Origin of the sequence: Maribacter sp. PR66 (genome assembly GCF_028464205.1) — a bacterium.
Lineage (GTDB): Bacteria > Bacteroidota > Bacteroidia > Flavobacteriales > Flavobacteriaceae > Maribacter > Maribacter flavus.
In genome coordinates, this window is record NZ_JAQPCH010000008.1 from 1 (window position 1) to 194,350 (window position 194,350).

Genomic DNA, 194,350 nt, shown 5'->3' on the forward strand with positions numbered 1-194,350 from the left:
TATACCAAGTGGGAGAGTAGGTAGCCGCCTTCCTCAAAGCCCCCTTACATAACGTAAGGGGCTTTTTTTATGTCTGTAAATGATAGTATGATTTTCTTCTAATCTAAAGAAGTCATACTTATAAAATGAATATCGGTTTGGAAAGTATCTTTCAATTCATCAATCCTTAAATAGAACTTCGTTATAATTGGATGTTACCAAGTATTCATTTTTCAGCAAGACTAAATATTCAATAATTTCCTTCCTATAGTCAAATTCGGCTGACAGACAATCCTTATAATTTTGGTCGTATACTTAAATAGCGATATACCAATTTCCTTTTCTTGTTTCATAGAGGTTGCCCATAACCGGATCCAATTCGGCAGTATGCAAAACCCCATCAATAGAAAGGGGTACCAAATTGACCGTTTTTGTTGGTATTTCTACTTCATAAAATGAAAATAGAAAGTCCTTGTCTTCAATGGTAAAGGGAACATCGAGCCAGACATCTACATCGTTTAAAGAATATTTTATATTGATATAATTGTAAAATTCATTCGCTTGCTTAGGGTCTTCAAAAATATACATTTGTCGTTTTGGAAGTTGTCTTTTAAACTTTTTACCTTTTGAAATCGTGTAATCCTCTATAGATGGAGCGATTCTTATTGGGATACACGAGTTGATTAAAGGCAAGGACATCACCACTAAATATTTTGACATATGCTCTTTTTGAGGGTATTTAGTCCAGTGGCGATTTTATAAAGGCCGTTAGACCTATCTTTTTTGAATCAAAAATTGAGCCAAGTACAGCAAAAAAAACCGCCTCATTTCAAGAACGAGACGGTTCCCTATACTGTTAGGATTTCTAAAACCCAAAATGAGCAATAAAAAATCCCCGCCTGAACGGACGAGTAGGTATTACGGCTTCAAACTACTTCAAACACACGATGTTTTAGCTGTTTTTTAATTTAACCATAGCCATGCTATGCTAACATCAAGAAAACACCTGTTTTTATTGAATTTGAACCCTCATGACGAAGTCCAGATGCATAATATTTGGGTTAAACCCTTGGCAAATCACCATCGCCCTTTAATGGCAATGCCGATTCCCCCATCAAATATTTGTCGACATGGTGCGCCGCTTGTCTACCTTCTGAAATTGCCCAAACGATGAGGGACTGACCCCTTCGCTGGTCTCCTGCAACAAATATTCCAGGGACATTTGTTTTATAATCGATTTCAGAGGCTTTAATATTGGTTCTGTTGTCCATCTCCAAACCTAGTTGCTCGGCAATCGTGTTCTCAGAACCTGTAAAACCAAGTGCTAGCAATGCCAATTCACATTTCCATTCCTTTTCTGTGCCCTCAACCTCTTTTAATTGCGGTCTTTGTCCGGGTACGGTGACCCATTCTACTTCAGAAGTTATCAACCCTTTTAGGTTGCCTTTTTCATCGCCTATAAACTTTTTGGTCGATATACTAAAAAAACGCTCGGCCCCTTCCTTATGGGAGGAACTGGTCCTCAATCGCATCGGCCAGAATGGCCAAGGTTGGTCCTTGGGTCTATCGGGTGTGCCCATGGGCATAATCTCGAAATTGGAAACCGATTTGGCCCCCTGCCTAAACGAGGTCCCAATACAGTCGGAACCAGTGTCCCCACCACCAATAACGACGACATCCTTATCCGTTGCCAAAATCTCTTCACCCAAATCCTTGATGCCATCAACACGTCTGTTGTTTTGTCCCAAGAAGTCCATGGCCTGCACTACACCTTTTAAATCGGCTCCTTCAATGGGCAACTTTCTTCTTACGGTTGCGCCACCTGTTAGCACAATAGCGTCAAAATCATTTTTTAGGGCATCGGCCTTAATATCCTTACCAACATGCACACCACATTTGAATTCGATTCCCTCTTCTTTCAATACCTCCAATCTTCGGTCTATTACATGCTTTTCCATTTTGAAATCTGGGATGCCATATCTCAGCAAACCACCCGGTTTTTCATCCCTTTCAAAAACAGTTACCTGATGACCTGCCCTGTTCAATTGCTGTGCAGCAGCCAAACCTGCGGGTCCGGAACCTACAACGGCCACTTTTTTACCTGTTCGCTCCAAAGGAGGCTTTGCTGTAATCCATCCTTTTTTAAATGCGGTCTCAGCAATGTTTTTTTCAATATTTTCAATGGTTACCGGATCTTCATTGATACCCAAAACGCATGCTTCTTCACAAGGTGCCGGGCACAATCTACCGGTAAACTCTGGGAAATTATTGGTGGAGTGTAGTATTTCACTCGCCTTTTCCCACTTACCACGATAAACTGCATCATTAAAATCTGGTATCAAATTTCCCAAAGGGCAACCGCTATGGCAAAACGGGATTCCACAATCCATACATCTGGCACCTTGGTCCTTAACATCTTTTTCCTCCATAGGCAGCGTAAACTCCCTAAAGTTTTTTATACGCTCCTCCACAGGAGCATATGATTCTACCTTTCTATCGATTTCCAAAAATCCTGTTATCTTCCCCATTTCCCGATTTTATATTGTTTGTAAATTTTCTTTCTCCAAGCGTATCAATGCCTGTCTATATTCCTCTGGGAACACCTTGATGAATTTAGGTAGATAAGCTTCCCAATTTTCCAAAATACGTTGGGCCAATGGACTCATTGTGGAATTGTAATGGCTTGTAATCAAATCCTTCAATTGTTTGATGTCCTGATCTTCTTCCACTTTCAAAAGATTGAGACCTTCCCCGCTACATCTGTTTCTAAATGTCTTTTTCTCATCGAGTACGTAGGCGATACCCCCACTCATACCGGCACCAAAGTTTCTTCCAACTTCACCCAAAATAACGGCAACCCCCCCGGTCATGTACTCACAACCATGGTCTCCAATACCTTCCACAACAGCCTTTGCGCCGGAATTTCTAACGCAGAAACGCTCACCCGCCTTACCATTTATATAGGCCCTACCGGCAGTGGCGCCATAAAGCGTTACGTTCCCTGTGATTACATTTTCTTCCGGAACGATGGTGGAGCCTTCAGGAACCCGCACAACCAACTTTGCCCCTGAAAGTCCTTTTCCTAGATAATCGTTGGTATTGCCATTAACGATCATGGTCAAGCCTCTGGTAGCAAAGGCGCCAAAACTTTGACCTGCAGATCCTGTGAAGTTAAGCTTCAAGGTGTTGATCGGCAAACCTTCCGCACCATAAGTTTTGGATATTTCATTGCTAATAATTGCACCTACGGCCCTGTCCGTATTGCTAATAGGGTAATCCAAGGTCAATTTTTCCTTTCGGAACAAGGACGGATTTGCTTTTTCTATGATATCGAATTCGATGGAATCGAATACATCGTGCTTTTGTTTTTCCGTATTATAGAATTTGGTTCCTTTTGGCACATCGACCTGATGCAAAATAGGGGTCAGATCGATGCCATTGGCCTTGTAATGATCTATGGCCTTTTTTCGGTCTAGCTTATGCACCTGCCCTACCATTTCGTTAATGGTCCTAAAGCCAAGCTGAGCCATAATTTCCCTCAATTCTTGAGCTATGAAATACATGTAGTTGACCACGTGTTCCGGTTTTCCTTCGAACTTTTTACGCAGTTCTGGATTCTGTGTTGCGATACCAACCGGGCAGGTATTCAAATGGCAAACGCGCATCATGATACAACCCGATGCGACCAAAGGCGCGGTGGCAAAGCCAAATTCCTCCGCACCTAACAAACAGGCTACAGCAACGTCTCGGCCCGTTTTCAATTGGCCGTCACATTCCAAAACGATTCTATTACGCAAATCGTTGAGTACCAATGTCTGTTGTGCCTCGGCAATCCCAAGCTCCCACGGCAACCCGGCATGTTTCAAGGAGGTGAGGGGAGAGGCTCCCGTACCACCATCGAAACCGGATACCAAAATCACATCGGCTTTGGCTTTTGCAACCCCGGCTGCGACCGTTCCAACACCTACTTCCGATACAAGTTTTACGTTGATCCTGGCCTTCCTGTTGGCCGATTTCAAATCATATATCAGCTGCGATAAATCCTCAATGGAGTAAATGTCGTGGTGCGGTGGTGGCGAGATCAGCCCTACATACGGTGTGGAATTTCGAGTTTTGGCAATGGCGGGATTTACTTTGGGTCCCGGCAATTGTCCGCCTTCCCCTGGTTTGGCCCCCTGGGCCATTTTAATCTGGATTTCCTTGGCGTTGGTGAGATAGTTGGATGTTACCCCAAATCTTCCCGAAGCAACCTGCTTTATGGCACTGTTACGCCAATCCCCGGTGGCATTTTTGTAAAATCGCTCCTCATCTTCACCTCCTTCACCGGAGTTACTTTTACCTCCAATTCGGTTCATCGCAATGGCCAAATTCTCATGGGCTTCCTTGCTTATGGAGCCGTAGGACATCGCCCCGGTCTTAAATCTTTTTACGATTTCCGTCCATGGTTCAACCTCGTCCAAAGGAATTGGGTCATAGTTTGAAAACTCGAAAAGTCCCCTGATGGTCATCAAGTTTTTGGCCTGCTCGTTCACCATTTGTGAGAACTCCTTATACGTTTCAGGTTCGTTGTTTCTTACGGATTTTTGGAGTTTGGCGATTGTCAAAGGATTGAACATGTGTTTTTCGCCATTTCTTCTCCATCTGTATTCGCCTCCAATTTCCAGGTCCAAATTGGCATCGACCTCCTTGGTGGAGAATGCCTTCTGATGGCGTTTTGCTACCTCTTTCTCTATTTGGTAAAGGCCGATTCCCTGAATCCTTGTAGGCGTATTGGGGAAATATTTATCGACCACTTTTGTATTGATACCTATACACTCGAACAGTTGGGAACCACGGTAGGAGTTCAAGGTAGAGATGCCTATTTTGTTCATGACCTTTAAGATACCTTTCCCAATGGCCTTATTGTAATTCTTAATGGCCTCTTCAAAGGTAAATTCATGGATATCCTGTTCCTCGATTTGTTCCCCGATGATTTCGTTTACCAAGTATGGATTGATGGCACTTGCCCCAAACCCGAACAACAAAGCAAAGTGATGTACTTCCCTTGGTTCCGCTGATTCTATTATGATGCTAAGTTTTGAACGTTTGCCCAGTTTTTGTAGTCCGCTATTTATATAGGAACAAGCTAATAACGCCGGTATGGGTGCGTTCTCCTTGTTCACATTTCTATCGGATAAAATAATAATATTCGCCCCCTCGTCCGCAGCTTGCGAGGCTTGCGTCAATATGGACTGTAAGGCATCTTCCAAGCCATTATGTCCCTTTTCCACTGGATATAGCATGGAAATGGAAACCACCTTGTAATCCGGACTGGCGTCATAATTCTTGATCTTGTCCAAATCCTCTTTGGAAATTACCGGGTTCTGGATCTTTAACTTCCTGCAATGCAGTTCCGAAAATTCAAAGATATTATGGTCACTGCCTAAGGTTAGACTTATATCAGTAATCAGCTCTTCACGAATACCATCCAAAGGCGGGTTGGTTACCTGTGCAAATAGCTGCTGAAAGTAATTGTAGATAAGTTGTGGCCTTTCTGACAGAACGGCAATGGGCGTATCTGAACCCATGGACCCAATAGGCTCCTTACCTGTTTTTCCCATGGGAAGTATAATGGTGTTGATATCTTCCAAGGTATAACCAAAAACCGACTTACGCTTTTCTAGGGAAGCTTCTCCCAAGAACAGTGGACAGTCGTTATAAGGTATATCCTTTAAGTGGACCAAGTTGTTGTCCAACCATTTTTTGTACGGATGTTTTTTGGCTATCTCCTCTTTGATTTCCTCATCGTTTACGATACGACCTTCCTCCATGTTCACCAAGAACATTTTTCCGGGTTCCAAACGGCCGTGGAATTCCACGTTTTCAGGGGCGATTTCAACGACGCCCGTTTCGGAAGACATAACCACGTAATCGTCCTTGGTAACGGAGTATCTGGACGGTCTAAGCCCGTTTCTGTCAAGCAATGCACCAATGTAGTTTCCATCCGTGAAGGGAATGGAGGCAGGGCCGTCCCATGGTTCCATCATACAGGAATGGTATTCGTAGAAGGCCTTTTTCGCTTCGGACATTTCCGTATTTTTTTCCCAAGCTTCGGGAACCAAAATCATCATGACCTCTGGTAATGAGCGTCCTGTCATGAGCAATAACTCAACGACCATATCCATAGTGGCGGAGTCCGATTTGCCCGGTAAAACGATAGGAAGTATGTTTTTAATTTCATCGCCAAACATTTCACTTTCCAGTAGCTCTTGTCTGGAGAACATCCTTGAAACGTTTCCTCTCAAGGTGTTTATCTCTCCATTGTGGCACATATACCTAAATGGTTGTGCCAAATCCCATGTTGGGAATGTGTTGGTAGAAAAGCGTTGGTGTACCAAGGCCAATCTTGTCACGACCCTTGGGTCCATGAGATCGGAATAATAAAGACTGATGTCCATGGGCATCAGAAGCCCCTTAAATATTATAATCTTGGTAGATAGGCTGGGTACGTAGAAAAACTTACTTTCGGAAAGTTTTGATTTTATAATGGCGTGTTCAGTGACCTTTCTGGCTATGAACAATTTCAAATTGAAATTGAAGTAGGATTGTTCCTTGTTCTCCTTTGCTATGAAAACTTGTTTTACAAAAGGTTCGGTTTCGGCAGCAATTCTTCCGGGTACGGAACGGTTTACCGGAACGTTTCTCCAGCCTAGTAATTTAAGCCCTTGTTTCTTTATGTTTTCCTCGAATACTTTAATGCAATACTCCCGTTGATTCTGTTTTTGTGGGAAAAACACGTTGCCAACAGCATACTCACCTTGTTCTGGAAGTTCAAAAGTGCAAACCTCCTTGAAGAAGACATGGGGTATATCTATCAATATACCTGCACCATCCCCTGTTTTGCCATCTGCACTTACAGCACCTCTATGCTCCAGCCGTTCCAGAATTTCAAGTGCCTTATGAATAATATCATTGGATTTTTTTCCTTTAAGGCTACAAATAAAACCGGCACCACAGTTATCGTGCTCAAATTCTGGTAGATAAAGTCCTTGCTTCTTCAATCTCATAATTTATCGTATTTCTTCAAAAATATTATTTTATTTAAATTATAATCAGTGATTAAAGGGTAATCAAGTAAAATATTTAACGTTTTTAAATAAAGCTTAAAATATCTTTAAATCATAATTTTTGAGTAGGTCAAATTATCATATTGATAAATGTATGATAATATTAAGTAAGCCCATTGACTATATTGGGGGTCGTGGTATTGAAATGAAGGTATATCACAATTTAACCCCTACTTATGTTATGGGTAACAGGTATGGGATTTGTTTTTTATTGCTTGCACCCTAATTTCTATAGGGTGTTACTAACTTAAAAAAGGTTTATTTTAAGATGGACCGTGAAATAACGATTTTTTGGATCTCAGATGTGCCCTCATAAATTTGTGTAATTTTGGCGTCACGCATTAGTCTCTCCACATGATAATCCTTAACAAATCCATTTCCTCCGTGAATCTGTACGGCTTCAACGGTGGTCTCCATGGCTACCTGTGAGGCATATAATTTGGCCATGGCACCCGAAAGGTCATAGTTCGCTCCATTGTCTTTTTCCTTTGCTGCTTGATAAACCAACAATCTTGCCGCTTGTATTTGGGTATGCATATCCGCAAGTTTAAAGGCTATGGCCTGATGATTGCTGATCTCTGTTCCAAACGCCTTTCTTTCCTGTGAATATTTCAAGGCTAATTCATACGCACCTGCGGCAATGCCCAAAGCTTGGGCGGCAATTCCTATTCTTCCTCCTGCTAAGGTTTTCATGGCGAATTTAAATCCAAATCCGTCCTCACCGATCCTGTTTTCCTTTGGCACCTTTACATCATTAAATAGTAAGGAATGGGTATCGCTACCACGGATACCCAATTTGTTTTCCTTGGGGCCAATTTCAAAACCTTCCATTCCCTTTTCTACAATGAGCGCATTGATTCCCCGATGCTTTTTATCCTTATCCGTTTGGGCGATGACCAAATATACGCCTGCCGTTCCACCGTTGGTGATCCAATTCTTGGTACCGTTCAAAAGATAATGGTCTCCTTTGTCAATCGCAGTGGTTTTCTGGGATGTGGCGTCACTGCCCGCCTCGGGTTCGGATAAACAGAACGCCCCAATGATTTCCCCCGTTGCCAGTTTATGCAGATATTTTTCCTTTTGTTCCTCGGTCCCATAGGTTTCAAGACCCCAACAGACCAATGAATTGTTTACAGATACGATTACAGAGGAGGAGGCGTCTACTTTGGATAGTTCCTCCATCACCAGTACATAAGAGAGGGTATCCAATCCGCTCCCACCGTATTTTGGATCCACCATCATTCCCAAAAAACCCAGTTCCCCCATTTTTCTTACTTCCTCTTTTGGAAACTTCTGCTGCTCATCCCTTTCAATTACTCCCTGGAGCAATTCGTTTTGTGCAAAATCGCGTGCCGCTTGTTTGATCAGTTCCTGTTCTTCGGTAAGTTTAAAATCCATCGTGCTTTTTTAAAAAGGTATATCAACAAATATAAGCCTATACCATTTAATTATTTAATCTGATATTGAATCAGTTCAATTCTATGTTACGATATCTACCGACTTAATTCTACCGAGAGACATAATTTTGTTAAAAAATGCGATGTAATGGATTGACTTTCAAACGCCTTTAGGATAATCTATTTTTGGCTATGGTAGGATTGACAATTTTGGATATCTTTAGGGAATTTCAAAATTTATAATTCAGACTTATATTTGATACCTTACATAGGAGGAAACTAAAAACCAACAGCGCATGGAAACCATTATTATCATTGTTTTTTTAGCGGGATATCTCGCGATTACCCTGGAACATAATTTAAAAATCGATAAGCTGATTCCAGCTTTGGCCATGATGGCCATATTGTGGGCGCTCATCGCCTTGAACCATATGCCCGTTTTTGAAGTGAATGCGGAGCTAAGGGAATTGGAGCCGACACACTTGGATGAGATTTTGCTCCACCATTTAGGCAAGACGGCGGAAATTTTAGTTTTTCTTTTAGGAGCCATGACCATTGTTGAGATTATCGATTATTTTGACGGTTTTGCCACCATCAAAGGATACATTAGGACTAGGAGCAAAAGAAGGTTATTATGGTTGTTTTCTATTTTGGCCTTTATTCTATCTGCCATCATTGATAACCTTACCGCAACGATTGTACTGATTACCATTTTGCAAAAGGTCATCAACGATAGGAATACCAGACTTTGGTTTGCGGGTATGATAATCATCGCCGCCAATGCAGGGGGTGCGTGGTCCCCAATAGGTGATGTAACAACCACAATGTTATGGATAGCCAACAAGGTATCTGCTGGGCAGTTGGTAATACATGTATTGATTCCTTCAATAATTTGTATGGTAGTCCCCACACTTATCGCGGGAACAAATAGTGCTTTTAAAGGAAATATAGAAGGTAGTTTTGAAGAAGAGACGCCAAAATCCAAGTATGGTTCTACAATGTTGTATTTAGGTCTTGGAGCCATAGTTTTTGTACCCTTTTTCAAGACTATTACACATCTACCGCCATACGTTGGTATGATGCTTTCCTTGGCCGTGGTTGCGACGTTCGCAGAGATTTATAGTAACAAAAAGTTTAGTATTACTTCTTTAGATGGGGAACACAGCGATACACAAGGACACCATAGCCCCGTGCATCACTCCTTATCAAAAATAGAATTGCCCAGTATTTTATTCTTCTTGGGAATCCTTTTGGCCGTTGCCGCCTTGGAATCCCTGGGAATGCTTTTCCATTATGCCGAAAGTTTGAATCAGGCGATTCCCAATACGGATATCGTGGTGATGTTGTTTGGTGTAGGATCTGCAGTAATTGATAATGTGCCTTTGGTTGCCGCTAGTATGGGAATGTTCGGGGAATCTATGGATAATCCTCTTTGGCATTTTATCGCATATTCTGCCGGTACAGGCGGAAGTATGTTAATAATTGGTTCTGCGGCAGGGGTTGTTGCTATGGGCATGGAAAAAATCGACTTTTTCTGGTATTTGAAAAAAATAGCATGGCTTGCTTTTGTTGGATTTATCGCAGGTGCCGGAGTGTTCATTTTATTAAGAGATTTTGTCCTGCACGGATAATTTAATCTGCAATTCACCGTTATAATGGCAAATTTCATTTATAGAATACTATGTTGTTAATACAAGATTTGTCACAAGATCCGGATATGGGCGAAGTGATTTCCGAAGAGAAAACACTTTCCGTAATGGACTTGGTTTTTAATGGCGGTACGGGTAGCGTCGTTATCATTACCGTATTGTTTTTGATGTTGGGCATAGCCCTTTACATTTACTTTGAACGGCTTTTGGCCGTCAATGCCGCTTCCAAAATCGATAAGAATTTCATGAACCAAATACGGGATCATGTCACTTCCGGAAAATTGGAGGCTGCCAAAATTCTATGCGCCCAAACAGATTCTCCTGTGGCTAGATTGACCGAAAAAGGTATTTCCAGAATTGGAAAACCATTGGACGATATCAACACCGCAATTGAAAATGCGGGGACCCTTGAAGTTTATAAACTGGAAAAGAACGTGAGCGTTCTTGCTACCGTTGCCGGGGCGGCACCCATGATCGGATTCTTGGGAACTGTAATCGGTATGATCTTGGCTTTCCATGAAATGGCCAGTAGTGGTGGTCAAGCGGAAATGGGCTCTTTGGCTTCCGGTATCTACACCGCAATGACTACAACGGTTGCGGGTCTAATCGTGGGTATCATCGCCTATATGGGGTATAACCATTTGGTGAACAGAACGGATAAGGTTGTCCATAAAATGGAGGCCAATGCCGTAGAGTTTCTGGATCTTTTGAACGAACCACTTTAATATTTCAATATGAAATTAAAAGGAAGGAATAAAGTTAGTCCAGACTTTAGCATGTCGTCCATGACGGACATCGTATTTTTATTATTGATTTTCTTCATGTTAACGGCCAATTCACCAAATGCACTGGATTTATTGTTGCCAAAGGCAAAAGGAAAGTCCACCAATACACAAAATGTATCCGTGAGTATTGATAAGAACTTACAGTACTTTGTGAACAACCAGAGAATTAACGGAGAGTACATTGAAATTGAATTAAAAAAAGCACTGGAAGGCCAAGAAAAGCCTACGATTATCCTAAGGGCAGAAGAGAGCGTTGCCATAAAAGAGGCGGTAAACGTAATGGATATTGCCAATAGGAATAATTACAAGGTCATTTTGGCGGTGCGGCCTAACTAATGGCATTTTTAGACACGAGACACAAGAAAAAATCCCTAACACTAACGACCTTGCTTTTGAGCATTCTGTTGTTGGTGCTCTTCTATATTGGTCTGACCTATATGGATCCACCGATTGAAAACGGAATATCTGTGAATTTTGGTACGACCGATTTTGGTAGCGGAAGGGTACAACCTAAGGAGCGCGTACGTTCGGAACCTTTGGAAACTCCTCCGGTAGAACCTACAAAACAAGAAGTATCGGAAGCTATTGAAAAGGTTCCGGAAAAAGTGCAGGAAGAACAGGTCAAGGAGGCACCATCAGAAAAAGTGCTTACCCAAGAGGATGAGGAATCTATCAGGATAAAGCAGGCCCAAGAGGCCAAGAGAAAGGCAGATGCCGCTGCAGCGGAACAAAAACGAAAGGCCGAGGCCGCCGAACAAAAAGCAAAGGCCGAAGCGGAACGAATTGCACAACAAAAACGGGAAGCCGAAGAACAAGCCAGGCAGGAACAGGAGGCCAAAAAACGTAAGTTGGACGAACTTATGGGCGGACTAAATAAATCTGACGGAACGGCTTCCGGGAGTGAGGGCGATGACAACAGGGCCGGTGATAAAGGAAGTCCAGATGGAGACCCTTATGCAACTAGTTACTATGGGAGTCCGGGTTCCGGTAGTGGAACCGGAGGTTATGGCCTTAATGGACGCTCTTTGGTGGATAAGGGAAAAGTACCACAAGAATGCAACGAATCCGGACGGGTTGTGGTCAAAATTGTGGTTGATAGGAGCGGTAAGGTAATATCCGCTACGCCGGGTGTACGAGGTACCACCAACAATAACCCATGTCTGTTGGAACCCGCCAGAAAAACAGCCTTTATGCACAAATGGAACCTTGATTCCAATGCACCAAGTCAACAGATCGGATTTGTAGTAGTGAACTTTAAACTAGGGGAGTGACCTATCAGCAGACCTTGGATTGGATGTTCGCACAACTTCCAATGTACCAGCAGAAGGGTAAGATCGCGTTTAACACTAAATTGGATGGAATTCTAGAATTTTCAGAATATCTAGGAAATCCACACAAAACCTTTAAAAGTATCCACGTAGCGGGAACCAATGGTAAAGGGTCCAGCAGCCATATGCTCGCATCCATACTACAGGAAGCAGGATACAAGGTGGGTCTTTATACATCGCCCCATCTTAAGGATTTCAGGGAACGTATCAGGATCAATGGAAAACCGGTCACAAAAGGCTTCGTAACAAAATTTATTTCCGAAAACCGGGATTTTTTTGATAACCGACACCTATCCTTTTTTGAGATGACCGTAGGTATGGCATTTCGGTATTTTTCGGAACAACAGGTGGATATTGCCGTGGTTGAAGTAGGACTGGGAGGAAGATTGGACTCTACAAATATCATCACACCTGAAATTTCCTTGATAACGAATATTGGCTTTGACCATATGGAAATGCTAGGGGATACCCTTCCTAAAATCGCTTTTGAGAAAGCAGGAATCATCAAGACAAATGTTCCTGTGGTCGTTAGTGAATATCACGATGAAACCGCACCTGTGTTTATGGAAATAGCTAAAGAAAGGAATGCTAAATTGATATTTGCGGAAAAGGAAATTTCTGAAACGTACCAGACATCGTTAAAAGGAAAATATCAAACTAAGAACATCAAAGGTGTTTTGGCGGTCATTGCGACGTTGCCAAGTTTTAACGTTCAAAATGAAAATATTGCGAAAGGATTACACAAGGTTATCGAAAATACGGGCCTGATGGGTCGCTGGCAACAATTGGGACAAGCGCCAAAGATTATATGTGATACGGCACATAACAAGGAAGGATTGCAGTTGGTATTGGATCAGCTAATGGAAGAGGTTTATGATACATTGCACATAGTCCTAGGTTTTGTAAAAGAAAAGGATTTAAATTCGATACTGCCCATGTTCCCAGTCCATGCCGTCTATTACTTTTGCCAGCCGAATATTTCTCGTGGTCTCCCTGCCAATTTACTAAAGGAAATGGCCGAAGATTATAATTTACATGGGACTGTTTTTGATACCGTTTCAAAAGCCTATGCTGCTGCAAAACAAGCTGCTACAAAATCCGACTTTATTTTTGTAGGAGGTAGTACTTTTGTAGTGGCAGAAGTTGTTTAAATTTTTTATTTTTTTCTTTTGGTGTAAATAAAACTATTCTATATTTGCACTCCTTTTAGGGCTCTTAGCTCAGTTGGTTCAGAGCACCTGCCTTACAAGCAGGGGGTCACTGGTTCGAATCCAGTAGGGCCCACGAATTAAAAAAACCCGTACTTAACATAGTACGGGTTTTTTGTTTCTGCTTGGACAAAGAGTTACTTTTTCCTGATTTTACTAGAAAATTATTTCCATTTGGGGGTTTTTCACTTTGAATTCCTGAACTATGTTTTTGTCTGTCGATGTATTCCAAAGATAAATGCGTCTTAGGCTTGCAATTTTGGACAGGTCCTCCAAACATTTTTCCGAAACATTGGTCTCATATAGATTGATACTCTCCAAGTGCTTAAGTGTCGAAAGCTGTTTTATTCCTGTATCGGTGAGGGGGGTCTTTTCCAACTGAAGCCGGGTAAGATTGGGGAATTTTGATATATAATTGAGCTGGCTATCGGAAATATTACTTTTGGCGAACGATAGCCATGTAATATGATCGGACACTTCTAACAAGGATTTTAATTTTTCTTCTGTTAGTTCTTGGTCGTTGTATTTGATATCCAATAGGTAATTTTCTTGTCCCAATTTTTTGACCGAAAAACCTTGATCAATGAGTTTATCAATTACAAGGGAATCCACAGGTTCTATTTTTACCGTTTCGTACCAAGGTTTTGGGGTGGTATCGATTCCATAATTTTTAGACAATATCGATTTTATGGGACCTATGGCGTTTCCTTCCTCAACTTTCATTGTCAAATCGGCACCATTGGTAATCCACCAATCCAATAATTGAATTTCGGCGTAAGTAAGGGGCTCCCCTACGGGCGGCATATATTTTTGACTTTTTGGGGATAGGGTAACCCTTTTAAAAAGTTCACTTTCGGTAGCGTTACCAGCTATTAGAGTTGGACCGCTTTCACCGCCCTTGAGCAGCGAATCCGAGTGTTCCATATTTAATTGTCCCCTTTGGATCTTGGTATTGTGGCATGCCCAACATTTTTCCTGGAAAATAGGAGCTATCAAATCTTCATAGGCCAATATGGAATCCCGGTTTGAAAAATCGGTTTTACCAAATTCCTTTTCCGCAAACTTGTTTTTGATAAAGGCGGGGGCATATTCCAAAAGGTAGTCCGGTCCGTGGGTCAACGTTCCCCCCAAGTGTCCCTCTATAAAAATTACCAATAGGACAAGGATATTTATGGTGTTCTGAATTCCAAGGGGACAGCGTTTCCAATTTTTTTTTAGCCACCAGCCTATAAAGCCCATAATCACCAAGGAGACTCCAAGCCAGCGATGAAAAAACAAATCGTCCTCCAGATATAATCCCGTATCGCCCAACCACCATCCAGAAATGATGGATGCCAAGCCGCCAAGGCTGCCCAATAACCAAGCATAGCCTATTAATTGACCAATTTTTCTTCCTTTGATACGTTGATACCATTCCAGCAAGATAGCCAGCAAAAGAAACCCGATCGGCAAGTGTACCAAAACAGGATGAAACCGACCCAGAAAATAGGTAAAGTCTGTAAACAGGAACAAGGTCATTTTAACGGTTTGGATTTAAACCCGATGGAGTTTAATGGGATACGTCTTTCCCGAAGCCCACTGCGGAACATAAAGGTTACCATCCGCATCGACCAAGACGTCATGGGGGTTTCTAAAAGTGCTACCGTCGTACTGAGGTTCTACCAGAATGTTGTTTACATATTCTGGAGCGCTTCCGCCAGGTAGGGAAACTACTTTATTGTTTGCATCCAGTACGGCCAGCATACCATCCCAAGAATCCCAAGTTTTAGTGACAATCACCGCGAAATAAATAGTATCGCCATGAATGACAGGTCTACAAATGGAGCATCCTGGCAACTTAATGGTTTCTAAATGTTTTCCATCCAGAGAAAACCTTTTGAATTCCTGACTCGCCCTGGACGTAATCAAAAGCGTTGGGTTGGAGGCGTCCCTTGTATCAAGGGTAATTCCGTGGCAACAGTTAAATTCGCCCGGCCCGTTACCGCTTCCCCCAAAATGGTTTAAATACTCGCCTTTCTCGTTGTAATGGATGATATAGTTTTCCCCATAGCCATCGGCCACATAGAAATCCCCATTGGGTAAAATGGCCGTTTCGGTAGGTTTGAACTGTTCATCACTTTGATACCCTAAAACTTCCTTAGGTCGCTCCAGAGTCAATATAATCCTGCCATCCAAGGTTGTTTTATGGACTTTATGGGTTTCCGGATCTGTAATGAGTAGAAATTGGTCGCTTCCCTCCCCCATGATGGAAAGTCCGTGTGCCCCGGGAAATTCCCTGCCCCAAGATGTTAATACCTTACCGGCCGTGTCATAAACGATGATGTTATCATTGTTTGCACCGGTAGTCGTCATCAATATTCTTCCTTGGCTGTCCATTACCATTTCATGGCAATCATTTACGGGTACTTTGGAAGGATCTTGTACTCCCCATTCCTTATCCACTTGATATGTAAAATCACCATGTCCAACAATACCCTCCATATATTTTTTGGATTTTAGAATACCGAAAGTTTCCTTTGGTACGATCATGCTTGCCGTAGTAGCGGCAAGCGTATTTTTTATAAATATTCGTCTCTTATTTTTCATATACCGATATATTTTAGGCCAAAATTTCCTTTACAACCTCTCCATGTACATCCGTAAGGCGATATCTTCTTCCTTGGAATTTAAACGTTAGGCGTTCATGATCTATACCCAGTAAATGCATTACTGTAGCTTGGAAGTCATGGATGTGAACGGGCCGTTGTGTAATATTGAACCCAAATTCGTCCGTGGCACCTAGGGTCATTCCTCCCTTTATTCCAGCACCTGCCATAAAAATCGTAAAGCATTTACCATGATGGTCCCTGCCAAAATTCGTCGCCGTTAATTGGCCTTGGGAGTAATTGGTCCGGCCAAATTCACCACCCCATATGACCAATGTGTCTTCAAGCATCCCCCTTTGTTTAAGGTCTGTTATAAGGGCGGCCGTTGCTTGGTCGGTATCCTTGCACTGTCTTTTTAGTGCACTGGGCAAATTTCCGTGTTGGTCCCATCCTTGATGATATAATTGAATAAACTTGACATCCCTTTCTGCTAACCTTCTTGCCAATAAGGCGTTAGCTGCAAAAGTTCCTGGAACTTTACTGTCCTCGCCGTACATGTCATAAATATATTCAGGCTCGTATGAAGTATCCATAATTTCAGGTACGGAGGTTTGCATTCTAAAGGCCATTTCATATTGTGCCATACGTGCCATTATTTCCGGGTCCCCAATATCCTTTTGGTTCAATTGTTCCAACTTTTGTAGGTAATCCAATTGCTCCCTTCTTCCTTGGGAATCCACACCTGGTGGATTAGTTAAGTAAAGCACTGGATCTTTTCCTGCCCTAAATTGTACACCCTGGTGCTGTGAAGGCAGGAATCCATTGCCCCATAATCTGGAATATAACGGTTGTCCCCCCGTTTTTCCTTTGGTCACGAGTACTACAAATTCTGGAAGGTTTTTATTGTCGGTACCAAGTCCATAACTAAGCCATGAACCCATGGAGGGCCTACCTGGTAATTGGGAACCTGTTTGCATAAAGGTAATGGCCGGATCGTGATTGATGGCTTCCGTATACATGGATTTGATAAAGCATAAATCATCCACTATCTTGGAAGTATGCGGCATTAAATCCGTCATCCAGGCCCCACTGTCCCCAAATTGATTGAAAGTAGATAAGGTACCCGCCAAAGGCAGGGAGGCCTGGCCAGAGGTCATCCCCGTTAATCGCTGTCCGCCATGCACGCTTTCAGGTAAATCCTGACCTTGCATCTTGTTCAACAGGGGTTTGTAATCAAACAGGTCCAATTGGGACGGGGCACCACTCTGAAAAAGGTAAATGATTCTCTTGGCCTTTGGTGCAAAATGTGGTTGACCCAAAATCCCTCCGCCATTTGCGAAATCTTTTTGGACTGTTTTTGGGGTATTTCCAAAAAGCAATGAGGAGTCCATTAGGGAACCAAGGCTAAGTGCTCCCATGCCCAAAGATGTCTTGGTCAAAAAATCCCTTCGTGTATAATTTTTATTATGGTTGTTGCACATAACTATTTGGATTATCTTTTGGTATATGCCTCATCATGGTTCAATAAAGTATTGGTTACCATGGTGAGGGCGGCGGTTTTTGTCATGTCCAGTGAATTATCGACAATTTTTTCCCCAACGGACAAAAGTTTGGTGGCTTCGGACGGATTTTTTTGAAATCTCTTTTTTTGCTGGTCGTAAAACTCGATTAACAATTGCAATTCTTCTTTTTTGGGCCTTCGGCTTGTCGCAAGTCTAAAAGCATGGGTTATTTGTTTATCCAAAGTGTCTCCCGCTTCCTTTTGAATCCTTTCTGCCAAGATCCTGGATGCTTCAACAAACTGTTTGTCGTTTAATAGGACCAATGCCTGTAATGGTGTGTTGGTATTTTCCCTGGATATGGTGCATACCTCTCTGGATGGGGCATCAAAAGCTATCATGGCCGGATGGGGCTGTGTTCGTCGAACAAACGTGTAGAGACTCCTCCGGTACAGGCTATCGCCTTTGGTTTCTTTGTATCGCATCAATTCATGCGAAAAGCTTGTTTTTTCAATCCAGAGATCCGCGGGTTGATACGGTTTTACGCTTTTACCGCCAACCGTTGGTACCAAAAGACCACTGGCTGCCAATGCATTGTCGCGTATAAGCTCCGCAGGTAACCTGTAGGTATTGCTTCTTGCCAGGTATATGTTTTCAGGGTCATTTTGCCACAATTCCTCAGATACCTTGGAAGATTGCCTATAGGTATGTGACATCACCATTTTTTTTAGTAATGCCCTTACATCCCAATCACTGTCCATAAACGAAATGGCCAACCAATCCAATAGTTCCGGATGACTGGGTAGCGATCCCTGTACACCAAAATCCGTAGGCGTGTCCACCAATCCTTTCCCAAAAAGTAGTTGCCAGTATCTATTGACCGTTACCCTGGCGGTCAAAGGGTGTTCTTTTGAAAATAGCCATTTTGAGAGGCCCAATCTATTTTTTGGCAAATCATCCGAAAATTCTGGTAAAATGGATAAGGTATTCGCTTCGACCTCCTGGGTGGGTTGGTCATAGTTTCCACGGTCATACAAATAGGCTTTCCTTTTTGTGGGCATTTCTTCCATAACCATTACCTCCATGATAGGTTCCATGGTTGTTAACCAATCTGCCCGTAACGTTCTTAATTCCTTTTCCAGGTTTTGAACTGCATCGGATTGCTGTATCCAATATTTCTTGTCTACTGTAGGTGTGTTGGTTTCGTTTTGTAACGAGGCCAATCTTTTTATTTCAATAGGGGATAGGCCTCTATTAAATAATAGGATTTCATCAATTTTACCTAGAAAAATCCCATTTTCGCCAGTAAAACCTCTGTAACTCTTTGCCACCCTTACTGGAGCATGGTAAGCGGAATGATCACCGCTTCGGATTGTCTTTATGCTTTTATACAAATTATCGAAAACTATTTCTGAATCTGCCTCTTCGCCATTGATAAACAGGTTCAGGTCTTTTGCTTTTGAAGATCCTGTATAGGTGAAGGCCACATGATTCCATTCGTTAGTTTTGATGGAATCCTTGGACCTAACATGAATATAATTATGGGGTAGGGAGTGTATGAGTCTTGCGTTGAGCCGATTGGACCCGTCCAAGTAGAAATCCCAACCGCGCCAAAAGTTGTTTTTGTCCCCGGACGTACCCATGATGGTCTGGGTTTTGGCCGAATCTCTTTTTGAGGTTTGGATCCATATGCTTCCCGAAAAGGAATCCATCCATTCAAAATTTGGAATATTGTGAAGATATAATTCGTCATATTCCCCATTGAAAAGAAAGGCATTGCCTTTTATGCCCTCAACTACTTTTGGTGCTTCCTTGGTAGTAGCATCCTTATTTTGGTCGGCAATATGACCTTTATTGGATTTGGAGAGCTTGTCCAAAGGATAGTAATTCAATTTTCCGGTTTCAATAAAGGAATCAGGTAAGGTTTTGATATATTCCTCAAGTTGGGCGAGTTCATTTTTTGTCAGCACGAGCTCCTTTTCTTTTTCGGTAATTTCATTTTGAAGGTCGTTCAACTTGGCCTCGGTACTTTTGTTAGGAAGGGGGAGCATAGGCCCATAATTACCATCGTCACCTGTCATTCCCAATTCCTTTACATTATTAAAGAACGCCGACATTTGGAAGTAGTCCTTCTGGCTTATAGGGTCGAACTTATGATCATGGCATCTTGCACAGGCTACTGTAAGTCCCATAAAAGCGGTAGAAACGGTTTCCGTGCGGTCAAAGACATAGTTCAATCTAAATTCTTCCTCAATAGCTCCACCCTCAGCTGTCATTGGGTGATTTCTATTGAACGCCGTGGCCAGTTTTTGCTCTCTTGTTGGATTGGGGAAAAGGTCTCCCGCCAATTGCCAAGTAACAAATTGGTCGTAGGGCATATTATCCTTGAAGGCTTTTATGACCCAATCCCGCCATGGCCACATCAAACGTGCACCATCGGCGTGTAGTCCATGGGAATCGGCATATCTGGCAAGGTCCATCCAGTCCAAGGCTAACCGTTCTGCATGTGCATCGGTTTTAAGCAACCTATCCACTACCTTTTCATAGGCATCAATACTTGGGTCCTTTAAAAATGCATCGATTTCCCCAATGGTAGGAGGAAGTCCCGTTAAATCCATGGTTACCCTTCGAATCAATTTTTCCTTTTCGGTCTCTGGTGAGGGGACAAATTTTTTAGTTATCAATTTTGCCTGTACAAAACCGTCTATTTCATTTTGGTATGGCCAATCCTCGTTTATTCGTGAAGGAACGGCTTGTTTCATTGGTTTGAGAAACGCCCAGTGATTCTTCCATTGGGCTCCTTGTTCTACCCATTTGATCAATAGGGCCTTCTCCCTTTTTGTAAGTGATAGATTCGATTCGGGAGGAGGCATTTGAAGTTCCGGATCGTCACTTAGGATTCGTTGAATACATTCGCTATCGCCAGGATTTCCCTTAACGAATGCTCTATTCCCAGATTGAAGTATCTGAAATGCTGATTCCTCAATATCCAATCGCAATCCTCCTTTGCGCGTATTTTCATCCGGACCGTGACAGGCATAGCACCGGTCTGACAAAATTGGTTTTACATGGTAATTGAAGTCGATTTTTTCAGGTAGGTCCGTATATGCAATCTCCAATTCTTCCGGGAGATTGTACTTGCAGCCACTAAGCAACAAGGCAAGAACGAAGTATCCGAAATACTTGAAATCCATCTAAATAGAAATCGAGGTTATTCCTTTAAATGTACACTTTTTTTTGAAAAAAGCGCAGAAAGGAGATTGGTTTGAATTCCAAAGTTTGGACTAAATGGATTTTTAAATTTTATCCAAATTGGATTTTATTCCTTTATCGAACTAAAATTTAGTAGTACCTTAGCCCTCCAAAATGGGATATTAGCTCAGTTGGTTTAGAGCGCTGCCTTGACAGGGCAGAGGTCACTGGTTCGAATCCAGTATATCCCACTCTCTTTTTGTATTTGGTTTGATATCCAGAACTAATTTAGAGAAGGTCCAGAATTCTTTCCATGGCCATTCCCCTGGAACCTTTTATAAACAATAGGGCATTTTGAATCTTATCGGTTTGAAGGTGTTGTTTCAGTTGGTCGAACGATTTCATTTTTTTGAATTCACTCGTTACTTTGTAGAAATTTTCACCGATCAGAAAAATGTTTTCGAAACCTAGTTCCTTGGTCAAATCCGCTATTTTCTGATGTTCTTCATGGGCGCTTTCCCCAAGCTCGAACATATCGCCCAAAAACAGGACTTTAGTATTTCCTGCCATTTTTGCAAAATTTTCTATAGCGGCAGACATGCTTGAAGGGTTTGCATTATAGGCATCCAGGACAATCTTAAGACTATTTTTTTCAATGATTTGGGATCTATTGTTCGATGGAATATAGCCTTCAAGCCCTTCTTTAATTTTCTCCAATGGTACATTGAAGTATTTTCCCATGATAATCGCGGCGCAACAGTTCGAGAAATTATATGCCCCAATAAGTTGGGTCCTGATAATGCTTTTCTCAACATTTACGACTACAAATGGATTCGATTCTACTAGTGAAATCGGATAGAATTTGGAGTCGAAGGTGCTAAACCCGTATTTTTTGATGTAGTATTTGAGCTTATCTTTTTGAATAGGGTCATCGGCATTCATGAAGATCCCCTTGTTATTGGCCATCAAGAAATCGTATAGTTCGCTTTTCCCTTTAATAACCCCTTCCACGCCGCCAAAACCTTCTAAATGCGCCTTGCCAAAGTTCGTTATATAGCCAAAATCCGGTGCCGCAATGGAACTTAGAAAAGCGATTTCTTTTTGATGGTTGGCACCCATCTCCACAATAGCAATCTCCGTGTCCTCTTTAATGGAGAGCAAGGTCAATGGCACTCCTATATGATTGTTGAGGTTGCCGGAAGTTGCAATGGTCCTGTATTTCTGGGAAAGCACGGAATTGATAAGTTCCTTTGTAGTGGTCTTGCCATTACTTCCAGTAAGGGCAATTACTGTTGCCTTGGAAAATTTTCTATGAAAGGTACCTAGGTCCTGGAGTGTTTTTAGCACATCTGCAACTAAGATTCTTTGCTTACCTGAAAATTTCTCTTCATCGATAATGGCATAGGCCGCCCCTTTTTTTAAAGCTTCCCCTGCATATTCGTTCCCGTTGAAATTATCGCCCTTCAGTGCAAAAAATAGATCTCCTGGTTTGATTTTTCGGGTATCCGTACAAACACTAGGGTAATTTAAAAAAAGGTTGTGCAGTTCGTTTATTTTCATGAAATCGAAGATAAAAAAAAAGCCCTTTTTTCAAAGGGCTCTATCTTATTTGGATACCAAAAATTATTTGGCTTTTTGTCCTCTAACAGTTTTGTTCTTTGTCTTTGATTTAGAACCTACTCTGGACATGGCACATCTAAATCCTATATAATCCGTTGCCATATACTGTGGTAGGTACCTTCTCTGTGCAGGATCTAACCAGTATGCCCTGTCTCTCCATGAACCACCTTTGTATACACGAACTTCATCGTTTATCAAAGACGTCCTATCATTTGACTGATCGTACTGTCTGATAAGGTTACCGGCTGAATCTCTCTCAACTTTATGTTTTGGAGAGTTGTACATGGATAGTTCTTCAGATTCCTCTTCGTCGCTAAATCTGTCAAAAAATCTTGAAGATCCAGGGTCACCGTCCCTATAACCTCTATTGTCACTGGAAGAGAAGTTTGTCCTCAAATAGGTCTCTTCTTCATCAACAGGAACCATTTTAATCTCACCAGGTAGGTTAACGGCAACTACTTTTCCATTTGGCAACGTGTCGTAAACAATCGAATCCTGTAGGATATTTACTTTTCCATCTTCGCCAATGGCTGTTTTCATGTAGATATTTCCTCTGTAGTAATTGAAGTCGCTTATTTCATCGTCGACTATGGGTCGGTAAACATCGGCTACCCATTCAGCTACGTTACCGGCCATATCGTAAAGACCAAGGTCGTTAGGCTTGTAGGACATAACCTCTGCGGTAATATCGGCACCGTCATCGGACCATCCGGCGATTCCGCCATAATCTCCTTTTCCTTGCTTGAAGTTGGCCAATTGATCGCCACGTCCAACTCTTTGTCCGTTTCTGGTATAGTCACCCTCCCAAGGATATTTTTTTCTACCTCTGTAGTTGTTGTACTCCCTTTGTCCTACTTGTGCCTGTGCGGCATATTCCCACTCAGTTTCCGTAGGGAGCCTATATTCTGGCATAATAATACCGCTACTTCTTTTTGCATAGGCAGGGACACTATCCTTTTTCATCTTCCCTTGTAGGGAGTCGATCTGACCATTGTAAACGGATTCCGGTCTGTTTAAATAAGCCTCCGTACTAAAAGTTCCGGCAACTTCGCCATTCAGAGCTTGATATTTTGCGTCTTTTGCCAAATAACCTTCCCTTTCAAGCATTATTTCGTTTACTCTGTCCGTTCTCCATTCCGCAAATTGGGTCGCTTGGATCCAGTTTACTCCAACTACCGGATACTCTGCATAGGCAGGGTGTCTTAAATAGTTGTTGGTCATGGTTTCGTTAAAACCTAATCTGTTTCTCCAAACCAAGGTGTCAGGTAAGGCACCTTTGTAAATGTTAGCGTATTTGGGATTTTCAGGAGGATAAACGCTTTTTAGATAATCCAAATATTCCAGATACATGACATTCGTGACCTCTGTCTCATCCATATAAAAGGATTGAACATGTTGTGAAGTAGGGGTATTGTTCCAATCATGCATTACGTCATCCTGTACTTTTCCCTTCGTAAAAGTTCCACCTTCAACAAACACTAGTCCAGGAGCGGTCTCTTGCTCTTTGAAGTCAGTATTGTATTGAAAACCACCTTCCTTTTCATTTATCTTCCAACCTGTAGCTCTGGACACATTTTTGGAGGATGTAGATTTGGAACAGCTGGTAACTGTAAAACCTCCCGCAATCACGGTGCATGAGAGTACAACTTTAATAAACTGTTTTTTCATAATTAGGACTTGAGTTCAATCTGTTTAAACTAATAGTTCGCTAGTCTAATTTGATTTGGATTTTAATTTAATTTTATCGCTTTTGCTGGTTAAAACGATGTTTTGATTATTATATTTTATCGTTTAAAATATTTTTGGTAAATCCAGCCTTAAAATATTTTTGATAGCAATTTTGTTCTATGAGGAATAACGCAGCAAAAAAGGATATAGTATATTCGAGGCTTAACTAAAAAGGGAGAATGCCTTGGCTTTAGCAAGAGTATTAAAAAAAACCAAAAATATATACTTAATGGTGCAAGATAACGTTGAAAACAGCGTTTACATATAAAATTATGTGGACCAAAGTCATCGAAACACTAAATTGGTCCACTTTATATCAACTATTGAATTAATGAAAAAACTTACATTTATTTTAATGCTTGCCTTATTTGTGAAGGCCAATGCCCAAGACGATAATAGGGTTATAACTACGGCGGTCCCATTTTTGACAATTGCTGCCGATGCTCGTTCCGCGGGTATGGGTGATATGGGGGTCGCAACTTCTACCGATGCTTTTTCACAACAATGGAACCCTGCAAAATTTGCATTTGCGGAGCGCAAAATGGGAATAGGGCTTAGCTATACACCATATCTAGAAAGTATCATTACAGACATTTCTTTATTGAACGGTAGTTACTATAATAAAATTAATGAGCAGAGCGCTTTTGCCGTTAGTTTGAGATACTTTACATTAGGGGAAATAGAATTGCGCCAATTTGCTAATGACCCTGGTACTTTGGCAAAACCTAATGAACTGGCTTTGGATGGTTCCTACTCTCTAAAACTAAGCCCAACTTTTTCCATGGCGGTTGCTGGTAGGTACATTCGTTCCAACCTACGTTTGCCGCAACAGAGCGGTTCCGTAGATTCCCAAGCGGCGAGTTCTTTTGCAGTGGATGTGGCCGGATTCTATCGTTCCCGGGAAATTGCCTACAATAATTTTGATGGGCGTTGGAGGGCAGGTTTCAATATTTCCAATATTGGAGGTAAGATACAATATGATGAGGGTGGTCAGGAAAACTTTTTGCCCAGCAACCTAAAATTTGGGGTTGGATTTGATTTTATTTTAGATCAGGACAACGTTATTGGAATTACTTCAGAATTTAACAAATTGTTGGTTCCAACACCGCAAGATCAAAATGGTGATGGGGTAATAGATTCTGCGGATAACGATATCTACCAAAACGAAAGTGGTTTTGGTGGAATATTCAGCTCCTTTGGGGATGCCCCAGATGGTTTTAGTGAGGAACTACAAGAGATGACTTGGGCCTTAGGCGCTGAATACGTATACCAAGATTCCTTCATGGTAAGAACAGGGTACTTTAACGAAAGCGAGGTAAAGGGCTCTAGAAAGTTTTTTACATTGGGAGCGGGATTCAAGTTTAAGTCGGCACAAATCGACCTATCCTATTTGTTCTCTACTTCCCAAGTTAGAAACCCTTTGGAAAACACGCTACGCTTTGGGTTGACCTTTAGTTTGGGCGAGGAGTTTTATAACGATTAATTTCCGAAAAAAATAAATAGAAACCCGCATTTTGCGGGTTTTTTTGTTTTGTATCTTCACTTCTCAAACACAAGAAATGGCAATAAAGAAGAAAATAGGTTTTGACATAGTGATTTATGATTCCTTTGAAGAAATGCAGGAAGGGGATAGAATGTTATTGAAAAAATCGGTTGAGGCGAGAAACAATGCCTATGCCCCATATTCCAAATTTCAGGTAGGTGCCGCCTTGAAACTGGAAAATGGTGAAATTGTCATTGGAAATAATCAGGAAAATGCATCCTATCCCTCTGGACTCTGTGCGGAGCGAGTGGCCGTTTTTTATGCCGGGGCGAAGTTTCCCAATGTAGCGATCAAAACATTGGCCATTTCCGTACAATCAAAAAACAGTGAGGTGTTGGAACCGGCCGCTCCGTGCGGTAATTGCAGGCAGTCCTTATTCGAATATGAACACCGACAAAAATCGCCCATACGGATTTTGATGATGGGAGCCCAAGGAAAGGTCGTAGAATGTCCATCGGTTGCCGCTATTTTACCCTTGGGCTTTGATAAAACCTATCTATGATTAGATAGGTTTTAAGAAGACCTTTTAAACACGTAAATTCCTTTTTTTGTTAAGGGTGTAATTTCTTCTCGCTTTTATTTCTATTATTTTTATCCATTCATTTATATGTGTATTTTTGTTCTCTTGTGATGTGCTTCTTGAACATTGCTACGGAGTCCGATTAATTTGTAATAAATTTAGAATCGATGGAAAAAATCACCAAGGAAACTTATTTGAAATGGTACGAGGACATGTCGTTTTGGCGCAAGTTCGAGGACAAACTTGCTGCCGTGTACATTCAGCAAAAGGTAAGAGGTTTTCTTCACTTGTATAACGGTCAGGAGGCAGTATTGGCGGGAGCCTTGCATGCCATGGATTTGACAAAGGACCGAATGATTACGGCGTATAGGAACCATGTTCAGCCCATTGGGATGGGAGTGGACCCACGAAAGGTGATGGCCGAATTATATGGGAAGGTGACCGGAACCTCCAAAGGTATGGGTGGATCCATGCACATATTTTCAAAGGAGCATCGTTTTCACGGAGGCCATGGCATCGTTGGCGGACAAATTCCACTAGGGGCAGGAATGGCGTTTGGTGATAAATACCACGGTAGTGATGCCGTAACCCTATGTTACATGGGAGATGGTGCCGTAAGGCAGGGGTCGCTTCACGAGACTTTCAACTTGGCCATGCTTTGGCAATTGCCCGTGGTTTTCGTTTGTGAGAATAATGGGTACGCCATGGGAACATCCGTGGCCAGAACCTCCTTTTCCACCGATATTTGGAAATTGGGATTGGGTTATGAAATGCCCTGCGGTCCGGTTGACGGAATGAATCCGGTAACCGTTGCCCAAGAGATGAGCAAGGCCATTGAACGGGCTCGTTCTGGAGGTGGTCCAACTTTCCTAGAAATGAAAACGTATAGATATAGGGGTCACTCTATGTCAGACGCCCAACATTATAGAACCAAGGAGGAGGTAGAGGAATACAAGAAAATTGATCCGATCACCCAGGTCTTGGATATTATCAAGGAAAATAAATACGCAACAGACGAGGAAATCAAGAAGATCGACAAAAGGGTCAAGGATTTGGTTAAGGAATGCGAAGAGTTTGCGGAGAAATCAGAGTATCCGCCCGTACAACAATTGTACGATATGGTATACGAGCAAGAAGATTTTCCATTCGTTCAACATAAATTGTAATTAAATGGCAGAAGTAATTAATATGCCGCGATTAAGCGATACCATGGAAGAAGGTACCGTTGCAAAGTGGTTGAAAAACGTAGGGGATAAGGTAGAAGAAGGCGATATTTTGGCTGAAATCGAAACGGATAAGGCCACTATGGAGTTTGAATCATTTTACCAGGGTACATTGCTTCATATTGGTATTGAGGAAGGTGATGGGGCTCCTGTAGATACATTGTTGGCGATTATCGGTGAAGAAGGAGAGGACATTTCCGGACTTTTGAACGGTGGGGGAAGTCAAAAGAAAGAAGAAAATGCTTCGGAAGACAAAGCCGAAGAAAAGAGCGCTGAAACTTCGGATGATTCGGAGGATGAAGAAGGCGACACATCGGCCACTGAAATTCCTGAAGGAGTTGAAATCGTGAAGATGCCGCGCCTTAGCGATACCATGGAAGAAGGAACCGTCGCCAGTTGGTTGAAACAAGTGGGAGACGAGGTTGAGGAAGGTGATATCTTGGCCGAAATCGAGACGGACAAGGCAACCATGGAATTCGAGTCTTTCTATTCCGGAAAGTTACTTCATATTGGAATCCAGGAAGGGGAATCCGCGCCCGTTGATGCTGTTTTAGCCGTCATAGGACCCGATGGTACCGATGTTGATGCGGTTTTGAACGCAAAGTCGGGCTCCAAAAAAAGTACAAAGACAGAAGCAAAAAAAGAAGAAGCATCAAAGGCTTCCGAAACAGAAGATACATCGAGTAAGGAATCTACTTCCGCAACTTCGGATGGCAATAGAATCTTTGCATCGCCCTTGGCAAAGAAAATAGCAGAGGATAAGGGAATCGACCTTTCTAAAGTGTCCGGTACGGGCGATAATGGGAGAATAATTAAAAAGGATATAGAAAACTACAAACCTGCGGAAGCACCAAAAGCTGCACCGGAAGTTTCAAAATCGGAAAAGGTCAGTGTGCCTGCTGTTTCCATGGCAATTCCTGCTGGTGAGGAAGGTGTGGAGGAAAGCAAGAATTCCAATATGCGAAAGGCCATCGCCAAGGCATTGGGGAATTCCAAGTTTACCGCACCCCATTTCTATTTGACCATTGAGGTGGATATGGATAACGCCATCGCTTCAAGGGCCCAGATAAATAGCCTGCCAGATACCAAGGTGTCTTTCAATGACATGGTACTAAAGGCCTGTGCCATGGCATTACGAAAACATCCTCAGGTTAATACAACATGGAACGGTGATACCACTAAGCAGTACAAACATATCCATATGGGTGTTGCCGTAGCTGTGGACGAAGGTTTGGTTGTGCCGGTAATTAAGCATGCGGACTTACTGGGTCTTACGCAGATTGGTGCAGCAGTAAAGGAGTTGGCCGGTAAGGCAAGAAACAAGAAAATCGCTCCTTCTGAAATGGAAGGAAGTACCTTTACCGTTTCCAACTTGGGAATGTTCGGGATACAGGAATTCACATCGATTATAAATCAACCCAATTCCGCCATACTTTCCGTTGGGGCCATCGTTGAAAAACCAGTGGTCAAAAATGGGGAAATCGTGATAGGGAATACCATGAAATTGACCTTGGCCTGCGACCATAGAACTGTTGATGGTGCCGTGGGAGCGCAATTTTTACAGACGCTTAGGTACTATGTGGAAAACCCTGTGACCATGTTGGCCTAATCGGCTCAGAACAATATAGTCTAAAAGCATCTCTTAACGGAGATGCTTTTTTTTATCTTTATCACTCAAACACATTTATATGATACGAACGCTGACAAGTTTTCTTTCCGTCCTGATTTTGGTTTCCTGTGGGTCCAAAAAGATAAACAATGAAACGGTATTGAACCCAGATGGTCCTGAGGGACTTAAAGGAAGAATGGTTTCGGAGGAAATTAAGACTTCCATGAACGATTCGGGAAAATTCAGTGGCAAGGAGGTTGTTTTTTCAACTTCGGAGGATATCGCCGTACTTATGGATTATTTGGCATCCGATGCATTAGAGGGAAGAGGATCCGGTACCAAAGGCATCGAAATGGCGGCCGACTTTATAGAAGACCGATTTTCATCCAGTGGCATCGCACCTTATTTTACGACCTATAAGGATACCTTGGAAAACTTTGAAGGAGTAGCGTTCAACGTTGTAGGGGTTTTGGAGGGTACCGACCCAGCTCTGAAGAACGAATATGTGATGCTGGGCGCACATTATGATCATCTTGGGATTGTAAGTCCTGAGAATGGGGACGATATTGCAAACGGCGCCAATGACAATGCATCCGGAACCGCAACGGTCATGGAACTCGCCCGATATTTTGGCAAGGAAAAATCGAATAAAAGAAGTCTTATTTTTGCATTGTTCAGTGCGGAAGAAAAAGGACTTTTAGGTTCAAGGCATTTGGCCAAAAAGCTGAAAGATCAAGGATTGGATATGTATGCCATGTTGAATTATGAAATGGTGGGGGTACCCATGGTGGACAAGGACCATTTGGTGTATCTCACGGGGTATGAATTATCGAACATGGCCGAGGTTAGTAACGCCTACGCCGGGGAAAAGGTAGTTGGGTTCTTGCCCCAAGCCAAGGAATTCAATCTCTTTAAAAGATCGGATAATTATGCATTCCATCAAGAGTTCAATATTCCCTCCCAAACGTACAGTACGTTTGACTTTACGAACTTTCCCTACTATCACAAAGTGGACGACGAAACCTCCGAAATGGATTATGGACATATGGCCATTATCGTCAACAAAATGATACCCATTGTGGAAGGGATCGCCAATTCGCCGGTTAAGGAAATAAAATATAAGTAATGGCCAACGTCATCATAACAGGATCAAGCAGGGGTATAGGCTTTGAAATGGCCCAATTGTTTGCCAATGAAGGACATTCCGTTTTGGCGCTTTCCAGAAATGAGGAGCCCATACAAAGCCTTGAAAATAAAAACATTACCGCGTTTTCGTTCGATTTGTCCCTTGCTTCGGATTTTGTAAGAGTTGAAGAATTTCTAAAAAAAGAATGGCAGATAGTGGATATCCTGATCAACAATGCAGGTGCCCTTTTGAACAAGCCTTTTGCCGAGACTTCTTTGGATGAATTTAAAAAGGTATATGATGTAAATGTCTTTGGGGTTGCGGCAATGACAAAATTGGTAGTACCCTATATGTCAAAAACGGGACATGTGATTACGGTCAGTTCCATGGGAGGAGTGCAGGGAAGTATGAAGTTTCCAGGCTTATCGGCCTATAGTTCGAGTAAGGGTGCAGTTATTACACTTACGGAATTGCTGGCGGAGGAATACAAGGAAACAGGTCCCTCGTTCAATGTATTGGCCTTGGGCGCTGTCCAGACCGAAATGCTGGAGGAAGCTTTTCCGGGGTACAAAGCCCCGGTAACAGCATTGGAAATGGCAACATATATCAAGGAATTTGCGCTTGGCGGTCACACCCTCTTCAATGGGAAGTTACTTCAGGTTTCAAATTCTACCCCCTAAATAGTGATGGCTTTTATGCTATAACCACAGGTGTTTTGTTAATTAAAATCAATTTCGCTCAATTCTTATTTTTTCGGGTATTTTTGTTTTAATGGAAGCTATTTTGGGTAAATATTTGCCGGAAAGATCTGTAAATCCCTGTCTGCAACTCATTAAGGATAATGGTGTGCATCTTAAAATTGTAAACGAAAGGGTTACCAGACATGGCGATTATAGAAGGCTTCCCGATGGTAAGCACGTTATAACCGTAAACGCTACCCTCAATAAATATCGGTTTTTAATTACCTTGGTTCATGAAATTGCGCATTTGGTCGCTTTTGAAAAATACGGACGCAGGATTAAACCGCACGGGTTGGAGTGGAAAAGAACGTTTCAGTATTTAATGTTACCTTTTTTACGACCGGAAATTTTCCCGTCCAAATTACTGCCCTTGTTGGCTATGCATTTTAAAAACCCCAAGGCAAGCAGTAGTACGGATGCGCGATTGTCCATTGCCTTACAGCAATTTGATGCGCAAGAAAACGATAAAACATACGTTTTTCAATTACCTTTTGGAAGTGTTTTTAGGATATATAATGGAAAGCTTTTCAAAAAAGGCAATAAAAGAGTAAAAAGATTTGAATGCGTTGAGGTCAAAACAGGAAGGGTGTACCTTTTTCAGCCCAATGCAGAGGTGGAACTTATAACTAGTTGACATGAACAAAAATTATTATGCCGTTTTAATGGCAGGTGGAGTGGGCTCAAGGTTCTGGCCCATAAGTACAACAGAATACCCAAAACAGTTCCATGATATGTTGGGTACGGGCGATACGCTTATTCAAAAGACCTTTCAAAGACTGAATAAGTTCGTTCCAACCGAGAATATACTTATTCTAACCAATGAACGGTACAATGATTTAGTTTTAGAACAGTTGCCCATGGTATCCCAAGAGCAGGTGGTTTTGGAACCTGCCATGCGAAATACCGCGCCGTGTATTTTATATGCCGCATTAAAGATTCAGAAAATGAATCCGGATGGGGTAATGATCGTGGCACCAAGTGATCATTGGATCGAGGACGAGGAGGCCTTTGCCACGGACGTTACGTCTTGTTTCGATAAATGTGAAAAGGAAAACGTACTTTGTACATTGGGTATCAAACCCACATTTCCCAATACCGGTTTTGGATATATTGAGTTTGATAAATCCGATGAAAACCAGATCAAAAAGGTAAATCAATTCAGGGAAAAGCCCGATTATGCAACGGCCAAGGAATTTTTAGTTCAGGGGAATTTTTTGTGGAACGCCGGAATTTTCATGTGGAGCGTAAGAACGATCGTAGATGCCTTTAAGGAATACCAGTCAACCCAATTCCATTTATTCCATGATGGGATTTCCTGTTTGAATACATCCGAAGAAAAAGATTTTATCGCCGAAAATTATCCGAAAGCTGAAAATATTTCCATCGACTATGCTATTTTGGAAAAGTCCGATGCCATTTTTGTTCTGGAAGCCACATTTGATTGGAACGACCTTGGCACGTGGGGTTCCTTGTTCGATAAATTGAACAAGGAGAACATGGGCAACGCAGTCGTCAACGCCCAACTTTTGGCCGAGGATGCCACAGGGAATATGATCCGCACCCCTAAAGACAAGATAGTAGTTGTTGACGGGCTGAAGGATTATATTATAGTGGACAAGGAAGAAGTATTGTTAATTTATCCAAAAGCCAAGGAGCAGGATATTAAAAAGGTACTAAATTCGGTCAAGGAAAATTTTGGTGATAAGTACGCGTAACTATGCAGGATAAATTCGGTCAGGACAACGTTACTCCAACGGACAATACCCCGGATAGCGGGGACGAGGTAAAAAGGGACTTTCAGGGACTTTTGGGCAGTATAAAAAAGTTTCTTCTGGAATTGCTGGACATAAGGACCAACACGGACCAGGACGCCACTAGGGAAGCGATCATTGCAGATATTCCCTTTAAGGGACATACCTCATGGATCCTTGTTTGCTCCATCTTTATTGCCTCCATCGGGTTGAACGCAAACTCTACTGCGGTAGTTATTGGCGCTATGTTAATTTCTCCCCTAATGGGCCCAATTTTAGGTATTGGGCTTTCCGTAGGTATCAATGATATCGATACCCTAAAAAGGTCTTTAAAGAATTTTGGGGTGATGGTGGTTTTAAGCGTGCTGACCGCTTTTCTTTTTTTCAGGTTCTTTCCGCTGCGGGACGAGTCTTCTGAACTTTTGGCAAGAACGGCCCCGGATATACGCGATGTGTTGATCGCATTTTTTGGTGGATTGGCCTTGGTAATCGCAAGGGCGAAAAAAGGAACCATCGCAAGTGTCATCTTTGGTGTGGCCATCGCGACAGCCTTGATGCCTCCATTATGCACCGTTGGCTTTGGATTGGCAATAGGTAATTGGGACTATGCCAGTGGGGCCATGTACCTATTCACCATAAACACCATCTTCATTGCACTGGCCACCTTTCTGGTGATTAAGTTGTTGCGTTTTCCAATGGTACGCTATGTCAACTCAAAACGAAGAAAATTCATCGCAAGGCTGGCCTCAGCTGTGGCCATTGCGGTCATGATTCCCGCGAGCATCACGTTTTGGAACGCGTTACAGGAATCTTTGTTCAGGAAACAAGCCACTATTTTTATCGATGAGAATGTGGTGCCCTATCAATTTTCAGGTCAGGGAAGGTTTTTGGAGAATTTCACGGATTTGGAATATAACAACGGGGAGAATTCTACAATAGAATTGGTTTTTATGGGCAATGAGGTCATTCCCGATAATATAATTGCTACCTGGCGTGCCCAATTAGCGGATAACCCCCGACTGAAGGACACCGATCTGCAGATTATACAAGGTGGGCAAAGCGAGGAGGTAAACCAGCTCAAATACATTAATGAACTGTACGAGACCCAGAAGAACCAGCTGAGCAGCAAGGACGAAAAAATTGCCTTTTTGGAAAGTGAATTGTCAAGATTAAGCAAAGGGGCAGTAGGTCAGATTCCGTTTAAAGAAATAAGTATGGAAGCCAAAACAAATTATGAGAATTTGGAACGCCTGGGATATTCTTATTTAATAGCAACGGATTTCCAAAAGACGGATACCATACCGGTTTTCGAAATTACTTGGAAAAAGGAAGCCAGGAGAAACCAAACGGTCAAGGATACCCAAAAGTTATTGAATTGGCTCAAGCTTCGTTTGAACAATGACAATATTCAGGTAAAGGAAGTAATGGAGGATTAATTTCGTTCCTCAATGTACATCTGCCGTACTTTTTTAAAAAGATCGGAAGAATAGACAAAATTGGTGACCGCCTCGTTCTCGGTCTTGAATATTTCGTTCTTTGTGCCTTCCCATTCCTTAAGACCATCTTTTAAGAATAGAATTTTTTCTCCAATCTGCATTACGGAATTCATGTCATGGGTATTGATTATCGTAGTAATGTTATATTCTTCCGTAATCTCCTTGATAAGATCATCGATGAGGATAGCCGTCTTTGGATCTAATCCAGAATTGGGTTCGTCACAAAATAGGTACTTGGGGTTCATAACGATGGCCCTGGCAATAGCAACACGTTTCTGCATTCCTCCGGAAATTTCTGCCGGATACTTATGATGTGCATCCACTAAGTTTACCCGTTTCAAAACGGTATTCACACGGTCGTCCATTTCAGATGCCGATTGTTTTGTGAACATTTCCAAAGGAAATTTCACATTGCCGGCTACAGTCATACTATCGAACAGGGCACTTCCCTGGAAGACCATGCCCATTTCCTGCCTTAAATCGCGTTTCTCGTTTTCGGTGAGGTCTGAATATTTTTTTCCGTCATACACGATACTTCCTTTTTCCGGAGAAAACAACCCCAAAAGGCATTTGAGGAATACCGTTTTTCCGGAGCCACTCTGACCTATAATCAAATTGGTCTTGCCATTTTCAAAGGTGGTGGAGATACCTTTTAAAATATGTGCGTCACCAAAGGATTTATGTATGTTGTTCACCTCGATCATTAGCCTAAAAGTAGTTGGGTTAGCAAATAGTTCAAAATGATTATGACCACGCTGGTCCAGACAAAGGACGTGGTACTGGCCTTTCCTACTTCCAGGGCCCCGCCTTTCATATAGTATCCATGAAAGGAAGGTATGGTGGCTATGATGAATGCAAAGATCAGTGTCTTAATGAAGGCGTAGGCAATATGAAAGGGAATAAAATCGGTCTGAAGCCCGGTCACAAAGTCGGTACTCGTTAAAAATCCGCCAAACACCCCAGCGAGCCAACCTCCAAAAATTCCAACATACATGGAAATGGCAATCGCAAAAGGGTAAAAGAGCATCGCAATGATTTTTGGGAATACCAAATAGTTCAAGGAATTTACGCCCATGACTTCCAAGGCATCGATTTGTTCCGTGACCCGCATGGTTCCAATACTCGAAGTAATGTAAGAACCCACTTTTCCCGCCATGATTATGGATACGAACGTAGGTGCAAATTCCAATATAACGGACTGCCTTGTGGCAAATCCAATGAGACTTCTTGGAATGATGGGATTCGTGAGATTCAGTGCGGTCTGTATGGCAACAACGGCGCCAATAAAAAAGGAAATGAAGATAATGATGCCAAGTGATCCGTACACTAGTTCATCTACTTCTTTTAAAATCAGGGATTTCATTATGCGCCATTTGGTGGGCTTCTTAAAAACCTCTACGACCATCATGGAATAGCTGCCAATCGACGCTAAATAATTCATCCCTTTAAAATAGATTTGTTACGGTAAAAATAACAATAATGGATTTGATTTAACTTCCAATTAATTTTTTCAGGGCTATTTTCTTTATTTTTACGCCTTAATATTTTAGGCATGACCTTTCGTTTCACAACTGTATTACCCAGTATTTTTACCATCCTATTGATTTGTTTCCAAGGCTATTCCCAACGTAAGAACAAGGTTGAGGAGCCTGATGCATTGAGAACCAAGCCTAAATTGGTCGTTGGGATTATTGTGGACCAGATGCGGTACGACTATCTGACCCGCTTTTATGATCAATATGAAGAAGGGGGATTTAAAAGAATGGTGGAAGAGGGTTTCAACTGTAAGAACAACCATTTTAACTATGCCCCAACCAGTACGGGACCTGGGCATACATCGGTTTATACTGGGACCACACCTGCTACGCATGGTATTATTGGCAATGAATGGTACGACAAGGAAAATGATGTGGATGTGTATTGTGCATCGGACGATAGGTATGCATCCGTGGGTACCACTTCAGATGCCGGCCAAATGTCCCCGCATAGAATGACCGTTACGACCATAACGGATGAACTCAGATTACATACGCAAATGAGGGGAAAGACCATCGCCATCGCCCTTAAGGATAGAGGAGCCGTACTCCCTGGCGGACATACCGCCAATGCCGCGTATTGGTTTCATGGCAAAAATGAGGGTAAGTGGATTACGAGCAGCTACTACATGGATGCCCTTCCAAAATGGGTGGAAGACTTTAATAGTTCTGGAGTGGCCCAATCCTATAAAAAAGGATGGAACACCTTGAAGGATATAAGTACCTATGTAGAAAGTGGCGTGGACGACAATGCTTTTGAAGGACTATTTGATGGTGAAACCTCGTCGTCATTCCCTCACAACCCTCAAGACCTGTTGGACAAAAACAATAATTTTGAAATCATAAAGGCAACTCCCTACGGCAATAGCATCACGACCGATTTTGCCATTGAGGCCCTAGTACGTGAACAATTGGGTCAGGACGAGATTACTGATTTTTTGGCGGTCAGCTATTCAAGCACGGATTATGTCGGACACATGTTTGGGGTGAACTCCAAGGAAGTGGAGGATACCTATATCCGTTTGGATTTGGATTTGGCCAGACTTTTCAAGGCTTTGGATAAAAATGTGGGCGAAGGGGAGTACACCGTCTTTTTGACGGCAGACCACGCTGCAATCGACGTGCCATCATATCTAATATCGACAAGAATTCCCGCCGGTTATGTGGACAATAGCACTACAAAGGAAAAGTTTACGGAGTTTTTAAGATATACCTATGGAACCGAGGAAATCGTAAAGAATTTTTCAAATTATCAAATTTTTCTGGATCATAAGATTGTAAAAAATCTGGATTTGGAAATCAAGGATGTGCAGGAAGCTATAGCCAAGGAGTTTTTAAGCTATGATTACGTGGATCGCGTGTATACCGGCTATCAAATGTGGCAAAATAATTATTCCTCCGGTATTCCCTATATTCTGCAAAATGGGTACAACCAAAAAAGATCAGGGGATGTACTTCTTGTCCTAAAACCGGGAACCATTACCTATCCTCAAACGGGTTCCACCCATGGATCGCCCCAAATTTATGATACCCACGTACCTTTACTGTTCTTTGGAAAGGGGATACAAAAGGGAAGTACTGTGGAGCGAACCGAAATTCCAGATATCGCCCCTACAATTTCATCTTTGTTGGGAATCGCTTTTCCCAGTGGAACAACAGGAAAGCCCCTTTCAGAGGTATTGGAATAAATAAGGTCATGAACGATAATCCCATAGGTATTTTTGACTCCGGTATTGGGGGTACTTCCATTTGGAAGGAAATACAAACCCTTATGCCTTATGAACATTGTATCTATTTGGCAGATAGTAAAAACGCTCCTTACGGTGAAAAATCGAACGAGGAAATCCTACAACTGAGTATTAAGAATACCGAGTATTTGATTCAACGGGGATGCAAGTTGATCGTTGTCGCCTGTAATACCGCTACAACAAACGCCATAGATTATCTCAGGAACTCGTACGATATTCCATTTATAGGCATTGAACCGGCCATCAAACCTGCGGCCTTAAACTCCAAGTCCAAGAAAGTTGGAATTTTGGCCACTAAGGGAACCTTGTCCAGTACCTTGTTCCATAGCACAAGCCAAAATCATGCAGCTGGGATCGAGGTTATTGAAAGACAAGGAAAGGGATTGGTAGAATTGATCGAAAAAGGTGATATGGAAAGTGATTCCTTAAAACAGCTTTTATATCAGTTTGTACAACCTATGTTGGAAAAGGGCATTGATTACCTGGTACTTGGCTGTACCCATTATCCTTATTTGATACCGATTTTAAGGGAGATATTGCCCGCTGACGTACAGATAATCGATTCTGGCGAGGCCGTGGCAAGGCAGACCAAAGCGATCCTAGCCAAACAACACCTCCAAAATAGTTTCGATGCTACCGGAAGGCACCAATTTTATACGAACGGGAATTTGGAAGTGCTGGAAAGGTTTGTCTTAAACGCTGCTAAAAACGTAACGGCCCAATACTTGGATTTTTAATCTTTGAGATGCGCTAAACTATTTTATTTTTTGTTTTTTCTAGTATAGGTACGATAGGTAAAATCGTATTGGTGTTTGTCATCTTTTGGATGGTATTCCTCGGCCACCAACTCCCAAACCGTAGCGTCGATAGGCGGGAAGAAGGTATCCGCGTTAAAAGTGCCGTGAACCCTAGTGAGTTCGATACCATCGGCATATTTTTCTCCAAGTTTGTATATTTCTCCGCCACCAATTATATAGGCTTTTTCTTCGTTGACTAGGTCCAGGGCTTCTTCCAGGGAATGCACAATGATGCTATCTGGGAAAGACACTTTGTAGTTTTCGTCTCGGGTAATGATAATATGCAACCGATTGGGCAAGGGCTTCGGAAAGCTTTCAAATGTTTTTCTACCCATGATGATCTTATGTCCCGAGGTCAATCTTTTGAACCTCTTGAAATCATCAGGTAGATGCCATAGCAAATCATTATCCCTTCCAAGGGAATCATCCTCACCTGCCGCAGCAATCATTGTTATATTTTTTTCGGCCTTCATATAGCTATGCTTGAACAAAAAACGAGCCATATAAATTGCTATGGCTATCTTTATAATTCAAAGTTACGGATTTGTACAGATAGATAGCTGCTGTTTTGAAAAGCGAACAAATGCGTTCCAAAAAAGAAACGATTAATGGATAAAATAAAAAAGGAGTTTCCCCTGCTAAGAAAGTGTACCTATTTAAATACGGCCGTTTTTGGGCCATTGTATGATTCCTTGATCGATTGGAGACAGGAACATGATTTGGATGCTTTATTACATGGTAGTGAACTATGGGAACAGACACTTAAAACCTTGTCCGATACACGTGAAAAAATTGGGCAATTTTTTAATTGCGACCGGGAAAGGGTCGCTTTGGTATATAATTATTCCTTGGGAATGAACCTATTATTGGAGGGGTTACAGGCGAAAAGGAATGTTCTGCTTTTGGAGAACGACTATCCTTCCGTGAACTGGCCCTTTGAGAGTAGGGAGTTTGCTATTACAACCTTGGGAATTACCTCCGATCTTGAGGAAAGAATAGTAGAGGCTGTCAAAAAAAACAATATCGATGTATTCGCCTTTAGCATTGTGCAGTGGCTGGACGGATTTTTAATCGATTTGGAGTTCATCAAAAAACTAAAACGTGACAACCCAAAACTTTTGATTATTGCCGATGGTACACAGTTTTGTGGAGCCATGTCCTTTGATTTTAAAGCTTCGGGAATCGATGTTTTGGGGGTTAGCGGCTATAAATGGCTCCTGTCCGGTTATGGAAATGGGTTTATGCTCTTTGCCGACAATCTGGAGAACGAGCTCAAGGTACCTACTACAGGTTTCAATGCAGCGCATGGAAATTTCGACAATAAGGAAACCATAGCCCTCGCAAAAAAGTTGGAACCTGGTCACTTGTCCAGTTTGAACTTTGGAAGTCTAAAATTCTCCTTGGATTTTTTGGACTCCATTGGAAAGGAACAGATTACTCAGCATAATCAAAATATGTCCAAAAAAATAAAGGAAGCTTTAAATGGCATGGGCTTATTACAGAAACATATAGTCGACAGGGAAGCCCATAGTACCATATTTAATATAAAGGCAGGTCAAAAAGTGTTTAAGACCTTGTCTGACAATGACATATTGTGCGCTATGCGGGGAGACGGAATTAGGGTGGGCTTTAACTTCTATAATGGAATGGATGACTTTGAACATCTTATAAAAGTCTTAAAAACATCCTATTGATAATTACCTACTTGCAACATTTGAAAGACATTATTTTTGGACAGTCGTTAATTTCAGCTAAATTTTTGCCAATTTCATAAAAATGACATTAACCGTTGACAATGAGGAGTTTAATGCCGTAGCTTTGCCCTAAATTTAAAAACTAAAATCATGGCAATCGCAAAACAATATCTAAAGACAAAACCGGTTTGTAAGGTAACTTTTACAGTTCCTGCAGAGGATGCTAAGAAAGTGGCCGTAGTAGGTGACTTTAACGATTGGAGCCCTAAGGGAAGCACATTGAAAAAATTAAAAAACGGAACTTTTAAGGGAACTTTTGACCTTCCAAAGGAAAGTACGTTCGAATTTAAATACTTGGTAGACGGCACTTATGTAAACGAAACTGAGGCGGACCGTTACCAGTGGAACGATTATGCCGGTTCTGAAAATGCGGTATTGGAGTTGTAAATAATTTTAAACTAGATAAAAAAGGGGACTTCAGAGAGTTCCCTTTTTTATTGTTATCTTTTTTTATTACTAAACTGCAACAACCCCTTTAATATGTGGATGCGGATCATAATCCAATAATGTGAAATCCTCGAACTTAAAACCGAAGATATCTTTTACATTGGGGTTTAGGACCATTTTTGGCAAAGGCCGAGGTTCCCTACTCAATTGTAATTCCACTTGTTCCATATGATTATTGTAAATATGCGCATCACCAAACGTATGAATGAATTCCCCGGGGTCATAACCGCATACCTGCGCAATCATCATGGTGAAAAGGGCATAGGAAGCAATGTTGAAGGGCACGCCTAAAAAGATATCTGCGCTGCGTTGGTAAAGCTGGCAGGATAATTTTCCGTCCGCCACATAAAACTGAAAAAACGCGTGACAAGGAGGAAGGGCCGCTTTGCCATTGGCAACGTTTTCTGAAAACGATTTGGAGGTATCTGGCAAGACACTTGGATTCCATGCGGATACCAACATACGTCGGCTATTTGGATTGTTTTTTAAGGTTTCCACGACCTCCTTTATCTGGTCGATTTCGTCGCCGTTCCAGTTTCGCCACTGATGTCCGTAAACCGGACCTAAGTCCCCATTTTCATCGGCCCATTCGTTCCAAATACGCACCCCGTTTTCCTGCAAATAGGCTATATTGGTGTCACCGTTTAAAAACCATAATAGCTCATAAATGATGGACTTTAGATGTAATTTCTTGGTAGTGACCATAGGGAATCCCTCACTCAGGTCAAACCGCATCTGATAGCCAAAAACACTTAAAGTTCCCGTACCGGTACGATCACCTTTTTGGTTCCCTTCGTTCAAAACATGCTTTAGTAAGTCGTGGTATTGTTTCATAAGCCCCCTAACCCCCAAAGGGGGAATTCCCTTTGGTTTATTTTTGTAAAAATAAGGAATGCCTATTGGTCTTTATCCAAATAATTCTAGGCTTTTATTAAAATTTATTAACGGCAAATTGTGGTTCCCCCTTTGGGGGCTTGAGGGCGTTACCCCAATATCATTCCGGCAATAGTGGCCGATAGAAGGGAAGCTAAAGATCCTCCCAATACTGCCTTCATTCCAAACTCCGACAAGGTTTTTCTTTGTGCCGGGGCTAAGGAGCCAATTCCCCCAATTTGAATGCCGATGGAAGCAAAGTTCGCAAAGCCACAAAGCATATAGGTAGCCATGATAATCGATTTTTGGTAGGACAGGCTTGGGGTAATGGCTACATTTTTTAACTCGGCCAATTGGGTATAGGCCACAAATTCGCTGGAAGCCAGTTTAATCCCCAACAGTTGGCCCATCAATGCGATGTCCTCATTCGCCACGCCAATCAACCACATCAATGGTGCGAAAATGGTTCCAAGAATGGCTTCCAATGAAAGTTTTTCAAATGACGAATGCTCCGCTACAAATTGATTTATATTGGTTAAATCGCCAACATACCCAAAAATACCATTCAACATGGCAATAAAGGCTACAAAGACCAAAAGCATGGCACCTACGTTCACTGCCAATTTTAGTCCTTCTGTAGTACCGTTGGCTATGGCATCGAGCAAATTGGTCCCAATTTTCTCTGTAGAAACCTTTATGTTCGTATCCACCTCCTCGGTTTGTGGGCAAAGTATTTTTGAAACGACGATGGCCCCTGGTGCCGCCATAACGGATGCAGCGATCAGATGCCGGGCAAATTCCAATCGGAGGGCTTCGTCATTTCCTCCCAAAAATCCTATGTATGCCGCAAGGACGCCCCCGGCAACGGTCGCCATACCGCCGATCATTACCAATAGGATTTCAGATTTGGTCATGCGCTCCAAATACGCTTTTATCATCAATGGTGCTTCGGTCTGACCTAAAAATATATTCCCTGCTACAGAAAGGCTTTCGGGACCTGAGATTCCTAGAGATTTTGTCAACAGCCACGCCAAGCCCTTCACGATTTTCTGAATGATTCCCAAGTAAAAAAGTACGGATGTCAAAGCTGAAAAAAAGATGATCGTTGGTAGAATCTGAAAGGCGAATACGTATCCGATATTAGGGTTGTCAAGATTCATGAGGTTCCCCAATAAAAACCGACTTCCGGCAACGGTAAAGTTTAGGATTTCGTTGAATATTTTCCCTAGCACCGTAAAAATGGCTCGGATGAACGGAACTTTCAATATTCCAATGGCCAACGCCAATTGTATGGCAAGTCCTATTCCCACGGTCTTCCAATTGATGGCTTTTCGGTTGGAACTGAACAAAAACGCCAGACCGATCAATACCAGCATGCCCAGGATGCCCCGCCACAAACTATAGAAAGAAAAACCCTCATTGGGGATGGAGGAGGTCAATTGATTATCGGCTATAACATTTAGGATGGTACTATCAACGGAATTTAGTATCGTCTCCGATGCATCCGGGGTTTGGGAAAACAATAGTACTGGAAAAAGGAAAAATAAGAGAAGTTGAAGGCAGGGATTTTTTTTCATGCGCTAGGGCTTGTCCAATCAATTTCTTTTGGATATTTCATCCCGTAACTTTGCCGCTTTCTCGTAATCTTCGTTGGCCACGGCCTTTTTGAGTTCTTGTTCGAGTTCGTCTATGGTCAATTCCGTATAGCCATCCGTAGCACCCGAATCTATTTCCACGGTTTCGCCCTCCTGAAGTATCTCATCTACAACAATGCTGTCGTCGCTCTCCTTTTTTTCGGTCTCTTTGGAGGAAAACTTCAAGAAGATACCCGCCTTGTCCAAAATGGTCTTGTACGTGAAAATGGGTGCATTGAAGCGAAGTGCCAATGCGATAGCATCACTAGTCCTGGCATCTATAATCTCCTCAATGCCATCACGCTCACAGATAATACTGGAATAGAAAACCCCGTCCACCAGTTTATGGATGATTACCTGTTTGATGACGATGTCAAAACGGTCCGCAAAATTTTTGAAAAGGTCATGTGTCAAGGGCCTTGGGGGCTTTATTTCCTTTTCTAGGGCAATGGCTATGGACTGCGCTTCAAAAGCTCCGATGACAATGGGCAATTTACGGTCTCCCTCTACTTCGTTCAATATAAGGGCATAAGCGCCATTCTGCGTTTGGCTGTAAGAAATCCCCTTTATTTTCAATCGTACTAAACTCATAAATCGTATAAACTAAAAAAGCTGTTCAAACACTTGGGACCCCAACTATTCGAACAGCCCTTTGTGGGGCACAAATTAACAAAAATTAGCTGTTTTGAGCTTTAAATTCCTTTAATTTTTCGATTAACTCAGGTACCACTTCAAACGCATCGCCCACGATTCCGTAATCCGCGGCCTTGAAAAATGGTGCCTCTGGATCGTTGTTGATGACCACTTTTGTTTTTGAGGCACTTACGCCCGCCAAGTGCTGTATGGCACCTGAAATTCCTATCGCAATGTACAGATTGCTCGCAACAGGTTTACCTGTTTGACCTACATGCTCGCCATGCGGTCTCCATCCAAGGTCCGATACCGGTTTGGAACACGCTGTGGCAGCACCTAAAACATCGGCCAATTCCTCGATCATTCCCCAGTTTTCTGGTCCTTTTAGCCCCCTTCCTGCGGATACGACGATATCCGCATCGGCGATGGTCGCCTTCCCTACCACCTTATCGATGTTCGTGGACTTGGTATTAAATTCCGAATCCAAGGATACATTAAAATCTTCCACCGATGCATCGGTAGGGATCTCCACCGTTCCAAAGGCATTGTTGGACACCCCAACGATTTTTATATCGGTATCGATAACCGTGTGCGCAAATCCCTTGTTGCTAAAAGCCGTTCTCTTCACCTGAAACGGGGAGAGGCTTTCAGGAGCCGCTACCACATTTGGGGCATACCCTGCTTTGAGTGTGGCCGCCAAAAGCGGGGCCATATATTTTGCATCTGAACTGGAGCTTACAATGAGCACCGTAGCGTTCTCAGCTTCAATAGCTTTGGAAACTACTTCTGCCGCGGCCTTTGCATTGAAAGGTTTTAGGGCTTCGTTCTGAACGTTTAACACCTTGGAAATACCATAGGTTCCCAAACTCTCATTTTCCGTACAATTGATGGAAACCGCCGTAGTCGTGGTACCCATTTGTTTGGCCACTTCCGCAGCATAGGAAGCGACTTCAAAAGCGTTCTTTTTAAATTTTCCGTTCTCTGATTCTGTATATACTATAACTGACATTTCTTTTATTTTTTGGTTTACCGCTTAGAAAAGCATTTAAATTACCTTGGCTTCGTTGTGAAGTAGATTAACAAGCTCATCAACGGTTTCGGCGAGTTTTATTTCGCCTTTTGGTGCCGGTTTATCAAATTTTACATCTTGGGTGGCCTTGATACCATCAATAGGTTCTACGACGTTCAATTTCTTTTGTCTTGCCATCATGATGCCACGCATGTTGGGTATTTTAAGATCACTTTCCTCTACCAGGCCTTTTTGTCCGCCCACAACTAAGGGTAGCGAAGTACTCAAGGTTTCCTTTCCTCCATCGATCTCGCGGATTGCCGTTACGTTGTCGCCATCGATATCAAGTTTGATGCAGGTATTGACAAAATTCATGTCCAGTAGGGAAGCAAGTATTCCAGGTACCATTCCTCCATTATAATCGATGGATTCCCTTCCACCGATTACCAAATCATATCCGCCATTTTTAACGACTTCGGCGAGTTGCTGGGCCACAAAAAAACCGTCAGTGGGCGTTGCGTTTACCCGTATGGCCTCATCGGCGCCAATGGCAAGGGCTTTTCGCATGGTAGGTTCAACACTTGCGTCCCCAACGGTGGACACATGTACTGTAGCACCTTGTTGTTCCTTGAACCACATGGCCCTGGTAAGTCCAAACTCATCGTTTGGATTGATAACGAACTGCACCCCGTTGGTGTCAAATTTGGTGTCGCCATCCGTAAAGTTTATCTTGGAAGTAGTATCCGGTACATTACTTATACAAACTAGTACTTTCATTGAATAAATTCTTTTTTGTGTTGGAGACGAAGATAACCAATATTTTCCAAATTTACTATGCATGCATAGTAAATTTTATCACTTTTTTTAAAACGGCCATCCCATTAATTGATATATAATTTCCTATTTTTGCTTGCTTTCAATTGAAAGGTTAAAGACTATTATTTCTTATTGACATGAAAACATTACAGTTTAGAGAAGCTATTGCGGAGGCGATGTCCGAGGAGATGCGTAGGGATGAGTCCATTTATCTAATGGGCGAGGAGGTAGCCGAGTATAACGGGGCCTACAAAGCTTCCAAAGGTATGTTGGACGAATTTGGACCCAAAAGGGTTATAGATACGCCTATTGCGGAATTGGGCTTTGCCGGGGTGGCAGTAGGTTCCACCATGACTGGCAACAGGCCCATCGTGGAATTCATGACCTTTAACTTTTCATTGGTTGGAATCGACCAAATCATAAACAACGCTGCCAAAATTAGGCAAATGTCCGGCGGACAGTTTCCTTGTCCAATCGTGTTTAGGGGACCTACTGCCTCTGCAGGTCAATTGGCGGCAACGCATTCCCAGGCCTTTGAGAGTTGGTACGCCAACTGTCCCGGGTTAAAAGTGATAGTTCCTTCAAATCCGGCTGATGCAAAAGGATTATTGAAATCTGCTATCAGGGACGACGACCCCGTCATTTTTATGGAATCCGAGCAGATGTATGGCGACAAGGGCGAAGTGCCCGAGGGCGAATACACCATTCCTATTGGCGTAGCGGATATCAAAAGAGAAGGTAGCGACGTCACAATCGTTTCCTTTGGAAAAATTATTAAGGAGGCCTACAAAGCGGCCGATGAACTTGAAAAAGAGGGCATCAGCTGCGAAATAATCGACCTAAGGACCGTAAAGCCTTTGGATTACGATGCGGTGGTTAAATCTGTAAAGAAAACGAACCGTTTGGTCGTCTTGGAGGAAGCTTGGCCTTTTGGTAATGTAGCCACGGAAATCACCTATCATATTCAGGCAAATGCCTTTGATTATTTGGATGCCCCCATCATAAAAATCAATACGGCGGATACACCTGCACCTTACTCTCCAGTTTTATTGGAGGAATGGCTGCCCAACCACGAAGATGTTATCAAGGCAGTTAAAAAAGTGTTATATAAATAATTGGAAATTTTTGTAAAGTATCTTAGCTTCTTCGACCTATGTCGAAGAAGCTTTTTTATTGGTACGCTATTTGTACAGGGGCCTAATGGTACATCATATACATGAATAGATTCTTTTTCCATTTTTTTCTTCTTTTTACCTTAGGTGTTCTAGGCCAGACAAAGGTTGGAGGTATCGTTTCTGATGAAAGCGGTCAGCCTGTGGCCTTCGCGAATGTACTGTTCCAAGGTTCTACGGAAGGTACCATAACCAATGATAATGGTCGGTTCTATTTGGAATCGGACAATACGTATGATGTGTTGGTGGTTTCGTTCATCGGGTATGAGAACAAGGAGATTTCGCTCACTTCCAAGATAAACTTCAACATGGAAATTGTCCTTTCCGAAGCTGCTGAGCAACTCAACGAGGTAGTTTTGATATCGGGAAAGCAATCCAAAAAAAATAATCCCGCCGTGGATATCCTACGAAAGATTTGGGCCAAAAAGCGGGAAAACGGTATTCGCAAATTCGACCAGTATGCCTTTGATAAATACGAAAAGGTGGAGTTCGATTTGAACACCATTGATAGTGCCTTGATGAAAAGGAAGATTTTCAAGGGGCTGGAATTCGTGTTTCAGGATCTGGATACCTCCCGCATCACGGGTAAAACCTATCTTCCCATCTTTTTGAACGAAACGTTTTCAAAGGTGTATGGCGATAATATCATCAACGAAGAAAAAGAGGACGTGTTGGGCAATAAAAATTCCGGCTTTGAGAATAATCAAGCTATCATTGCCTTTGTTCAGGACCTTTACCAGAGCTATGATATCTATGATAACTATCTCAAGTTTTTTGACAAGAGTTTTACGAGTCCGCTGTCAAGAACGGGAATAGACACCTATAACTACGCGTTGCGCGATAGTGCCTTTATCGATACTAAATGGTGCTACAATATAGTGTACTATCCCAGACGTAAAAACGAGCTAACGTTTAAGGGCGATTTTTGGGTGAACGACTCTACCTGGGCTATCAAGAACATTAATCTGGAAGTTACCAAAAGTGCCAACATCAACTGGGTCAAGGAAATATATATTGAGCAGGATTTTGAGGTGGTCAACGATTCCCTTTTTCTTTTGAAGCGAGATTATATGCTGAGCGATTTCAGCTTTCAAAAAAAGGAGGAATCTAGAGGTGTTTATGGCAAACGGACCACGGTCTATGACAATTACGTGTTCAACGACAAAAAGCCGAAGGATTTTTACCGAAAGGACCAAAATCCTTTGGATATCAACTTGATCGTTAGGGACGATGAATTCTGGCAGAAAAACCGATTGGAATCCCTAAATAAGGATGAAGCGGGAATCTACACCCTGCTGGATACCCTAAAAACGGTTCCAAAATTCAAATCCTACTATAATTTGGTGAGCATACTTGGGTCCGGATATGTGGAGATCGATACATGGGACTTGGATATTGGTAATGTGTACGATGTGTTTGGGTTCAATCCGGCGGAAGGACCAAGGTTGAGGTTGGGAGCAAGGACCTATAGGGGCCAGAACGACCTATGGCGCTTGGAGGGCTACATGGCTTATGGATTTACGGACCAAAAGGTGAAACATGGATTGAGCGGTAAGTTTCTGATCGACCCAAAGACCCGGTTGATAATTTCTGGTGGAAACAGGCGCGATATTGAGCAATTGGGTGTTAGCCTCACGGCGACCCGTGATGTGCTTGGCCGTAGCATCGCTTCTTCTTCGTTGTTGACGGTGGGGGCAAATAACAGACTGACGAATATTAATTTGAGCGCCCTTAATTTTGAAATGGAACCCATTACCAATTTTAGGATCTCCTTGGGCGGAACCTTCAGGACCCTGAGCTCTGCCCTGCCCAACGATTTTAGTCTGGATTATATAGACCCAGATGCCCCCAGTGGTGTATCATCCGAAATACGGCAGTTCGACTTCAATACCCTGTTGATCTATACACCCGGGAAAAAAACGATAGGCTATGGCGTGGAAAGGCGGGATGTAAACGATACCTATAGTACGCTATTGCTCAATTATACAAAAGGAACGGAGGGTGTCCTGGGCAGTGATTTTAACTATCAGAAATTACAATTTTCCTATAGCCAACCTTGGCAATTGGGTGGTTTTGGAAGATTGATGAGCACTGTGGAATTGGGCAAGACCTTTGGGGAAGTTCCTTTAGGCTTGTTGAGCGTGGTACCCGGAAACCAGACCTTTTTCTCAAATTATGGAACTTTCCCCAATCTCGATTTTTATGAATTTGTTACCGATACCTATGCATCGGTGCATTTGGAACACAATTTTAACGGGAGACTCTTCTCCAGGATACCATTTTTGCGTAAATTGAACCTGAGGGAGATTGTGGGACTCAGGGGTGTTTGGGGAAGCCTATCGGAGGAAAATATAGCTCTAAGTGCTCCGGCGAACGTGAATACGCCGCTAAGGGCGCCTTCGGAGAAAATATATTATGAATACTCCTTGGGAATAGGGAATATCTTTCGGATTTTCAGGGTCGACTTTAATTTTAGGGGCAACTACTTGGACAATCCCGATGCCAGACCCTTTGGTATTACCGGAAGCTTTGGATTTAGTTTTTGATTTTCAGGGCAATTAACGGAAGTAGGCTTCGTTACTAAAACAAACAGTATTTACTTTATACACGAACATGGCCAAAAAAAAAGACGTAACATTTGATGTTTTGATAGAGATTCCCAAAGGGAGCAGGAACAAATATGAGTATGATTTTACCTTACACAAAATACGGTTCGATAGGACCTTGTTTTCTTCCATGATGTATCCAGGAGATTACGGGTTTGTACCGGAGACCCTTGCATTGGACAGGGACCCACTGGATGTTTTGGTTTTGGGCACTGAACCAACGTTCCCTATGGTGGTCATGGAGGTTAAGCCCATAGGTGTATTTCACATGACCGATGAAAAAGGACCGGACGAGAAAATCATCTGTGTTCCCGTGTCTGATCCTATTTGGAGCAAGAGGGATGACATTAGCGATTTGAATCCGCATAGGCTCAAGGAAATAGAACACTTCTTTCAGGTGTACAAGGATCTGGAAAAAAAGAAGGTGGACACTGGTGGCTGGGGCAATCATGAAGAGGCCATTAAAATCTATCATGAGTGTGTTACAAGGTATCAGGAGAGCGAGCATAAGGATAAGCGCACCTTTATGATATAGCTATTTTAAGGAATGTAAAGCCCCCTTTATTATTATAAAAGGGGGCTTTTTTTATTATATTCTATTTTACTACTTTAGCAGCCACAAAAAAATAACTAATCAAATGGATTTAATCGTAAAGTTTTTACCTGCTTTTGGCCTCTTGGCGCTGGCATATGTTTTTATTAAGAGCTCCTGGGTTTCCAAGCAAGATGTAGGTAGTGAAAAGATGGCGAGAATAGCCAAAAACATTGCGGACGGAGCAATGTCCTTCTTAAAGGCCGAATACAAAATCTTGGCCGTTTTTGTAGCTGCCGTGGCCGTTTTATTGTATTTTAAGGGTACCAATGAAGTAGGCTCCAACGGTATGGTGGCCGTATCCTTTATTGTAGGTGCTATATGCTCCGCCTTGGCCGGATTCATTGGAATGAAGGTCGCTACCAAGGCCAATGTTAGGACTACGCAGGCCGCTAGGACTTCTTTAGGAAAGGCCTTGGAGGTTGCTTTTGCAGGCGGTGCCGTTATGGGGCTTGGTGTTGTAGGATTGGGAGTATTAGGTTTGAGCGGTCTTTTTATGATATATAGTGGTCAAGGTTGGTCCTTGGGTGAAGTTTTGAACGTATTGTCAGGTTTCTCCTTGGGAGCATCTTCCATTGCGCTTTTTGCTCGTGTTGGTGGCGGTATCTATACCAAGGCAGCGGACGTTGGTGCGGATTTGGTTGGTAAGGTAGAAGCGGGTATTCCAGAGGATCACCCTTTGAATCCTGCTACCATTGCTGATAACGTTGGTGATAACGTTGGGGACGTTGCCGGTATGGGCGCGGATTTGTTCGAGTCCTATGTGGGTTCTATCATCGGTACCATGGTATTGGGAGCCGCTTTTGTTCAGATTCCCGCTTTTGCAGGTTCATTCGATGGTCTTGGTGCTGTGTACCTTCCATTGGTACTGGCAGCTGTCGGTATCATTATGTCCATCATTGGAACCTTCTTCGTTAAGGTAAAGGATGGCGGAAATCCACAGACCGCATTGAACATTGGGGAATTTGGATCCGCTGGTCTGATGTTGGTCGCCTGTTATTTTATAATTACCAATATGTTACCGGAAAGCTGGACTTTTGGGGGTGTAGAGTATGGTTCAATAGGTGTTTTTATAGCTGTATTGGCCGGACTCGTGGCCGGACTTGCCGTAGGTAAGGTTACCGAATATTACACGGGAACAGGTACAAAACCTGTTAATAGCATTGTAAGACAGTCCGAAACTGGAGCTGCTACGAACATTATCTCTGGATTAGGTGTGGGTATGATGTCCACTATGTTCCCTATTCTTTTGATTGCCGCTGCGATTTTGGTTTCCTATCATTTTGCGGGATTATACGGTATTGCGATTGCTGCCGTAGGGATGTTGGCCAATACGGGAATCCAATTGGCCGTGGATGCCTACGGACCCATTTCCGATAACGCAGGTGGTATTGCCGAAATGGCCGAATTGCCTAGCGAGGTTAGGGAACGTACTGATAAATTGGATGCGGTAGGAAACACTACGGCAGCTATTGGAAAGGGATTCGCAATTGCTTCTGCAGCCTTGACTGCCTTGGCCCTTTTTGCTGCTTTTATGCAAACGGCTAATGTAACGGCAATCGATGTTTCAAAACCGACTGTAATGGCCGGTCTACTGGTTGGTGGTATGTTACCATTCGTATTTTCTGCATTATCGATGAATGCGGTGGGCCGTGCGGCTATGGCCATGATCGAGGAGGTTCGTAGACAGTTTAGGGATATCCCCCAATTAAAGGCTGCCTTGGAGGTTATGAGAGCGGTGGATTCCGATATGTCCAAAGCCACCGAAGCCCAAAGAGCTACTTTTGATGCAGCCGATGGTGTTGCCGAATATGATAAATGTGTAGCTATTTCTACACAGGCTTCCATTAAAGAAATGGTATTGCCTGGTCTTTTGGCCATTGCAGTTCCTGTTGCCGTTGGTTTTATAGGTGGTGCCGAAATGTTGGGCGGACTTTTGGCAGGTGTAACTACTTGTGGGGTTTTGATGGCCATCTTCCAGTCCAATGCCGGTGGTGCTTGGGATAACGCTAAAAAGACCATAGAAAGTGACGGACGTAAAGGTACGGACGCCCATAAAGCGGCGGTTGTAGGTGATACGGTAGGAGATCCTTTCAAGGATACTTCAGGTCCTTCCTTGAATATTCTTTTAAAGTTAATGTCCGTTGTGGCTTTGGTAATTGCGCCAAGTATTGCAATGAGCGGCGATAGCATGACGGCTTATAACGAAGAGAAAATCGCTACCGAAGTTGTTGCAAAGCAAGTTGAAAAACAAGTTGAGGTAAAAATGGAAAAAACTGGAGATACCATGGTAAAGGCTACTGTGGTGACTACTTTAACCGAAAATGGTCAAAAGTCCATAAGCGAGCAAGTTTTTGAAGGAACTGAGGAGGAAGTGAAAGCCAAAATCGAGGCCTTCAACAAATCTAGTGAAGGTGTTAAAGTCCAAATCGAAAAAGTAGTCGAAGAGGTTAAGGAAGAAGTTCAGTAAGACCTTTTTATTTAATTATTTCTAAAATAGTAACGGTCCTGCCATTATTGGCGGGACCGTTTTATTTTTTGTATGCCGAAGTATTACTGAAGTTTAAAATGAATGGGAATACTAAAAGAGACCTTTACAGGAGTTCCTCTTTGTTTTCCTGGGGTCATTTTAGGAAGTTTTGAAAGAATGCGAATAGCTTCTTCCTCCAAAATTTTGTGGGGTCCTCTTTTTTGTATGGTTCCAATAGATCCATCGCTTTTGATTTCAAACTGGGTACTGACCCTACCCTGAATCCCCATTTCTTGGGCCATTTCTGGATAACGGAAGTTTTTTTGGATATGCTTTTGCATCATTTCGTTAAAACATTCCCGTTTGTCCTTGGCATTTTCGCAACCTGGGAAAACGGGCACATCTTCTATCGTTATCCAGTTTACATTGACCTCTTCCTCTATTTCTTCAACCACTAAATCTTCAGGTTCAATTATTTCGGTTTCGGTATCAGCTTCTGTAGATAATATTTCAGTTTCATCAATTTCAACATCGTTGTCTTCCACTTTTATTTCAGGGGGAAGCACTTGTTTAATTTTGGGTCTTTCAATCTTAAATATTTCTAGCGGTTCTTCATCTATTTCAATTGGAGCAACATTCATGCTTACATCATAGATGGAGTTAGGTTCATACGTTTTCCATTCCAAGGCAACAAATGCCAGCCCTAGTACGAGCATGAGTCCTAAAACAAAGAAAAGGCCACTTTTTTTGTTGAGGTCTTTTTTCGGGTTCTTTTTTGGTTTCATCTTTTAAAAAATTGTGGCTTCCATGGTGCAAGCCTGATTATACATGCGTTTTGTTATGAACTAAAGCTATACTAAAGGACTCGGTCTTAAAATGGCCAATGAGTGAAGGGTCTGTTTGAATGAGTGAAAATCTACTAGCGGTATTTTTACGGTAAAATTTTTCATGCCCAATGGAAAATGAATGTATTTTTGAGCATATGGGATTTCTTAAAAAGGATAAACTTCAGATTATCGCATTTAATGGATATGGGACTTCTCATAGATTCTATGTCCGTGGTAGAGCGCTGGAAGATGAGAATATCGACCTTGGGCATAAAGGCGCTTTTAAGTTATTGATCAATACCTGGAAGCGGTTCGAGACCGACGAGATTAAAAAGACGCCAATTCGAATCGCCATTGATGAGACCATTATCCTTCAAGGAAAGACGGACCATGAAGGATATTATCTTGTGAACGAGCAAGTGGAGAATCTGTCCGAATATATGAACGGGGAAGGGTGGGTGAACTTTGAAATCTCTTTTCAGGACACCAAACTAAAAAGGGAAATAATAAACCAAAACCGCTTCCCTGGGGAAATGTTGATTCCCAGTGCTAAGGCCAAATTTGGGGTCATTAGCGATATTGATGATACCATCCTGCATACGGGCGTGGTCTCTTCCTTGAAGTGGAAAGTGATAATCAATACCATGTTTAAAAGGGCGACAAGCAGAAAGCCCTTGGAAGGGGCGGCGGAATTTTATCATCTGCTACATCAAGGTAAAGCTGGGGAAGAGGCGAACCCTATTTTCTATGTAAGCCATAGTCCGTGGAACCTATACCGATATTTGGAACTTTTTCTTACGATTAACAAATTCCCAAAAGGTCCCATTTTACTGCGAAGTATGTCCAGTTTTACCCGAAGAAAACGTAGTGAGAAACCCCAAAAGCAAAAGGAAATCACTGGAATCTTAAATACTTATCCGCAGCTTTCCTTCATTCTAATTGGAGATAGTGGTGAAAAGGACGCGGATATTTATATTGAAATTGCAAAGTTGTTTCCCAACCGGGTAAAGGCCATTTACTTGAGGAGTGTATCGGACGGACGAAGAATGGCAAGGGTATCCAATTTGTTCTCGGCCCACAAGAACATTCCCTTTTTAATGGTCAACAAAACGGAAGAAGCCATTGCCCATGCAAAAGAACAAGGTTTTATTTAATTGGCACCGCCAAAGGGTTTTATTTACCGAGGCCTGACCCGAAATTAGAAGGTCGCTTACTACGAATGCCTTGTGGCCTAGCCCTAGGTAGTCTACTTGAGAGGGTTTAAAATAACCCGTTTATTTCCGCATCGATTTTGTTAATTACTTTACCAAGATCCTCGGGTTTGTCCACGAAGTCAATTTCGTCCACATCAATGATCAACAATTTACCTTTATCATAACCGTGGACCCACGCTTCATAGCGTTCGTTCAATCGGCTTAAATAATCAATCGAAATACTGTTTTCATAATCCCTGCCTCGTTTGTGTATCTGTTTTACCAAATTGGGTATGGAACTTCTAAGGTAAATAAGCAGTTCAGGGGGTTCCACCAAAGATTCCATCAATTCAAACAGGCTGGAATAATTTTTAAAGTCCCTATTGGTCATAAGGCCCATGGCATGAAGGTTGGGTGCAAAAATATGGGCATCCTCATAAATGGTACGGTCCTGTATGACGTCCTTACCGGTTTCCCGGATCTGGACAATTTGTCTATACCTGCTGTTTAGGAAATAGATTTGGAGGTTAAAGCTCCAACGTTCCATTTGGGTGTAAAAATCATCGAGGTAGGGGTTGTCCACAACGTCCTCAAAATGCGCTTCCCACTTATAATGTTTGGCCAGTAATCTTGTTAACGTAGTTTTACCTGCTCCAATGTTTCCTGCTACGGCAATGTGCATTTTGGTGTTATTTAACGGTTAGTTGTTCTGAAAAAGTTGTAGCGTACAATATACGAAGTATATTAACTTTCAAAAAAAATAGTAGTTGAAATGCCTACAATATTTTTGGAGTTTTCCATGCCAGGAATTGGAATCATAAAAAGTATTTAAATCATTTTAAAAAGAAACTATTTTTATACTTTTGCCCGGAACTAAGAGGAAGGATTTGACTGATTGCAACCTCGTTAAAAATGCTAAAGCAGTTTTGTGTCGGGAACGTTTCCGGCGCTCTCCTGAGAAACAATACCTCCTTTAGTCGGGCAACTTCCAAATCCTTTTTAAAAGAAAAAGAAATGGCGTATTTATTTACATCGGAATCCGTTAGTGAAGGACATCCGGATAAAGTGGCAGATCAAATCAGTGATGCCCTGTTGGATCATTTTTTGGCTTTTGACCCAGAAAGTAAAGTGGCCTGTGAAACCTTGGTCACTACGGGTCAGGTAGTATTGGCTGGAGAAGTGAAAAGTCATACCTATTTGGACGTGCAGAATATTGCAAGGGAGGTCATCAATAAAATAGGATATACAAAAGGCGAGTACCAATTTAGTGGCGATTCCTGTGGCGTGATTTCCTTGATTCACGAACAATCCCAAGACATCAATCAAGGTGTGGACAGAGGTTCCAAAGAGGAACAGGGAGCCGGGGATCAGGGGATGATGTTCGGTTATGCCACAAAGGAAACGAATAATTACATGCCTTTGGCCTTGGACATTTCCCATAAAATATTGCACATCTTGGCAGAACTTCGTAGGGAAGGGAAGGAAATAAAATACTTAAGACCGGACGCCAAGGCACAGGTAACCATCGAGTACTCGGATGATAATGTACCGCAACGTATCGATACCATTGTGGTGTCCACCCAGCACGATGCCTTTGATTCCAACGATGAGGCTATGTTGGCGAAGATTAAATCGGACATCATATCCATCCTTATGCCTAAAGTGAAATCCCAATTGCCAGAGGAAATTCAGCAGTTGTTCGATGACCAGATTACCTATCATATCAATCCCACAGGAAAATTTGTTATCGGTGGACCTCATGGGGATACCGGTTTGACCGGAAGAAAGATTATTGTGGATACCTATGGAGGCAAGGGAGCCCATGGTGGCGGAGCCTTTAGCGGTAAGGACCCCAGCAAGGTAGACCGCAGCGCGGCTTATGCGGCCCGTCATATAGCTAAAAATTTGGTTGCTGCTGGCGTCGCCGATGAAATTTTGGTTCAGGTAAGTTATGCCATTGGGGTAGTGGAACCTACGTCTATTTTTGTGGAAACGTATGGAACGTCCAATGTCAATTTGAGCGACGGTGAAATTGCTAGAAAAGTAAGGCAATTGTTCGATTTAAGACCTTTTGCGGTCGAGGAACGCCTAAAGCTTAGAAACCCCATTTATTTGGAAACCGCTGCCTACGGTCACATGGGCAAGGAATCCAAAAAAGTGGTCAAAGTTTTCGAATCCCCGTATAATGGTCGGGTTGAAATGGAAGTAGAATTGTTTACCTGGGAGAAATTGGATATGGTGCAGGAGGTTAAAGTCGCCTTTGGGCTATAACAAATTTTCAATACTATTTACATAAAGGAGCTATATATAGCTCCTTTTTATTTTCAGGAATAACCATTCTTTCCTAGCTTTAAGGACAATTAATTCAACCATAATGAAATCTACCTTAAAGTATCTACTGACATTGTTCATTATTACTTCCTTTGCGTATTCCTGCAAAAGAACGAACCAAACTACGGAAACCGTTGAGGTTTCGGATACCTATGTAGCCGACAATTACACCAAAAAGGAGGTGGATATTGAAATGCGTGACGGTATAAAGTTGCACACCACCATTTATTCCCCAAAGGATACTTCCATAGAATATCCCATCATTATGCAACGCACCCCCTATAGTTCCAGACCCTATGGTGAAGGTCAGTTCAAGGAAGCTATCGCACCCAATAAGCATATGATGAAGGAAGGGTATATCGTGGTATATCAAGACGTGCGGGGCAGGTGGTTGAGCGAGGGCCATTATGAAAATATGCGGGCCTATATTCCCAATAAAAAATCGGATCAAGACATCGATGAAAGTTCAGACACCTACGATACCATAGAATGGTTGGTGAACAACGTGGAAAACAACAATGGCCGGGTAGGAATTTGGGGCATTTCCTATCCCGGGTTTTATTCCACCTATGCCACGGTGGATGCGCACCCGGCTTTAAAGGCGGCCTCGCCCCAGGCGTGTATTGGCGATTTCTTTTTTGACGATTTCCACCACAACGGTGCCTATTTGTTGAGTTATTTTAGGGCGACGAGCGTTTTCGGGACGCCTAGGCCCAACGGGGATCAGCCCATTGATACAGCTTGGTATGACCTTCCGGACCTGGGTACGGAAGACCAGTATCAGTTTTTCCTGGATGCAGGGCCCTTAAAAAATTTAGATCGATTTTTTGAGTACGAAACCGGAGATACCCCAAGGATGGCCATGGACGGCCAGACGGACGATTTCTTTTGGAACGAGTTAAAGGAGCATCCCAATTACGATGAACTTTGGCAAAGCCGTGGACTTATCCAACACCTGAAGGACGTAAAAAGCCATGTAGCGACCATGATTGTTGGGGGTTGGTTCGATGCAGAGGATTTGTACGGTCCCTTGGAAACATATAAAAACATTGAAAAATATAATAAGGACAACTATAACACTATGGTATTTGGTCCTTGGGACCATGGTGGATGGGCCCGAAGCAGGGGTAAGAACATCGTTGGGAATTATTATTTTGGTGATGGTATTTCGGAATTTTTTCAGGAAAACATTGAGACAAAGTTTTTCCAACATTTTCTTAAAGGCGATGGAAGCAAGAACAGTGGACTCCCCGAAGCCTATGTATTCGATTCCGGTAGGAAGGAGTGGAAACAATACGACACCTGGCCACCTGCAGGGGCCCAGAAGCAGGAAATGTACCTGAGCGAAAACCAGGAATTAACCACGGAGAAGCAGGGTGAATCAGGCATAGAGTTCGTCAGTGATATTAAGAAACCGGTACCCTATTCTGAGGATATTAAATCGGTTTTCACTCCTAGAAAATATATGACGGACGATCAGAGATTCGCCGCAAGAAGGTCGGACGTATTGGTTTTTGAGACCGATGTTTTAACAGAGGACCTTACCTTGGCAGGAGACATTATGGCGAATTTGAACGTGGCCACCACAGGAACGGCTGCGGATTGGATTGTCAAGGTTATCGATGTGCACCCTGCCGATGCCGAAAATCATGAGGAGATGCAGGACCATCTTAAAATGAGCAACTACCATTTGATGGTGCGTAGTGAGGTATTAAGGGGAAGGTTTCGGAACAGTTTCTCAGACCCGGAACCCTTTGTGCCCAATGAAAAAACGGCTGTAAATATTAAGCTTCAGGATGTATTCCATACAATCAAAAAGGGACACAAATTGCAGATTCAGGTGCAGAGTACCTGGTTTCCTTTGATAGATTTAAACCCCCAAACGTATGTGGAAAATATTTTTAAGGCGGATGAAACCGACTTTAAGACCCAGACCCATACAGTTTTCACTGATTCCAAGATTGAGTTTACGGTATTACCGTAAGTATTTCAATCACTCCGACCCGATACTTCGTATCGCGCTACCTCCCTTTTCTAAAGGGAGGAGCTTTTTAAGTTTTGCCGTAAAAGGGAAAGAGGTTTAAACCTATCGTTTCACTAGGGTTTTGTTAAATTTTTAGGTTTGATTAGGATTTTAAAAGTTCCTGCCCTTATATTTGCCCCGTTAAGTTCAAACACGTATTGAATAGTTATCAAGAAAGGTGGAGGGATTGGACCCTTTGAAGCCTTAGCAACCCTTGTTCACCCGATTTTCGGAAACAAGAAGGTGCTACATTCTACCCCGTTTGGGGAAGGATAACAGTCATCGAAATTTCTTCGATTCACTTTCTTATAACTTTTTGATTTTATCGAACCGTATTGTCGGCAGGTTCGGGTTTGGCTTTTTTAATCAATTTATGATGTCCGCGATCAATCAAGGACTTAACTATTAAAAAACAAAAATCATGAGCAATCAAAAATTAGCAACGAATGCACTTCATGCCGGGCATGACACTACACAATCCGCAGGTACTAGGGCCGTACCAATTTATCAAACGTCATCCTACGTATTCAATAATACGGAGCATGCCGCGAATCTATTTTCCTTGGCCGAACTGGGTTTTATCTATACCCGATTGAACAACCCGACCAACCAGATTCTTCAGGACCGTTTGGCCGCTGTGGAAGGTGGAGTTGGTGCGGTGGTATTCGCATCTGGAACGGCCGCCATTTCTACGGGGTTGTTGACACTGTTAAAGGCCGGGGACCATATTGTAGCCTCCAGCAGTTTATATGGGGGTACGTTCAACCTGTTGAATGTGACGCTCCCAAGAATGGGAATCCATACTACCTTTGTAGATGCGTCAAAACCGGAAAATTTTGGGAAGGCCGTAAAGGAAAATACCAGGGCTATCTTTGTGGAGTCTCTCGGAAATCCTAAACTGGACGTCCTGGATTTAAAGGCCATATCCAAAGAAGCCAAAGCAGCGGGCGTTCCGTTCATTGTGGATAATACGGTAGCTACTCCGGCATTATTGAACCCTATTGAACATGGCGCCAATTTGGTTATCCATTCTTTGACAAAATATATTGGGGGTCAGGGTACGTCTTTGGGCGGTGCCATTATAGACGCGGGTACTTTCGACTGGGCCAATGGAAAATTCCCGGAATTTACCGAACCTTCCGCAGGGTATCACGGTTTGGTATATCATGAAGCCTTGGGAGCTGCAGCCTTTACCTTTAAACTGATTTTGGAAGGTCTTAGGGATTTTGGCGGTGCTTTGAGTCCGTTCAATGCCTTTCAAATTATACAGGGATTGGAAACCTTACCCGTGCGTATCAAGCAACATAGTGCGAATGCCTTGGAGCTTGCGGAATGGTTGCAAAGCAGGGACGAGGTCGCTTGGGTAAAATATCCCGGATTAAAGGGCGACGATTATTATGATTTGGCACAGGAATACCTGCCCAAAGGGCAAAGCGGCTTGGTAACCTTTGGGGTTAAAGGAGGATTTGAAGCGGCCAAAAACGTGACCGATGCCACCAAAATATTTTCGCTTTTGGCAAATATTGGCGATACAAAATCCCTTATCATCCATCCGGCGAGTACCACACATCAGCAGTTGACGCAAGAACAGCAACTGGGTGCGGGCGTGAGTCAGGATTTGATCCGACTTTCCGTTGGCCTAGAGGATATAGATGATTTAAAGGCCGATTTGGAACAGGCCTTTGCCGCAGCGAATATCTAGCGGTAAAAGAAACGAGTCAATACACGGCAAAACGCTGATAAATAGATAATTTTGGCATCCTATGCTACATCATTTACATATAAAGGAATATACCACGCTTTCTGCAGTGACCCAGGATATAGAACTGTCCTATGAACTGTTTGGGGCCAAGCTCCATACGGCTCCCATAATTTTGGTGAACCATGCCCTCACGGGGAATTCCAACGTTACGGGAGAAAATGGGTGGTGGTCCGCGTTGATTGGGGAAGGAAAATGCATCGATACGAAAAAGTATACCATTCTTTGTTTTAACATCCCCGGAAACGGATACGATAAGTTTGTCATTGAAAATTATAAGGATTTTGTGGCCGGGGATATGGCCCGCATTTTCTTATTGGGGCTGGAAAAACTGAACATTAAAAAGCTTTTTGCCATCATCGGGGGTTCTTTGGGAGGTGGTATCGCTTGGGAAATGGCGGCCATTAATTCGAATTTGACGGAGCACCTGGTTCCAGTGGCGTCCGACTGGAAATCGACCGATTGGCTCATCGCCAATTGTCAGATCCAGGAACAGTTTCTGGTAAATTCCAAACAGCCCGTACACGACGCCCGCATGCACGCCATGTTGTGCTATCGTACCCCCGAGTCCTTCAAGGAGCGGTTTAAACGTAGTACGAACGAGGAGCTTCAGGTGTTCAATGTGGAAAGCTGGCTGATGCACCACGGGGAAAAGTTACAGGAACGCTTTCAATTATCGGCCTATAAGCTGATGAACCAATTGTTGAAGACCATCGATGTGACCCGAAACGGGGAGGAGAACTTCATCAAACTTCAAAATAGTGCTACCAACATCCATATCATTGGAGTGGATTCCGACCTGTTTTTTACGGCGAAGGAGAACAAGGATACCTTTAAACAGTTGGCCCAGGCCAATAGTAACGTAACCTATGGAGAGGTACAATCGCTCCATGGTCATGATGCCTTTCTGATCGAGTTCGAGCAAATGGAAAAACTGCTCAGTTCCATTTTCAATACCAACGGAAAATCGGGAAAGGTAAAAGTCTTGAAATTTGGGGGCAAGTCCTTGAGCAACGGAGAGGGATTGGAACGCGTGTTGGACGTCATCGTTTCCAAAGTGAAGTCAGGCGAGAATATTGCCGTGGTGTTATCCGCACGTGAAAAGGCGACCGATCAATTGGAAAGTCTGTTGGATAAGGCCGCCAAGGGAAAACCGTACAAGGAAGATTTCGAGGCACTGGAAAATTACCAACAGCATACGTATGGCAATGTAAACCTTTCCAAGGAGTTCAAGAGCTTGGCCAAGTTGTTCGAAGGGGTTTCCTTATTGGGCGATTATAGTGCCAAAATCAAGGATGAGGTTTTGGCGCATGGGGAGTTGATTTCGGCTAAATTGGTGACCAAACTGTTGATTGGTAAAGGCATCAATGCCCGATTTTTGGATTCACGGGAACTCATTACCACCGATGCCACTTTTGGGGATGCCAAGGTGCTGGAGCATGTTTCCAAGGAAAAGGTGTTGTTGAAGTTTGCGGAATTGCCCCACGATGCCGTTCCCATCATTACGGGGTTTATTGCCGCTACCGAGGACGGGGAAACCACTACTTTGGGAAGGAACGGCAGTAATTATAGTGCCGCACTTTTGGCCAATTTCTTGGATGCCGAAGAGTTGCAAAATTATACGCATGTCGATGGAATTTTTACCGCCAATCCGGATTATGTGAAGGAGGCCAAGCGAATCAGCAACTTGAGTTATGCAGAGGCGAACGAGATGGCCAACTTTGGAGCCACGATTTTGCATGCCAAGACGATTATTCCGTTGATTGAAAAGAACATTCCGTTGCGGATCCTAAATACCTATAACGACGATAACGAAGGCACTTTGATCAGTGCCAAGGCCAGCAAGGAAGGTATCCGCTCCATTTCGGTCATTGAGGATGTGGCCTTGATCAACCTGGAAGGGCGCGGTTTGTTGGGGAAAGTGGGTATCGATGCCCGTATCTTCAAGACTTTGGAGGCCATCAACATCAGTGTAAGCATTATTTCCCAGGGTTCTTCGGAGCGGGGAATCGGTTTGGTGGTGAAGCGCGACAAGGCGGAACGCGCCAAGCGAGCCTTGGAGAACGAGTTTTCGAGCGATTTCCAGAGTCAGGACATCAATATGATCAAGGTGGTAGCCGACGTATCGGTCATTTCCGTGGTAGGTCAGGATTTGAGCACCTTCCACAAACCTTTCAATGCCCTTATCAAAAACCAGATCGTACCGCTGTTGTTCAACAATACGGTATCGGGCAAAAACGTGAGTTTGGTGGTGCGGAAATCGGACTTGACCAAGGCAGTAAACGTGATGCACGGGCAGATTTTCGGGGTGAGCAAAAAGGTAAATCTGGCGGTTTTCGGTCACGGAAACGTTGGAGGAACACTGATCGACCAGATCTTGAAATCGGCCAAAAATATCGAGGCCCGAAAAGGTATCGATTTGAGAGTCTTCGCCATTGCCAATTCAAGAAAGGTATTGTTGGACGCTAACGGGGTAACAGGTCGATGGAAGACCAACATCCAAAGCAAGGGAAAATCCTATGAGGTCAAGGATGTCATCGAGTTTGCCAAAAGCAATCATCTGGAAAACCTGATCGTCATCGACAACACCGCTAGTCGGGATTTTGTGGCCCATTATTTCGATTTTGTGGAGAACGGCTTCGATGTTGTTTCCTCCAATAAAATTGCCAATACCCTTGGATTCGATTACTATCAATTATTACGTGAAGAGCTGGACAAACACCAAAAGCAATACCTGTACGAGACCAATGTAGGTGCTGGCTTGCCGCTGATTGACACCATAAAATTATTGCATTTGTCGGGCGAAAATATCACCCGTATCAAAGGCGTATTTTCAGGGTCCTTGAGTTATATTTTCAATACCTTTTCCGAGGTGGATGCCCCATTTTCCTCCATTATAAAGGATGCCAAACTAAAAGGCTTTACGGAACCTGACCCTCGGGAAGACCTTTCCGGGAACGATGTGGGCCGAAAGCTGTTGATTCTGGCAAGGGAACTGGATCTGAGCAACGAATTTACTGATATCAACATCGAAAATCTGATTCCCTCCACCTTGGAAAAAGGAGAAGTGGATTTCTTTATGGAACATATGGAGGTGTTGGACGATACCTTCAACGAAATCAAGAGGAACCAAAAACCGAACCATGTATTGCGCTATGTGGGCGACCTGCATGGGGACTTGCAAAAGGAAAAAGGTATATTGGATGTGAAACTGGTTTCCGTACCCAAAGAAAGTGCCTTGGGGCAGGTAAAAGGGTCTGACTCCATCATCGAAATTTATACCGAGTCTTACGGTGAAAACCCTTTGGTCATCCAAGGTGCCGGTGCGGGTGCCGCGGTGACCGCCCGTGGGGTATTTGGGGATATATTAAGGATTGCGGAGAAAAGTTGACTGTTAAGAAGAAAAGAGAAAAGAAAAAAGAGAAAAGTGTTTTTTTGCTAATTGCTAATTGCTAAAAGCCAACAACCAATGAACAAAAAATTCGAAACGAACGCCATACGGAATCAGTTGAAACGCACGGAAAACCTGGAGCATTCCGTACCTATGTACTTAACGTCCAGTTTTGTCTTTGAGGATGCAGAGGACATGCGCGCCTCGTTTGCGGAGGAGAAGGAGCGTAACATCTATTCCCGCTATTCCAATCCCAATACCAATGAGTTTGTGGATAAGGTTTGTCAAATGGAAGGGGCGGAGCAGGGCTTTGCCTTTGCCTCGGGTATGGCGGCCGTATTCTCGACTTTGGCGGCCTTGTTGGAGAGTGGCGACCATGTGGTTTCGGCAGCCAGTATTTTTGGGTCTACACATTCCCTGTTCAACAACTTTTTTCCGAAGTGGAATATTTCCCACAGTTATTTTGATGTACATGATTTGGACTCCATAGAAGGACTTATCCAACCGAATACCAAATTGATCTATGCCGAAACTCCCACGAATCCAGGTGTGGATGTGCTGGAGTTGGAAGTGTTGGGCCAGATTGCGAAAAAACATAACGTTTTGTTGGTAATCGATAACTGTTTTGCCTCGCCCTATTTGCAGCAACCTATTAAGTTTGGCGCGGATTTGGTCATTCATTCCGGTACCAAACTAATGGATGGTCAGGGACGCGTCTTGGCAGGTATTACCGTGGGTAAGGCGGAACTGATGGACAAGGTCTACCGCTTCTCCCGTATTACGGGTCCTGCCCTTTCCCCGTTTAACGCTTGGGTATTGAGCAAGAGCTTGGAGACCCTAGCAGTAAGGGTAGATCGGCATTGTGCCAATGCCCTTAAATTGGCCGAATTTTTGGAAACGCACGACCGGGTAAACTGGGTAAAATATCCCTTCTTAAAGTCGCACCCAAAATACGATGTCGCAAAAAAGCAGATGAAGGCCGGTGGCTGTGTGGTCGCCTTTGAGGTAAAGGGCGGACTGGAAGCTGGCCGAAAATTCTTCGATTCCATAAAACTGTTGTCCCTCTCCGCCAATTTGGGGGATTCCCGTAGTATCGTGACCCATCCGGCCTCGACTACCCACAGCAAGCTGTCCGTGGCCGAGCGTGCCGCCAGTGGTATTACCGAAGGTATGGTCCGTATTTCTGTAGGTCTGGAGCATATTGATGATATAATTGCCGATATTTCCCAGGCGTTGGGGTAATTACAAATTCTTCAAAATTGTCAGTTCGATTGATTTTCACTAGAAAATAGTATCGAGAACATTTTGATTTAAACGTGTCCTTCTCGATACAAAATTACAATGCGATTTCACTCGTAGTGATAAAAGTGTCTTGCCATTCATTTTGAGGGGCCGGGAATGGTGAGGAAAGTGCGTCTGGAAATCACCAAAGGCCTGAACCACAGCCTATAGTTTTCTTTTTTTTACGGTAAATAGTTACTTTTTTTGACAAAAAACCTATATTCAATGACTTCCCCTATTATTTTTTATGAACCCATAAAACGCAGACTACGTTTAAGGACGGGCATAACTTGATCGTTTACCCGTTCGGAAAGTTTTTGAAAGTTGCAGTAACCGTTTATAAAAATACCATCTTAATTATGAAAAATCAATGCGTGCACTCAATAATTGTTTTATTTGTAATTTCCCTATGCTGGAGTTGTAAGGAATCCCAAGAAATGGAAATGCAATCTGGAAAAGAATATTCGGAGGAAATCAAGGAAATCATCATGGCGAAGAACGCCGAAATAGAAAAGTTGTATGCGGAGGGAATGATCGACTCGGCGGCGACCCATTTTGCCGAGGATTGTATCCAGTTACCGCCCAACCAACCGGCTATCATTGGGAATGAAAATTATAAAGCGGCTTGGAAGCAGAACATGCAATTCGGTACTTGGGAATTTGACCTGAACACCGAAAAGGTAAAAGCCAGTGGTGATTTAGCTACGGAATACGGCTCCTATTCCCTGACCTTTAGTCCTAACGAGAATTCTCCCTTTCCGGCCATGGAGGACATGGGGAATTATGTGGTGCTTTGGGAAAAAATCGATGATGATTGGAAGGTTCTGTGGGATGCCCCGGTAAGTTCCGTACCCATGCCCATGCAGGCAACGGATTCTATCCTCAGCCAATAGCTCTCGCTCCCTCACGATTCCAATCGTATGGTCTTAAAAGAGACCATTAATAAAGAAACAAGGTAACTACTGGTTCGTAGGCCATGGTTTTGAATTATGGAAATAATTGTTCCACGGGTATTTTCAATTTTTTTAGGCAGACTAAAATCTCAAATTCCGAGTCGCTTTGGGGAACTGCGGATCGTTTTGTAGTTTGTCGGCTAAAATCATCCTAACATGACCACGTTTGCGGAGAAAGTAATCTCCTTTCATAAATATCTATGCTTTGACGCGCCCCTGGGGGAAAACATCCAGGTGATGAACCCCTTTTCGGAAAATGAAGCGGTACTCCACATATTGGAGCAATTCTATACCCAATTTTTTAGGGATACTCTGTCTCGACGTATCGTCTTGGGAATCAACCCGGGTAGGCTGGGAGCCGGGGCCACGGGCATTCCCTTTACGGACACCAAACGCCTGGCGGAGGATTGTGGCATAGAAACGGAAGCCATCCAGACGCATGAGCCGTCTTCGGTCTTTGTCTACGATATGATCAGGGCCTATGGCGGTAGTGAAAAATTTTATAGCCACTATTACATCAATTCCATCTGCCCGTTGGGATTCATTGAAAAGAACAAAAAAGGGAATTGGGTCAATTGCAATTATTACGATTACCCGGAACTGTTTGAAGCCACCAAGGATTTTATCATCACCACCCTAAAGGAACAGATCGCCTTTGGTATCGATACCTCGGTTTGCTACATTCTGGGAAAGAAGAATGCCGAATTTTTCAAGAAGATCAATGATGAGGCCAAGCTGTTCGATTCTTTTGTGGTCTTTGACCATCCAAGGTACATCGTTCAGTATAAACTCAAACAAAAGGAGGCCTATATTGAGCAGTATTTGAGGGGATTAGGGGCCTAGTTCCTTATTTTTTAGCATTAATTGTGTTAATTTTATTCCCAACAGATTCGGCGCAGAAGATGGCAACGGTGCTAATTTTGGCCTCTTTCCAAACCAGAACTGGTATAACCTTTCTGCTTACGTATTTTATTCATTTATAGTGGTGGTCACTGCATGTTTATCTGCTTTGGAAGACGTATCTTGATCTTAGAATGCGAAATTCAATCCATAGAAAACTATGACCGAAATCAAGAACTTTTTCACCATTTATAAGGATGCCGTTTGGCAGAAGGACGCCAAGGCATTGATAAACCTATATAGCCCAGAAATAGTGGCCTTTGATATGTGGGACCAAGGTTTTTATGGTTCATTGACGGATTGGATTCCAGAAATGGAGCATTGGTTGGGTTCTCTTGGTGAGGAAAGGGTTCAAGTGGATTTTGACCGTATCAGGCTTCATGAATCGGACACCCTTGGATTTGCCAGTGGGTACATTTCCTTCAAGGCTATTGCACCGGATGGAAGGGTCTTGCGGGAAATGATCAATAGGATTTCGGTCGGTTTTACCACGGAAAATGGCGGTTGGAAGGTAGTCCACCAACATATTTCGGCCCCGGTAAGTTCTTCAGACCTTACTGCTGTCCTGGAGCTTTAAATTGGAAAAAAATATAGATGGGACAATTGCATAAAGAATCTTTGTTTCCATAGAACTCTGACGCAACCATTTAAAGAAAAGTACATCTAAATTGAAAAGAACCATTAAGATGCCAATCCGCTATTTTTTAAAGAACCACATCATTATTTTTCTTTCATTTATATTTTTCTTAGGTTGTTCCAAAGACGATGACAACAGTTCCGATGCACCGGTAGGCAGTTGGACGGTTGCGTACTTTATTACTGACGGCGACCTTAAAATTACCAAGGAAGATAATCCCACTTGGCCAGAAGTTAACGATGGTGAAATCACTGCAACATTCGGTGAGCCTGATGGAAATGGAAAAGGAACATTATCTGGGACCTCAGTAAGCAACTCCTATGCTGGAAGTTATACGGCGAAAAGTAATGGCGAACTGACCATTGGTTTCATTGCTTCTACGCTTGCCACTGAACCGGAATGGACATCCTTGTACAACATAAGTGCAGCACAAGAGTTTGAAATTAAAAATGGTCAGCTTTTTATTTATTACAATGACAGATTGAATGCAATCGTCTTTGTTCGAAACTAAAGCATTATTTTATTAGGTTTTAACCCAAACCGGTAATTCTTCAAAGCATGATTTCCTCATGTTTTAATCGCTGTATCGGGGCCATCTTTGAGCCCTTAAAACAGAATTCATGAACATAGTAAGTAAGGAAGAAGCCGTTGGTAATGTAAAATCAGGTGACCGAGTCTTTATCCAAGGTGCCGCCATGACACCCAATGCTCTTATCGACGCCCTGTGCGATAGGTACCTGGAACTTAAAGACGTTGAGATCATTTCCATCCATACGGAAGGGGATGCCAAATATACCGTGGAACCCTACAGCCAAAGTTTTAAGATGAACAGTTGTTTTGTGGTTCGCAATGTGCGAAGCGCTGTAAACAGCAGCTTGGGCGATTATATCCCTATTTTTTTGAGCGAAATCCATCTGCTGTTCCGTCAAGGAATTTTGCCCTTGGATGTGGCGATCGTGCAGGTTTCCCCCCCGGATGTACATGGTTATTGTACTCTTGGAGTTTCGGTCGATGTAGCCCTCCCGGCCATTGAAACGGCCAAAAAGGTAATCGCCCAGATAAACCCTTTCGTACCCAGGACCCATGGCGACGGTATTATCCATATCAAAGACATCGATTGTGCCATTGAGGTGGAAAGTCCCATACATATTCATGGGGTCACCGAGGTTTCCCCTGTGGAAGCTGAAATTGGAAAACATGTGGCCGCACTCATCGAGGATGGGGCTACCCTGCAAATGGGCATAGGGAGTATTCCCAACGCTGTGCTCAACAATTTGGGGAACCACAAACATCTGGGCATCCAAACGGAAATGTTTACGGACGGTATTTTGCCCCTGATCGAAAAGGGCGTGGTTACAGGTGAAAAAAAGAAAGTAAAAACGGGCAAGATCGTCACCTGTTTTGCCGTAGGCTCCCAAAAACTATATGATTTTGTGGACGACAATCCATTGGTACATTTTAAGGAAGCGGCGTATACCAACGATACGGCGATTATCCGAAAAAACCCAAAAGTAACGGCCATCAATGGTGCCATTGAAATCGATTTGACCGGACAGATTTGCGCCGATACCATAGGAAACCGACAATTTTCCGGGGTAGGGGGACAAATGGATTTCATTAGGGGCGCTTCCTTGTCCAAAGGGGGGAAACCTATATTTGCCATGCCATCGGTTACCGCAAAGGGAATATCCAAAATAACACCCTATTTAAAACAAGGTGCAGGCGTTACGACCACCCGCGCCCATGTACATTATGTAGTGACGGAATATGGTACCACCAATCTCTTCGGGAAAAACCTGAAGGAACGTGCAAAGTCGCCTATAGCAATTGCACATCCGGACCACAGGGAGGAACTGGAACGCGCAGCTTATGAGCGTTTTAGAAGTTGATTTACATGATACCAATCGAAACCGAAAGACTCCACATCCAGGAGGCTACCCTAGCCGATGCCGATTTCATTTATGAACTTTTGAACAGTCCCACCTGGTTGGAACATATTGGCGATCGCGGCATAATCTCATTGACCGATGCGGCGGCGTATATAGAATATAGCTTGTTGGCATCATATAGGGAGCGTGGCTTCGGACTTTGGATGGTTTCGGTAAAGGATACCAATGCGCCTTTGGGTATCTGCGGATTTTTAAAAAGGGATTATCTCGATGCACCCGATATCGGCTTTGCCCAATTACCCCAATTTGAAGGCTTTGGCTATATGTTGGAAGCGTGCCGCTCCGTCATGGACTATGGTGTATCGGCACTGAACTTCCCAAAAGTGCTGGCGGTGACAACATCCGATAATGTACGCTCCCAAAGACTACTGTCAAAACTGGGTTTTTCGGAAATCGGCACCGTGCAGCCTTCGAACAAAGAAACTCCTTTTCTATTGTTTTCCAATCCCTAGGAAGTAATCCACGAATTACCCCAGCAGTTCCCGTTCCTTTAAAAAGGGCTGTTTGTACGAGCGTTTTCCCGTCGCCTTGTACATGGCATTCGCCAAGGCGGCAAAAATAGGAGGGAAGGAAGGTTCCCCCAATCCCGTGGGATGGATGTCACTTTCCACAAAGTGCACATCGATTTCCTTGGGCGCCTCGCGCATGCGGATCATGCGGTAGGTATCAAAATTTTGTTGGTCCGGCACACCGTCCTTAAAGGAAATTTCGCCGTAGAGTGCATTGCCTATCCCGTCCACGATACCGCCCTCGGCCAGATTCGTTGCGGCATCCGGGTTGACCACGATTCCACAATCGATTGCGCAGGTTACCTTTTGAACGACCGGTTCATTGTTTTCCCACGTCAGGTCCAATACCTGGGCCGCATAGGAATTATGGCAGAAATAGGCGGCCACGCCTCGCGCCACGCTATCCCTATTGGACCAATTGGACTTTTCCTTTACGAGTTTCAATACGCCGGCATAGCGGTGGGCCTCATAATCATTATTTTCCCCAACGGGATTGTGCTGGGCGCGTTCCAATAGTTCCAACCTAAAGTCTATGGGGTCCTTACCAGTGGCTTCGGCCACTTCATCCAGGAAGGACTGTTCTGCACAGGCGATAAAATTGGAGCTGGGTGCCCTAAAGGAACCTACGGTCAGGTTGGTGTCGATGGTCCAATCTTCCGCCAAGTAATTCTCAACGGCTCCGGCGGGAAAGCGGTTTTCATGCAGGGGACTCTGAGGAATTCCACCCGTCTTTACATGAAAGCCGATGAGGTTGTTATTGGCATCCAGCGCCGCCCGATAGGTGGCCCTGTAGGAGGGTCGGTAAATACCATTGGTCATATCGTCCTCGCGGGAATACACCAATTTTACGGGGGCCTTCATTTTCTGGGAAATAAGGGCCGCCTCCACGAGCCAATGTGCATAGGACCTTCGGCCATACCCACCGCCCAAACGGGTCATCTGTATCTCTATATTTTCAATGGGTATGCCCAATCGGGCCGAAAGGGTCTGTTCCGTTAGTTCAGGTTTTTGCAACGGACCAATGAGCAAGGCTTTATTATCGGAAACATCGGCAAAAAAGTTCATGGGCTCCATGCAATTGTGCGCCAAGAAAGGTGCCGTGTAGGTGGCCTCCAAAACCTTGGCCGCATTTTTAAAGGCATTTTCAGGATGGCCGTCCCTACGTTTCACCGTCGCTTTTTTGGAAGCGATGGCTTCCATCTCCGCATAGTGTTTGGCTGTGCTTTCCAGTCCGCCCGGGGTGTATTCCTCCCATTTTCTGCCAAAGCGGTTTCGGGTCTCCGTAATACCTTCAATGGGTTCGCAATCTATTTTCAAGGCTTTTTTTGCATTCATGACTTCCCATGTGGAATTGCCCACAATGACCGCAACCTCGTTGAACGTTCGCGTATCGAAGAAGGCTTTCTCATAGTCGTCATTAAATACCTTGATGGTAAAGATGGATTGGATACCGGGCATGTTTTTTGCCTCGCTGTCGTCAATAGATTTTAGTTTGAGCCCAAATGCCGGGGGCGTTACGATCATGGCGGTCAGCATGCCCTCTTTATAGGTGTCTACTCCAAATAAAGGTTTACCCGTAACGATTTTGTGGCCGTCCACATTTTTTTGGGATGTACCAATAATGGTGAAATCCTTGATTTCCTTTAATTGCACTTCTTCGGGCACATTCATAGTTGCCGCAGCGGATGCCATTTCGCCATAGGAAGCACTTTTGTCACTTTCGGTATGTGTTAAAATGCCATTACGTGCACTGATTTCTTCTGATGGTACTTGCCAATCTTGGGCCGCCGCAGCAATCAACATGGCCTTAGCGGAGGCACCGGCCATACGCAGCCCTTCCCAACCCCTGCGAATGGATTGGCTTCCACCCAAAAATTGAAGTGTAAAGGCCGCCGTATCCAAGGGTGCCTGCTCCACGATTACATCCTTCCAATCCACGCCCAGCTCATCCGCAACAATCATGGGCATGGAGGTCTTTACATTTTGACCTCCCTCCGGATTAGGTGATAGAATGGTCACCTGACCATTGTCCGCTATTCTTAAATATCCGTTGATTTTAAACCATTCCTTTGGTAGTTGGTTCACTTCTTCCGCTGACATTTTGCAGGATGCTAACCAGCTAAAGCCCAGTACCATTCCACCACCGGCCAAGGCACTACTTTTTATAAATGATCGACGTCCAATTTTAGTTTTAACGGTGGTCACTTATTCTGATATTTTAGATTCGTTTTGAGCATTATCCTACTAATGGCGGTTTGTCCGTTATAAAGGGTTGATGATAATGTCTTCTGCCCGTAGCCTTATACAATGCATTCGCCAAGGCCCCCATAACGGGAGGAAATGGCGGTTCACCCATGCCTGTTGGGTCTATGTCATTTTTCACAAAGTGCGTTTCAATGGATTTTGGTGCTTCGCTATGCCGAATCAATCGATACCGGTCAAAGTTGTTCTGTTCTGGAGCACCGTCCTTAAAGGTAAGGCCACTATACATAGCATGGCCAATTCCGTCAATAGCTCCCCCTTCGGATAGGTTCGATGCCGCATCGGGGTTTACCACAATACCACAATCGATGGCAGCCGTAACTTTTTGAACGACGGGTTTGTTATTTTCCAGGACCATATCCAATACCTGGGCAACGTAACTGTCGTGGCAGAAATAGGCTGAAACCCCACTGTGAACTCCCGCTTCGGATTGGCCCCAATTCGCTTTTTCTTTTACCAATTCCAGCACCCCTGCATATCGGGCCGCGTCATAATCGTTGGATTCCTTTTCCCCGACCGGGTTCTCTTGGGCTCGTTTTAGTAGTTCCAATCTGAAATCGATGGGATCCTTGCCCATTTCCTCGGCCAGTTCATCCAAAAAGGACTGTTCCGCCCCGGCGATAAAATTGGAGCGTGGCGCTCTAAATGCACCGGTGGTAATGTTGGAATTAAGGGTAAAGTCTTCAGCTAAATAATTGTCAATGGCTCCGGCAGGGAATCGATTGGCGAATACTGGGCTTTCCGGAATTCCCCCGCCCTTTACATGAAAGGCTATCAATTTATTATCTGCGTCCAAGGCCGCACGATAGGTGGCATAATACGCTGGGCGATAAATCCCTTGCGTCATATCATCTTCCCGACTATAGACCAATTTCACGGGAGCTTTCATTTTTTTGGATATCAAGGCGGCCTCCACCATAAAGTGGCCATAAAGCCTCCTACCAAAACCACCTCCTTGTCGCGTCATTTGAATATCAATGCTTTCCAAGGGTAATCCTAAAACTTCGGAAACGGCGGGTTCCATCCATTCTGGGGTTTGTGTAGGACCTAATAACTCCGCATGGTCTTCCGTTACATGTGCAAAGAAATTCATGGGTTCCATGGTATTGTGTGCCAAAAACGGACAACTATAACTCCGCTCAATAATTTTGGCGGCATTTTTAAAGGCGGTTTCAGGATCGCCATCTTTGCGTGTTACCTTTCCTTTGGAAGTCACCAATTCCTTTAATTTGGTGGTATGGGTCTCCGAATCTTCCATACCGGCGGGAAAGTTAACTTCCATATCATTGCCGAACATGGTTACGGTTTCTGTAATATCGGAAGCGTTTTCCCATTCGATATTCAAAGCTTTCTTGGCCTGAAATACCTGCCAAGTGCTTTCCCCTACCACAGCGATCAACTCATTGAAGGCCGTAAAGTGAAAGGTATTTTTTTTGTAATCTTCATCGTATAGTTTGATGGAAAAAATATCATGAATTCCTGGCATCTGCTTGGCAGACTCCGCATCAAAGGATTTTAGTTTCATGCCAAAGGCAGGCGGATGAACCAATGAGGCGATCAACATACCTTCCCGCTGTACGTCCAATCCAAATAGGGGTTGGCCCGTTACTATTTTTTTGCCATCCACATTTTTACGTGATGTTCCGATAATGGAAAAATCTGCAATCTCCTTTAATTCTATTTCTTCGGGCACTTCCAAGCTCGCCGCAGCAGAAGCCATTTCGCCATATCCGACGGAATTGCCGCTTGCTTCGTGTGAAAGAACACCTGCAATAGCGGCAATTTCTCCAGCGGGCACCTGCCACGCCTGTGCCGCTGCATTTTTAAGCATCTGTCTGGCGGTGGCTCCCGCCATACGTAGGTTTTGCCAAGAACTGCTTATCGATCTACTGCCGCCGGCAACCTGCCAACTATACAGATTTGTATTTAAGGGTGCTTGCTCAACGACCACATTTTTCCAGTCAACCTCCAGTTCGTCCGCAACGATCATGGGCATCGAGGTCCGAACGTTTTGTCCAATTTCTGGATTGGGGGACATAATGGTAACGACCCCATTATCCCCAATTTTTAAATATCCATTGATTTCATACCATTCCTTTGGCATTTCCAATTCCATCGCCACGGCATCCGAACCCTTAGGTTTACAGGAATTTAGCCAACTAAATCCTAGTACCAGTCCACCTCCCGCAAGACTGGTGTTTTTTATAAATGCACGTCTTCCTAGTTTTGTTTTGATATGGGTCATCTGTTTTATGAATTTTGGTTAGTGTTGGCAGCCATTTTTATGGCTTTTCTAATTCTGGTATATGTTCCACATCGGCATATATTTCCATTCATGGCATTTTCAATTTCGGTGTCCGATGGATTTGGGTTTTTCTTCAGTAGGGCGGAAGCCGTCATAATCTGACCTGCCTGGCAATAACCGCACTGAGGAACGTCCACTTCAAGCCAAGCTTCTTGAACCGGATGGTCCCCATTTTCTGAAAGCCCTTCTATCGTGGTAATTTCTTGGTCTCCCACGGATGATACCGGTAGCTGACAAGATCGAACGGCGTTGTCGCCCAAGTGTACCGTACAGGCACCGCATTGTGCAATACCGCAACCGTATTTGGTTCCAACCATGTTTAAATGATCTCGAAGGACCCAAAGCATGGGTGTTGTTGGGTCAACATCGATTTCATGTTGTGTTCCGTTGATTTTTAATGAGAATGCTGCCATAATTTTTGATAAGTTGTTGTTCTTGTTGAAATTACAAAATATTGATATACAAAGGGAAAACTAAGGTAGGGAACTTCAAAATAAAGTAGGTTATATGACTTTTAGCTTTGGTTGGCGTGGAATTAAAAAAGTGTTACCGAAAAAAACTTCGATAACACTTTTCAAATTTACGGCCGTGGGGTCGTAACGGTAATACCTAGCAATTATAGGCTAAGCAATATACTATCCCACTATTTCCTTTTCAAGAATAAAGGGTTGATTGTAGACGCGTTTTCCGGTAGCCTTATACATGGCATTCGCCAATGCCCCGATAACAGGTGGCAACGAAGGTTCTCCAAGTCCGGTAGGGTCTATACCGTTATCCACAAAATAGGACTCTATCTGTTTGGGCGCCTCGCTATTTCTAATTAAATGATAGGAGTCGAAGTTCTGCTGCTGCGGAACCCCGTTCTCAAAGGTCATTTGAGAATAAGTAGCATGTCCAATACCGTCTATGATACCCCCTTCAATCTGATTTTTGGCACTGATTGGATTGATTACGATTCCACAATCCACGGCACAAACAACCTTTTCTACCATAGGTTTGTTACCGTCCATGGTAAGATCCAATACTTGGGCTACATAGGAATTGTGGCAGAAATAGGCGGATACTCCCCTGGCTTTACCATTATCCAAACCGTCCCAATTGGCTTTTTCCTTAACTAATTTTAAAACACCGGCATAGCGTTCGGGATCGTAATCATTTTTCTCAGGTGGTCCAACAGGGTCTTTTATCGCCCTGTCGAACAATTCCAAACGGAATTCGATAGGGTCTTTACCGGCCAATTCGGCTACCTCGTCCATAAAGGACTGCTCTGCACCGGCCATAAAGTTAGACCTAGGTGCTCTCCATGCCCCTGTCGTAATTTTGGTCTGTAGGCTTGTCTTTTCAGCTAAATAATTATCTACCGCTCCCGCAGGGAATCTATTTTCAAAAACTAAATCATCATTAGTTCCAACTCCCTTGACGGACCAAGCTATTAGATTGTTATCCTTGTCCAATCCTGCCTTGAACCTCACTTTGTAGGCAGGGCGGTAGGTTCCTTGGGTCATGTCGTCCTCTCGGGTATACACCAATTTGATCGGAGCCTGTACTTTTTTGGAAATAACGGCTGCCTCTACACCAAAGTGTCCGTAGAGCCTACGTCCAAATCCACCACCCATACGAGTCATGCCAACATCTATTTTATCAATGGGCAATCCTAACACAGAGGATAAGGTCTTTTCCAAAAACTCAGGAGTCTGTATAGGACCTTTGACTTCGGCCTTATCCGCAGTTACGTTGGCAAAAAAGTTCATGGGCTCCATTGTATTGTGGGCCAAAAATGGAGCACTATAGGTTCGCTCGATGACTTTGGCCGCACCTTTAATGGCCTTGTTAAAATCCCCATCGCTACGAGCTGGTTCTTTTGCGGGAGCATCCAACAATTTTGCTAAATCGTCCTCATAGCTTTCGGTACTTTCCAAGTTAGATGGGCTTTCCCATTCCACTTTTAAAGCTTTTTTGGCCTGCATGCACTGCCACGTACTTTCACCCACAATTGCAACTAGTTGTGGTATTCCACCTCCATCGGACCACTGTTTTTCAACCCCTTCTGGATATACATCAACAGGGAAAACATCTATAATTCCCGGCATGGATTTGATTGATTCGGCATCCATTGATTTAAAGGTTTGCCCAAAAGCCTCAGGATGCACTATCATGGCTGTAAGCATACCTTCCTCTTGGACATCGATTCCGAACAATGGTTTTCCTGTAACTATTTTTGGTCCGTCAACATTTAATCTGTCCGTACCTATTATCGTAAAATCATTTATGTCCTTTAACTCAACTTCTTCCGGAACTTCAATATTTTCTGGTGGGTCATTGGGAGAAGCTACACCCACCGCTGCAGATGCCATTTCACCATAACCGGCCGATTTGTTGCTAGCTTTGTGGTAGAGCGTTCCGTTGGATGTGGTCACCTCTTCCAAGGGGACCTCCCAAGCTTTGGCAGCAGCCTGTCTCAACATTTTTCTCGCTGTAGCACCAGCCATACGCAACCCTTCCCATCCTGCTCGGATGGATTGGCTTCCGCCGGCCAACTGTCTCTGGAAAACATCCAAATTTAGCGGCGCCTGTTCCACAATGACGTTTTTCCAATCTACGTCCAATTCATCGGCCACAATCATAGGCATGGCCGTTTTTACGTTCTGTCCGATTTCTGGATTGGGAGACATGATTGTTACCAATCCATTATCACCAATTTTTAGAAAACCATTGATGTCAAACCATTCTTTTGGAAGGCTGTTCACTTCTTCGGGGGTCATTTTACAAGAGGCGAGCCAACTAAAACCCACCATCATACCACCACCGGCAAGTGCCGAAGTTCTTATAAAAGATCGTCTTCCTATTTTTGTTTTTACGAGTGTCATTTTTTTTGATTTTTTTGGTGCTTTGTACGAGTCATGCATTCTGAGTCTCTGAGACTGCCATTTTTATGGCTTTCTTGATGCGTACATAAGTTCCACATCTACAAATGTTTCCGTTCATAGCCGTTTCTATTTCTTCATCGCTGGGGGAAGGATTTCGCTTTAGTAGGGCCGTTGCACTCATGATTTGACCGGCTTGACAGTAGCCACATTGTGGAACATCTATCTCTAGCCATGCTTTTTGTACTGGATGATCGCCGTTTTCAGAAAGTCCTTCTATGGTTGTAATTTCTTGGTCGCCAACAGAGGAAACAGGTAATTGGCACGAACGAATCGCGTTATCTCCCAAGTGAACGGTGCAGGCACCACACTGGGCAATGCCGCAACCATATTTTGTTCCCACCAATTTAAGATGGTCCCTGAGCACCCATAACATGGGTGTGCTATCGTCTACATCGACCTCTAGGGTCTTTCCATTTATCTTTAAGCTGAATTTTGACATAGTGAGTTTGTTTTGAATCGGATGCATCAAGTTACTAAATATTTATATGTAATGGAACAAGTATTGTCTTAGATTAACATTTTTTTATTTTGATATTGGCCATAGAAAGAGTCTGTTAACTGAACTCACACGTAACTGGCTATCAGTGTTATTTCAGTTTACGTTTATATCGACTAAATCGCTACACCAAATTTCTCAACCTTAATTTTAATTATCTTTGAAATATGCTTTCCAAGAAGACAAAATACGGATTAAAGGCCCTTGCGTATTTGGGAAACCAAAAAAATCGAAAACCCGTCCAGATTTCCGAAATAGCGGAGCATGAGAATATATCCCAAAAGTTTTTGGAAAGTATTCTCCTAAGCCTACGTAAATCTGGATTTTTGAGTTCCAAAAAAGGTAAGGGTGGTGGATATTACCTCTTGAAGGACCCAGACCAAATATATATGACCGATGTTATGCGGGTACTGGAAGGGCCTATTGCCATGGTACCTTGTGTAAGCCTTAATTTTTACGAAAGCTGTGACGATTGCCCGGACGAAAGGACATGCTCCGTCCACAAATTGATGCTCCAAGTTAGGGACAGTGCCTTGGCGGTATACCGAAACAATACCTTACAGGATATTCTTTGCAATCAACCCAAAGACGAGAAATAAGTTTGCCCATCTAAACCTCTTGTTGGAAATATCTCAATTTCACCCCTGTTTTGTTAATAATCTACTAATTCTATAGGGTAATTATAAATTTTAAGGATTTCATTGGTGATAGGTAAAAATTAAATTCTATTTTTGAAAACTCTACTAGATAAGTAGGGTAATAAAATTTACAATTTAAGATGATTGCAGATCAACTTGTTTTAGATAAGAAAACCACAAAAACGACCTACGCGGAGGATAAAAAATCCGAAAAGCCTATACGAAGTATTGCCAAGGCATTTAGCTGGCGTATCATAGGAACTCTGGACACACTTGTTATTTCATACATCCTTACAGGTAAGATTTCAATTGCGGCATCCATAGCGTCAATAGATTTTGTCACGAAAATGATTCTCTATTTTTTTCATGAAAGGTTGTGGAACTTAATAAAATGGGGCAAATAAAAAAGGTATGGTATTTTCAACATCTCAAATTCAACAATTGAACGCCCAATTCAAGGGTATACCACCAGAGGAAATAATCTCTTGGGCCGTGAAACACGGTAATACCCCAGTGGTTACTACCAATTTTCGGCCTTATGAAGTCGCTATTTTACATGCGGTATCGCAAGTAAGTCAGGACATTCCTGTGATTTGGTGCGATACGGGATACAATACCCCAAAGACTTATAAACACGCGGAGGAGCTAATTGAAAGGTTACAATTGAACATCAAATTATATGTTCCGAGACAGACCTCTGCCCATAGGGATGCCATAATGGGAATTCCACAAATAGATGATCCACGACATGAGGAATTTACCAAGCAAGTGAAATTGGAACCTTTCGCCAGGGCCATGGCCGACTTTAAACCAGATGTTTGGTTTACGAACTTGCGCAAAGGTCAGACAGCTTTGCGTGATAGTTTGGATATATTAAGTTTGAGCAAGGACGGGGTGCTAAAAGTGAGTCCTTTCTATCATTACAATGATACCCAATTAGACACCTATTTAAGGAAGTTCGATCTTCCCAATGAACATAACTATTTTGATCCCACCAAGGTTTTGGCCAATAGGGAGTGCGGATTACATACATAAAGAATACCTATGGAAGTAAAAGAATTGGAAGTACCAGTTGAAATCGGTGAGAATACCGCCCATATCAATGCCCTAGAAAATGAGGCCATTTATATTTTGAGGGAGGTAGCGGCACAATTTGAAAAACCGGTTTTATTGTTTTCGGGAGGAAAGGACTCGATTACTTTGGTAAGGTTGGCCCAAAAGGCCTTCTGGCCCGCTAAAATTCCTTTTCCCTTGATGCATATTGATACCGGACATAATTTTCCCGAGACCATAGAATTTAGAGATCGTTTGGTTAAGGAACTGGGATTGGAACTTATTGTTAGAAATGTCCAGGACTCCATTGACCAAGGAAAGGTCAAGGAAGAGTCTGGAAGATATTCCAGTAGAAACAGTTTGCAGACAACGACGCTGTTGGATGCTATTGAAGAGTTTAAGTTCGATGCTTGTATTGGAGGTGCCCGTAGGGATGAGGAAAAAGCAAGGGCCAAGGAAAGGATATTTTCTGTTCGTGACGATTTTGGACAATGGGACGAAAGAAACCAAAGACCGGAATTGTTCGATATGTTGAACGGTCAGATCGAGTTGGGTCAGAACGTACGCGTGTTCCCTATTTCCAACTGGACGGAGCTGGATGTTTGGTCCTATATAAAGGATGAAGGAATAGAGATTCCTTCCATCTATTTTGCACATAAGCGCAAGACCTTTCTTAGGGACGGTATGATATGGTCGGCCGAAGATGGAATTGTATTCAGGGACGAGGATGAGGTCGTGGAAGAACGGATGGTCCGTTTTAGAACGGTAGGTGATATGTCCTGTACGGCGGCCGTTCTTTCGGATGCCATTAGTATAGATAAGGTGGTAGCCGAAATTAGGGATTCTTCTATTTCAGAACGAGGTGCCCGTATAGACGACAAACGTTCCGAAGCGGCTATGGAAAAAAGAAAACAACAAGGATACTTTTAGAATTTTCTTTTGAAAATTCTGCCGTTGGCTATTAGCTATCGGATATAAATCAAATAATAATTAATGGCCAGCAGCTAAAACCTTATGGCTAACCGTATAAAAATGGAAGTACTAAAAATAGCAACGGCAGGTAGTGTGGATGATGGTAAAAGTACCTTGATTGGAAGGATACTTTACGATACCAAATCCTTGACTTCGGATAAACTCGAAGCCATAGAAAGGACCAGTAAGCAAAAAGGATACGATTATTTGGATTTTTCCTTGGCTACGGATGGTTTAGTGGCTGAAAGAGAACAGGGAATTACCATAGATGTAGCCCATATCTATTTTTCCACTGCGAAGAAAAGCTACATTATTGCCGATACCCCAGGACATGTGGAATATACCCGAAACATGGTAACGGGTGCCTCTACCTCGCAAGCGGCCATTATTTTGATCGATGCTCGTAAAGGGGTTATTGAACAAACCAACAGGCATTTTTTCATCAATAATCTTCTACGTATAAAGGAAGTAGTGGTGGCCATCAATAAAATGGATCTCGTCGATTTTTCAGAGGAACGATACAATGAAATTAAGGCCGATTTTGAAAAACTGATGGAGAAACGGGATTATGCCGATCAAAAAATCACGTTTGTTCCGGTCAGTGCCCTTAAGGGTGATAATGTCGTAAATAAATCCGAAAATACACCTTGGTATAAGGGGGAAACTTTATTGGAGCATTTGGAAGCTTTGGATCTTGCAGCGGTTTCCAATGTGGGCACGCCTCGTTTTCCCGTGCAGTATGTTATCCGTCCAAAAACAGAGGAGCATCATGATTTTAGGGGCTTTGCAGGTAAGGTCTATGGAGGTGAGTTGAGTGTGGGTGATGAGGTGGTCGCCCTACCTTCACAGACAAGGTCTAAAATCAAGGACATTTATGTTTACGATAAAAAATATAAAACTGCTTCCAGAAGGTCATCTGTGACCATTACGTTGGAAGACGAAATTAATCTGAGCCGGGGTGATATGTTGGTCAAGGCCAATGACCTCCCAACCATAGAAAAGCAATTTACAGCTACCATTTCCTGGATGGATTCCAAGCCGTTGGCGGCAGGGAACAAATATGTGGTTCAGCATGGGGTCAATAAGGTATTGGCCAAGGTTGATCAGGTGCATCATAAAATTGCACCGGATTATTCCGGAGTGGATGCCGAAGCCCAGTCGTTGGGTATGAACGATATTGCGGAGGTGAGTTTTAGGTTAAACAAACCTATTTTTTACGATAAGTTCAAAAATCATAGGACCAATGGTTCCTTTATTCTCATCGATACACAATCAAATAATACGGTAGGAGCTGGGTTTATAAGTTAGTCGTAATCCTGAATTAAATGTTGAATATAATTTTAAATTAAAACATATTAATCCGATAGGATTTATATTATTATAAAAGCAGCAGGTCAAGATCATATAAAAAATAGCAATGCAAAGTTTTAGAACAGAAATAGAAAATCCGATTGTTGAAAAGGACATCCTAGAGTTGGAACGAAAGATTCATGAGTTCCAAGGCGGTAAGTTGGATGAGGAGAAATTTCGAAGTCTTCGCTTGGCCAGGGGAGTTTATGGACAGCGTCAACCAGGGGTTCAGATGATCAGGATTAAGTTGCCTTACGGAAAGGTAACATCTAAACAATTGCATCGTATTTGTGAGGTTTCGGACGAGTATTCCAGAGGTAGGCTCCATATTACGACCAGACAGGATATCCAAATTCATTATGTGGATTTGAACAGGACTCCTGAACTCTGGGCGGAATTGGAAAAGGATGATATTACCCTCAGGGAAGCCTGTGGTAATACGGTACGCAATGTAACGGCCAGTGAAACCGCAGGCATCGATATAAACGAGCCTTTTGATGTATCGCCCTATGCCCACGCCCTTTTTCAATATTTTTTGAGAAATCCCGTGAGTCAGGAAATGGGACGAAAGTTTAAGGTTTCCTTTTCCGCTTCGGATGAAGATACCGGACTTTCCTACATGCACGACCTTGGTTTTATTGCCAAAATCAAAGAAGGTATTAAAGGTTTTAAAGTGATGCTTGGTGGGGGATTGGGGTCACAACCGAGGCATGCAGATGTTTTATATGAGTTTTTGCCTTCGGATAAAATAATTCCTCTGATGGAAGTAGTGGTCCGTGTTTTTGACCGCTTTGGAGAACGAAAAAGCAGGGCAAAAGCCAGAATGAAGTTCTTATTAAAAGATGTGGGCTTGGATGGTTTTAGAAAACTGATCGATGAAGAATGCAAGGCAATTCCCTTTAAAACCTATCCCATTGATGCCTTGGAATACCCTAAAATAAAAGTTTCCGAGCTCGAAGCTCCAAAAGTAGAAATTGACGATATCAAGGAATTTGAAAAATGGAAGTCTACCAACATCCTACCACAGAAACAAGATGGTTTTATGGCGATAGGAATTAAGGTTCTTTTGGGAGACTTTTATACGGAAAAGGCCAGATTGTTATCGGATTTGGTACAGAACTATGCTGCGGGTGAATTCCGGTTGACTTTGCGCCAAAATATATTGATTCCCTATGTAAGAGAGGATGCCATTCCATTTTTCTTCGCGGAACTAAAAAAACTAGGCTTTGCTGAAGCCGGTTATAATAAGGCCTTGGATATTACCGCCTGTCCCGGAACGGATACCTGCAATCTGGGTATTGCGAGTAGTACGGGAATAGCGGAGGAGTTGGAACGGGTAATAAAAGCAGAATATCCACAATATATTGAAAATCCAGATGTGGTCATTAAAATAAGCGGATGCATGAACGCCTGTGGACAGCACAATATGGCCAATATTGGTTTTCAAGGAATGTCCGTTAGAACTAAGGATAAATTGGTGGCCCCTGCCTTACAGGTATTATTGGGAGGTGGAAATGATGGAAATGGAAATGGACGTTTTGCGGATAAGGTAGTAAAAGTGCCCAGTAAGCGGGGACCTGAAGCCTTACGATTGATATTGGACGATTTTGATGCTAACGGCAATGGAAAATCCTTTCCCGATTATTATGCCGAAAAAGGACAAATGTATTTCTACGATTTCTTGACCCATTTATCCAATGTCGATGATTTAACTGCCGATGATTTTGTTGATTGGGGAAATACCGAAAGATATGAGAAGGCTATTGGTGTGGGAGAGTGTGCCGGGGTAGTCATTGATTTGATAGCCACCTTACTTTTTGAAAGTGAGGAAAAAATTCAGAATGCCCAAGAGAAATTTGAGGAGGAAAAATGGGCTGCCAGTATTTATTATGCCTATGCCTCAATGGTCAATTCGGCCAAGGCCTTATTGATATCAGAAAATACCAAAGTGAACACCCACGCCAGTATTATCAAGGATTTCGATGAGAAGTTTGTTGCCAATGGTAGAATCGAGGTTTCGGGTGGTTTTGAGAACATGGTTTTGCAAATCAACAAAAATGAACCCACGAAAGAATTTGCGACTTCCTATTTGAAAAATGCAAGATTGTTTTTAGAAACCGTTGAAAAGTATAGGGAACGAGAATTAGCGCAAGTTTAAATGCAGTTTAACAAACAACCCAATCAAAAAACAATCGCAGCGGCAGTAAACACTCCCTTCCAAACGGGGGGGAGGTTAACTGTTGTGGGAGCAGGACCAGGTGACCCTGAATTGATTACCGTTAAGGCAATAAATGCCCTTCAAAGCGCTGATGTAGTTTTATATGATGCTCTTGTTAACGAAGAGCTTTTACAATATGCCCCAAAGGCAGAAATGATATTCGTTGGAAAAAGAAAAGGTTGTTACACCTATCAACAGGACCAAATAAATGAGTTGATTGTTTCCAGAGCAAAATCCCACGGACACGTAGTCCGGTTAAAAGGGGGTGATCCCTTTGTTTTCGGCCGTGGTGCGGAGGAAATGGAATTTGCAGCTTCCCACGGTCTGGAAACGGCAATGGTTCCTGGAATTTCGTCCAGTTTAAGTGTGCCGGCCTACCAAAATATCCCAGTTACCAAAAGAGGGGTTTCGGAGAGTTTTTGGGTCATTACGGGAACTACAAAACAGCATAAATTATCAGGAGACGTAGCCTTGGCAGCTAAAAGTAATGCTACGGTTGTCATTCTCATGGGAATGTCCAAATTACCCGAAATTGTTTCTTTTTTTAAAAAGGAAGGGAAGGACGAAACAGCTATTGCCATTATCCAAAATGGTACTTGGAAAGACGAGAAAATAGCGGTAGGGACTATCTCCAATATAGAAGACGAAGTAAAGAAGAATAGGTTGTCCAATCCTGCCATCATTATTATTGGTGAAGTGGTTGGACATCGGCAAAAGCTTATCGAAATAAAAAAACGATATGTAAATAGTAAAGAGTTAAAAGTTCTAAGTGAATAGATAAAAGATTTTTTTACCTAAACAGCTAACTCCTAACCACTAAATCCTAATTAAGAAGTATGATAAAAACAGATATTGTAATCATAGGTGCAGGCCCAACAGGATTATTTACCGTATTTGAAGCAGGACTGCTAAAATTAAAATGCCATCTTATTGATGCATTGCCACAGCCTGGTGGTCAGTGCTCGGAGATTTATCCCAAAAAACCGATTTATGATATTCCAGCTTTTCCGGAAATATTGGCGGGTACATTAGTGGATAATCTTATGGAACAGATAAAGCCATTTGAAGCCGGATTTACCTTGGGAGAACGGGCGGAAACCTTGGACAAACAAGAAGATGGCTCCTATATAGTTACCACGAACAAAGGTACACAGCACCATGCACCCGTTGTGGTGATTGCAGGCGGTTTGGGCTCTTTCGAGCCAAGAAAGCCTCCCATTTCCAATATTGTGGATTTTGAGGATAAAGGCGTGGCCTATATGGTTAAGGACCCGGAGGTCTATCGTGGTAAAAAGGTGGTTATTGCCGGTGGAGGAGATTCTGCCCTAGACTGGGCCATTTTCTTGGCCGATGTCGCTTCGGAGGTATCCTTGGTTCACCGTAGAAATGAATTTCGAGGAGCCTTGGACTCTGTTGAGAAAGCATCGGAATTGGCCAAATTGGGTAAAATAAAATTATTCACGGAAGCCGAGGTTAAAAAATTATATGGCGATGAGAAGTTGGAAGCCGTTGTCATCAAACATAACGACGCCGAAAAGGGTGAAACCTACCTAGAAGTGGATAATTTTATTCCGCTTTTTGGACTTTCACCGAAATTGGGTCCAATCGGAAATTGGGGACTGGAAATCGAAAAAAATGCGATTAAGGTTAACAATGCCAAGGACTATCAGACGAATATACCGGGAGTTTTTGCCATTGGAGATGTCAATATCTATGAGGGGAAGCTGAAATTGATTCTTTCCGGTTTTCATGAAGCGGCGGTAATGTGTCAGTATGCTTACCAAATCATCAATCCCGGCAAACGATATGTGATGAAATATACTACGGTTGGTGGGGTAGAAGGATTTGATGGCTCCAAAAAAGAGGCTAAAAAAGAAGTGGTACAAAGTATAGCATAGTAATTTTTGAAACGACTAAGGAACCCTTCAAGAATACTAATTGAAGGGTTTTTTGATATGGAAAAGTCTTTACAAAAATGATTATTTGGTTTTGAACGGGTAGAGCCGTTACTTTGCCCCAGTTCTATTAAAAACTGTATTGTTATCAAGAAAGGTGGAGGGAATAGACCCATTGAAGCCTTGGCAACCCTTGGTCTAGTCTGATTTGGTCAGTAGGTAAGTAGGTGCTACGTTCTATCCCGAATGCCATCGGGAAAGATAACCCCAAAAGGCTTAGACCAAATTCCTATTCTTGATTCCTTACGTTACATTTAAATGATTTAAAATAGGAGGTTATTACGTCCAATATGAAACAGAAATGAGCAATATAAAAGAGGAAATTCAAAAAAGGATTTTGGTATTGGATGGTGCGATGGGCACCATGTTGCAGCGATATAAGTTTACAGAGGCGGATTTTCGTGGTGAACGATTTAAGGATTGGCATATTGATGTTAAAGGCAATAACGATATGTTGGCGTTGACACAACCTGAAGCCTTGGCCGAAGTGCATCGTAAGTATTTAGAGGCTGGGGCGGATATCATTGAGACCAATACTTTTTCCAGTACCACCATAGCCATGGCAGATTATGAGATGGAGGATTTTGTCTATGATTTTAATTATGAATCGGCCGTCATTGCTAAAAAAGTTGCCGAAGAATACACGTTGAAAACACCTGAAAAACCACGTTTCGTTGCGGGTAGTATGGGACCTACGAATAAAACAGCCAGTATGTCCCCAGATGTAAATGATTCAGGTTACAGGGCCATTACTTTTGAGGAATTACGCATAGCGTATAAACAACAAGTAGAAGCCCTTTTGGATGGTGGTGTGGATGTTTTGTTGATAGAAACCATAACGGACACCTTAAATTGTAAGGCCGCTTTATTTGCAATAGAAGAAGTAAAGGAAGAACGAAATATAGACGTTCCAATCATGATAAGCGGGACCATTACGGATGCATCTGGCAGAACGTTAACGGGTCAAACCGCGGAGGCATTTCTTATTAGCGTATCCCATATTCCTTTGTTAACTGTAGGACTCAACTGTGCCTTGGGAGCTAAGGACTTAGTGCCCCATTTAGAGGTCCTTTCCAAGAAGAGTGAGTTCGGAATCTCGGCCCATCCCAATGCCGGACTGCCCAATGCTTTTGGGGAATACGACCAAAATCCGGAACAAATGGCGAGTCAAATTAAGGAGTATTTGGATAAAGGGTTGATTAATATTATTGGGGGTTGTTGTGGAACTACGCCCGCCCATATTAAAGCAATTGCTGATTTGGTTAAGGATTACAAGCCAAGGCCATTAATGGTAGAGCAGGTATAGATATGGAAAGCAAACAAAAAAAATACCTTAAACTAAGCGGTCTGGAACCTTTAGTGGTGACACCAGAAAGTAATTTTATTAACGTAGGAGAAAGGACCAACGTAGCTGGTTCCAAAAGATTTCTGCGACTGATAAAAGAGGAAAAATTTGAGGAAGCATTGGATGTTGCTAGGGAACAGGTAGAAGGAGGAGCCCAGATAATCGATATCAACATGGACGATGGACTGATCGATGGTAAAGCAGCCATGGTCAAGTTTTTGAATTTGGTCATTGCCGAACCAGATATTGCGCGTGTCCCCATCATGATCGATAGTTCCAAGTGGGAGATTATCGAAGCAGGTCTGCAAGTGGTTCAAGGTAAATGTGTTGTTAATTCCATTAGTCTAAAAGAGGGCGAAGCGGAATTCATACATCACGCCAAATTGATAAAGCGATATGGGGCTGCGGTCATCGTTATGGCTTTTGATGAAGTTGGCCAGGCGGACAATTACGAAAGACGTATTGAAATCGCCCGACGTTCTTACGATATTCTGGTTAACCAAGTGGGCTTTCCTCCAGAGGACATCATTTTTGACCTGAATATATTTCCAGTAGCTACGGGGATGGACGAACACAAATTGAATGCGCTCGATTTCATAAAAGCTACGAAATGGGTTAGGGAAAACTTACCCTATTGCAGTGTTAGTGGTGGTGTAAGTAATGTTTCTTTTTCATTTCGTGGTAATAATCCAGTTCGGGAGGCCATGCATTCGGTGTTTTTGTATCATGCGATAAAGGCCGGAATGAACATGGGTATCGTAAACCCAACGATGTTGGAGGTATATGACGATATTCCCAAGGACCTTCTGGAGCACGTAGAGGACGTAATGTTAAACCGTCGAGAAGATGCAACGGAGCGGCTCCTGGAATTTTCGGAATCCGTTGTAGGTAAGGCCAAGGAAAGCAAGGTGGATAATTCTTGGAGAGAGGAACCCTTGCAGGAACGAATTACAAGGGCATTGGTCAAAGGAATCGATCAGTATATTGAAGTGGATGTGGAAGAAGCCAGAAAGGCATCTGACAAACCTATTGAAGTCATTGAAGGACATTTGATGACCGGGATGAACGTGGTAGGGGATTTATTCGGGAGCGGTAAAATGTTCCTGCCCCAAGTAGTGAAATCGGCGCGGGTCATGAAAAAAGCCGTTGCCTATTTGTTGCCCTATATTGAAGAGGAGAAATTGGCCAATCCGCAGGAAGGGGACTCCGAAGGTAATGGAAAAATATTGATGGCGACCGTGAAGGGGGATGTCCACGATATTGGAAAAAATATTGTCAGTGTGGTGCTGGCGTGTAACAATTATGAGATTATTGATTTGGGGGTAATGGTACCTCCGGAAAAAATAATACAGGAAGCCATAAACCATAATGTGGATATCATAGGCCTGAGCGGATTGATCACCCCTTCCTTGGATGAAATGGTACATCTTGCGAAGGAGATGCAACGAAACAATTTTAATATCCCATTACTGATTGGAGGGGCAACGACGAGCAAGGCCCATACCGCAGTCAAAATTGATCCCCAATATACGGAGGCCGTGGTCCATGTAAACGATGCTTCCAGGGCCGTAACTGTCGTTGGCGATCTTCTACAGAAAGAAACTTCGGCGGCTTACAAAATGAGAATTAAGGAAGACTATGATGACTTTAGGGACAAATTTTTAAAGCGTTCCGTAAAGAAGGAATATAAAACCATAGTGCAGGCCCGTGAGAATAAGTTTCAAATCGACTGGGGCAACGCTAAAATAAAGGAACCTCATATGATGGGGATACAGGTGATAGAAAATCAAGAGCTGGATAAATTAGTCTCCTATATTGATTGGACCCCTTTCTTTAGAAGTTGGGAATTGCATGGGAAATATCCCGATATATTGACCGACGAAGTGGTTGGGGAACAAGCAAGAGATTTATTTTCTGATGCGCAAAAAATGCTCAAGGATATATTAGACAAGAAACAGCTAAAAGCAAAAGCTGTATTTGGATTGTTTCCGGCAAATACCGTAAATGCTGATGATATCGAGGTCAGGAATCCTGATGATGGAAATACCTATGAGTTTAGGACACTAAGACAACAGTTACAGCGCAGGGAAGGCGTTGCAGATTATGCCCTGGCCGATTTTATTGCACCAAAGGAAAGCGGAGTCCAGGATTATATTGGGACTTTCTGTGTTTCCACAGGTTTTGGTACCGCTGAATTGGCTGCGGAATTTGAAAAGAATTTGGATGATTACAGTTCAATTATGGTCAAGGCATTGGCGGACCGTTTGGCCGAGGCCTTTGCGGAATATTTGCATAAGGAGGTGAGAATCAACTATTGGGGCTATGCCAAGGATGAAAATTTAAGTAATGAGGAATTGATCAAGGAATCGTACAAAGGAATACGCCCGGCCCCGGGATACCCAGCATGTCCTGATCATTTGGAAAAACTGACCATTTGGGAATTACTTCAAGTAGAGGAAAGAATAGGGGTAAAGCTAACGGACAGTCTGGCCATGTGGCCGGCAGCATCGGTTTCAGGGTATTATTTTGCCAATGCGGAAGCGAAATATTTTGGACTGGGAAAAATTAAGGAAGACCAAGTAGCAGATTTTGCCCAAAGAAAAGGAATCAGTTTGGAAAAGGCCAAAAAATGGCTCGCGCCAAATATTGCCGATGATTGATATGCGTTAGGGATTGAAGCGGCATCTTTTATAAATTGTAGATTTATAAAAATATAGCGGAAAGCCCGCCCGAACGCCCAAAAAACGAAGGCCACCTAGCCCCCAAAGGGGGAATAAAAGTATCGGTCATGTTAATTGTGGAAGGTTGAAATTTTAAAATTATAAATAGAGTCCCCGATTAAGCTCCCTCTCCTTGGGAGAGGGCGGGGGAGAGGCCCATGAAAGTAACGGAACATATAAAACAAGCCAAGGGTAAGACCTTGTTCTCATTCGAGCTGATACCGCCCGTGAAGGGCAAAAGCATTCAGGAACTGTATGATAATATAGATCCGCTGATGGAGTTCAAACCGCCATTTATCGATGTGACCACCTCCAGGGAGGAGTATGTGTATATAGACAAAGGCGGACTTTTGGAGAAAAAGGTGACCCGTATGCGGCCCGGTACGGTGGGGATTTGTTCCTCCATCCAGCACAAATATCATGTGGATACGGTTCCGCATCTGTTGTGCGGTGGTTTTACCAAGGAGGAAACTGAATATGTGTTGGTGGACTGTCATTATTTGGGCATTGACAACGTTATGGCGCTCCGAGGGGATTCCATGAAAGAGGAACGATATTTTGTGCCTACGGAAGGGGGCCATTGCTATGCCAAGGAATTGGTTTCCCAAATACGGAATCTGAGTCGTGGGGAATATTTGCATGAAACCATTGACTCTGATGATAATGCCGATTTCTGTATTGGAGTGGCCGGATATCCCGAAAAGCATTTGGAGGCTCCTTCTTTGCAGTCCGATCTAAAACGCCTCAAAGAAAAAGTGGATGCCGGGGCGGACTATGTGGTGACACAGATGTTCTTCGACAATCAAAAATTCTTTGAATTTGTGGAAGCTGCCAAAAATATAGGTATTACCGTGCCCATTATTCCGGGAATCAAGCCCATTGCCATAAAAAGACATCTGCAATTGTTGCCGCAGGTGTTTCGGATCGATATTCCCCAGGATTTAATTGATGCGGTGGAAGCTTGTCAAAACAACAAAGATGTACGACAAGTGGGTATAGAATGGGCCATTCAGCAATCGAAGGAATTGAAGTCGGCCGGTGTACCTGTACTACATTACTATTCCATGGGAAAATCCGACAATATCAAGGCCATAGCGAAAGAGGTGTTTTAGGTTCGCTGGACGCCAAATGGTCAAAGTCAAAAGTGTTACTTGAGCTAAAAACTAAAAACTAAAAACTAAAAGCTAAAAGCTAAAAGCTAAAAGTGAAAAGTGAAGAATGAAAAATGAACAATGAAAAATGAAAAGTGTTTTTTTGCTAATTGCTAATTGCTAATTGCTAATTGCTAATTGCTAATTGCTAATTGCTAATTGCTAATTGCCAACAACCAAAAACTATCCCCCAACTTCACTACCTTTGCCATTCATGAATTGGAAATGTTTTTTGTTTTTATCCCTTTTGGGAACTTTATGTTTTTCCCAAGATGCGGAGGTCAAAAAGCATACCTTGGACCTAAGTCAGTTCTATGGCTCGGTTATACTTCATAACACCGATATTTCCCATTTAATCACGAATCATCCAGGGGGAATTATATTAGGATATAACCGAAAAACATATGGTTCCCAAGAATGGGAACAACTCTATAATTACCCGGATTATGGGGCTTCCTTCATTTATCAGGACATGAATAGTACTACTTTAGGTATGAATTTTGGCCTATATGCCCATTACAATTTTTATTTCTTCAAGAGAAACATCCAGTTTAGGATCGGGCAGGGGATAGCTTATACGACTAATCCGTATGATCGAGAAGAAAATTTTAGGAACAATGCCTATGGCTCGGACTTTATGAGTTCCACCTACTTAATGCTCAATTATCATAAGGAGAACCTAATATCTGGGCTGGGGATGAAGGGGGGAATCTCCATAATTCATTATTCCAATGGTAATTTTAGGGCTCCCAATACATCCACCAATACCTTCGCACTCAATTTGGGACTTACCTATGATTTGGACGGTGGTGAGGAATTGGCCTATATAAGGACTACCAACCGTGAAAAAGTGACTGAACCGGTCCGTTATAATCTGATATTGCGCGGGGGACTCAACGAAAGCGATGTAATAGGTTCCGGACAATATGGGTTTTTTATTTTTTCTGGATATGCCGATAAAAGATTGGGAAGGAAAAGTGCCATTCAGGTAGGGGCCGATGTGTTTTTTTCGAATTTTTTGAAGGAACTGATTCGGTTTCAGGCCACGTCATTTCCAGAAATGGATGTCCAGCCCGATGATGATTACAAACGAATTGGTGTTTTCTTGGGTCATGAACTGTTCATCAATAAAGTGTCTGTTATCACGCAGCTGGGCTATTATGTGTATTATCCCTTTGATTTTGAGGGACGTGTGTATAATAGAGTTGGTTTAAAACGCTATTTTGGAAAGCAATGGTTTGGTGCCATTACATTGAAATCGCATGGTGCCGCTGCCGAAGCCGTCGAATTTGGAATGGGAATACGATTATAGAAAATGTTTAGGAACAAAAATCATCAAAAAAATAAATGTAAGCGATGGTTGCATCATTGCTTTGTGATTTTCATTATTTGTTTAGTGCCTACGTCTTGTAGTAACGAAAATGCACCCGATTGCTTACAAACTTCAGGTGAAATCATACGCGAGGAAGTTGAAGTGCCTGAATTCGATAAGATAACCGTTTTTGAAAAAATTGCCTTGGTTTTGAAACAAGGAGATTCCCAGAAGGTGGAGGTAGCGACAGGGGAGAATTTGTGGGAAGAATTATCTGTTGCGGTTGAGGGTGACCGACTCATACTTAGAAATGAAAATGGGTGTAATTTTTTTAGGGAGTACGGGCTGACCACCGTATATGTAACTTCGCCCAATATCAGTGAGATCAGAAGTAGCACGGGATTGGCCATAACGAGCGATGGTGTGCTCTCCTATCCAAGCCTTACGTTGCTTTCTGAAAGTTTTTTGGTTCCTGAAGCGGAAACCACAGACGGCGAATTCGACCTAGACCTAAATACGGGAGACCTCAGCATTGTCGTAAACGGGATAGCCTATTTTAAATTAAGGGGAAACACCCAAAATTTGAATGTGAACATAGCTGCAGGGGATTCCAGGGTGAAAGCGCAAGCATTGGTCTCCCAAAACGTTTCCATAAATCATAGGGGAAGCAATGATATCTTGGTCAATCCGCAGGAATCCATTTCCGGGGTCATAAGGGGGTACGGGGATGTTATTTCCTATAACCGACCGAACACCGTGGACGTATCCGTAATCTTCAACGGAAGGTTGGTCTTTAGGGACTAGTTTTGGAACCCGTTTCCAACCGATGTACGCTATCTGCATATTAAAAACATGTTAAAGGATACACGACTTATTCTTGTTCAATATTTCTTATTTATCTTTAAACAAAAAAATACTATGAATTCATCAAAAATATTTCAGTTTGTAACTTTAGTGACGTTCATGTTCGCACTGCAAAATTCCGTTGCCCAAGAAATAACCGTTTTTCAAGGAATGTGGGGAGATCAGTTTTATCAGGACAAGGATAAAATGACCTGGAAGGAATTTGGTATGGCCATGGATTCAAATCCCGCTTCGGAAGTATATTGGTCCAAGGCCAAAAAGCAATACGGCGTTACCTTCGCGGCAGCGACCGCCAACCTAGGTTTTGGGATTTGGTACTTGGTCAATGAGAACAATGACAATGATACCACAGCGCCAATAATTGGCTTTGCAGGTACGGCGGTCGTGGGATCCATCTTCTATTGCCTTGCCAATAAGAATAAGAAAGATGCCATATTGGAATTCAACGACAGTCTGGGAAAAACGACTTATAGGTTGGTGCCCTCGGATAGGGGCGTTGGGTTGGCGTTGAAGTTTTAGGAATCACTTTTTCAATGTTTTATCTAATTTTTTAAAAAAGTCTGGGGACTTCACTTGGAGATTTGAATATAATTATTACTTTAGCCCCGGTTTTAAAGATTATGACAAAGCAATATTTCTGGAATGGTTTTTATTTTTACTTCTTTTTTAAGAGAGGTACGGGACTGTTGTAGTATGTTGCAAACAAAATAATACGAAAGGTCCCGTGAAAAACGGGACTTTTTTTTTAGAAAAAAGTCGTGCCAATAAGAGTAGCCATACAAGGAATTAAAGGGTCTAACCACCATCAAGTAGCCAAGGATTATTTTGATGAGCAAGTGGATTTGGTAGAATGTCTTTCGTTTGATGCCGTAGTGGATGAATTACTTAGAAAGAATGCGGACAAAGGTATCATGGCCATTGAAAACTCCATCGCCGGGTCCATCATTCCAAACTATGCCTTGGTGCATAAGAACAACCTTCATATCATAGGGGAATATTATCTGAATATCCATCATAATCTCATGGTGTTGAAAGGTCAGAAATTCAAGGATATTAGGGAGGTAAGTTCCCACCCCATGGCATTATTGCAGTGCAAGGAGTTCTTTAAGGATTATCCCAATATTAAACTGGTGGAGGATGTGGATACGGCAGAAACGGCAAAGCGCATACACGATAAAAAATTAAGGCATATTGCGGCCATCGCTCCCAAGGTCGCGGCAGAATTATACGATTTGGACATCGTAGCAGACGATATACAGACCATCAAAAATAATTCTACCCGTTTTATCATTGTCAAAACAAAAAACAAGGAACTATCCAAGGAAGAGATAAACAAGGCGTCATTACGGTTTTTAACGGACCACAAACGCGGTAGTTTGGCCACAGTGCTGAACGTGATGAGCGACTGTAATTTAAACCTGACCAAAATTCAGTCCCTCCCCGTGATTGAAACACCTTGGAAATATTCTTTTTTTGTGGATGTGACATTTAACAAATACGAGGATTTTGATAAAGCAAAATCACTCTTGAATATCATGTTGGAGGAAGTAAAGATATTGGGAGAATATAAAAACGCCATGTTATGATACGAACTGCCAAACGATTGGAATCGGTTCAGGAATATTATTTCTCCAAGAAATTGAGGGAGGTAAGAGGGCTTATGGCCAAAGGTAGGCCCATTATAAACATGGGTATTGGAAGTCCGGATCTGGCCCCTTCCGAAGCAGTTATACAAACCGTTCAAAAGGCCATTCTGGACGATGGTGCACATCAATATCAAAGCTACCAGGGCTTGCCCGAATTTAGAAATGCCATTGCCGCGTTCTACAAAAGGAAATTCGGGGTAACGGTCGATGCTGGAAACGAAATACTACCTTTAATGGGTTCCAAGGAAGGAATCATGCATATTAGCATGGCCTTTTTGAACAAGGGCGATGAAGTGTTGGTGCCCAATCCGGGGTATCCTACCTATACATCCGTTACGAACTTGGTGGAGGCGGTGCCGGTTTATTACGATCTCACGGAAGGTAATGGTTGGTTCCCTGATTTGGACATTTTGGAGGCCCAAGACCTTTCAAAAGTGAAACTGATGTGGGTAAGCTATCCGCACATGCCCACCGGGGCAACCGCGACTAGGGAACAATTTTCAAAATTGATTGCCTTTGCCAAAAGAAACGATATTCTTTTAGTGAACGATAACCCCTACAGTTTTGTACTGAACGATAATCCGCAAAGTATGCTCTCGATCGATGGAGCCAAAGAGGTCTGCTTGGAACTGAATTCGTTGAGCAAGACATTCAATATGGCCGGATGGCGCGTTGGTTTCGTTTTGGGAAATGCAGAATTTTTGGAGGCCGTGCTAAAGGTGAAGAGCAACATGGATTCCGGAATGTTTTATGGTATTCAAAAAGGAGCCATAACCGCTTTGGAAAGCACGGATGCGTGGTATAGTGACCTCAACGAGCTTTACAGGGAGCGCAGGCAACTTATTTTCCAATTGGCGAAAAAATTGGGCTGTATTTATGATGAAGATGCCGTGGGTATGTTCGTTTGGGCCAAATTGCCCATGAGTATTACCTCGGCAGAAGCATTTATAGACAATATTTTATATGATAGGGATATCTTCATCACACCGGGAACCATTTTTGGAAGTAACGGGGAGGGGTATATCCGATTTTCCCTTTGCGTATCAAAAGAGAAGATTCAGGAGGCTATTTCAAGATTTGAATAGATAGTAGATGCACAGGTTAGAAAACATGATAATAACATCAAAATTCCCCTCCTTGGGAGGGGCAAAGGGAGACCTATGAACGTTTTTGTAATTGGAATAGGTCTAATAGGAGGTTCCTTTGTAAAGGATATTAAGGCAATAATGCCCGATGCTATCGTATTTGGTATAGATGCGAATCCGGACCATTTGGAGGAGGCCCTGTCTCTGGGGCTAATAGAGCATAAGGCCAACTATGGGGATTTGCCCGAAGCGGATTTCGTTCTGGTAAGCATTCCTGTGAACGAAATGGTGAAGGAATTGCCAAGAATCTTGGATGTTGTTGATGATGATTGTGTGGTATGCGATGCCGGTTCCACCAAGGAACTCATTTGCAAGGCCTTAGCCAACCATCCCAAAAGACGAAATTTTTTGGCCTGTCATCCCATAGCGGGTACGGAGTTTTCAGGGCCATCCGCAGCCATACTGGGCTTGTACGAGGGCAAAACCAATATTATCTGTGAAGTGGAAAAGACCGCCTTTAAATTGCAGGAAAGGGCCTTGGAGATTTTTCAGCTGTTGGGAATGAGGATTCGGTATATGAACCCAAAGGCCCACGACAAGCATATCGCCTATGTCTCCCATTTGTCACACATAAGCTCTTTTATGTTAGGAAAGACGGTAATTGAAAAAGAGAAAAATGAACGCGATATTTTTGACATGGCAGGCAGTGGATTTGAAAGCACCGTGCGTTTGGCAAAAAGTTCACCTGCCATGTGGACGCCCATTTTTGAGCAGAACAAGGAAAACGTCATAGAGACCTTAAACGAATACATTCAAAACCTGATGGAATTTAGGGAATTGTTGAAAGAGGATGATTTTGAGGGTATTTACAATGAAATGAACAATACGAACAAAATAAAATCAATTTTAAAAGGAATACCGATAAATAAGAAGTAATGGAGAACAAGAAAGAAATGAGATCCTGGTTGGATGATATGAACTTGAGCCATCCGCTGGTAATTGCAGGACCGTGTAGTGCTGAAACAGAAGAGCAGGTTTTAAAAATCGCACATGAATTAAAGGATACCGATGTAAATTATTACCGTGCAGGTATCTGGAAACCAAGAACACGTCCTGGGAACTTTGAGGGAGTAGGTGCACTGGGACTAAAATGGTTACAGAAAGTACGTGAGGAAACCGGGTTAAAAACGGCCACCGAAGTTGCCAATAGGGCGCATGTGGAATTGGCGCTGGAGTATGATGTGGATTTGTTGTGGATCGGGGCCCGTTCCACTGTAAGTCCATTTATCATGCAAGAATTGGCCGATGCCTTGGAGGGAACCGACAAAATCGTTTTGGTAAAAAATCCTGTAAATCCGGATTTGGCCCTATGGTTGGGAGGTATAGAAAGATTGTATACCGCTGGAGTCAAAAAATTGGGCGCCATTCACCGTGGCTTTTCCACCTACGAGAAAAGCAAATATAGAAATATCCCGGAGTGGCAAATGGCGGTCGAGTTTCAGGACAAGTTTCCAGATTTACCATTGATCAACGATCCTTCGCATATTACAGGAAAAAGGGATATGATCTTTGATGTTTCCCAAACCGCCCTAGATCTTAATTTTGATGGTTTGATGATCGAAACGCACCACGATCCCGATAACGCTTGGAGCGATGCCGCCCAGCAGGTAACACCAAAAAGGCTAATCCAGATTATGAAAGATCTGAAGATTAGAAAGGAGACCGATGTTGAGGCGGAGTATAATTCTAAATTAAGTAATCTACGCGCCCAAATTGACGTAATAGATAATCAATTGATAGATATCCTAGGAAAGCGCATGAAGATTTCCGATAGTATCGGGGCATTGAAAAAGGAGCGTAACGTTGCCGTGCTACAATCCAACCGATGGAACCAAATCTTGGGCGCTATGATTTTGGAAGGGGAAAGTAAAGGATTGAGCGAAGAATTTATCTTGAGAATGTTCAAGGCCATTCACCAAGAGTCCATCAACCATCAGGAAAAGATTGTAAATGGATAGAACTAAAAAAAGCCCCGTTTCATCGGGGCTTTTTTATTGGCACCACCAAAGGGTGTAATACCCAGAGCAATTCCTTGAAATTAATGATTTGTTTTCTTCGCAGACCTTATGGGCTAGTTTACTTTTTAAATACATACCGGGTTATAAAAATACCCTGTCCGTCCTTATCACCGGCATCGGCCTCTACACCACTGGTTACAAAAACCAGTTCCCAACCCTCGGCGGCCATGGCGGTTAGTTTGGAAGAAATGAGCGCATCGTTTGCGGCAATGTTCTGGAACCTGATTCCGGCGATATTGTAAAAATTCAGCAGTTTGGTTTCCTCAAAATCCTTTACCCGAATATCGGAGCGGTCCGCTTTGTTCCTTGAATTGTCCTCTTCCGTTTGTATGGATGCAAATTCCTTATAATCTCTGTCCGCGTTCCCGTCAATGATCCTAGACCTTCCCAACCCACTGGGTACTATGGACTCAACGGTCGTTATGATTTTAAATTCTTGGGCTTGGGCAGCGGTTGCCGCTAAAACTGTAAATAATAGGGTAATTAATGATTTTTTCATGATTTTGGTTTTTTAAATGGATGAATAATTAGTTTTCATATACGCCAAATTTACTGTAAACTACTTTTAGGTGGCCTAATTAATCACTAGGATGGGTTAAAAGGTGTATGCGAATGGATTCTAAAAGTATTGTCGTTTCTTTGTAGCTGGAAACATGAACAAAATGGAAGGTAAAGTCTATAAATCAACAGGAAGTTGGTATACCGTAAAAGGTGCGGACGGTTCTTTCTATGAATGCCGAATAAAGGGTAAATTTAGGATTAAGGGTATAAAAAGTACCAATCCCATTGCAGTTGGTGACCATGTCCATTTTGAATTGGATGACAAGGGTGATGAAAAGGTAGGTGTCATCCATAGTATTGAAGACCGAAAAAACTATATCATCCGTAAATCCGTAAATCTCTCCAAACAGACCCATATCATCGCCGCCAACCTTGACCAGGTCTTTTTGTTGATTACATTGAACAACCCGATTACCTACACGATATTCATTGACCGGTTTTTGGTAACCGCTGAAGCGTATGATGTTCCAGTTGTATTGGTCTTTAACAAAATCGATACCTATTCCCAAGAAGAAACCGATGAGATAAAGTTTTTGGCGTCCCTGTATCGGGAAATTGGGTACACCTGTATAGGAATCTCGGCGAAGACCGGAAAGAATGTGGACAAAATCAAGGAAATGATGAAAGGAAAAACCTCCATGTTTTCCGGACATTCCGGTGTTGGAAAATCTACCTTGATCAATGCCATAGAACCCAATTTGGAAATAAAAACCGCGGAGATTTCCCAACAGCATTTACAGGGACAGCATACAACCACTTTTGCCGAAATGTTCGATTTAAGTTTTGGGGCCCAGATCATAGATACGCCTGGTATCAAAGGATTTGGTATCGTGGATATGGAAAAGGAAGAAATAGGGGACTACTTTCCGGAACTATTTGAGTTGAAGCAGGACTGCAAGTTCAACAATTGTATTCATGTGGATGAGCCCCATTGTGCGGTAAAGAGGGCATTGGAAGCGGGGAAGGTTTCCTGGAGCCGCTATAAAAGCTATTTGCAAATGATCAATGGCGAGGAGGATACTTATAGGATGGATATGTACGGGGAAAGAAAATGAGAACGGTCATACAGAGAGTAGGCAAGGCACGTGTAACCGTTGATGGAAAAGTTATTTCATCAATTGGGCAAGGCCTTCTTTTATTACTAGGTATTGTTGCCGAGGATAGCGATGAGGATATCGATTGGCTAGTTAAAAAGGTTCTAAATCTTCGGATTTTTAATGATGGTTCTGGAGTGATGAACAAATCCATATTGGATATTGGAGGCGAAATTATTGTGGTAAGTCAGTTTACCTTGCACGCATCGACCAAAAAAGGCAATCGACCTTCTTACATTAAGGCAGCAAAACCTGAAAACGCCATCCCTCTTTATGAAAGATTCGTTCACAAAATGGAGTTGGAATTTGGTAAAAAAGTAGGAACGGGCATTTTTGGTGCGGATATGAAGGTAGACCTTTTAAATGATGGACCCGTGACAATAATCATCGATACAAAAAACAAGGAATAATGAACATAGAAAATGCACAGAAGGCGGTCGACGAATGGATACGGCAACATGGTGTCCGTTACTTCAATGAACTCACCAATATGGCGCAATTGACCGAAGAGGTGGGTGAAGTAGCCCGTATTATTGCCCGTAGGTACGGTGAGCAAAGCGAAAAGGAGTCTGATAAATCCAAGGATTTGGGTGAGGAACTGGCGGATGTCCTCTTTGTAGTACTATGTTTGGCCAACCAGACCGGTGTAGATTTGCAACTTGCTTTTGATAAAAAGTTAGATTTGAAAACTAGGCGCGATCATGATCGTCATCACAACAACAAAAAGCTGAAATAATAGTATCTTTGGCCTTAGTTTTTAATTTCATTTATCTTGAAACTTCACCTTTCCGGTCCTGAGAATAAATTACTTAAGGATACGATTAAAATAACGGGTTCAAAGAGTGAATCTAACCGTTCACTTTTACTATCGGCACTATATCCCGGTATCAAAATAGAGAACCTTTCAAATTCAGATGATGCCCAAGTCATGGAAGCAGGGCTAACTAAGCGGGAAGGTACTGTGGACATTCACCATGCGGGTACCGCTATGCGTTTTCTGACAGGTTATTTTGCGGCACTTGAAGGGAGCGATGTTGTGCTGACCGGCTCTAAAAGAATGACGGAACGACCTATTAAAATTTTGGTCGATGCCTTGAACGAACTCGGGGCCAACATTTCGTATGAGAAGGAAGTAGGGTATCCGCCTCTTCGCATCAAAGGGAAAAAGCTATCCAAAAACCGGGTAAGTCTGCCGGCCAATATTAGTAGCCAATATATTTCTTCACTATTGTTGATAGCACCCAGTTTGGAAAATGGTCTTGAGCTGGAACTTGTTGGGAAAATAACCTCTGTACCCTATATAAATATGACCTTGGGTTTACTGAATGAAATTGAAATAGAAACTAGTTTTCAAGGGAATACGATTTCGGTTAAACCCAAAGCATCGGTCAACCCTGTTACCTTGGTAGTGGAATCTGACTGGAGTTCAGCGTCATATTTTTACGGCATCGTGGCATTATCGGAGGTGGGGACGGAAATTACATTATCGGCCTACAAAAAAAATAGTCTCCAAGGCGATAGCGTGCTTCAGGAGATTTATACCGATTTTGGTGTGGAGACCTCCTTCGGAGAAAACAGGATTACATTAAAAAAAGTTTCCAATAATCCTACCTCCTTTATTGAATGTGATTTGGCAAATGCCCCGGATATCGCCCAGACCATCGCGGTTACGTGTTTTGGAAAGGGAATCGGTTGCCACCTGACGGGACTTCATACCCTAAAAATCAAGGAAACCGATAGATTGGAAGCCCTAAACACCGAGCTTACAAAACTGGGAGCGGATATTTCCGTAACGGACAAAACGCTTACCCTAGGGACTTCAACCCTAATGAACAGCGAAGTTGCCATAGATACCTACAATGACCATAGAATGGCCATGGCCTTTGCTCCCTTGGCCTTGAGAACTTCATTGGTCATCAACGATGCCATGGTGGTTACAAAGTCCTATCCCGATTTTTGGAACGATCTTCAAAAACTGCATTTTAAGGTGCGGGAATTATAATTTATCTTTTACTTGACAACCCCCTGTTATGGGTCGTATATTTGCAGCCGCAAAATGCAATACAATAAATAGCTAAATGAAACCCTCATCCAGGGATTTGTTATGATACGTTAAATACCTCTACAAAAGGAAATGTTTAAATATCAAGCTATTGACCTAATATTAAACGAATGAAACTATCCAATTTTAATTTTGAGCTTCCCAAGGAGCTATTGGCAGAACATCCGTCCGAGAATAGGGATGAATCCAAATTAATGGTCATAGATACCAAAACTGGTAAAATTGAGCATAAAATGTTCAAGGATATGATCGATTATTTTGATGAGGGCGATGTGATGGTACTCAACAACACGAAAGTTTTTCCGGCTAGATTGTACGGTAACAAAGAAAAAACAGGGGCCCGTATCGAGGTATTTCTTTTGCGCGAGCTCAACGAGGAGCAGCGCCTTTGGGACGTTTTGGTAGATCCTGCCAGAAAGATCAGAATTGGAAACAAACTGTATTTTGGAGATGATGAAACCTTGGTCGCCGAGGTTATCGACAACACTACATCCCGTGGTAGGACGTTGAGGTTCCTTTACGATGGTGCTTATTTGGATTTTAGAAGAAAACTTAGGGAACTGGGCGAAACCCCGTTACCCAAATACATAAAAAGGAACGTGGAGCCTGAGGACGAGGAAAGGTACCAGACCATATATGCCAAGCATGAAGGTGCGGTAGCTGCCCCAACGGCGGGACTTCATTTTTCAAAACACTTGTTGAAAAGGTTGGAAATCAAGGGCATAAATTTTGCCGAACTAACCTTACATGTTGGACTTGGAACATTTAACCCGGTTGAGGTAGAAGATCTATCCAAACATAAAATGGATAGCGAGGAGTTGATCATTGATGAAAAGGCCACTGAAGTAGTCAATAATGCCATTGCCAAGAAAAAACGAATCTGTGCCGTGGGAACCACTGCCATGCGAGGATTGGAAAGTGCAGTTTCTTCCAATCGCACCTTGAATACGTTTGAAGGGTGGACCAATAAATTCATTTTTCCTCCGTATGAGTTCAGCATTGCCAATTCGATGATCACCAATTTTCATTTGCCAAAATCTACGTTGCTGATGATGATATCGGCTTTTATGGGCCATGATTTAATGAAAAAGGCTTATAAAGAGGCGATTATGGAAAGCTATAGGTTTTATTCCTATGGCGATGCCATGCTCATTTTACGGTAATTAGCCTTAAATAGTTTAGACCGACGATGTAAATCCCGCTTTATCAGTCCGTTGAAAAGCGGGATTTTTGTCGATAGGCATTACAACTTTCATATGGAAAGCAAGAAAAGGGACATTAGGGCATTGACCAGGGAACAGCTTCGGGATTTTTTTGTATCCCACGGAGACAAAGCGTTCCGGGGCAATCAAGTGTATGAATGGCTATGGCAAAAATCCGCGCATTCTTTTGATGTAATGACCAACTTGTCCAAGGCGACCAGGGATATGTTGGAGGAGAATTTTGTAATCAACCATATTCAGGTAGATCAAATGCAACGCAGTTCCGACGGAACTATAAAAAACGCGGTTCGGTTGCATGACGATTTGGTGGTGGAGTCGGTTTTGATTCCTACCAAAACACGGACTACGGCCTGTGTATCAAGTCAGGTAGGTTGCAGTCTGGACTGCAAATTTTGCGCTACGGCCCGTTTAAAACGGATGCGAAACCTGAATCCAGATGAAATCTACGATCAGGTAGTGGCCATAGATAATGAAAGCCGATTGTATTTTGACAGGCCCTTGAGCAACATCGTATTCATGGGAATGGGAGAGCCGTTGATGAACTACAACAATGTATTGAAGGCCATTGAAAAAATAACGTCTCCAGAAGGATTGGGCATGTCCCCAAAGCGGATTACCGTTTCTACTTCAGGCGTTCCAAAGCTCATCAAAAAAATGGCCGATGATGCCGTGAAGTTTAAATTGGCTGTTTCTCTGCATTCCGCCGTTGACGAAACCAGAACGTCTATAATGCCCTTTAATGCGACGTTTACATTGGCCGACCTAAGGGAGGCACTGGTATATTGGTACCAAAAGACCAAAAGCAGGATTACTTATGAATATGTGGTCTGGGAAGGCATTAATGATCAGCGAAAGGATGTGGATGCCCTGGTCGAATTTTGCCGATTTGCCCCGTCCAAAGTCAACCTGATCGAGTATAACCCCATTGATGACGGTGATTTTCAACAGGCCTCCAATAAAACCATTGAGATGTACGTAGAAACTTTGGAGAAAAACGGAATCACGGTGACGGTTAGAAGGTCCCGGGGTAAGGATATTGATGCGGCCTGCGGACAGTTGGCCAATAAGTCGGGAAGTTAAAAGTTAAAAGTGAGAAATGAAAAGTCTTTTTGCAAACAGCTAACCCCTAATTCCTATTCCCTAATTACTGCTTAATCCCCTCTTTTCCCTAATTTTGACATTCTAAGCCAGACTGCTTGAAAATTGTATCTCAAATAAAGGAACCGATCACCCGGGAAATGGATCTCTTTGAAACCAAATTCCGGGATTCCATGACCTCTAAGGTTGCCCTCCTCAATAGAATTACGTATTACATCGTCAACAGGAAGGGCAAACAGATGCGACCCATGTTCGTTTTTCTCACGGCCAAATTATTGAACCACGGGGAGGTAAACGAGCGGACGTATAGAGGGGCTTCCGTTATCGAATTGATACACACGGCTACTTTGGTCCACGATGACGTAGTGGACGAAAGCGACAAGCGTCGCGGTTTTTTCTCTATCAATGCTCTTTGGAAAAACAAAATTGCCGTTTTGGTGGGAGATTACCTCTTGTCCAAAGGACTGTTGCTTTCCATTGATAACGGTGATTTTGATCTACTCAGAATTATTTCCGTTGCCGTAAGGGAAATGAGCGAAGGAGAACTGCTACAAATAGAAAAGGCCAGAAGATTGGATATTACCGAAGATGTATATTACGATATCATACGGCAAAAAACCGCAACTTTGATCGCAGCCTGTTGCAGCCTTGGCGCTTGTTCAGTAAAACCCAATAGTCCCGATGTGGAAACTTTCAGGAAATTCGGAGAATTATGTGGTATGGCTTTTCAGATAAAAGATGACCTTTTTGACTATGGGGAGGAGAAAATAGGGAAACCGACCGGAATCGATATCAAGGAGCAAAAAATGACCCTTCCGTTGATCTATGCTTTGAACAACTGTTCAAAAAAGGAAAAGGGCTGGTTGATAAATTCGGTCAAGAACCACAACAAGAACAAAAAACGGGTAAAGGAGGTCATCACCTTCGTCAAACAAGTAGGCGGCTTGGAATATGCCGTTGCCAAAATGCTCCAATTTAAGGACGAGGCCCTTTGCTTGCTGCATCAATATCCAAAATCAGATTACCGGGATTCCTTGGAACTCATGGTAAATTATGTGGTAGAGCGTAAAAAGTAATTTCTATTTTGGCTACTTTGTAATCCGGATATCCACTAACAACAGGACTCCCGTACTAATTAATGAACCATTACAGTACCGTACCTCTACATGAATCAAATTTTCTTTTGGACAGGTAGTTGAGACCCTATTTTAATTTTAGTACTACTTAATAAGAATTATAATGGTTGGCATGCTCTATTGAGAATGAAAACCTGTCAGGTCTAGACAACAAAGGTGTGATAGCCCATCAAGGTTTATTTAAAACGATAGTTATCGATTTATTTAATTTTTTTTTGATTTCTGGGCAACCAAATAGACTTGGTAAGCGTCTATGTAAATAGAAGACCATAAAGGATTTGAAAATTATACCCTTTTATAGAAACGAACGGCAACTGATACAAAAGGCCATTAATGGGAATAGGGAAGCCCAAAAGGTTTTGTATACCCATCATGCCCCAAAGATGCTTAGTGTCTGTAGACAATATATAAAGGATATACATTTTGCTGAGGATGTGATGATTCAAGGTTTTGTAAAGATGTTCAAACATTTGGACACCTTTAAATTTGAGGGAAGCTTTGAAGGTTGGGTGCGGAGGATTATGATTCGGGAGAGTATTTCCTTCCTTAGAAAACAGCAATTCGTAGTTTATGACGATGAAGTGTATGTGGAGAATCAATCCAATTCGTCCGAACTCGTTTCCGATTTGGATACGGAACACATCCAAAGACTTATAGACGCCCTTCCACAAGGCTATAAAATGGTCTTTGTACTGTATACCATAGAAGGATACAAACATCAAGAGATTGCCAAAATGTTGGATATTACGGAAAGCACCTCCAAATCCCAACTTTTTAAGGCCCGGAAAATGCTCCAAGAGCAATTACAGGAACAAAATATTATTGGGTATGGAACCAGATAAGTTTGAAAAGTATATTAAAAGCAAGTTGGAAGAAAGGAGAATCGCTCCTTCGGATGGGGCTTGGGAAAGGATTTCAGGTCAATTGGAAACCTCAACGGAGCAACGAAAAAACGGTTATTTCTGGATGGGAATAGCGGCAAGTTTTATCCTACTTTTGGGAGCCTCGCTTTTTTTCTTTACCCAATCTGAAGAAATTGAAGGGATATCCCCGAATATCGTGGTCGATGTAGAACAGCCCAAAATCATTGAACAAAACTTGGAATTCAAGGACTCCACTGTTTTTGAAATTACACGGCCCGAAGCCTTTGTAGTAACTAAAAATGAGGAAACAAAAGGGAATCAGGATGGAGACCTAGGGCCAACGTCACAGGGCCAGCAGGGGTCGGCTCAAGAAATGGACATGCTAGTTTCCAATAAGCCCAAGGCACCTTTGGAGGATGAAATTATTCCTACGGTCCCCGTGGAAATTCTAGATGCAAAAATCGCTGAGGTCATCGCCCAGGTAAATGTCATGGAACTTCATGGAAATATAACGGATGCGGAAGTGGATTCCCTTTTAATAAACGCACAAAAGGAAATCCTGAGTCAAAAATTACTTGAAAATAATACTACGGTCAATGCTATGGCCTTGTTGACCGAGGTGGAGGAAGAACTTGATCAATCCTTCCGAGACCAACTATTTGAAACCTTAAAGGCCGGTTTTCTGAAGGTTAGAACGGCCGTAGCCGACAGGAACGACTAAATCATTTAATCATTTATTATTTATTTATTGAGCTCTGTATTTTACTACAGGGACTGGAGTTTATTCACTTGCCCTGAGCGAAGTCGAAGCAACGGGTCAATCAAAATCAAAATCGAAAAAAGAAATGAAAACAATTACAACATTTGTCTTGCTATGTATCACCTTGTTCGTGGTTCAATCAATCTCCGCACAGGAAGATTATGAAAAAAAGGTAAAAGCCCTGAAGAGTCAAAAAGAAAAAGTAACCGAACAGGAAAAGGAGGCCTTGAAAGTAGAGGTTTCGGAAATAAACAAGCGACTTGAGGATGGAATAATTTCTGAGGAAGATGCCCAAAAACTAAAAGAGGAAGCGGCAGAAAAGCGTGCTTTGAATATAGAAAACAGGCTAGCGATTATCGATAATCAGATTTCCTTACTGCAACGTAATGAAGGGATTTTGTTCAACGACATCCAAGTAGATTCCGTACCCGAGGGTCAAATACGAATAGGTATCGATATTGGGGGAAAGCCCGCGGAAAGCTACGTTTTTAACACCAATTATTGGAAACGGGATTTGAGATATGATAGACGTACGTATTCTGATTTTGTTCTTGCAACAGGCTTTAACAATGCCATTATCGACGGTCAATCCCTGAACGATTCTCCATATCAGTTAGGAGGGAGTCGGTTTTTTGAAATGGGTTGGCAGTGGCGGACCAGGGTGTTTGAAAATACCAATTTTCTAAGGTTGAACTATGGGTTTTCATTCCAGTTCAACGGTCTTAAGATGAAGGACAATCAGTATCTTGTTCTAAACGACCAAGGTGTTGCCGAGCTTCAACCGTTTCAGTTTGATCTTGACAAATCCAAATTTAGGATGGACAACCTTGTATTTCCCGTTCATTTTGAATTCGGTCCCTCAAAATTAAAACAAACGGAGAAAACCATAAGATATTCCCTTCGCAATCAGTTTCGTTTGGGAATAGGGGGTTATGGAGGTTTTAACATCGGTACAAGGCAAAAACTGAAATACGACCAAGATGGCAGCAGTGTGAAAGATAAATTGAAAAGGGATTACAATACCAACAACCTTATTTATGGTATAAGTGCCTACGCGGGCTTTGACGGTGTGTTGCTATATCTCAAATATGACCTTAATCCAATTTTCAAGAATGCGGCCATTGAACAAAGAAACGTGTCCTTGGGTCTGCGTTTCGATCTCTAAATTATATGATTATTTGAATTGGTGAGGGCATACCTGTACGGTATGCCCTTTTTTAATTTGTGAGCCTTTTCATTTCCTCTGAAAATTCATCTGGGTAGTACACTCGTTTGCAATGGCTACATTCCACCATTTTCGATGCCGAAATCTTGAAAAGTTTTATCCAAAAAACATGAAAGTAATTTCCTGAAATATAAGATGTTAAGGTACCTATTTGATTGCAATAAGGGCAGGTTAGGTTATCCAGGTTTTTGATTTCTGTTTTTCCGGGCCGTGTACCAAAGAAAAGAATCATGTCAAAGGTATCTAAAGCAGTTCAAAAGAGGCATGAAGAAAGTACGTGCGTTTCTTCAGCGTGTTGCCGTAATAAAGCGATTCGTTTATTTCCTGATTGTTTCCGTCGCTTATATAGACAGCCTTTCCTATGGATCGTCCTATCTTTTTGGCGATGGCCTCTGCTTTCTGTTTTGCGTTCTCATAGGCTCTCTGTGCATAGTCGGCCATTTGGCTATCGGTCAAAGTCGCTTTCATGGACGTTTCGGAACGGGATACGCCCAAGGCCTTAACTTGAAGAAAATTCTGCATCTCTTCCAAAGAATCCGTAGTGAAGGTCAAGATTACTCCATCTTTTTCATATCCCATCAATGCGTAGGACAAAGGGTCATTTTTCAGTTTTGACAAGTCCAAACCTGCCTGCCCCAGTTTGTCCTTATAAGTTTTTATTAACTCTTCAAGGCTAACCGTTTGTGTGTCGTAGTAGACGTTATTGAGGCTTACGATCATGCTACTGGTATAGGTAGGTTCAATTTCGTATTCGTAGGCTCCATTGACGTTAATGGAGTTTGGGGTTTCCTGTGCTAGAATTGTATTAAAAAAGCAAAAGGACATAAGAAGCAAAAATGATTTTTTCATGTTTTTCTGTTTTCAGAGATAGTACTAAGGTACTACTAGTTTCCATTTTTTGGAATAGGCGTAATTTTTAAAATTGTAGTGGTTCCCATTACCCTCGAAGGAAAGAATATTCACTTCATTTTGATACATTTGATATTCCCTTTTAAACTCAAGGAGCAAAAACACTGATTCTAGATGATTTCCAAAACCACGATTGATCAAGTTTATGAGACGGCCCGTTTGGAGGAAGTGATCGGAGATTTTGTGCAATTGAAAAAATCCGGTTCCAATTTTAAGGGACTCAGCCCATTTACCGATGAACGTACCCCGAGTTTCATGGTTTCCCCGGTCAAACAGATATGGAAGGATTTCAGTAGCGGAAAGGGAGGTAACGTGGTGGCCTTTTTAATGGAACACGAACATTTTACCTATCCGGAAGCTATAAAATATCTGGCAAAAAAATACAATATAGAGGTTGAGGAGACAGAACAGTCCAACGAGGAGAAGGAGCAGGCCAATGAACGTGAGAGTATGTATTTGGTTTCAGAATATGCAAGTACCTACTTCCAGAACATACTTTGGGAGTCGGAATTTGGAAAAGCCATAGGACTTAGCTATTTCAAGGAGCGTGGCTTTACGGAGGAGACCATTAAAATATTCGGTCTGGGATACTGTCTGGACCAATGGGACGGTTTTACCACAGCGGCACTCGACCAAGGCTATAAATTGGAATACCTGGAAAAAACAGGACTTACAATAGTCAAAGAGGATACCAATTACCCGAACAACCCAAAAAAGTTCGATCGGTTCAAAGGAAGGGTCATGTTTCCCATTCATTCCCTTAGTGGCCGGGTCTTGGGTTTTGGCGGACGTATCCTGACCAATGACAAAAAAGCGGCGAAATATCTGAATTCGCCGGAGAGCGATATCTATCACAAAAGCAAGGTGCTCTATGGTATTTACCATGCCAAACAGGCCATTGCCAAGGAGGACAATTGTTTTTTGGTGGAGGGTTATACCGATGTTATCCAGTTTTATCAACGTGGAATCCACAACGTGGTTTCTTCCAGTGGTACGGCTTTGACCCCGGAGCAAATCCGATTGATAAACCGGTTGACGAAAAACGTTACCGTACTTTTTGATGGGGATGCCGCCGGTTTACGGGCTTCGTTGAGGGGTGTGGATTTGATCTTGGAACAGGGAATGAACGTGCGTATCTGTACGTTTCCAGAAGGTGAGGATCCGGATAGTTTTGCCAAGAACAATGAATTGGACGAGGTAGAACAGTTTTTAAAGGACAATTCCAAGGATTTTATAAGGTTCAAGGCCTCATTGCTAGTTAAGGAAGCATCGGATGACCCCATAAAAAGGGCCGATACCGTACGCGATATCGTAAACAGTATTTCGAAGATTCCGGACCGGATCAAAAAGGAAATCTATGTGCAGGAATGTGCACAGATCATGAACATTTCAGAAAGTGTGCTCTTCAGTACCTTGGCGCAAATTGGAAAAAAGGACCAAGCCGATGCCCTAAAGCAGGAAAAACAGAAGCAGAAGGCCTTTGATGTGGTGCGGAGTGAGCCGGTTGGTGGAAAATTGGATGTGCAATATGAACTGGAACGCAAGATTATTGAAAGCCTTTTGTTATATGGGAATAGGAAAGAGGAGTTTGAAGACCTGGTTTTAAAGGAAAACGAAAGCGGAGACTTGGTTTTGGAACCGGAATCGCTTGAGATCAAAGTCTACGAAAAAGTGTACTTGGATTTACAGGAAGATGAGATAGAGTTGGCAAACCCAACATTTAGGGACGTATATTACAAGTTGATTGCCGCACTGAATGAAAATGAGGATTTTAAGGTCAGTGATTTTATCGCCGCCTTGGAACAGGAAATGGCCAATGAAGTATCGTCCATTCTCATGGAAGAGGAAAAATATGCCCTACATAATTGGGAACGTAAGGATATCTACCCAAAGGAAAAGGGGAGTGGTATCGCCCAATTGGTCAGTGAGACCATCCTTACCCTACGTTGTTTCTTGATAAAAAAAAGGATGCAGGCCCTGCAAAATGAAACCGAAACCCCGGAGCAGGACAATAAGGAAATTTTGGAGGAAATAATGAACTACCTACAGTTAAATAAGCTGTTGAACCAAAAGCTCAATAGGGTACTATCGTAAGGTACTCAACGAAAAAGACCCACATTAATGGCGGGTCTTCTTTATAATGTCAAACTATTTTTTAATAGAGTTCCAAGGCTTTGGCTTGCTGAAGCAAATCTACCATATTGTCTACGTTCAATTTTTTCATTAAACGAGCTTTGTAGGTACTTACGGTTTTTTCGTTTAGATTTAAACCTTGGGCAACCTCTTTGTTTCTTTTTCCACTGGCCAACAATTTAAGCACCTCAATTTCCCTTGTGGATAGTTTACGGAAGAACCTTCTAGGTTTTTTGGTTCCTTCATCAAAGGCCAATCTTTGGGCCAACTCATTGGTTATGAACATACTACCTTCACTAACTTTTTTCACCGCCGAGATGATATAATCCACATCAGAGGCCTTGGATAGATATCCAAAAGCTCCTGCCCTAATGGCACTAAGTGCGTAGACATCCTCAGATTGTCCACTGTACATAAGTACTTTTACGTTGGGATAATCTTTTTTAATTTTTCTTAAAGCGGCAATTCCGTTCATCTCCGGAATGTCCATTTCAAGCATTACAACATCGGGGGTTACAATCTGTAGTTTTTGGAAAAGCTCTTCAGTGGTGGAAACATCGTCCACCATTTCAAAACCATTAGCGGAATCCAGAACCGCCCTTACTCCCATTCGGATGATAGGATGGTTGTCCGCAATTAAAACTTTTATCATTATGTTGTTTTTTCAAGATAGTTTAGTCGGTTTAGCTTTTTAAGGAAAAAGAGTACATGCAATGTAGGACTAAAATATCAAATTTAGAAAGCAAAGATGTACTATTTTTCTAAAACGCGATCAAAATCGAATTATTATTCGATTTATTAACCTGATTAATAGGTGAGTGGTTATTTAATGGATTCTGGAATTATACAAACTGGGATGGGTTCCATTTTATGACGGTTCATGGTATTGAATCTTGTGAAGATAGCAAAAACTTCTTTGTCCCTTCCCGTGAAATCGTCCAGGGTTTTGCCTTCGTTCTTCATCCGCATGGCCCATTCCAGTTCTGGGTAGGACGCCCCAATCTGGTCTTCGTCCGTTCTGTCATCGCCCCAAAGGCCATCGGTGGGAGCCGCCTTGATAATTTCTTCGTTAACGCCCATTTTTTTTGCAATCTCATAGACTTCGGTCTTTAACAAGTCGGCAATCGGACTTAAATCGACACCGCCATCCCCGTATTTTGTGTAGAATCCAACACCAAAGTCTTCCACCTTGTTGCCCGTTCCGGCCACCAGATACTTATGCAATGCGGCGAAATAATAAAGACTGGTCATACGCAGCCTGGCCCGGGTATTTGCCAAGGACATAAAGCGCTCCTCCTCGTTCTCCACTTTGGGAAATGCCGCTACGAGGCTATCAAAAACAGGGGTGAGGTTCACGGGTTGCCTGCTCACGTTGGGGAAATTCCTTTGCAACCAATCGATGTGGTTGGAAGCCCTGTCCACTTGATTGGCCGCTTGGTGTATGGGCATCTCCAGGCAAAGAAGGTCCAGACCCGTTTTGGCGCACAAGGTCGAAGTGACTGCAGAATCTATCCCCCCGGAAACACCTATTACAAACCCTTTTTGGTTTGCATTCGTTGCGTAATCCTTCAGCCAACCTACTATGTGATCGATAACTTTTTCCGTTTGCATACCCGTATTAAATTTGTTTGGATCGATTAACTTTGCCTAAAATAAGTTGTCCTTATTTAAAAATAAAATGTATTCGGAAATACTTGGTATGAGAAAACCCATTTTTATCGTTTTATCAATTTTACTGATTTTTATTGGATGTAATGACAGCGATAAGGTCGAAGAGGAGATTTCAAAAGTTCCTATGGACCTTAAAATAGAAAGGTTTGATCGGTTGTTTGCCGATGCCGGGGAAGAAGGCCTCCCTAAATTGCGCAAAATGTATCCTTACCTTTTCCCTGCCCCTGACAGTGTTTGGGTGGCCAAGATGAAGGATTCACTACAAATTGAGCTGTTTCAACAGGTAGGTAATACCTTCAATAGTTTTGAGGACGAGGAAGAAGGGCTGGTGGATCTTTTCAGACATATCAAGTATTATTTTCCCGAACAGCAAACCCCTAAAATCATCACCGTTACCAATGACGTGGATTACGATAACCGGATCATCTTGGCAGATACCTTATTGTTCATTGGCTTGGACAACTATCTAGGTTCCCAACATAAATATTACGGCGGTTTTCAACGGTATGTTGCAAAAATTTTGGACCGAAAGTTTATGGTGAGCGATGTAGCAAGTGCTTTTGCCAAAAAAGTGGTTCCCAGACCCAGGGACCGGACTTATATGGCCCGAATGATTTATTTTGGAAAGGAACTTTATTTAAAGGACAAACTGATGCCTTATGCCAAGGACGAGCTCAAAATCGGATATACAGCAGATGAAATTGATTGGGCCGTGGCCAATGAAGAACCCATCTGGAGAAATTTTATTGAGAACGAATACCTATATAGTACGGAAACCCGATTGAACCAACGATTTTTGGATCCGGCTCCTTTTTCAAAATTTGGTCTGGAACTGGACAATGAGTCCCCTGGACGCTTAGGTAGATATATAGGTTGGCAGATCGTGCGGGCTTTCATGGAAAACAACGAGGTCAATTTGAAACAGTTGATGACCATGCCGGCAGAGGAAATTTTCAAGAAATCCAATTATAAACCAAGAAGCTAGATGGCAGATTTACACGAGTCCGAAATAACCTTGAGAGTAGGGCTGGACGAGAACCGGGTACCGGAAAAACTTTCATGGTCCGCCCAGGACGGAGGCATAGATAATGAGGAAGCCAAGGCAATGTTACTTTCCGTTTGGGACAGTAAAAACCAGGAATCCCTAAAAATCGACCTTTGGACCAAGGATATGCCCGTTGATGAAATGAAGATATTCTTCCACCAGACCTTGGTTTCACTATCGGATACTTTTATGAGGGCCACCCAAGATGAAAAAATGACGGCCACTATGAAGGATTTCTGCGATTATTTCGCGGAAAAATTGGAACTCAAAAAATAGTTGTTATTAGGATTTTCTAAATCGGCCTGTTTTTCTGCGCCTCAAAATATTCTAGGTTTATGGTGTCGATATACGCCAGTACCTCATCCCTTCCTGCTTTCTTACTAGATGATGTAATGAAATAGTGCGGTGCCTCTTCCCACATATCGTTTTGTAAGTAATTTATATAGTCCGCTACGTGTCTTTGAATGGCCATCGGCCTTAACTTGTCGGCTTTTGTAAAAATGATCGAAAAGGGAATGCCATTTTCGCCCATCCACTGCATAAATTCCAAATCAATGGTCTGTGGTTTATGCCTAATATCGATCAAGACAAAGGAACATACCAGTTGTTGGCGCTCTAGAAAATAATTGGTGATATATTTTTGAAAGGTTTTTTTGTCCTTTTTGGAAACCTGGGCATAACCGTAACCGGGAAGATCCACCAAAAACCAATTATTGTTGATCTTAAAATGGTTTATCAATTGGGTCTTTCCAGGCCTGCCGGATGTCTTGGCCAGGTTTTTTCGGTCCGTCAACATGTTGATCAAGGACGATTTTCCAACGTTGGACCTTCCAATAAAGGCGTATTCGGGCAGGGGTTCATTGGGGCATTTGGCAACCTCTGAATTGCTCATCACAAATTCCGCCGATGAAATTTTCATTTGGTTTGGTCTAAAAATTACGCTCCTGTAACCACTTTTCCAATATGGAATTGAACTCCTCCGGATGTTCCATCATAGGTGCATGGCCACATTCCTTGATCCAAAACAAATTGGAATCCGGTAGCAGCTCGTGGAAGAGTTCAGCAACATCGGGTGGGGTTACCGTATCGTTTTCGCCCCATATAATACACGTGGGAGTATGCATTGTGGGTAAATCAGTACTCATGTTGTGCCTAATGGCACTCTTGGCGATGGCAAGTGTTTTGACCAATTTCATGCGGTCGTTAACCGTTGCATAGACCTCGTCCACGATTTCCTTGGTAGCTACTTCCGGGTCGTAGAAAACATCCTGCGCCTTTTTTTTGATGAATTCATAATCGCCCCTTTTGGGATATCCGTCGCCCATGGCACTTTCATAGAGCCCAGAACTACCGGTAATGACCAAGGCCTTCACCATTTCCGGATATAATTTGGTATGTAGCAGACCAATATGGCCCCCCAAGGAATTTCCCAATAAAATAACGTCTTTAAGGCCTTTGAATTCAATGAACTTTTCCAAGTATTTGGCAAAGTTCTTTACATTGGTCTTGAGCATGGGCATATCATATATTGGAAGTTCTGGAACCAGAACTTTATACCCTTTTTTAGGGAAATGATCCGTAACACCGTGAAAATTGCTCAGGCCGCCCATGAGACCGTGCAGGATAATGATGGGAGTTCCTTCCCCTTTTTCAATATACCTGAACTTCCCGTCTTTGATTATTTCGTCATCCATCTACTAGGGTTCTGACATTTGGGCAAATATAGGTATTTAGATAGAATAGCGTGGTATTAATATACCATCCAAAAATGCAGGGTCACGGCCAGTTCATGCGATTAAATTTTTGTTGGAAAATGTCATTGGTGGTGATTTGAAATCAACTTGTGTCAAAAATGCCGCAAAAATTAGCTATTTTATTAACAAAGTGGTTTTTTGTGGTAAAATGTGGTAATAATATTTATATATTTGAGTTATATAAGAAAGGCCAACAATTTTGGAAATCTATTTTTCAGGTGTTTACAACTGCAAGGCGGATGCCAAGGGAAGGGTAATGTTACCTATATCCCTTAGGAATCAAATGGCTCCAATGTTGGGAAACGGCTTTTTTATTAAAAAGTCCTATTACGATGAGTGTTTGGAACTGTATCCAAAGCACGAGTGGGAATCTGAGGTCAAAAAGCTCAATGAAAAGCTAGGGGACAGCAGGAAGGACCGTGAGTTTAAGCGAAAATTTACTTCGGGATTAAGGCAGGTGGAAATAGATTCGGCGGGTAGATTGTTGATTCCCAAGGATGTAATAGGTCTTGTGGATATAAAAAAGGACGTGGTGTTGTCCCCAATGGACCGGCACTTGGAGATTTGGGACAAGGCCACTTATGACGGGGATGTGGAATCTTCCCCAGAGGAAAGGGAGCAGTTGGCCTACCAGGTGAAATATGCAGAAAAGCCGGAAGGGGATGTATCATAATCCGGTTTTGCTAAAAGAATCCGTGGATGGGCTGGCAATCAAGGAAGGTGGCGTGTATGTGGATGTGACTTTTGGCGGTGGTGGGCATTCAAGTGAAATATTGAAAAGATTGGGCGAAACAGGAAAGTTGTTTGCTTTTGATCAAGATGAGGATGCGCAATTGAATCGGTTGGATGACGGTAGATTCGTGTTGATCAGTGAAAATTTCAGGTATCTGACCCAGTTTTTAAAGTTCTATGGCATACGGAAAGTGGATGGGATCCTGGCGGATTTCGGGGTATCCTCACACCAGTTCGATGAAGCGGTAAGAGGTTTTTCCACCAGGTTTGACGCGGCCTTGGATATGAGGATGAGCAAGCGCAACGCCCTATCCGCTAAAGAAGTGGTTAACGGTTATTCCTATGATGAGTTGAGGCGCGTGCTTTTTGAGTACGGGGATTTGAGAAATGCAAATGCCATGGCGAACACCATACTGTTAGAAAGGGAGCGTGAACCTATAAGTACTACGGAACAATTGAAGGAGGTGCTAAAGAAGTTTTTGCCGGAGCACAAAAGGCACAAAATTTTGGCACAGGTCTACCAGGCGATTCGTATTGAGGTGAACCAAGAGGTGGCGGTCATCAAAGAGTTTTTGGAGCAAGTGCCGGATCTTTTGAATATAGGGGGTAGGTTGAGTGTGATCAGCTACCATTCACTGGAAGACCGTTTGGTGAAGAGGTTCATAAGGGCCGGGCAGTTTGAGGGAGAGCCCGAAAAGGATTTTTACGGCAACACCAATGTGCCTTTGAAAAAAGTAGGATCGCTTATCGTCCCAAAAAAGGAGGAAATAGCGAATAATAATAGGGCAAGAAGCGCAAAGCTTAGAATCGCTGAACGTATATAATTACGGATTGATGAAAGTAAAAAAAGGCATACTGGACATTTTGAAGGGAAAGTTTTTAGTGGATGGGGATTCGCTTAAGAACTGGAGGTTCATCATTTTCACCTCCTTTTTAGCGGCAATCATGATAAGCAGTTCGCATAGTGCGGACAAGAAAGTGCATAAAATCGCCGCTCTGAACGAAAGTGTCAAAGAATTGAAAAATGAGTTTGTGGACGCTCGGTCAGACCTGCAAAAGTTAAAGTTGGAATCCACCATAACAAGTACGGTGGAAGAAAAGGGTTTGTATCCATCGGAAACACCTCCAAAAAAAATAAAGGTAAAATCATTAAAAGCTTTTAATTAACCAATGCCGGTAACTGAAAAATCCATATTGTCCAGATTGTATATCGTTGCGGCATGCCTTGTGGTTTTTGCAGGTGCGGTATTGTTCAAATTGGTTTCCATACAAGTGATTGATGGTGAGAAGTATATGGCCTTGGCCGAAACCAGAACCACCAAAATGTTCACCATAGCTCCCAATAGGGGCAATCTTTATTCCGATGATGGCAGTCTACTGGCTACCTCCGTATCAAAGTACAACATACATTTCGATGCGGTTACCGTAAGTGAAAAGGATTTTCAGGAAAATGTTAAGCCCTTGTCGGATGCATTGGCAAAACTATTTAACAAAGAGTCTTCCTATTACCAACAAATTCTAAGAAAGGCCAGGCAGAATCAAAATAGGTACGCCTTGATCGCCAGAAATTTGGATTATTCCGAATACATGGCGGTGAAAAGTTTTCCGCTCTTCAACAAAGGCCCCTTTAAAGGTGGTATCGTTATCGACCAAAACACAAAACGGGAACATCCACTTGGGAAAATAGCAGAGAGAAGCGTAGGCTATGAACGCGTGGACGAAAACGGTTACAGAACCCGGGTGGGAATGGAAGGCGCCTTTAGCGATTACTTAAGTGGTATTGAAGGTAAAAGGTCCAAAGTAAAGATTGCGAAAAACCAATGGAAACCCATTGGTTATGATAATATCGTAGAACCAAAGGATGGCTACGATGTCTATTCCACCATTGATATCAATATCCAGGATATTGCGCACCATGCGCTTTTGAAGCAACTGGAAAAATACAAGGCGGACCATGGCACCGTTATAGTCATGGAAACAAAAACGGGTGAGGTAAAGGCCATTTCCAATTTGGGCAGGACCTCGGAAGGTAAATATTACGAGCGTTTGAACTATGCTATTGGCGAATCCCATGAACCGGGCTCCACTTTTAAGTTGGTGAATTTGGTGGCAGCCTTGGAGGATAAGGTTATCGATACCAGTACCGTGGTAGATACGGAAAAAGGAAGATGGAAAATTTATAACCATTATGTAAGGGACTCAAAAAATGGCGGGTATGGTGAAATTTCCGTAGCGGAAGCTTTTGAGGTTTCTTCCAACACGGCCTTTGCCAAAATTATACATAACAATTACAAGGAAGACCCGGAGAAATATGTAAACCGACTCATGAGCATGGATATCCATAAGGAGTTGGGCCTCCCAGTAAAAGGTGAGGGCAAGCCTGTATTGAGATATCCTGGGGACAAAGGATGGTCCGGACTATCCTTGGCGCAAATGGCCTACGGATATGAAGTGGCCATGACCCCTTTACAAACCTTGGCTTTCTACAATGCCATCGCCAATGATGGGGAATTGATAAAGCCTCGCTTGATTAAGGAGGTAAAAGAATGGAACAAAACTGTCAAGAAATTTGATAAGGAAGTGTTGAACCCGTCCATCTGCTCCATGGAAACTGCCAAAAAGGTACAACAGCTATTAAAGGATGTGGTAGAGAAGAAGCATGGAACCGGTCATGGGCTGTATTCTCCCAATTTCTCAATGGCGGGAAAAACTGGCACTTGCCAGAAAAATTACGTGAGCAAAGACCCGGACAAGCTAAAATACATCTCTTCGTTTGCAGGTTATTTTCCAGCGGATGACCCAAAATACTCTTGTATCGTGGTTATACACGAGCCAGATAAAAGTGTTGGCTATTATGGGGCCGATGTATCCGGTCCTGTCTTTAAGTCCATCGCTCAAAAAATATATGCCACCTCCCCATTGATCGATGAAGTTGATGTTAAGGAGGTGTTGGAAACGAGGTTGGAGGATGCTTATCAGGGGTATTATGCCAATATCCAAAAGGAATATAAGGAAGTGCCCAACGTGCGTGGCATGAGCGGAATGGATGCGATTTCCATTTTGGAAAATCTGGGATTGGAAGTTGAGGTGAAAGGGAACGGAAAAGTTAAAAATCAGTCCATATCCAAAGGAACCGATTTAAAGAAGGTGAAAAAAATAGTATTGGAACTATCGTGAAGGTATTGAAGGACATATTGTACGGTGTGCATATTTCCGCAGTAAGTGGTACCACGAACTGTGAAGTGGCCTCGGTATGCTTTGACTCCAGAAAGGTACAGAGCGGGGATGCCTTTGTTGCCACTAGGGGTACGGTCACAGATGGACATAAATACATGGACAAGGCGGTAGCGCTTGGGGCGAGGGCCATTATTTGTGAGGAACTTCCCAAGAAAATGGTAGATGGCGTTACCTATGTTGCCGTCGAAAACGGCCAACAAGCCTTGGCCATTATGGCTTCCAATTTTTACGATACGCCATCCAAAAACTTAAAACTGGTAGGGGTAACGGGGACCAATGGAAAAACGACCGTTTCCAGCCTTTTGTACCAACTGTTCAAAAAGGCCGGCTTTAAAGTGGGCTTGCTATCGACTATTAAGATTATGATCGATGACACGGAATACCCAACTAACCATACCACTCCAGATGCCCTGGTCATCAATAAGCATCTTAAGTTGATGAACGATGCCGGCGTAGAGTACTGTTTTATGGAGGTAAGTTCCCATGGAATCCATCAGAAGAGAACGGAGGGATTGGTATTTGAAGGGGCCATTTTTACGAACCTATCCCATGATCACCTGGATTACCACAAGACCTTTGCGGAATATCGGGATACCAAAAAGAAATTGTTTGACAACCTTTCCAAAAAGGCTTTCGCACTAACGAATATTGACGATAAGAACGGCTTGGTAATGCTCCAAAATACAAAGGCAAGAAAGTTTACTTATGCCTTAAAAAATTATGCCGATTACAGGGCGCAGATTTTGGAAAACCAATTCGACGGGCAATTGCTCAAAATAGACGATAACGAATTGTGGACAAAGCTAATAGGTCATTTCAACGCCTATAACATCTTGGCCATTTACGCCGCGGCTGATTTGTTGGGACTTGAAAAGTTGGAATGCCTGCGTTTGCTGAGCGAATTGGAAAATGTGGATGGAAGATTTCAATATTATATATCAAAGGATAAAATAACGGCTATAGTTGATTATGCCCATACGCCGGATGCTTTAAAAAATGTGCTCGAGACAATCGGCACGTTGAGGACTGGAAATGAAAACGTCATCACCGTTGTGGGGTGTGGTGGCGACAGAGACAGATCAAAGCGTCCGGTAATGGGCAATATCGCTTCGGAAATGAGCAACACGGCAATTTTCACTTCGGACAATCCAAGGACGGAATCGCCAAGCGCCATTATCGCCGAAATGGAAGCAGGGGTTGAGCCGCAGAACACCAAAAAAATTTTATCTATTGAGAATCGGGAGCAGGCCATTAAGACCGCCTGCCAACTGGCAAATGCCAATGATATCATTTTGATTGCCGGAAAGGGGCATGAAACCTATCAGGAAACCAATGGTACACGCATTGATTTCGATGATTTTAAAATAGTTAAGGAACTGTTGCAAAGCTTGGATAAATAAGAAAACGAAAATTAATGGTTAAGCGTTGATTCGATACTTTTTGAACTTGACACTTGCGCTTGAACTTGAATAAATTATGTTAACCTACCTGTTCGAATATTTGGAGAAACAATACCAGCTACCTGGGGCGAGCCTGTTCCAGTTCAGTACGTTTCGTGCGGGTATGGCCATTTTGTTTTCGCTGATAATCGCTACAGCTTACGGTAAAAAAATCATACTTTTTCTTCAAAAACAACAGGTGGGCGAGACCATCCGAGACCTAGGTTTGGAAGGGCAAAAGCAAAAAGCAGGAACTCCTACAATGGGGGGAATCATCATCATCATGGCCACTTTGATCCCTGTGCTACTTTTTGCCAGATTGGAGAATATCTACATCATTTTATTGATTTTTACAACTGTATGGATGGGGGTTATCGGTTTTATCGATGACTATATCAAGGTTTTCAAAAAAAACAAGGAAGGTTTAAAAGGTAGGTTTAAGGTAATGGGTCAGGTCGTTTTGGGCCTCATTGTGGGTGCGGTACTATACTTTCATCCAGAAGTTACCATGCGAGACCATAATAAGACCATTATTACAGAGCAATTTACGGTTGAAGAGGTACGAGGTGAGGAAATCAAATCGACCATGACCACGGTTCCCTTCTTCAAGAACAATGAATTCGATTACGGCAGTTTTATTGGTTGGATGGGAGAAGGCGCCAAGGAGTACGCCTGGTTGATTTTCATTCCTATTATCATCTTGATCGTTACGGCCGTTTCAAACGGTGCCAATTTAACCGACGGTATTGACGGTCTGGCAGCAGGGACTTCCGCCATTATTGTATTTACATTGGGGGTATTCGCCCTGGTTTCCGGTAACATCATTTTTTCAGAATACCTGGATATCATGTATATCCCAAGGGTAGGAGAGTTGCTAATATTCATCACAGCATTTGTTGGTGCCTTGGTAGGCTTTCTTTGGTACAATACCTATCCCGCCCAAGTTTTTATGGGTGATACGGGAAGTTTGACCATAGGCGGGGTGATTGCGGTTATCGCCATCATCGTTAGAAAGGAACTCTTGATTCCCGTCTTATGCGGTATTTTTTTCGCGGAGTCCCTATCGGTAATGACGCAGGTGGCCTATTTCAAGTATACCAAAAAGAAATTTGGGGAAGGAAGACGTATTTTTTTGATGTCCCCTTTGCATCATCATTACCAGAAGAAAGGCTACCATGAAAGCAAGATCGTGACCCGTTTTTGGATTGTTGGGATTATGCTGGCCGTGGCCACAATCGTTACCTTAAAAATACGATAGATGGCATTTTTGGTGGTGCTTGGCGGTGGAGAAAGTGGCGTGGGTACGGCCATCTTAGGGAAGCAAAAAGGCTATGAGGTTTTTGTTTCCGATAAGGGGAAAATAAAGGAAAAGTATAAGAAAGTTCTTGAACATTTTGGAATCGATTGGGAAGAATCCAAGCATACTGAGGACAAACTATTAAAGGCCGATTTGGTCATGAAGAGTCCGGGGATACCGGATACCGTTCCATTGGTAAAGGCGCTTGCCAGTAAGGGAGTTCCAGTGATATCGGAAATCGAATTTGCATCCAGATATACCGATGCAACAATTATTGGGATTACAGGAAGTAACGGCAAAACTACCACCACAATGCTTACCTACCACATTTTGAAAAATGGCGGTTTGAATGTGGGAATGGCGGGTAACATTGGGGACAGCTTTGCGAAAATGGTCGCAGAGGAAGCCTTTGACTATTATGTTTTGGAAATCAGTAGTTTTCAGTTGGATGGAATCAGGGATTTTAGACCCCATATTTCCGTCCTAACGAATATTACGCCAGACCATTTGGATCGCTATGATTATAAATTTGAGAACTATATAGCCTCCAAATTCCTGATTACAAAAAACCAGCAGTCGGCCGATTATTTCATCTATGACCAGGACGATGAAGTTATTGGTGATTGGCTGAGCAAGCACCCGATCAAATCCAAATTACTTCCTTTTTCCCTAAAACAATCCATAGGGGAAGGGGCCAGTTTAGACGAAAATGAAATTAAAATAACAACTCAAGAAGACACGATAAAAATGATGACAGACAGCTTAGCATTGGAAGGCCAGCATAACTTAAAGAATACCATGGCAGCGGCCATGGTGGCAAAATTGGTGGGTATCCGTAAAGAAACCATTCGGGAATGCATTTCTAATTTTCAGGGCGCTCCCCACAGGTTGGAGAAGGTATTGAAAATACACCATGTACAGTATATCAATGATTCCAAGGCTACCAATGTAAATGCCACGTATTACGCTTTGGAGAGCGTAAAAACTCCCGTTGTCTGGATTGTTGGTGGTGTTGATAAGGGCAACGAGTACAAGGAGTTGATGCCCTTGGTGAGGGAGAAGGTTAAGGCCATTATCTGTCTTGGTGTCGATAATGAAAAAATAAAGGAAACCTTTGGTAACGTAGTGGACCTATTGGTGGAAACATTTGCCATGGAGGAAGCTGTAAAGGTCGCTTATAAAATCGCGGAAAGGGGCGATACGGTATTGTTGTCCCCAGCCTGTGCAAGCTTTGACCTTTTTCAGAACTATGAAGATCGGGGCAATCAATTCAAAAACTGTGTAAAAAACCTATAATCCGTGCGAAACCTATTGCAAAATATCAACGGTGACAAAGCCATTTGGGCCATTGCGGCACTTTTGGCGTTGTTTTCGTTTTTGCCCGTTTACAGTGCCAGTAGTAATTTGGTCTATGTAGTGGGTAATGGCACAACGGTTGGCCATCTAGTGAAGCATGCCTTGTTATTGTTCTTAGGTTTCGGTATCATTTACGGGGTACATAAAATACCCACCCATTTTTTCAAGGGTCTTTCCTTAATAGCCATGCCCATTGTCATCGTGCTCTTGATCTTTGTGCTGGCCCAGGGGACTACAGCGGGGGAAACCAATGCAAGCCGTTGGATTCGTTTACCCTTGGTAGGATTCGGGTTTCAGCCTTCCAACTTGGCAGCCGTAGTTTTGATGATCTATGTTGCCCGGTATCTTTCCAAGGTTCGGGATGTAAAGGTTACCTTTTCTGAAAGTATTGTACCCTTATGGTTGCCCGTCTTTTTGGTAGTGGTGTTGATCCTGCCCGCAAATTTTTCTACGGCCGGGATTATTTTTTCTATGGTCTTGATGCTTTGCTTTTTGGGGGGATATCCCATAAAATATTTATTGGGTATCGTTGGAACGGGCATCGCCTGTTTGGCCCTGTTCATTTTGGTGGCCAAGGCGGCACCCGATTTGTTCCCAAATAGGGTCGATACCTGGATGAGCCGTATCGATAGTTTTAGCAATCCGGAGGATACCGAGGCCAACTATCAGATAGAAAAGGCCAAAATAGCCATCGCTACGGGCGGTGTTATGGGCAAAGGTGCCGGGAAAAGCGTACAGAAAAATTTCCTTCCCCAGAGTTCGTCGGATTTTATCTATGCCATTATTGTAGAGGAATATGGGCTATTGGGCGGATTTGCCCTTATGTTTTTTTACCTGTTTTTGTTGTTCAGGATCGTGGTGGTCGCCAATGGCTGCACCACCATTTTTAGCAAATTGTTGGTGCTAGGTGTTGGTTTGCCCATAGTTTTTCAGGCTTTGATCAATATGGCAGTGGCCGTGGAGCTGTTTCCCGTAACGGGTCAAAATTTACCATTGATCAGTAGTGGGGGAACTTCCAGTTGGATGACCTGTCTGGCGATAGGCATCATTCTAAGTGCCAGTAACAAAAGCATGCAGCAGACGACGGAAAGTACCGTGGATATTGATGAAAGCAACCCTTTAGAAGTATTGAGTGGGCAGTTATAGGTTTATCATATCCGGTGGCGGAACGGGGGGACATATTTATCCGGCGATTTCAATTGCCGACGAACTTAAAAGAAGACATCCCAATGCGGAGTTCCTTTTTGTTGGGGCAAAAGACCGAATGGAAATGGAGAAGGTCCCGCAAGCGGGATACAAAATTGAGGGATTGTGGATAACGGGGATACAACGGAAACTGACCCTAAAAAATGTAATGTTTCCATTGAAACTGATAAGTAGTTTGATAAAGGCACGTAAAATAGTAAGCAAATTTAAGCCCCACGCCGTAGTGGGTACGGGCGGTTTTGCCAGTGGTCCTTTATTGAAAGTGGCTACAAGCAGCGGAATACCTTGTGTACTACAGGAACAAAACTCCTTTGCCGGAATCACGAACAAACTACTTAAGGACAAGGTGGCCAAGATTTGTGTGGCCTACGATGGTATGGAACGATTTTTTCCTGCCGATAAAATCGTGAAAACCGGAAATCCCGTAAGGGCCGATTTAATTTCCATACAGGAGGATAGGTCTGATGCGTTACGATTTTTTGGTTTGAACACGCAAAAGAAAACCCTTTTGGTGCTAGGGGGCAGTTTGGGCTCCAAGCGAATCAATGCCTTGATTGCGGATAACCTGGAGTTTTTCAAATCCTTGAACCTTCAGTTGATCTGGCAATGTGGAAAGGGGTATGTAAAGATGTACGAAGGTAAAAATTCGGATTATGTAAAGGTATATGCCTTTTTGAACGATATGGCAAATGCCTATGCCGCGGCGGATATGATCATTTCCAGATCTGGGGCGGGAGCGGTTTCGGAGTTATGTTTGGTAGGAAAGCCTACCATCTTTATTCCATCACCTGTGGTGGCGGAGGACCATCAGACAAAAAATGCACAAGCCTTGGTGGCCGAAGATGCCGCCGTCATGATTAAGGAAAGTGATTTGGAAGAAAAGTTTAAAGAAGAGTTTTTGTCGGTTTTCGAATCGGAAGAAAAACGGGAACGACTTTCCAAAAATATAAAGGCTTTGGCACTGCCCAATGCCACGAAGGACATTTGTGATGAAATTGAAAAATTGTTGAATTAGCCAACATGGAAATAAAGGATATACATAGGGTTTACTTCATTGGTATCGGAGGTATAGGTATGTCCGCATTGGCCCGGTATTTCAAGTTTATCGGGAAGGAAGTGGCTGGTTACGATAAGACCGAAACTCCTCTGACCATTGAACTATCCGACCATGCTATTTCCGTGCATTATAAGGATGATTTGGAATTGGTTCCCAAACCGTTTCTAAACCCAGAGGAAACCTTGGTGGTGTATACGCCGGCGGTAAAAAGTACACATTCAGAATATCAATATTTTCTAAGGAACGATTTTGTCATCAAAAAGCGTTCTGAAGTCTTGGGTTTGATTACCAAGGATTCCTTCTGTTTCGCCGTTGCGGGCACCCATGGAAAGACGACCACATCAAGCATTCTTGCTCATTTGCTTCGTGAAACGGGAACTCCGTTAACGGCATTTTTGGGCGGTATTTCGGAGGATTTTAACAGCAATTTTCTTTTAGAGGGAACCGAGTATTCCGTGGTGGAAGCGGATGAGTTCGATCGGTCCTTTTTGAGATTGTCGCCCAATGTGGCCTGTATAACCTCTATGGATGCGGACCATTTGGATATTTACGGGAATGCCCAGGAACTACAAAAGTCGTTTCTTGACTTTGTGGCCCGAATAAAGCCTGGAGGAAAGCTTTTTGTTCGTAAGGGTTTGCCTTTAAACGGCATAACCTATGGGATAGAGGATGATTCGGATTATTGCATCCGGAATTTAAAAATAGAACATGGTACCTACATTTTTGATTTGGGAACTCCGGAAGGAACATTTACCGGGGTTCGATTCAACAAACCGGGAAGACACAACCTGTTGAACGGTTTGGTCGCTTTTGCCATGGCGATACAAGCAGGTTCCCCACCGTATCGCCTAGCCGAAGCTTTGGCATCTTTCAAGGGTGTTCAGAGACGATTTTCCTACCGTATCAAGAACGAGGATTTTGTCCTCATCGATGATTATGCCCATCACCCCACTGAAATAGATGCCGTGTATGATGCCATTGTTGAAATGCATCCCAACAAAAGGATTTTGGCCATTTTTCAGCCACATTTGTTCAGTCGGACCAAGGATTTTGGGGATGATTTTGCAAAAAGTCTATCAAAATTTCCGAGTGTTCTGCTATTGGAAATTTATCCGGCCAGGGAAGAGCCCATGGAGGGAATTGATGCTGCTTGGTTGATGGGAAAGATGACCAACGCCCAAACAAAAGTTGTGGAAAAAGGGGATTTGGTATCGGAAATAAAAGCCCAAAATCCAGAAGTGCTCGTCATGATGGGTGCAGGTGATATTGGGTTGGAAATTATGAAAGTAACAAAAGAATTGGAGTATGCGCATTGATTGGAACTTATTGAAAATAGTTGCGCTATTGTTCGTAATAATGGGGCTTTACGCGTTTTCTAACAATAGGAGCAATAAGAAGAACGTAGTCCGTTCCAGAGTGGAATTTCTGGGTGACCAAAACCTCTATATTACTGAGGGAGCGGTTAATAAATTGTTAATACAAAATTATGGGCGGCTCGAAAATGTGCCTAAAGAAAATATAGTTTTGAATACTATAGAAAAGGCCCTTGAGGCCAATGAAATGGTGAAAAGTGCCCAAGTCTATGTCACTATAGACGGTGAGCTAACGTCTAAAATTGTTCAACGCAAACCCATTGGACGCATTGAGGGGGATTCAAAGTACTATCTGGATGATGAAGGAAAACGTATGCCGTTTTCATCCAATTATTCGGCTAGGGTGCCTATTATAACAGGCAATATAACGGGTAAGAGCCTTGAGGATGTGTACAGGATTTTGGAGTTTATAAACAAGGACGATTTTTTACGAAAGAACGTGATTGGTATACATATAAAGGCGGAGGATGATTACCAATTGAAGTTTAGGCTGAACCAGTTTGTGGTGAATTTAGGGGGTATTGAAAATTTGGAAGGGAAGTTCAGCAATTTTAAGGCCTTTTATGCCAAGGCGAACAAGGATAATACCTTGGAGGATTTTGCGGAAGTAAGTTTGGAATTCAATAACCAGGTAGTGTGCACTAAAATATAACAACATGGAACAAGGAAATTATTCGGTAGGATTGGACATAGGGACCACTAAGATCGTGGCCATCATCGGAAAAAAGAATGAGTACGGCAAAATCGAGATTTTGGGAATCGGTAAATCCAAAAGTCTCGGGGTGCACAGGGGCGTTGTTAACAATATCACGCAAACGATAAAATCCATACAGCAGGCCGTGGAACAGGCCGAAACCAATTCCGGACTAAAAATAGGTTCCGTTGTGGTAGGGATTGCCGGTCAGCACATTAGAAGCCTGCAGCACAGTGACTATATTACCAGAAAGGATTCAGAGGAAGTTATCAATGAGGACGATTTGGATTCCTTGGTCAATCAGGTCTATAAACTGATCATGCTCCCCGGGGAAGAAATCATTCATGTATTGCCACAGGAGTATAAGGTGGATGGCCAGGCCGAAATAAAAGAGCCTATCGGAATGTACGGGGGCAGGCTGGAGGCCAATTTCCATGTTGTGGTGGGCCAGGTTTCCTCTATCAAGAACGTAGGCCGTTGTATCAAAAGTGCCGGATTGGACTTGGGGAACATTACCCTGGAGCCACTGGCATCTGCCGATGCCGTGTTGAGCATGGAAGAGAAGGAAGCGGGAGTAGCTTTGATCGATATAGGGGGCGGAACTACAGATCTGGCCATTTTTAAAGATGGTATTATCCGTCATACGGCCGTAATTCCTTTTGGTGGCGGCGTTATAACCGAGGATATTAAGGAAGGCTGCTCCATCATAGAAAAACAGGCCGAAAGTCTTAAGGTACGTTTTGGTTCCGCTTGGCCCGGGGAGAACAAGGACAATGAAATCGTATCCATACAAGGTTTGAGGGGCCGTGAACCTAAGGAAATCACCTTAAAGAACCTTTCCAAAATCATACATGCCAGAGTGGTCGAAATTATAGAGCAGGTGTATGTAGAAATCAAGAACTATGGTCATGATGAGCAAAAAAAGAAATTGATCGCGGGCATCGTGCTTACAGGAGGTGGAAGTCAATTGAAGCACCTAAAGCAGTTGGTGGAATATATCACGGGAATGGATACCCGTATAGGCTACCCCAACGAGCATTTAGCAGGGGATTCAGACGAGGAAGTGGCCAGTCCACTTTACGCCACGGCCGTAGGTTTGTTAATGAACGCCATTAGGAAGGAAGAAAGGAAGTCGGCCATCAATAAAAATAAGATCAAGAAGGAGGAGGAACCTGTCATGGCCGGTTTTGAAGAAGAGGTTAAGGTGAATCAACCTATGAAGGAGCGGAAATCCGTTTTTGACCGATGGTCCGAAAAGTTGAAGGATTTTTTGGATAACGCCGAATAAGAACTAGAATAAGCGCATAATAACCAGTAATAATAAAAGTATGAGTAATCACAACGAATTTGATAGTATCTCTTTTGATCTTCCAAAAAATCAAAGCAATGTCATTAAGGTCATTGGAGTGGGTGGCGGGGGCAGTAATGCCATAAACCACATGTTCCAGGCCGGTATCAACGGGGTAGACTTCGTCATCTGCAATACGGATGCACAGGCCTTGGACAATAGTCCGGTACCCAACAAGATTCAATTGGGGGTATCACTGACGGAGGGATTGGGAGCTGGTGCCAATCCGGAAATCGGTGAGCAGGCCGCTATGGAGAGCATGGAAGATATCAAAGGAATGCTGGACCGTACGACAAAAATGATTTTCATTACCGCTGGTATGGGTGGGGGAACAGGAACTGGTGCTGCTCCCGTAATTGCCAAGTTTGCCAAGGAAATGGATATTCTAACGGTGGGTATTGTTACCATGCCGTTCCAGTTTGAAGGTAAAATGCGTTGTGATCAGGCCCATCAGGGTATAGAAAAGTTGCGGAAGAATGTAGATTCCTTGATTGTTATCAACAATAATAAATTACGGGAAGTCTATGGAAATCTTGGGTTTAAGGCCGGTTTTTCAAAGGCCGATGAGGTTTTGGCAACCGCCGCTAGGGGAATTGCGGAGGTGATAACACATCATTATACACAAAACATCGACTTGCGCGATGCCAAGACCGTTCTTTCCAATAGCGGAACAGCAATCATGGGTTCAGCCATAGCTTCAGGTTCCTCAAGGGCGAACGAGGCCATTATGAAGGCATTGGATTCCCCATTATTGAACGATAACAAGATTACCGGTGCCAAGAACGTATTGTTGCTTATTGTTTCCGGGGCGCAGGAAATTACGATTGACGAAATTGGGGAAATTAACGATCACATTCAAATTGAAGCGGGTTATGGTGCCAATATCATTATGGGTGTTGGTGAGGACGAGTCCTTGGGCGAATCTATCGCGGTTACCGTTATCGCCACGGGATTTAACGTGGAACAACAGGATGATATCGTAAACACCGAGTCAAAAAAAATCATCCATACATTGGAGGACAACCAAAAGGCGGAAGCTGAACTCTTAACTACAAAACGTACTGTCCATGCCTTGGAAGTTGAAGAGGAAGAGGAGGTGATTGAAAAACCCCAGGAGCGCTATCAGTTTTTGGATTCGGGCGATTTTGACTTGATTCCTACTACCAATTATATCCGGAATTTTAACGTCTTCTATGACGAGGTAATTGCCGAATCTTTGTCCGAGGATGATTTTGTAATTATAGATGCAACGGCCAAAATTAGGGATATCGAAGTGGTAGAGCCTGAAGTTTTAAGGTACGAAAGGGAAGAAGAGGACCAATTTGCCATGAGTTTTGAAATGCCCTTGGAGGATGATGAAAAGGACAATGTTGTAGTCTTTAACTTGGATGATGAAATCAAGGATTTGGACGTAAACGATAGCGTGGAGATAATCCCTGTTTTGGAGTACAATAAAAAAGGAGAGACTCGATACAGTTTGGACGATTATATGGAATTGGAGAATAGGTTAACCGGGGCCAAATCCAAAGCAGAGGAATTTGAACCCAAAATTATAGAGGACGAACTGGTTTTTGAAAAAAGAACGGTTGCCCCAAAGGAACATAATAGGGATGAAACCTCTATAGATCCCATGGAGACCCCAATTGAGGAATTGCTTAGACAGCGTGCGGACGAACGAAGGAGAAAGTTAAAGGATTTCAATTACAAGTTCAAAAACAGCTTGAGCAATATTGATGAAATTGAGAAAGAGCCTGCCTATAAGAGGCAGGGCGTTAATTTGAACGAAAACCCTAGGGAAAAAAAAATTTCAAGAACGACCTTAAGTGACGATAGTAACGATGAGATTCAATTGCGGTCCAATAATTCGTTCTTGCACGATAATGTAGATTAGTGTTATTTCGATATCTATTTGAACCCGAAAACAAATTTTGTTTTCGGGTTTATTATTTATCTTTGCAATCCAAAAACCACAAACGATGAGTTTACAGGCAAAAGTAATGGAGCAAATGAAGGTCGCGATGAAGGCCAAGGACACGGTGGCCTTGGAGTCTTTAAGGGCCATCAAATCCGCTCTTTTGTTGGAAAGTACCAGCGGCTCAGGAAAGGAATTAAGCGAAGAGGATGAAATAAAGTTGCTGCAGAAATTGGTTAAGCAACGGAAGGACAGTGCCGCTATTTTTGTGGAACAAGGAAGACAGGATTTGGCGGAACCGGAGTTGGCCCAGGCTGCCGTAATCGAGCAGTTCTTGCCAGAACAGCTTACTGAGGAAGAAATTGAAAAAGTTGTGGTCCAGACCATTGATGCCACAGGTGCTTCTAGCATGAAGGACATGGGCAAGGTAATGGGAATCGTGTCCAAGGAGTTGGCCGGTCAGGCGGATGGTAAGACCATATCAGCCATCGTAAAACAAAAATTAAGTTCTTAGTTTATAATATAATGACCGAGTGGCACTCCCGATAGCTATCGGGAGAATCCAGCATCGGATTTGTGAATTGAATATTGTAACGGTAAATTTGAGTCTTTTACTCATATTATTAAATAAGGCCGCGTGGCGCAACTGAATAGCGCATCAGATTTCGGCTCTGAGGGTTGGGGGTTTGAATCCCTCCGCGGTCACGAATAAATAGTTCAAAAAGAAAAAACGCCAAGCTTGCTTGAGCGTTTTTTTGTTTGGACTATTTTCAAAGCGGAGCTTTGAGGGAAAGGCTTAGCCAATCCCGATATGGTTCTACATTTTGATTTTATTCCGCTTGAGCGTTTTTTTGTTTGGACTATTTTCAAAGCGGAGCTTTGTGGGAAAGGCGCAGCCAATCCCTCCGCGGTCACTAATTAAATCCAGATTCATTTAAATGAATCTGGATTTTTTGTTGGTATCCCACAAATATCATTCAATCCTCTCGATTCTATTTTTAAAAAATTAACTAAATTTTATTATAGTTAGTTCGGAACAAAACGAACTATAAAGTAGCTTTGTTACAGAATTTGTACTATGGGGCTATGCTCAGAACATAAACGAATGTTGATAGAGGAATTGGGGCTTTATTTTGAAAGGCGCCACAATTTGCCACCATTGGCCGCCCGAATCTATGCGATAATGGTTTTATCCTCTCAAGAGGGCTTTTCTTTTGAAGAGCTCATGGAGATTACCCAGGCCAGTAAAAGTTCTGTTTCCACAAATTTAAATCTCCTGTTGCAATTAAAGTACTTGGAATACTATACACGGCCAGGTAAGCGGAAAAGATATTTTAGGAGTTCTGGTAGTTTTTTGCAAAACATGCTAAAAGAGCGGTTTGAAACGATAATTTCTGATCTAGAACTTACCCAAAAAGTAAATAAGTTCAATCAGGAGAACAATCCTGAAAATTATAGAAAAAAGGGGTATATCGGAAATATATTCCACGACTTCCTAGAGCAGGAAAAATTGAATATTGAACAGACCTTACAACGAATAAGGGATTTCAAAGAACAAAATTAAAAACTATTTAGTTATTCAAAATGAAGAAAATCTACACGCTCCTATTTGTAATTTCAACTCTGATCTTAATTTCCTGTGGAGGTAAAACCAATGAAAATTCGGGTAATCAATCCGCAGCCCCTTCATTTCAGGTAATAGAAATACCCACCAAGGATGTCACTTCTTTTACTACCTATCCGGCAAGTATTGAGGGCATTGTTAATAGTGAGGTTAGGGCCAAAATCTCGGGTTATATTACGGATGTTTTGGTGGATGAGGGGGAACAGGTAAAAAAAGGAGAGACCCTTTTTAAATTGGAAACCCAATCCCTAAGTCAGGATGCCGCTGCTGCTTTGGCAAACGTCAATGCCGCTCAAGTGGAAGTGGATAAATTAAAACCTTTGGTTGAAAAGAATATTATCAGCAGTGTGCAGCTGGAAACTGCAAAGGCAAAGTTGCAACAGGCAAAGAGCACGTATAATTCCATCAATGCCAACATCAACTACGGGAGTATTAAAAGTCCAGTTGATGGTTTTGTAGGGTCCATCAGATTTAGAAGAGGAGCTTTGGTCAGTCCAAACAACGCCCAGCCTCTTACTATTGTTGCGGATATCAGTAAAGTGTATGCTTATTTCTCCATGAACGAAAAGGATTATCTGAATTTTATTCAGGATACGAAAGGCAATACCATAAACGAAAAGATACAGAACTTACCCGAAGTTGAACTAATTCTCGCGAATGGGAGGGTTTATAATCAAAAAGGGAAAATTGAGACCATAAATTCACAAGTGGACGCCGCTACGGGTGCTATCACCTTTAGGGCCAAATTTGACAACCCTTCAAGGATTTTGACCAATGGCAACAGCGCTAAGATCAGAATACCCAAAAAGTTTGAGAATGTTGTAGTGGTTCCCAAGGAAAGTACTTTTGACAGACAGGGCAGTGTATATGTGTATCAGGTGCTTTCAGATAGTACGGCCGTATCCAAAAGTATTGCTGTTATTAACGAGGTGCGTAATCTATACTTGGTGGAAAGCGGTATTAAAGAAGGTGATAAAATTGTGGGTCTGGGGATTGACAAATTAAGGGGGGATACCAAAATTATTCCAAAATCCGTTGCCTTCGATAGCGTTGCAAAGCCCATTAAAATTTTATTCAGATAATAGTAGAACTTCGGATAACACATTAGAATATGCTAAAAAAGTTTATTGAACGGCCAGTACTTTCAACCGTAATTTCGATTATTATCGTCATCTTGGGATTGTTGGGTCTTACCTCATTGCCCATTACCCAATATCCGGACATTGCACCGCCTACCATTAGCGTGAGTGCCAACTATCCCGGTGCGAATGCTGAGACCATTTTGGAAAGTGTAATTATTCCCTTGGAGGAACAAATTAACGGTGTGGAAGGGATGACCTATCTTACATCCACGGCTACCAATAGCGGTACGGCCACTATAGACGTATTTTTTGACCAAGATGTAAGTCCCGATATCGCGGCGGTAAACGTGCAAAACCGAGTAGCTAGGGCTAATTCACAACTACCACAGGCTGTAATACAGACCGGCGTTACTACACAAAAACAACAGACCAGTGCGCTGATGTTCATGTCCTTTTACAGTACCAATCCAGATTATGATGAAACCTTTGTGCAGAATTACCTTAAAATAAATGTGATTCCGGAGATTCAAAGGGTAAATGGAGTTGGTAATGTCAATGTATTCGGTTCCAAGGACTATGCCATGCGAATTTGGTTGCAACCCGAAAAATTAGCGGCCTATGGATTAATACCTTCGGATGTGGTAGCCGTCTTAAACGAGCAAAGTTTAGAAGCGGCAGCAGGCTCTCTAGGTGAAAACGACGGCGAAGCCTTTAGCTATGTGATAAAATATGGAGGAAGGTTTAAAACGCAGGACCAGTACAGTAATATTGTAGTAAAGGCTTTGGACAATGGACGATTTCTGAGGCTTGAAGATATTGCCGAAATAGAATTAGGGGCGCAGTCGTATGCAGCAAGTTCCATGACGTCAGGTCATCCGGCCGTAAACATGGGAATCTATCAGACCAAGGGATCCAATGCCAGGGAAATAATTCTTGAAATTGAAAATAGGCTAGAACAGATCAAGGAAGACCTTCCGGCGGGTATCAATATTTTTGTACCCTACAACACCAACAATTTTTTGAACGCTTCTATAAAAAAAGTGGCCAGTACCTTGGTAGAGGCCTTTTTATTGGTATTCTTGGTTGTTTTTATTTTTCTTCAGGACTTTAGGTCTACCCTCATTCCTGCCATTGCCGTTCCGGTTTCCATAATTGGAACATTTTTCTTCTTGAATCTTTTTGGTTATTCCATCAACTTGTTGACATTGTTTGCCTTGGTTTTGGCCATTGGTATTGTAGTGGATGATGCCATCGTTGTTGTGGAAGCGGTACACGCCAAATTGGATAAGGGGGCCAAGGATGTCAAACAGGCAACAGTAACGGCCATGAACGAAATATCGGGAGCGATTATATCCATCACACTGGTCATGGCGGCCGTATTTATCCCGGTAACCTTTGTCACGGGACCAACGGGTGTATTTTATGAGCAATTTGGTGTAACCTTGATTGTGGCCATCATCATTTCTGCAATTAATGCGCTTACCTTGAGCCCGGCACTTTGTGCATTGTTCTTAAAGCCACATACAGAGGAGGATGAAGGAAAAAAGAAAAATTTTAAACAGCGATTCTTCGATGCTTTCAATAGCGGTTTCAGGGCGACTACTCAAAAATATGGCCGGTCCGTTCATTTTCTGTACAAACATAAGTGGGTAACCGCATTTATTCTTGTTTTGGCCTTTGTTGGTATTTGGTGGTCATCCAGTGTGGTTAGAACTGGTTTTGTTCCCGATGAAGATCGTGGTATCGTATTTATGAACATTGAGCTTCCCCCGGGTTCCTCCATTGACAGAACCCATGAGGTCAACGAAGAGTTGTATTCCAAAATAAAGAAAATACCAGGGGTTTTGGATGGTTCCGTTATTGAGGGACGTAGCTTTTTGGGAGGAGCAGGCAGTAATTACGGTCTGGGTTTTGTTCGTTTAAAGGATTGGGATGAGCGGGGAGCAGATTCGTTGACTATGGAGGCCATTACCGCAAAAATGTTTGGAGCGGCGGCAACGATTCCTGAAGCTAATATAGTATTCTTTGCCCCTCCAAGTATTCCAGGTTTTGGACGTTCTTCAGGTGTGGAGGTAAATTTATTAGATCGCGCCAGTGGTTCTTTCACGGATTTGGATAAGGTGAACAAGGAATTTATTGCCAACTTGACCCAAAGGCCGGAGATTCAGTACGCACAATCCTCATTTGATACGGGATATCCACAATATGAACTTGAAATAAACGTGCCAAGGGCCAAGGAACTTGGGGTATCCATAAGTAGTATTTTTGCCACCCTACAGGGGTATATCGGGAGTATCTTTGCTGCGGATTTTTCCCGTTTTGGTAAACAGTACCGTGTGTATGTTCAGGCGCTTCCAGAGGATAGGGCGGATCGCGACAATCTGGACCAAATGTTCGTTAGAACTTCCGAAGGTGTCATGACCCCCATTACGGAATTTATCAGTTTGGAAAGGGTGTATGGACCACAATCGGTAACGCGGTTTAATTTGTTCAACTCCACGAAGATTACGGCCGCCACGAATCCCGGATATAGCTCGGGAGATGCTATAAAGGCCGTGGAAGAAGTGGCCAAATCCCTACCGACAACGTTTTCAATTGCGTATTCCGGCCTGACACGTGAAGAAGTGAATGCCGGAGACCAGACCACGACTATTTTTCTATTGTCACTGGTGTTCGTGTATTTCCTGCTTGCGGCGCAATATGAAAGTTATCTAATACCTTTTTCTGTATTGCTTTCGTTGCCGTTAGGAGTTTTTGGTGCCTATTTGACTACGCAATTGGCCGGACTGCAAAATAATATCTACTTCCAAATTGCCTTGATTATGTTAGTAGGCCTTCTTGCCAAGAATGCAATTTTAATTGTGGAATTCGCCCTGCAGAGAAGAAAGCAAGGATTATCAATCCTTGATGCTGCCGTGGAAGGAGCAGAATCAAGACTACGTCCAATTTTGATGACCTCCTTTGCTTTCATATTGGGATTGATGCCCTTGGCCCTTGCAGGTGGAGTAGGGGCAGAAGGAAATAGGTCTATTGGTACCGGCGCCGTGGGTGGTTTGTTCATTGGTACCGTAGTGGGTGTATTCGTTATTCCCACCTTATTCATTTTCTTTCAGTGGTTACAGGAAAAAATATCCGGAGAGCCAAAATTCGAAACGGTAGAAAAACAGAATAATTAGTATAGTATGGGATTGTCAAAATATATAAAAATTGGTTTTACGGCATTTTTGCCAATAATTTTGGTTTCATGCTTTTCTGCCAAGACGTATGAAAGACCGGAGGATGTGGTATTGGAGTCACAATATTTTAGAACGGATTCCCTACAAAGAGATAGTGTTTCCTTGGCAACAATTTCATGGAAAGAATTGTTTACAGACCCATATCTACAAGGTTATATAGAAGAAGGTCTTCAAAATAATATTGACATAAGAAAGGCCATTCAACGCATTTTGATTTCGGAAGCATATTTAAAACAGGGAAAGACCGGCTATTTTCCTACCCTGAATCTCAACCCAAAATATACCCATACGGAGATTTCCGGGAATAGTCAGTTTGGAGGTCTTTTTAGTAGGTTGGATCAATACGAGGTAAGTGGTGGACTGTCTTGGGAGGCTGATATTTGGGGTAAAATAAGAAGTAATAAAAGGGCTTTCGAGGCAAGTTACCTACAATCAGTCGCCGCCCATAAAGCGGTGAAAAGTACCTTGGTGGGAAATATAGCTTCCCTCTATTATCAACTATTGTCTTTGGACGAGCAAATCCAGATTACGAAATTGACCATAGAAACCCGTTCCAGCGGATTGGAGACTACCAAAGCTTTAAAAGAGTCGGGGAATGTTACGGAGGTGGCCGTTAAACAAACGGAGGCCCAATTGTATACGGCACAGGCATTGTTGATCGACTTGGAAAATTCAGTAAAGCTTTTGGAAAATTCCATGTCCTTGATTTTGGGTGATGAACCAAAGGAAATTGTAAGAAGTACCTTGGAAGAGCAAAAAATAAATACACCGCTAAGTATTGGGGTACCCACCCAACTCTTGGCGAACCGGCCCGATGTTATATCCGCGGAGTATGGTCTGGTAAATGCTTTTGAACTTACCAATGTTGCCCGAAGTAATTTTTACCCATCCATTACCCTAACCGCCAATGGAGGACTTCAAAGTTTGGATTTTAATAAATTGTTCGATACCAATTCCTTGTTTGCTTCCATTGTAGGAGGACTTACACAGCCATTGTTCAATGGTAGGAGAATACGAACACAATATGAAGTAAGTCAGGCCCAACAGGAACAGTCAAAGTTGGATTTTAAATATGCCTTGCTGAATGCCTCCAAGGAAGTATCCGATGCACTTTATTCCTACCAAGCGGCCATGGAAAAAATTGAAGTGAAGAAAAAGGAGTATGAAGCTTATACCATGGCCCGGGAATATTCCCAAGAGCTATTGGATAATGGTCTGGCTAATTATCTGGAAGTACTGAACGCAAGACAAAATGCGCTGAATACAAATTTGGACCTTATCTCTACCAAAAACAATAAGTTACAAGCCGTGGTAAACTTATACCTTGCTTTGGGTGGAGGCTGGAATTAAGGATGTCTTTTTTGGTTTTTGTCCAGAATATGCGCAACAATCATTTTTGCATGGATCCTTGAATTTTCTATAAACCATTTGTGGGTTTCCATACCGCCACAGATTACCCCTGCCAAATAAAGATTTTCAACATTGGTTTCCATGGTTTCCGGGTCGTATTCCGGTAATCGCTTTTCATCTTTGGTAATATGTATACCCAGCATTTCCAAGAACTGAAAATTGGGCTTATAGCCTGTAAGGGCCAGTACAAAATCATTGGGAATCGTTTTGGTCTCTCCCTTTTCATTTGTAATTTCCAAGGTATCTTCGTGAATGGCCTTTACAGTGCTATTGTAGAAGGCGGTAATGCTGCCTTCCTCAATTCTGTTGATGATATCCGGCCGTACCCAATACTTTACGCGCTGACCGACTTCCGTACCCCTAATAATCAACGTAACTTCCGCACCCTTTCTCCAACATTCCAGGGCCGCATCGATGGCACTGTTGCTGGCGCCTACGACCGCTACTTTTTGACCGGCATAATAATGGGGATTATCGTAGTAATGGGATACTTTTGGCAAATCCTCCCCAGGTACGTTCAGTAGGTTGGGAATATCATAAAAACCCGTGGCTACGATAACGTGATTTGCTTGGTACTGTCCCTTGCTTGTCCTTACATGAAAAATATCGTTAGCCTTTTGAACTTCCAACACTTTCTCAAAAAGCTGTATATTCAGTTTGTTGGATGTCACAATCCTTCGGTAATACTCCAGGGCTTCGTCTCGCTTCGGTTTGGCCTCTTTGCTGATAAATGGGATGTCGTCTATTTCCAATCGCTCCGAAGAGGAAAAGAACTGCATGTTCGCCGGATAATTGAACAAGGAATTCACAATGGGCCCTTTTTCCAGTATAACATAGGAAAGTCCTTTCTTTTGTGCTTCCAGTCCACAGGCGATACCAATTGGCCCTCCTCCTATAATCGCAATATCCAATAATCCCATTGACTATATTTTATTGGCACCTCAAAAGGGTTAATACCCCGAGGTTTGCCTCGAAATTAAAAGTTCGTTTCCAAAGAATACCTCGTGGGCTTGCCCAGAGGTAATTTACTCAATCAGACTTCGAAATACCGTTTTCCAAAACTAGCCATTTTAGTTAGAAATAAAGGCTGAAAATAAATTGAAAAAGGGACGCAATTTATTATTGTATATGATTTATATCATGCTTTAGGCCCTTTGTTTAACCGAACTTTAAATATCATTAAAAATCATAGTTATGAGTCTAAGACATAGAGTACCCGTATCCACCATTATGACAAAAAAGATCATCACCTTAAACAGTAACGATCAATTGGAAACTGCGGAACGCCTTTTTAAGGAGAACCATATTCGCCATATTCCCGTTGTGGAAGGTGATGCCATAATTGGAATGTTGAGCTTGACGGATTTGCTTCGAATCAGTTTTGCCGATGGCGCCTACGAAGAGGATTCCGATGTGGAAACCATTGTCTATAATATGTTCACCATCTCACAAGTGATGGCCAAAAACCTGAAGAGTATTTCCTCAAATACAACGATCAAAGAAGTAGCCGAAATTTTGGCAAATAGGGAATTTCACGCCCTTCCGGTCGTTGATGGCGAAAAATTGGTAGGGATTGTTACCACTACCGATTTGATAAAATACCTTTTGGAGCAGTATTAGTTTTAGGTTATGCATAGGGTGGTCAGAATCCTTGTGATCCGTTGGCCACCTTTTGCTATTTAATAATTGTAAAGCCGAAGGTTCTCTTTTCCTTAAGCTTCATCTGAAATCAAAAACCAAGACTATAATGAATGCCTCAAGTAGTACGTCTGGGGTAGTTTAAATTCCATCCGCGACCGATTTAAGCTCCGAAATGGTCTGCAACGGGTTTTCACTTTTGAAGACAAAGCTGCCGGCTACCAATACATCCGCACCGGCGTCGATCAACTTTCTAGCATTTTCCGTGGATACGCCGCCATCTATTTCAATAAGGGCCGAAGCATTTTTTCGCTGGATAAGCTCCTTTAGGGTCTTGATTTTTTCGTAGGTGTTTTCAATGAAGGACTGGCCACCAAAACCCGGGTTCACGCTCATGATCAATACCAAATCAATATCACTGATAATGTCCTCCAACAGATTGATATTGGTATGCGGATTTAAGGCAACCCCAGCTTTCATACCCGCTGCCTTGATAGCCTGTATGGTTCTATGCAAATGGCTACAAGCTTCGTAATGAACCGTTATAATAGCAGCACCAAGTTCAGCAAAGGTGCCAATATATCTGTCCGGATCAACGATCATCAAATGTACGTCCAAGGGTTTGGTGGTATGTTTTTGAATAGCCTTGATAACGGGCATTCCGTAGGAAATGTTGGGGACAAAAACGCCGTCCATAACATCGATATGGTGCCAATCTGCAACACTGTTGTTCACCATTTCAACATCACGTTGTAAATTTCCAAAATCCGCTGCAAGTAGTGATGGGGCTATTTTTGTTTTTTGCATTTTATATCTGCTAAATGATTATGCAAAAATAGTGATTTGAGTTTTGCATAACCCATTGTGATTCGCTTTACGGTTTCATCTTGTCAAAGTAATGTATCAGATCACTTTCCGCTGCTATATATCCAAAAGAACTCCATGAAGGGCTATCCACTAAATCCAAAATTAGCTCTTTGGCTTTTTCTTTATCATTGTTATAAAAAAACCAGTTAGAAAGTCCGTAGGCCACGGCATCGTTCGATGGATTTCCAGATTTGGTTAGAAGGAGGGAATCTAGGGGGATCAAACCTTTGTACAGCTTACAAAGTTCGTAATAGCTTTGGTTTTCAATAATTTCCATTTTTTGGGTAATAGGTTCCAGTATTTCATTTGCCAATGTTTCGTTTCCAAGCCTACGCTGAATCATATATAGCCAATGCGTACTTGAAACAATATTGTCATCCAGCTCTCCTGATTTCCTGCAGTTTAGATACGCATCATATGCTTTTTCATAGTCGTGTTCCAGATAATATGCCAAACCCAAGTGATACCAAATATTTCCGTGTAGTGTGCTTACAGGAATGTTCATGGCATTGGGCATTCCATCGGGTTCGATTTCATTGTGCTTTCCTTCAATGAGTTTTGTCGCCAACTCCAAATCTGAGATTGCCTTTTCGAATTCCCGGATAGAGATGTACCGATGTCCGCGATGGCGATAAAAACGGGCGTCCTCAGGGAATTTCTCGATTCCTTTGGAGTATAAATCGATGGCATCTTCATACTTTCCAAGATAGGCGGTCCGCCTCCCGTACCAAATCAGTGCATTGGCGCTATCGGGATTGCTTTCGTATGCTTGCTTCGCCTCTTGGTATTGGGCAATCATTTTTTCGGAAGGTTCAGGTATACTGAATTCCTTGCCCAAGGGCGTTGTGAATCTATGAGGTGTTTGCAAGGCATTGGATACCGTCTCTGGAGTTTCTGTTTTTTCCTTTTTGATTTCTTGGCAACCGGAAAAAACCATCAAAAAACCCAATAGCAAAAATACCTGGCCTACTGTTATTCTGAATTTACTCATGTTCATTCCCCAATTTGAACGGCGTTTTTCCCGGCTTTTTCTAAAATGGCGTTTACCACGGGCAATTGAGAATCCATTACTTTATTCAAATTAGACAAGTGGGTTTCAAGTTCGGCAGAAAGCTCCTCAAAAACTTTATAGGCCCCGTCAGTAGGTTTTGCATCACCGGTCTCAACACTTCTACGTAAGGAGGCCAAACGGTTGTTTAACTTGATCGGAAAATTCAAGGGATCCTGTGGGGACTGGTTCCTTACTTGATATAATTCCTCTTCAATAGCCGTCAACTTATCCAAAAATGGAGCGAGTTTCCGCTTGTAAGTGGAACCCGAAAGGGACCCTTTATGCGCATTCAATTGTTCTCTAACCTTTCGTATTTTAATGACAGCTTTATTGGCGGAACTGGTCTTATTCATAATCTTATTGGCTAGTTCAAATTGTTCTTGAAGATCTGCTTTGGTTATACCCTTTAAATTAGGGTTCATTTCTATGTCGAAAGTATATATTTCTTCATAGTCGCCCGTTTTCATTTTCACCTTGTATGTCCCTAAGGGAGCTTTAGGTCCTCGTTGGGGGCGTCCGCTCCAAATGATCATTCCGTCGAAAACCGTGGCGCCAGGATACCGTAAATCCCATTTGAACGTGTTTAGGCCTTTTGCCGTCGTGGGTTTGGACGATCCACCTCGTTCCCACCAAGGTGCGTCCGGGTCTTTTTCATATTTAGGCTTACTACCCGTAAAAGTGTCAATAATCATATTATTTGCGTCCAATATTTCGAAAGTAATCGTGTCCTGTTCGGATTTGAGATAATATTGGATTGTTGCATCGGAAATGCCACGAATGGCGTTTGTTGGCTTAAAGAGAACGGCATCTTGATCCTTCATTTCGGACGTGTACTGCCGTAAAGGTTGTATATCATCCAAGATCCAAAATCCACGGCCGTGGGTTCCAAGTACAACATCATTGTCCTTAACGACCAAATCCCTTACAGGTGTGTCAGGGAGTTTTAACTGGAGACTTTGCCATAAATCCCCATCGTTGATTGAGAAATAGACACCATGTTCCGTGGCAAGGAACAAAAGGCCTTCCCGAACCGGATCTTCCCGTACCGCCCTTGCAAAATGTCCGTCGGAAATTCCGTTGATAATCTTGGTCCATGTTTTTCCATAATCATGGGTCTTGAAAACATAGGGCTGTCTATCATCGACCTGATATCGGTTTGCCGCGACATACAAGGTGCCTGGGTTGTGTACCGATTCATCTATAATACTGACCCTTGAGAATTTCGGCAGGCCTGCTGGCGTAATATCTTCCCAGTTTTTTCCGCCATCCCTTGTAATATGTATTTTACCATCGTCCGAGCCGGCCCAAATGGTATTGATATCGTGGTTTGAAGGTGCAAGGGCGAATACGGTCGCATATATTTCAGGTCCGTTCATGTCCATCGTTATAACACCTCCGGTTTTACCTAACGTGGACGGGTCGGCATAGGTAAGGTCAGGACTGATTTTTTCCCATAATTGCCCATCGTCCGTGGTTTTCCACACGTGTTGGGAACAGGTGTACATGACATTGGGGTCTTGGGGAGCGAACATAATGGGGAAGGTCCACTGCCAACGTTCCGGAAGGGCACTTGCGGGTTCTCCTGAGAAAAATCTTGGATATACCTGTATATCGCGTATCTGTCCGTTGCTGCGATCGTAGCGGGTCAAAAGGGCACCTTGGCTACCGGCATAAAAAATATCTGGATCGGTAGGATGTTGGGTTATCCATCCGCTTTCCCCGCCACCCACGGCATAATACCACCCATGGTTAGGGCCTCTTGCCTGCATGTGTTCCCAGCCATCGCTGGGCATAGCCAAGGTACTGTTGTCCTGTTGCGCACCTGCTACGTGATAGGGGACATCACTGGTGGCCATAACATGATAAAATTGTGTGGTTACGTAATCTTCTTCTGTCCAGGTCTTTCCCCCGTTGATACTTACGATTCCCCCGCCATCATTGGAAGAAATCATTCGGTTAGGGTCATTTGGATCGATCCATAGGTCATGGTTATCCCCGTGCGGCACTTTTATTTCGGTGTCGAAGGTTTTTCCACCATCAGTAGATTTCCAAAAATCGACATTGAGTCCGTATACCGTTTCCTTATCTACCGGGTCGGCATAAATTCTGGAATAATAGAAAGCCCTTTGTCTCAATTTACGCTCGTTGTTGGTAAGTTCCCAAGTCTTACCGCCATCATCGGAACGAAATACTCCACCTTCATTGGCCTCCACTATGGCCCAGACCCTGTTGGAGTCAACTGGTGAAACGGTGACGCCAATTTTACCCAAGGGACCTTTTGGCATACCGGGATTCTTGGAAAGGTCCGTCCAGGTTTCTCCGCCATCGACCGATTTCCACAACTTACAATCCGGTCCACCGCCCCACATTTTCCAAGCTTTTCTGTATACCTGCCAAGTACTTGCATACAGCACATCTGGATTGTTCCTGTCAATGATCAAGTCTACGGCTCCGGCCTTTGGACTTACATAAAGTACCTTGTTCCAAGTGCCCCCCCCATCCGTGCTTTTAAAAACACCTCGTTCCTCATTGTCCCCATACGGATGGCCCAGGGCGGCTACGTATACAATATCCGGATTTGTGGGATGAATACGGATCCTGGAAATGGCCTGGGTTTCCTCAAGTCCCAAATGTTTCCAGGTTTCACCGGCATCCGTAGATTTATAGACCCCATCCCCTTGGGTGATACTTCCCCGTAACTGAACTTCGCCCATGCCAATGTACACGATATCCGGGTTTGTTTCGGCCACGGCCACGGCACCTACGGAAGAACTGGTTATTTGACCATCTGTAACAGGTTTCCATTCATTGCCTCCGTCCGTAGTTTTCCATAAGCCACCACCGGTGGCCCCAAAGTAGTATTCATTGGGTCTGGAAGGGCTTCCAGCGGCACCTAAAGACCTTCCTCCGCGTGAAGGGCCAATATTGCGCCATTCCAGTTTTTCGTAAAACGATGGATCGATGGGAAGCTCCTCCGTTTGTGAAAAACCCAGCGTAAAACATAAAATGAAAATAAAGAGCAACGGAAATTTATACTTCAGATTCATTAGTGTGTTGGTTTTCATTTTTGGTATAGTTTTAAATTATGTGAGTAGACATTGACTAAGATATTGCTTGAATTTTAAGAAAGGCCACTTAATCCTGACTTTCATTTTCATTATAGGATTCATGGTTTTCATCCCCACCCGATTGTAAATATTTGAACAGGTCCTTAATTTCTTGCGGATTGAGTCGGTTCAACAAACCTCCGGGCATTGGTGAAATGGGCGAAGGTCCGCGTTGGACTACCGTTTCTTTTTTGATAGTTACCGTGTACGTTTCGTTGTAGGGATTGGGCATTAATACAATTTCTTCCTCGTTTTCTGATTGTATCCTACCCGCCAGATTTTTGCCATCCGCCAGCTCCAACAAGGTGTGGGCATACTGATCCGATATTTCATCATTGGGACTGAGAACTGCATGGATGAGGTCATAAGTACCAAATTTCGTATGGGCTTGGGTAAGGTCCGGTCCTGCGGCCCCTCCTTCGCCACGAACTCTGTGGCATAAAACACACATGGCCGCTTCAAAGGCTCGTTTTCCCGCTTCAAAATCACCTGCTTTCATTTCTTCGTTCCATACAATATCCTGTATGTCTCCCGCAGTATAGATGCCTCCAGGTCCCTGGGGCTGGGGAAGATCCGCTACGGCATCCGTTGGGGAATATTCGCCCGAAATTTCCTTGAAATAGTCTTTTTCAGATTCAGGTACATGTGACATGGCCCGTTGGCGGACATTTTCCATATAGGCTTTAAAGCTCATTCCACCCTTGCTTCCCAGCACATCATAGAACCACGAGAAGTAGGTTTCCCTTAATTCTTTGTTCCATCCTTTTTCGGCATTGCTCAAAAGCATCCCGTAATAAATGGCCTCACTTGGCGGCATTTTTGCCAGCACTTCCCGTATGATTTCTCCATATTGTTCGCTCCTAAGGGTGGTTTGCTCATCTAAAAGTCCAACCCCTTCCGAAACCGTCCTTTCTTCAGTATGTTTTACCAATTGGTTGACCAAACCTTCCGTTATGCCATCCGCTTCCAAATACAGTAGAATCTGACCCAATTCCTTGTTTACGCTGTTGTTGGCATGGGGGAAAGAATTGTTCAGTTTTTTGGCTATCACATTTCCGGCAGCATTTGCTGGTTTGCCCATCCTGATGAAGGATAGGGAATAGGCGCGCAAGAGGGCCAACTGGTTTTCTTTGGTAAGTGTTTCCAGTTGAATGGGCTCCAATTTTTTATAAAGCAGTTGTTGGTGCTGTGGGTCATCCGTTCTGGCAAGTGCAATACTGGCATTGATAAGTTTTGTAGCCTCGGTTTCTGAAGAAAATCGGTCTTTCCAAGCATCGAATTCGGCATGCTCCAAGACCATACGCGCAGCATAACGAATAAATCGGTCCTCATGGTCCAAATTTTCCCACGCAAGGGAAAGAACTTCTTCCAGTGAGCTTTTCTGGAAGGATTCCAAGGTGCGTCTCAGCTCCCTCAATTGTTTGTTTTCGGCATTTTCGACAGTATCCGCTTTGGCAGTAGCATCACCGGTATAGGTCAACCGGTAAAAATGGGAATCCAAATTTCTGCCTCCGGTAGCAAAGTAGAGGTTACCGTCAGAGCCGGAAATCATATCCGTTAGCGGCAATGGGGTCCCTGAAAAAAACTGTTCCCTCGTGGCTCCGTAGCTACTCCCCTTGGGAACCAAATCGATAAAATACACCGTTCCAAAGCTCCAATCCATGACCAAAAGCCCGTTTTTGTATTTCGATGGAAAATTTAGGGAAGAGGCGGAAAGGACCGCCGTTGGCGAGCCTTGTGTTAGGTTATGTACGGCCGGCAAATTATCGGGATAATAAGCTGGCCATTTACCCGATCCGGTACGCCATCCATACTCACTTCCCGGTACCACATGGCAAATGCGCGTGGGCCTGTACCAAGGCATTCCGATGTCCCATTCCATGTCCGAATCATACGTGAACAATTCCCCGTCATTATTGAAGGCAATATCAAATGGATTCCTATAACCGGCCGATAGCAACTCCCATTCCGTACCATCAGCATTAAATTTTGCGACCCAGCCACCGGGCGCCTTGATATCGTTTGCATGGCCCCTGGCATCCAAATAGGTAGGTAATAGGTTGTCCTCGTTCCAGTTGTTGGGCAACCTACTGTTGTTTTTTAAAACATCTGGAACCAAGGTATGGTTGCCCGCAATAAAGTAAATTTCATTTCCATCGGGCGAAAGGACCAGACTGTGGGGCCCGTGTTCCCCATCGCCCTGCAATTTTAAAAGCATGGTGCTTTGGTCCAGAACTCCGTCCCCATCGGTATCTGCAATTCTATAGATGCCGCTTCCATAGTCCGAATCTTCCTCCCATCTTTTATTCACGGAAACGTACAGGCTATTGAAAGCCCAAAGTAGACCGTGAGCCTGTCCTATTTCAATATCCAACGGGGAAACATCCTCTTTGGAAAGTTCTTCCCCATTTTTAGGAGGGGTAAAGGAGAAAATTTTGCCATACTGATCACAGGAAAAGATAATGCCATTGGGTCCTTGGGCCAAGGCGACCCAAGATCCTTGCTCATTGGCACTGGGATGATAGATTTCTTCTAATGAAAATCCATCGGGAATATTGAACTTGATTTCTGAAGCTGGTGTGGCTGCTTCGTTTTGGGTATCGTCCTTACAGGCAATCATTGTCGCAACAAATGCCATTATTGCGATGTATTTTAAGAAAGAATTGTTCATGGATTAAAAGTTGGTCTTTTAGATAGCTAAAAGATACAAAACTTGCACTAAAGAATTCAATAGTTATTTTTTTGAACTGCCCATTTTACTAAAGAATATTTACCACAATGTTGCCCACATTTGGGCCCACCTTAAAAGGGCCTAAAAAATTGCAGTATCTAGGCCAGACTCTTAAAGTAAAGAGCTTCTACTTTTTCTCTGGCCCACGGCGTTCTCCTTAGAAAAACTAGGCTCGACTTTATGGATGGATTATTCTTGAAGCAGTTGATATTTATTTCTTTCGATAATTCTTCCCAAGTGTAAATTTGTGTAAGGTGTTCTAGGATATCGACCAATTTTACACCATGTAGTGGGTTGTTTTTTTGTTCCATGAATTCTTAATCTTTATAGGCGACCAATATGGATATGGGAGGAACATCGATGTATTCCTGTATGGTTTTGGAGCCGCTGAAATCAAACATATCATTATATACTACCAATTTATAGGCTTCTTTCAATGGATACCGAAAAGCTTCTTTTTTGGCATTATAAATGACCAGAATCTCCTTCCAAGAATCATTATTGTAGGAATTCTCCAGAGTATATGAAATAAGGCCATCGGCTACGAATTGAAATTCTAGGTGATCATTGACCGTTTTGGCATTGGACATGGAGAAGGCTGGATGCGACTTTCGTAAACGAATTAGATTTTGGTAATACGTAAAAACATCTTGGTGTATATTTTTCAAATTCCAATCGATTTGATTGATACTATCCGGTAGGTTGTAGGAGTTATGTTCGCCTTGTTTGGACCTCAAAAATTCAACGCCTGCATGTAAAAACGGGGTGCCCTGCGAAGTCAAAACAATGGCATTGGCCAATTTGTGCATGGCAATCAATTCCTCTTGACCAGCGGCCCGATTCGAAATTTGTAGTTTATCAAATAAGGTGAGGTTATCGTGGCAGGAGGTGTAGGATATGGATTGCCAAGGGGCTTTTGTCCATGGGGCCTTGGAGTAATTGACACCCTCATAATCGATTTGAGGATGTTGGATGCCGCCCACAAGTCCAAACTTTATGGATTCCTCCTTTTTGGTTCCCCCGTTTACGAAACCGGTGTCCAAATCTTCAAAGACGGAACCCTTTAAACCGTCCCGAATATCATCGCTAAAGGCCGCAATTTGCGGCAGTTTTTGCATGTGTTTTTTTAGGGACCTCTTTTCTTCAGGGAGCGGGGAGTCCTTGGCAGTCCAGCCTTCGCCATATAAGAGGATGTCTGGATTTACTTTTTTTAGGGCCGATGCGATTTCGTTCATGGTCTCAATATCATGGATGCCCATTAAGTCGAACCGAAATCCATCGATATGGTATTCCTTTGTCCAATATAAAAGGGACTCTATCATGAATTTTCGCATCATGGTTCGTTCCGATGCCGTTTCATTCCCACAGGCGGCCGCATCTGAATAGCTGCCATCTTCGTTATGACGGTAATAATAGCCGGGTACTTCCTGATTGAACAGCGATTCCTCCGTCTTGCCCGTGTGGTTGTAAACAACATCCATAATCACCCCGATACCGTTTTCATGAAAGGATTTCACCATTTGTTTGAATTCCTTGATTCGCACCGATGCGTCATAAGGGTCGGTCGAATAAGAACCTTCCGGTACATTGTAATTTTTGGGATCGTAGCCCCAATTAAATTGAGGTGTATCCAGTTTTGTTTCGTCAATGGAATAGTGGTCAAAGGAAGGCAATAAATGTACGTGGGTAATGCCAAGTTCCTGTAGATGATCAATACCTGTTTTTATATTCCCCGGTCCTTTGGTGCCCTGTTCCACCAACCCGAGAAATTTTCCTTTTTGTTCCGCTCCCGATTGTGGATGTAGGGTCATGTCCCGTACATGCAGCTCGTAGATTATCGCTTTATTGGGTGCTTCAAGTTTGGGCCCTTTGTCCATTTCCCAGCCTTGAGGGTTGGTAGTTGCCAAATCTAGTACCATGGCCCTGTTACCGTTGACCCCAACCGCTTGGGCATAAATACCTGGGGTTTCGAACAACCATCCCGAATCTGTTTTAACCTGAAAGGTATAATACGTGCCGTTCAGGTTTCCTATTAGTTTTTTTATCCAAACGCCATTCTCTGAACTTTCCATCAAGTGGCTCTCCTTTATTTGGGAGTCGTTGCCGTTTTCGTAGAGATTGACTTTTACCCCCTTTGCTGTCGGCGCCCATAAAGTAAATTCCGTAGCTTCCTTGGTATACTGTGTCCAAAGGTTTGCATTTTGGGCGGTAGGGTAGGCGTGGTAGTGGGATTTATCAAAACCCTTGCGGCAAGAAGTGGTCAATAACATCAAAATGGTAGGGATAAAAACGTATTTCATTAAGAGAATTCTTTTTAACAAGATAGAAAAGATATAGTAGGGTTACACTATCAAGGAAAGTATCTAAAATGAAAAAACTCCGGTAATCAGCCGGAGTTTATTCATCAATCAAAAAACGAACAGTCATGATAAACTGTTTGTAACCTTAAAATTACAACTTATATGCCAAATTTGCAATTTAACATAAGTTTCACGTGTAATTTTTACGTTTAACCTAGATAGGTCTTTAAAATCTTACTTCTAGAGGTGTGTTTTAACCTACGAATGGCTTTTTCCTTGATTTGTCGTACCCTTTCCCTAGTAAGGTCAAAAGTTTCACCAATTTCCTCCAAGGTCATGGAGTGTTGCCCTGCAAGGCCAAAATAAAGTCTGATAACATCGGCTTCCCTTGGAGTCAAGGTTTCCAATGCGCGTTCAATTTCTGTACGAAGCGACTCATGTAGCAATTCCTTGTCCGGATTTGGGGACTCACCACTACGTAAAACATCGTACAGGTTGGAATCCTCTCCATCAATTAAAGGGGCGTCCATGGATACGTGACGACCAGAGTTCTTCAGGGATTGTTTTACGTCCTCAACGGTCATATCCAATTCCTTGGCAATTTCTTCTGCAGAGGGAACCCGTTCATGCGCTTGCTCCAAGAAGGCAAACGTCTTGTTAATTTTGTTAATAGAACCAATTTTATTCAAAGGCAAACGAACGATACGAGACTGTTCCGCCAATGCCTGTAATATAGATTGACGGATCCACCATACGGCGTAGGAGATAAACTTAAATCCCCGCGTTTCGTCAAAACGCTGTGCAGCTTTGATCAGACCAAGGTTTCCCTCGTTGATCAAATCCGGTAAAGTAAGCCCTTGGTTTTGGTATTGCTTCGCAACCGATACCACGAATCTGAGGTTGGCCTTTGTTAGTTTTTCAAGAGCGATCTGGTCGCCTGCCTTGATGCGTTGTGCCAACTCTACTTCTTCATCAGCGGTAATCAAGTCCACTTTTCCAATTTCTTGCAAGTACTTGTCCAAGGATGCGGTCTCCCTATTGGTGACCTGTTTTGTAATCTTAAGCTGTCTCATTAAAGTAAATTAAGTTCAATTTGCATAGACTGCATATACTTATACGTAGATTTTTCCAGAATGTTACAATTGGGTATAAAAAACTTCAAATAATCGATTAAGTGAATAAAAAAGCCCCGACCAATGGTCGGGGCTCTAAATTTTAAGGATTTTTAATCCCTTCTTGGTTTTCTATCGCGATCGCGGTTTCTGTCGTTTCCACGACGGTCGTCCCTACGATTGTTATCGCGCGGAGGCCTTTCCTTAAAACCTTCAGGTTTTGGCAAAAGAGCCTTACGGGAAACCTTATCCTTTTTAGTTCTTGGATCAATACCGAAGTATTTCACATCAAACACATCGCCCATGTTTACCACATCAGATACATTTTCAGTACGCTCCCATGCCAATTCAGAAACGTGCAACAATACTTCGTTGCCCGGTGCTTCCATATATTCCACAACGGCACCAAAATCTAACATTTTGATAACCTTTACTTCGTAAACGCTCCCAACTTCCGGCTTGAACATCAAAGAATCGATTTTTGCAATTACTGCGTCGATTCCCGCCTGGTCCGTACCCAGAATTTCCACGATACCTTCTTCGGTAACCGGATCTTCGTTGATAACGATCGTCGTTTTGGTCTCTTTTTGAAGCTCTTGGATTACTTTTCCTCCAGGTCCGATCAAGGCACCTATGTACTCGTTCGGGATGATTCGTGTAACCATTTTAGGTGCATGCGGTTTCACATCCGCTCTTGGTGCCTCAATAGTTTCCACCAATTTTTCCAATATATGTAAACGTCCGTCACGGGCTTGTTTCAAGGCCTTGACCAAGATTTCATAAGAAAGTCCCTTTACTTTGATATCCATCTGACAAGCAGTGATACCATCGGCCGTACCGGTTACCTTAAAGTCCATATCCCCTAGGTGATCCTCATCTCCCAAAATATCGGAAAGCACGGCATATTTACCTGATTCCATATCGGTAATCAATCCCATGGCAATACCTGAAACGGGTTTTTTCAATTGGACACCGGCATCCATTAGTGCCATAGTTCCCGAACAAACTGTTGCCATGGATGAAGAACCGTTGGACTCCAACACTTCGGATACTACCCTTACTGTATATGGACAATCCTCAGGAACCATGCCTTTTAGGGCTCTTTGTGCCAAGTTGCCATGACCGACTTCCCTTCTGGAAGTGCCACGGATCGGTCTAGCCTCTCCCGTTGAAAAAGGAGGGAAATTATAATGTAGGTAAAAACGCTCCTCTCCTTCAAAAGATGGCATGTCTATTTGATTGGAATCCCTAGAAGTACCCAAGGTGACCGTAGCCAATGCCTGTGTCTCTCCCCTGGTGAATATAGCAGAACCATGTGTGGATGGTAAATAATCCACTTCGCACCAAATAGGCCGTATGTCCGTAGTTTTACGACCGTCCAATCGCAGACCTTCGTTCAAAGTAAGGTCTCTTATTGCTGCTTTTTCGGCCTTATAGAAATATTTGGAGATCAATCCACCAAATTCTTCCTGCTCCTCTTCGCTGAAAGAGGCTTTCACCTCCTCTTTGATTGCCTCAAAAGCTGCGCTTCTTTCATGTTTAGCAGAACCGGCTTTCGCTATTTCATACACCTTACTGTAAGTAAGATCGTGTACTTTTTTCGCCAACGATTCATCCTCTGCTTCCGGTTCGTACTCACGGGTTTCTTTTTTTCCGAATGCCTCTGCCAACCGAACCTGGGCCGCACACTGTACTTTTATGGCCTCGTGGGCAAATTTAATGGCCTCGGTCATTTCCTCTTCGGAAATTTCATCCATTTCCCCTTCCACCATCATTACAGAATCGGCAGATGCGCCAATGATCATATCGATATCGGATTCCGCCAATTGAGCTAACGTAGGGTTGATTACGAATTCACCGTTGACCCTTCCTACACGTACTTCTGAAATTGGGCATTCAAAAGGGAAATCAGATAACTGAATAGCAGCAGAAGCTGCCAAACCGGCCATAGCATCCGGCATTACGTTTTCGTCATGGGACATCAATTGGATCATCACCTGGGTTTCCGAGTGGTAATCCTTGGGGAACAAGGGCCTCAAAACCCTGTCCACCAAACGCATGGTCAAAACTTCTCCATCGCTGGGACGCGCCTCTCTCTTGAAAAATCCGCCAGGGTAACGCCCCGCGGCGGCAAATTTTTCACGGTAATCCACCGTTAGTGGCAAGAAATCCACATCGCTTGCCTTGTAGTTGGAAACAACTGTACATAACAGCATACATTTTCCAGATTGAACAACAACAGAACCATGTGCCTGTTTTGCCAATTTTCCGGTTTCGATAGAAATCTCCCTACCGTCCCCAAGGTCAATGACCTCTCTAAATACTTTTGGAATCATAAAATGTGATTAAAACCCGAATCATTTCAGGTTCGTTAAACAATGGTCTCTCCGACGTTTTGTATGGTCGGGTGTTGTTGTGTTGTTGTGTGGACCAATGAAAAACTGTGTGTAGCTTTTTGTGTTTGTCTATTTTTTTGGCTCCTTAGACATGGAGTATATTTTAAAAAAAGGGGATGGTCAACCATCCCCTTTTGTGTTTATTTTCTAATACCAAGTTCTTTGATAAGCTCCCTGTACTTGACGATATCCTTATTTTTAAGATAGTCCAACAAGCTTCTACGCTTACCTACCAATTTTACCAAAGACCGCTCGGTGTTATAATCTTTGTGGTTGTTTTTTAAATGTCCGGTCAAGTGATTGATCCGGTGTGTGAACAAAGCGATTTGTCCCTCGGTAGAACCTGTGTTCTCCGCTTTCCCGCCATGCTTTTTAAAGATGTCGGCCTTAATTTCCTTGGTTAAATACATTCCAATATTGTTTTAAATGATTTTTATGTATCCGATTTTTTGTAAATCAGGGTGCAAATATAGGTCTTTTTTCATTACCCGACGAACATTTTTACAATGCTCAGGCTTTTGCCTTTCGGATGGGTTGATTTTGGATGAGGTCTATGTATAGATTGATGTTCTTCTTCAAGTCCTTTCGGTGTGAGATAAAATCCAAAAACCCGTGTTCCAAAACAAATTCGGCGGACTGGAAACCTTCCGGCAATTCTTTACCTGTGGTATCTTTTACTACCCTTGGTCCCGCGAAGCCGATCAAGGCCCCGGGCTCCGATATATTGATATCGCCCAACATGGCATAGGAAGCCGTGGTGCCACCCGTAGTTGGGTCCGTACAAAGCGAAATATAGGGTAGGCCAGCGTCTGCCAATTGCGCAAGTTTGGCCGAGGTTTTGGCCAACTGCATCAAGGAAAGGGCAGCTTCCATCATTCGCGCGCCCCCAGATTTTGAAATCATGACAAAGGGAACCTTTTTCTTAATGGCATAATCAATTCCCCTTGCGATTTTTTCACCTACGACGCTACCCATGGATCCCCCAATAAACGCAAAGTCCATACAGCAGATTACGATATCCTTTCCTAAGGATTTACCGAACCCGGTACGAACTGCATCGGTAAGACCTGTTTTCTTTTGGGCGGCCTTTAACCTGTCAATGTATTTTTTGGTGTCCTCAAATTTTAAAGGGTCCTTGGAAGAAAGTTTGGCATCCAATTCGGTGAATTTGTTGTCATCGAACAAAATCTGGAAATATTCCTTGCTGCCAATACGTACATGGTAATCATCTTCCGGACTTACGTAAAAGTTTTTGGCAAGGTCCTCAGATTCTACGATTTTACCGGTAGGGGATTTATACCAAAGTCCTTTAGGGGTGTCCTTTTTTTCCTCTGTGGAAGTCTGGATTCCTTTTTCCTTTCTTTTAAACCAAGCCGTCATGTCTTCCATTTAAAAAGTTATCGACTAAATTATAGCGTATTCACATTATTGAGATCCTCAAAGGCTTTCTTTAAGCGCTCTACAAAGGAGGTCTCGCCATTTCTCAACCAAACTCTTGGGTCATAAAACTTTTTATTGGGCTCATCGGCACCTTTTGGGTTCCCTATTTGGGATTGTAGATAGTCCTTGTTGTCCTGGACATAATCACGTACGCCCGCCAAGAAGGCATATTGCAAATCTGTATCGATATTCATTTTTATCACCCCATAGCTGATGCCTTCCCTGATTTCCTCAACGGAAGAACCGGATCCGCCGTGGAATACAAAATCAATATGGTTGTGCCCAACGCCGTATTTTCCCGAAATAAATTCCTGGGAATTTTTAAGGATTTTGGGGGTTAGCTTTACGTTTCCTGGTTTATATACGCCGTGCACGTTTCCAAATGCCGCTGCGATGGTAAATCGATGGCTTACTTTGGACAGCTCTTCATAAGCGTATGCTACTTCTTCCGGTTGGGTATACAATTTAGAGTCGTCCACATCAGAATTATCCACACCATCTTCCTCTCCACCGGTAATTCCCAATTCTATCTCCAGGGTCATTTCCATCTTGCTCATGCGCTCCAAGTACTGCTTACAGATTTCGATGTTTTCCTCCAAAGGCTCTTCTGATAAGTCGATCATGTGCGAGCTGAAAAGGGATTTTCCCGTTTCGGCATAATGTTTTTCACTGGCATCCAAAAGTCCATCGATCCATGGCAATAGTTTTTTTGCACAATGGTCCGTATGCAGGATTACCGTGGCTCCATACGCTTCAGCCAATTGATGTACATGTTTGGCACCGGCAACCGCTCCTAATATGGCCGCCTTCTGCCCCTCATTGGAAAGTCCTTTTCCTGCGTTGAACTGGGCACCACCATTTGAAAATTGGATGATGACCGGTGCGTTCAAGCTCGAGGCGGTTTCAAGTACTCCATTTATGGTGTTGGAACCTATTACGTTTACGGCAGGTAATGCAAATGCCTTTTCTTTTGCATATTTGAAAATTTCCTGAACCTGGTCTCCGGTAGCTACGCCCGGCTTAATATTGTGAGCCATAATCTTTGTGGGTCTAATTAGTTTCTAAAAATGTGCAACAAAAGTAATAAAACAAATATACTTAGAAGGGATAGTTTATGCCAATTTGCAAAACTGAATTGGCAAAATTATAATCGCGAAACCATCTTTTTGAAGGAATTTCAGCGGGATTATAGGTCTTGAATCCAAGGTCTAACCGGAATAAAAAGTAGGTGAAATCATAGCGTAGCCCAAAACCCGAGCCCAAGGCAATATCCCGTAAGGATTCCAGTCCGTTAAAGGTGGCATCCTCGTTCTCCACATCGTCAAAAACATTCCAGATATTTCCTGCATCCGCAAATAAGGCGCCGTTTAAATCGCCAAACAGTGGAAACCGATACTCCAGGTTTAAGGCCAATTTTAAATTAGCTTCATTAAAGTCGTTTAGGGCGGAGGTGCGTCCAGGCCCTAGGGAATAGGGGAACCAGGCCCGGTTGTCGTTCGAGCCTCCGGCAAAATAACTACGTACAAAGGGTATGTTATCTGAATTTCCATAAGGGATGGCGATACCAAAAAAGGTTCTGGCCGCCAGTACATTAGAACGGGACAGGTCCCAATATTTCACATAGTCGAACTCGGTCTTTATATACTGTGAAAAGGGTACGTTAAAAACCAAAAGCTGTCCATCATCATTTTCATTAAAAGGGATAAAATTGGAAAAACCGGAGAGTAAGTTCCCGGCACTTTCAACCTTGAACCGGAACTGATAAAAATTGTTATCCAAAATACCATTTCGGTTATTTTTATTGAACGTGTAGTTGGTGGTGAAAATTAGGTTGTTCTCCGTTAAACGTTGTTCTCGCTCGGCGATACTTCTCACATCGCCAATCTGTTCTTGGTTGAGATCGTTTATTTCACCTGAAATTACGTCCCTTATAAAGCTAGAAGTACCAATGGTATCATTAGTGCTCGTGGTTACGGTAGAGAGGTTATCGTTCTCATCAAAATAATCTGGATTCACCACATCGGAATTGGCCGCTATTGCATTCAGTTGATTGTAAGTTGTTCTATACACATCATAAAAACGATTCCTGTTCACGTTTCTAACGAATTGGATATTCAATAGTTCGATAGCGTGTTTTTTAAAATCATTGGGGGACCAATTGTAACCCAAAATAGCATTCAGGGTCTGTTTGTCCAAACCAATATTTTTTTGAAAACTGGTTCCCACTGAAATTCTTGTTTTTGGTAGGGAATAATCGGGTATTAGGTTGGTCCTGTTTACAAACGGAAACCATATTCTTGGGAAATCAAGGGAAATGTCCCCACCGATTTCGGAGAAAAAATCATCGGGGAAAATATCTGTACTTAAAAGGCCAAAGGTGCCATCGGCCGAAATGCTTAAATTTTCAGCGCCTTTAAAAATATTTCGTATCAATAAAGAGGCACCCATACCCACACCGATGCGACGTAAATTCGACCGACTTACCTCAAAATTTGTACCCAAGGAATACTTTGATTTTGGTGCGAGATAGATATTGGTGTTAACCAAATTTTGGATACTGTCCTCCTCAAAAATAATATTGGGATATTTAAAAATGTTAAGACTGTTCAGCTGTCTGGATGTTCTGATCTTGTCCAGGTCTCTATAGATACTGTCTTTTTCAAAGAAAATGGCATCGGCCAGGGTCTTTGGCTTGATTTTGAATTTTCCGGAGTAGTAAATATTAAGGTCCTCGTATCGTACGGAATCCAAGGGGGCACTCTCCGTCGTCGATAAAAAATTCGTAAAGACATTTACTTTGTTGATTTTCTCTACCCTATATTCCGATGTGGTGACTTGATTTTCGCCCCGTCTCCTTAAATCGCCAATATTAAGATTGATATTCATCTTTTGATCGTTCGATGCCCTTACGGTATCCCTTTCAATATCAAATGTGATGGAACTTTCCTGAAAATTTCTAATGCCACTGTTCCTGAAAATCCCCGTCAATCGTTCCCGCTCCAGGGTAAAATTGTTCAGGTCAAATTGTTCTCCTTTCTTCACCAGGGACGCATCGGCATGTAAAAAATAAAGTGAATCGATCGCTTTTGAGGAAATATCATTGGAAAGGGAATCTATGTAGTAAGGCTTACCCAAATTGATCCTGTAATCTACCGCCACCTTTCTTTTTCCGTTCGTGGAATCAATGAGGTAGGTGGTACTGTTGTTAAAATACCCTTTGCTGTTGTAGAAGGCACTCAGCCGTTCCAAACTTCGTCTGGTTTGGGTGGTGTCCAAAATTACCGGGGCCTCGCCCACATCCTTGAGCCATACACTTAGACCTTTTACCAGAAAAGACTCGCCCAAACGGTCCACTTGTTTTCTGGAGAGCAGTTTCTCGAGACGCTTCTGCCTATTCGGTTTTTTGTTGAGCCAAGCCTGATAAAGGGAATCCGGATTTTCCTTTGCCAGGTTATAGAGGTTCAGTCGCAAGGGATATCCTAAAATAGCGGTATTGGTCTTCTGATAAATGAGACTTTGAACGTCCTCGTTCGTTACCTTCACAGAATCCACCAAGATGGTGTTTTTCACGATCAGATACTCTTCTTCCTCAACCTTTTTGAGCGAATTACAGGATGTGGAACCTATTGCCAGTAGCAAGATTAAGCTTATTTTAGCTATGTGGTATTTATAGCATGCTACCGTCTTCATAGAAATCAAAAATACATCATTTGAATGGTTGTGAAAAGTGAATTGAAACTTATAAAAAACCTACAGCAAAAAAAATACCGAAATGAAAATGGCCTTTTTGTGATGGAAGGTAAAAAGGCGGTGGAGGAACTTTTGGAGTCTGGATTTAAGGCCTATAAAATCTTTACGACTGGACAAGAATTGCAAGGTTCAAAAGCTTTTGAAGTAGAACCGATTTCCATGAAGGAGCTAAAGCAGATTAGCAGTTTAAAAAATCCTAACGGTGTTATGGGGGTTTTCCATAAGAAAATAACTACCGATTTAAAGGTGGATGGGTGGACGGTCGTTTTGGACGGAGTGCAAGACCCAGGTAATTTGGGTACTATCATCAGGTTGTGCGATTGGTTTGGGATCGAGAACCTCATCTGTTCCAAAGAGACCGTGGATTGCTATAATCCAAAGGTATTGCAGGCCACCATGGGCTCCATTGCCCGTGTCAATATTTTCTATAAGGATTTGACAAACTTTCTAAACGCTACCAAAGTACCTGTTTACGGCACTTTCATGGAAGGAGAAAATATCCATAAAACAAAATTGCCGGAAAATGGCATCCTGATTCTTGGAAATGAAGGAAACGGTATTTCAGATACCGTTCGGAAGTTGTGCGATTATGAAGTTAGTATTCCGCAATTCGGGAAAAAAACCACCGAAAGTTTGAACGTGGCCACTGCCACGGCCATATTTTTGAATGAAATTAAACGCAAGTAGCAAGCTTATCCACCTCTATTCAAAAGTGAAATTGATAAAGATGCCTCGGGATTTCATGGAGGCGATATTCCCTGTCCAGGGGCTGTTGGGATCGTTGTCCCTTATCAATTCATCGGTAAGTGCAAATACCCCTCTTATGGACGGGCTGAATTTAAAATACTCCAGATAGAAATCGATACCAAAGCCCAACTCATAATTATAGACCCATTTGGTCATTCTAAAGGTACGGGAAAGGTTATCGTCCAAGCTAGCTTCGTTACTACCCAAATTTAGGGACGCTGAACCACCACCTATTAAAAACGGTTTCCAGTTACCTAGTCTTCGGGTGCTTACTTTTAAAAGTAACGGAAAGTTTATGTAGGTCGATTTTACCTCTCTTAGTGCATCCCTTTCTTCTTCCAATAATGGGGAGGGAAAACCTAAAAGTCTTGAAGTATAGTGAAGGCCCGGTTCCAACCGTACGTCCAGAAATTCGTTAATACGCATTTCCCCAATTAATCCTACGTTGAATCCCAATGACTTGGCAACTTGTACGTTGGTAAGATCCTTGCCGTTGGCATCGAACCCCAAATCGTCCTCGTATTCAAACTTAAAGTCATACTGGTTCAAACCTAAAAAATATCCCCAGTTCAGGAATTTTTTATCTTCGTTCTCCTTATTTAGAACGGGGTTTTCGTTGAACTGGCCATAAAGGTTCGGGGTCAATATAAGGATACCCAAACATGTGAAAAACCATTTTTTCATTTACTCAAATGTCAATCGTTGTAATACCCTTATTTTTTGGCGATGTATATTGACGATACGCCAAAAGTTTGAGGTTTGTTCGCTACATCTATAAACCCGATTTCCCGTAAAATATTGTTGAAGTTTTCTCCATGGGGAAAGGCAGCGGCAGATTCGCTTAGGTAGCCATACGCAGAATTGTCTTTAGAGAACAGTTTTCCGATCAAAGGGAGGATGTATTTTGTGTAAATGGTATAACCTTGTTTGAAGGGTGTTTTGGTTGGTACCGATGTTTCAAGAATCACCAAGGTGCCACCTGGTCTTAAAACACGGAGGATTTCGGCCAGACCCTTTTCAAGGTTTTCGAAATTACGGACCCCAAAAGAAACGGTTACGGCATCAAAGGAGTTGGTTTCGAAGCTTAGGTTTTCACTGTCGCCCACCACCATTTCAATAATGGGGGATAGGTTTTTTTCATTGATTTTTTTTTCCCCAACCGCAAGCATGCCTGGGGAAATATCCAAACCCACAATTTTTTTTGCCCCCGTTTTTACCATGGCTATCGCAAGATCCCCGGTTCCTGTTGCAATATCCAAAATGGTATTGGGAGCTTCCTCCTTTAGAATAGCCACTACCTTTTTTCGCCATTTTACATCTATACCAAAGGAAATTACGCGGTTTAGGCCATCATAATCCGTAGAAATGGTATCGAACATCTTAGTGACCTGTTCTTTTTTCCCTAAGTTGGAGTCCTTATATGGGGTAACCTTTTTGGCCATTTGCAAATTTTTGGGCAAAGATACAATATAGAAAGAGGTTCTTTCAAATTTTACGGAATTCATTGGTAGCGTCGAAGCGCATGGAAATCCAATACCGTTTCAAGACCGAGATTCTTTTTCTTTAAATGCCATTAGGACAAACAATAAGGTTGGTTTAGGTATCGATTAAATCATTCTTAAAAGCTTGAAAATAAATTGAAACCTCATAAAATTATGTAATTTTGTACCCATTAATAATTCACTTACTTGTAGAACATAGCTATTGACCCAATGAGGGTTAGGACCTGGAGGTGAAGACACGTTTCCAGGGAAGCTAGCTTAAGATTTTAAATGAAAATAATAATTGCTGGAGCTGGTGAGGTTGGATTTCATTTGGCGAAATTACTCTCCTACGAATCCCAGAATATTACTTTGATCGATACTGATAAGGAAAGTCTGGCATATGCGGACAACCATTTGGACATTAGGGTGCTCAGGGGCGATGCCACTTCCATTTCCATTTTAAAGGATGCATCGGTACAGGATTCCGAGCTCGTTATTGGTGTAACATCTTCGGAGACCACGAATTTGACCTTGTGTATGTTGGCCAAACAATTGGGCTGTAAAAGAACCATAGCCAGAATTTCCAATACGGAGTTCGTTGATAACAAGGAATTGTTGAAATTTTCCCAATTGGGCATTGATGAGCTTATTTCTCCGGAAGAGCTCGCCGCTACAGAGATTCAGTTATTGTTGAACAAATCGGCATTTAACGACACCTACGAATTTGAAGACGGGGAGTTGATAATGGTGGGGGTATCCCTGCCCAAGTCGGCACCTTTTGTTGGTAAAATGGTCAAGGAGGCTGCCAAGGTATTTCCGGAATTACACTTCATGCCAATCGCCCTACAAAGACTGGGGACACAATATACGGTGATACCACGTGGTGACACCTATTTCAAGGAAGGTGATCAGGTCTACTTTATAACGGTTAAGGAAGGGGTGGACGAGCTCTATAAGCTCACTGGCAAGAAAAAGGAGGAAATTAAAAACGTTATGATTCTTGGTGGGAGTAAGGTTGGGTTCAAAACAGCCCGGGATCTATGCTCCAAACGTTTTAATGTTAAATTGATAGAAAAAAACAAGGAAAAGGCCTTTGATTTGGCCGATGACCTTCCCAATGCCTTGGTCATCAATGGAGATGGAAGAAACGTGGAATTGTTGGATGAGGAGAGTCTGGAGTCCATGGATGCCTTCATCGCGGTAACTGGAAATTCAGAAACCAATATCATGTCCTGTTTGGTGGCTAAATCCAAACATATCAAGAAAACCATCGCCTTGGTGGAGAATATGGATTATTTTCAGCTGTCCCATTCCATTGGTATCGATACCTTGATCAACAAAAAACTCTTGGCTGCCAACAATATTTTCCGTCATATACGAAAGGGCGAAGTCGTAGCCTTAATGCGCTTGAACAATCTGAATGCGGAAATTTTGGAGTTTATCGTAAAAAAGGATTCCAAGGTTACCGGTTCCACCATACGGGAATTGAACTTTCCCAAAGATGCCACGATTGGTGGTGTGGTAAGGGACGGTGAAGGAATCATTGCCTTGGGTGGCTTTACGATCCAAGCTGGGGACAGGGTGGTCGTTTGTTGCCATCCGGAGCAAATCCCAAAAATAGAACGAATGTTCCTCTAGCATGCGCTTGAATTCAAGAATTATTTTTCATCTGATGGGGCTATTGCTTCTTTGCAATGGCGGATTTATGCTTTTGGCCGCTTTGGTAAGTGGCATCTACGATGACGGAGCGACCCTTAGTATTACCTTGGCTTCCGTAGCGACCATGTTTGCAGGGGTTTTTGCCATGTATTACACGAGGGGACACCGTAAAGAGGTAAAGCAAAAAGAAGGCTATATCATAGTTACTTTTGGATGGTTGGTCATGTCCATTTCAGGAATGCTACCCTATATTTTTTCCGGTGCGGTGCCGGATATTACCAATGCCTTTTTTGAAACGGTTTCGGGCTATACAACTACCGGGGCCTCTATCATGGACGATATTGAATCCATGCCCGAAGGAATCCTTTTTTGGCGAAGCCTTACGCATTGGATCGGCGGTATGGGTATCATTGTATTGGCCATAGCTATTTTGCCTCTTTTGGGTATTGGAGGCATGCAGCTATTTTCGGCCGAAGCACCCGGACCTAGTGCCGATAAATTGCATCCAAGAATTACGGATACCGCAAAAAGGTTGTGGTTAATCTACTTGGGATATACCATAGCGGAAACTATACTTTTGAAGTTGGCCGGAATGTCCTTCTTTGATGCTATCAACCATGCCTTGGCAACGCTTTCCACAGGAGGTTTCTCTACCAAGAACGCCAGTATTGCGTATTGGAACGATCAGCCATTGATACAGTATATCATTATACTTTTCATGTTTTTGGCCGGAAGCAATTTTGTAATGAGCTACTTTGCCTTTAAGGGCAAGGTGCAGCGAATTTTAAGGGATGAGGAATGGAAATATTATTCGCTCGCTATTTTGATATTTACGGTAGTAGTAGCAGGGGTCATTTATTTTCAGGCCAATATTACCCAGGATACCCCAGGTTATCCCATGGTACTTGGAAAGGCCGAAAGTTCCATAAGGCATGCCTTGTTCCAGGTTATTTCCGTTATAACAACAACCGGATTCGTTAGTGCCGACTTTACCCAATGGACCCCATTTTTGACAATATTCTTTTTCGGTTTGTTCTTTATGGGAGGATCTGCAGGTTCTACATCCGGGGGTATCAAAATCATGCGACATCTTTTGATCATAAAGAATGGACTATTGGAATTCAAAAGGACATTGCACAGCAATGCCATCATCCCTGTACGGTACAACAACAAAACGGTAAAGGAAAAGATTGTCTACAATATCATTGGCTTTTTTGTGCTGTATATGCTGTTGTTCATTATTGGGGCCTTGGTATTGGGGATGCTCGGTCTTGATTTTGAATCGGCCATTGGTGGGTCGGCTTCATCCTTGGGCAATGTGGGTCCTGCCTTGGGCAGTTTAAATCCCGTTAGCAATTTTAATAGCCTGCCTGCTTTGGCTAAATGGTGGTGCGGGTTTTTAATGTTGGCCGGTAGGTTGGAACTTTTTACGGTCTTGATATTATTGAATCCTTATTTTTGGAAAAGGACTTAAACTATTGATCAACTCTTTTGAAAAGAAAAATCCCGCATTATGAAAATGCGGGATTTTTGTAAATATTCTATTAGTTAGATTTATAAAAGTGCTTTTTTAATTCTTGCTATCGCTTCCTCTATTTCCTTGACCGATGCCGCATACGAAATCCTGATGCAGTTTCCATTGCCAAAAGCGTCACCTGTGACCGTGGCCACATTTGCATGCTCCAATAAGTACATGGCAAAATCCGAAGCATTGTCGATTTTTGTACCGTTCAAGGTTTTCCCAAAATAGGCGGTTACATCTGGGTATACATAAAATGCCCCTTCCGGTTCATTGCATTTAAATCCTGGGATATCGTTCAGCAAATCCAGAATCAGCTTTCTGCGTTTTTTGAATTCATCCACCATATACTGAATTCGGTCGGGAGATTCTTCCAAGGCGGTTATTACGGCCCTCTGCGCAATACAGTTGGCACCACTGGTCACCTGACCTTGTAATTTATTACACGCCCGGGCAATATAGCTAGGAGCTCCAATGTATCCAATTCTCCATCCTGTCATGGCGAAGGCTTTCGCTACCCCGTTTACCGTAACGGTACGGTCATACATGTCCTCGAATTCTGCCATGGAGGCGTGTTTGGTAACACCGTAGTTTATGTGTTCGTAAATTTCATCGCTGACCACAATAATCTGCGGATAATTTTGAAGTACATCGGCCAATGCCCTCAACTCCTCTTTACTATAGATAGAACCACTAGGGTTGCAAGGAGAACTGTACCAGAGCATTTTGGTTTTTGGCGTAATGGCGGCTTCCAATTCCTCTGGAGTCATTTTAAAATCGTTCTCCAATGAAGTTGGCACTTCCACTGGAACACCATCGGATAACTGAACAATATCCGCATAGCTGACCCAGTAGGGGCAGGGTAGAATTACTTCATCGCCCTTGTTGATCATCGCTTGCGCAACATTGTACAAGGATTGTTTGGCTCCTGTAGAAACCACGATTTGGGAGGGTTCGTACGTAAGATTATTGTCCCTTTTAAATTTTGTGATGATGGCCTTCTTTAGCTCCACGTATCCATCCACCGGGGTGTACGCATTGTAATCGTCGTTGATTGCCTGTATAGCGGCATCTTTGATGTATTCCGGGGTATTAAAGTCAGGTTCCCCTAAACTCAACCCGATAATATCTTTTCCAGCCGCCCTAAGTTCACGGGCTTTCGCGGCCATTTCAAGTGTAGCGGAAGGAGTAAGGCTATTTATCCTGTCCGAAAGTTGATTGTTCATATCAATAAAATTACTAGTACTGTAAAGTAGGCTGCTTGCCTAATTCCCTTAAATGTTTGAAGTGCGAAATTATAGCTTTTCTAGTAGTTTCATATTCGTGATATGGTAAATTAAATTCCCTTGCAGTCTGTTTCACAATTTTTGAAATTTTTGTGTAATGGATGTGACTGATATTCGGGAAAATATGATGTTCCACTTGATGGTTCAAACCACCGGTGAACCAATTTACAATCCTATTTTTGGTGCTAAAATTCACGGTTGTAAACAGTTGGTGGATGGCCCAGGTGTTTTTCATGGTGCCGTGATCATCGGGTAGGGGCGTATCGGCATGGTCCACGATATGTGCCAATTGGAAAACCACACTTAAAATTACTCCTGCAACATAATGCATCAGAAAGAATCCAATGAGGATTTTCCACCAAGCGATGTCCAAAATCAACATAGGCAATACGATCCAAATCGTCACATAAAGGATTTTGGTGATTATCAAAGTACTCCAATTGATGGTCGCGCTGGGCAACTTGCCATAGGAAAGTTTACGCTTCATATATCGATACATCTGCATAAAGTCTGTAGTTATGGCCCAGTTAAAGGTCAATAACCCATAAAGGAAGATGGAATAATAATGTTGGAACTTGTGATAGCGCTTCCATTCCGCATGCTTGGAGAAGCGCAATATCCTTCCTGCTTCCATATCCTCGTCGTGTTCATGGATATTGGTATAGGTGTGGTGGAGCACATTATGCTGCACTTGCCAATTGTAAACGTTGCCAGCAAGAATGTAAATGCTACTTCCCATGATTTTATTCACCCATTTTTTATTGGAATAAGACCCATGATTTCCGTCATGCATTACATTCATGCCCACACCGGCCATTCCAACGCCCATGACAATGGTAAGCAATATATTGGCCCAAGTTGGTAGTCCCAAGGTTAAAATTAGGAAATAGGGAGCCAAGAATAGGGTAAACATTACTAGGGTCTTTAAGTGCAATTTCCAGTTGCCTGTTTTCTTGATCTTGTTGTTCTTAAAATAATCATTGACCCTAGCGTTCAGGGTCTTGAAAAATTGTGTTGAATCTCTTCGGGGAAATCTGATGGTTTTGTTCTCCATAACCGATAATCTTTTTTTAAAAATCGAGCAAATAAATTTTTATTTGTTGGGTAGGTTGCCCAAAATAGAAATCTTTGCAAAAAATAATGTATTCTTTTTCTAATTCTACAAATATACGCATGACAGCCGAAACCATTTTTAAATATTTCCCCAATTTAACAGTAGAGCAGCAAAAACATATAAATTCATTAGAGGAGCTCTACAAAGATTGGAACCAAAAGATCAATGTGGTTTCTAGAAAGGATATTGACGAACTGTACCTAAGACATGTGCTCCACTCGCTTGGGATTGCCAAAGTCCAAACATTTAAGGATGGATCTGAAATTTTGGATGTAGGTACTGGGGGTGGATTTCCGGGTATTCCCTTGGCAATTTTATTTCCTGAAGTGAATTTTACCCTGGTGGATTCCATCGGAAAAAAAATAAAGGTCGTCAATGAGGTAGTGGAGGGGCTTGGCCTCACGAATGTCCAAACCGTTAATTCAAGAGTGGAGGAGGTTCCAAATCAATTTGATTTTATAGTCAGTAGGGCGGTCGCGGCCATGCCTACGTTCGTACATTGGGTAAAGGGAAAAATAAAAAAGGAGTCGCAACATGAAAGAAGAAACGGTATTCTGTACCTGAAGGGAGGGGATTTACAGGAGGAATTGGAAAGCTATCGCACAGCTGAAATATTTGACCTTACTGATTATTTTAAGGAGGATTTTTTTGATACCAAAAAGGTCGTATATCTTCCCATGAAATTTAAAGGCTAAAGACTATAAATGGTCTTATAAACCTTCCGACTTTTTTTTGCATATTCCTTTAACCGATTCCAATAATGTATCCGAGTACAGAGTATGTACATCCTACAATGCTTATATGTTCTGAAAATCAAGTTCATATCCATTCAAAATTCTGCAAAAAACATTTAATTTACAATTAATTAACGTTAAATTTACATTGAAATTGTTCAATTGGATGTTTTTGGAAATAAAAAAGCGCCGGTAAGGCGCTTTAAATTTAGTTTGTGAAAAAGATTATTCGCTCCAGGGTGGCACCACGCCATTAGTTCTTGCATAAGCAATAAGTTGGCCCTTATGCTCTCCATTGTGTTCCATGATGATCAATAGACCTCCTAACTTGTTCATTTTCATAAACCCAAAATCAACTTCATTTCCCAATTCACCGCTTTCCACTTCACCTACTTTGTCCAACACCCATGCATTGGATTTTTTTAGGGCCGTAATAATATTGTCTTTACCCGTTATTTTGGTCAGCCCCATAATATCGACATCTTCTGGAGGTGCAAAGCCCATCTTGGACCCAATGAAATAGTTGGCTCCAGCTACATGGAGCAATGCTTCCGCCACCGAATTAACGCCCTCCATAGGTCTCCAATCATATTGTTCCTCAGAAAAGGCCTCCGCCAACTGGATTACTTGAGCTTGATTTCCCTGTAACAATCCCTGAATGGTGTTTTGTGTTAGGTTTTCCTGTGCTTGGATACCCAATACGCAACCTGTCAGACAGAGTATTGAAATTAATTTTTTCATTTTAGTGCTGTTTAAAAGTGAAGGGTGTTCCCGGATTTTCCGGGAACACCCTTAAAAGTAATCAAAATCTTTATGACTGTAACTTTAGCTTGTTAAAATTCAGACACTTAACCTAAAAAAGGATATCGATAATCTTCCGGGGTCACAAAAGTCTCCTTTATCAGGCGTGGGGATACCCATCGCAATAGGTTTTGAGCAGAGCCCGCCTTGTCATTGGTCCCGGATGCCCTTGCTCCACCAAAAGGTTGTTGGCCCACGACCGCTCCCGTAGGTTTATCGTTTATATAAAAATTCCCTGCACAATTTTGTAAGGCTTTGGTAGCCTCGTCAATCGCATAACGGTCTTGTGAAAGTACGGCTCCCGTTAGGGCATATTCAGAAGTGCTATCTACCAACTTTAGCGTTTTGGACCAGTCCGCATCCTCATAAACATAAACGGTTACCACTGGTCCGAAAAGTTCCGTCTCCATTGTGGCATAATGTGGGTCGGTCGTTACAATAACCGACGGTTCTATAAAGTAGCCTTTAGATTTGTCGTAACCACCTCCAACGATAATTTCCGCTTCTTTATCATTTTTTGCTTGGTCAATGTATTTGGCAAGTTTATCAAATGAGGCTTCATGAATGACAGCGGTGATGAAGTTCCCCATGTCTTCGGGCGATCCCGGTTTGTTAAAAGAGGCCACATCCTTTTTAACCAAATCCAATATTTCTTTGGACGTGGATTTAGGTAGGTATACCCTGGATGCCGCACTACATTTTTGCCCCTGAAATTCAAAAGCGCCCCGCGTAATCGCCGTGGCAACTTGTTGAGGTTTTGCTGTGGGATGCGCAATGATAAAGTCCTTTCCGCCGGTCTCGCCAACAATTCTAGGGTATGTTTTGTAGGTATGAATATTGTTTCCTATCTGTTTCCAAAGTTCCTTAAATACATGAGTTGATCCCGTAAAGTGAATGCCGGAAAAATCTGGACTCGCCAAAACTGTTTCCGTTATCATTACCGGGTCTCCGTAGACAACGTTGATTACCCCATCCGGTAGTCCTGCTTCCTTGAATACATCTACGATGACCTTTGCGGAAAATATTTGGCTGTCACTTGGTTTCCATACCACCACGTTCCCCATCATGGCCGCACTTGCAGGCAGATTTCCTGCAATTGCCGTAAAGTTGAAGGGTGTAATGGCATATACGAATCCTTCGAGAGGTCTATATTCCACGCGGTTCCAAATGCCTTCGGACGAATAGGGTTGCTCTTCGTAGATCTGTGACATATATTCCACATTGAATCTCAAAAAGTCTATGAGTTCGCAAGCCGAATCAATTTCGGCCTGATGTATAGTTTTTGATTGCGCCAACATGGTCGCGGCATTTATTTTTGCACGATAAGGACCTGCAATAAGTTCGGCCGCTTTTAGGAAAACCGCAGCACGCTGCTCCCATGTCAAGTTTGCCCAAGCCTCCCTGGATTCTAGGCAGTTGGAAATTGCTTCCTCAACGTGTTTTTTTTCAGCAAGATGGTAGTTGCCCAAAATATGTTGGTGATCATGTGGGGGCGACATCGGTTTGGTGTTTCCGGTACGCACCTCCTTGGGGCCAATATACATTGGTATATCTACCGTGCTAGTGTAATAGGTTTTGTATTGCTTTAATACCTGTTCGCGCTCAGGAGTTCCTGGAGCATAACTTTTTATTGGCTCATTTATGGCGGCCGGTACTTGGAAAAATCCTTTGCCCATGGTCAATTTTTATTTTTAAAATTAGTAGTTGACCAAAAGTACTAAAAGGGGTTTGTTATAAAAACTAAATTGAGGTTAAAACCTATTTAGTTCAGGGCAAATGGGGCACTAAACTTGAATGTTGGGATATACACCCTAAAATTTTCCGTGGTGGTAAAGTTTATCATGTTGTAATGTCCCTTCATAGCTCCAATTGGAGAGGTTAGAAGACATCCCGAATTATAGGTGTGCGACTCACCGGGTTTAATAACAGGTTTTTTCCCTATTACCCCTTCACCATCCAAGGTTTCCACATCGTTCAAAGAGTCATAGATTCTCCAATGGCGTGACGTAAGTTGAACGGAATCCTTGCTCTGGTTTTCGATGGTAATGGTATATCCAAAAGCATAATGCATCTTGTAATTTTTGAAGAAAGTACCTTCAAAATTCGTTTTAACGGAAATCTTAATGCCTTTGGTAACTTGTGTTGTCATAATATCTAATAGGTAAACATACTACCTGCAAACAATAGTGCAGCTCCTATACCAGCTAAAATAACGAAAATTGTATTTAGGAAAATATATTTAACAATAGTTTTAAATCTGCCCTGTTGGTAAAAGTTCCGCATTGCCTTATAGAGGTAAACGGCGAAAATCAGGATAAATATAGCACTAGTGTCAATTCCAAAAACAGCATCGAACATATAGCTAATAATGAGCAAGATAAAGAACAATGATTGATTGTGAAAACTAAAGATTAAATGATCGGTATAAGTATATTTTTTTCTGATATATACCAACCAAATGAAGAGCGAGAAGACCGGTAAAAAGAAAAATGTGGTAAAAGGCAATTTGGAAAAAACGGAACTTATATAGGCCCCCGGCTGTCTTTTTACCCGTATCAAACTTTGCGCTGTATTGAAGGAAAAATTATTGTGCCAGGTGTCCTCTAACCCATATTTTGTCTTTGCTTCTTCAAATATGTAAAAAGTATCCTTCTCGATCAACGTTGTGAAAATTTCCTGTTTCCGAAAAAGTGATTCAAAAAATGGTTTCTGGTTGGCCGCTTCCACTTGCTTTTTTGGATCTTTCATAATGATGGAATCCCGTATCCTAATCCTTTCCGAAATAAGTCCATTTATGTTCAGGGAATCCAGCTGGGCCATGACTTCTTTTTTATCGGCCTCATTATCCCCAAAATCATAATCTTCTACCATGGAACTACCAAAATTTATAGGCAAGTCCTTGGAGTTGGAACCGTAACGGTTCAATTGATCAAAATTACCCGAAAGTCCAATGAGCAAAAAATAAATGATGGCCAAACTTAACAGAAACCTAAATGGATTGGTATAGGACATCCTTTTGCCCATGATATAGTCTGCGGTAATCCTACCGGGCCGTAAAAGCAAAGCCGCTAGGGTTCTAAGTAGTCTTGAGTCGTAGGAAATAATGTTGGAAAAAAACTCCTCGAAAAAATCCTTTAAGGTTAGTTTTTTAGTGCTGTTTGCCTGCGAGCAATGTGGGCAGTATTTATCGCTTATGTCCAAAGGGTGACCACAATTAAGGCATTCCACTCCCCTGTACCGAAGCTGGTAACGCCCTTTTGTATTAACGCTTGGTTTGGTCTCCATGGAATATGTTAGATTACAGGGACCCGATAAAATCAGTTACTGATGTTTCTGGAATTTGCGGAGCCCACTCCTATAATACTATCGTAAAGGTCTCCAAAATTTCTGTAATATACCAAGATCATGTAGTTGTTTTCCGTAAAATGAAAATTTCCGCCAACGGTATTCAAATTTATTTTGCCAGCTTCGTTTTTTGTAACGTATTTATAATTGTAAAAACCTTGCTTCAAAATCAAGGTGGCTTCCATCATTCCGTTATTCTCGTTGTAGGTCATTTTATTTTCCTCGGATAGGGCATAGTTATTGAATTTCCCAAAAATGTATACATCGTCAAGTCCTAATGCTTCTGTATATGGTAGGCTGAAATGGACCTTGGTGTATTCCGCTTCCCTAGAGGCATCGTCCCCTTGCAAGGTCCTAACCACAAAGTCCCCGTTGATATCCGGAAAGTAGGTGTAGGGTTCATTCGCCCTAAAATTGTCACTGAATAGATAATGATTGTAAAGGCGATCCCCTATTTCTATTCTTGCGATTTGGGAACTCGGGGCCCTTAGGTCACTGGTGTCGAACAACAAATATTCATTGCCCCCAAAAAATGCGGTTTCCTGATCATACCGGTACACCAGTTCAGCCCCCAAGGTGAACTGTGGCTTTATATTGTAGATGGCATTTTCCCAATAATTGTTTTGGATAATGGCAACTTTGACTTCCTGTTTTGGATTTACCAATTGAAAATTACCTGGATTGATCCTAAAATGAACCACCTGCTTTTCATTTAAAAAGTTGAAATCCCGCGAACGCTTTACCTCGGCACCAACTTTTACGACATCCTTATAAACAATGAACCTTCTTGAGAATTGGAGCACGTAACTACTGTTGTAGATTTCGATTAGGTAGTTACCGGTAACCCTTAAACGTACATTTTCATTTGGTATGGTAAGCTGATAGTTGGAATAGGTCTCCAACGTTGTGTAGCTATTTTCGTAATTTATGATTCGTTGATTATCGATACCGTCCAGATATTGGGATTTAAGAAGGTCCGATGGGGTCCAGTCATAATCACAATGGACTATCTTATAATAATAATCCTGTTCGTTTGCCAATAGGTCATCGAATTCCAATCGAAGGGTTTCCCCAATCTGAACTACAGGAAATTGATCGTCCGTAGGTCCTCTAAATATGACCGACTTAATATGGTCCGGGGGATTGATTTCCTCTTGTATCTGGGCCAACGCGCCTTGAATACAGAGAAGGCCAACAATTATTTGTTTAAGGAAAAATCGCATTTAACAATTAATATTTGGGTTAAAGGTAAACAAAAAGGATGCCTAAAAAATTTACCTCGATAGAATGCCTAATTTATGGTTAATTATTATGAAAACTTTTCATTTAGTAGTAAATTCGCAGCAAATTTTGTTAACCTAAGGTCTACAATAATATGTCAAAAGACATTCGAATTAAAAAAGGACTGGACATCAATTTGGTAGGAGCTTCCGAGTTGTCTACTTCCAAAGCGGTCCTAAGCAATGTTTACGCAATAAAGCTTGATGATTTTCACGGAATAACTCCTAAAATGTTGTTGAAGGAAGGGGCCGAGGTAAAAGCTGGAGAGCCATTGTTCTACAGTAAAGCCAATGAGAAAATGTTGTTCGTTTCTCCGGTAAGTGGTGAATTGGTGGAAATTGAGAGGGGCGCGCGTAGAAGGATACTCAGGTTGAAGATTTTGGCCGATAAGACCCAAGAGGTTGTTGAGCACAAAAAAATGGATTTGGAAAAGGCATCAGGTCAAGAGATCAAAACTGCCTTGTTGAAGGCCGGTTGTTGGCCTTTCGTAAAACAACGTCCCTATGATGTCATAGCCGACCCTAACACTACTCCAAAAGCTATCTTTATTTCTGGCTATGCCACGGCTCCATTGGCCGCTGACTTGGATTATGTTTTGAAAGGCAAGGAGGAGGAGTTGCAGACAGCTATAACTGCTTTAGGTAAACTTACTCCCGGAAAAATACATGTTTCCGTGGGTGCTTCCGGAAATTCGCCATTGTCGGGTTTAAAAGGAATCGAATTACATACAGTATCCGGCCCACATCCTGCTGGATTGGTCGGGACACAGATAAACAAAATTGACCCTATTAACAAAGGCGAGTTGGTTTGGACCGTTTCTCCCCAAGATTTGGTCATCATCGGGGAGTATCTCAATACGGGTAATTTCAATGCGGAAAGAATCGTGGCATTGGCTGGATCGTCCGTTAAATCTCCTAAATATTATAGTACTAAAATCGGTGCTGAAATCTCTACGTTCCTCTATGCTAGTGGTGTAAACGATGAAAACTTTAGAGTCATTAACGGCGATGTGCTAACCGGATCCAAAAGTGCCCCAGATGGTCATTTAGGTTTTTATAATAATACGGTTACTGTGATTCCGGAAGGTAATGATTATGAGTTGTTCGGATGGAACAAGCCTGTGTTTAATAAAGTTTCAACTACCAGGGCCTTGACTTTTTCTTGGTTACAGCCTAAAAAGAAATATGATTTGACCACAAACACTAATGGTGAACATAGGGCATTTGTGGTAACAGGGCAATATGAGGAAGTTTTTCCAATGGATATTTATCCCCTACAATTGCTAAAAGCATGTATGGTGAAGGATTTGGATGAAATGGAACAATTGGGGCTTTATGAAGTTGCACCTGAGGATTTTTCTCTAACTGAATTCATTTGTATTTCCAAACAACCCCATCAAAAAATTATTCGTGAAGGATTGGATTTATTGCAAAAAGAAATAGGATAAGATATGAGTTTAAAAAGTAAAATGCATGAGTTGAAAATGAAGTATCAAGGCAAAAAGATGGCGCCTGCTTTCAATGCCTTTCATACTTTTTTGTTCACTCCCAATGAAACTACCCATGGCGGTACGCATGTAAAGGCTGCTGACGACTTAAAGAGGACCATGAACACTGTGATAATGGCGCTTATTCCTGTGTTGCTGTTTTCCATGTTCAACGCGGGCTATCAGCATTATGCAGCCATTGATGCGGCCAATGGAACTCCAAGGTCATTGTCTTTTTTCGAAAACTTTTTGACATGGGACAATTTCTGGATTGGCATAATCAAAGTTTTGCCTTTGGTCGTTGTTTCCTATGGGGTAGGACTTATTGTGGAATTCATTTTTGCCGTAATTAAAGGGCATGAGGTCGAAGAGGGTTATTTGGTAACCGGAATGTTGGTTCCCCTGATCGTTCCCGTTGATACCCCGTTGTGGATGTTGGCCGTTGCCGTCGTTTTTGGAGTTGTAATTGGCAAGGAAGTATTCGGCGGTACCGGAATGAATATTTTGAACCCTGCCCTAACAATACGTGCATTCCTGTTTTTCGCGTATCCTACATGGATGAGTGGTGATAAGGTTTGGGTGCATGGTGCCGTGGAACGAGCAGGTGGTCCGGATGCCATTTCAGGTGAAACAATCTTAGGTTCCTTGGCCCAAAATGCCGAGGTGAGTTATTCAGTGTCCGATATGTTTTTCGGTTTTATTCCGGGTTCTGTTGGGGAAACTTCCACACTTTTGATATTGATTGGAGGCCTCTTTTTGATTTTCAGTAAGATTGCCAGCTGGAGGATAATGCTTAGTGCCGTAATTGGATCTTTGGTTATGGGTCTAATTTTCAACCAAGTGGTCGAAATGGGTTGGATTACCGAAACTAGTAAGTTTTATGGTTTAATGAGCTTTGAATTTTGGAAGCATCTGATTGTGGGCGGTCTGGCTTTTGGTATTGTTTATATGGCCACTGACCCTGTTACAGGTTCCCAGACCAATCGCGGTAAATGGATATATGGCTTCTTCATTGGTTTTATATCTGTAATGATTCGCGTTTTCAATCCCGCCTATCCAGAGGGTGTCTTCTTGGCGATATTGTTGATGAACGTGTTTGCGCCCACCATCGATCACTACGTGGTACAGGCAAACGTAAAACGAAGAATGAAGCGATTTAAGAATGCCGTTGTACTACCAAAGGATACGGACGGTAAGGCTGAAGAATTAAAAGTAGAAACGGTTTAATTATGGCAATAAATACAGATAAAAATGTGTATACCGTGGTTTTTGCCTCGGTCATGGTGGTCGTTGTAGGTTCAATACTTGCTTTTCTAGCTACAGGATTAAGCGGTAGAATCAACGAAAATATGCGTTTTGAGAAACAGCAAAATATACTCTATGCAATGGGTGTCAATGAAAATGCCGACGAAGGGAGCGTTAATTTTGTCCCAACAGATGAAGTTGAGAGTGAGTTCTCCCAATACATAACCGAGCAAATTGTTATCAAGGGGGATGAGGTCGTTGAAAACAAGGAAGCTTATTTGATCGATATGAAAAAGCAACTGGCCTTGGCTAAAAAGGGTCAAACTCCAGAGTTGCCATTGTTTATTGGTGAAAAGGAAGGAAAGAAATTTTATGTGATCCCCATGTACGGAAAAGGTCTTTGGGATGATATCTGGGGTTACATCGCCTTGGATAGTGAAATGGTAGTTCAAGGGGTATTCTTTGATCATAAAGGGGAGACTCCCGGATTAGGAGCCAATATTAACCAACGCTATTTCATGGATGACTTTTCAGGTGAAAGTATTATGGATGGTACTAAGTATGCGGGCATAAATGTTGCCAAAGGAAACAATGATCCCCTGAACAATGACAAGGACGATAATGAAGTAGACGCTTTGGCAGGTGCAACCATTACCGGCAATGGGGTTGCGGCCATGATCAAGGAGACCGTAAATCTTTACAAGGATTATTTACAAACAATTAGAACCAATTAATATGGCACTTTTATCAAAAAAGGATGCGAATCTTATAAAAGATCCCCTGGCGGATAACAACCCGATTACTATTCAGGTATTGGGTATCTGTTCGGCTTTGGCAATTACCGCAGAACTAAAGGCTTCCGTGGTTATGGCCATCGCGGTTATGTTCGTTTTGGGTGTGGGAAACGTAGTTATATCGGCTATGAGAAATATAATCCCTTCCAAGATTAGAATTATCGTACAGTTGATAGTGGTAGCCACCTTGGTAATTGTAGTGGATCAGGTGTTAAAGGCATTTGCTTATCCACTAAGTAAAACACTATCCGTTTTTGTAGGATTGATTATTACCAACTGTATCATCATGGGACGTTTTGAAGCCTTTGCCTTGGGAAATGGTCTTTGGAGATCATTCTTGGATGGAATAGGGAACTCCTTGGGTTATGGAATTATTTTGGTAATCGTAGGTTTCTTTAGGGAACTTTTGGGCTCAGGAACCTTATTTGGATTTCCAGTTTTGGGTGATCCAATTGAAAAGACTGGCCTTTATTCTATTGGCTATGAAAACAATGGATTCATGATTATACCTCCTGCGGCCCTCATTGTTGTTGGAATTATTATCTGGGTGCAGCGATCTAGAAATCCTGCATTGGTAGAAGAGAATTAAGAATACACTTACACATAATATTATGTTAGAGCATATAGAATTATTTTTTAGGTCCATTTTTATTGATAATATGGTATTCGCCGTATTCCTGGGGATGTGCTCCTATTTGGCGGTTTCCAAAAAAGTGGCCACGGCCGTAGGACTAGGGGCAGCAGTCATTTTCGTACTTGCTGTAACAGTTCCCATGAACTGGCTCTTGGATAAATATTTATTACAAGATGGAGCATTGGCCTGGTTGGGACCTGAGTATGCGGATTATAACCTAAGCTTTCTTTCTTTTATCTTGTTCATTGCTACCATTGCAACCATGGTACAACTTGTGGAAATCGTAGTGGAAAAGTTCTCACCGTCACTTTACAATTCCTTGGGGATTTTCTTGCCCTTGATTGCGGTAAATTGTGCCATACTTGGTGGATCACTTTTTATGCAGTCCAGGCAAATCGAAACCTTTGGATTGGCGTTTAACTACGGATTAAGCTCCGGTATTGGTTGGTTTTTGGCCATTTTGGCCATCGCGGCCATCCGTGAAAAAATCCGTTATTCCAATGTTCCAGCACCATTGAGGGGATTGGGGATAACCTTTATCATAACCGGATTAATGGGAATTGGTTTTCAAAGTTTCGGTGGTATGTTGACCGGTGGGGATGACGCAGCCGAAGATGCTCAGGAAACCGTAAATATCGAAACTCCAAAGAGCGAAGAAAAGGAAGTGACCAACCAAGAGGTAACTGAAAATAATTCTGAGATCGACAAAAAGGAAATCTCCTATAACGACGTAAAATAATTAGCATGATTTTAGCTGCAAGCACAGGCGGAACAATATTGATTACAGTAGTCGCTTTTTTAATTCTACTGATGATATTAGTGGCTTTATTATTGTTCACCAAGGAAAAATTATCCCCTTCAGGTCCCGTAACCATTACAATCAATGGTGAAAAAAAGATAGAAGTGGGATCGGGTAGTTCTTTACTTTCTACATTGGGAAATCAGAAAATATTTTTACCATCCGCTTGTGGTGGTGGTGGAACTTGTATTCAATGTGAATGCCATGTGCTTTCCGGTGGTGGAGAAGCACTACCGACCGAGACACCTCATTTTTCAAAAAAGGAATTGAATCATGGAGCGCGTTTGGCCTGTCAGGTGAAGGTAAAACAGGACATGGAAATTACCATACCTGAAGAGGTTTTCGGTATTAAGAAATGGAATGCCAAGGTGGTTAGAAATTACAATGTTGCCTCTTTCATTAAGGAATTTGTAGTTGAAATTCCAGAAGATATGAACTATAAGGCTGGAGGATATATTCAGATAGAGATTCCGGAGTGTGAAGTCAAATATGCGGATATCGATATCACGGCCCACCCAGAGGAACATGAAACTCCTGATAAGTTCAAGGCAGAATGGGATAAGTTCAATCTATGGCCTCTGGTGATGAAAAATCCGGAAACGGTAGAAAGGGCCTATTCAATGGCTTCCTACCCGGCTGAAGGACGCGAAATTATGCTGAACGTCCGTATTGCCACACCGCCATGGGATCGCAATAAAAATGGTTGGATGGATGTAAATCCCGGTATTGCTTCATCTTACATATTTAACCTGAAGCCAGGTGACGATTGTATTATATCAGGTCCTTACGGAGAATTCTTCATAAATGAATCAGATGCCGAGATGTTGTATGTTGGTGGAGGTGCAGGAATGGCCCCGATGCGTTCCCACTTATATCACCTTTTCAAAACATTAAAGACAAAAAGAAAGGTATCGTATTGGTATGGAGGTAGGTCTAAGCGAGAGTTGTTTTACTTAGACCATTTTTACCAGTTGGAAAAGGAGTTCCCGAATTTCAAATTTTATTTGGCCCTTTCCGAGCCTTTGGAAGAGGATAATTGGAAGGTCAAGGAAGATATCGATGCACCAGGGGACGGCTTCGTTGGATTTATTCACAATTGTGTGATAGACAATTATTTGAGTAAGCATGAGGCACCCGAGGATATTGAACTTTATTTCTGTGGTCCCCCGTTAATGAACAAAGCGGTTCAGAAAATGGGCGAGGATTTTGGTATTCCTGATGAAAACATTCGATTTGACGATTTCGGAGGCTAGTAAAAAAGGAAAACAAGAATATGTAAAAACCGATATGCATGCATGTCGGTTTTTTTTGGGGTGGGATTTATCGTTTCTTCTTAATCGGAAAAACACAGAGTTCACTAACTTTAGAAATGCCATTGAAAATAACTTTCAAATAGGAGGAATAAAACTTTGAATACATGCAACCATTATCGGAACAGGAACTTCATAATTTAGCCATGAATTTGGTGGGGAAGCAGCTTGTGGAAGATGGATACGAATTTCTAGCGGTCAACAGTGAACTTCGAAAGAACCCTCAATTCGTTTGTATAAAGGAAACAAAAATGAGTTTTGTGGTAGTGAAGGCCATTGAGTACCCAGGAGATCCGCAAGATTTGGATTTTTTTAGGGCCGATTTAAACAAAATGAGGGACCATGCCTTAAAATTTGAAGCGAAAACCTTTTATGCGCCGGTGGGCTTGGTAAATGCAAAGGATTACAATCTACCGGTGTACCTGAACGAGGAATATATCGTGGATTATGACGGTTTAATTGAAATTGAATAATGGGTAAATGGATGTGTTTGGCAGGAGTGCTCCTACTATTCTCCTGCACGGGAGGGATCGTTAGGAATCAGACTAGGGGAGAGGCCCTTGGAACTACGTACAATATTATTTATTTGGGGAATGCAAAGCTTGACTTCCAAGCTGAAATCGATTCCGTCTTCACAGTGGTCAATAAATCCTTATCGACGTATATTCCTGATTCGGATATTTCGAGAATAAACAGGGGTGATAGCCTGGTTGTAGTAGATCGAATGTTTCAAGAGGTTTTTGAGCTTTCCAGAAAGGTACACAAACAGACCAAAGGATATTTTGACCCAACGGTAGGTACTTTGGTAAACGCATGGGGCTTTGGGCCTGGGGAACAGATTTCCATGGATAGCCTTACCGTGGATAGTTTATTGCAGTATGTAGGCTTCAATAAAGTATCCATTTCACCTCAGAATAGGGTCATTAAGCAAAACCCGAATATTTATTTCGATTTTAATGCCATCGCCAAAGGATATGCAATTGATAGGTTGGCCGTTATGTTGGACAATAAAGGTATTGAGAATTACTTGGTGGAAGTTGGTGGGGAAGTAGTGGCAAAAGGGATTAACCTTGAAAAGGAAAAACCCTGGGTGGTGGGTATCGATGATCCCCAAGCGGAAATGGGTAGACAAATGAAATTGTTGATAAATATGTCCGATAGGGCTTTGGCTTCCTCCGGAAATTATCGGAAATACAGGGTGGATAGTATTTCTGGAAAAAAATATGTCCATACTATTGACCCTATTTCAGGTTACACTAAAAATTCAAATACACTGGGGGTGACCATTCTCGCGAATGACTGTGCAACGGCAGATGCCTACGCTACGGCATTTATGGCGATGGACCTGCACGAGGCCTTTAAAGTCATTAATTATAACAAAGACCTTGAAGCGTATATTATTTATTTGGATGAAAAGGGAGTTACCCAAGAATTTCTCACCAAAGGATTTAAGGAACTTTTGGTGGAATAGTTATTTTTTGACCAAAGGGATAATTTCTCCCTGGGCCAATCTGTATTTATCGACGTCCTCTGGGGGCATTTTAGAGGTCATGTCTATTTCGTAAACCCTAAAACCTACAGACCTTAACTTTTCAAAAAAGTCCCTACCATAGATGCGTACATGGTCGTATTGACCGAATATTCTAGCCCTTTCTTTTTTGTCCGTGATGGAATGGTCTTCAAAAGTTATTTCCCTACTTAAATCTTGGGGTATTTGGAAAACACCCCAACCGCCCGGTTTCAAAACCCTAAAAAGTTCATTTATGGCCTTGGTGTCATCTGGAATATGCTCCAGCACGTGATTGCAAAGAATAACATCAAAACTGTTACTTTCAAAAGGTAGGTTGCAGATGTCGGCTTTAACATCGGCCAAAGGCGAGTTTAGGTCGGTTGTGGTATACGCAAGATTTTTCAGCTTTTTAAATCTTTTATAAAAGGCCTGTTCCGGGGCAAAGTGTAATACCTTTAGGGTATCCTGAAAAAAATTGGTGTCGTTTTTCAAAAAAAGCCATAAAAGCCTGTGTCTTTCCAACGAAAGGGTAGAGGGAGAAAGCACATTTTCCCTAGGATTTTCATAACCATAGGGCAGAAAACTGCGGAACTTTTTCCCATCTATGGGATCTTCGTATTTGTTTCCGGAATAGTAAAAGGACAATATAGGCCGTACCCAATAGCTTAGCTTGATAAGCACTGGTCTTGGTATAAGGTTCAGAAAAAATTTGAAAATTTTCTTCATCTACCCGAAAAGCGAGCGTTGGTATTTTCCAATAGAAATCGGATTGTCTCTAAATTGCTCTTTAATAATATTTAAGATTGTAGCTTAGCCTGCTTAAACTCAAGCTCCTCATCTGATACAATACCCAGAGCATCATAAATGTATTGGAATGTGGATAGCAGCTCTGGTTTTCCGTTTACAATGGCCACATTATGCTCAAAATGCGCACTGGGTTTTCCATCTGCAGTGAGAATGGTCCAGCCATCCTTAAGTTGTTTAATGTTTTTTGTCCCCATATTGATCATAGGTTCAATGGCCACCGTCATACCTTCTACAAACTTTTTCCCGCGCCCTCTTTTTCCATAATTGGGCATTTCCGGACTTTCATGCAGTTTCTTGCCCAGTCCATGGCCAACAAGTTCACGTACCACACCATACCCATGGCTTTCACAATAATTTTGAATGGCAAAACCTACATCGCCAACCCTGTTGCCTACTTTGAATTCGCGAATACCAATGTAAAGCGATTCCTTGGTCACTTTCAATAATTGTTTTACCTCTGGGGCCACTTCGCCAACTTCAAAGGTATACGCATGGTCCCCATAAAATCCATTTTTAAGGGCACCACAGTCCACCGAAATAATATCCCCATCTTTAAGCGGTTCACCATTTGGGATTCCGTGGACTACTTGTGCGTTTGGGCTCATGTTCAAGGTATTTGGGAAATCGTACATTCCCAAAAAGCCTGGGGAAGCGCCGTGGTCCCTAATAAAGGTTTCTGCCAATTTATCCAAATAAAGGGCATTGACTCCTGGTTTTATTTCCGATGCCAACATGCCCAATGTTTTGGATACGATCAGGGCGCTCTCGCGCATGAGTTCTATTTCTTCTGCCGATTTTATTTTTACCATAAGTGCAAAAGTACGCTTATTTTGGATTAAGCTAGTCCACCAAGGATTTTTGGGTCATAAAGGGGGATTGTGCTACACCCATCAATTTTAAAATGGTGGGGGCGATATCCCCAAGAACACCGTCCTTGATATGCTTAACATCCTTGTCTACCAGAATTAATGGTACAGGATTGGTGGTATGGGCGGTATTGGGTGTTCCATCCGGATTTATCATCGTCTCACAATTTCCATGATCGGCAATGACCAACACGGAATAGTCGTTTTCGATGGCTGCGGTAATAACATCCTTGGCACATGCATCCACCGTTTCACAGGCTTTTATCGCTGCCTCCATAACCCCGGTATGGCCAACCATATCCGGATTGGCAAAATTGAGGCATACAAAGTCAACTTCCCCTTTTTTAAGTTCTGGTACAATGGCGTCCCGAATATCGTAGGCACTCATTTCCGGTTGTAGGTCGTAGGTAGCTACTTTTGGAGAAGGGCATAACAACCGCTTTTCTCCTTCAAAGGGTACTTCCCTGCCACCGCTAAAGAAAAATGTCACATGGGGGTATTTCTCCGTTTCCGCAATCCGTATCTGGGTCTTGCCGGCATTAGCAAGTACTTCTCCCAACGTTTCTTTTATATTTTCCTTGTCGTATACTACATGGACGCCTTTGAAGGAATCATCGTAGTTGGTCATGGTCACGTAGTAAAGATCGAGTTTGTGCATGTTTTGCTCATGCATATCCTCCTGACTGAGCACTTGGGTAAGTTCCCTACCTCGGTCCGTTCTAAAATTGAAGAATATGACAACGTCGCCCTCTTTGATTTGCCCAACAGGATGGCCTGAATCATTCACCATAACGATGGGTTCCACAAATTCGTCCGTTACATTGTTGTCATAACTGTTTTGGATGCTTTGAACAATATCCATGGATTTTTCCCCTTCGGCATTGACCATTACATCATAGGCTTTTTTTACCCGTTCCCAGCGTTTGTCACGGTCCATGGCATAATACCTACCAACAATGGATGCCAATTGCGCATTTGTTCCTGAACAGAACGAAACCAAATCCTGCAAAAATCCTTTACCACTTTTGGGATCTACATCCCTACCATCCGTAAAGGCATGGATAAACATATTTTTTACTCCGGATTCCGAACCTGCGGATATAAGCCCCTTCAAATGGTCAATATGGCTATGCACCCCACCATCACTCAAAAGACCCAAAAAATGAATTGGTTTATCGTTCGTATTCGCATATTGGAATGCATCCTTCAGTGCAGGTTCGTCCTTTAAGGAATTCTCCTTCACGGCCAAATTAATTTTTGCCAAGTCCTGATAGACGATTCTACCCGCTCCTAAGTTCATGTGTCCTACTTCGCTATTGCCCATTTGCCCCTCCGGAAGCCCAACGTTCATCCCGTCCGTGAGTAAATTCGCATTGGGGTAATCTTTATATAAACTGTCGATAAAAGGGGTATTGGCCTTGTCAACTGCCGAAACTTTTGGGTCTGGGGATTTGCCCCATCCATCCAATATCATTAAGATAACTTTCTTGTTCATTTGTAGGTCGTTAAATAGTATGTGTCAAAAATACTAGGATTCCCTAAGTATAACTAGAACTTGAATACTCTTTTTGCGAGAGAATGCGAAATTGTTAGAGAGTCTTACTTTAATTTACGGCTTTTGTTAAAATTTAGTTATATAAGTGTTAATCCTGTAACATAAGGCCATAAGGCCCGTCTATAATTATATAATAACAATCTATTCATCAATTAAAAATTCATTCATCATGAAAAAAACAATCCTAGCTTTGTCCATGGCGGTTCTGTTCATGGGCACTGGTCTTTTGGCCAACGCAACGCCCATCAAAAATCAAATCAAATTGGAAAAAAGCAAAGCGAACTATGACCTTAGTTCATTTTGTAAAGCGGTAATGCAGGGCGACATTGAAACCGTAGAGCGAATGATAGAATTGGGAGAGGACGTTAACAAAAAATCCTTGGGCATGACCCCCGCAATGTTCGCTGCACGTTACAACAAAGCGGAAGTACTTCAATTGCTTATTGATCACGGGGCCGATTTATCCGCAAAGAGTGACCAAGGATACTCCGTGGCCAAGTATGCAGAACTTTCAAATGCAACCGATGCACTTGCCGTGTTGGAGGGTGCTAGCGGCAGCTAAGGTGCAACAAATCATCAATCAAAAGACGAAAGGCCTGTTCCTTTATTGGATGGAACAGGCCTTTTTTCTTTCCTAAAAATGATGTTTCGTTTATTTGGCCAGCCAAAAGCGAACGGCCATATCCAATTTTTTCAAAAAGGGAATTGGGATTGGAAGCGCAGTGTTAAGAAAATATTGCCCCTTGTTAATTTTTTATTATTTTTTTCTTAAAATGAAATATCCATAAAATAGGATGATTAATTTTACGGATATAGTAAAAATGAACAACAATTTAATAACCTTATTATGAAAAAAATAATAGTATTAACCATTTCATTGGGAATTTTGAGTTTTTCCAGTTCCTATGCAGACGTCAATGTAGACGCACCTAGAAACCATACAATCGTAACGCCCATGAACGATAATATCAGTTCACTGTGCAAAGCGGCCATGCAAGGGGATGTGGACAAAGTAAGAAGCTTGATCGCCACCGGTGAAAGCGTAAACGAAAAGTCATTGGGCATGACACCTGCCATGTATGCGGCAAGGTACAACAAAGCAGAAGTGATGAAGGTATTATTGTTGAACCAGGCCAATTTGAACATAAAAAGCGACCAGGGCTATACGGTAAAGGAGTATGCGGAAATGTCCAAGGCTACGCATGTATTGGAAGTACTAAATTCCAATTCTTAATTTATTGGTATTATTTGAATTAGAAAAAGGCCCATCGAAACCGATGGGCCTTTTTATTCATAATATACTCTAAATAGTGTTCAAGTAAAAGAGTACCAATTAAAATTCAAAACCGTTTAAAGCCCTATGCGTGAAGGCATAAATGGCCATAAATAACATCAGGGCGCAGAATACGGAATAGACCTTTAAGATCACCACCAATATTTCCGGTTTGCAGTTTTCAAATGCGCCAACATAAAGATTCTTGAAGTGTGTAAGTGTTCCCATTATAGTGTCTTGTTTAGATACCAATAAACATCGGCATGTGTTACTAAATCAAAGCTATAAGGGTCAAATTTTAGTAGTTAAAGCGATTCGGGAATCATAAATATAGTAAAAAGGATAGGGCAATTAGTATATAAATCCGATTATACGCAAAATTTAACGTTTAACCTTCGTTCCTATATTTTTCTATGGCTTCCCTTATTTTTTCAATCCTGTTTTCCGGGTCGGGATGTGTACTCTGAAATTCAGGGACCCGGTTTGGCCCGGCGGCCGCCTTTAATATTTCCATGACCTTGATCATTTCATTGGGGTCATAGCCGGATTGTATCATGAACAAAACGCCCAGTTCGTCACTTTCCAATTCGTCGTCCCTACCATTGGTCAAAAGGGTATTCTGTCCGATGCTGCCTACAATATCGCCCATATCCGCACCTACGGAGGCTCCCATCGTCACTGTTTGCCAGAAGGTACTTTCCGCGATCCGTTCGGCGGAATGCCTACCAATCACATGCCCAATTTCATGGCCCAAAACCCCCGCAAGTTGGGCCTCGTTCAATTGGCGGAATAGGGCATAGGTAACAAAACACTGTCCGCCGGGCAAGGCAAAGGCATTGATCGTGCGGTCATCGGCCAACAGATGAAAATCGTATTTATAGGGTGTTTGTTGGGCGATGCTGTTATTCACCAAGCGGTTTCCAACGGCATCCACAAAGGCCTGTAATTTTTCATCGGGGTAGAGTCCGCCGTGCTGTTGGGCCATTTCCGGAGCGCTTTGCAATCCAATGGCGATTTCCTGCTCCGGGGACATGTTAATGGTTTGGGTACGGCCAGTATAAGGGTTTTCCTCCTTGTTGTTGCATTTTTGGATAAAGGCGAAGGCCACTATGGCCAAACCGATAAAAATTCGGATTTTCCAACTTCCTCTTCTCATAATGTTAGTGTTCTATAGTAGAACCTAATATACAAAAGAGTTACAGAAGTGCTCTATTGATGTCCAAAATATTGTTTTGGATATAACTGCGCAAAAAGGCCCGTGTAAAGTGCTCCGCACCATAAAACTCCTCTTTTTCAAGTAGGGCTACCACATTGATGCCCCGGTAGGCTTCCAACATGGGTATGGACAAAGGAGCGTAGCTATAGTGCCATGGCTCGTACTTGAATCCCCTTCTTTTTGGGTCGTCTGTATAGACCAAGTAATAACCGTAGGTTTCTGAATTCTTGTCCATCCATAACTTAAAGTCCTCATAAGGACCGCCGTTGCCATATTTTTCAGGGTCGAGTACATCGCCCTCCACATTCCTGTAACCATCGATTATATCGGCATCCGTGCCCCAATGGTGCCTGCTGGTTCCGGGAATGGTCGAATATTCGATTATTTTTTCAATGGCCGCCATGGGTTCCATACCTTCATCGGTATAGGTAATGTACTTGCGTTCAAAAATACCTTCCTGTCTACTGAAATCCCGGAAACTGGAAACTATTTTAAGGTCGATGCCATCTGAATAGGCCGCCTTTTTCATTTCCAAAAAAGCGTCGTGCGCTTCTTTTCGAAGGTTGATATCCTTTCCAAATAGTTCAATGTTGGCCTTTCCCATCAATTCTGCCGTGGAATAGCCCATGTCCTGCGTGATAAGGTTTGGAAGCAAGGAAAGCCCCAAGGCCGCTCCGCTACTTTTTTGGATAAAGGATCTTCGTTTCATAATATGGTTTCTATAATTATATAACTTAAAATTACTTAATTAATTATATTCGGTTACCATACTGGTAAAACTTCCAAGGCCTATTATTTATGGGCGGTTAAATATAAATATCCTTGATGTTTTATGTTAAGGTCGTTTAAACTGATAACATAAAAGTAAATTCCTGATGCCAAACCCGAATTTCTGGCAATTACTGATTCCCTGTTTGAAATTCCCTCGAACTCATTGTTGTAATTTGCCTTTGAATATACTAATATTCCATACCGGTCATATATCTGCAAGGAATTGTTTGGTGAATTTTCAATGCCATCAATAACCAGTCTATCGTTTATTCCATCACCATTAGGAGTCATGTAGTAATTGTCGAGGTCTATAGAAGATAAGCTTTGTAGCATACCTTTGTTCCCGCCCAGGGTAATAATTTTATAATCATTGGGTGTAAAAGTGTTCGAGGTAAGCTTGCCTTGGCTCATATTGCCTTCGAAGCCAGAATTTCCTAAATCCTCCCATTTCCTATTCCTACTGCTCCAACCTACTACCCTAAGTTCTGAAATGTCGTCGACTAGAATTCCAATGTTGCTTTCCCTGTTCCATGATAAGTCTACATAGGATGGTTTCTCTCCTTCTAAATGCCAGAATTCAAAGTTGCTGACGGAAAGGAATTCTGTTTCTAATTTTTTGGTGTCAAAAGATTCTCCAAAAACACTTGGACTATTTGGATTCTCATAATAATAAGCACTTTTTGCATAATCGTTAATTGTATTTGAAGTCAAAGTCAAAGGACGAAGTTTTGTACCGTCACCAATTGGAAAAGTAAAACTTTCCTTTCCTTGAATTGAAGCATATCCTTCTACGTGGTTCTGATTCCCTTCACCCACATAAAACGAATCGTTCAAGAAACTTATGTTGATTTCCGATTGTGAACGGGAAGTAAATAAATTACCTGTAATTAGGTTTAGATTGTTCAAAACACCCATTGTGTTTTCTAGATAAAACCCATGGTCAACCGCTACTTCAACATCAAAGAAAACCAGATTGGAATTTCCTGAAAGTACCAATTCCTTACTTTGATTATAGAACCCTACCAAACCCATGTTCTGATTAAAGGCCCCATCATTGATGACATCCATATGGAAACCAACGACACCTGTATCATGGATTTTTATGGTTCCGTAATTATGAAGAGCCTCTTGTCCTAAAACCATAAAACCTGAAAGGAACCCTAAGTTGCAGATTATATATTTAAATGAATTCCACATTATCTATAAGCTTCAAAAATGACAACAATACCGTCTGTAAAATTATCAGTGTTCAAAGTAAATCCATTAGTGTTAAAGCTTGTAACCCTTGCTGTTGTAAGTCCAAACTTATCACCATTTTGATTTGAATATCTGAGCCCAATAGAATGGGAACTGGAAGCATATCTGGAAATATCATTGATAGAATTACCACTGCCACCAATATAGATTACTTGTTCTGAGATAGTTCCGCTATCATTTCTTGCAAACCCTCTCATATTGCCAAAGGAGTTTGCTATTCCAGAATTATTGTTGCCGACTCCATTATCGGTGTCCATATCAAAATTTTCAACGTTTGCATAGGCCGTAAATGTTATTGAAGAGGGCTTAAAGGGCAATCCACTAATTGTGATATTACCTGTGGAGGTTATTCTAAAGGTTCCTACATAAACTCTAGGCAGGTTATCAACATAGATCTTCGTTGTTGCATCTTGTTCATTCGTTGGATTTCCCAAATCAATAATTTTCGTGTTGTTAGCTGAATTGCCTTCAGTTAACACCTCTTCTAGGGTTTGATCCTCCAAACCTGGATCACCTGTAGGACCCTTATCTCCGGTCTCGCCTTTGTCACCGGTCTCGCCTTTTTCACCTTTGTCTCCAGTTTCGCCTTTGTCACCGGTTTCACCCTTGTCCCCGGTTTCACCTTTGTCGCCGACATCGCCTTTTTCACCTTTGTCCCCGGTCTCGCCTTTGTCCCCAGTCTCGCCTTTGTCACCGGTTTCACCTTTATCTCCAATCTCCCCTTTGTCCCCGGTCTCGCCTTTGTCACCGGTCTCGCCTTTGTCACCGGTCTCACCTTTGTCGCCTTTATCACCAGTTTCACCTTTGTCACCGGTTAGGCCCTTGTCCCCAGTTTCACCTTTGTCCCCGGTCTCACCTTTGTCCCCGGTCTCACCTTTGTCCCCGGTCTCGCCTTTGTCCCCGGTCTCGCCTTTGTCCCCGGTCTCGCCTTTGTCCCCGGTCTCACCTTTGTCACCAGTTTCACCTTTGTCACCAGTCTCGCCTTTTTCACCGGTTTCACCTTTATCTCCGGTCTCGCCTTTGTCGCCGGTTTCACCCTTGTCCCCAGTTTCACCTTTGTCCCCAGTTTCACCCTTATCCCCGGTCTCGCCTTTGTCCCCGGTCTCGCCTTTATCTCCGGTCTCGCCTTTATCTCCGGTCAGACCCTTATCACCGGTCTCGCCTTTGTCACCAGTTTCACCCTTGTCACCAGTCTCGCCTTTTTCACCGGTTTCACCTTTGTCCCCAGTTTCACCCTTATCCCCAGTCTCGCCTTTGTCACCGGTTTCTCCCTTGTCCCCGGTCTCGCCTTTTTCACCGGTTTCACCTTTATCTCCGGTCTCGCCTTTATCTCCGGTCTCGCCTTTGTCACCAATATCTCCCTTTTCGCCTTTGTCCCCAGTTTCACCCTTGTCCCCAGTTTCACCTTTGTCCCCAGTCTCGCCTTTGTCCCCAGTCTCGCCTTTGTCCCCGGTTTCTCCCTTGTCCCCGGTCTCGCCTTTGTCCCCAGTCTCGCCTTTGTCCCCGGTTTCACCTTTATCTCCGGTCTCGCCTTTGTCACCGGTCTCGCCTTTGTCACCGGTTTCTCCCTTGTCCCCGGTCTCGCCTTTGTCCCCAGTCTCGCCTTTGTCGCCGGTTTCACCTTTGTCCCCGGTTTCACCTTTGTCCCCAGTTTCACCCTTATCCCCAGTCTCGCCTTTGTCACCGGTTTCTCCCTTGTCTCCGGTCTCGCCTTTGTCACCAGTCTCGCCTTTGTCACCAGTCTCGCCTTTTTCACCGGTCTCGCCTTTTTCACCGGTCTCACCTTTGTCGCCTTTATCACCAGTTTCACCTTTGTCACCGGTTAGGCCCTTGTCCCCAGTTTCACCTTTGTCCCCAGTCTCGCCTTTTTCACCGGTTTCACCCTTGTCCCCAGTTTCACCTTTATCCCCGGTCTCACCTTTATCACCGGTCTCGCCTTTGTCACCAGTCAGGCCCTTATCTCCGGTCTCGCCTTTTTCACCGGTCTCACCTTTGTCACCGGTTTCACCCTTGTCCCCGGTTTCACCTTTGTCGCCGACATCGCCTTTTTCACCTTTGTCCCCGGTCTCGCCTTTGTCCCCAGTCTCGCCTTTTTCACCGGTCTCACCTTTGTCGCCTTTATCACCAGTTTCACCTTTGTCACCGGTTAGGCCCTTGTCCCCAGTTTCACCTTTGTCCCCAGTCTCGCCTTTATCACCAGTTTCACCTTTGTCACCGGTTAGGCCCTTGTCCCCAGTTTCACCTTTGTCCCCGGTCTCACCTTTGTCCCCGGTCTCACCTTTGTCCCCGGTCTCGCCTTTGTCCCCGGTCTCGCCTTTGTCACCAACATCTCCCTTTTCACCCTTGTCCCCGGTCTCACCTTTGTCGCCTTTGTCCCCGGTTTCACCCTTGTCCCCGGTCTCGCCTTTGTCACCGGTCTCGCCTTTGTCCCCGGTCTCGCCTTTTTCACCTTTGTCACCGGTTTCACCCTTGTCACCGGTCTCACCTTTGTCGCCTTTGTCCCCTGTTGCACCTTTGTCACCAGTTTCACCTTTGTCACCGGTTAGGCCCTTGTCACCGGTTTCACCTTTATCTCCGTTCAGACCCTTATCCCCGGTCTCACCTTTGTCGCCTTTGTCCCCGGTCTCGCCTTTGTCACCGATTTCACCCTTGTCCCCAGTTTCACCTTTGTCCCCGGTTTCACCTTTATCTCCGGTCTCGCCTTTGTCACCAGTTTCACCTTTATCTCCGGTTTCACCCTTATCCCCAGTCTCGCCTTTGTCACCAACATCTCCTTTTTCGCCCTTTTCCCCGGTCTCACCCTTATCGCCGGTTGGTCCTTTATCCCCAACATCCCCTGAATCTCCTTTTTCTCCTTTTTCTCCTTGTGGACCCGTTAAGTCTGAGGATGTAAAAGAGGTACCATCACTATAGTTAATAGTAAAAGTTCCATTGTAATTATCTATAAAGGAAAATGTTCCTTCTTGGGTCGAATTGCATAAATTCTTCCATTGGCTGCCATTAAAATGATGTACACAGTTTGTATCTATATTATAGACAATGGCACCTTTTAGAGGTGAAATGGATTGCATTTGTGCTGTAGTCAGTCGGGTTAGAATAAATGCCTTGTTTGTACTTTCTAACTCGACAATAGAAGCTGAATTAATGCTGTTGGGGTTTTGTCCTATTTTTACCTGCCCGATGGAATAATGGGTAATAAACAATAGCAAGAGCGGTAGAAATCTTTTTATAAACATTTGTGATTCAGAATATCAATTATCACAATAAAGGTATTCCACAAAATTCCGGGTATATATATTTTGTTGTGAAGTGAAGCATCCTTGTTGTGAAAGCCAAAAAGGCTTTCAATCAAAGTATTTATTGGTCTTTCGTCGATAAATTGGAGTTATGACACCCAGACCTTATCCACTATTTAAATCGATAAACTGTAAACAAGAAAAACTACCTCGCGAGGTACAGAAAGCCCTGATACTTTAAATCAAGGTCCAACATGTCTATCGTATAAAAATACACCCCAATGGGTAGGCCCTCTTCCCGACCGAATACAATGTTGCCGACATTGGAAAACCCTTCGAATTCATCCACGTAGTTCGCCTGTTCGAATACCTTTAGTCCAAAACGGTCGTAGATGCGCACCATATTGTTGGGCGATTCCGCCAACTCCTCCACAAAAAAGCGGTCGTTGATACCATCCCCGTTGGGCGAAACAAAAAAGTTGTCCAAGGTAAGCACTTCTTTTTCCAAAGGTTCAAAAGGTATTTGCGACACGCCAAGGGTGATGATTTCATAATCGTTGGGAACAAAGGTTGCCGAAGTTGTAAACCCCTGCTCCAAATCGCCCATAACAAAAGTGGCCTCCAAGTTGATCCACCGTTGGGACACTTTGCTCCAACCCACGGGAATGATGGTCGTGGCATTATCGGTTAGGTTGGCCATGTTGCTTTCCCTGTTCCAAGAGATGGAAATGGTGGAAGGAACGCTGCCTTCCAAGCGCCAAAATTCCGTATTGGAAACGGCTGCGATGTCCACGTCCAACGCCTCAATGCTGAAGTTGCCCGGTATGACCGACTGTGTACTTGGATTTTGGAAAAAATAGGCACATTTGGCAAAGGGATTTACGCCTTCAGAATTCAAGGTCAGGGGCCGCAAAGCGTCGTTGCTGCCCACGGGAAACATAAAATCCTGTTTGTTGGTGATGGCCGCATAACCGTTTATTTTTTGAAGGTTGCCTTCCCCGTTGTAAAAGGCATCCGCCAAGAAGTTGTAGTACACCGCAGGGTTCGCTTTTGGGGTAAAAACATCCCCGAAAATGAAATTTGTGTTGTTACGGGTATCCAGACCCAAGGTTAGAATGAGGTCGTTTTCAACGGCCACTTCCACATCGTAGAACAACGGGACCACGGTACCAAAGACCGAAACGTTCTCCCCGTAAAACCCTACGAGGCCCCGGTTTTCGTCAAAGGGGACATCGTTAATCAGGTCCGTATGAAAACCCAGATTGCCCCCGTCATGGATGCGGAGGTTTCCATTGTTGTATAGTGCCGTTTGGGCGGTTAGGCCTCCCAATCCAAAAAGTACCGATATAAAAACAAGGATTCTCATGGGCTATTCCTTTTTGGAGAGCATTTTTTTAATGGCTTCTACTTGGATTTTTAGCGCTTCCAGCTCTTTGGAAAGTTCCAAATTCTCTTCCTGTAACGCTTCTATTTTCTTCTCCTGTTCTATAGTATGGAGGAAAAGTTCCTCAATTTTTTCGAGGTTTTTTAAAGCACCTTCTGTAAGGTTCCAGTTACCTTGTTTCTGGATTTCTTTTACCGATTTAATTCCTGGAAGATGATTATTATCTTTTACAAATTGTTCGATTTCATCAAGATCTTTAAAAGTATAATTATCATTTAAAGGTGATTTTCCTAAAAAATATTTCTGAAAAACATAGTCTGGATATACATTGGCTGCGGTTATAAAACTATTGCCATATACATCCCCGGTTGTAATTAAATCTTGTGCACCAAAATTTGGATTTGCTGGTGGTAGTGCTACAGTACCGCCTCCGTTCGATAGGGTCAGGTCGTTTCCTGCAATGGAAAGCGTTTGTATCTCGTTGGTGATGCTTCCGTCCACCTCGGTGGTCAGGTAACCGTTGTTTGCGACAAAGCCGTCCACTGCGGCCTCGTCCAGTACGTTGTCGATATTGTCGATGAACCCTGCTGGAATACCAGTCAGAGTGGACCAGTCCGCCACCCCCGCACTTGGAATGGTGACGGTGCCGCCTCCGTTCGATAGGGTCAGGTCGTTTCCTGCAATGGAAAGCGTTTGTATCTCGTTGGTGATGCTTCCGTCCACCTCGGCGGTCAGATAACCGTTGTTCGCGACAAATCCGTCCACTGCGGCCTCGTCAAGAACGTCGTCCGTATCGTCGGCAAACCCTGCTGGTATTCCTGTCAAAGTCGACCAATCGGCGGCTCCCGCAGCTGGAATGGTAACAGTTCCGCCTCCGTTCGATAGTGTCAGGTCGTTTCCTGCAATTGAAAGTGTTTGTATCTCGTTGGTGATGCTTCCGTCCACCTCGGCGGTCAGATAACCGTTGTTCGCGACAAATCCGTCCACTGCGGCCTCGTCAAGAACGTC

General features: G+C 42.7%; 161 protein-coding genes, 3 tRNA genes, 1 pseudogene and 2 riboswitches. Of the genes and pseudogenes, 101 read left to right on the forward strand and 64 right to left on the reverse strand.

The features are described 5' to 3' along the window. Positions 1–294 precede the first annotated feature (294 nt). From PP181_RS13630 to PP181_RS13645, 4 genes are all read right to left on the reverse strand, one after another. Positions 295–699: a hypothetical protein gene (locus PP181_RS13630; protein ID WP_272637516.1), complete on the reverse strand. Its 405-nt coding sequence runs from the start codon at positions 697–699 to the stop codon at positions 295–297. Between the two features lie 341 nt (positions 700–1,040). Continuing rightward, positions 1,041–2,507 (reverse strand): glutamate synthase subunit beta, encoded by a 1,467-nt coding sequence (locus tag PP181_RS13635; protein ID WP_272637517.1) that lies wholly within the window; start codon positions 2,505–2,507, stop codon positions 1,041–1,043. 9 nt (positions 2,508–2,516) lie between these two features. Next, positions 2,517–7,025 carry a glutamate synthase large subunit gene (gltB, locus tag PP181_RS13640; protein ID WP_272637518.1) on the reverse strand — a complete coding sequence of 1,503 codons (4,509 nt, stop codon included), beginning with the start codon at positions 7,023–7,025 and terminating at the stop codon, positions 2,517–2,519. Between the two features lie 318 nt (positions 7,026–7,343). Next, positions 7,344–8,483 (reverse strand): acyl-CoA dehydrogenase, encoded by a 1,140-nt coding sequence (locus PP181_RS13645; RefSeq protein ID WP_154920344.1) that lies wholly within the window; start codon positions 8,481–8,483, stop codon positions 7,344–7,346. Positions 8,484–8,778: 295 nt separating this feature from the next. On the opposite strand from PP181_RS13645, the gene nhaD reads away from it, so the two are divergent. From nhaD to PP181_RS13675, 6 genes are all read left to right on the forward strand, one after another. Beyond that, positions 8,779–10,113, forward strand: a complete 1,335-nt coding sequence (gene nhaD, locus PP181_RS13650) for a sodium:proton antiporter NhaD (protein WP_138259583.1) — start codon at positions 8,779–8,781, stop codon at positions 10,111–10,113. Positions 10,114–10,163: 50 nt separating this feature from the next. After that, positions 10,164–10,856: a MotA/TolQ/ExbB proton channel family protein gene (locus tag PP181_RS13655; RefSeq protein WP_272637519.1), complete on the forward strand. Its 693-nt coding sequence runs from the start codon at positions 10,164–10,166 to the stop codon at positions 10,854–10,856. Positions 10,857–10,865: 9 nt separating this feature from the next. After that, positions 10,866–11,252 (forward strand): ExbD/TolR family protein, encoded by a 387-nt coding sequence (locus PP181_RS13660; RefSeq protein ID WP_094997637.1) that lies wholly within the window; start codon positions 10,866–10,868, stop codon positions 11,250–11,252. Next, a complete protein-coding gene (locus PP181_RS13665; RefSeq protein ID WP_272637520.1) occupies positions 11,252–12,187 on the forward strand; it encodes a cell envelope integrity protein TolA in 936 nt (311 codons plus the stop codon). The genes PP181_RS13660 and PP181_RS13665 overlap by 1 nt, the downstream gene beginning before the upstream one ends. Beyond that, the gene (locus PP181_RS13670) at positions 12,184–13,395 is read left to right on the forward strand and encodes a bifunctional folylpolyglutamate synthase/dihydrofolate synthase (RefSeq protein WP_272637521.1); all 1,212 of its coding nucleotides are present in this window, start codon (positions 12,184–12,186) and stop codon (positions 13,393–13,395) included. Before PP181_RS13665 ends, PP181_RS13670 begins: the two co-directional genes overlap by 4 nt. Before the next feature lie 58 nt (positions 13,396–13,453). Then, positions 13,454–13,528: transfer RNA gene (locus tag PP181_RS13675), tRNA-Val, on the forward strand. An 80-nt stretch (positions 13,529–13,608) separates the two neighbouring features. Here PP181_RS13675 and PP181_RS13680 read toward each other — a convergent pair. The 4 genes from PP181_RS13680 to PP181_RS13695 are packed head-to-tail and all read right to left on the reverse strand — an operon-like array spanning position 13,609 to position 20,730. Beyond that, positions 13,609–14,970, reverse strand: a complete 1,362-nt coding sequence (locus PP181_RS13680) for a c-type cytochrome domain-containing protein (RefSeq protein WP_272637522.1) — start codon at positions 14,968–14,970, stop codon at positions 13,609–13,611. Between the two features lie 15 nt (positions 14,971–14,985). Then, on the reverse strand, positions 14,986–16,038 hold the full coding sequence (locus PP181_RS13685) for a 6-bladed beta-propeller (RefSeq protein ID WP_272637523.1): 1,053 nt from the start codon (positions 16,036–16,038) through the stop codon (positions 14,986–14,988). Positions 16,039–16,051: 13 nt separating this feature from the next. Beyond that, entirely contained in the window at positions 16,052–17,518 is a 1,467-nt protein-coding gene (locus tag PP181_RS13690) for a DUF1501 domain-containing protein (protein WP_272637524.1), read from the reverse strand. A gap of 11 nt (positions 17,519–17,529) precedes the next feature. Beyond that, entirely contained in the window at positions 17,530–20,730 is a 3,201-nt protein-coding gene (locus PP181_RS13695) for a DUF1553 domain-containing protein (RefSeq protein ID WP_272637525.1), read from the reverse strand. 174 nt (positions 20,731–20,904) lie between these two features. On the opposite strand from PP181_RS13695, the gene PP181_RS13700 reads away from it, so the two are divergent. After that, positions 20,905–20,979, forward strand: a tRNA-Val gene (locus PP181_RS13700). A 37-nt stretch (positions 20,980–21,016) separates the two neighbouring features. Here the strand turns inward: PP181_RS13700 and PP181_RS13705 are convergent. Then, on the reverse strand, positions 21,017–22,288 hold the full coding sequence (locus PP181_RS13705) for a UDP-N-acetylmuramoyl-tripeptide--D-alanyl-D-alanine ligase (protein ID WP_272637526.1): 1,272 nt from the start codon (positions 22,286–22,288) through the stop codon (positions 21,017–21,019). Between the two features lie 63 nt (positions 22,289–22,351). Beyond that, the gene (gene gldJ, locus PP181_RS13710; RefSeq protein ID WP_138259591.1) at positions 22,352–24,016 is read right to left on the reverse strand and encodes a gliding motility lipoprotein GldJ; all 1,665 of its coding nucleotides are present in this window, start codon (positions 24,014–24,016) and stop codon (positions 22,352–22,354) included. Positions 24,017–24,407: 391 nt separating this feature from the next. Here gldJ and porV point away from each other — a divergent pair, with 391 nt between their 5' ends. The 9 genes from porV to PP181_RS13755 all read left to right on the forward strand — a co-directional run bounded on the left by porV (position 24,408) and on the right by PP181_RS13755 (position 34,024). Further along, on the forward strand, positions 24,408–25,559 hold the full coding sequence (porV, locus tag PP181_RS13715; protein WP_154920493.1) for a type IX secretion system outer membrane channel protein PorV: 1,152 nt from the start codon (positions 24,408–24,410) through the stop codon (positions 25,557–25,559). Between the two features lie 76 nt (positions 25,560–25,635). After that, the gene (cdd, locus tag PP181_RS13720; protein WP_154920495.1) at positions 25,636–26,121 is read left to right on the forward strand and encodes a cytidine deaminase; all 486 of its coding nucleotides are present in this window, start codon (positions 25,636–25,638) and stop codon (positions 26,119–26,121) included. 185 nt (positions 26,122–26,306) lie between these two features. Further along, positions 26,307–27,305 carry a pyruvate dehydrogenase (acetyl-transferring) E1 component subunit alpha gene (pdhA, locus tag PP181_RS13725; protein ID WP_138259594.1) on the forward strand — a complete coding sequence of 333 codons (999 nt, stop codon included), beginning with the start codon at positions 26,307–26,309 and terminating at the stop codon, positions 27,303–27,305. Between the two features lie 4 nt (positions 27,306–27,309). Beyond that, a complete protein-coding gene (locus PP181_RS13730; RefSeq protein WP_272637527.1) occupies positions 27,310–28,971 on the forward strand; it encodes a pyruvate dehydrogenase complex dihydrolipoamide acetyltransferase in 1,662 nt (553 codons plus the stop codon). Between the two features lie 79 nt (positions 28,972–29,050). Beyond that, positions 29,051–30,097 (forward strand): M28 family metallopeptidase, encoded by a 1,047-nt coding sequence (locus PP181_RS13735; protein ID WP_272637528.1) that lies wholly within the window; start codon positions 29,051–29,053, stop codon positions 30,095–30,097. After that, complete coding sequence (locus PP181_RS13740) at positions 30,097–30,777, forward strand: SDR family NAD(P)-dependent oxidoreductase (RefSeq protein WP_154920501.1); 681 nt, start codon at positions 30,097–30,099, stop codon at positions 30,775–30,777. The genes PP181_RS13735 and PP181_RS13740 overlap by 1 nt, the downstream gene beginning before the upstream one ends. Before the next feature lie 91 nt (positions 30,778–30,868). Beyond that, the gene (locus tag PP181_RS13745; RefSeq protein ID WP_272637529.1) at positions 30,869–31,471 is read left to right on the forward strand and encodes a SprT-like domain-containing protein; all 603 of its coding nucleotides are present in this window, start codon (positions 30,869–30,871) and stop codon (positions 31,469–31,471) included. Between the two features lies 1 nt (position 31,472). Beyond that, positions 31,473–32,552 carry a mannose-1-phosphate guanylyltransferase gene (locus PP181_RS13750; protein WP_272637530.1) on the forward strand — a complete coding sequence of 360 codons (1,080 nt, stop codon included), beginning with the start codon at positions 31,473–31,475 and terminating at the stop codon, positions 32,550–32,552. Positions 32,553–32,554: 2 nt separating this feature from the next. Continuing rightward, positions 32,555–34,024: a DUF389 domain-containing protein gene (locus tag PP181_RS13755; RefSeq protein ID WP_138259600.1), complete on the forward strand. Its 1,470-nt coding sequence runs from the start codon at positions 32,555–32,557 to the stop codon at positions 34,022–34,024. Here PP181_RS13755 and PP181_RS13760 read toward each other — a convergent pair. Together PP181_RS13760 and PP181_RS13765 are read right to left on the reverse strand one after the other, a co-directional pair. After that, positions 34,021–34,788, reverse strand: coding sequence for an ABC transporter ATP-binding protein (locus PP181_RS13760; RefSeq protein WP_154920509.1), 768 nt, complete (start codon positions 34,786–34,788; stop codon positions 34,021–34,023). The two genes, PP181_RS13755 and PP181_RS13760, sit on opposite strands and share 4 nt — an antisense overlap. Further along, positions 34,788–35,525, reverse strand: a complete 738-nt coding sequence (locus PP181_RS13765; protein WP_138259602.1) for an MlaE family ABC transporter permease — start codon at positions 35,523–35,525, stop codon at positions 34,788–34,790. The genes PP181_RS13760 and PP181_RS13765 overlap by 1 nt, the downstream gene beginning before the upstream one ends. Positions 35,526–35,636: 111 nt before the next feature. Here PP181_RS13765 and pafA point away from each other — a divergent pair, with 111 nt between their 5' ends. Together pafA and murI are read left to right on the forward strand one after the other, a co-directional pair. Then, positions 35,637–37,307 carry an alkaline phosphatase PafA gene (gene pafA / locus PP181_RS13770; RefSeq protein ID WP_272637531.1) on the forward strand — a complete coding sequence of 557 codons (1,671 nt, stop codon included), beginning with the start codon at positions 35,637–35,639 and terminating at the stop codon, positions 37,305–37,307. A gap of 8 nt (positions 37,308–37,315) precedes the next feature. Next, the gene (murI, locus tag PP181_RS13775; protein ID WP_154920513.1) at positions 37,316–38,104 is read left to right on the forward strand and encodes a glutamate racemase; all 789 of its coding nucleotides are present in this window, start codon (positions 37,316–37,318) and stop codon (positions 38,102–38,104) included. Between the two features lie 23 nt (positions 38,105–38,127). Here murI and PP181_RS13780 read toward each other — a convergent pair whose 3' ends face one another. Then, on the reverse strand, positions 38,128–38,637 hold the full coding sequence (locus PP181_RS13780; protein WP_246160920.1) for a dihydrofolate reductase: 510 nt from the start codon (positions 38,635–38,637) through the stop codon (positions 38,128–38,130). 135 nt (positions 38,638–38,772) lie between these two features. Between PP181_RS13780 and PP181_RS13785 the strand changes: the two genes are divergently transcribed. Together PP181_RS13785 and PP181_RS13790 are read left to right on the forward strand one after the other, a co-directional pair. Further along, positions 38,773–39,858, forward strand: a complete 1,086-nt coding sequence (locus tag PP181_RS13785; protein ID WP_154920515.1) for an aminotransferase class V-fold PLP-dependent enzyme — start codon at positions 38,773–38,775, stop codon at positions 39,856–39,858. 150 nt (positions 39,859–40,008) lie between these two features. Beyond that, positions 40,009–40,305: an isoamylase early set domain-containing protein gene (locus PP181_RS13790; protein ID WP_138259606.1), complete on the forward strand. Its 297-nt coding sequence runs from the start codon at positions 40,009–40,011 to the stop codon at positions 40,303–40,305. A 69-nt stretch (positions 40,306–40,374) separates the two neighbouring features. Here PP181_RS13790 and PP181_RS13795 read toward each other — a convergent pair whose 3' ends face one another. The 5 genes from PP181_RS13795 to PP181_RS13815 all read right to left on the reverse strand — a co-directional run bounded on the left by PP181_RS13795 (position 40,375) and on the right by PP181_RS13815 (position 45,291). Further along, positions 40,375–41,199: a thymidylate synthase gene (locus tag PP181_RS13795; RefSeq protein ID WP_272637532.1), complete on the reverse strand. Its 825-nt coding sequence runs from the start codon at positions 41,197–41,199 to the stop codon at positions 40,375–40,377. Positions 41,200–41,348: 149 nt separating this feature from the next. Continuing rightward, positions 41,349–42,815, reverse strand: a complete 1,467-nt coding sequence (locus PP181_RS13800; RefSeq protein WP_272637533.1) for a NupC/NupG family nucleoside CNT transporter — start codon at positions 42,813–42,815, stop codon at positions 41,349–41,351. An 18-nt stretch (positions 42,816–42,833) separates the two neighbouring features. Further along, on the reverse strand, positions 42,834–43,463 hold the full coding sequence (locus PP181_RS13805) for a bifunctional nuclease family protein (protein ID WP_138259611.1): 630 nt from the start codon (positions 43,461–43,463) through the stop codon (positions 42,834–42,836). Positions 43,464–43,548: 85 nt separating this feature from the next. Then, entirely contained in the window at positions 43,549–44,514 is a 966-nt protein-coding gene (locus tag PP181_RS13810; RefSeq protein WP_272637534.1) for an electron transfer flavoprotein subunit alpha/FixB family protein, read from the reverse strand. Between the two features lie 36 nt (positions 44,515–44,550). After that, complete coding sequence (locus tag PP181_RS13815; RefSeq protein WP_272637535.1) at positions 44,551–45,291, reverse strand: electron transfer flavoprotein subunit beta/FixA family protein; 741 nt, start codon at positions 45,289–45,291, stop codon at positions 44,551–44,553. A gap of 176 nt (positions 45,292–45,467) precedes the next feature. Here PP181_RS13815 and PP181_RS13820 point away from each other — a divergent pair, with 176 nt between their 5' ends. The 4 genes from PP181_RS13820 (at position 45,468) to PP181_RS13835 (ending at position 52,170) form a co-directional block, all read left to right on the forward strand. Then, positions 45,468–46,445, forward strand: coding sequence for a pyruvate dehydrogenase complex E1 component subunit beta (locus PP181_RS13820; protein ID WP_138259614.1), 978 nt, complete (start codon positions 45,468–45,470; stop codon positions 46,443–46,445). Between the two features lie 101 nt (positions 46,446–46,546). Then, on the forward strand, positions 46,547–49,048 hold the full coding sequence (locus PP181_RS13825) for a DUF5686 and carboxypeptidase-like regulatory domain-containing protein (protein WP_272637536.1): 2,502 nt from the start codon (positions 46,547–46,549) through the stop codon (positions 49,046–49,048). 67 nt (positions 49,049–49,115) lie between these two features. Further along, positions 49,116–49,643, forward strand: coding sequence for an inorganic diphosphatase (locus tag PP181_RS13830; RefSeq protein ID WP_154920528.1), 528 nt, complete (start codon positions 49,116–49,118; stop codon positions 49,641–49,643). 103 nt (positions 49,644–49,746) lie between these two features. Then, a complete protein-coding gene (locus PP181_RS13835) occupies positions 49,747–52,170 on the forward strand; it encodes a sodium-translocating pyrophosphatase (RefSeq protein ID WP_272637537.1) in 2,424 nt (807 codons plus the stop codon). Positions 52,171–52,253: 83 nt separating this feature from the next. On the opposite strand, the gene PP181_RS13840 is transcribed toward PP181_RS13835, so the two are convergent. Beyond that, positions 52,254–52,955: an energy transducer TonB gene (locus tag PP181_RS13840; RefSeq protein ID WP_154920532.1), complete on the reverse strand. Its 702-nt coding sequence runs from the start codon at positions 52,953–52,955 to the stop codon at positions 52,254–52,256. A gap of 170 nt (positions 52,956–53,125) precedes the next feature. Here PP181_RS13840 and PP181_RS13845 point away from each other — a divergent pair, with 170 nt between their 5' ends. Further along, positions 53,126–54,151: an App1 family protein gene (locus tag PP181_RS13845; protein WP_272637538.1), complete on the forward strand. Its 1,026-nt coding sequence runs from the start codon at positions 53,126–53,128 to the stop codon at positions 54,149–54,151. A gap of 106 nt (positions 54,152–54,257) precedes the next feature. Here PP181_RS13845 and PP181_RS13850 read toward each other — a convergent pair whose 3' ends face one another. Beyond that, positions 54,258–54,872 carry a deoxynucleoside kinase gene (locus PP181_RS13850; RefSeq protein WP_138259619.1) on the reverse strand — a complete coding sequence of 205 codons (615 nt, stop codon included), beginning with the start codon at positions 54,870–54,872 and terminating at the stop codon, positions 54,258–54,260. 332 nt (positions 54,873–55,204) lie between these two features. Between PP181_RS13850 and metK the strand changes: the two genes are divergently transcribed. The 11 genes from metK to PP181_RS13905 all read left to right on the forward strand — a co-directional run bounded on the left by metK (position 55,205) and on the right by PP181_RS13905 (position 69,866). Further along, positions 55,205–56,461, forward strand: a complete 1,257-nt coding sequence (metK, locus tag PP181_RS13855) for a methionine adenosyltransferase (protein WP_272637612.1) — start codon at positions 55,205–55,207, stop codon at positions 56,459–56,461. A gap of 103 nt (positions 56,462–56,564) precedes the next feature. Further along, the gene (locus PP181_RS13860; RefSeq protein ID WP_154920534.1) at positions 56,565–58,505 is read left to right on the forward strand and encodes a CocE/NonD family hydrolase; all 1,941 of its coding nucleotides are present in this window, start codon (positions 56,565–56,567) and stop codon (positions 58,503–58,505) included. 202 nt (positions 58,506–58,707) lie between these two features. Further along, positions 58,708–58,823: riboswitch (SAM riboswitch) on the forward strand. 142 nt (positions 58,824–58,965) lie between these two features. After that, a complete protein-coding gene (locus PP181_RS13865) occupies positions 58,966–60,246 on the forward strand; it encodes an O-acetylhomoserine aminocarboxypropyltransferase/cysteine synthase family protein (protein ID WP_272637539.1) in 1,281 nt (426 codons plus the stop codon). Between the two features lie 61 nt (positions 60,247–60,307). After that, the gene (gene thrA / locus PP181_RS13870) at positions 60,308–63,694 is read left to right on the forward strand and encodes a bifunctional aspartate kinase/homoserine dehydrogenase I (protein ID WP_272637540.1); all 3,387 of its coding nucleotides are present in this window, start codon (positions 60,308–60,310) and stop codon (positions 63,692–63,694) included. Positions 63,695–63,772: 78 nt separating this feature from the next. Continuing rightward, positions 63,773–64,936: a trans-sulfuration enzyme family protein gene (locus PP181_RS13875; RefSeq protein WP_154920540.1), complete on the forward strand. Its 1,164-nt coding sequence runs from the start codon at positions 63,773–63,775 to the stop codon at positions 64,934–64,936. 413 nt (positions 64,937–65,349) lie between these two features. Then, the gene (locus tag PP181_RS13880; protein ID WP_272637541.1) at positions 65,350–65,868 is read left to right on the forward strand and encodes a YybH family protein; all 519 of its coding nucleotides are present in this window, start codon (positions 65,350–65,352) and stop codon (positions 65,866–65,868) included. Positions 65,869–66,084: 216 nt separating this feature from the next. Continuing rightward, positions 66,085–66,771, forward strand: coding sequence for a uracil-DNA glycosylase family protein (locus PP181_RS13885; RefSeq protein ID WP_272637542.1), 687 nt, complete (start codon positions 66,085–66,087; stop codon positions 66,769–66,771). 217 nt (positions 66,772–66,988) lie between these two features. After that, on the forward strand, positions 66,989–67,405 hold the full coding sequence (locus PP181_RS13890; RefSeq protein ID WP_154920547.1) for a YybH family protein: 417 nt from the start codon (positions 66,989–66,991) through the stop codon (positions 67,403–67,405). Between the two features lie 91 nt (positions 67,406–67,496). After that, positions 67,497–67,976, forward strand: a complete 480-nt coding sequence (locus tag PP181_RS13895) for a hypothetical protein (protein WP_272637543.1) — start codon at positions 67,497–67,499, stop codon at positions 67,974–67,976. Between the two features lie 109 nt (positions 67,977–68,085). Continuing rightward, entirely contained in the window at positions 68,086–69,354 is a 1,269-nt protein-coding gene (locus PP181_RS13900) for an acetyl-CoA hydrolase/transferase family protein (RefSeq protein ID WP_272637544.1), read from the forward strand. Positions 69,355–69,359: 5 nt separating this feature from the next. Continuing rightward, entirely contained in the window at positions 69,360–69,866 is a 507-nt protein-coding gene (locus PP181_RS13905; protein ID WP_272637545.1) for a GNAT family N-acetyltransferase, read from the forward strand. Positions 69,867–69,881: 15 nt separating this feature from the next. Here the strand turns inward: PP181_RS13905 and PP181_RS13910 are convergent, their stop codons facing one another. The 5 genes from PP181_RS13910 to PP181_RS13930 all read right to left on the reverse strand — a co-directional run bounded on the left by PP181_RS13910 (position 69,882) and on the right by PP181_RS13930 (position 77,856). Then, a complete protein-coding gene (locus PP181_RS13910; RefSeq protein ID WP_272637546.1) occupies positions 69,882–72,128 on the reverse strand; it encodes a xanthine dehydrogenase family protein molybdopterin-binding subunit in 2,247 nt (748 codons plus the stop codon). Positions 72,129–72,159: 31 nt separating this feature from the next. Further along, the gene (locus PP181_RS13915) at positions 72,160–74,430 is read right to left on the reverse strand and encodes a xanthine dehydrogenase family protein molybdopterin-binding subunit (RefSeq protein WP_272637547.1); all 2,271 of its coding nucleotides are present in this window, start codon (positions 74,428–74,430) and stop codon (positions 72,160–72,162) included. 5 nt (positions 74,431–74,435) lie between these two features. Next, entirely contained in the window at positions 74,436–74,903 is a 468-nt protein-coding gene (locus PP181_RS13920; protein ID WP_272637548.1) for a (2Fe-2S)-binding protein, read from the reverse strand. A 222-nt stretch (positions 74,904–75,125) separates the two neighbouring features. Next, entirely contained in the window at positions 75,126–77,357 is a 2,232-nt protein-coding gene (locus PP181_RS13925) for a xanthine dehydrogenase family protein molybdopterin-binding subunit (RefSeq protein WP_272637549.1), read from the reverse strand. Positions 77,358–77,388: 31 nt separating this feature from the next. After that, on the reverse strand, positions 77,389–77,856 hold the full coding sequence (locus PP181_RS13930; RefSeq protein ID WP_272637550.1) for a (2Fe-2S)-binding protein: 468 nt from the start codon (positions 77,854–77,856) through the stop codon (positions 77,389–77,391). Positions 77,857–78,080: 224 nt separating this feature from the next. On the opposite strand from PP181_RS13930, the gene PP181_RS13935 reads away from it, so the two are divergent. From PP181_RS13935 to PP181_RS14020, 18 genes are all read left to right on the forward strand, one after another. Continuing rightward, positions 78,081–78,512 (forward strand): RrF2 family transcriptional regulator, encoded by a 432-nt coding sequence (locus PP181_RS13935; protein WP_138259298.1) that lies wholly within the window; start codon positions 78,081–78,083, stop codon positions 78,510–78,512. A gap of 179 nt (positions 78,513–78,691) precedes the next feature. Further along, positions 78,692–78,955, forward strand: coding sequence for a DUF2061 domain-containing protein (locus tag PP181_RS13940; RefSeq protein WP_094997718.1), 264 nt, complete (start codon positions 78,692–78,694; stop codon positions 78,953–78,955). 7 nt (positions 78,956–78,962) lie between these two features. Then, entirely contained in the window at positions 78,963–79,586 is a 624-nt protein-coding gene (locus PP181_RS13945; protein ID WP_272637551.1) for a phosphoadenosine phosphosulfate reductase domain-containing protein, read from the forward strand. 9 nt (positions 79,587–79,595) lie between these two features. Beyond that, the gene (gene cysD, locus PP181_RS13950; RefSeq protein WP_138259300.1) at positions 79,596–80,534 is read left to right on the forward strand and encodes a sulfate adenylyltransferase subunit CysD; all 939 of its coding nucleotides are present in this window, start codon (positions 79,596–79,598) and stop codon (positions 80,532–80,534) included. Between the two features lie 102 nt (positions 80,535–80,636). After that, positions 80,637–81,884, forward strand: coding sequence for a sulfate adenylyltransferase subunit 1 (locus PP181_RS13955; RefSeq protein WP_154920565.1), 1,248 nt, complete (start codon positions 80,637–80,639; stop codon positions 81,882–81,884). A gap of 109 nt (positions 81,885–81,993) precedes the next feature. Then, positions 81,994–84,084, forward strand: coding sequence for a HEPN domain-containing protein (locus PP181_RS13960; RefSeq protein ID WP_272637552.1), 2,091 nt, complete (start codon positions 81,994–81,996; stop codon positions 84,082–84,084). Continuing rightward, positions 84,085–84,921, forward strand: coding sequence for a uroporphyrinogen-III C-methyltransferase (gene cobA, locus PP181_RS13965; protein ID WP_272637553.1), 837 nt, complete (start codon positions 84,085–84,087; stop codon positions 84,919–84,921). Between the two features lie 59 nt (positions 84,922–84,980). After that, positions 84,981–86,042: an NAD(P)/FAD-dependent oxidoreductase gene (locus tag PP181_RS13970; RefSeq protein WP_272637554.1), complete on the forward strand. Its 1,062-nt coding sequence runs from the start codon at positions 84,981–84,983 to the stop codon at positions 86,040–86,042. 139 nt (positions 86,043–86,181) lie between these two features. Then, positions 86,182–86,307, forward strand: a riboswitch (SAM riboswitch). A 93-nt stretch (positions 86,308–86,400) separates the two neighbouring features. Next, positions 86,401–87,405: a homocysteine S-methyltransferase family protein gene (locus PP181_RS13975; protein WP_272637555.1), complete on the forward strand. Its 1,005-nt coding sequence runs from the start codon at positions 86,401–86,403 to the stop codon at positions 87,403–87,405. A gap of 2 nt (positions 87,406–87,407) precedes the next feature. Then, entirely contained in the window at positions 87,408–90,104 is a 2,697-nt protein-coding gene (metH, locus tag PP181_RS13980; protein ID WP_272637556.1) for a methionine synthase, read from the forward strand. Between the two features lie 218 nt (positions 90,105–90,322). Further along, a complete protein-coding gene (metF, locus tag PP181_RS13985; RefSeq protein WP_272637557.1) occupies positions 90,323–91,276 on the forward strand; it encodes a methylenetetrahydrofolate reductase [NAD(P)H] in 954 nt (317 codons plus the stop codon). Between the two features lie 253 nt (positions 91,277–91,529). Continuing rightward, the gene (locus PP181_RS13990) at positions 91,530–92,627 is read left to right on the forward strand and encodes an acyloxyacyl hydrolase (RefSeq protein ID WP_272637558.1); all 1,098 of its coding nucleotides are present in this window, start codon (positions 91,530–91,532) and stop codon (positions 92,625–92,627) included. A gap of 84 nt (positions 92,628–92,711) precedes the next feature. Then, positions 92,712–93,431: a head GIN domain-containing protein gene (locus PP181_RS13995; RefSeq protein WP_272637559.1), complete on the forward strand. Its 720-nt coding sequence runs from the start codon at positions 92,712–92,714 to the stop codon at positions 93,429–93,431. Between the two features lie 114 nt (positions 93,432–93,545). After that, on the forward strand, positions 93,546–94,010 hold the full coding sequence (locus PP181_RS14000) for a hypothetical protein (protein ID WP_154920581.1): 465 nt from the start codon (positions 93,546–93,548) through the stop codon (positions 94,008–94,010). A 239-nt stretch (positions 94,011–94,249) separates the two neighbouring features. Next, positions 94,250–95,077, forward strand: a complete 828-nt coding sequence (locus tag PP181_RS14005) for a prephenate dehydratase (RefSeq protein WP_154920583.1) — start codon at positions 94,250–94,252, stop codon at positions 95,075–95,077. After that, positions 95,074–96,222, forward strand: coding sequence for a pyridoxal phosphate-dependent aminotransferase (locus PP181_RS14010; protein ID WP_272637560.1), 1,149 nt, complete (start codon positions 95,074–95,076; stop codon positions 96,220–96,222). Before PP181_RS14005 ends, PP181_RS14010 begins: the two co-directional genes overlap by 4 nt. 75 nt (positions 96,223–96,297) lie before the next feature. Further along, the gene (locus PP181_RS14015; protein ID WP_272637561.1) at positions 96,298–97,158 is read left to right on the forward strand and encodes a prephenate dehydrogenase; all 861 of its coding nucleotides are present in this window, start codon (positions 96,298–96,300) and stop codon (positions 97,156–97,158) included. Further along, a complete protein-coding gene (locus tag PP181_RS14020; RefSeq protein WP_138259314.1) occupies positions 97,158–98,240 on the forward strand; it encodes a bifunctional 3-deoxy-7-phosphoheptulonate synthase/chorismate mutase type II in 1,083 nt (360 codons plus the stop codon). The genes PP181_RS14015 and PP181_RS14020 overlap by 1 nt, the downstream gene beginning before the upstream one ends. Before the next feature lie 118 nt (positions 98,241–98,358). Here the strand turns inward: PP181_RS14020 and PP181_RS14025 are convergent, their stop codons facing one another. Further along, on the reverse strand, positions 98,359–98,799 hold the full coding sequence (locus PP181_RS14025; protein WP_272637562.1) for a hypothetical protein: 441 nt from the start codon (positions 98,797–98,799) through the stop codon (positions 98,359–98,361). Positions 98,800–98,962: 163 nt separating this feature from the next. Here PP181_RS14025 and rsgA point away from each other — a divergent pair, with 163 nt between their 5' ends. The 10 genes from rsgA (at position 98,963) to PP181_RS14075 (ending at position 108,262) form a co-directional block, all read left to right on the forward strand. Next, positions 98,963–99,916: a ribosome small subunit-dependent GTPase A gene (gene rsgA, locus PP181_RS14030; RefSeq protein WP_272637563.1), complete on the forward strand. Its 954-nt coding sequence runs from the start codon at positions 98,963–98,965 to the stop codon at positions 99,914–99,916. Further along, a complete protein-coding gene (dtd, locus tag PP181_RS14035; RefSeq protein WP_272637564.1) occupies positions 99,913–100,365 on the forward strand; it encodes a D-aminoacyl-tRNA deacylase in 453 nt (150 codons plus the stop codon). Before rsgA ends, dtd begins: the two co-directional genes overlap by 4 nt. Then, a complete protein-coding gene (locus tag PP181_RS14040; protein ID WP_154920596.1) occupies positions 100,365–100,691 on the forward strand; it encodes a nucleotide pyrophosphohydrolase in 327 nt (108 codons plus the stop codon). Before dtd ends, PP181_RS14040 begins: the two co-directional genes overlap by 1 nt. Before the next feature lie 36 nt (positions 100,692–100,727). Beyond that, positions 100,728–101,957, forward strand: coding sequence for a 3-phosphoshikimate 1-carboxyvinyltransferase (locus PP181_RS14045; RefSeq protein WP_272637565.1), 1,230 nt, complete (start codon positions 100,728–100,730; stop codon positions 101,955–101,957). A 170-nt stretch (positions 101,958–102,127) separates the two neighbouring features. Beyond that, entirely contained in the window at positions 102,128–103,180 is a 1,053-nt protein-coding gene (gene queA, locus PP181_RS14050) for a tRNA preQ1(34) S-adenosylmethionine ribosyltransferase-isomerase QueA (protein WP_138259320.1), read from the forward strand. A gap of 93 nt (positions 103,181–103,273) precedes the next feature. After that, entirely contained in the window at positions 103,274–104,320 is a 1,047-nt protein-coding gene (gene rlmN / locus PP181_RS14055) for a 23S rRNA (adenine(2503)-C(2))-methyltransferase RlmN (protein WP_272637566.1), read from the forward strand. Between the two features lie 116 nt (positions 104,321–104,436). Then, positions 104,437–105,414, forward strand: coding sequence for a polyprenyl synthetase family protein (locus PP181_RS14060; RefSeq protein ID WP_272637567.1), 978 nt, complete (start codon positions 104,437–104,439; stop codon positions 105,412–105,414). Between the two features lie 338 nt (positions 105,415–105,752). Continuing rightward, positions 105,753–106,316 carry an RNA polymerase sigma factor gene (locus tag PP181_RS14065; protein ID WP_272637568.1) on the forward strand — a complete coding sequence of 188 codons (564 nt, stop codon included), beginning with the start codon at positions 105,753–105,755 and terminating at the stop codon, positions 106,314–106,316. Next, positions 106,303–107,058 carry a hypothetical protein gene (locus PP181_RS14070; RefSeq protein ID WP_272637569.1) on the forward strand — a complete coding sequence of 252 codons (756 nt, stop codon included), beginning with the start codon at positions 106,303–106,305 and terminating at the stop codon, positions 107,056–107,058. Before PP181_RS14065 ends, PP181_RS14070 begins: the two co-directional genes overlap by 14 nt. A 124-nt stretch (positions 107,059–107,182) precedes the next feature. Further along, positions 107,183–108,262, forward strand: a complete 1,080-nt coding sequence (locus tag PP181_RS14075) for a coiled-coil domain-containing protein (protein ID WP_272637570.1) — start codon at positions 107,183–107,185, stop codon at positions 108,260–108,262. Between the two features lie 52 nt (positions 108,263–108,314). Here the strand turns inward: PP181_RS14075 and PP181_RS14080 are convergent, their stop codons facing one another. Then, positions 108,315–108,554: a zinc-ribbon domain-containing protein gene (locus tag PP181_RS14080; RefSeq protein ID WP_272637571.1), complete on the reverse strand. Its 240-nt coding sequence runs from the start codon at positions 108,552–108,554 to the stop codon at positions 108,315–108,317. Positions 108,555–108,565: 11 nt separating this feature from the next. Continuing rightward, positions 108,566–109,171, reverse strand: coding sequence for an SIMPL domain-containing protein (locus PP181_RS14085; RefSeq protein ID WP_272637572.1), 606 nt, complete (start codon positions 109,169–109,171; stop codon positions 108,566–108,568). A gap of 174 nt (positions 109,172–109,345) precedes the next feature. Between PP181_RS14085 and dnaG the strand changes: the two genes are divergently transcribed. Continuing rightward, complete coding sequence (dnaG, locus tag PP181_RS14090; RefSeq protein ID WP_272637573.1) at positions 109,346–111,325, forward strand: DNA primase; 1,980 nt, start codon at positions 109,346–109,348, stop codon at positions 111,323–111,325. 61 nt (positions 111,326–111,386) lie between these two features. Here dnaG and PP181_RS14095 read toward each other — a convergent pair whose 3' ends face one another. Together PP181_RS14095 and nadE are read right to left on the reverse strand one after the other, a co-directional pair. Further along, positions 111,387–112,016 (reverse strand): response regulator, encoded by a 630-nt coding sequence (locus PP181_RS14095; protein WP_138259329.1) that lies wholly within the window; start codon positions 112,014–112,016, stop codon positions 111,387–111,389. Between the two features lie 170 nt (positions 112,017–112,186). Continuing rightward, positions 112,187–112,975, reverse strand: a complete 789-nt coding sequence (gene nadE, locus PP181_RS14100) for an NAD(+) synthase (protein WP_138259330.1) — start codon at positions 112,973–112,975, stop codon at positions 112,187–112,189. An 88-nt stretch (positions 112,976–113,063) separates the two neighbouring features. Here nadE and gldB point away from each other — a divergent pair, with 88 nt between their 5' ends. Both gldB and gldC read left to right on the forward strand, forming a co-directional pair. Then, positions 113,064–114,020 (forward strand): gliding motility lipoprotein GldB, encoded by a 957-nt coding sequence (gldB, locus tag PP181_RS14105; RefSeq protein WP_272637574.1) that lies wholly within the window; start codon positions 113,064–113,066, stop codon positions 114,018–114,020. Next, positions 114,021–114,356 (forward strand): gliding motility protein GldC, encoded by a 336-nt coding sequence (gldC, locus tag PP181_RS14110; RefSeq protein ID WP_272637575.1) that lies wholly within the window; start codon positions 114,021–114,023, stop codon positions 114,354–114,356. It begins immediately after the preceding gene. A gap of 16 nt (positions 114,357–114,372) precedes the next feature. Here the strand turns inward: gldC and yihA are convergent, their stop codons facing one another. Then, positions 114,373–114,999, reverse strand: coding sequence for a ribosome biogenesis GTP-binding protein YihA/YsxC (yihA, locus tag PP181_RS14115; protein WP_272637576.1), 627 nt, complete (start codon positions 114,997–114,999; stop codon positions 114,373–114,375). Between the two features lie 10 nt (positions 115,000–115,009). Further along, complete coding sequence (locus PP181_RS14120; protein ID WP_138259334.1) at positions 115,010–115,774, reverse strand: alpha/beta fold hydrolase; 765 nt, start codon at positions 115,772–115,774, stop codon at positions 115,010–115,012. Between the two features lie 259 nt (positions 115,775–116,033). On the opposite strand from PP181_RS14120, the gene PP181_RS14125 reads away from it, so the two are divergent. The 19 genes from PP181_RS14125 (at position 116,034) to PP181_RS14215 (ending at position 138,777) form a co-directional block, all read left to right on the forward strand. Then, on the forward strand, positions 116,034–116,507 hold the full coding sequence (locus PP181_RS14125; protein ID WP_138259335.1) for a division/cell wall cluster transcriptional repressor MraZ: 474 nt from the start codon (positions 116,034–116,036) through the stop codon (positions 116,505–116,507). After that, positions 116,476–117,390, forward strand: coding sequence for a 16S rRNA (cytosine(1402)-N(4))-methyltransferase RsmH (gene rsmH / locus PP181_RS14130; protein WP_272637577.1), 915 nt, complete (start codon positions 116,476–116,478; stop codon positions 117,388–117,390). The genes PP181_RS14125 and rsmH overlap by 32 nt, the downstream gene beginning before the upstream one ends. Before the next feature lie 10 nt (positions 117,391–117,400). Continuing rightward, a complete protein-coding gene (locus PP181_RS14135) occupies positions 117,401–117,733 on the forward strand; it encodes an FtsL-like putative cell division protein (RefSeq protein ID WP_272637578.1) in 333 nt (110 codons plus the stop codon). Between the two features lie 3 nt (positions 117,734–117,736). Next, the gene (locus PP181_RS14140; protein ID WP_154920621.1) at positions 117,737–119,743 is read left to right on the forward strand and encodes a penicillin-binding protein; all 2,007 of its coding nucleotides are present in this window, start codon (positions 117,737–117,739) and stop codon (positions 119,741–119,743) included. Further along, entirely contained in the window at positions 119,740–121,203 is a 1,464-nt protein-coding gene (locus PP181_RS14145; protein ID WP_272637579.1) for a UDP-N-acetylmuramoyl-L-alanyl-D-glutamate--2,6-diaminopimelate ligase, read from the forward strand. The genes PP181_RS14140 and PP181_RS14145 overlap by 4 nt, the downstream gene beginning before the upstream one ends. A gap of 76 nt (positions 121,204–121,279) precedes the next feature. Further along, positions 121,280–122,500 carry a phospho-N-acetylmuramoyl-pentapeptide-transferase gene (gene mraY / locus PP181_RS14150; protein WP_138259339.1) on the forward strand — a complete coding sequence of 407 codons (1,221 nt, stop codon included), beginning with the start codon at positions 121,280–121,282 and terminating at the stop codon, positions 122,498–122,500. After that, positions 122,501–123,835, forward strand: coding sequence for a UDP-N-acetylmuramoyl-L-alanine--D-glutamate ligase (gene murD, locus PP181_RS14155; RefSeq protein ID WP_272637580.1), 1,335 nt, complete (start codon positions 122,501–122,503; stop codon positions 123,833–123,835). It abuts the gene before it with no gap. A 3-nt stretch (positions 123,836–123,838) separates the two neighbouring features. Continuing rightward, complete coding sequence (locus PP181_RS14160) at positions 123,839–125,041, forward strand: FtsW/RodA/SpoVE family cell cycle protein (RefSeq protein WP_138259341.1); 1,203 nt, start codon at positions 123,839–123,841, stop codon at positions 125,039–125,041. Continuing rightward, positions 125,028–126,116, forward strand: coding sequence for an undecaprenyldiphospho-muramoylpentapeptide beta-N-acetylglucosaminyltransferase (murG, locus tag PP181_RS14165; protein ID WP_272637581.1), 1,089 nt, complete (start codon positions 125,028–125,030; stop codon positions 126,114–126,116). Before PP181_RS14160 ends, murG begins: the two co-directional genes overlap by 14 nt. 5 nt (positions 126,117–126,121) lie before the next feature. Next, the gene (gene murC / locus PP181_RS14170; RefSeq protein WP_154920633.1) at positions 126,122–127,474 is read left to right on the forward strand and encodes a UDP-N-acetylmuramate--L-alanine ligase; all 1,353 of its coding nucleotides are present in this window, start codon (positions 126,122–126,124) and stop codon (positions 127,472–127,474) included. Further along, the gene (locus tag PP181_RS14175; RefSeq protein ID WP_154920635.1) at positions 127,464–128,183 is read left to right on the forward strand and encodes a cell division protein FtsQ/DivIB; all 720 of its coding nucleotides are present in this window, start codon (positions 127,464–127,466) and stop codon (positions 128,181–128,183) included. The genes murC and PP181_RS14175 overlap by 11 nt, the downstream gene beginning before the upstream one ends. Positions 128,184–128,187: 4 nt before the next feature. Then, a complete protein-coding gene (ftsA, locus tag PP181_RS14180) occupies positions 128,188–129,513 on the forward strand; it encodes a cell division protein FtsA (protein WP_138259345.1) in 1,326 nt (441 codons plus the stop codon). Positions 129,514–129,553: 40 nt separating this feature from the next. Continuing rightward, positions 129,554–131,464, forward strand: coding sequence for a cell division protein FtsZ (gene ftsZ, locus PP181_RS14185; RefSeq protein WP_272637582.1), 1,911 nt, complete (start codon positions 129,554–129,556; stop codon positions 131,462–131,464). Between the two features lie 85 nt (positions 131,465–131,549). Continuing rightward, positions 131,550–131,999 (forward strand): GatB/YqeY domain-containing protein, encoded by a 450-nt coding sequence (locus PP181_RS14190; protein WP_272637583.1) that lies wholly within the window; start codon positions 131,550–131,552, stop codon positions 131,997–131,999. Positions 132,000–132,116: 117 nt separating this feature from the next. Beyond that, positions 132,117–132,190: transfer RNA gene (locus PP181_RS14195), tRNA-Arg, on the forward strand. 400 nt (positions 132,191–132,590) lie between these two features. Continuing rightward, on the forward strand, positions 132,591–133,049 hold the full coding sequence (locus tag PP181_RS14200) for a GbsR/MarR family transcriptional regulator (protein WP_161595367.1): 459 nt from the start codon (positions 132,591–132,593) through the stop codon (positions 133,047–133,049). A gap of 20 nt (positions 133,050–133,069) precedes the next feature. Next, the gene (locus tag PP181_RS14205; protein ID WP_272637584.1) at positions 133,070–134,191 is read left to right on the forward strand and encodes an efflux RND transporter periplasmic adaptor subunit; all 1,122 of its coding nucleotides are present in this window, start codon (positions 133,070–133,072) and stop codon (positions 134,189–134,191) included. A gap of 29 nt (positions 134,192–134,220) precedes the next feature. Then, complete coding sequence (locus PP181_RS14210; protein ID WP_272637585.1) at positions 134,221–137,367, forward strand: efflux RND transporter permease subunit; 3,147 nt, start codon at positions 134,221–134,223, stop codon at positions 137,365–137,367. A gap of 6 nt (positions 137,368–137,373) precedes the next feature. Next, complete coding sequence (locus PP181_RS14215) at positions 137,374–138,777, forward strand: TolC family protein (protein WP_272637586.1); 1,404 nt, start codon at positions 137,374–137,376, stop codon at positions 138,775–138,777. Here the strand turns inward: PP181_RS14215 and PP181_RS14220 are convergent. Then, a complete protein-coding gene (locus PP181_RS14220; protein WP_272637587.1) occupies positions 138,774–139,757 on the reverse strand; it encodes a YpdA family putative bacillithiol disulfide reductase in 984 nt (327 codons plus the stop codon). The genes PP181_RS14215 and PP181_RS14220 overlap by 4 nt on opposite strands. Before the next feature lie 274 nt (positions 139,758–140,031). On the opposite strand from PP181_RS14220, the gene PP181_RS14225 reads away from it, so the two are divergent. Continuing rightward, positions 140,032–140,457 (forward strand): CBS domain-containing protein, encoded by a 426-nt coding sequence (locus PP181_RS14225; protein WP_246160924.1) that lies wholly within the window; start codon positions 140,032–140,034, stop codon positions 140,455–140,457. Positions 140,458–140,616: 159 nt separating this feature from the next. Here PP181_RS14225 and rpe read toward each other — a convergent pair whose 3' ends face one another. From rpe to tamL, 12 genes are all read right to left on the reverse strand, one after another. Further along, positions 140,617–141,282, reverse strand: coding sequence for a ribulose-phosphate 3-epimerase (rpe, locus tag PP181_RS14230; RefSeq protein WP_154920649.1), 666 nt, complete (start codon positions 141,280–141,282; stop codon positions 140,617–140,619). Positions 141,283–141,349: 67 nt separating this feature from the next. Further along, entirely contained in the window at positions 141,350–142,333 is a 984-nt protein-coding gene (locus tag PP181_RS14235) for a tetratricopeptide repeat protein (RefSeq protein ID WP_154920651.1), read from the reverse strand. A gap of 2 nt (positions 142,334–142,335) precedes the next feature. Next, a complete protein-coding gene (locus PP181_RS14240) occupies positions 142,336–145,458 on the reverse strand; it encodes a VPS10 domain-containing protein (RefSeq protein ID WP_272637588.1) in 3,123 nt (1,040 codons plus the stop codon). 70 nt (positions 145,459–145,528) lie between these two features. After that, positions 145,529–148,171, reverse strand: coding sequence for a c-type cytochrome (locus tag PP181_RS14245; protein WP_272637589.1), 2,643 nt, complete (start codon positions 148,169–148,171; stop codon positions 145,529–145,531). Between the two features lie 158 nt (positions 148,172–148,329). After that, positions 148,330–148,542 (reverse strand): VF530 family protein, encoded by a 213-nt coding sequence (locus tag PP181_RS14250; protein WP_272637590.1) that lies wholly within the window; start codon positions 148,540–148,542, stop codon positions 148,330–148,332. 6 nt (positions 148,543–148,548) lie between these two features. Beyond that, entirely contained in the window at positions 148,549–150,531 is a 1,983-nt protein-coding gene (pulA, locus tag PP181_RS14255) for a type I pullulanase (RefSeq protein WP_272637591.1), read from the reverse strand. 209 nt (positions 150,532–150,740) lie between these two features. Further along, on the reverse strand, positions 150,741–151,604 hold the full coding sequence (locus PP181_RS14260; protein WP_073180565.1) for a sigma-70 family RNA polymerase sigma factor: 864 nt from the start codon (positions 151,602–151,604) through the stop codon (positions 150,741–150,743). 152 nt (positions 151,605–151,756) lie between these two features. Beyond that, positions 151,757–153,979 (reverse strand): polyribonucleotide nucleotidyltransferase, encoded by a 2,223-nt coding sequence (locus PP181_RS14265; RefSeq protein ID WP_272637592.1) that lies wholly within the window; start codon positions 153,977–153,979, stop codon positions 151,757–151,759. 200 nt (positions 153,980–154,179) lie between these two features. Then, positions 154,180–154,449 (reverse strand): 30S ribosomal protein S15, encoded by a 270-nt coding sequence (gene rpsO, locus PP181_RS14270; protein ID WP_138259359.1) that lies wholly within the window; start codon positions 154,447–154,449, stop codon positions 154,180–154,182. Positions 154,450–154,549: 100 nt separating this feature from the next. Beyond that, on the reverse strand, positions 154,550–155,419 hold the full coding sequence (accD, locus tag PP181_RS14275) for an acetyl-CoA carboxylase, carboxyltransferase subunit beta (RefSeq protein WP_272637613.1): 870 nt from the start codon (positions 155,417–155,419) through the stop codon (positions 154,550–154,552). 29 nt (positions 155,420–155,448) lie between these two features. After that, positions 155,449–156,516: a class II fructose-bisphosphate aldolase gene (gene fbaA, locus PP181_RS14280; protein WP_272637593.1), complete on the reverse strand. Its 1,068-nt coding sequence runs from the start codon at positions 156,514–156,516 to the stop codon at positions 155,449–155,451. 61 nt (positions 156,517–156,577) lie between these two features. Continuing rightward, positions 156,578–159,118: a translocation and assembly module lipoprotein TamL gene (gene tamL, locus PP181_RS14285; RefSeq protein ID WP_330072489.1), complete on the reverse strand. Its 2,541-nt coding sequence runs from the start codon at positions 159,116–159,118 to the stop codon at positions 156,578–156,580. Between the two features lie 93 nt (positions 159,119–159,211). On the opposite strand from tamL, the gene PP181_RS14290 reads away from it, so the two are divergent. After that, the gene (locus tag PP181_RS14290; protein WP_330072490.1) at positions 159,212–159,916 is read left to right on the forward strand and encodes a TrmH family RNA methyltransferase; all 705 of its coding nucleotides are present in this window, start codon (positions 159,212–159,214) and stop codon (positions 159,914–159,916) included. 15 nt (positions 159,917–159,931) lie between these two features. Here PP181_RS14290 and porT read toward each other — a convergent pair whose 3' ends face one another. Both porT and ubiE read right to left on the reverse strand, forming a co-directional pair. After that, positions 159,932–160,660, reverse strand: a complete 729-nt coding sequence (gene porT / locus PP181_RS14295; protein WP_138259363.1) for a type IX secretion/gliding motility protein PorT/SprT — start codon at positions 160,658–160,660, stop codon at positions 159,932–159,934. Positions 160,661–160,689: 29 nt separating this feature from the next. After that, a complete protein-coding gene (gene ubiE / locus PP181_RS14300; RefSeq protein ID WP_154920664.1) occupies positions 160,690–161,418 on the reverse strand; it encodes a bifunctional demethylmenaquinone methyltransferase/2-methoxy-6-polyprenyl-1,4-benzoquinol methylase UbiE in 729 nt (242 codons plus the stop codon). Between the two features lie 330 nt (positions 161,419–161,748). Here ubiE and trkA point away from each other — a divergent pair, with 330 nt between their 5' ends. Together trkA and PP181_RS14310 are read left to right on the forward strand one after the other, a co-directional pair. Next, entirely contained in the window at positions 161,749–163,098 is a 1,350-nt protein-coding gene (gene trkA / locus PP181_RS14305) for a Trk system potassium transporter TrkA (RefSeq protein WP_154920665.1), read from the forward strand. A 1-nt stretch (position 163,099) separates the two neighbouring features. Further along, positions 163,100–164,593 carry a TrkH family potassium uptake protein gene (locus PP181_RS14310; RefSeq protein ID WP_272637596.1) on the forward strand — a complete coding sequence of 498 codons (1,494 nt, stop codon included), beginning with the start codon at positions 163,100–163,102 and terminating at the stop codon, positions 164,591–164,593. An 80-nt stretch (positions 164,594–164,673) separates the two neighbouring features. Here PP181_RS14310 and PP181_RS14315 read toward each other — a convergent pair whose 3' ends face one another. Both PP181_RS14315 and PP181_RS14320 read right to left on the reverse strand, forming a co-directional pair. Continuing rightward, positions 164,674–165,864, reverse strand: coding sequence for a pyridoxal phosphate-dependent aminotransferase (locus PP181_RS14315; RefSeq protein ID WP_272637597.1), 1,191 nt, complete (start codon positions 165,862–165,864; stop codon positions 164,674–164,676). Between the two features lie 13 nt (positions 165,865–165,877). After that, positions 165,878–166,978: a fatty acid desaturase family protein gene (locus PP181_RS14320; RefSeq protein ID WP_138259368.1), complete on the reverse strand. Its 1,101-nt coding sequence runs from the start codon at positions 166,976–166,978 to the stop codon at positions 165,878–165,880. Positions 166,979–167,097: 119 nt separating this feature from the next. Here PP181_RS14320 and rsmG point away from each other — a divergent pair, with 119 nt between their 5' ends. Continuing rightward, positions 167,098–167,733: a 16S rRNA (guanine(527)-N(7))-methyltransferase RsmG gene (gene rsmG / locus PP181_RS14325; RefSeq protein WP_154920667.1), complete on the forward strand. Its 636-nt coding sequence runs from the start codon at positions 167,098–167,100 to the stop codon at positions 167,731–167,733. Between the two features lie 264 nt (positions 167,734–167,997). Here rsmG and PP181_RS14330 read toward each other — a convergent pair whose 3' ends face one another. From PP181_RS14330 to PP181_RS14350, 5 genes are all read right to left on the reverse strand, one after another. After that, the gene (locus tag PP181_RS14330; RefSeq protein ID WP_138259370.1) at positions 167,998–168,513 is read right to left on the reverse strand and encodes a DinB family protein; all 516 of its coding nucleotides are present in this window, start codon (positions 168,511–168,513) and stop codon (positions 167,998–168,000) included. A 107-nt stretch (positions 168,514–168,620) separates the two neighbouring features. Further along, a complete protein-coding gene (gene pruA, locus PP181_RS14335) occupies positions 168,621–170,249 on the reverse strand; it encodes an L-glutamate gamma-semialdehyde dehydrogenase (RefSeq protein WP_154920668.1) in 1,629 nt (542 codons plus the stop codon). A gap of 86 nt (positions 170,250–170,335) precedes the next feature. Continuing rightward, a complete protein-coding gene (gene apaG / locus PP181_RS14340) occupies positions 170,336–170,722 on the reverse strand; it encodes a Co2+/Mg2+ efflux protein ApaG (protein WP_138259372.1) in 387 nt (128 codons plus the stop codon). Between the two features lie 5 nt (positions 170,723–170,727). Further along, a complete protein-coding gene (locus PP181_RS14345) occupies positions 170,728–171,858 on the reverse strand; it encodes a DUF3667 domain-containing protein (RefSeq protein ID WP_272637598.1) in 1,131 nt (376 codons plus the stop codon). A gap of 32 nt (positions 171,859–171,890) precedes the next feature. After that, positions 171,891–173,141, reverse strand: coding sequence for a type IX secretion system plug protein (locus PP181_RS14350; protein ID WP_272637599.1), 1,251 nt, complete (start codon positions 173,139–173,141; stop codon positions 171,891–171,893). Between the two features lie 152 nt (positions 173,142–173,293). Here PP181_RS14350 and PP181_RS14355 point away from each other — a divergent pair, with 152 nt between their 5' ends. The 8 genes from PP181_RS14355 (at position 173,294) to PP181_RS14390 (ending at position 180,938) form a co-directional block, all read left to right on the forward strand. Then, positions 173,294–174,646, forward strand: a complete 1,353-nt coding sequence (locus PP181_RS14355; protein ID WP_272637600.1) for a Na(+)-translocating NADH-quinone reductase subunit A — start codon at positions 173,294–173,296, stop codon at positions 174,644–174,646. Positions 174,647–174,649: 3 nt separating this feature from the next. Then, the gene (locus tag PP181_RS14360; RefSeq protein ID WP_138259376.1) at positions 174,650–175,912 is read left to right on the forward strand and encodes an NADH:ubiquinone reductase (Na(+)-transporting) subunit B; all 1,263 of its coding nucleotides are present in this window, start codon (positions 174,650–174,652) and stop codon (positions 175,910–175,912) included. 2 nt (positions 175,913–175,914) lie between these two features. Next, entirely contained in the window at positions 175,915–176,664 is a 750-nt protein-coding gene (locus PP181_RS14365) for a Na(+)-translocating NADH-quinone reductase subunit C (RefSeq protein ID WP_154920671.1), read from the forward strand. A 1-nt stretch (position 176,665) separates the two neighbouring features. Continuing rightward, entirely contained in the window at positions 176,666–177,313 is a 648-nt protein-coding gene (locus PP181_RS14370) for an NADH:ubiquinone reductase (Na(+)-transporting) subunit D (RefSeq protein ID WP_138259378.1), read from the forward strand. Positions 177,314–177,335: 22 nt separating this feature from the next. After that, positions 177,336–178,097, forward strand: coding sequence for an NADH:ubiquinone reductase (Na(+)-transporting) subunit E (gene nqrE, locus PP181_RS14375; RefSeq protein WP_272637601.1), 762 nt, complete (start codon positions 177,336–177,338; stop codon positions 178,095–178,097). A gap of 5 nt (positions 178,098–178,102) precedes the next feature. Continuing rightward, a complete protein-coding gene (gene nqrF / locus PP181_RS14380) occupies positions 178,103–179,410 on the forward strand; it encodes an NADH:ubiquinone reductase (Na(+)-transporting) subunit F (RefSeq protein ID WP_138259380.1) in 1,308 nt (435 codons plus the stop codon). Between the two features lie 164 nt (positions 179,411–179,574). Continuing rightward, positions 179,575–179,940 (forward strand): Na(+)-translocating NADH-quinone reductase subunit F, encoded by a 366-nt coding sequence (locus PP181_RS14385; RefSeq protein WP_138259381.1) that lies wholly within the window; start codon positions 179,575–179,577, stop codon positions 179,938–179,940. Then, complete coding sequence (locus PP181_RS14390) at positions 179,940–180,938, forward strand: FAD:protein FMN transferase (protein ID WP_272637602.1); 999 nt, start codon at positions 179,940–179,942, stop codon at positions 180,936–180,938. Before PP181_RS14385 ends, PP181_RS14390 begins: the two co-directional genes overlap by 1 nt. Here the strand turns inward: PP181_RS14390 and PP181_RS14395 are convergent, their stop codons facing one another. The 3 genes from PP181_RS14395 to gpmI form a co-directional block, all read right to left on the reverse strand. Beyond that, positions 180,939–181,703, reverse strand: a complete 765-nt coding sequence (locus PP181_RS14395) for a class I SAM-dependent methyltransferase (protein ID WP_272637603.1) — start codon at positions 181,701–181,703, stop codon at positions 180,939–180,941. A 71-nt stretch (positions 181,704–181,774) separates the two neighbouring features. Further along, on the reverse strand, positions 181,775–182,593 hold the full coding sequence (map, locus tag PP181_RS14400) for a type I methionyl aminopeptidase (RefSeq protein ID WP_272637604.1): 819 nt from the start codon (positions 182,591–182,593) through the stop codon (positions 181,775–181,777). Positions 182,594–182,624: 31 nt separating this feature from the next. Further along, positions 182,625–184,145 carry a 2,3-bisphosphoglycerate-independent phosphoglycerate mutase gene (gene gpmI / locus PP181_RS14405; protein WP_272637605.1) on the reverse strand — a complete coding sequence of 507 codons (1,521 nt, stop codon included), beginning with the start codon at positions 184,143–184,145 and terminating at the stop codon, positions 182,625–182,627. A 229-nt stretch (positions 184,146–184,374) separates the two neighbouring features. On the opposite strand from gpmI, the gene PP181_RS14410 reads away from it, so the two are divergent. After that, positions 184,375–184,767, forward strand: coding sequence for an ankyrin repeat domain-containing protein (locus PP181_RS14410; protein ID WP_154920677.1), 393 nt, complete (start codon positions 184,375–184,377; stop codon positions 184,765–184,767). A gap of 285 nt (positions 184,768–185,052) precedes the next feature. Continuing rightward, positions 185,053–185,439 carry an ankyrin repeat domain-containing protein gene (locus PP181_RS14415; RefSeq protein ID WP_272637606.1) on the forward strand — a complete coding sequence of 129 codons (387 nt, stop codon included), beginning with the start codon at positions 185,053–185,055 and terminating at the stop codon, positions 185,437–185,439. 99 nt (positions 185,440–185,538) lie between these two features. On the opposite strand, the gene PP181_RS14420 is transcribed toward PP181_RS14415, so the two are convergent. The 7 genes and pseudogenes from PP181_RS14420 to PP181_RS14450 all read right to left on the reverse strand — a co-directional run. Further along, on the reverse strand, positions 185,539–185,706 hold the full coding sequence (locus tag PP181_RS14420) for a DUF6747 family protein (RefSeq protein WP_162850219.1): 168 nt from the start codon (positions 185,704–185,706) through the stop codon (positions 185,539–185,541). A gap of 160 nt (positions 185,707–185,866) precedes the next feature. Continuing rightward, on the reverse strand, positions 185,867–186,634 hold the full coding sequence (locus PP181_RS14425; RefSeq protein ID WP_272637607.1) for a M48 family metalloprotease: 768 nt from the start codon (positions 186,632–186,634) through the stop codon (positions 185,867–185,869). Between the two features lie 40 nt (positions 186,635–186,674). Continuing rightward, on the reverse strand, positions 186,675–187,403 hold the full coding sequence (locus PP181_RS14430; protein ID WP_272637608.1) for a M15 family metallopeptidase: 729 nt from the start codon (positions 187,401–187,403) through the stop codon (positions 186,675–186,677). 83 nt (positions 187,404–187,486) lie between these two features. Continuing rightward, positions 187,487–188,662, reverse strand: a complete 1,176-nt coding sequence (locus PP181_RS14435) for a gliding motility-associated C-terminal domain-containing protein (RefSeq protein WP_272637609.1) — start codon at positions 188,660–188,662, stop codon at positions 187,487–187,489. After that, positions 188,662–191,931: a hypothetical protein gene (locus tag PP181_RS14440; RefSeq protein ID WP_272637610.1), complete on the reverse strand. Its 3,270-nt coding sequence runs from the start codon at positions 191,929–191,931 to the stop codon at positions 188,662–188,664. Before PP181_RS14440 ends, PP181_RS14435 begins: the two co-directional genes overlap by 1 nt. 232 nt (positions 191,932–192,163) lie before the next feature. Further along, a complete protein-coding gene (locus PP181_RS14445; RefSeq protein WP_272637611.1) occupies positions 192,164–193,324 on the reverse strand; it encodes a gliding motility-associated C-terminal domain-containing protein in 1,161 nt (386 codons plus the stop codon). Between the two features lie 3 nt (positions 193,325–193,327). Next, positions 193,328–194,350, reverse strand: a pseudogene (locus PP181_RS14450) (hypothetical protein); the annotation flags it as partial.

What these genes read in the sequence shown, in the direction of transcription:
- murD (WP_272637580.1), top strand. Translation starts at nt 122,501, where the DNA reads ATGGCATTTTTGGTGGTGCTTGGCGGTGGAGAAAGTGGCGTGGGTACG.
- PP181_RS13760 (WP_154920509.1), bottom strand. Translation starts at nt 34,788, where the DNA reads ATGATCGAGGTGAACAACATACATAAATCCTTTGGTGACGCACATATT.
- rlmN (WP_272637566.1), top strand. Translation starts at nt 103,274, where the DNA reads ATGGAAAGCAAGAAAAGGGACATTAGGGCATTGACCAGGGAACAGCTT.
- PP181_RS13645 (WP_154920344.1), bottom strand. Translation starts at nt 8,483, where the DNA reads ATGGATTTTAAACTTACCGAAGAACAGGAACTGATCAAACAAGCGGCA.
- dtd (WP_272637564.1), top strand. Translation starts at nt 99,913, where the DNA reads ATGAGAACGGTCATACAGAGAGTAGGCAAGGCACGTGTAACCGTTGAT.
- metF (WP_272637557.1), top strand. Translation starts at nt 90,323, where the DNA reads ATGAAAGTAACGGAACATATAAAACAAGCCAAGGGTAAGACCTTGTTC.
- metH (WP_272637556.1), top strand. Translation starts at nt 87,408, where the DNA reads ATGGAAAGCAAACAAAAAAAATACCTTAAACTAAGCGGTCTGGAACCT.
- PP181_RS14025 (WP_272637562.1), bottom strand. Translation starts at nt 98,799, where the DNA reads ATGAAAAAATCATTAATTACCCTATTATTTACAGTTTTAGCGGCAACC.
- PP181_RS14140 (WP_154920621.1), top strand. Translation starts at nt 117,737, where the DNA reads ATGCCGGTAACTGAAAAATCCATATTGTCCAGATTGTATATCGTTGCG.
- PP181_RS13810 (WP_272637534.1), bottom strand. Translation starts at nt 44,514, where the DNA reads ATGTCAGTTATAGTATATACAGAATCAGAGAACGGAAAATTTAAAAAG.
- fbaA (WP_272637593.1), bottom strand. Translation starts at nt 156,516, where the DNA reads ATGGCTCACAATATTAAGCCGGGCGTAGCTACCGGAGACCAGGTTCAG.
- PP181_RS14235 (WP_154920651.1), bottom strand. Translation starts at nt 142,333, where the DNA reads ATGAGTAAATTCAGAATAACAGTAGGCCAGGTATTTTTGCTATTGGGT.
- PP181_RS13885 (WP_272637542.1), top strand. Translation starts at nt 66,085, where the DNA reads ATGACCACGTTTGCGGAGAAAGTAATCTCCTTTCATAAATATCTATGC.
- PP181_RS14240 (WP_272637588.1), bottom strand. Translation starts at nt 145,458, where the DNA reads ATGAAAACCAACACACTAATGAATCTGAAGTATAAATTTCCGTTGCTC.
- PP181_RS14420 (WP_162850219.1), bottom strand. Translation starts at nt 185,706, where the DNA reads ATGGGAACACTTACACACTTCAAGAATCTTTATGTTGGCGCATTTGAA.
- PP181_RS13945 (WP_272637551.1), top strand. Translation starts at nt 78,963, where the DNA reads ATGGTATTTTCAACATCTCAAATTCAACAATTGAACGCCCAATTCAAG.
- PP181_RS13975 (WP_272637555.1), top strand. Translation starts at nt 86,401, where the DNA reads ATGAGCAATATAAAAGAGGAAATTCAAAAAAGGATTTTGGTATTGGAT.
- PP181_RS13990 (WP_272637558.1), top strand. Translation starts at nt 91,530, where the DNA reads ATGAATTGGAAATGTTTTTTGTTTTTATCCCTTTTGGGAACTTTATGT.
- PP181_RS14245 (WP_272637589.1), bottom strand. Translation starts at nt 148,171, where the DNA reads ATGAACAATTCTTTCTTAAAATACATCGCAATAATGGCATTTGTTGCG.
- PP181_RS14210 (WP_272637585.1), top strand. Translation starts at nt 134,221, where the DNA reads ATGCTAAAAAAGTTTATTGAACGGCCAGTACTTTCAACCGTAATTTCG.
- PP181_RS14355 (WP_272637600.1), top strand. Translation starts at nt 173,294, where the DNA reads ATGTCAAAAGACATTCGAATTAAAAAAGGACTGGACATCAATTTGGTA.
- PP181_RS14435 (WP_272637609.1), bottom strand. Translation starts at nt 188,662, where the DNA reads ATGTGGAATTCATTTAAATATATAATCTGCAACTTAGGGTTCCTTTCA.
- nadE (WP_138259330.1), bottom strand. Translation starts at nt 112,975, where the DNA reads ATGCAAACGGAAAAAGTTATCGATCACATAGTAGGTTGGCTGAAGGAT.
- PP181_RS13630 (WP_272637516.1), bottom strand. Translation starts at nt 699, where the DNA reads ATGTCAAAATATTTAGTGGTGATGTCCTTGCCTTTAATCAACTCGTGT.
- yihA (WP_272637576.1), bottom strand. Translation starts at nt 114,999, where the DNA reads ATGAAAATTTCATCGGCGGAATTTGTGATGAGCAATTCAGAGGTTGCC.
- PP181_RS13690 (WP_272637524.1), bottom strand. Translation starts at nt 17,518, where the DNA reads ATGTGCAACAACCATAATAAAAATTATACACGAAGGGATTTTTTGACC.
- PP181_RS13930 (WP_272637550.1), bottom strand. Translation starts at nt 77,856, where the DNA reads ATGTCAAAATTCAGCTTAAAGATAAATGGAAAGACCCTAGAGGTCGAT.
- PP181_RS14315 (WP_272637597.1), bottom strand. Translation starts at nt 165,864, where the DNA reads ATGAACAATCAACTTTCGGACAGGATAAATAGCCTTACTCCTTCCGCT.
- PP181_RS13795 (WP_272637532.1), bottom strand. Translation starts at nt 41,199, where the DNA reads ATGAAACAATACCACGACTTACTAAAGCATGTTTTGAACGAAGGGAAC.
- cysD (WP_138259300.1), top strand. Translation starts at nt 79,596, where the DNA reads ATGGAAGTAAAAGAATTGGAAGTACCAGTTGAAATCGGTGAGAATACC.
- PP181_RS13745 (WP_272637529.1), top strand. Translation starts at nt 30,869, where the DNA reads ATGGAAGCTATTTTGGGTAAATATTTGCCGGAAAGATCTGTAAATCCC.
- apaG (WP_138259372.1), bottom strand. Translation starts at nt 170,722, where the DNA reads ATGACAACACAAGTTACCAAAGGCATTAAGATTTCCGTTAAAACGAAT.
- PP181_RS13845 (WP_272637538.1), top strand. Translation starts at nt 53,126, where the DNA reads ATGGAAAATGAATGTATTTTTGAGCATATGGGATTTCTTAAAAAGGAT.
- pulA (WP_272637591.1), bottom strand. Translation starts at nt 150,531, where the DNA reads ATGAAATACGTTTTTATCCCTACCATTTTGATGTTATTGACCACTTCT.
- PP181_RS14385 (WP_138259381.1), top strand. Translation starts at nt 179,575, where the DNA reads ATGCAACCATTATCGGAACAGGAACTTCATAATTTAGCCATGAATTTG.
- PP181_RS13695 (WP_272637525.1), bottom strand. Translation starts at nt 20,730, where the DNA reads ATGGATTTCAAGTATTTCGGATACTTCGTTCTTGCCTTGTTGCTTAGT.
- rsmG (WP_154920667.1), top strand. Translation starts at nt 167,098, where the DNA reads ATGACAGCCGAAACCATTTTTAAATATTTCCCCAATTTAACAGTAGAG.
- PP181_RS13680 (WP_272637522.1), bottom strand. Translation starts at nt 14,970, where the DNA reads ATGACCTTGTTCCTGTTTACAGACTTTACCTATTTTCTGGGTCGGTTT.
- pafA (WP_272637531.1), top strand. Translation starts at nt 35,637, where the DNA reads ATGACCTTTCGTTTCACAACTGTATTACCCAGTATTTTTACCATCCTA.
- PP181_RS14365 (WP_154920671.1), top strand. Translation starts at nt 175,915, where the DNA reads ATGGCAATAAATACAGATAAAAATGTGTATACCGTGGTTTTTGCCTCG.
- PP181_RS14190 (WP_272637583.1), top strand. Translation starts at nt 131,550, where the DNA reads ATGAGTTTACAGGCAAAAGTAATGGAGCAAATGAAGGTCGCGATGAAG.
- metK (WP_272637612.1), top strand. Translation starts at nt 55,205, where the DNA reads ATGGCGTATTTATTTACATCGGAATCCGTTAGTGAAGGACATCCGGAT.
- PP181_RS13860 (WP_154920534.1), top strand. Translation starts at nt 56,565, where the DNA reads ATGAAATCTACCTTAAAGTATCTACTGACATTGTTCATTATTACTTCC.
- PP181_RS13915 (WP_272637547.1), bottom strand. Translation starts at nt 74,430, where the DNA reads ATGACCCATATCAAAACAAAACTAGGAAGACGTGCATTTATAAAAAAC.
- PP181_RS14330 (WP_138259370.1), bottom strand. Translation starts at nt 168,513, where the DNA reads ATGAAAAAATTAATTTCAATACTCTGTCTGACAGGTTGCGTATTGGGT.
- PP181_RS13835 (WP_272637537.1), top strand. Translation starts at nt 49,747, where the DNA reads ATGGATTTAATCGTAAAGTTTTTACCTGCTTTTGGCCTCTTGGCGCTG.
- PP181_RS13955 (WP_154920565.1), top strand. Translation starts at nt 80,637, where the DNA reads ATGGAAGTACTAAAAATAGCAACGGCAGGTAGTGTGGATGATGGTAAA.
- PP181_RS13660 (WP_094997637.1), top strand. Translation starts at nt 10,866, where the DNA reads ATGAAATTAAAAGGAAGGAATAAAGTTAGTCCAGACTTTAGCATGTCG.
- PP181_RS14070 (WP_272637569.1), top strand. Translation starts at nt 106,303, where the DNA reads ATGGAACCAGATAAGTTTGAAAAGTATATTAAAAGCAAGTTGGAAGAA.
- gldC (WP_272637575.1), top strand. Translation starts at nt 114,021, where the DNA reads ATGGCAGATTTACACGAGTCCGAAATAACCTTGAGAGTAGGGCTGGAC.
- PP181_RS13935 (WP_138259298.1), top strand. Translation starts at nt 78,081, where the DNA reads ATGCTTTCCAAGAAGACAAAATACGGATTAAAGGCCCTTGCGTATTTG.
- thrA (WP_272637540.1), top strand. Translation starts at nt 60,308, where the DNA reads ATGCTACATCATTTACATATAAAGGAATATACCACGCTTTCTGCAGTG.
- PP181_RS14010 (WP_272637560.1), top strand. Translation starts at nt 95,074, where the DNA reads ATGATACGAACTGCCAAACGATTGGAATCGGTTCAGGAATATTATTTC.
- PP181_RS13730 (WP_272637527.1), top strand. Translation starts at nt 27,310, where the DNA reads ATGGCAGAAGTAATTAATATGCCGCGATTAAGCGATACCATGGAAGAA.
- PP181_RS14040 (WP_154920596.1), top strand. Translation starts at nt 100,365, where the DNA reads ATGAACATAGAAAATGCACAGAAGGCGGTCGACGAATGGATACGGCAA.
- PP181_RS14215 (WP_272637586.1), top strand. Translation starts at nt 137,374, where the DNA reads ATGGGATTGTCAAAATATATAAAAATTGGTTTTACGGCATTTTTGCCA.
- PP181_RS13750 (WP_272637530.1), top strand. Translation starts at nt 31,473, where the DNA reads ATGAACAAAAATTATTATGCCGTTTTAATGGCAGGTGGAGTGGGCTCA.
- porT (WP_138259363.1), bottom strand. Translation starts at nt 160,660, where the DNA reads ATGAAAAAATGGTTTTTCACATGTTTGGGTATCCTTATATTGACCCCG.
- murC (WP_154920633.1), top strand. Translation starts at nt 126,122, where the DNA reads ATGGAAATAAAGGATATACATAGGGTTTACTTCATTGGTATCGGAGGT.
- PP181_RS14080 (WP_272637571.1), bottom strand. Translation starts at nt 108,554, where the DNA reads ATGATTCTTTTCTTTGGTACACGGCCCGGAAAAACAGAAATCAAAAAC.
- PP181_RS14395 (WP_272637603.1), bottom strand. Translation starts at nt 181,703, where the DNA reads ATGAAGAAAATTTTCAAATTTTTTCTGAACCTTATACCAAGACCAGTG.
- PP181_RS13940 (WP_094997718.1), top strand. Translation starts at nt 78,692, where the DNA reads ATGATTGCAGATCAACTTGTTTTAGATAAGAAAACCACAAAAACGACC.
- PP181_RS13755 (WP_138259600.1), top strand. Translation starts at nt 32,555, where the DNA reads ATGCAGGATAAATTCGGTCAGGACAACGTTACTCCAACGGACAATACC.
- rsgA (WP_272637563.1), top strand. Translation starts at nt 98,963, where the DNA reads ATGGAAGGTAAAGTCTATAAATCAACAGGAAGTTGGTATACCGTAAAA.
- gldJ (WP_138259591.1), bottom strand. Translation starts at nt 24,016, where the DNA reads ATGAAAAAACAGTTTATTAAAGTTGTACTCTCATGCACCGTGATTGCG.
- PP181_RS13890 (WP_154920547.1), top strand. Translation starts at nt 66,989, where the DNA reads ATGACCGAAATCAAGAACTTTTTCACCATTTATAAGGATGCCGTTTGG.
- PP181_RS13735 (WP_272637528.1), top strand. Translation starts at nt 29,051, where the DNA reads ATGATACGAACGCTGACAAGTTTTCTTTCCGTCCTGATTTTGGTTTCC.
- dnaG (WP_272637573.1), top strand. Translation starts at nt 109,346, where the DNA reads ATGATTTCCAAAACCACGATTGATCAAGTTTATGAGACGGCCCGTTTG.
- trkA (WP_154920665.1), top strand. Translation starts at nt 161,749, where the DNA reads ATGAAAATAATAATTGCTGGAGCTGGTGAGGTTGGATTTCATTTGGCG.
- PP181_RS14175 (WP_154920635.1), top strand. Translation starts at nt 127,464, where the DNA reads ATGCGCATTGATTGGAACTTATTGAAAATAGTTGCGCTATTGTTCGTA.
- PP181_RS14000 (WP_154920581.1), top strand. Translation starts at nt 93,546, where the DNA reads ATGAATTCATCAAAAATATTTCAGTTTGTAACTTTAGTGACGTTCATG.
- gldB (WP_272637574.1), top strand. Translation starts at nt 113,064, where the DNA reads ATGAGAAAACCCATTTTTATCGTTTTATCAATTTTACTGATTTTTATT.
- ftsZ (WP_272637582.1), top strand. Translation starts at nt 129,554, where the DNA reads ATGAGTAATCACAACGAATTTGATAGTATCTCTTTTGATCTTCCAAAA.
- PP181_RS13830 (WP_154920528.1), top strand. Translation starts at nt 49,116, where the DNA reads ATGGCCAAAAAAAAAGACGTAACATTTGATGTTTTGATAGAGATTCCC.
- PP181_RS13905 (WP_272637545.1), top strand. Translation starts at nt 69,360, where the DNA reads ATGATACCAATCGAAACCGAAAGACTCCACATCCAGGAGGCTACCCTA.
- PP181_RS14370 (WP_138259378.1), top strand. Translation starts at nt 176,666, where the DNA reads ATGGCACTTTTATCAAAAAAGGATGCGAATCTTATAAAAGATCCCCTG.
- gltB (WP_272637518.1), bottom strand. Translation starts at nt 7,025, where the DNA reads ATGAGATTGAAGAAGCAAGGACTTTATCTACCAGAATTTGAGCACGAT.
- PP181_RS14095 (WP_138259329.1), bottom strand. Translation starts at nt 112,016, where the DNA reads ATGATAAAAGTTTTAATTGCGGACAACCATCCTATCATCCGAATGGGA.
- pruA (WP_154920668.1), bottom strand. Translation starts at nt 170,249, where the DNA reads ATGGGCAAAGGATTTTTCCAAGTACCGGCCGCCATAAATGAGCCAATA.
- PP181_RS13740 (WP_154920501.1), top strand. Translation starts at nt 30,097, where the DNA reads ATGGCCAACGTCATCATAACAGGATCAAGCAGGGGTATAGGCTTTGAA.
- PP181_RS14085 (WP_272637572.1), bottom strand. Translation starts at nt 109,171, where the DNA reads ATGAAAAAATCATTTTTGCTTCTTATGTCCTTTTGCTTTTTTAATACA.
- PP181_RS14200 (WP_161595367.1), top strand. Translation starts at nt 132,591, where the DNA reads ATGTTGATAGAGGAATTGGGGCTTTATTTTGAAAGGCGCCACAATTTG.
- PP181_RS13925 (WP_272637549.1), bottom strand. Translation starts at nt 77,357, where the DNA reads ATGACACTCGTAAAAACAAAAATAGGAAGACGATCTTTTATAAGAACT.
- PP181_RS13780 (WP_246160920.1), bottom strand. Translation starts at nt 38,637, where the DNA reads ATGAAGGCCGAAAAAAATATAACAATGATTGCTGCGGCAGGTGAGGAT.
- PP181_RS14425 (WP_272637607.1), bottom strand. Translation starts at nt 186,634, where the DNA reads ATGAGAAGAGGAAGTTGGAAAATCCGAATTTTTATCGGTTTGGCCATA.
- cobA (WP_272637553.1), top strand. Translation starts at nt 84,085, where the DNA reads ATGCAGTTTAACAAACAACCCAATCAAAAAACAATCGCAGCGGCAGTA.
- PP181_RS14220 (WP_272637587.1), bottom strand. Translation starts at nt 139,757, where the DNA reads ATGGGATTATTGGATATTGCGATTATAGGAGGAGGGCCAATTGGTATC.
- PP181_RS13800 (WP_272637533.1), bottom strand. Translation starts at nt 42,815, where the DNA reads ATGAAAAAAAATCCCTGCCTTCAACTTCTCTTATTTTTCCTTTTTCCA.
- PP181_RS13970 (WP_272637554.1), top strand. Translation starts at nt 84,981, where the DNA reads ATGATAAAAACAGATATTGTAATCATAGGTGCAGGCCCAACAGGATTA.
- PP181_RS14075 (WP_272637570.1), top strand. Translation starts at nt 107,183, where the DNA reads ATGAAAACAATTACAACATTTGTCTTGCTATGTATCACCTTGTTCGTG.
- PP181_RS14320 (WP_138259368.1), bottom strand. Translation starts at nt 166,978, where the DNA reads ATGGAGAACAAAACCATCAGATTTCCCCGAAGAGATTCAACACAATTT.
- PP181_RS13785 (WP_154920515.1), top strand. Translation starts at nt 38,773, where the DNA reads ATGGATAAAATAAAAAAGGAGTTTCCCCTGCTAAGAAAGTGTACCTAT.
- PP181_RS14390 (WP_272637602.1), top strand. Translation starts at nt 179,940, where the DNA reads ATGGGTAAATGGATGTGTTTGGCAGGAGTGCTCCTACTATTCTCCTGC.
- PP181_RS13960 (WP_272637552.1), top strand. Translation starts at nt 81,994, where the DNA reads ATGCAAAGTTTTAGAACAGAAATAGAAAATCCGATTGTTGAAAAGGAC.
- PP181_RS14020 (WP_138259314.1), top strand. Translation starts at nt 97,158, where the DNA reads ATGGAGAACAAGAAAGAAATGAGATCCTGGTTGGATGATATGAACTTG.
- gpmI (WP_272637605.1), bottom strand. Translation starts at nt 184,145, where the DNA reads ATGAACAAGAAAGTTATCTTAATGATATTGGATGGATGGGGCAAATCC.
- nhaD (WP_138259583.1), top strand. Translation starts at nt 8,779, where the DNA reads ATGGAAACCATTATTATCATTGTTTTTTTAGCGGGATATCTCGCGATT.
- accD (WP_272637613.1), bottom strand. Translation starts at nt 155,419, where the DNA reads ATGACGGCTTGGTTTAAAAGAAAGGAAAAAGGAATCCAGACTTCCACA.
- PP181_RS14360 (WP_138259376.1), top strand. Translation starts at nt 174,650, where the DNA reads ATGAGTTTAAAAAGTAAAATGCATGAGTTGAAAATGAAGTATCAAGGC.
- PP181_RS14350 (WP_272637599.1), bottom strand. Translation starts at nt 173,141, where the DNA reads ATGCGATTTTTCCTTAAACAAATAATTGTTGGCCTTCTCTGTATTCAA.
- cdd (WP_154920495.1), top strand. Translation starts at nt 25,636, where the DNA reads ATGGCAATAAAGAAGAAAATAGGTTTTGACATAGTGATTTATGATTCC.
- PP181_RS14265 (WP_272637592.1), bottom strand. Translation starts at nt 153,979, where the DNA reads ATGATTCCAAAAGTATTTAGAGAGGTCATTGACCTTGGGGACGGTAGG.
- PP181_RS14310 (WP_272637596.1), top strand. Translation starts at nt 163,100, where the DNA reads ATGCGCTTGAATTCAAGAATTATTTTTCATCTGATGGGGCTATTGCTT.
- PP181_RS13765 (WP_138259602.1), bottom strand. Translation starts at nt 35,525, where the DNA reads ATGAATTATTTAGCGTCGATTGGCAGCTATTCCATGATGGTCGTAGAG.
- PP181_RS13840 (WP_154920532.1), bottom strand. Translation starts at nt 52,955, where the DNA reads ATGAAACCAAAAAAGAACCCGAAAAAAGACCTCAACAAAAAAAGTGGC.
- porV (WP_154920493.1), top strand. Translation starts at nt 24,408, where the DNA reads ATGAAAAAACTTACATTTATTTTAATGCTTGCCTTATTTGTGAAGGCC.
- PP181_RS13815 (WP_272637535.1), bottom strand. Translation starts at nt 45,291, where the DNA reads ATGAAAGTACTAGTTTGTATAAGTAATGTACCGGATACTACTTCCAAG.
- PP181_RS14430 (WP_272637608.1), bottom strand. Translation starts at nt 187,403, where the DNA reads ATGAAACGAAGATCCTTTATCCAAAAAAGTAGCGGAGCGGCCTTGGGG.
- PP181_RS13900 (WP_272637544.1), top strand. Translation starts at nt 68,086, where the DNA reads ATGAACATAGTAAGTAAGGAAGAAGCCGTTGGTAATGTAAAATCAGGT.
- ubiE (WP_154920664.1), bottom strand. Translation starts at nt 161,418, where the DNA reads ATGGCCAAAAAGGTTACCCCATATAAGGACTCCAACTTAGGGAAAAAA.
- PP181_RS13865 (WP_272637539.1), top strand. Translation starts at nt 58,966, where the DNA reads ATGAGCAATCAAAAATTAGCAACGAATGCACTTCATGCCGGGCATGAC.
- pdhA (WP_138259594.1), top strand. Translation starts at nt 26,307, where the DNA reads ATGGAAAAAATCACCAAGGAAACTTATTTGAAATGGTACGAGGACATG.
- queA (WP_138259320.1), top strand. Translation starts at nt 102,128, where the DNA reads ATGAAACTATCCAATTTTAATTTTGAGCTTCCCAAGGAGCTATTGGCA.
- rsmH (WP_272637577.1), top strand. Translation starts at nt 116,476, where the DNA reads ATGCAGAAAAGCCGGAAGGGGATGTATCATAATCCGGTTTTGCTAAAA.
- PP181_RS13790 (WP_138259606.1), top strand. Translation starts at nt 40,009, where the DNA reads ATGGCAATCGCAAAACAATATCTAAAGACAAAACCGGTTTGTAAGGTA.
- PP181_RS14260 (WP_073180565.1), bottom strand. Translation starts at nt 151,604, where the DNA reads ATGAGACAGCTTAAGATTACAAAACAGGTCACCAATAGGGAGACCGCA.
- PP181_RS14250 (WP_272637590.1), bottom strand. Translation starts at nt 148,542, where the DNA reads ATGGAACAAAAAAACAACCCACTACATGGTGTAAAATTGGTCGATATC.
- PP181_RS13805 (WP_138259611.1), bottom strand. Translation starts at nt 43,463, where the DNA reads ATGAGTTTAGTACGATTGAAAATAAAGGGGATTTCTTACAGCCAAACG.
- PP181_RS13875 (WP_154920540.1), top strand. Translation starts at nt 63,773, where the DNA reads ATGAACAAAAAATTCGAAACGAACGCCATACGGAATCAGTTGAAACGC.
- PP181_RS14135 (WP_272637578.1), top strand. Translation starts at nt 117,401, where the DNA reads ATGAAAGTAAAAAAAGGCATACTGGACATTTTGAAGGGAAAGTTTTTA.
- PP181_RS14410 (WP_154920677.1), top strand. Translation starts at nt 184,375, where the DNA reads ATGAAAAAAACAATCCTAGCTTTGTCCATGGCGGTTCTGTTCATGGGC.
- mraY (WP_138259339.1), top strand. Translation starts at nt 121,280, where the DNA reads ATGTTAACCTACCTGTTCGAATATTTGGAGAAACAATACCAGCTACCT.
- PP181_RS13635 (WP_272637517.1), bottom strand. Translation starts at nt 2,507, where the DNA reads ATGGGGAAGATAACAGGATTTTTGGAAATCGATAGAAAGGTAGAATCA.
- PP181_RS14225 (WP_246160924.1), top strand. Translation starts at nt 140,032, where the DNA reads ATGAGTCTAAGACATAGAGTACCCGTATCCACCATTATGACAAAAAAG.
- PP181_RS14120 (WP_138259334.1), bottom strand. Translation starts at nt 115,774, where the DNA reads ATGGATGACGAAATAATCAAAGACGGGAAGTTCAGGTATATTGAAAAA.
- rpe (WP_154920649.1), bottom strand. Translation starts at nt 141,282, where the DNA reads ATGCAAAAAACAAAAATAGCCCCATCACTACTTGCAGCGGATTTTGGA.
- ftsA (WP_138259345.1), top strand. Translation starts at nt 128,188, where the DNA reads ATGGAACAAGGAAATTATTCGGTAGGATTGGACATAGGGACCACTAAG.
- PP181_RS14205 (WP_272637584.1), top strand. Translation starts at nt 133,070, where the DNA reads ATGAAGAAAATCTACACGCTCCTATTTGTAATTTCAACTCTGATCTTA.
- PP181_RS14015 (WP_272637561.1), top strand. Translation starts at nt 96,298, where the DNA reads ATGAACGTTTTTGTAATTGGAATAGGTCTAATAGGAGGTTCCTTTGTA.
- PP181_RS14345 (WP_272637598.1), bottom strand. Translation starts at nt 171,858, where the DNA reads ATGGAGACCAAACCAAGCGTTAATACAAAAGGGCGTTACCAGCTTCGG.
- PP181_RS13920 (WP_272637548.1), bottom strand. Translation starts at nt 74,903, where the DNA reads ATGGCAGCATTCTCATTAAAAATCAACGGAACACAACATGAAATCGAT.
- PP181_RS13850 (WP_138259619.1), bottom strand. Translation starts at nt 54,872, where the DNA reads ATGCACATTGCCGTAGCAGGAAACATTGGAGCAGGTAAAACTACGTTA.
- nqrF (WP_138259380.1), top strand. Translation starts at nt 178,103, where the DNA reads ATGATTTTAGCTGCAAGCACAGGCGGAACAATATTGATTACAGTAGTC.
- PP181_RS14445 (WP_272637611.1), bottom strand. Translation starts at nt 193,324, where the DNA reads ATGAGAATCCTTGTTTTTATATCGGTACTTTTTGGATTGGGAGGCCTA.
- PP181_RS13820 (WP_138259614.1), top strand. Translation starts at nt 45,468, where the DNA reads ATGAAAACATTACAGTTTAGAGAAGCTATTGCGGAGGCGATGTCCGAG.
- PP181_RS13655 (WP_272637519.1), top strand. Translation starts at nt 10,164, where the DNA reads ATGTTGTTAATACAAGATTTGTCACAAGATCCGGATATGGGCGAAGTG.
- PP181_RS13665 (WP_272637520.1), top strand. Translation starts at nt 11,252, where the DNA reads ATGGCATTTTTAGACACGAGACACAAGAAAAAATCCCTAACACTAACG.
- nqrE (WP_272637601.1), top strand. Translation starts at nt 177,336, where the DNA reads ATGTTAGAGCATATAGAATTATTTTTTAGGTCCATTTTTATTGATAAT.
- rpsO (WP_138259359.1), bottom strand. Translation starts at nt 154,449, where the DNA reads ATGTATTTAACCAAGGAAATTAAGGCCGACATCTTTAAAAAGCATGGC.
- PP181_RS14415 (WP_272637606.1), top strand. Translation starts at nt 185,053, where the DNA reads ATGAAAAAAATAATAGTATTAACCATTTCATTGGGAATTTTGAGTTTT.
- PP181_RS13685 (WP_272637523.1), bottom strand. Translation starts at nt 16,038, where the DNA reads ATGAAAAATAAGAGACGAATATTTATAAAAAATACGCTTGCCGCTACT.
- PP181_RS13705 (WP_272637526.1), bottom strand. Translation starts at nt 22,288, where the DNA reads ATGAAAATAAACGAACTGCACAACCTTTTTTTAAATTACCCTAGTGTT.
- PP181_RS13825 (WP_272637536.1), top strand. Translation starts at nt 46,547, where the DNA reads ATGAATAGATTCTTTTTCCATTTTTTTCTTCTTTTTACCTTAGGTGTT.
- murI (WP_154920513.1), top strand. Translation starts at nt 37,316, where the DNA reads ATGAACGATAATCCCATAGGTATTTTTGACTCCGGTATTGGGGGTACT.
- map (WP_272637604.1), bottom strand. Translation starts at nt 182,593, where the DNA reads ATGGTAAAAATAAAATCGGCAGAAGAAATAGAACTCATGCGCGAGAGC.